Source organism: Kribbella sp. ALI-6-A (assembly GCF_001984195.1).
In the GTDB taxonomy this organism is placed as follows: domain Bacteria; phylum Actinomycetota; class Actinomycetes; order Propionibacteriales; family Kribbellaceae; genus Kribbella.
Genome location: NZ_MTQN01000012.1, coordinates 1463874 through 1691943, shown reverse-complemented (window position 1 = coordinate 1691943; position 228070 = coordinate 1463874). Strand labels below are relative to the sequence as shown.

The following is a 228070-nucleotide window of genomic DNA, read 5'->3' as shown; positions in this document are numbered from 1 at the left end:
GCGAGTGATCACCGACCACGGCGTCCTGGAACCGGATCCGTCGACCAACGAGCTGACGCTGACCCGATTGCATCCCGGCGTCACGGTCGAGCAGGCGGTGGCGACGACCGGGTGGGTACTGAAAGTTGCCGAGGGCATCCAAGAGGTCCCGGCGCCGACCACCGCCGAGCTCACCGCGCTGCGTGGGCTCCGCAACCGGGAGGCGTCCGATGCCTGAATCCTTTGTGCACATCGGCTTTCCGAGCCGGATCGTCTTCGGGCCTGGTTCGCTGGATCGGGTGGCGGGCGAGGTCGAGCTGCTCGGCATCTCGCGGGCGCTGCTGATCTCCACCGGTTCCGTACGCGAGTCGGCCGATCTGATCGAGCTCGCGCTGGGTGATCGGTTCGCGGGCCGGATCGACGAGGTGCGGCAGCACGTACCGGTCGATCGCGCCGAGGCCGCGCGAGCCAAGGCGGCCGAGGTCGGCGCCGACGGGATCGTCGCGCTGGGCGGCGGTTCGGCAATCGGGCTGGCGAAGGCGATCGCGCTGACCACCGCACTGCCGATCCTCGCCGTACCGACCACGTACGCCGGTTCGGAGATGACACCGGTGTGGGGCCAGACCGCCGACGGCATGAAGACCACCGGCACCGACCTGGCCGTACTGCCGCGAACGGTGGTCTACGACCCCGTGCTGAGCTCGCGCCTTCCGCTGGCCATCACCGCGGCCAGCGTCGCCAACGCGCTGGCCCACTGCGTCGAAGCGACCTGGACGCCGAAGGCCGACCCGATCACCGAGGTCACCGCCGTCGAGGGCGCCCGAGCCCTGCGCGAAGGCCTGCTCGCGGTCATCGAGGATCGCCACGATTTGGATGCCCGAGGCAACCTCTTGTACGGCGCCGGCCTGGCCGGCTCCGCCCTCGCGTCCGCAGGGACGGGCCTGCACCACAAACTCTGCCACCTGCTCGGCGGCGCCTACGGTCTCCCCCACGCGGAGACCCACGCCGCCGTCCTCCCCCACGTGACCCGGCTGAACGCCTCCGCTGTCCCCCGCGCCAAGGCACGCCTCGAAGCCGCGCTGGAGACGACCGACCTGGCCGTCGGCTTGTTCGATCTGTTCACCACCGCAGGCGTCCCGACCAGCCTGAAGTCCCTGGGCCTGACCGAGCACCAGGCGAAGGACGCCGCTCACAGCTTCGCGGCGAGCGGGGTGGAGAACGTGGTGCCGATCGACGAACAGGCGCTGACCGACCTCCTCCTCTCCGCCTGGTCGGGCGATCGCCCGCGGGCGGCCGAGCACGGCCCCTCCTCCTCTACCACCTATCCGCCCGGCGCAGCCGGGCGCGGCAGCCAAGGAGTTGCGCGATGAAGTCCGCGTTCGTCTTCGACGCAGTTCGTACGCCGGTCGGCAAGCTCGGCGGGGCGTTGTCCGGCGGCCGGCCGGACGACTTGGCCGCAGTCACCCTGCGCGAGCTGCTCGTCCGCCACCCCGGGCTCGACCCCGCGGAGCTCGACGACGTCTTCCTCGGCAACGCCAACGGCGCCGGCGAAGAGAACCGGGACGTCGCCCGGATGGCGGCCCTGCTCGCAGGCTTCCCCACCAGCGTCCCCGGTACGACGGTCAACCGGCTCTGCGGATCAGGTCTGGAAGCCGCGATCCAGGCCGCGCGAGCGGTGGAGACCGGGGACGCGAACCTCGTGATCGCGGGCGGCGTCGAGTCGATGAGCCGTGCGCCCTGGGTGTTGCCGAAGCCGGACCGCGCCTTCCCGCACGGCAGCATGACGGCGGAGTCGACGTCGCTCGGGTGGCGCCTGGTCAACCCGCGGATGCCGAAGGAATGGACGGTCTCGCTCGGCGAGGCGACCGAGCAACTGGCCGAGCGCTACGGAATCACCCGCGAGGCGCAGGACCTGTTCGCGCTGGAGTCGCACGAGAAGGCGGCCAAGGCCTGGGCGGCGGGGACCTTCGACGGGGAAGTGGTCCCGTGGGAGCACCTTGCGCCGATCCTGCCCAAGGCAGCCCAGCCGCTGACCCGCGACGAGTCGATCCGCGAGGGCGGCACGCCTGAGGTGATGGCCAAGCTGAAGCCTGCCTTCCGCGAGCACGGCACGGTGACCGCGGGCAACGCCTCGACGCTGAACGACGGCGCGTCCGCCGTACTGATCGGTGACGAGCAGACCGCCCGCCGGCTCGGGATCGACCCGCTGGCCCGGATCGTCAGCCGCGCGGTGCACGGCGTCGAGCCGCAGTACTTCGGGATCGGGCCGGTCGAGGCGGCCCGCAAGGCGCTCGCGAAGGCCGGCATCGGCTGGGACGACCTGAAGCTGGTCGAGCTCAACGAGGCGTACGCCGCGCAGAGCCTGGCCTGCCTCGGCGAATGGCCCCACCTGGACCGGTCCAAGGTCAACGTGAACGGCGGAGCGATCGCCCTCGGCCATCCGCTGGGCAGCTCCGGGACAAGGATTCTGACCACCCTCGCGCACGAGCTGCGGCGGCGCGGCGGCGGCTACGGCCTGGCGACGCTGTGCATCGGCGTCGGCCAGGGACTGGCGATGGTGATCGAGGCATGAGGAGCGACATGAGCGACAACCTGACCGAGGACGTGGTGGCGAGCTTCGACGGCAGCGCCGACCCGCGGACCAGGGAGGTGATGGGCGCGCTGGTCCGGCACCTGCACGCGTTCGCCCGCGAGGTGGGCCTGACCGAGCAGGAGTACTTCCGCGGCATCGACTTCCTGACCCGGACCGGTCAGATCTCGACCGAGACCCGGCAGGAGTTCGTCCTGCTCGCCGACGTGCTCGGTCTGTCGATGCTGACCGTCGGGCTCGACACCAAACTCCCCCCGGAAGCGACCGCGGCGACGGTCTTCGGCCCGTTCTTCGTCGAGGGCTCACCGGCGTACGGGCTCGGCGACGACATCGCCAACGGCGCGCCCGGGCAGCCGTGCCTGGTCAGCGGCCGGGTCCTCAACACTCAGGGCGAACCGGTCGCCGGCGCGCTGGTGGAGACCTGGCAGGCCGACGAGGACGGCTTCTACGACGTACAGAAGGACCTCGGCGTCCCGCAGAACCGCGGCCACTTCACTACCGATGCCGAAGGCAACTTCTCGTTCTGGTCGGTCCGGCCGGTCGCCTACCCGATCCCCGACGACGGTCCGGTCGGCGAACTGCTGCGAGCCGGTGGCCGCGGCCCGATGCGCCCGGCGCACATCCACTTCATGGTCACCGCGCCCGGCTACGCCCGCCTGATCACCCACGTGTTCGCGGCCGGCGACGAGTATCTGACCAACGACGCGGTGTTCGGCGTGAAGGACTCGCTGATCGCCGAGTTCACCGAGCATCCGGCCGGGACCGCGCCCGACGGCCGCGAGCTCGGCCAGCCGTACGCGTCGGTGCACTACGACCTGGTACTCGCCCCCACCGAGGAGACGTTGTGACAGATGCCTTCGAGACCGACGTCCTGATCGTCGGCAGCGGCCCGGCCGGAGGGGCCGCGTCGCTGTTCCTGTCCAGCTACGGCGTCGACAACGTCGTCCTGACCCGCTACCGGTGGACCGCGAACACCCCGCGGGCGCACATCACCAACCAGCGCACGGTCGAGCTGATGCGTGACATGGGCATCGAGGACCAGATCACCGACCAGGGCACCGAGCACGCGCTGATGGGCCAGACCGCGTTCTGCACCAGCCTGGCCGGTGAGGAGATCGGCCGGATCCGCACCTGGGGAACGCATCCGCGCCGGCTGGCCGACTACACCGAGGCGTCGCCCACCTTGCCGTGCGACCTGCCGCAGACGTTGTTCGAACCGATCCTGGTCAGTACGGCGGCCAGTCGCGGCGCCCGGGTTCGGTTCGACACCGAGTACCTGTCGCTGGAGCAGGACGCCGACGGCGTCACCGCGCACGTCCGGGACCGGCTGAGCGGTTCGGAGTACGACATCCGGGCCAAGTACCTGATCGGCGCGGACGGCGGCCGGAGCAAGGTCGCGCAGGACGTCGGGCTGCCGATGGCCGGCCAGATGGACGTCGAGGGCTCGATGAACATCGTCTTCGAGGCCGACCTGTCCAAGTACGTCGCGCACCGGCCGAGCGTCCTGTACTGGGTGCTGCAGCCGGGCGCCCAGATCGGCGGCATCGGCGCCGGACTGATCCGGATGGTCCGGCCGTGGAACGAGTGGCTGATCGTCTGGGGCTACGACATCAATCAGCCTCCGCCGGTGGTCGACGAGGCGATGGCGACCGAGATCGTGCACAACCTGGTGGGTGACGACACGATCGACGTGAAGCTCAAGGGCACCTCGGTGTGGAGCGTCAACCACATGTACGCCGAACGCGCCTCGGCCGGCCGGGTGTTCTGCATGGGCGACGCGATCCACCGGCACCCGCCGAGCAACGGGCTTGGCTCCAACACGTCGATCCAGGACGCGTACAACCTGGCCTGGAAGCTGTCGCTGGTGCTGAAGGGCCAGGCCTCGCCGACGCTGCTGGCGTCGTACGACGAGGAGCGGGTGCCGATCGCGCGGCAGATCGTCGAGCGCGCCAACAAGAGCCGGACCCAGTTCGGGCAGATCTTCGCCGCGCTCGGGATGACGCCGGACGCGCCGGCCGGGCGCACGATCGAGTCCCGCAAGGACGACACCCCCGAGGGCGTCGCGCAGCGCGAGGAACTGCGCAAGGCGATCGAGCTGAAGGACTACGAGTTCAACGCGCACGGCGTCGAGCTCGGTCAGCGCTACACCTCGGGCGCGGTCGTCCCGGACGGTACGCCGGAGCCGGCGTACGACCGTGATCCGGAGCTGTACTACCACCCGACCACGTGGCCGGGCGCGCGCATTCCGCACTGCTGGCTGACCCGTGGCACCGAGACGGTCTCGACGCTGGACGTGGTCGGCAAGGGCCGCTTCACCGTGCTGACCGGCATCGGCGGCGAGTCCTGGGTGAAGGCCACGCAGGCCGTCTCCGAGTCGCTCGGCCTGCCGATCGAGGCCGCGGTGATCGGACCCGGCCGCGAGCTCGAGGACCTGTACGGCGACTGGGCCCGGCTGCGCGAGATTCCCGACAGCGGCTGCCTGGTGGTCCGGCCCGACGCGCACATCGCGTACCGGGCGGCCGGCGTACCGGATGATCCGGCCGAGGCGCTGCAGCAGGCGTTCGCGGCGATCCTCGGCCGCTGACCGCAACCTGCCAACGGGTGCCGCACCCTCCGCGGCACCCGTAGGTTGGTCGGGTCGAACGGAGGGCATCTGATGGCGATCTGCGACTTCTGCAACGACGAGTGCGTCGGGACCCGCTACCCGGCGGAGGCGGTCAAGGCCGCCGCGGCCAGCGGATTCCGGCCGACCGGTGCGATCGCGTCCGGCAATGCCGTGGCGCAGCGACTCGGGCTGAGCGACTTCAACATGGCGGACCAGTGGGTCGCGCAGGTGATGGCCGATTCCAGCGACTGGGCGCTGTGCCCGTCGTGCGCCGACTCCCTGGAAGCTCACCTCGCGAGCAACCCCATCCCGGCACGTGCTCCGCGGCCGCCGCTGCCACCGGTGGCGCCCCGGCGACGACGGTGGCGGCTGTTCGGTCCGCGCTAGTCCGTCAGCACCTTCCAGCTGTGGGCTTCGACGACGGGCTCGGCCACCTCGAGCGGGAAGTGGTAGGGCTCGTCGTTCACGTTCAGCAGCAGGACGAGGCTGTGTCCGTCAGCCGTTGACCTGAGCGCGACGGCCTCGTTGGTGAGGTGCTCGACGGTCGTGCGGGCCCGGACCAGCCACGGGTTGCGCCGGCGAATGCCGATCAGTTCCTGGTGCAGCCGGTACGTCGCGTTGGGTTCGCCGGGCTTGTCGGGGAACTGCTGGCGGATCGCGTCGTCGCCGCCGATCCGGTCCTCCTTCACGCCGTGCCAGCCGAACTCGTCACCGGCGTACACGCTCGGGATGCCGGCGACGGTGAACAGGATCGCGACGGCATGCCCCAGATGCCGTTCGTCGGTGAGTTTGCTGGCGATCCGGGTGACGTCGTGGTTGCCCACGAAGGTCTGCGGGACGAACGTGCCGAGCAACTGCTCGTGCCGCTCCAGCGCGTAGGCCAGCTCGTAGAAGTTGCCGTCGTTCAGCGAACTCCAGATCGCCTTCCACAGCTCGTACTGCGTGATCGAGTCGAGGCTGCTGGTCCGCGCGTAGCCGGCGTAGTCGCCGTGGATCAGCTCGCCGAAGAACCACGCCTGCGGGTACTGCGCCCGAACCTCGGCCAGCACCTCGTGCCAGAACTCCGCCGGCACCGCGTACGCCGCGTCCAGCCGCCAGGCGTCGACGCCCCGGGCGAGCCAGTGGGTGAGCACGTCGACGACGTACCGGCGGACGGCGGGCTGATCGTGGTCGAGGGCAACCAACTGGTCGTGGCCCTCGAACACCGCGAGCTGGTCACCGGTACGCCGGAACCACTCGTGCGGGCCGGCGAACGACCGGGCGACATGGTTGAACACGCCGTCCAGCGCGACCCGCAGACCGCGCGCGTGCGCGGCCGCGACGAGCTGGTCGAAGTCCTCGTCGGTGCCCAGCCGCGGATCGATCCGGAAGTGGTCGATCGTGTCGTAGCCGTGCGTCTCGGAGGCGAACACCGGGCCGAGCAGCAGGCCTGAGCAGCCGAGCTCGATCGCGTGGTCGAGCCAGTTCTCCAGGTGGCCGAGCCGGTGCCGTGGCTCCCCGGCCGGGTCGTCGAGGGACGGCTCGGCCCCCGTGAACCCCAGCGGGTACACGTGCCACCAGATCGCGTGCTCGGTCCACCGCTCCATGCCGTGACCGTACCCGGTTGGCCGCCGGACTATCGCTGCTCAGGCGGCATGGTGATCAGGCTGCAGCTGCTGCACCAACGCGGTCGCCTCGTTCGCCTCGGCTTCGATCAGCATCAGCATCGCGACCCGCGCCGACTCGTCGGAAGCGCCGAGCGCCGCCGCGGTCAGCGCCCGGACGGTCGCCAGCTCGTGCATCAGGTCGTGCCAGATCTGCGCGGTCTCCCGCATCGCCGCCCGCTGGGCAGGCGGAACCACCGCGATGCCGTCCAGTTCGTCCGGTCGATGCGCGTACAGGCCAGAACTCACGTCGTACCCCCAGGTCGTCGCAAACCCCGGTACGGCATGCACCAGCGCACGCCGTCCCCTCCCGAGTTGGGACTGACTTTCTCCACCCACCCAACGGATCGGGGTGCGCCGGAGTTACGGCCGCATCACAGGAACTTCTCAGCGGGGACTCGACGCAGTGCGCTTGACCTCGACCAGCGGTGAGCTTTTACGGTCTGACCGACGCGCTCGACGCCTGACCACACAACGGGAGGTTCGGATGCCTGACACGCCCTCGCGGGCTCGCAGGTTCAGCTCGGCGATCGGCGACGACGCCGTCCTGGAGTGGTCGAGGCCCTCGAGGACACCCTCATGGTTTGCGTGTCGGCACCCGCTCACTGACGGGCCGGGCCGCTACGGCTTCTGGTGGAAGGTGTGCCGGCGGATCCAGGCGTGCATGGCGATCGCCGCGGCGGCGCTGGCGTTGATCGAACGCGTCGAGCCGTACTGGGCGATGTTGAGTACGTCGGTGCAGATCTCGTGCGCGGCCTCGGTCAGCCCGGGACCCTCCTGGCCGAAGAGCAGCACGCACGCCTCGGGCAGTTCGTAGGTCTCCAGCGGGACCGAGCCCGGCAGGTTGTCGATGCCGATCACCGGGAGGCTGTGCTGTTCGGCGTACGCGGCGAGGTCGGCGAGCTGGGGGTGGTGGCGGACGTGCTGGTAGCGGTCGGTCACCATCGCGCCGCGGCGATTCCACTTGCGGTTGCCGACGATGTGCACCTCGCGGGCCAGGAAGGCGTTCGCCGTACGGACCACCGAGCCGATGTTCAGGTCGTGCTGCCAGTTCTCGATCGCGACGTGGAACGGGTGCCGTTGCCGGTCCAGGTCCTCGACGATCGCCTCCAGCCGCCAGTACCGGTACTTGTCCACGACGTTGCGGCGGTCGCCGTGCGCGAGCAGCTCGGGGTCCAGCCGCGGATCGTCCGGCGGATCGCCCTGCCACGGGCCGACGCCGACCTCCGCCGGGCCGACCAGATCGGCGCCGACCAGGTCGCGGCCGATCTCAGTGGCACTGTCACGATTCGCCGGTTGCACAGGTCGGGACGCTACCCTGTCCCGGTGCTCTTACAGATGGCGATGCTGATGCCGAACTGGATGGACCCGGAATTTCTGCTGAACTGGCTGGGGGACTGGGCTCTGTGGGGCACCGCAGCGGTGATCTTCATCGAGTGTGGACTGCTGTTCCCGATCCTGCCCGGTGACTCGCTGCTGTTCGCGGTCGGTCTGTTCATCGCGCTGGGCACGATCGACGTACCGCTCTGGCTGGCCTGCCTGGTGCTCACCGCCGCGGCCTTCCTGGGCAACGTGTCGGGGTATTACATCGGCCGCGCCCTCGGGACGACGTTGTTCAAGAACCCGGACGCCAAGTTCCTGAAGCCGAAGTACATCGACCAGACGCACGCGTTCTTCGACAAGTACGGCCCGCGCGCGCTGGTGCTGGCCCGGTTCGTGCCGATCGTGCGCACGTTCATCACGGTGACCGCCGGCGCCGGCCGGATGGACCCGCGCAAGTTCTTCTACTGGACCGGCATCGGCGCCGTGCTCTGGGGCACCGGCGTCACCCTGCTCGGCCACCTGCTCGGCCGGATCGACTTCATCCACGCGCACCTGGAGTCGGCGCTGATCCTGCTGGTGATCATCTCGGTGATCCCGATGGTGGTCGAGTTCGTGCTGGCCAAGCGCCGCGAGCGCGCCCACGACAACGGTCTGGGCCGCGACGAGCGCTACGACACCGAAGCCGAGCGCACCGCGGTGATGGAGAAGCTCAACGACTGACGCCGCTTCGCCGGCGGCTCAGTGGGCGAACGGAAAGCACGGGTCCGACCAGACGAAGTCGGTGCTCAGCGTGAGCAGCCCGGCCACGGCCACCTCGCCGGCCGGCAACGGACCGATCACCTGACCGGACCCGAGTGAGCAGGCCACCCGGATCCGGTCCACCGCCTGGTACCAGACCAGGGCTCCCCGTGGCGCCGCCCCCTCGTGCAGGAGGGCGTGGTGGTCGAGCCACTGCAACGCGTCGGCCGAGTCGTGCCAGCCGCTGTCGTGGGCGTAGCCGAAGGCCAACCGCTGGAACTTGAGCGTCCACTCCTGCCAGGCCGTCGAGCCGACGCGCTCCAACTGCCAGTCCAGCGCCGACTCGGTGTCCCGCGGGTTCCCCACCCGGTCTGCCATCTGGTGCTCCACCGCACCCTCCCCCGGCTCCCTGCCCCCGTAAACCGGCCTCACGCCCAGCAATCTCAGCATCACCGGCGCAGATACAGCGGCCGTACATTGCCCGAACGCCAAGGACTCAGCTGACGGCGAGATCCGCGCCGAGCTCGGTCAGGTGCGCCCGGGCCTCGGCCACCCGCGCGTCGTTGCCGATCTGCTGCCAGGCCCGGATCGCGCGGCTCAGGTACCGCCGGGCGAAGTCGACGTTGCCGGTCGTCACGTGCAGCCGGCCCAGGTCGTACGCCGCCTGGCCCTCGACGCTGCGGTCGCCGAGCCGGTGGCCGATCTCGATCGCGTCCAGCAGCATCTTCCGGGCGGCCGCGTCGTCACCGACCGCGATCAGCGTCTTCCCCAGCTCGGCCCGCGCGTACGCCGCGCAGTGGTCGTCACCGATCTTGCCGAAGATCGCCAGCGACGCCTGCAGTTGGCGGACCGCCTGCTCCAAGCGGCCCTGCCGGATCCGCAACGCCGCGATCCGCCGCCGGACCTTGGCCTCGCGGTGCCGATCGCCCCGGCGTACGCCGAGCAGGAACGCCTCGGCCAGGTAGCGCCCGGCCGTCACCGTGTCGTCGCGGGACAGCCAGATCGACGCGACCGCGCTGCGGGCGACTGCCTCGCCATTGGTGTCGCCGACCTCGACGAAGGCCTCGACAGCCTTCTCGTAGTGCGGCAGCGCCTCGTCCGGGCGGCCGCGCTCGCGCAGCCAGGTCCCGACACCGACCGCGGCGATTCCCTCGCCCTGCCGATCGCCGACCTCGGCGAACAGTTCGGCGGCGCTGGTCAGGTGGTGCCAGGCCGCGTCCCAGTCGTCCTTGTAGAGCGCGAGCTGGCCGAGGTTGCGGTGCAGGATCGCCGCGCCGCGCCGGTCCCCGCAGGCGATCGCGCTGAGCAGGCCGGGCTGGTGCGACTCGTTCCAGTCGTCGAAACCGGCGCGCATGTCCAGGTACGGGCCCCAGGCGGCGGCCAGTCGCCAGGCGTGCTCGTGCAGACCGTTCTGGGCTGCGGCCCGGATGGCCGGGACGAAGCTACTGCGCTCGCTGTCGAACCAGGCGATCGCATCCGTGTCGGTGAACGGCTGCGGATCCGGTGACCGCAGCGGGCCCTCGTAGTCGAGGGTGCCGAAGTAGCCGAACGGCAGCGCCGCGGCAGCTCGCCGTACCTTGGCCAGCAGGGCGTCGAGCAGGGTGGCCAGGTCCTTCAGCGCATCGGCCTTCTGGTTCTCGTCGCCGACACCGATCGCGTGCAGCCGCAGCAGGTCGTGCACCCGGTAGCGCGCCTTGCCGGTCGGGTCGATCGAACTGATCTGCACCAGGTTGACCTCGATCAGCCGGTCCAGACTGCGCCGTACGACGGCCGGACTGGCCACCGGCTCCAGCACTCGCGCCGAGAACTCCCCGACCGCGAAGTGGCCGATCAGCCGGTAGAGCCTGGCCTCCTCCGGACTGAGCGAGCCGTAGCTCAGGTCTGCGCTGGTCCGGACGGCCAGCTCGCCGATGCTCAGCTCGTCCAGTCGGTGGGTCTCGTCCCGGAGCCGCCGGGCCAGCTCGCTCGGGCTCAGGTCGGGCCGCTGGGCCAGGCGGCTCGCCACGATCCGGATCGCCAGCGGCAGGTTCCCGCAGGCCAGCAGGATCTCCTCCGCCGCCGGAGAGCCTCGGTCGATCCGGCCGGTGCCGGCGACGCGCAGCAGCAGCTCGGTCGCCTCACGGTCGTCGAAGGTGTCGAGTGGGATCGGGTCGGCCCCGGCCAGGTCGATCAGCCGGTTGCGGCTGGTCACGACGACCGCTGACGCCCCGGTGCCCGGCATCAGCGGCGCGACCTGCCGGGCCGACGCCACGTCGTCCAGGATGATCAGCACCCGGCGGCTGGCCAGCTCCGACCGCAGCATCGCCGACCGGCGGTCCGGATCAGCCGGTACGGCGAAGTCCGGCACGTTCAGGCTGAGCAGCAGATCGGTCAGCGCGCCGCCGGGATCCCTGGGGTCGGTGGCGCCGCGCATGTCCAGGTAGATCTGCCCGTCCGGGAAGTATTCCCTGACCAGATGGCCCAGCCGAACAGCCAGCGAACTCTTGCCCGTTCCGGGCGCCCCGGAGATCACCGCGATCGGCGGCCGGACGGGATCATGCCCGCAGACCAGGTCCCGCAGCTTCTCCAGGTACTCGTCCCGGCCGCTGAAGTCGGGCAGGTCGAGCGGCAGCTGGCTCGGCGGCTTGTGCGGCTCGGTCAGAGCGGGCGCGGCCATCGGACCGGGTGGCTCGACGGCCTCCGGCTCCGGCGTACGGACTGTGGGGATACCCGGCTCGGGCCAGTTCGCGGTGTGGCCGTTGTGGGCGCGCGCACCGGCTGCCTCAAGCTCCGGACCGGGCTCCACCCCCAGCTCGTCCGCGAGGGTCCGCACGGCCTTGCTGTACGCCGCCCGCGCTTCGCTGGTACGACCGGCCGCCAGCAGCGTGTCGACGAGCCTGCGCCACAGCTGCTCGTCGTACGGGTCCTCGGTGAGCCGCCCACTGAGCAGTACGGCGGCACCGGCGGCGTCGCCGTGCTCCAGCCGCAGGTCGAGCAGGGTGTCGACCAGGCCGCGGTACTGCGCTTCCAGGCGGCTGATCGAGCCTTCCCAGGCCGAGGAGATGGTCAGGTCGGCCAGCGGATGGCCGCGCCACAGCGAGTACGCCCCGGACAGCACCTGCATCGCCTGACGGGTGTCCCCGGCGTCGCGCAGGTGACCCCCCTCGGCCAGCAGCGACTCGAACCTGCTGGAGTCCAACTCGTCGACACCGACCGCGATGCTGTAGCCGGCCGCAGAGGTATCGATCGGCGCGGGCAGTCCGGCGTCCTGCAGGGCACCGCGCAGTGCGCGCACGTAGGTACGGATGTTGGCCGTCGCGGACCGCGGCGGGGCGTTCTCCCAGAGCGCGTCGGCGATCAGGTCGGTGGAGACGAACCTGTTCGGGTGCAGCAGCAGGGTGGCGAGCAGCTGGCGGGGTTTGCTGGCCCGGAGCTGCTGGCTGGACAGGTTGGCGACACGCAGCGGACCGAGGATCTCGTACCTCAGACCGTCCACTTGGCTGCCCTCTCAACTAATTCCGCACGCGGCCCCATGGTGGCATCCCGGGGACGGTCCGGGAAGCCTGTGCCGAGCGGTGGACGCGCCGATGTACGCGCCGATGTACGCCGGATGTATGCGTGCCGGGCAGTCTGGACGCAGGTACCGGGGGGAGGGCAGGCCCGGGGATGACGGACTGATCACCGTCAACCCCGGGCCTGAATTTGTCCGGCCGGGGTCAGGCCCCGGTGAACGGCGGCTGACCGTCCTGCGGACGCGGCGCACCTGCCGGCGGCTGACCCTGATTCTGCGGCGGAAGCTGCTGGTAGCCGCCCTGCTGCTGGTAGCCCTGCTGGTCACCCGGCAGCGGCGGCTGGATCTGGCCCGAGCTGTGCCCACCGGCCGGCATCTGCGGCGGCGCCTGCTCACCGTCGACCGAGCCGATGGTTCCGAACGACACCTGCGGCACCGACCGGACGCTCTCGTCCTTGACCTCGAAGTAACCGGCCTTCTCGAACTTGAAGCTGCTCGCGATCAGGTTCGACGGGAACGCCTCGATCCGGGTGTTGTAGTCCCCGACGTTGGCGTTGTAGAACCGGCGGCCGGCCGCGATCCGGTCCTCGGTGTCGGTCAGCTCGCGCTGCAGACCGAGGAAGTTCTGGTTCGACTGCAGCTGCGGGTAGGCCTCGACCGAGATCATCATCTGCCGCAACGCGCCCGACAGCTGACCCTCCGCGGCGGCCCGCTGCTCCGGCGTGGCGCCCTCGGCGCCGACCGCCTGGGTGCGCAACCGGGCGACCTCCTCGAACACGTGCCGCTCGTGCGCGGCGTACGCGCGCACGGTCTCGACCAGGTTCGGGATCAGGTCGTAGCGGCGGTGCAGCTCGACGTCGATCTGCCGCCAGGACTCCTGGATCAGGTTGCGCTGCTTGACGAAGCGGTTGTACGAGACGATCAACGCGATCGCCAGGATCACGACGAGCGCCACGATCACGATGATGACTGCGGTCATTTCCCTGCTCCCCGGTGTCGGTTACCCGGTGACTCTAGTCCTCGCTGGGTCCGCCGCCAGGGCGCAGCGCTAGTGGTGCTCGACCGTCAGGATGAGGCGGCCGGCGATCTGCCCAGCCGCTTGGCGTGACCAGGCCGTCGCGACGTCCGGGAGGCCGACGGTCTCGTGCGCGACGGTGATCCGGCCGGCCGCGGCGTGCCGCAGGACCGCGGTGAGCGCCTCCGCCCGCTGCTCCGGCGTCAGCGAGTTGTTGGTGTAGCCCAGGATGTTGGCCGAGCGGCTGCGCAGGACGGACGAGGAGAACGTTGCCTCGTCACCCGACGCTCCCCCGAGGTTCACCAGCCGGCCGCCGGGCGCGAGCAGCCGGGAGGCCGCGGTGGCCGCCGGACCGAAGACCGGATCGACCACCACGTCGACATCACCGCCGGTGGCCTCGGCGAGGCGGGTCGTCAGTTCGTCGACGTCCGCGCTGAGCATCAGCGCGTCGTCCGCGCCGGCAGCCAACGCACGCTGACGGGACGCGTCGGAACGGCACAGCGCCGTCACCCGGCTCGCTTCCAGAGCGCGCGCCGCACCGATGGCGATCTGGCCGACCGCTCCACCGGCGCCGAGGACCAGCACCCGCTCCCCCGGCTGCATGCGCGCCCGCCAGGTCAGCGCCATCCACGCCGCCACTGCGGAGAGCCCGAGCGCGGCGACCACCGTGTCCGGTACGTCGTCCGGCAGCGCGACGAGGTCGGAGTCCGGGACCGCGCAGCGCTCGGCGAAGCTGCCGTCGCCGGCCGTCATCCCGGCCGACGTCGCGAAGAAGACCCTGGTCCCGGCCGCCATGACCGCCGACTGTTCGACCACGCCGACGCCCTGCACACCCGGCACGTAGGGAACCGCCGGAGCACCGAAGTACGACGTACCGGAGGCGCACAGCAGATCGAGCGGTACGACGGGCGCCGCGGCGACCCGAACGAGGCTGCATCCCTCGGCCGGGACCGGGTCCGGGTGCTCGGCCAGCGACGGCGGTTCGCCCAGGATGCCCACAACGGCTGCTCGCACGACGTCTCCTCGCAGGTCAGGTGGCGATGTCGGGATAGGGCAGGCTGATGTGCTCCATCGCTTTGGCGTAGGCCAGCTGGTACTCCAGCGGGCCGTGGTCGCGTTCGAACATCGCGATGAACAGCGTCAGCGTGAGGAACGGGTGGGCGCCCAGACCGAACAGCGCCACATGGTCGTGCGTGCGCAGCGCGGAGCGCTCCTCCTCGGTGAAGGCCAGCCAGGTCGTCCGCTCGTCCGCCGTGCAGTTGAGCAGCTTGTTGGCCATCTCCGCCTCCCACCAGGTGACGGTTCCGGCCGGGTCCTCGCGGTACCGCTCGACCAGCTCGGGGTCGCGGTCGACGGTGTAGAGGAACTTGTCCAGCAGGTACTTGCTCATGCCGGCGCTCCGTTCGGGTACCAGGTGAAGTAGGCCTCCATCGTGTGGAACAGGTCGAGGGAGTCGACGTGATCGGCCTTCGCGCCGTCGCCGGCCGCGCCCATCATCAGCAGGAAGTCCATGAAGCCGTGCGTGGCGTTGCCCGGCAGGTGCAGGCTGTCCAGCGTCACCTCGGACAGCGCACCCTCGATGTCACCTGCTGCGATCCACTCGACCGCCTTCCGGTCGAACTCCGGATCGGGGCCGTGGGCACCGAACTGGCGCGGTCCGCCGAGCTCGAGCGAGAGATGGCCGGTGCCGATGATCGCCACCCGCTGGTCGGTCGGCCAGGACTCGACCAGCTGCCGGATCGTCCGGCCCAGCTGGACGAACCGCTGCGGCCGGGGCAGCGGCGGCGCGAAGATGTTGGTGTAGATCGGCACGATCGGCAGGTCGGCCTCGGGACGCAGCGTGATGATCGGGCAGGTGATGCTGTGATCGATCCGCAGTTCGTTGCTGAAGGCAAGATCGAAGCCGGCGTCCAGGCCGTCGCGCAGGATGTGCGCGGACAGGTCCTCCTGGCCGGCCAGGGTCATTCGGGGCAGGCCGAACTCGCGTTCCTCGTTGGAGAAGTTCGCGTCGAAGAAGGGCGCCTTGCCGACCAGGAACTGCGGCATGTTGTCCAGCCAGAGCTGGTGGAAGTGGTCGCTGCCGACCATCACCAGCACGTCCGGACGGGCCTTGGTCAGGGTTTCCCGGAACGCCTCGATCTTGGCCACCCACTCGTCCGCGAACGGCGGCCGGTCGGCACCGGTGGCCGTGCTGGCCCGGTAGTAGAACGGGTGGTGCGTGGACGCGATGACCGCGACGACTTGGGCCATGACGTGCTCCTCGGGGTCTCAGGCGGTGGGGTCGACGTAGACGGCGTTGCGATCGACGGTCAGGTAGGCGTCCATGCCGATCGGGCGGCGATGCTCCTCGGCGAGCTGCCCGAGCAGACCGGCGGCGCGGGCCAGCAGGGCGAAGCCACGCAGCAGCTCGATCGGAAGCCCGAGGTCGGCCAGCGCGGCGCCGCAGACGCCGGCGCCGTTCAACGGCAACCGGCGGCCGAGGACCTGTTCGTGCACCCGCCCGATCGCCTCGAACAGCTTCAGATGCGGTCCGCGGAGCCCTTCCTCCTCGGCGATGCCGATCAGTACCGGCGTCCTCGGGTCGCTCACCTTGTGGACCGGATGGCCCAGCCCGGGCACGAACCGCTTGGCTGCCTTCGCCTCCGAAACCACGGTCAACGCAAGGGCGTCCCAGCCCTCGTCGTCGTCCGGCAACTCGCCGTCGACTGCTTCGAGCGCGTCGTGCAGGAAGGCGCCGCAGTCCTCGGTGACGCCCAGGAAACGGGAGCCGCCGCCGAGCAGACCGGCCGCGAGAGCGCCTTGCAGCGAGTCCGGCGCGGACAGGTAGGTGAGCCGCGCGGCGATCGCGGTCGGCGTGAAACCGTGGTCGGCCAGCGCGACCAGCACGGCCTCGAAGACCCTGACCTCCGAAGGCGTCGGACGACGCAGGGCGACCAGCCAGAAGGCCAGTTCCCCGAAGCCGACCTTGCCCATCAGGTCGGCCGTGAGGTCCTGCCCGAGCAGGCGGATCTCGTCGGCCGTGGACGTCCCGAGCGAGGTCGGGAAGCTGGGCGCTTCGCTCATACCGTTCCTTCCTCCGTACGCCGTTCGGCCGCGAGCCACTGCCGGATCTCGTCCCCGTGCTCGTCGAGCGCCGGAGGCGGCAACAGGTAGTCCGCCGGCGTCTCCGAGAACGTGATCGGGTTGCGCACACTCGGTACGGCGTGACCCTCCGGTCCGACCGCCACCACCGGATCGAGCCCGATCTCCTCGGCGAACGCCATCCCGCCGTCGATGGTGTTGATCGGTCCGCACGGCACGCCCGCGGCGATGATCGCGTGGAACCACTCCGCCTTCGTCCGGGTCTGCAACCGCTCGACCAGCAGCGGGCGCAGCACGTCGCGGTTCTCGGTGCGCTTCTCGTTCCGGTCGAACCGCGGGTCGTCGGCCAGCTCGGGCACGCCGAGCACCTCGACCAGCTTGCGGAACTGGCCGTTGTTGCCGGCCGTGATGATCAGGTCGCCGTCGGAACAGGGCAGCGGTTCGTACGGGAACAGACTGGGATGGCTGTTGCCCATACGCGACGGGACGACGCCGCCCGCGACGTACGCGCTGGACTGGTTGACCAGGCCGGACAGCGCCGAGGACAACAGGTTCACCTCGACGTGCTGGCCGCGGCCGGTCGCGTGCCGGGCGTTGAGCGCCGACAGGACACCGATCGTGGCGTGCATGCCGGCCATCACGTCGAAGACCGAGATGCCGGCCCGGAACGGTTCGCCGCCGGGGTCGCCGGTCAGGCTCATCAACCCGGAGATCGCCTGCACGATCAGGTCGTACCCGGGCAGTGCGGCGCCTTTCGGTCCGCTGCCGAATCCGCTGATCGACGCGTAGACCGCGCCGGGGTTGCCCTCGGCAACTGTCGCGTAGTCGAGCCCGAAGCGGGCCAGTCCACCGGGCTTGAAGTTCTCGATCAGGACGTCGGCCCGCCGGGCCAGCGCCTGGGCCACGGCGAGGTCGCCGGAGTCCTTGAGGTCGAGGGCGATCGACCGCTTGTTGCGGTTCACCGCCAGGTAGTACGTCGAGATGCCGTCCCGGACCGGCGGCTGCCACGACCGGGTGTCGTCCCCGCCTGGCGACTCGACCTTGATCACCTCGGCCCCCAGGTCGGCCAGCAGCATGGTCGCGTAGGGCCCGGCCAGGATCCGGGAGAAGTCGGCGACCACCAACCCGGCAAGCGGACCGGAGCGGGCCTCGGTCATACGGTCAACTCCCCTCGACGCGGACAGTTGTCCGTTGATCCCTGCTGTCGCAGTCTCTGCGCCTCAGGATTGCACTGTCAAGACTCTGAGCCGGGCTCTTGACAGGCAGGAGCGCGGCTTCGATAGTGAGCTGACCGTCATACGGACGAACGTCCGCCGTCCCCGGGGAGAACTGATGACCACATCCGAGGCACCGGCACCCGGCCGGCCGGTCGTGCTGCGCGGCGGCACCGTGCTGACCATGGACGACGCGCACACCGTGCTCACCGACGCCGACGTGCTGGTGGTCGACGACCGGATCGCGGCCGTCGGCCCCGCGCTCGACGTGCCCGAGCAGACCACCGAGATCGACGCCCGCGGCGGCATCGTGATGCCCGGCATGATCGACACCCACCGGCACATGTGGCAGACCGCGATGCGCGGCTACGGCGCCGACTGGACGCTCACCCAGTACTTCGTCTGGTACTACCTCGAGCACGGCAAGGTGTTCCGGCCCGAGGACATCCAGGCCGGCAATCTGCTGTCGGCCTGGGAGTCGCTGGAGGCCGGCGTCACCACCACCGTCGACTGGTCGCACGGGTTGCAGACCGTCGATCACGCCGAGGCCGCCGCCGACGCGTTGCAGGCCGTGCCCGGCCGGTTCGTACTTGCCTACGGCAACATTCAGGCGGGTCCCTGGGAGTGGACCGCCGATCCCGCGGTCCGGTCGTTCCTGGAGCGCCGCCGGACCGGGGCCGACGACCTGTTCGGCGTTCAACTGGCCTTCGACGTGACCGGCGACCCGGCGTTTCCGGAGCGGGCCGCCTTCGAGGTGGCCCGCGAGCTCGGGCTGCCGGTGACGACTCATGCCGGCGTCTGGGGAGCGACCAACGACGACGGCATCAGGCTGATGCACGAGAACGGTTTCATGACGCCGGAGACCGTTCTCGTGCACGCAGCCACGCTGACCTCCGACTCCTACCAGCGGATCGCCGCGGCCGGCGCCTCGATCTCGGTGTCGACGGAGTCCGAGCAGAGTGCCGGTCAGGGCTATCCGCCCACCTGGCAGGTCCGCCGGTACGGCATCGGGGTGTCGCTGTCGATGGACACCAGCGTCTGGTGGAGCGGCGACCTCTTCTCGGCCATGCGAACCACGCTCGGCGCCGACCGGTCCCGCGAGCACCTCGAAGCCCACGTCAAGGGCGAGACCGTCACGCACGTGCACCTGCGGGCCGAGCAGGTGGTCGACTGGGCCACCCGCGGCGGCGCCCGGGCGCTCGGCCGCGACGACCTGGGCAGCCTGGAGCCCGGCAAGAAGGCCGACGTCGTGCTGATCAAGAACGACGCCTCGCCGGTCTCCTTCCCGCTGCTCAACCCGTACGGCCAGGTCGCCTTCCAGGCCCAGCGCGGCGACGTCCACACCGTGCTGGTCAACGGCCGCGTCGTGAAGCACGAGCACCGGCTGGTCGGCGCCGACCTGCCCGCCGTACGGCGCACCGTCGAGGCGACCGTCGAGTACCTGCGCTCGTCACTGGGCGAGGAGGCGTGGCTCGCCGGGATGAACCCCGGCCTGCCCGACGAGGAAGTGCTGGACAACCCGTACCAGTACACCGAGTACAAGTCGGAGTCGACGCGGGAGGCCCGCGGCAGCATGTTCGGCGAGCGCGGCGCGGCCACCTGACGGCACCCCACCCGCCGGTGGCCTTAGGCTCGTCGGCGACGACCGGTCCGCGCCGTGGACCACGGCAGGAGCGGAGGCAGGCACCGATGGCAGGACGAGGAGCGGGTCCCGATTTCGTCGAGTCGCTGGCTCGCGGTCTGGACGTGCTCGCCTGCTTCGACGCCGACCACCGCAGCATGTCGCTCAGCGAGGTGGCGGCCGCGGCGGGACTGGCCCGCCCGACCGCGCGCCGGCTGCTGCTGACGCTGGAGGAGCTCGGCTTCGTCCGCTCGACCGGCGGCGCCTTCCAGCTCACCCCGAAGGTGCTGACCCTGGGCATGGCGTACGTCGGCGCGCTCGGACTCTGGGACATCGCCCGGCCGCACCTGGAGGCGCTGGTCGCCCGGACCGGCGAATCGTCGTCGATGGCACAACTCGACGGGTCGGACATCGTCTACGTGGCGCGGGTGTCGGTCCCGAAGATCATCGCGCTGCGGGTGGACATCGGCACCCGGTTCCCGGCCGCGCAGACGTCGCAGGGCAAGGTGCTGCTCGCCGGGCTCTCCCCCGACGAGCTGGAGGAATCCCTGGCGCAGCCGAGCCGGGCCGGGCTCCCGGCGTACATCGGCCGGTCGGCGGAGCAGTTGCGCGAGCAGCTGACCGAGATCCGCGCGCGCGGCTGGGCGCTGGCCGACGAGGAGCTGGCGCCCGGCGTACGGTCGGTTGCTGCTCCGGTCCGCGACGGCACCGGCACAGTCCAAGCGGCTATGAACGTCACCGTGCACGCCGCCGAGACGTCGACCGAGAAGCTCCTGACGGACTACCTGCCGCTCCTGCTTCGCACCGCCGGCGACGTCAGCGCCGAGTGGGCCCTGTGGCAGTCCCGCCCGCACGTCGAGCTGGACCGCCCTCAGGAGTCGCGCGGCTCCACGCCGGCGTAGTCCCGCCAGACGTACGGCGGGAGCAGCACCATCAGCTGAGGCCGAGGTCGTCCAGGCCGAACAGCCAGCGGTACTCCAGGCCCTCGGCCTCGACCTTTTCCTTGGCGCCGGTGGCGCGGTCGACGATCACCACGACCGCGACCACCTCGGCACCGGCCTCACGCAAAGCCTCGACCGCGGTGAGCACCGAACCGCCGGTCGTGGAGGTGTCCTCGACCGCGAGCACCCGGCGGCCCTTCACCTCGGGCCCCTCGATCCGGCGCTGCAGCCCGTGCGCCTTCTCGGCCTTACGGACCACGAACGCGTCCAGCTTGCGGCCCTGCGACGCGGCCGCGTGCAGCATCGACAGCGCGACCGGATCGGCGCCCAGCGTCAGCCCGCCGACGGCGTCGTACTCCAGGTCCGCGGTCAGTTCGAGCAGCTGCGGCCCGATCAGCGGCGCCGCCTCGGCGTCCAGGGTGACCCGGCGCAGGTCGACGTAGTAGTCGGCTTCCTTGCCGGAGGCCAGCGTCACCTTCCCGTGCACGACGGCCTTGTTCTTCACCTGGTCCAGCAGGGCATCGCGATCAGCGCTCATGAGGCCTCAGCTTAAGTCAGGGCTTGCGGTCGGTTCTCACCAAGTGGGCGAAGGCGACCGAGCGGTCCGGGGAGTGGAACAGGTCCTGGCAGGTGGTCAGCGTCAGGATCGGCTTCGTCGCGGTCCGGCCGGGTTTGCCGGGGACCGGGTCGAGGACCCAGGTGTCGGACGGCTTCACGGTCAGGTCCTTCGGTGAGCCGTCGAGCTCGTAGGTGTAGACGGCGTCCGCGGTCTCGACGATCACCTGGTCGCCGCGCTCCAGCTCCAGCAGCTTGCGGAACGGCGACCCGTGGGTGACCCGGTGCCCGGCGATCGCGAAGTTGCCCGGCTGTCCCGGCAGCTGGGTCTGCGGGTAGTGCCCGATGCCGCGGGCCAGCTCGTCCTTGCCGACCCCCTCGACCACCGGTTTCTCCCAGTCGGCGCCGAATTTCGGAACCCGCAGCAGCGTGATCGCCGTACCGGTGCGTGGCTCGGCGTCAGCCGTGGCGGGCGACTTCCAGCGGTCACGGAGGTCCTGCTCGAGCTGGTCCATCGTCCGGTTCGCGGTGATGCCGGTGCCGACGTACTGCCAGCCGACCCAGCCGAGCAGCCCGAGCCCCGCGACCAGCAGGAGCACTCCCGCAGTCCTGATCACCCCGCGGCGCGTCATGGCGACCAGTATGCAGATCGACTGCAAAGCCTGTGTACGACGTGTCGATGGACGCCGGTGGTTGCCGGGGACGACGATGTGGACGGCGGTCGTCGAGCAGACGGCGCCGGCGGAGGAGGATGGCGTGAAGGCGCTGGTGAAGGCGAAGAACGAGCCCGGTCTGTGGCTCCAGGACGTTCCCGAGCCGAGCGTCGAGGCCGACGAGGTCCTGATCAAGGTGCTGCGGACCGGCCTGTGCGGCACCGACCTGCACATCCAGAACTGGGACGCCTGGGCGCAGAAGAACGTGCCGGTCCCGATGGTCACCGGGCACGAGTTCTGCGGCGAGGTGGTCGAGATCGGCGCCGGCGTCCGCGACGTCGCGGTCGGTGATGTGGTCAGCGGCGAGGGTCACCTGGTCTGCGGCCGCTGCCGCAACTGCCGGGCCGGCCGCCGGCACCTGTGCATCAAGACCCGCGGCCTCGGCGTCCACGTCCCCGGCGCGTTCGCCGAGTACGTCGCGCTGCCGGCCACCAACGTGTGGGTGCACCGTGACCCGGTCGACCTGGACGTCGCGGCGATTTTCGACCCGTTCGGCAACGCCGTACACACCGCGCTGTCGTTCCCGGTCGTCGGCGAGGACGTGCTGATCACCGGCGCCGGTCCGATCGGCATCATGGCCGCGGCCGTCGCCCTGCACGCCGGGGCGCGTAACGTGGTGATCACCGACCTGTCGGAGTACCGGCTCGAACTGGCCCGCAAGCTCGGCGTCACCCGCGCGGTCAACGTCGGCGAGGAGAGCATCGCCGACGCCCAGCGCGAGCTCGGCATGCGCGAGGGTTTCGACGTCGGGATGGAGATGTCCGGGCAGCCGGTCGCGCTGCGCGACATGCTGGCCAACATGAACCACGGCGGCAAGATCGCGATGCTCGGGCTGCCGGCCGACGAGATCGCGATCGACTGGAGCACCGTCGTGCTCAACATGCTGACCATCAAGGGCATCTACGGCCGGGAGATGTTCGAGACCTGGTACTCGATGTCGGTGATGCTCGAGCGTGGTCTCGACCTGGGCCCGGTGATCACCCACCGGTTCGGCTACGCCGACTTCGAGCAGGCCTTCGACACCGCCCGGCACGGGCAGTGCGGCAAGGTCATCATGGACTGGACCACCCCGACGTACGAGGAGAAGCACTGATGTTCGGCCGGATGCGGGACGACCTGACAGCCACCATCGGCGAGATCCGGGACGCCGGGCTCTACAAGTCCGAGCGGGTGATCCTCTCGCCGCAGAACGCCGCGATCTCCGTTGCCTCAGGCAAGGAGGTGCTGAACTTCTGCGCCAACAACTACCTCGGCCTGGCCGACCACCCCGAGGTGATCGCGGCCGCGAAGAACGCGCTGGACCAGTGGGGCTTCGGGATGGCCTCGGTCCGCTTCATCTGCGGCACCCAGGAGATCCACAAGGACCTGGAAGGTGCCCTCAGCACCTTTCTCGGCACCGACGACACGATCCTGTACAGCTCGTGCTTCGACGCCAACGGCGGTCTGTTCGAGACGCTGCTCGGCGCCGAGGACGCGGTGATCTCCGACGAGCTGAACCACGCCAGCATCATCGACGGGATCCGGCTGTCGAAGGCTCGCCGGTTCCGCTACAAGAATCGCGACATGGCCGACCTGGAGGCGCAGCTCAAGGACGCCGCCGACGCGCGGTACCGGCTGATCGCCACTGACGGCGTGTTCTCGATGGACGGCTACGTCGCCCCGCTGGACGAGATCTGCGACCTGGCCGAGCGCTACGACGCGCTGGTGATGGTCGACGACTCGCACGCGGTCGGCTTCGTCGGCCCGGACGGCGCCGGTACGCCGTCGCTGTTCGGCGTCAAGGACCGGGTCGACGTCGTCACCGGCACCCTCGGCAAGGCCCTCGGCGGCGCGTCGGGCGGTTATGTCTCCGGCCGCCGCGAGATCGTCGAGGTGCTGCGCCAGCGCTCCCGCCCGTACCTGTTCTCGAACTCGCTGGCCCCGTCCGTCACCGCCGCCTCACTGAAGGCACTCGAGCTGATCGGCGGCTCGTCCGACCTGCGCGACAAGCTCACCGCCAACACGACGCTGTTCCGCACCAAGATGACCGAAGCCGGCTTCGACGTCCTGCCCGGCGACCACCCGATCTCCCCGGTGATGATCGGCGACGCCGCCGAAGCCGGCCGCCTGGCCGACAAGCTCCTGGAGCTGGGGATCTACGTGATCGGCTTCTCGTACCCGGTCGTCCCGCACGGCAAGGCCCGGATCCGCACGCAGCTGTCCGCGGCCCACTCCACCGAGGACGTCGAGCGCGCCGTCGCCGCCTTCATCGAGGCCCGCGCCGCGCTGGCCTAGGTGGACTTCGACGGGTTCCCGTCCTCGGCTGGGGGCGGGAGTTCGCCGGTGTGGCGCTGCACGGCATCCAGATAGATCCGGTCGGCGCGCTCCTGAACGCGCTCCTCGGACTCGATCCGCAGTTGCTCGCGCTTGGTCAGCTCACGCTCCCGGGCCAGCGCCAGCTCGTGCTTGCGCTGCCGGCTCTGCGTCGCACCCCAGATCAGCCAGCCACCACAGCTCAGGCCGAGCACGAACAAGACCCCGAGCAGGGTCTGCAGCATCTCCATCAGGCGGCCTCCGTCGCTTTCCGTCTCCACACCACGGCCCAGCGCAGCAACCCGCCGACCGCCACGGCCTCGCCGACCAGTACGGCGACCGCCACGCCCGGGCTCCACAAGTCGGCCAGCGTGAGATACCAACTCCGGACCAGCAGCACGATCGCCGGACCGATAATCGCGGTCGCCAGGACGGCGTACCCGGTGTAAATCGCCTTGGCCCGGCGCGGGTACCCGGCGATCCCGGCCGGTCCACGGCGCAGGAACGCACCGGCGAAGCGGAACGATTCCCCCTGCAGGTTCGACGTCGAGGTGGCGTGCTCGAGCATGTGGTAGCCGTCCAGCTTCAGCACCGGGACCAGGTTCGCCACCGCGGCGACCACGCCGAACAGCAGCAGCGCGGCCGCAAGGCCTTGCCACCACCCCGTCTGCGGTCCCCACCGCCACAGCGCGGCGAACGGGATCAGCGCGATCAGGTTGACGTAGATCCCGGCGAACGACGTGACCACGCGCTGGCCCGGCCGCGCGAAGGTGACGACGTCGTCGACCTTGCAGTACGGCGCGATCATCGGGAACCGCCACATCACCCCGATCTCGCTCGGGCGGCCGCCGTACCGGACACACGCGATGCCGTGGAAGAACTCGTGCCCGGCGATCACCAGCCAGCCGACGGTCAACCCGAGCAGGGTCGCGGTCCACCGCGAGGGTGAGTCGGCGACGGCCGACCACAACGTCGACCAGTTCAGCAGGACCAGGACCGCCACCAGCGAGCCGATCAGCGCCAGTGGCACCGCGGCCCACGGACTGAGCAGCCAACCGATCTTGCGCGCCAGCGGTACGGCGAGCTCCGCCGCGCCCGGAACGGGCCGGCGCCACAGCAGCGGGGACCGCCCGGCCGCTCGACGGGCCACCGCGGCCTTCTCCCGTACGGCGTCCAACTGCTCGGGAACGGCCGGTTCGACCAGCGCGTGGGAATGCAGCAGACCGAGCAGCTGCTGCCAGTGCGCCTCGCCCAGCCGTTTCCCGAACTGTTCGGCATAGGCGACGCCGATCTCGGCCAGGGTCCGTCGACCGTCGAGCTGCGCCATCAGGAACGCCTCCCGCGGACCGACCTTCAGGAAGGCCTGGGTCTCCCGGTCGCCGATGATGTGAACGGTCGAAGGCCCCTTGAGCAGACCAGGACCGATCCGGACCGTGGCGCGCAGGGCCGGCCGGGCCTCGGCCAGCCAACTGCCGGCCGCGGGGTCGCTGACGGTCGTCATACCGTGGCCGCGGCGGGCTCCAGCGCCCGCTCGATCAGGTAGGACAGGTAGATCTCGTCCAGGATGGCCACGCCGAGGCGGTTGTTGGTCATGTGGATGTAGGAGCTCAGCAGCACCGTCGCGCGGGCCACCGGATCGGCGATCGGCTCGCGCCCGGTGCCACCGGTCCGGCTCGGGAAGACCAACCGGTCGGCCTCGGCATCCAGCTTCTGGCGCAGTTCGCGGCAGTGCGTCAGCCAGGTCCGCTCGATCCCGGACAGGTGCTGCCCGGAGTCACCCGCGCTGATCGTCCGGATCCGGTCGACCCGCTCGGTCAGCGACGCCCGGGTCAGTTCGAAGCTCTTGTCGAAGGACTCGTGGTAGTCGTCCGACGGCTCCTGGTACAACGTCTCCCAGAACCCCCGGTAGCGCTGGAAGAACTGCCGGACCGCCTCGTCGGTCTCCAGGAACGAGTACGCCGTCAGCAGCGACAGCTGGGTCGCCAGCCCGAGCAGGACCGGCCGGACGTGGGTGTTCGACGTGGCCAGCAGCTTGGCGACCAGGTCGCTGGACGCCTCGAAGTGCCACTCGCCGAGCTCCATGCCCACCGGGCCGCCGTACCGGTCGAACTCCTGCTCGTAGTCCATCAGCGCGATGCTGTTGTTCGGCCGGAACGGCATCACGCCGTCGACGCCGTACTGCTCGACGAAGCGTTGCTCGCCGTACTCGGCCACGTACATCTTCTTGTAGATGTCGGCCAGGCCCTCGACGTCGGTGTCGTAGAGCGCCGGCCGCCGGGCCAGGAACGCCTCGATCGCCGTCGTCGCGCGCTCGGTCACCTGCTCGCGCAGCTCGGGCCGGGACGGCCGGAACCGGATCCGCAGGTGCGGACCCTCCATCCAGTACTTGATGAAGAACCAGCGGTCGATCAGCTCCTCCTCGCGCAGCTCCTCGACCAGCGGCCGGACCGCCTCGACCAGGATCGGATTGGCGTCACTGGCGTAGAAGACGTGCAGGGCCACCCATTCATTCGTCATCGTTGTCCCTCCCGGTGTCGTAGAGCTCCAGCAGCAGTTCGCAGACGTGCGGCCGGCCGTGCTCGTCGGTCAGCCAGAGTTCGTCGGTGTCCGGGTTGGCCTCGGTCAGCACGATCCGCGCCGAGGCGCCCAGGGCCAGTTGTTCCAGCAGGTGCAGGGACATCCAGCTGTCGAAGTCCACCGGCAGCGGTTTGCGGCCGGCCTTGCGTTCGCCCCCGGATGTCTCGGGGGTGTCCGGCGCGGCGCCGTCGTCGACCGCGGACTTCGCCGCCGCGTTGTCGATTTGGGCGAACAGCCGCGCGGGCAGCCCGTGCTCCAGCCGCCACCGCCGGACCCGCAGCAGATGCTCGGCGTCCGAGTGCCGCGCGTCGCGGAACGGGAAGTCCGCGGTGTTGAGCTTCCACATCCGCCGCTGCAGCACCAGGTCACCCAGCACCAGCCGCGGGTACGACTGGATGCCGTCGACCGGAACCGGATCGCCGGTCCCTGCCCACAGGTCGATCTGGGCCATCCCGCTGGGCGAGAAGCAGAGCAGGATCTGCTGGATCTCCGGCAGCGCCATCGGCATCAGGAAGCCCAGGTAGACCGGCACCACCTCGCGCTCCAGCCGCCTCGACATCAACCGCACCCGATCGGCCGCGGCGTCGTGCACCAGGAACAGGTCGTCGAGTGCGATCTGCTCGTCCTGCGGACGGGTGCTCGCGTCGCCGGGACAGACGATCTCGTACTGCGTGACGGCCGGGTGCACGTTGAGGTTCGTCGTCTCGTAACCACCGCGCAGCTCGGCCAGGACCGCACCGTCCGGTGCGTAGTCGCGCAGGATCTCGCTGATCAGGTCGCGCGCCCGGGTGCCCTCGGTGTCGAGGCTGTGCGCGAACCGGGAGAACATCAGCGTCAGCCCGGCGTAGGCCTGGTTGAGGATCAGCCGCCCGGGTTCCCGGTCTGCGCGGGCCAGTTGGACGAAGAACGACCAGGGCTGCGCGACCTGCTCGGCGGGCGGCAGCTCGCGCCGTACGGCGTCGACGAAGTCCGGGCCGAGGCGGATCTCCTCGACCGGCCGGGGATCGGCCGCGCGCAGGTCACGCAGGTGCAGCGACGCGGCCTCGCGCGCCTTGTCGACCGCGACGATGTCCGGCAGCTTGAACCAGTTCTCCTGCGGCACGAACGCGTTGTCGTCGTCGAACTGCCGGCGGCGCAGCGAGCGCCGGGTGTAGGGGTCGAAGAAGTCGCGCTGGAACTCGTGGCAGAACCGGACGACGTCCTGGCAGTCGCCACCGATGCCGTAGCGCGCCTTGAAGAAACCCTTGGCAGTGAGGCGTCTGGACACGTTGAGGTCGAACGCGGGCAGCAGATCGGCCAGGTCGGCGAGATCCGGCAGCAGCGTGCGCTCCCACAGCTCGCGGTCGACCTCCATGCCGTCGCCGGTGATCGTGGTGTCCTCGTAGATCACTGTGCGCGGTACGAGCTGCTCGGACGCACCCAGCTGCTCGAAGCAGGCGCGGACCCGGTCGCGGACGCCGCTGAGCACCGCCGCGCGACCGCGGGCCGGCGTACCGGAGTAGGCGTCGATCAGGTCCACGGCCGCCTGCAGCGAGGCGGCGAGCTGCTGCAGCGTCGGATGATGTTGCGCTTGCAGAGCGGCGACGAAGACCTTGGCGGGATCGCCGGCCCGCAGGTCGATCTGCAGGTCCGGCGCGAGCAGGAAGCCGAGGCGGAGCAGGTGGCCGATCAGCTGGTCGGCTTCGGCCAGTGAACGCTCCTCGGCCTGGGCGGCGACCTGCCTGCTCAGCTCGGCCAGCGTCGGCCTGGCCTCGCGGGTCAGCTCCACCACGTCGTCGAGCGCCGGACCGCCGGGCAGGAAGAACAGGTTCTCGTGAACGTTGTCGATGGCAACCACTGCGTCGGGGTCGCTGCCGGCGGCGGTGCGGCGGCGGACGTAGCGCATCGTCTCGCCGTCGGAGCTGGCGCCCGGCGCGAGGCTGACCCGCAGACCGGAGCGCAGGGTGGGATCGGCCAGCACCACGGCGGCCAGGCGAGCCAGCACCGCGACGTTCAGCCGGACCGTCGAACGCTGTTCCAGCGAGGCGGGCTCCGGCCGCGGCCGGGTGGCCGTGTCGCTGAAGCGGCCGAGCCCGACCGAGGTCAGGGTGCTGAACGGACTGGTCTTGAGCGCCGCCCGGTAGAGCAGCTCCAGCAGCGTCCGCTCAACCTGCCGGCCGTGCTTGTCGACCTTCCTGGCCGGATCGAGATAGCGGTCCATGTTCTTCTCGAGGACTTCGGACTGCAACAGGACGGCACTGCGCAGCTTGTCGTCGGCGAGGATTTCCCTGGCCCGCGCGCGAGCCGCCGCAAGGTCCTCACCGAGGACGGCGACGCCCTGGTCGAGAAGCTCGCTGACCCGGTTGATCGCCGCGATCCACTGGTACGTCAGGGTCCGGGCCGGGTCCGGCAGCAACGGTTCGGCCCGGCTCACCGTGGCCGGCCGCGGCCGGCGACCGTTGAAGGCGTCCCGGCGGAGGTTGATCAGCGCGACCCGCTCCGGATCCTCCGGGGCGCGCGCCGCCAGGTCGGTCTCCAGCGCTTCGCGGAGTTCGCTGGCCAGCGCGTCCCGGACGGCCTCGGCGGCGAGTACCTGCTCGGTCCAGGCGACGGCGGCCGGAGTACGCAGTACGGCGACTGCCTCGGCAGGCTGACCGGCGACCCGCAGCAGGAAGCCGGAGCCGAGCCGCCAGCCGGACGCCGTGCCGGTCTCAGGGCTGTAGGGGTTCGAGAGGACGTCGGTCATCGGAGGTCTCCTTGGGCCGGACGGTGGTGCAGGCCGTGGTCGTAGCCGGCCCGGCCGGCGCGTTCGTGACCGAGCAGGAGGAAGAGCATGCTGCGCTCGTCGGTCTCCTCCAGGCCGAGGAACTCGTCGGCAGCGAGGTTGTCGATCCCGAGGACCGCTCCGATGCCCAGACCGCGGGCGGTCGCGGCGAGGTAGCTGGTCTGGGCGAGTTGGCCGACCTCGACGCTCAGCATGCGGTAGCCGCGGGCGCCGTAGGCCTCCACCAGCGCCTCCAACCGCCCGGTGATCACCAGTACGGCGGCCACCTCGCTGAGGTTGTAGTTGGTCAGCGCGTAGTGCCGCTGGACTTCCCGGTAGTCGAACTCACCGGCACCGATGAGTCGGTGGGCGGCCGGGTCGTAGGCGTAGGCACGCTGGTCCAGTCCTTCGACGGAGTTCGGCAGCACCCAAAGACGCGTCCACGGGTCCTGCCGTGGCGCCGGCTCGACGTCGGACCCGGCGCGCGTCAGCTGGGCGGTGGTCGCCAGTACCGAGCCCAGGTCGGCGGTGGAGAGTTTGGGCCAGGCGGAGAACAGGCCGAAGCTGGATCGCCTGGTGCGCAAGCTGGCGGAGAGGTCCTTCGTCGATGGGCCGGGTGGAGGCAGCGGTACGTCGTCGCCGGCGATTGCCACAGGAGCGGCCGCGCTCCGGGCCGGGCGGGGCTGGTCGCCGACCAGGGCTGCGGCGTGGACGCGCTCGACCAACTCGAAGTCGCGGACGCGTTCGGACTTCTCCCAGACCCGCAGCTGCGGCGGCGTACCGGGGTGGGCCTCGGACGTCACGGCCCGGCGAGAGCCCAGCGGCACGACCACGAAGGGCGCTTCGGTGCGCCCGTCCACGGCGAGCGCAGTACTGACCGGCCCCTCGTCGAACCACAGCACCGGCTCGACCGAATACCCGGCTGCCGCGAGGACGAGTCGCCAGGAGGCGAGCAGTGCGCCCACATCCTGGGTCACGACGTGATAGCTGAACGAGTTGTACTTGAAGGCGTTCTTCCAGAACTTCAACGTCGCCACGAGATACAGCCCGGCATCGACGCCCGTCGCCGCAGCCAGCTCGGCACAGCGGTTGGCCGAGGACAGTCGGTCGAGACTGTGATGAGCCGTGTCGTAGTGATAGACCCCGGCCCGCAACGGCGCCTGGCTACCGGCCACCAGGTAACTCTCGGCCGGGTACATGCCGCCGCCGGACGCGGTCGGCCGGGCCCAGACCGGCGCGGCGGGTTTCAGCTTCGTCGCGCTGTCCTCGTTCCAGTTCAGCCCGGTACGCCGGTCGATCAGCCCGTAGCAGCCGAGCACCGAAGCCAGTACGTCGAGCGAAGGCATCCCGTCGCCGGCTGGGCCGGTCACCCGAGCCGCAGCCTCCTCCACTCCGAGCGACGGCAGGTTGGCGAACGGCACGGGTAGCGGCAGCTTGGGCGCGTCGACGTACAGCTTGTGCCTCGACGGCTGGTCGGTCCAGTCCACTTGGAAGCCAAGCGGCGGCAGTGGTACCCGCTGCCGCTCGAACATCCGGCGTGCGTAGTCCATCGCGACTTCCGCGCGGCTCGGCCCGGCGGTCGCATCGATCTGGCTGGTCACCTGCGCTCAACTCCTACGGAAGACGACGGACGGCTGGAAAGCGGGCTCAGGGGAAGGGATGCGGCACCCGGTGCAGCTGCTCGGGCGTGAGCGGCTGGGTCGTCAGCCCGGCCGCGTACGGCGCCCACAGCGTGCGCGGCATGGTCAGCACCCGCTGGCGCCGCCACCCGAAGTCGATCGGGATCAGGCCGGGCACGATCGTGGCGACGGTGCGCAGCCCCATCGCGAGCTGCTCGGGCGTGGTCTGGTCCACCACGACGGTGTCCATGCCCCGCTCCGCGAACAGCGCGACGATCTCCTCCACCGGTTCCCGCAGGTCGGTGGCCGGAGCACGCCCGGTGGTCCAGTCGGCGAACACGTCGTCCAGCGCGGTGACCTCGGTCTGCCGCAGCCAGTGCTGGGCGTGCTCGGCCATCTCCGGCATCCCGAACAGCAGCGCGTGGTGCGCCAACTCACCGACGTTGCGGTAGTCCGTGACCATCGGCCGCACCTCGTCCAGGCTCTCGGTCACCCGCTCCTCGAACCCGGTCACGTACGACGCCACCTCACACACAGCAGCCCGTACGGCGTCCGCCGGGTCGAGCGAGGCGCCGCCGGCGAAGCACAGCGTGCCCCGACCACCGTCACGCCGTACGGCGACCGCTCCGACCGCCGGCACCGGCAGGTCGACCCGGATGTCGAAGCAGCGCAGGTCATAGCCGAGCAGGTCGACATGCGCCAGCATCTGGCGGACCAGCGGGTTGTCCACGGTGTCCAGGTCGATCTCGGCCGGCGTCAGACCGGAGTACCAGCTGATCAGGAAGGCGTCCCGCTCGATCAGTTCGAGCTGGCCGTGCAGCACGGCCTCGGTCACCGAGCTGCCGGAGGCGCACCCGTTCGAGCACTCCTGCACGGTGTTGCGGTGATCCTCGCGATGGTCGAGGTAGTAGACGATCTGCTCGGGCACGAGCAGCGCGCGGTCGTCGCGGACCGACCAGCCCCAGACCCACGGCACTTTCGGATTGCTTGCCCAGGGCACGTACTTGTCGGCGTGGTCGACGTAGAAGTCCGGGGTGTAGAGCCCGCACTGCTCCATCTCGACGTACGGGACGGTCAGCTCGGCGGGCGTCGCCCGCAGCGCCACGTCGAGGCGGCGCGGCTTCTGGCCGGCATCGCGTTCCAGGCCTTCCAGGGCACCCAGCAGTTCACTGCGTCGGTAGCTCTCGGCGTGGCCGCTCCACCACATCTCGTGCAGGCCGTACTTGCTCCGCACCTCGAAGTGCCCGCTCGCCGGCGCGGTCGCCGTGGCGTGGTACGCGCGGATCGCCGGGCCGCCGAGCATGCCGCAGACCGGGTTCGCCAGGGCGTCCATCGGCAGCTCGAGGTCCTCGGGCTTGCGCGACCGGCCGCTGCCGGGACCGGACGCCGGCGTGGAGACCAGCCGGATCCGGGCGCCCTCGGCGGTGTCGGGTTCGGGCTCGGCGCAGACGTCGCAGGACGAGTCGCGGATCAGCCCGTAGCGCTCGACCCGCGCCGTCCGGGTGTCGATCTCCCACACCGGGTACGCCGGGCCGTCGGTGCTCGCCTCGCTCGCGATCCGGCTCAGGGTGGCGGCGATCGCCAGCGCATGGTGGGCCGGAGTGATCGCCGCGGTGGTCAGTACGCCGTGCGGGTGGTCCAGGATGCGGCGCTCGATGGTCGGGCGGCAGACCACCCAGCGCCGGTCGAAGCAGGTGGGGCACGGCCCGGTGCCGCCGGGGGTCGCGGCGACCACCAGGGTGCCGGCGTAGATCCGGATGCTGACCGTGGCGGTGGTCTCCTGCGGACCGATCGTGGTCCGCTCCTCCTGACCGGGCAGGCCGAGCACGGCGACGTCCAGCGTGAGCACCGGACCGGGCGGCAGGAGCGCCGCGATCGCCGTACCGACCGTTGTGACCAGGGCGGCGGGATCCGCGGCTGGGGAGGGCGGGTGGTCTTCCAAGGTCGTCACTGGATGCTGCTCCTTCGCGGTCCGGGCGGGTGGCGGGAGGGGGTGAACATGCTGCGGACCAGGGCCCTTGGTCCGCAGCACTCAGCTCACGAGCACACCTGTCAGCCGCAGCTGGAGGTGCTGGTGCTCGTCGAGCAGCAGCTCGAGGTGCTGCAGGAGCAGCAGCTGGAGCAGCTGCAGGACGAGCTGGTGGCTGCGAGGTCGAGCGACGGGTCGGTGATCTCGTCGACCTCGAAGGTGACGGCCTCGAGGTCGAGCAGTTCGAGGCCGAGCGACTGAGTGCTCATAGCGGTCTTCCTTTCCTCTTGCTGCGCGGCTGGTCAGCCGCGTCTGGGCGGAGCGGGTCGTACCGTGCCGGCGGCGCACTGGGCCCGCCGTACCGCTGGGGTGGACGGACGGCGGTCAGCCGCCGCCGCACCCGGTGCTGGTGCTGGTCGAGCAGCAGCTGGACGTGCTGCAGGACGAACAGCTCGAGCAGGAGCAGCTCGAGCTGCACCAACCGGCCGCGTCCTGGCCGAGGTCGATGATGTCCTCGATCTCGAACGTCGCCGTCTCGAGCACGAGCAGCTCTTCGCGAAGCGCCATGGTGATTCACCTCCTTCCTGGGCGGGTGGGGCCGCCACCCGGTCGGGCGGCGGAACCTGGGGAGGCAGTACCAGACACGCGCTAGCTGGTACTGCTGCAACTGCAGCTGGAGCACCCGCAGCAGCTGGACGTGCTGCAGGACGAACAGCTCGACGTACTGGTGCTGGAGCTGCACCAGCTCGCGGAGTCCGCGCCGACGTCGGCGATCTCCTCGACCTCGAAGGTGGCGGTCTCCAGCGACAGCAGTTCGGTGGTCAGATCAGTCATCACGACTCCTTCGCGACGGGGGCGGACGAGCGGAAGAGCAGCACCCGGGCGACGGCGGTGACACCGGCGAGGTCGGGTGGGGTCAGGTCGACGACAGCGGCTCGACGGCCTGCGAGGCCGGCCACGAGCTCGTCGTCGGTGACGGCGCGGGTCAGGTCGGCGATCCCGGCCTCCGGGCCCGCCGAGCGCAGGCCGGTGAGGTCGGCATCCAGGCCGAGGCGGCGGTCGGCGCGGTCGAACGGCGTACCGGCGAGCTGGCGTTCGCCGACCGCGGTGAGCAGCGCCGACTCGGCGGCGGCCACCCAGGAGCTCGCGGCGCGGGCCAGCCTGACCGTGCCCGATCCATTGCTAATGGCAACGATCGCGACAGGAACGGCGCCCCGGCCGAACTGGAAGGACACGCGGTCCCCGGCGGCGGTCAGTTCGTTGACCAGGATCATCAGACGGCGGTGCTGCTGCGGGTCGAGCGCCTGCCCGATCAGCTCGTCCGGCACCGCGGTCACGGGCAGTTCGCCGCGGGCGGCGGCGGCGACCGCGGCTGAACCGGCCGCTGCCACGAGTGCACGGGAGGTCGCCTCGGCCAGGGTCGGGGCCGCGGCGAGGCCGCCGAGATCGGGCTCGAACTCTGCGGCGTTCCAGTCCAGTGGTCCAGCCAGAACGGCTGCCCGGTCCACAGCGAGCGGCCTGTTGCTTCCGACCTCGGTCGCAGCCGTCGGCACCGGCCGGGACGGCCCGACTCCGAGCCAGGTCTCCAACAGCTCCGGTACGACGTACTCCGCGTCTGCTGCCGGCTTTTCCAGCAGCTGACAGCGCCGATGGAGGTTCAGCGCGTACTGCACCGACGCCGCCTCCAGCGCGGCGAGCCTGGCCTCCAGCACCGTCTCGACGCCGAAGGTCACCAGCGGCGCGGCGTCGGCGGCGGGCGCCAGCAGGACCGCGGTCTTCACCGGGATCTGCGGTACGGCGTCGTCGTCGAAGCGTCGCATCAGCCCGACGGTGTCGGCCACCACCGAGTCGAACCGGCGGTACGCGGTCTCGACGCTGTCCGCCGGTCCCGCACTCGCACCGGTCGCGGGCTGCTCGACGGCGGGGTGCGCGACCACGTGCTCGGTGTGGACGGTGAGCCGGTCCGGATCGACCAGGACGACGGTCTCGTCCAGGTCCGAGGGCATGGTCCCCGAGAGCTGCTTGAAGATCTCGAAGCCGACCACGTTCAGCAGCATGGTGGCGGCCACGCCGGGCAACGCGGATCTGGCCGGTGCCGTCGCCGGGCCCGCGACCGCCGCCTGCCAGAGCTCCGCCGTACCGGACAGGGCGTTGTCGCTCATCCGCAGGAGTGCCGACTGGATGGAGACCGGTCCCTGCCAGGGGCCTGCGACCAGTTGGTCGCCCACCCGCAGCACCGGGAGGAACGCCGTACCGGCTTGTCGTGCTTGCTCGGCCAGGGAGAAGAGCTCGCGCGACGGGCCGTCGAGCGCCAGGAGGCAGACCAGATCGGGTGACGCCGCCGTACCGACCTCGACGTAACCGTCCACCGCAGATCCGACGCCGTTGGCGATCAGCGCGGATGCGAGCGTGGCGGCGGCCGCGTTGTCCTCGCCGGTCACGAGCACCCGGGCGGCTGCCACTCGGGCGAAGCCGCTGCCGTCGTCGCCGTAGTGCTCGAGCAGGGCGATCTGGCTCGGGAAGCCGGCACGTACCTGTTCGTCGACCGCGGCGCCCGGGCCGTCGAGCACGACCCCACGGCCTGCCAACGTGCCGAGCAGGGACTTCACCGCGCCGACGTGCGCTTCGGGGAGACCGGCAACGATCTCGGCCAGTGAGTTGCTGCCGTCGAGGTGCGGCAGCAAGGCCGACAGGTACCGGTACGCGCCGGCACCGCGGATCACGAAGGGGCCGTCGGCACCACGGACGTAGACGCCGTCGAGCGTCTCCAGGAAGGCCACGTCCTGGCGCATCCGCGGACGGACGAGTTCATCGGGCGGGTTGGTCACGGTCGCTCCTCGGGCGGAAGAAGGCGGAACGGGTCAGCTGATGTCGCGGCGGCGGATCAGCAGGGCGGCGACGGTGGTGCTCACGACGATGTAGGCGACCAGGACGAGGCAGGCCGCCGGAGTGGTCAGGTAGTCGACAACACCGGGAGTCCCGCCGTCGCTTTGGGTCGGTGCGCCCAGGCCGCCGACCAGCGAACCGCTGGCCGACCCGAGCAGGACGTAACGGACGGGTTCGAGGCCGGGCAGGATGCCGGCCAGCCCGGACAGCGCGTTCTCCAGGCCGAGGGTCCACAGCAGGCCGGCGGCCAGCGCCACCGTCGTACCGCGGAAGACCACGCCGAGCGCGGCCCCGACACTCATCCACGCGGCCGAGATCAACGCTGCGGCTCCGAGCGAACCGGCCAGTGCGGCGGCCGACGGCCAGTCGGCCGACCGGCCCTCGACCGCTGCGATGATCGCGGACGCAGCCACCGCGGCAAGCGCAGCTGCCACGGCGATCACGGTGGTCGCGATCGCACCGACGACGAGCTTGGCCAGCAGCACCTGCACCCGGCCGGGCCCTTGGCTGAGCCGAGCGGTCCAGGTGTTCCACCGGTACTCCGAGCCGGTCACCAGCACGCCGAGGATCAGCATGATCGCGCCGCCGAACAGGGGGTAGCTGCTCAGCGAGGTCGACGCGACCGCGTTCGGCAGCAGGATGTCGAGCAGTTCGGCCCGGCCCGCGTCGGACGGGTCGAGCACGCTGTAGATGATGTACGGCACGACGAAGGCGAAGCCGACCACCATCAGGATCCAGGCGATCCCGATGACGACCGGAGCCATCCGCTTGCGCAGCAGCAGACTCTCGGCGGCGACCGCGTCGATCATGACTCCTCCGTCGGCTCGTCGTCGTGCGCGGTGAGGGCGAAGAAGACGCCCTCCAGGCTCTGGCGCTCGCGCCGGATCTCGTGAATATCGATGCCTGCGGCAACCAAGGCGCGGACCAGGCCGGGGATGTCGTCCGGGGCCGCCTCGAGCTGCCAGTGCCGATCCCCCGCGTCGCCGGCCTCGATCGGCGTCTGCCCCGTGTACTCCGCGAGGATCCAGCCGGCCTGCACGGCCGGGGTCACCCACAGGTCCAGCGCCACACTGCCGGGCCGGTCCCTGATCGCGGTCACGGTGTCGTCGGCGATCACCACTCCGCGGTCGATCACGACCACGCGATCGCAGATCTGCTGGACCTCCCCGAGCTGGTGGGACGAGAACAGCACGGTCGTCCCACCGGCCCCGAGCGACCGGACCAGCGAGCGCATCGAGGCGACACCTTCGGGGTCGAGGCCGTTGGTCGGCTCGTCCAGGATCAGGAGCCTCGGGCCGCCGAGCAACGCGGCCGCGACGCCGAGCCGCTGCCCCATGCCGAGCGAGTAGCCGGTGAAGCGGTCGTTCCCGCGCTGCTCGAGCTCGACGACCTCGAGGACCCGGTCCACCTCGGTGTCGGGCAGTCCCTTGGCTCTCGCCAGGACCTGCAGGTTGGTCCGGCCGGACAGGTGCGGGACGAAGGCGGGAGTCTCGATCAGGGCGCCGACCTGGCGCAGCACCTCCGGCGTACCGGGTGGGCGACCGAGCACACTGACCGACCCCTCGTCGGGGCGGACCAGGCCGAGCAGGATCCGCAGCAGGGTCGTCTTGCCGGCGCCGTTCGGGCCGAGCAGTCCGTAGATCTGTCCGGGAAGGACTTCCAGGCTCACGCCGCGCAGGGCGTCGACCTTGCCGAAGCTCTTCCGGACGCCGCCGACCTGGACGGTGGCGGTGGCCGCGACGACGTGTTCCGGCCGGGACGGGGCGGTCTCGGTGGGCACGGGAACCTGCCTTTCGGATGCGTTTCCTGAACAGATGGAACTCGCCGAACGAACACCGTCGAATTCAGGCTCCCCAGCCGGGAATGAGGCTAACAGAACAATTCTCGGGCGGCGAGAACTTCTTTCGTTCTGCTCATGTTCGTCAGCAGATCGTCAACGAGGCAAGGAAAATCCAAGCAAACAATCAACTATGCCCACCGTTTCGATCGACATTGAAGAATGGCGGTAAATGACCGTTTGAAAGTCACTGTTCGTGGTATCTGAATTTGTCCAGTCGAGGGCGTGGCGTAGCCTTCGGCCATGCTGACTGCGCGACGAGGTCTGGCCACCGCCATCGACTACGCGGCGATGGCCGCTCCACTGGGCGCCCTGGCCGCGATCGTGCTGGTCCGGCGGCGCCTACGGCCGGGCTCCGCCCTGCCCGACGTCTCTCCCGCCAAGGCTCGCGTGCTCGTCGGGGTCGGCCTGACCATGCCGCTCAGCGCGGCCCTGGCCGCCACCGAAGCAGCCGGCGGTTCACCCGGTAAACGAGCGTTGGGTTTCACCGTCCGTGACGACTCCGATCCCCGCCCGCCAACGTTCCCGCAGGCGCTGGTCCGCACCCTTGCCAAGACCGCGCTGCCCTGGGAGCTGGGCCACCAGGCCGTCTGGGAGTTCCGGGCAGACAACACCCGCCGCGGCGCGGTCCTTGCCGCCGGCGCCTACCTGGCCATCGGCCTGCAAGCAGCCGCCATCCTCCGCAACCGCCGCACCTATGCCGACCACGTCGCCCAGACCCGAGTCGAGCAAGCCTGACCTGTCAGCCGCGGTCACGGCTCACATCAGACCATGCTCACCCCGGCGCTAGGCTGTGCCGATTCGTCCGGGTGAGGAGCAGCATGCGCGCAGTACTGGTCGTGGCCGGGGTCCTGGCTTTCCTGGCGACCGGGTGCGATGCCGACGACGGACCTGACCCCGTGCCCGTGGTCGCGCCCAGTACGGCGGCCTCGGCACAACCTCGAACGACGACAGCCGCGCCCCGCCCGACGGCCACACCCACCAAGCCGGCACCGGTCCGTCTGACCGTCACCCAGGCCCGCGTTCGGTACCTGGCGGTGACTCGGCCCTACAACGTCGCGCTGGAGCGGTTCGAGAAGGCGGCCAACAGTGGCGCGTCCGTCAAGACGCTGAAGTCCCGCGCCCGCGCCGTGGCCGCGGCGAACCTGGCCGAGTCACGGCAACTGTCGGCGATCGCCTGGCCTGCCGTGGTGGACCGCAAGATGAAGGCACTCGCCCGTGCCAATGCCGCCGCCCGCCCGCACTGGCTGAAGATCGCCGCGTCCGGCAGCCTGAACGAGATGGCCACCCACCTGCGTCGCGCCACCGGCGGAACCAGCCCGGCCGCCGAGATCAGACGACAGCTCGGCCTCCCGAAGTACAACGAGGACGACTACAGCTGACCCCGTGCGGCAGGATGCCGTCATGGCGGTTCTGAGTGCGCAGGCGGTCAACCGGGCGACGTTGAGTCGGCAGCTCTTGCTGGAGCGAGCCGATGTCGGGCCGGTCGAGGCAGTACGGCGGCTGGCGGGAATGCAGGGGCAGGAGCCCAAGCATCCGTACGTCGGGTTGTGGACCCGGCTGAGCAGGTTCGCCGACACCGATCTGACCGCGGCGGTAGAAGCGCGGGAGGTGGTGCGGGCGAGCCTGTACCGCGGCACGTTGCACCTGGTCACCGCCGAGGACTACCTGCGGTTCCGGACGACGCTGGCGCCCGTGCTCGAGGCGGGGCTGCGGATGCTCAAGGATCGCGCCGAAGGGCTGGAGCCGGACAAGGTGGTCGCGGCGGCACGAAAGCTGCTGCAGAAGGGACCGCTGACCTTCACCGAGATACGGGACGCGTTGCAGGAGCAGTTCCCGGCGGTGAACGATCGCGCGCTCGGATTCTGCACGCGGATGATGGTGCCGCTGGTGATCCATCCGTCGCAGACCCGCTGGGGTTACCAGGCCAACGCCCGGTTCACGCTCGCGGAGCAGTGGCTCGGGCGCGAACCGTTGCTCGACGCCGTCCCGGAGGAACTGGTGATCCGATATCTGGACGCCTTCGGGCCCGCGACGCCGACCGACTTCCAGACCTGGTCGGGACTGCCGGGGGCGAAGGCGGTCTTCGACACGCTCGAGCTGGAACGCTTCGAGGACGCGACCGGCCGCACGCTGTACGACGTACCGGATGCTCCGCGGCCCGACCCGGAAACCCCCACGCCCGTACGGTTCCTGCCCGAGTTCGACAACCTGTTGCTCGCGTACGCCACTCGTGAGCGGGTGATAGCCGACGCCTATCGTCCGGCCGTGTTCACGAAAAACCTGCGGGTGAAGGCGACTTACCTCGTCGACGGGCAGGTCGCGGGGTTGTGGACGGCCGAGAAAAAGCGGGCTGTGGCAACTCTCACGCTGACGCCGTTCGGCCGGACACTCAAGCGCACCAAGGCCGCGTTGGAGCGCGAAGGTGAGGCGCTGGTGCGCTTCCTGGAGCCCGATGCGAAGACCCACGAGGTGGTTACGGCCGGTGGATGAGGTTGTTGTCACACGTCGGATGACTGGGCTGAAGCCCCTCGGCCCAGTGGAATAGGCAGATGAGCACAGTCCCCACGATCACTCTGGACAACGGCGTCGAGATCCCGCAGCTGGGCCTGGGCGTGTGGCAGGTCGAGAACGACATCGTCACCGGTGTCGTCGAAGCCGCCTTCGAGGCCGGCTACCGGCACATCGACACGGCCGCCATCTACGGCAACGAGCAGGGCGTCGGGCGCGCGATCGCGAACGCCGGCCTGCCCCGCGAGGAACTGTTCGTCACCACCAAGGTGTGGAACAGCGACCAGGGCTACGACTCCACCCTGCGCGCCTTCGACAAGAGCTTCGGCAAGCTCGGGCTGGAGACCGTCGACCTCTACCTGATCCACTGGCAGTCGCTGCGGCAGGACAAGTACGTCGAGACCTGGAAGGCGATGGAGAAGCTGTACGCCGACGGCCGGGTCCGGTCGATCGGCGTGTCGAACTTCCACATCCCGGCGCTGCGCCGGCTGTTCGACGAGACCGACGTGCACCCGGTGGTGAACCAGATCGAGCTGCACCCGGAGCTGCCGCAGGACGAGCTGCGCGCGTTCCACGCCGAGAACGACATCGTGACCGAGGCGTGGAGCCCGCTGGCCTCCGGTGAGCTGATCGACCACCCGGTGCTGAAGGAGCTCGGCGGCAAGCACGGCAAGTCGCCGGCCCAGGTGATGATCCGCTGGCACCTGCAGCTGGGCAACGTGGTGATCCCGAAGTCGAAGACCCCGGCGCGGATCGCGGAGAACATCGACGTCTTCGACTTCACCCTGGACAACGAGGACATGGCCGCGATCGCCGACCTGGAGACCGGCCGGCGGACCGGCGGCGACCCCGACGTTTTCGGCTGATCACACCAGCTGCAGGAAGCGCAGCAGGACGGGTGAGCGGTTGTCCGGCGACCACGCCACGGACAGTTCCCACGGGGGCAGGTCGTCGGACAGCTCGCGGTACACCACCGCCTCGGGGTCCGTGCGCGGCGTCGGCGCGATCAGCAGTGACACGCCCAGGCCGGCGGCGACCAGCGAGACGATGGTCTGGACGTCGGCGCCGTACTGGGTGATCGACGGGGTGAACCCGGCGTCGCGGCAGTAGCCGGTGATCCGGTCGTACACCGCCGGGCCACTCGGGCGGTTGTAGAACACGAAGTCGTCGCCGGCCAGCTCGGCCAGGCTCACCCGTCGCCGCCGCGCGAGCCGATGCTTCGCCGGCAGTACGGCGACCAGCGGGTCGCGCGACACGACCCGCGACTCCAGCCCTTTGCTCTGCTGCTCCGAGCCCGGCAGGCGGAGCAGGCCGACGTCGATCCGGCCGTCCTTCAGCGCTTCCAGCTGCCGGAGCGTCGTCATCGCCTCCAGGTCGAGCACCACGTGCGGATGGCTGTCGCGGAAGGCTCCGAGCAGCTTCGGCAGCGTCTCGAACGTCGCGGACTGCACGAACCGCAACCGCAACGTCCCCAGCTCACCGCGCTGCGTGCGCTGCGCGTCCCGGACCGCGTCGTCGGCCCGCCGGAGCAGTTCGCGCGCATCCGCCAGCAGACTCTCACCGGCCGCGGTCAGTACGAACCGCTTCTTGATCCGCGCGAACAACTCGACGCCCAGATCGCGTTCCAGCGCGGCGATCTGCCGGCTCAGCGACGGCTGGGTCAAATGCAGCCGGGTCGCGGCCCGGCCGACGTTCAGCTCCTCCGCGACCACGACGAACGAGCGCAACTGGCGAAGCTCCATGCTCCAGATCATGCACCACGAGCATGAAGTCGTACCAGAACTTTCATTGGACGCATCAACACGGCCGAACCTACCGTCGAAGAGACGAAAGGAATCACCGTGTACGTCGTTCCCACCACCGCGATGGAGAAGGTCCGCCGCGAAGCCCAGTCCGCCCTGCCGAACGCGCCCGTCGTACCGCACGAGGAACTGCCTCCCCGCCGTACGCTGCGCTCCCGGATCGCCTGGACCTGGCGCTCGTCCCGCCCGCGGGAGGCCGTGTGCGAAGCTGAGAGCCGTGATCGAAGTGCGCAGGCTGCGGGTGCTGCGGGCCCTTGCTGACCACGGCACCGTGACGGCCGCCGCCGAGGTGCTGCACCTCACCCCGTCGGCCGTTTCCCAGCAACTGGCCGCCCTCGAGTCCGAGGTCGGCCAGGAGCTGCTGGAACGCCGCGGCCGCCGGGTCGCCATCACGTCGGCCGGCCGCCTCCTGCTCAGCCACGCCGACACCATCCTCACCGAGGTCGAACGCGCCGAGGACGCCATGCGCCTGTACGCCGACGGCGCCACCGGCGAACTCCGCATCGCCGCCTTCGCCACCGCGATCAGCCTGCTGGTCGCCCCGTCCCTGGCCTCACTGCGCGAGTCCACCCCCGGCCTGCACCTCGTCGTCCAGGACGCCGAAGGCCACCAAGCGGTCACCCAACTCCTGGACGGCGAGGTCGACCTGGCCATCACCGTCGAACACCGAGGCTCCCCCCGCCCGGCCGACGACCGCTTGGTCCTCACACCCCTGTACGCCGAACCGTTCGTGGCCGTCCTGCCGCCGACTCACCCGTCGGCCACCGCTGAATCGGTCGACCTCACCGCTTTGTCCACCGACGACTGGATCATGACCTCGATCGGCAACCCCATCCGGGACGTCGTCCTCCTGGCCTGCGAACAAGCCGGCTTCCAGCCGCGCGTCGTGCACACCTCCGACGATTTCCGCTCAGTCGCTGCCCTCGCCGCGGCCGGCGCGGGGGTCTCGCTGGTCCCCCGCTTGACCCTCCCGCCGAGCACCCCCGCGGTGATCCGCCCGCTGGCTCCTCCGACGCCGACCCGCCGCGTCCTGGTCGCCACGCGGCGAGCCCGGGCCGACCATCCCTTGGTCACCGCAACCCTCAAGACGCTCGCCGAAACCGCCGCACAGCTAGACCTCTGACAGCAGCTTCCGTACGTCGTCGGCCCGGGGATCAGCCACCCGCTCGTACAAGACCACCGCTCGTCGCCAGTGCTCCGACGCTTCGTCCCGGGAGTTCAGCTCCACCAGCACGCGTCCCAGCAGAGTCCGCATCGGCGCTTCCCGGTTCTCCGTGGGGAATCGAGCAGCGATCCCGACGCCGGCGCGCAGGATCTGCTCGGCCTCGACGAGCTCTCCGGATGCCAGCAACGTGGCACCGAGCTCCTCGAGGGCATCGGCCTCGATCACCTCGTGTCCCAGCGCCCGGATCGCCTCCAGGTTGCTCCGCAGGATCGACGCGGACAGCTCGTACTGCCCACTCTCCCGGTACGACCGGCCGATCATGTTCGTGTGCACCGTGGCCGCACCGGGTCTGGACCGCTCGGGCATCAGCGCCAACGCGCGGTCGAACGCCGCACGCTGCAGCTCCAGGTCACCCACCAGGCCGGCGAGCGCGCCGAGACCGACATTGGCGCCGACCTCGAAGCGCGTGACCTCGCAGCGCACGGCGAGCTGCAGGGCTTCCACGGAGAACGGCAGGCCCTCCGTCGGGCGGCCGACCATGCCCAGCCCGTAGCCGATGTCGATCAGGCACGCGACGACATCGGCCGGTGAACCGTGACGGCGAGCGATCGGGAGCGCCGATCTCAGCCAGGTCAGCGATTCGTCGTACAGGCCCACCGCACCGCACAGTCCGCCGGCCTGCACACGCCGCCCGATCTCCAACTCGACCGGTAGTTCGGCCGGGATGGCCGCTGCCAAGGTCACCGCCGACTTGGCCTCGCTGAACTTCATCAGGGTCATCGCCGGCGCGAACATGCCGACGGCGATCCGGATCGCGGTGAGCCGCTCGTCACCCGAACCCTCGGCGGCGGATCGGACCAGCCTGCCGAGGTTCGGCAACTCGGCCTCGATCCACTCCAGCGCGCGATCGGCGGATTCGAAGTCCTCCGCGCCGGTCGACCAGGGCACATCCGACCTCGAGCCGTACTTGTCCGGGCCGCCTCGCAGCTCGTCCCATCGCCACAGCACCGACAGGTAGCAATCCAGTTCACGCCGCCGTGCCTGCGTGAAGACCGCGTCGGGCAGGGTCTGTCCGGCCAGCACCCGTCCTGTCTCCCGTACCAGGTCGTGCATTCGGTACTGGTGGATCGCCGGTGTCTCCAGCAGGTGTACGTCGACCATGCGTTCCAGCAGGTCCTCGGCGTCGTCCAGTGAGACTTGGAGCACCTTGGCGGCAGCGCGCAACGGGAACCGGTCGCCGTCGAAGAGCGCCAGTACCGCAAAGGCATCCGCGGCCGCGGCATCGACGGGGCCGCCGCCCGCCAGGTGGTCCAGCGACAGGCCGATACTGCGGCCCACCTCCGCCGCGGGCCCGGTCAGAATCTCCCAGCGCCCCGCTTGCTCGGACAGCCTGGAGGCAACCTCACGCAGTCCGCACGTTCGCGCTCGACCACCGGCGATCCGGATCGCCAGGGGCAGGCAGCCGCACTTGCGCACGATGTCGAGTGCGGCGTCGCGATCCGTGCCCGTCACGCCGGTATCCATCGCCTCGAACAGCAGCTGAACGGCGTCGTCCTCGGACAGCACCTCGAGTCCCAGATGCCGGACGCCGGGCAACGCCGACAGCGACTGCCGGCTGGTCATGACGACGACTGCTCCCGGTGTCCCCGGCATCAGTGGAGACACTTGCTCGACGCCGGCCACGTCGTCGAGGACCAGGAGAATCCGCCGCCCAGCCAACGCCGTCCGGTACCGCGCCGCGGTGGCCTGGACGTCGCCCGCGGTACCGGCTGGTGGTAGGCCAAGGGACTGCAGCAAAGCAGCAAGCGCATCCGCGGTGGGCAGTGCCGTGCTACCCCCGCCGCGCAGGTTCAGATAGATCTGCCCGTCCGGAAACTCCTCCAGCACCTGATGAGCAGCCTGAACCGCCAGCGTGGTCTTCCCGATCCCAGCCATTCCGCCGATCGCGGAAATCACAATCCCCGGCGCCGCGGCCAACGGCGACCGCAGCAGGTCAACGAGCTCCCCGAGCTGATCGTCCCGCCCGATGAAGTCCCCGATCGCCGGCGGCAACTGCCGTGGCACGCCGTCAACGTCCCCGCCCTTCGGCCGCCGCGCTGCCGCGTCGAGACGTTCCCGGTCTTCGTTCTCCAACCCCAGGGCCTCAGCCAGCCGCGTGACGGTAGAAGGCCGCGGGAACTGCCGACGTCCACCCTCCAGCGCGTTGACAGCCTGAACACTGACCTCAGCCAGCTCCGCCAGCCGCTCCTGCGTCAGGCCGGAGCGGGTGCGGTACGCGCGAAGGAGCTGACCGAATCCAGGGCGGTTCACCGGCTCATCCTGCGGCCACGGGCACGGGGGCGCAAACACCGGATCTCTAGGGTTCCGCGAGCAGCCTCCGCACCTCATCAACCCGTACGTCGGCCACCAACTGGTACTGGATCAACGCCAACTCCCACTGCCGGCGAGCCTCATCGACCAGCCCGAGACCGGCCAACGCCCGGCCCAGGTAATGACGCAGCCGCCCTTCCCGGTGATCCGTGGGGTAGCGCACGGCGATCTTCACGCCGTCCGCCAGCACCTTCCGCGCCCGCGCATGGTCCCCGAGCGCCAACCAGGCAAGGCCGAGCACCTCGAGGGTGTCGCTCTCGATCACTTCCGTTCCCAGCTCACGGACCTTGCCGAGATTCTCCGTCAGTACTTCCACCGCGGCGTGGTGCTGACCGCTCTCGGTGAGGGCATGACCGATCAGGTTCCGGTGGACGGCGTCCGCCCCGGGACTGGATCTCTCCGGCATTCTCGCGATCGCCTCCTCGAAGGCGATCCGCTGCCGATCGACGTCCCCGAGCCAACCGGCCAGCGCCCCCAGACCCACCAGCGCGCCGACTCTGAGCTTGGCGGCCTGCGGTTGCTCGGTCACGACGAGCGCTTCTTCGGCGTACGGCAGGCCGTCTGCCGCCCGCCCCGACCGGCCGAGGTTGTACCCGAGATCGATCAGAACGGCGGCCAGCGCCCAGGGATCGCCGAGCCTCCGCGCCAGCGGCAGCGCGCGTTCCCGCCAGGGCACGGCGTCGCGGTACAGGCCGAGAGTGCTGTACGAGAAACCCATCTGGTACTTGCGGCCGACGTCGAGGCGGAGATCCAGTTCCACCGGCAGATCCACCACCAGCTCGAGTGCCTGATGCGTCTCGCCGAAGCGCATCAGCCGGCCCGCCAGGTTCGGCATGCCCAGGGCCATCCGTACCGCGAAAACCTGCTCGACGCTGTCACCCTGCGCCGACCGACGGACGAGCCGCACCAGGTTCGGCAACTCGGCGTCCAGCCATTCGGCTGCGACTGCGGTGTCGCTGACGTCCTCGGCGCCTGCTGACCAGGCTTGCTCGCCTCTCGATCCGTACTTGTCGGGACGGCCCATCAGCTCGTCGAAGCGCCAGAGCATCGCGAGATAACAGGCGGTCTCCCGGCGGCGCAGGTGTTCCCGAGCCAGGGCGTCGAACCTACGCTCGGCCTGCGCTGCGGCGACGACCCGGACGAGGTCGTGCATCCGGTACTGATGCGGCGCCGGGGTCTCCAGCAGGTGGCTGTCGACGAGCCGTTCGAGCAGATTCTCGGTTTCGTCGAGGCGTCGTCCGAGCACGGCTGCGGCCGCGCGCAGCGGGAATCGGTCGCCTTCGAAGACCGACAGCATCGCGAACACCTCCGCCGCTGCTCGGTCGGTCGAAGTCCCTGCGGCGAGAGCAGTCAACGACAGCGAGATACTTCGGTCGACTCCACCGGATGGCCCGGTCAGAATCCGGAGACGCTCAGGGCCCTCGACCAGCCGGTCAGCCAGTTCGCGGAGCCCGCCCGCCATCCGATCCACCTGCGGTCCGGCGATGCTGATCGCCAACGGGAGCAGGCCGCACCGGCGTACGACCTCGCGGGCGGCGTCGCGGTCCCGGTCGATCCGTTCGGTGCCCACCAGCCGCCCGAGCAGCTGAATCGCTTCCGTCTCGTCCATCACGTCGAGCTCGAGATGACGAGCTCCTGCTAGCTCGGTGAGCCGTCGGCGACTGGTGACGAGTACGACGACGCCGGCGACTCCCGGCATCAAGGGCGTCACCTGCTCCACACTCGCCGCGTCGTCGAGCACGATCAGCATCTGCCGGCCGGCCAGGGCGCTGCGGTACCTCGCGGCGGCCGTCTCGACATCCGTTGATCCGTCCGCGGGTACGCCGAGCAGCTGCAGCAGCGCGGCGAGTGCTTCCTCGACCGTCAACGGACGCGTACCGCCGCCGAGATTGAGGTAGATCTGTCCGTCCGGCGACGCGTCGATCGCCAGGTGTGCGGCTTGCACGGCCAGTGCCGTCTTGCCGACCCCGCCCATGCCACCGATGACGGACACCACGATGCCAGGAGCTGCCCGGAACGGTGCCCGCAGCAACGTCGTCAGTTCGTCGAGCTGCTGAGAGCGCCCGGTGAAGTCCGCCGGCGGTGACGGAAGCCGGCCCGACGCGTTGATTCTCCCGACGACCTTCGGTGCTGACCGCCGGACGGAACCCCCTGCCGAAGGCCGGGCAGCGGCAGCGAACACCCGCCGGTCCTCAGGCGACAGGCCCAGAGTGTCCGCCAGCAGCGCGATCGTGGTCGGGCGCGGGCGCCGGCGGCGTCCGCTTTCGAGAGCACTGATGGCTTGAATGCTGAGGCCTGATCGTTCAGCCAGGCGCTCCTGGGTCAGGCCGGTGGCGGCTCGGTGGTGACGAAGCAGGAGCGCGAACGGCGGGGCGGTGCTCACCTGCACATCGTCGGCGGCGCAGTGGCCGGACCGCAATCAGACGCGGGCGTCGTACTCCTCACGCGCCTGGAAGACCTCCGGGACCTTGGACTCGACCCAGTGGGTCAGCGCCTGGACGTGGGTGGCGGCCTCGGTGCCGAGTGGCGTGAGGGAATAGTCGACCCGCGGCGGGATGACCGGCTGCGCGACCCGATGCACGAAGCCGTCGCGTTCCAGCGCCTGCAGGGTCTGGGCGAGCATCTTCTCGCTGACGCCCTCGATGTGCCGGCGGAGTTCGCTGAAGCGGTACGAGCGGTCGAGCAGGGCGGCCAGGACCAGGACGCCCCAGCGGCTGGTGACGTGTTCCAGGATCACGCGGGACGGGCAGCCGACGCGGTTCACGTCGGGCATCAGAGCGGTCATCGGCGGACCTCCTCACTCAGAGACTAGTACCTTACTTCAAAGTGGGTACTTTCGTATAGTTAGTACCCCGGCTACGGTGAGTGCTACACGCACTCAACCGGAGGAAACACACTGATGAGCATCGTCGTCACGGGATCGACCGGAGCACTCGGCCGGCTGGTCGTTCAGGACCTGCTGGCCGCGGGGGTCCCGGCCGGGGACATCATCGCCGTCGCACGGAGCAAGGAGAAGGCGGCGGACCTGGCCGAGCAGGGCGTCCAGGTGGCGATCGCGGACTACGACCAGCCGGAGTCCTTCGACGACGTCTTCGACGCCGGCGACCGCGTGCTGCTGATCTCGGGCAGCGAGCCGGGGCGGCGGATCCCGCAGCACCAGGCCGTGATCGACGCGGCGAAGAAGGCCGGCGTCGCGCAGCTCGCCTACACCGGGGTGTTCGGCGGGCCGAAGGCGGACTTCCTGCTCGCCGCGGACCACCACGGGACCGAGCAGGCGATCCTCGACTCGGGGCTGCCGTACACGTTCCTGCGCAACAACTGGTACACCGAGATGTACCTCAACGACCTGGCCGGCATCGCCGAGCGCGGCGCGGTCGTGAACGGCGTCGCGCCGGGCAGCCGGATTGCCACGGCGACCCGCGACGACTACGCCGCCGCCGCGGCCGTCGTACTGCGCACCGACGGGCACCTCAACCAGGCGTACGAACTGAGCGGCGACGTCGCGTGGACGTTCGACGAGTTCGCCGCCGAGGTGGCCGCGCAGACCGGGAAGCCGGTCGTCCACACGTCGCTGAGCCACGACGACAACCTGGCGCTGCTGGTCCAGGTCGGTCTGCCCGAGGCCTTCGCCGCCGTGCTGGCCGATGTCGACGACGCGATCTCCCGCGGCGCCCTCGCCGGTACGCCGGGCGACCTGTCCCGCCTGACCGGCCGCCCGACCACCCCGCTCGCCGACGCCATCCGGGCCGCGCTGAGCTGACCAGAACCGCCGAAAACAAAGGGGGATCCGCGAGCCGAGGCTCGCGGATCCCCCTTCCCCCAGGTCTGTGGGTCAGCCCAGCCGGGCCGCCGCCGAGCGGGCGATCGCCTCGAAGTTGGCCGGCTTGATGCCCTTGCCCATCTCCCGGAACGCGACCACCGAGACGACCGCGCCCTGACGCGTCACGGCGTACGGGAAGCCGCCGTCCTCGCTGCCCGGGTCCGACGGCAGCGGGTAGTCGTACCAGCGCACGATCCGGGTCGCGTCGCCGAGCGCGACCGCCCGGTCCTCGGTGATCTTGCGCGCGTGCGTCGGCGCCGGCCGGGCCGCCTTGCAGGAGGCGATCGTCTTCAGGATCGACTCGTACGCCGCACCGGCGGCCTGCGCGTCCTTGTACCGGGTCAGCCACTGACCGCCGGACGCGTCCAGCCCGTTGGAGTAGTTGCGGCTGAGCGCGCCGAGCACCCCGTCGCCGCGGGTCGAGCCGCGCCCGCAGATCGGCGTACTGGCGCTGCCGCCGGTCGCGGCCCAGCCGCGCTTCGGGTCGGCCTTGGCCACTTCGGCGCCGGTCAGCAGCATGGAGTTGGTCAGTCGGATCGGCTTGACGGGGCTCGGTGTCTCCACTGGTCTTCCCGGGGTTTTCGTCGGCGTCGGTACGCCGGTCGGAGTGCCGGTCGGCGTCACGCTGGGATCCGCCGAGGGCGTTCCAGTCGGTGTCCCGGTCGGCGTCACGCTGGCCGACGGACCGGGTGATTCGGTCGTCAGCGGAGCCGGGCTGTCCGAGCCCGGCGTGTCGTTGCCACATGCCCCCAGCACCAACGGCAGGACAGCCAGTCCGGCCGCGTATTTCCATCCCCGTACGGACATGTCGTCCACCTTCTGCTCGGCACTGCCTCGATCAGATGGACGCTAGCGACCGGCGTTTGGTTGGCTCCGGATTTTCCGCCGGTTTTTTGTCTCAGTTCCCGATCACCGCGACGACGGCCGCATGGTCGGACGGCCAGACCCCGTCGACCGGCTCGTCACCGGTACGCCGTACGTCGATCACGCGGCCGAGCCCTTGCGGTCCCGGCGGACCGACGTGGATGTAGTCGACGCGGGCACTCGGGGTGAACGTCGCAGCGACGTACGGGTTGGTCGCGTCCCAAGTCGCGCCAGGGCCGTCGGCGTACTCCCAGGCGTCGATCAGCACCAGTCCCGGTACGGCGGGCGCCGTCCGGACACCGCTGAACAACCGCAGCTCGTCGGAGTCCGGCACCGCGTTGAAGTCTCCGGTGACCACCGGCGGATGCGAATGGGGGCGCTGGGCAACAAACTGCGCCAGCGCGCGGACCTGCGCGCACCGGATCGCCGAGGCGTCCAGCGGCGCCTCCAGGTGCGCAGTGAAAAACGGAACCCCGCCGGTGAAGGCGTGCAGCGCGTTGCGGCCCTCGGCGCCGGGCAGATCCAGCACCGCGGACTCCTCGATCGGCCACCGGCTCAGGATGGCGTTGCCTACGGCAACCGATGGGTCTCCACCGCGACGCTGCCACGGCTCCGGGTTGCGCAGCGGCGCGAACGCCCAGTGCAGGCCCAGCTCGGCAGCGATCAGGCCGGCCTGGTTCTCGTCGTCGCGGGCCCAGACCTCCTGCAGGCCGATCAGATCCGCGTCCGCCTCCCGCAGGACGGCGAGGATCGCGGCCGCGCGCTGCTGCCACGGGCCGAAGCGCCACCACAGGTTCCAGCTGAGGACCTTCAACCGCGGCGGCGTCCGTCGAGGCCGAGGGTCGACAAGCGGGCGATCAGCGCGCGCGGCACGTGGCGCGCGCCGGCCGAGATCAATTTGTACCGCCAGGTCGGGATCGAGATCGCCTTGCCCTGCATGAGGTCCGACCAGGCGGCCTCGACCAGGTCGGTCGCGTCCAGCCAGAGGAACGACGGGACGATGGTCTTGTCCATGCCCATCCGCTGGTGGAACTCGGTGTGCACGAAGCCCGGGCACAGCGCCATCACCGCGACGCCCTTGGCGTGCAGCTCGATCGCCAGCCCGGCGGAGAAGTTCGTCACCCAGGACTTGTGCGCGCTGTAGGTACCGCGCGGCATGAAGCCGGCCACCGACGACACGTTCACCACCGCGCCGGACCCACGCTCGATCATCGGCAGCACCGCCGCGTGCGTCAGCCGCAGCACCACCCGGACCAGCAGGTCGAGCTGCCGCTCCTCCTGCTCGATCGTGTTCGCCCAGAACGGCTTCTTCTGCCCGAACCCGGCGTTGTTCACCAGCACCTCGACCGGCCCGTCGGAGAACCGCCGCTCGACCCGCGCCAGCTGCTCGGGATCGGTCAGATCAGCGGCGAGCACCTCGCACCGCACGCCGTACAGCCCACTGATCTCGTCGGCGACCTCCCGCAGCCGATTCTCGTCCCGGGCCACCAGGACCAGGTCGTAACCTTCCCGCGCCAGCTTCTCCGCGAAGGCCCGCCCGATCCCCGCCGTAGGTCCCGTCACCAGCGCAGTCGCCACGCCTCTGTCCCTCCGTCGGTGAATGACCCCAGTCTGTCACTCCTTGACGGCTCCGGCGGTCAGCCCCTGGACGATGTAGCGGCTGGCGACGGCGAACAGGATCATCGTCGGGATGATCGACAGCACGGCCGCGGCCGACATCGAGCCCCAGTCGATGTTGTAGCTGGAGATGAAGCCGTTCAGCGCCGCGGGCACGGTCTTGTTGCTGTCGGAGTTCAGCAGCGTGACCGACAGGAACAGCTCGTTCCAGCAGTTCACGAAGTTGAAGATGAACGACGCGGCGATGCCGGGCGTCATCACCGGGACCAGCACCCGGAACAGCGCCGAGAAGCGCGAGCAGCCGTCGACCATCGCGGCCTCCTCGAGCGAGGCCGGGACGTTCTCGAAGAAGCCGCGCAGCATCACCGTGCACAGCGGGATCGACACCGCGACGTACACCAGCACCAGTCCGACCCGGCTGTCGACCAGGTAGAGCCTGGTCATCAGGATGTACAGCGAGCCGAGCGCGATGAAGCCCGGGATCATCTGGGTGACCAGGAAGGCGCCCATCACCGCGCCCTTGGAGACGAACTCGAACCGGGCCAGCACGTACGCCGCCAGCAGCGACACCACCGTCGCCAGCGCGGCCGCGACCAGCGACACGATCAGGCTGTTGCCGATGAACACCCCGAAGTTCGACTGCTCGAACAACCCGGTGTAGTTGGCCAGCGAGAACTCCGACGGCCAGTACTTCAGCGGATAGGCGAAGATCGACCCCGGGTCCTTGAACGACGTGACCAGGATCCAGTACAGCGGGAACACGGTGAGCACCAGACAGATGCCCAGCCCCGTGAACTTCGCGACCTTGCCGGCCAGGCTCTGATCGAGAATCATCGGGCCACCGCCTTCCGTCGCGGCGTCCGGGTCCGGACCGCGAGCAGGTAGAAGATCGCGAACAGCAGCAGCACGAAGACCACCATCACGCCCATCGCCGAGGCGCGCCCGTAGTCACCCTCCTGGGTCACCTGGATCATGTACGACGTGACGATGTGCGTCTCGTTGGCGGGACCACCACCGGTCATGCCGAAGATCAGCTCCGGGGAGTTGAAGGTCCAGATCACCCGCAGCAGCACGGTCAGCGCGAGCGTGGTCCGGATCGACGGGATCGTGATGCTGAACAGCGTGCGGACCTTGCCGGCGCCGTCGATCGCGGAGGCCTCGTAGAGCTCGTCCGGTACCGACTGCAGCGCGGCGAGGATCATGATCGCGAAGAACGTCACGCCGTACCAGACGTTCGCGCTGATCACCGCGACCATCGCGTAGCGGGCGTCGGCCAGCCACGGCACCGGCGTGTCGATCAGGTGCGCCTTCATCAGCAGGTCGTTGACCACACCGAACTCGCCGTTGAACATCCAGCGGAACAGGATGCCGATCAGGAAGCCCGACACCGCCCACGGGAAGAACACCAGCGCCTGGTACGCACCCCGGAAGCGGAACTTGCGCCGCAGCCACAGCGCCATCGTGAAGCCGATCAGAAACTGCGGGACCAGCGACCCGACCACCCAGACGACCGAGTTCTTCACCGTGCCGCGGAACATCTCGTCGCCGAGCAGGGTGCGGAAGTTCTGCAGCCCGACCCACGAGGTGTCGGACAGGTCGTTGAGGTTGTAGTTGCGGAACGCCATCTGGATGCCGTTCAGCAACGGGTAGTAGGTGAACAGCCCGACGAACACGATCGCGGGCATCATGAAGGCGAGCAGCACCAGCGCCGTCCGGCCGCTGAACCGCCGCCGTCGTCCGGCCGGGGGCCGCGAGCCCGCCGTACGGCGGGAGCTCGCGGCCGGCCTGGTTTCGGTGACAGCCATCAGGTCAGTTCCCGGCCCACTTCTTCGTCCAGTACTCGTCCCAGCTCTTCAGGATCTCGGCCGGCTGGGCCTTGCCGGTGATCAGCTTCTGCACGTCGGCGTCGGACTTGTTGCCCCACTCGGTCGACCACGGCACGCCACGCGGCTGGGTGACCACCACGTAGGTCTCCGGCGAGGCGTTCATCGCGACGTACGACGCCCACGGGCCGTCCTTGAAGAACGGGTCCTCGGCGGCCGACTTGAGGATCGGGACCAGGCTGTTCTCCTTCGAGAACGTCATCGCCGCGTCGCCCGAGGTGAGGAACTTGACCAGCTTGACCGCCTCGGCCTTGTGCTCGCTGCCCTCCGCGACACCCCAGCCGGCGTTGGCCAGCGGCTGCGCGGCCTTGCCGGTCGGGCCGACCGGCAGCGGCGCCGTGCCCCACTGGTCCTCCTTGATGGTCTTGGACTCACGGACCGTGGCGATCACCTCGGGGTCCTGCAGTAGGAAGCCCGTGGTGCCGGAGGTGAAGCCCTGCACCATCTCCGGGTAGCCCCAGCTCACCGACGACGGCGGGGAGGCGTTCTTGAACAGGTCGACGTACAGGTTCAGCGCGTCGACGGCCTTCGGCGACGAGAAGATCGTCTTGCCGTTGGTCAGCTTGAACGCGTTGTCCTTGTTGATGTCGTCGATCACGTAGCCGGAGATCACCGCGATCGCGTTGCCGGCGCCGCCGAGCCCACCGCGGAACGAGTAGCCGTACTTGTTCTTCGCCGGGTCGTTGATCTTCTTGGCCTGCTCGACCAGCTCCGGCCAGCTCTTCGGCGGGCCAGTGAATCCGGCCTGCTGGACCAGGTCCTTGCGGTAGAACAGCGACAGCCCGTAGAAGCCGTACGGGACCATGTACGACTTGCCGCCCTGCTGGGTGACGGCCAGGGCGTTCGGGGTGAGCGCCTGCAGGCCGTCCCAGTCCTTGAGGTCCGGCGCCATGTCGTAGATCCACTTGTTGGTGGAGAACGGGCCGACGGTGGTGTCGCGCACCTCGAGCACGTCGACGCCCTTGCCGGACTGCAGCATCTGCTGGATCTTCTGGTCCGCCTGGTTGGTCGGCGGCGAGATCAGCTGCACCTTGATGCCGGAGTTGGCCTTCTCGAAGTCGGCGATCAGCTTCTTCAGCAGCGCCGTACGGGTCGGGTTGGTCAGGCTCTCGACCATCTGGAGCTTGACCTCACCCCCGCTCTGGGCCTTCTCGGCCGGGCCGGGACCGCATGCGGTCAGCGCCAGCGTGGCGGCGGCGAACGCGGCGGTCAGTGGTGCGAGCATCTTGCGGTGACGCATGGCGCTTCTCCTCAGGGGATGTGGGCCAGGAGAGGGGGACATCAGACGAGTTGGTCGATCGTTGTCCGCACATTAACCACATTCGCGCGGGGTGGACAAGAACTTGCCGAAGATGTGACCGTAAGTGGTCTGAGGACTTAACATCAGGTACGCCGGAACGGTCCGGCAGCCGGAACGGGAGGAGGCGACCGTGGCAGCAACCGATCGCGCCCTGACCGGCCTGCGCCGGATGATCGCGTCGGGCGAGCTCGGGCCGGGGGCGAAGTTCCCGCCGGAGCCGGAGTTGTGCGACCACCTCGGGGTGTCGCGCAGTTCGTTGCGAGAGGCCACCAGGTCACTGGCCGCGCTCGGGGTGATCGAGTCCCGGCACGGCTCGGGCACTTACGTCTCGGCGCTCGACCCGGCCGAGATCATCAGCCGCTTCTCGCTGTCGGTCGAGCTGATCCCGCTCGAGGGTGTGCTGCAACTGCTCGAGGTCCGGCGGATCCTGGAGGCGCACGCCACCGCGGCCGCCGCCGCCCGCCAGGAACCGGCCCTGACCGAGCGCCTCGGCGACATCCTGGACCGCCTGGAGGCGACCACGGACGCGGCCGAGATCCAGGCCCTGGACGCGGAGTTCCACGGCGCGATCTGCGAGGCCGGCGGCAACCCCACCGTCACCGCCCTGACCGGCGTCATCCGCGGCCGCGGCGGCCACTACCGGATCTTCGCCCCCGGCGCCGACTTCGAGGCGATCAAGCGCACCAGCGACCTGGGCCACCGGGCGATCCTGTCCGCGATCACCCACCGCGACCCGGCCGCCGCCGCCACCGCCGCCTCGGCCCACATCGCCCAAACCGAACTCTGGCTCCGAGCCCTCCGCCCGGACCCGCAGGTCGCGCTCCCGACCCCGGACTGACCTCCCCAGGCAGCTCCTGCGAGGCAACCGACCTAAGCCAAGGCAATAGCGACAATCCCCACCAGCACAACCACACTCCCGACCAACCGCCGCCGCGCCCCGGCCTCCCCCAGCACCAACCAAGCGGCCAACCCACTCAGCACGATGCTCACCTCCCGCGCCGGCGCCACCAGACTCACCGGCGCCAGCCGCATCGCGTAGAGCACCATCACGTAAGCGATCGGCGACAGCAACCCCACCACGGCGATCTCCCGCCGATTCTCCTTCCACAGCAGCCGAAGCTGCTCCGGCCGCCGCACCACCTGCGGAGCAAGCAGCAGACTCTGCAACACCGACGCCGTCGCGAAGTAGATCAGCGGTGGCACCGCCAGCGTCGTCACCGAGAACGCGTCCCACAACGTGTACGCCGCGATCAGCGCGCCCGTCGCCACGCCGTACCCGATGCCGGCTTTCACCCCGCCGCGGGCGGATGGTTGCCGCGAGCCACTACCGATCCCGAGTACGCCGGCGACGATCAACCCGGCCCCGATCAGCCCGAGCACCCCTGGCCGCTCGCCCAGCAGCAGCACCGCGAAGGCGACCGCGAGCAACGGCCCGGTCCCGCGAGCGACCGGATAGACCACCGACAGGTCGCCCACGTCGTACCCACGCTGCAGCACGATCCCGTACCCGATGTGCAGCACCGCGCTGCCGCCCGCCGCGACCAGCCACATCCACGTCGGCCGCGCGTCCGACCAGATCAGCGCGGCCACCAGAGCGGGCAGGAGCACCACACTCGCCGCCGTGTAGTAGGCCCAGACGAAAACGGCGCCGCCCCGCCGGACCCGCTTGGCCGCGAAGTTCCAGCCGGCGTGCAGGACGGCGGCACCGAGCACGAGAGACAAAGCTGTGGCGTTCACCGTCGCACAGTCTCCCACCGCGCTCGATTGCCCGGATATTTCTTTTCGCTGTCGAGATCTTGCAGACCGCCGTCAACGAGCCGTACTGTCCGGGCACCAACGTCCGAGGGGGTTCCGTGTCCCACCCAAGGTTTCGTCGCCGCTTGGCGGTGACCGGCGTCGTGATCGGCGCACTGCTGTCCGGTTCAGCCCTGACCGCCTCCGCCCAACCGGTCCGGCCCGCGCCACGGGAGACCCGGGCCGGCCTCGACCCCGCGCTCGTCCAGGGCCGGGGTGCGACCGTGCCGTTCGTCGAGCAGGAGGCCGAGAACGCCTGGACCAACGGCGAGCGGATCGGCCCGAGCCGCGAGGCGTACACGCTGCCCGCCGAGGCCTCCGGGCGCACCGCCGTACGGCTGACCGAGCGCGGCCAGTACGTCGAGTTCACGCTCACCCGGCCCGCGAACGCGCTGACCCTGCGCTACAGCATCCCGGACACGCCGTCCGGCGGCGGCCTGCGCGCGCCGCTCGACGTCACGGTCAACGGCAAGCGCAAGCAGACCATGACGCTGACGTCGGAGTACGCCTGGCTGTACGGGATGTACCCCTTCTCCAACGATCCGGACGTCGACCCGAACCCGGGCTGGTGGAAGCCCGAACCAGACCCGGTGACGAAGCCGTTCCGCCCGAACCACTTCTACGACGAACAGCGGTTGATGCTCGGCAAGACCTACCGCGCCGGCGACCGGGTGCGCTTCGAGATCCCCCGCCACACCCCGGCGTCCTGGTACGTGCTCGACGTCGCCGACTTCGAGCTGGTCGCCGCCCCGAAGCGGCAGCCGGCGCGATCGCTCGACATCCGGTTGTTCGGCGCCGATCCCACCGGGCGGCGGGACGCGGCACCGGCGATCGATCGGACCATCGCGGCCGCGAAAAAGCTCGGCTGGTCGGTGTTCATCCCGGCCGGGACCTTCCAGGTGAACCGGCACATCATCGTCGACAAGGTGACGATCCAGGGGGCCGGCAACTGGTGGTCGATCATCAAGGGCAAGGTGCTGCCGCTGCCGGAACCCGCGCCGGACAAGTCCGTGCACAGCGCGCCGGGCTTCTACGGCAAGTACGCCGAGGACGGCGGCAGCACCGGCGTGCACCTGGCCGACTTCGCGATCGAGAGCGACGTCCGGGAGCGGATCGACACCGACCAGGTGAACGGCATCGGCGGCGCGATCGGCGGCGGCTCGTCGATCCGCGGGCTGTACCTGCACCACACCAAGGTCGGGATCTGGCTGGACGGCCCGATGGACGGGCTGCTGATCCGCGACAACATCATCGTCGACCAGATCGCCGACGGGATGAACCTGCACCTGGGCGTCTCGAACGTCCGGGCGACCAACAACTTCGTCCGCAACAGTGGCGACGACGGCCTGGCGATGTGGTCGGAAGCCAATCCGGCCGGCCTGGTGAACCACCACAACGTCTACGACCACAACACCGTGCAGACGCCGGTGCTCGCGAACAACATCGCGATCTACGGCGGCCGCGACAACGCCGTCACCGACAACCTGGTCGCCGATCCGATCCGCGAGGGCAGCACCCTGCACGCCGGCTCGCGCTTCGGCTCCACGCCGTTCGAGGGCACGCTGACCTTCGCCCGCAACACCACGGTTCGCGGCGGACCCCGCGACCTCAACTGGGACCTGGGCCTCGGCGCGATCTGGCTCTACGCCCTGCAGTCCGACATGGCGGGCCGGATCGAGATCACCGACAGCTCGTTCCTGGACTCGACGTACAACGCATTCCTGTTCGTCGTCGACTGGCCGGTCAAGGACGAGCACTCGATCACCAACGTCGCCGTGCGCAACATCAAGGTGGACGGCACCGGCACCAACGTCGTCAACGCCCGCGTCGGCGGCTGGGCCACCTTCGAGAACGTCGACGCCCGCAACGTCGGCGCACCGTTCGTCAACAACTGCGGCACGTTCCACTTCAACGGCCCACCGGAGTTCGACGTCCGCCTGCTGACCGGCAACGACGGCGGCTGGTCCGGCGCCACGTGGTGCGAGGACCGCCCGCCGGTGGTGCCCCCGCCGCCGCCCTCCCCCTGGAACTGACGATCGTCGCCGCGCCGCCTTGGACACCCCAGGCGGCGCGGCGCACCGTCGTACTAGGGTCGAGGCATGCGTGCACATGCTCAGCGGCTGGATGGGCTCGGGACGACGATCTTCGCCGAGATGTCGGCGCTCGCGGTGCGGACGGGGGCGGTGAACCTCGGCCAGGGCTTCCCCGACACCGACGGGCCCGACTCCGTGCTGGAAGCGGCGATCGCCGCGATCAGGGCCGGCGCGAACCAGTACCCGCCCGGTCGTGGCATCCCCGCGCTCCGGCAGGCGATCGTGGACCACCAGCGGCGGTTCTACGGGCTCGAGTACGACCCGGACACCCAGGTGCTCGTCACCACCGGCGCCACCGAGGCGATCGCCGCCGCCCTGCTCGCGTACGTCGAACCAGGCGACGAGGTGATCGCCCTCGAGCCGTACTACGACTCCTACGCCGCCTGCATCGCGATGGCCGGCGGACGCCGCGTCCCGGTCACCCTGCGCGCCCCCGACTTCCGGCTCGACCTCGACGAACTCCGCGCCACCGTGACCCCGCGGACCAAGGTCCTGCTGATCAACTCCCCGCACAACCCGACCGGCACCGTGCTCACCGACGACGAGCTGCGCGGCATCGCCGCTCTCGCCGTCGAGCACGACCTGGTCGTGATCACCGACGAGGTCTACGAACACCTGATCTACGACGGCCTGCAGCACCGCCCGCTCACGTCGTACGACGGAATGGCGGAGCGCACGGTCTCGATCGGCAGCGCCGGCAAGACCTTCTCGGTCACCGGCTGGAAGATCGGCTGGGTCACCGGTACGCCGGAAGTGGTCACCGCGGTGAACACCTCCAAGCAGTTCCTCACCTACGTCTCCGGCGCCCCGTTCCAGCCCGCCGTCGCCGGAGCGCTTGCCCTAGGCAACGACTACTTCGACGGCCTGCGCGCCGACCTGCAGAGCCGCCGCGACCTGCTTTGCGACGGCCTGGAGGCCCTGGGCTTCGGCGTCCACCGCCCGCAGGGCACGTACTTCGTCACCACCAACATCCGCCCGCTCGGGCACACCGACGGCGTCGAGTTCTGCCGCATGCTGCCGGAGCGGACCGGCGTCGTCGCGATTCCCCACCAGGTCTTCTACGACAACGTCGACGCCGGCCGTCCGCTGGTCCGCTGGGCGTTCTGCAAGCAGCGCGAGGTCCTCGAGGAGGCCCTGAACCGCCTCACCAAGCTCTGACTACTGCCCGTACGCCTTCGCCGTCCAGCCGAGCGCACCGAGCGAGCCGCCCTTGATGTCGGTGCCGAGCCGGTCGGTCTGGTTGGCGTCGAAGTACACCGACGCCGAACCGGCAGCCGTGATCGCAAGCATCGGCCGCCCGGCCGGGTGGTTGCTGCAGTAGCCGGTGCTCAGGCTGGCGAACGAGCTCCACCCACTCGCCCGCAGTACGGTCGAGCCGATCGTCGTCGGGGTGGCGAGGTTGATCCGCCACTCCTTCAGCTCACCGTTGGTCTTCGTGCCGACCAGTACGTCGACCGCCGCGGCGCCGGTGCCCTCGGTGCGCTCGTAGGTGAGCGTCTTGACCGAGTCCCACCCGGTCGTCTTCAGCGTCGTCGGCGCGGACAGCGTCGGTACGCCGTTCGGCCAGGTCAGCTGGTAGCGGTAGAGCGCGGTGCCGGCGACCCGGTACAGATAGGTGCCGCTGGCAAGGATTCGGGTGTTGGCGAAGCCGGACTTCAGCCGGGTCGCGGTGTTCTGCGTCATCTTCCAGACGCCGTCGGTCCGCACACCTCGCCGGTCCAGCCGGTACAGATAGCCGTCCGTCGGGTGCGCCGCGACCTCCGTGCTGATGAACAGATCGGTGTCACCGGCCCCGCCGAGCTGTTGCTGCGCCGACGGGACCCAGGCGAGCTTGTCGCCGGCGTACGCCGTGACGCTCGTCTTGCTCCCGGCGTACCCGTACGACAACCGCTGGCCGTCCGACCGGTACGCGGATGCGTACACCCCACAGTCAGCCGGTACGTCGGCCACCGCGGCCGTCGCGGGCAAGGAATTGAGGACCAGCCCGGCCACCGCGGCAACAGCCACCGACGCACCGGACAGAATCAATCTGCGCATGAACTTCCTTCCGAGTCAGCCCGGGGGCTCGGGCAGGACTGCCCACCCCCGCGCCGCTCGGACGTGCGACCGGCCCGCGCCGTTCCCGATCGCCGGCACGACTGGTCCAGGTTCACACTTTCGGCAGGAAGCGCGACAAGGTCTCCGGGTCCCGGGCGACGGCGGTGGTGCCGTCGTCGGCGGTGATGATCGGGCGCTGGATGAGGATCGGGTCGGCGACCATCGCGGCGATCCACTGGTCGCGGTGCTCGGCGTCCTTGGGGACTGACTTGAGTGGGGCGGCGGCCGGTTCGTTCCTGCGGACGAGGTGCCACGGGTCGAGGCCGAGGCGTTGCAGCGTTTCCTCGAGTTCCTCGGCCGTGGGCGGGTCGTCCAAATAGCGCCGGACGGTGTAGTCGAGGCCGGCCTCGTCGAACGCCGCGGTGGCGGCGCGGCACTTGGAGCAGGCCGGGTTGATCCAGATCTCCATCAGCGGTGGGTGAACCAGAGCTTGGTCGGCTGCTGCAGCATCATCACCAGCAGGGCGACGTGCAGCGCGAGGCCGAGCAGGCTGCCGGGCAGGGCGGTCACGCCGCCCATGATCCCGAACGCCGCGACGACGATCAGCATCACGCGCGCCCATGGCCGGCGTTTGCGGACGAAGATCGCCGGCAGGATGTACGCCGCCGCGCAGATCAGGATCACCGCGGCGACCAGCCCGCGGGCCCCGGCGTCCCCGGTCAGCGTCTCGGCGATCTGCTCACCGGCCGACGTCAGCGCGAACAGCCCGAGCAGCAGACACAGCCCGCCCAGCGCGAACGAGATCACCGACGCGATCGTCACCTGCTTCGGCGGCGCCACCGGGGCCGGCTGATAGCCGTACGGCGCCCAGCCCGGCTGGTTCGGCCCGCCGGGCTGGCCCTGGTTGACCCCGCCGGGGGCGTTGAAACCACCAGGGGCGTTGAATCCGCCGGGCGCGTTGAAGCCACCCGGCGGCTGTCCGAAGGCTCCGCCGTACGGTCCGGGCCGCTCGGCGCCCGCGCCCGCGTCGTACTGCGGACTGCTCTGCGGCGCCTGACCGGTCGAGCCGAAGACGCCCTGATACGGCCCGGGTCGCTCACCCGCGGGCGGCACGCCAGGCCCACCAACCGGTCCGCCCGCGATCGGCCCGTTCGCGCCAGGTCCGTCTGCGACCGGCCCGTTTGCGGGAGATCCGCCCGCGACCGGGCCGTTTGCGGCAGGTCCACCTGCAGCCGGACCTCCGACCGCCCCGGACCCGGAACCCGGCCCTTCGGTCGGCGGCCGGTCGGACGGATTGCGGTCGTCGGGGTCGTGCGGCCGGGGGCCGCCGGGGTGATCGCTCATCTGAGTGGGTGTCCTCCGCTGGTTGCCCCCGATCCTCCCAGATCACCCAACCCGTCCACACCTACACTGCGCCGATGACCACCGAACTGCCCGATCAGGCCCGCGCGCTGCTCGACGGCGCCAACCTCGCCGTACTCGCCACCGTCAACGCCGACGGCAGCCCGCAGACCTCCGCGATCTGGGTGGGCCGCGACGGCACCGACGTCCTGATCTCCTCCACCGCGGGCCTGCGCAAGATCCGCAACCTCGAGGCCGACCCGCGCACCAGCCTGATCGTCATCGACGCCACCGACCCGCTCCGGTACGCCGAGATCCGCGGCACCGCGACCATCACCCCGGACTCCGACCGCGCGGTCGCCCAGGCACTCGCCATCAAATACGAGGGCCCGGACGCGGCCGCCGAGTACGCCGAACTCCCGCCGCACGTCAAGCGGGTCGTCGTCCGCATCACGCCCCACCACGTCGTCACCCGCAACTGATGCCCGAAGCCGCGATGCGGGGAGGCCGCCTCACCCGCGGCGTCGTCCGCGTCGGCGACACGGTCCGCAGACCACCCTCCCCATTCGCGGCGTCTCTGCTCGCTCTCCTCGAGCAACGCGGGTTCACCGCAGCACCGCGCCACCTCGGCCACGACGATTCCGGCCGCGACACGCTGACCTACCTACCAGGCTGGGTCCCCGCCAAACTGCGGCCCTGGACCGATACGCAGGTCGCCGCCGCCGGCGCCCTGGCCCGCGCGTTGCACGACGCCACGCGCGGCAGCCTCCTTGCCGGACCACACCAGGTCGTGTGCCACCACGACCTGGGCCCCAACAACACCGTCTTCCAGGACGACCTGCCGGTCGCGTTCATCGACTTCGACCTGGCCGCGCCGGGCAGCCCGCTGGAGGACGTCGGATACATGGCCTGGCTGTGGTGCGTCTCCTCGAAGCCCGAAGCTCGTTCAGTGCAAGCGCAGGCCGCGCAGGTCCGCGTACTCGCCGACGCCTACGGCCTCACGCCGTCCGAGCGAGCGGTCCTGGTCGACGCCATGCTGGAACGCCAGAGCCGCAACGTCCGCTTCTGGGCAGAGCTGCCCGCCGGTGGCATCGACACCACGGCCGAACAGATCGCCGACCGCATCGCCTGGTCGCGCCGCGAGCACGACCACACAACCAAGCACCGAGCGGACTTCGCGGCCGCGCTCAGCTGAAACAGCAAGGTGCCCGGGATCCACGCAGGATCCCGGGCACCCGATGCTCGAAGGTCAGCTGACTTCCAGCGCGTCCTTCGCCTCGTTCAGGTGGACGTGCACGGTTTCGCCGTCACGTACCGTCCCGGACAGCAGCCCGCGAGCGAGCTCGTCGCCGATGGCCGACTGGACCAACCGCCGCAGCGGACGGGCGCCGTACACCGGGTCGTAGCCGGTCATCGCCAGCCACTCCAGCGCGTCCTCGCCGACGTCCAGCGTGATCCGCCGGTCGACCAGCCGCTTCTGCAGCGCGGTGATCTGCAGCGTGACGATCTGGGTCAGCTCCTCGCTGCCGAGCGCGTCGAACAGCACGATCTCGTCCAGCCGGTTGATGAACTCCGGCTTGAACGACTGCCGCACCACGGCCATCACCTGGTCGCGCTTGACCTGGTCGTCGATGGTCAGGTCGGCCAGGTACGCCGAACCGAGGTTGCTGGTCAGGATCAGGATGACGTTGCGGAAGTCGACCGTGCGGCCCTGGCCGTCGGTCAGCCGTCCGTCGTCCAGCACCTGCAGCAGGATGTCGAAGACCTCGGGGTGCGCCTTCTCCACCTCGTCCAGCAGGATCACCGAGTACGGCCGCCGGCGAACCGCTTCGGTCAGCTGGCCGCCCTCCTCGTAGCCGACGTAGCCGGGCGGGGCACCGACGAGCCGCGAGACGCTGTGCTTCTCGCCGTACTCCGACATGTCGATCCGGACCATCGCCCGCTCGTCGTCGAACAGGAAGTCCGCCAGCGCCTTGGCCAGCTCGGTCTTGCCGACACCGGTCGGGCCGAGGAACAGGAACGAACCGGTCGGCCGGTCCGGGTCGGAGATGCCCGCCCGCGCCCGCCGTACGGCGTCGCTGACGGCCTTGACCGCCTGGCGCTGGCCGATCAGCCGGCGTCCGAGCTCGTCCTCCATCCGGAGCAGCTTGCCGGTCTCGCCCTCGAGCAGCCGGCCGGTCGGGATGCCGGTCCACATCGCGATCACCTCGGCGATCTCGGTCGGGCCGACCTCCTCGTTGACCATCGCGTCCGGGCCGTCGGTGACCTCGGGCTCGGCGGCGGCCTGCTCGAGCTCCTTGGTCAGCTCGGGGATCTCGCCGTACAGGATCCGGGCGGCGGTCTCCAGGTCGCCGTCGCGCTGGGCCCGTTCGGCCTGGCCGCGCAGCTCGTCGATCCGCTCCTTGATCTCACCGACCCGGTTCAGGCCCGACTTCTCCCGCTCCCAGCGGGCCTCCAGCGCGCGCAACTCCTCCTCGCGGTCGGCGAGGTCGGCACGCAGCCGCTCGAGCCGCTCCTGGCTGGAGGCGTCGTCCTCGCGGGACAGCGCCAGTTCCTCCATCTTCAGCCGGTCGACCGTACGCCGCAGCGAGTCGATCTCGACCGGGGAGGAGTCGATCTCCATCCGCAGCCGGGACGCTGCCTCGTCGACCAGGTCGATCGCCTTGTCGGGCAGCTGACGGCCGGAGATGTAGCGGTTCGACAGGGTCGCCGCCGCGACCAGCGCGCTGTCGGAGATGGCCACCTTGTGGTGCGCCTCGTAGCGCTCCTTCAGGCCGCGCAGGATCGCGATCGAGTCCTCGACACTCGGCTCGCCGACGAACACCTGCTGGAACCGCCGCTCCAGCGCCGGGTCCTTCTCGATCCGGGTCCGGTACTCGTCCAGCGTGGTCGCGCCGATCATCCGCAGCTCTCCGCGGGCCAGCATCGGCTTCAGCATGTTGCCGGCGTCCATCGCGCCCTCGCCGGACGCACCCGCGCCGACGACCGTGTGCAGCTCGTCGATGAACGTGATGACCTGACCGTTGGACTCCTTGATCTCGGTCAGCACGGCCTTCAGCCGCTCCTCGAACTCGCCGCGGTACTTCGCGCCGGCCACCATCGCCCCCAGGTCGAGGCTGATCAGCCGCCGCCCGCGCAGGGACTCCGGGACGTCGCCGGCCACGATCCGCTGGGCCAGCCCCTCGACGACGGCGGTCTTGCCGACGCCGGGCTCACCGATCAGGACCGGGTTGTTCTTGGTCCGCCGGGACAGCACCTGGACCACGCGCCGGATCTCGGAGTCGCGCCCGATCACCGGGTCGAGCTTGCCCTCACGGGCCCGCTCGGTCAGGTCGATGCCGTACTTCTCCAGGGACTTGGTGGTCCCCTCGGCCTCCGGCGAGGTGATCCGCCGGTTGCCGCGCATCTGGTCGAACGCCTGCAGCAACGCGTCGGCCGTCACGTCGAGCGCGGTCTTCGCCACGCCCTCGACGGTGGCCAGCGCGATCAGCAGGTGCTCGGTCGAGACGTACTCGTCGCCGAGCCCGAGCGCGCGCTGCTCCGCCTGGTTCAGTACGTCGCTCGTCTTCTGCGACAGGCTCGGAGCCTGCACGCTGCCCCCGCTCGCCTTGGGCAGCCGGGCGAGCTGCTCCGCGGTCCGCCGCCGTACGGCGTCGACGTCCCCGCCGGCCGCCTCCAGCAGGCCCACGGTGGTCCCCTCGGGCTGCGCGAGCAGCCCCGACAACAGGTGAATCGGTTCCACGGTCGGGTTGCCCGCCGCGGAGGTCTGACGGATCGCGACCGACAGGGTGTCCCGGGCCAGCGTCGTCAACCGCTGAACGTCCATCTGGTTCCAGCCTTTCAAGCTTCGTTAACAGCAATCACTACAGACAACGTACCTAAAGTTGAGTCCATTCCACTCAACCTTGCGAATTCTCCCGGGTCAACCCAGGGTTGTCCCGGATCGGCAGTGGCTCGACGACTGAGCGCAGCGGGGAGGAAGCGTTGAGTGGCCAGCGGTACGAAGAGCTGTCGGCGGTGGCGATCGGCGCTGCGATCGCCGGCCGGGAGATGTCCGCGCTCGCGATGGTCGAGGCAGCGCTGGGCCGCGTCGATCGGCTGGACGGTTCGGTCCGGGCGTTCCGCGAGCTCTGGCCGGAGCGTGCTCGGGCGATGGCCCGGGCGATCGATCGGGTTCGCGCAGCCGGAGCTGCTGCTCAGCCGTTGCTCGGCGTACCGGTTGCGGTCAAGAGCGCTGGGCAGGTCGAGCAGTTGCGCGCGGCCGGCGCCGTACCGATCGGGCTGACGGCTGTTCCCGGCGGCGGGACCTCGTGGCAGACCTGGGGGTCGACCGAGCGTGGGCCGACGTTGAACCCGTGGGATCCGGCGCTGGTGCCGGGAGGGTCGTCGGCCGGGTCGGCGGTCGCCGTCGCGACGGGGATGGTTCCGCTGGCGACCGGCAGTGACGGAGCCGGGTCGGTGCGGATTCCGGCCGCGTGGTGTGGAGTGCTGGGGCTGAAGCCGACGAACGGCGCGGTCCCTACCGGCGACCGTACGGGGCTCGGCGTCGGCGGCGTACTGGCTCGGGATCCCGCTGATCTGCGCGCCTGGTTGTCGATCATGGACGTGCCAACGGCCGACGCGCGTCCACTGCGCGTGACCTGGTCGGCCGATCTCGGATTCGCCGGCACTGCCCCGGAGATCGCGGCGATCGCTCGGGCAGCGCTGACCGACCTGGTCGGCACCGGTGCGCTGACCGAAAGCCCTGTCGAGGTCCAGCTCCACGATCCGGCCGCGGCCTGGAGAGCCCTCCGGCAGGCCGGCACGACACCCGGCGCAGGCGGGATCCGCGAGGTGAACGACCGCCGGCTGGACGAAGTCTTCACCCGGGTCGAGCTCATCGCCACGCCCACCACGCCGAACGCTCCCCACCCGCACGAGGGCCCAGGCGACACGATGAGCGTCGCGTTGACCTGGGCGTTCAACCTCAGCGGCCATCCGGCGATCAGCCTGCCCGCCGGCTTCACCGCGGCGAGATCACCCGTCGGCCTGCAACTGGTCGCCCGCCGCCATCATGAGGGGGATCTGCTCACGGCTGCAGACCAGCTCGGTCGCCCGGTGCGGATCGCCCGGCCCTGACCAAGGGCGGCAGCAGGCGCAGCGAGGTTGGGTCAGGCCCTCGCGTCACCCGTACGACGTACTGCCCAGCCACTACCCGGGACGCCCAGCCCCCTCAGCCCCCGAAACCGGCCTACGGCCCCCGCTGATCAAGCGGCCGGGGTGCGACCAGCCCGGTGTCGTAGGCGAGGATCACCGCCTGCACCCGGTCGCGCAAACCGGTCTTGGTGAGCATCCGGCTGACGTGCGTCTTCACCGTGTGTTCGGTCAGGTGCAGTGCCGCCGCGATCTCCGCATTCGAGTTGCCCTCGGCAACCAGTCGGAGCACCTCACGCTCGCGCGCGGTCAGCTCGTCCAGCCGGCCGGACTCGTCGGGGTCGGGCCGGCTGCGGGCGAACCGGTCGAGCAGCCGCCGGGTGACCGGCGGCGCAAGTAACGCATCACCGTCGGCGATCACCCGGACGGCGTTGATCAGCTCGTCGCGCGAAGACCGTTTGAGCAGGAACCCGCTGGCCCCGGCGCGCAGCGCGTCGTACACGTACTCGTCGAGGTCGAACGTGGTCAGGATCAGCACCTTCGGCGGGTTCGGGCCCTGAACCAGCCGGCGGGTGGCCTCGATCCCGTCCATCACCGGCATCCGGACGTCCATCAGCACCACCCGCAGGTCCAGCAGCGCGGCCGCCTGCCGGATCGCGTCGGCGCCGTCGACCGCCTGCGCGGCCACCTCGATGTCGGGCTGGCCGCCCAGGATCATCGAGATCCCGTCCCGGACCAGGTCCTGGTCGTCGACCACCATCACCTTGATCACCGGAGCACCTCGGCGGTCAACGGAATCCGCGCCGCGACGTTGGTCCCGGCGCCGAGCGCCGAGTCGATCGTCAGCGTGCCGTGGTGGATCCGTACGCGCTCCCGCATCCCGGCCAGTCCGTGCCGTCCACCGCTCCGCGCCACCTCCGGGTCGAACCCGCGCCCGTCGTCTCTGATCTCGACGCGCAGTTCGTCGGCCAGCACTCGCAGCGTCACCACCACCCTCGTCGCCTCCGCATGCCGCACCACATTGGTCAACGCCTCCTGCACCAGCCGGTACGCCGCCAGCTGGTGGCCCGCCGGCGCCAGCTCGGTGTCTCCCTGCACGTCGAGCTCGACGGCGAGCCCGTCGTGCGCCACGTCCTTCACCAGCCGCTGGAGGTCGGACAGCCCGGGCTGCGGGGTCAGCTCCGGGTCCGGCACCCCCTCCGCGTCGCGCAGCGCCGACAACATCCGGTCCAGCTCACCGAGCGCCCGCCGTCCGGCGTCACCGATCCGCTGGAAGCCCGCCAGCACCTCCTGGTCGCCGCGGGCGATCAGGTCCGGTCCGGTCTCGGCCTGGATCACCATCAGGTTCACCGCGTGCGCCACCACGTCGTGCAGGTCCCTGGCGATGTGCGACCGCTCGGTCAGTACGACCTGCGCCGCGTCCTGCTCCGCCGCGACGCGCTCCAGCGCGGCCTCGCGCTGGTACGCCTCGCGGTTGCGCCGGTACAGCTTGGCGAGGAATCCCAGCGACAACGGGAGCAGCAGAAGCAGCGACAGCGACACCGGCCACTTGTGGTTGACCAAACCGTCGTACGTGAAGTTCCGCAGAGCCCCGTCGAATTCGAACGACTCGGTCTTGAGCCTCGGGAAGATCAGCGACAGCTGCGGGTAGCGGATCCGCCACGCGATCAGCGGCAGCGCGGCCAGCACCGCCACCGACGACATCAGCACCCAGCGCACCTTCGTCCGGCCTGCGGCGAGCGAGAAGAGCGCCACGGCCAGGGCGACCAGCACCGCCCAGCTCTGCGGGGACTGCCAGTAGGTGACGAGCGCGCTGACAGCCAGTACGACGACCGGCAGCACCGGCCGGCGGCGCCGTACGAGCAGGACCAGGGCCGAGTAGGCGATCGCCCACGGCATCCATCCCGGCGCGCTCCACCAGTTGCCGTCGGCAACCCGATCACGCCACAGGTCGATCAGCAGCACGGACGACATCGCGACGGCGAACAGCGCGTCCAGACCCCACTGATGGCGAGGGTCGCCGAGCAACGCCGCCAAGGACTCCCGCCCGGTCACCATCCGGCGCCGCGGCTCCTTGCGGACGAACCAGGCCCATGCCACCGCGCCCATACCGACCCCCACCAGCAGCAGCGACTGCCACCACGGCCAGCTCGCGACCCAGATCTGGTCGAACCGGTGCTGCGCGAGGCCGAGCCGGGTCTCGATCGTGCCGTCGGCGTGGGTGAGCTCGTAGTGGACGTTCGGGTAGATCAGCGACACGATCCGGTCCCGGACCGCGTTCAGCACTATCGGGATCGCCGCGACCACACCGACGATCAGCACGGCAGTGAGCGCCGGGACCCGTCGCGGCAGCCGGACCAGCGCGAGGCAGCAGCCCGCCATCAGCAACCAGTTCGTCCGGCCGAGCGACATCGAGAGGAAAGCCCCGGCAACCAGCCCGACCGCAGCCCAGGCCGGCGCGGTCCCGGCCAGCGCGATCAGGACCGGCGCCAGGGCCACGGCCAGGGTGAAGATCAGCGTGGCCCACGCCCAGTCGTCCGCGGACCGCAGCAGCAGGATCTGCGTGACCGCGAGGGCCACGAGCGCGAGCACGAGGTCGGAGTACGGCGTACCGAAGAACTGCCTGACGCGAGTCATTTCTGCTCCAGCGGGAAGGTCCGCCTGCCCAGCAAGGCGATCGTCACGTCTGCGGTCACCATGCCATTCTGTGGGCTGGCGGGTTCCAGGCCGTCACTCTTTGGAGTGATTCGTCGGCCGGGCGGGTCACTCGAACCGGCGAGCAAGGTTGGTTCTCGGCGGCGATGTGGCGCAGGGGGCGCCGCCGCGAGGGTCGAGAGCATGACGATCAGTCCCTCCGTTCGCCCGGCCGGCAGCACCGCTGTCCGTACCCGGCGCCGCCCCCGGCTGCTGGTTGCCGCAGCCACCCTGTTCCTGATTGGTTGCCTCTGGCACTGGCCGCCGAACGCCCTCCAGTACGACCTCCGCGTCTACGTCGTATCGGCCCAGGCGTTCCTGCACGGTCAGGACATCTACACCGCGCACCTGGCCTACCCGAAGGACATGGCGCTGGGGTTCACCTACCCGCCGTTCGCCGCGCTGCTCTTCGCACCGGTCGCCCTGCTCGGTACGGCGGGCGGGCGCGTCCTGATGACGCTGCTGAACGCCTCCGCGCTGCTGGCCATCGGCATCGTGACGCTGCGTGCGCTCAGGCCGCAGTGGTCGCGCTACCGCGTCGCAGCGATCGGTATGGCGATCGGGGCGGCCGGAGTGGCGCTGGAGCCGGTCCGGTCCACCTTCGACCTCGGCCAGGTGAACCTGATCCTGACCGCGCTGCTCCTGGTCGATCTGCTCGGACACCTGCCGCACCGGTTCCGCGGCGTACTGGTCGGAGTGGCGACCGGGATCAAGCTGACGCCGGGCATCTTCATCGTCTACCTGCTCGTCACCCGTCGCTACCGGGAAGCGGCCACGGCTGCCGCGGCGACGGCCGGCACGATGGTGGCCGGGGCAATCGCGATGCCGGAGGCGTCCCGGCAGTTCTGGGGCGTGTACATGTTCGACCCGAGCCGGCCGGGCGCGACCCACTTCATCAGCAACCAGGCCTGGCGCGGGGTCTTCGCCCGGGTCGCGGGCGGAATCGACGGCATCGCGCCGTACTGGTTGCTGGCGGTCGTGCTGACCTGCACGCTGGGCTTCCTGGCGGTACGGCGGGCCTACGAGCGGAGCCTCGTGCTCGAATCCGTGCTGCTGGCTGCCGTTGTAGGGCTGCTGGTCTCACCGATCTCCTGGACCGGTCACTGGGTCTGGGCGCTGCCGATCTGCGCCGTGCTGGTGCACCACACGCTGCAGGCCCGGAGCGCTCGGCGCGGCGTACTGGCTGGGCTCGCCCTCGCCTGGTTGGTGACGATGGCGTTCGGACTGCCGTGGCACTCGCCGCACCTGGGCGACAAGGAGTACACCCATCACGGCATCCAGCTGGTCGTCGGCAACTCGTACGCGCTCTGCGGGGTCGCCGTACTGGGTCTGGCGCTCTACGGCTTCCGCCGGAGGCTGACCCGTGCTGCGTGACCGCCGCATCGCCGTCCTGGTTGGGTTGCTGGCGCTGCTGCCGGTGCTGCTGACCTGGTACGCCGGTTCGCTCGACCTCAAGGTCTACCGGACCGGCGGCTACGCCTGGCTCCACGGGATCAGCCTCTACTCCGAGCGCTTCGCCGACCTCGTCCCCGGGATCCGGCTGCCGTTCACCTATCCACCGCTGGCCGCCATCCTCTTCACCACCCTGTACGCCGTGCCCTTCGCCGTCGCCGAGCTGGTGATGAACGCGGCCGGCGTCGCCGGGCTCACCGCGACTCTGCTGGTGGTCAGCGCCCGTCTGCACGGCTGGAACCGGCGGACAGTCGTCATCGGCCTGTCGGGCGCGCTGCTGGCGATGCTGCTCGAACCGGTGCGTTCGACGATCGGCTTCGGCCAGGTCAACCTGATCCTGATGGGCCTGGTCGCGCTGGACTGCCTGCTGCCCCGTGCGCCCTGGCCCCGCGGCCTCCTGGTCGGCCTGGCCGCCGCGATCAAGCTGACACCGGCGGTCTTCGTGGTCTTCTTCCTGGTACGCCGGGACTACCGGTCCGCGGCGGTGTCGGCGCTGAGCTTCGCCGGGCTCACCGGACTCGCCTGGTGGCTCGCGCCGGGGGACTCGCAGGACTACTGGTTCGGAGTGCTCTTCGACCCGGACCGGATCGGCGGAGCGACGTACGCGTTCAACCAGTGCTTCCAGGCGGTGCTGGCGCGGGTGATGGACGAAGGGGCCGGGCGGACCGCGCTCTGGGTCGCGCTGGTGGCGACCAGCGGTGCCCTGGCCTGGCTGGCCGCCTGGCGCCGCCGAGCCGAGGGGGACGACGTCACGGCGCTGCTGGTGGTCGCCGTGTGGGGCCTGCTCGCCTCACCGGTCAGCTGGTCGCACCACTGGGTGTGGATCGCGCCGGCGACGTTGCTCGCCGTACGGTGGATGCCCTGGGCAATGATCCCGCTCGCAGTCTTCACCGTCGGGCCGCACACGCTGCTGCCCGCCGAAGGGCGCGACTGGTCGCTGCTGGAGCACGTCGCCGGTTCGGCGTACGTGCTGATCGGCGTGGCGTTCCTGCTGAGCCAGGCGGCGCCGCTCAGGACACGAAGTCGGCAGCTCGCATCCGGTACACCTGCAGGTTGAGGTTGTAGTACTTGTCGGTTTCCCCCACCCACTCCATCCCCAGCCGCTTCGCGGTGGCGATCGCCCGATGGTTGTTCGGTCGCGCCACCGCGTACAGCTCGTCGGTGTCGGCGTCGGTGAACGCCCAGCCCATCAACGCCCGGCTCGCCTCGGTCGCGTATCCCTGCCCCCAGGCGGCCGGCTTCAGTTGCCAGCCGATTTCCAGATCCTCCTCGTACGGCGGCAGCAGCCGGATCAGCAACCCGCCCACCACCTCGCCGTCGTCCTTGCGGGTGATCGCCCAGCGCCCGGCCGGCACGACGAAGTTCGGCTGCGCCTCGATCCAGGCGTGCAGCACGACCTTCATCGTGGCCTCGTCGGCGATCTGCTCGATCGCCGGCGACAGCCATTGCGCCACGTCAGCCGCCCCGTAGATCTCCAGCGCGGCCTCCGCGTCCCCCTCGACCCACTCCCGAATCAACAGCCGCTCAGTCTCCAGAGTCACCGTCACCCCTCCACGGTAAACCGCTGGTCCAGCCCCACAAGGCTTCCGAGATGAACAACCGGTACGCCGAAGCCCGGCGCACCTCGCGTGCGCCGGGCTTCGGCTGGTCGGCAGACGGCTTCAGCCGCCCGCTTCTCGGGGTTACCTCGGGCCGATCTCCAACGGCTGCGTCCGGATCCAGCGGGTGGTGGTCTGCTGGCGGCCCATCGCGATGACGTCGCCGGCCGGTCCGGCCGAGAAGACCCGGCTGGACGTGCTGCGGCGGGAGACGCCGACGCCACGCTGGACCTCCGCCAGGAGCTGGTTGTTGCGGCGGCGGAGTTCCTCGACCTCGGACTGCAGCTCGAGGATGTGCCGGATTCCGGCCAGGTTGATGCCTTCCTCCTGCGACAGGTGCTGCACGTACCGCAGTTTGGCCACGTCGTACGCCGAGTAACGCCGGCCCCGGCCGCTGGCCCGGCTCGGGACCACCAGCCCGAGCCGGTCGTACTGGCGCAGGGTCTGCGGGTGCATGCCGGCCAGTTGCGCCGCCACCGAGATCACGTAGATCGGGGTGCGGTCGTCCCAGGTCGGCACCTGGCTGAACGGAATGCCCATCACGCGCTCCCGAACAACCCGGCCCGCAGATCAGGCTGGTCCGACGCCGAGTTGAACTCGCGCAGCTTCTCGCGCTGCTCGTCGGTCAGCTCGTGCGGCACCTGCACTTCCAGCGTGAGCAGCAGGTCGCCCTTGGTCCCGTCGCGGCGGACCGAACCCTTGCCGCGGACCCGCAGCTTGCTGCCGTTCGCCGTACCGGCGGGGATCCGGACCGTCACCGGCAGGCCGTCCAGCGTCGGGACCTTGATCTCGGCGCCCAGCGCGGCCTCGGTGAAGCTCACCGGCACCGACAGGGTCAGGTGCTCACCCTGCCGGCCGAAGATCCGGTGCGGCTTGACGTGCACGGTGACGTAGAGGTCGCCCGCGGGGCCACCCCGTTCGCCGGCCGCACCCTTGCCCTTGAGCCGGATCCGCTGACCGTCCTGCACGCCCGCGGGGATGCGGACCTGCATGGTCTTGCTCGACTGGCCGCGGCCCGAGCCGTGGCAGGTCTCGCACGGCTGGTCGACGACCAGCCCGCGGCCCTTGCACTCGGTGCAGGGCTCGGTCATCGCGAACACGCCACCCTGGACCGAGGTCTGCATGCCGGTGCCTTCGCACTTGAGGCAGACCTTCGGCACGGTGCCGTACTTCGCGCCGGTGCCGCGACAGGTCTTGCACGGTTCGTCGCTGGTCATCCGGAGCGCGACGGTGACGCCGTTCACGGCCTCGCCGAACTCGATCGTCGCCTCGGTCTCGATGTCGGCACCCCGGCGCGGCCGCGCGGTCGACGTGGTGGTCGTGGTCCGCCCACCACCGCCGAACATGCCGCCCAGGATGTCGCCCAGACCGCCGCCCGCCGTACCGCCGGCGCCGCCACGGTTGAACAGGTCACCGACGTCGAAGCCGAAGCCCTGTCCACCCTGACCGGCGCCGCCGGGCATCCGGAAGCCACCGCTGCCGAACAGCCGGCGCGCCTCGTCGTACTCCTTGCGCTTCTTGGCGTCACCGACGACGTCGTAGGCCTCGGAGACCTCCTTGAACTTGGCCTCCGCCGACGCGTCCCCGGCGTTGGAGTCCGGGTGGTACTTGCGCGCCAGCTTGCGGTAGGCCTTCTTGATCTCGTCGGCCTCGGCGGTCTTGGAGACGCCGAGCACCTTGTAGAAGTCCTTCTCCAACCAGTCCTTGGTACTCATCGACGCCTCACCTCCTCCGCCCGGTTACTCCGCAGGCTTGTCTGCGGCCTGGTTGTCGTCATCGTTGCCTTCAGCCCCGTTCTCGGCGCCGGCCGGCAGCTGCTCGGTCGGTTCCGACACCGCCACCCGGGCCGCCCGCAGGATCCGGTCGCCCAGCCGGTACCCCGGCTGCATGACCAGCGTCGCGGTCGGTCCGTCGACCTCGTCGGAGTAGTTGTGCAGCAGCGCTTCGTGGATCCGCGGGTCGAACGGATCGCCCACCTCGCCGTACTTGACCAGGCCGAGCTTCTCGGTGACCCGCTCGACCGACTCGGCGACGGCCTTGAACGCGCCCTCGAGCTCGCCGGCCTCCCGGGCCCGGCCGATGTCGTCCAGGGTCTGCAGCAGCTCGGTCAGCACCGAGCCGATCACCTGCTCCCGGTTGGCCTCGCGGTCCCGGTCGACCCGGCGCTTGTAGTTCACGTACTCGGCCTGCAGGCGCTGCAGGTCCGCCGTACGCTCGGCCAGCGCCTCGGTCAACAGAGCCTCCTGGGCCGAGGGCCCGACCAGATCGGACGGGTCACGCGGTGGCTGCGCGCCCGGGGTGCCCGGCATCCCGGGCGCGGCACCCCCCGCGGGGGCCGACGAGGTGGCCTCGCCGGACTCCCGCAGGTTGCCGGTCTCCGGGTCGATCCGGCGCTTGTCCCGGACGACGGGCTCGCCGTCGCCGAACTCGCTTCCAGGGTCGGTGGGACGATCGGTCACTTGGTGTCCTCGGGCTTGCTGTCCTGCGGGCGGTCCTCGTCCACGATCTCGGCGTCGACGACACCGTCGTCGTCGTTGCTGGTGCTCGAACCGTCGGTCGGCGCACCCTCCTCCGAGCCACCGGCCGCCTGGGCGTTCGCGTACATCGCGGCACCCATCTTCTGGCTGGACTGGGCGAGCTTCTCCGACGCGGCCTTGATCGCGTCGGCGTCGTCACCCTCGAGCGCCTTCTTCAGCTCCGCGACGCCGTCCTTGACCTCGGTCTTGACGTCGTCGGGGACCTTGTCCTCGTTCTCGGACAGGAACTTCTCGGTCTGGTAGACCAAGCCCTCCGCCTGGTTGCGGGACTCGACGGCCTCGCGGCGCAAGCGGTCCTCCTCGGCGTACTGCTCGGCGTCGCGGACCATCTTCTCGATGTCGTCCTTCGGCAGCGCGGAGCCACCGGTGACCGTCATCCGCTGCTCCTTGCCGGTGGCCAGGTCCTTGGCGTTGACGTGCACGATGCCGTTGGCGTCGATGTCGAAGGTGACCTCGATCTGCGGCACGTTGCGCGGCGCCGGCGGCAGGCCGGTCAGCTCGAAGTTGCCCAGCGACTTGTTGTCGCGGGCCATCTCGCGCTCGCCCTGGTAGACCTGGATCATCACCGACGGCTGGTTGTCCTCGGCGGTGGTGAAGATCTCCGAGCCCTTGGTCGGGATCGTGGTGTTGCGCTCGATGATCTTGGTGAACACGCCACCCTTGGTCTCGATGCCCAGGCTCAGCGGGGTCACGTCGAGCAGCAGGACGTCCTTGACCTCACCCTTCAGCACACCGGCCTGCAGCGAGGCACCGACGGCGACGACCTCGTCCGGGTTCACACCCTTGTTCGGGTCCTTGCCACCGGTCAGCTCCTTGACCAGCTCGGCGACCGCGGGCATCCGGGTCGAACCACCGACCAGGATCACGTGGTCGATCTTGCTGACGTCGATGCCGGCGTCCTTGATCACGGCCTTGAACGGCGCGCGGGCGCGCTCGAGCAGGTCGTTGGTGAGCTTCTGGAACTCCGCCCGGGAGAGCTTCTCCTCCAGGTGCAGCGGGCCGGAGTCGGTCAGGCTCAGGTACGGCAGGTGGATGCTGGTCTCGGCGGCGCTGGACAGCTCGATCTTGGCCTTCTCCGCGGCCTCCTGCAGCCGCTGCATGGCCATCTTGTCGCCGGACAGGTCGGTGCCGTTCTTGTTCTTGAACTGGGTCACCAGCCACTGCACGATCCGCTGGTCCCAGTCGTCACCACCGAGGTGGTTGTCACCGCTGGTGGCCTTCACCTCGAAGACGCCGTCGCCGATCTCCAGCAGCGAGACGTCGAAGGTGCCGCCACCGAGGTCGAAGACCAGGATGGTCTGCTCGGTGCCCTTGTCCAGGCCGTAGGCCAGCGCGGCCGCGGTCGGCTCGTTGACGATGCGGTGCACGTTCAGGCCGGCGATCTCACCGGCCTCCTTGGTCGCCTGGCGCTGCGCGTCGGAGAAGTAGGCCGGCACGGTGATGACCGCGTCGGTGACCTGCTCCCCGAGGTACGCCTCGGCGTCGCGCTTCAGCTTCTGCAGCACGAACGCGCTGATCTGCTGCGGGGTGAACTTCTTGCCGTCGATCGAGACGTTCCAGTCCTCGCCCATGTGGCGCTTGACCGAACGGATCGTGCGGTCGACGTTCGTGGTGGCCTGGCGCTTGGCCACCTCGCCGACCAGGACCTCGCCGTTCTTGGCGAAGGCGACCACCGAGGGCGTGGTGCGCGCTCCCTCGGCGTTGGGGATGACGGTGGGCTCGCCACCTTCCAGTACGGCGATGACGGAGTTCGTCGTACCGAGATCGATACCGACCGCGCGGGCCATTAGCGTTACCTCCACGAAGTTGAGTGATGCAGACTCAATGTTGCCGATCCGAGACCGGTAATTCAAGTTGCCCCCGGAGCTGGTCCGGCAGACTTGAGTACACCTGGCTCAACATTGCACCACCGCCAGGTCATTCCCAACCCCGGCCCCCGGATTTCCGGGATCACCCCCGTCAGGCCCTGAGTCCACCCCTGCCGCTGAAAGCGCTTGCCGTGGGAGGGTGGTCAGGTGAAACTCCGCCCCCTGTCCACTGTCGACGAGCCCGCCGTGCTCGCCCTCAACGCCGCCGAGTCCCACCTGGACCCCCTCGGCCCGGACCGCCTGGACTGGCTCCGCCTGATCGCGGCCCACGCCGCCGTCGTCGACGTCGACGGCCAGGTGGCCGGCTTCGTGCTCACCTTCGCCCCCGGTTCGGCGTACGACGGGCTGGACTTCCAGTGGTTCGCCGACACCTACGCCGACCGCTACCTCTACTTGGACCGCCTGGTGATCGCCCCGGCGCACCGCCGCCAGGGCATCGCCACAACCGTCTACCGCGCCGTCGAACGCTCCGCCAAGCCCTTCGACCGCCTGGTCTGCCGCGTCCAGTCGGACCCGCCGGACATCCCGTCGCTGGCCCTGCACGCCGCCCGGGGCTTCGTCGAGGTCGGCAAGCTGCAGCGCCCGGACGGCACGACGAGCGCGATGCTGTCGAAGGAGCTGAGCTAGCAGGAGCGCGACGCTCGCCTGCGCGGCGAGATCGCCGACAGCCCCGGCTAGAGCGTTCGTACGTCAAGCAGCGCGCGGACCGGCAGCTCGTGCCGCAGCCGCGGGTCCAGCAGGCCGTCGACGATGCAGGCCGCGCCGATGAACTGGGCGCCGCAGTCCTCCACCAGAGCTCGGATGGTTCGCGCGGTGGCGCCGGTGTCCGCCCAATCGTCGACCATCAGGACCCGGTCGCCCGACTGCACCAGGTCGCGGCGGAAGCCGAAGACCAGGTTGCGGTCGCGATAGTCCGGCCCGGTCGTCCGGCGCACCCAGCGGTCGCTGTCGGTCGCCTGCGCGATCTCCTTGCGCGCCTCCACGAAGCCGACACCCAGCGCGGCCGCGGTCAGCGCGCCGAGCATGGCGCCGCGCGACACCGGCCCGACCACAACGGTCGGCGTCTCGTCGTACAGGCCGGCCAGAGCCGGGCCGAGGTCGCGGAGCAGCTCGGCGTCCCGCCACCAGCCGGTGAGGTCGGCCGACGCCCAGCGGTCCACACGGTCCTGCCGCCAGCGGTGGGCAGCACGCAGCCGCCCACGGACGCCGCCGTCGGCCTGCTGGTGGACCGCTGACCTGGACACGCCCCCAGCGTGACGGCCGAACCGCGCGGGCGCACCGGAATTACTGCAGCATGACGCCCGAGCACCGCAGACGCACCGCACCCACCGCAGCGCCACGCCGGAGCACCGCGGCACTGGATCTACTGCAGCGCGGACCGCGGCACCAGTACTCCAACTATCTCGCGAGTGAAGATGTCGTAGCTGATCACCAGCAGCTCGTCGCCCGGCAGCTCGACGACCGCGGGGTTGGCCTGGTCCACCGTGTTCTGGCCGGCGTCGATGACCACCCGCAACGGATCCTGGTCCCAGGGCCCGAGCGGATCGCGGATGATCGTCGCCACCGTCGGCCGCCCCGGATTGAACCGCTTGGACACATCGCCGTACGCCAGCAGCACGGCGCCGTCCGACAGCGTCAGCGTGTCCGCCGACGACGCGTGCAACCCGCACAGTTCCGGCTCCGACCACGTCAGCCCGTTGTCGTCGGAGCGCACCAGCTCAGCCTCTTCATCAGTCCGCAGCAAGGCGACCACCTGCCCACCCGGCAACAACGTCAGCACCGGCTCCAGGTACTCGCGCTCCGGCTTCCGCCCCAGCACGACCTCGTTCGAGGCCGGCCAGGTCTGTCCACCGTCGATCGACCGCACAACGCTCGCCGAATGCCGCGCGTCGCCCGGGAACACCCCGTAGACCGGAGCCAGCAGATCCCCGTTCGGCAGCTCGAGAATCTGCCCGTGCGCCACGATGTGCCCCGCCCGAAAGCTGTGCCACACCTCGCTGGTCTCGTGGTCCACCATCGTCGACCCGACTGTCACCGGCTCGCCCCACGTCCCACCGCCGTCCACGGATCGTGCGACCAGCACCGCCGGGCAGGTGTAAGGCCGCACCGACCAGTCGATCTGGAACCAGCTCAGCAGGATGTCCCCACCCGAGAGCTGCACCAGCATCGGATCCCGGTCGTCGTAGACCGTGTCCACGACCACCCGCGGCTCCGACCACGTCCGCCCGTCGTCCGCACTCTCCGCCGCGACGATCCGCCCCACGCTGCGCACATGCCCGAGCCCTTCCCGCCACACGACGAGCACGCGCCCGTCCGCCAGCCGGATGGCACTCGGGAAGTAGGGCAGCTGACCGGCAATGCTCCGGGCGATCACCACGCGACTCATGGCTCCACGGTTTCACATGCGGACGTCCACCACTCATCAACCGCCGCGGCGACCCCGCCTCCACGCTCAGACAACCCCGTGTCTCGACCGCGAACTCCGCTTGGTGAGTGCTGGGCGTCCGCACCTGTGGACAATCGCCGCCGCAGGCCGCGGCAATCCGTCAAGCTGCTGCAATGGCGGAGGTCGGTGAGGTGCTTGCTCGGCGTGGTGGCAGTGCGACCTTCGCCGAACTGCTGGCCGTCGTGTCCGCACGCGCGATTCGCGCGGCACTCATCGCCGGGACGATTCGCCGGGTCGCCAAAGGGGTGTACGCGCTTCCGGAGGCGCCGCCGGCATTGACCGCGGCACGAAGTCACGGTGGTGCGGTCTCACACCTCAGCGCTGCTCAGCACTGGAAGATGGGAGTCCTCTCGGCACCGTCGCTCCCCCACGTGACCCTTCGCCCCGGACGACTGCGGCGCCGGGCTGGACTTCCCTGCGTACTGCACTGGGCCCACGTACCAGTGATCGACGACGTGACAACGCCGGTCCGGACCGTGCTCGATTGCGTCCGGACGCTGCCGCTGGCCGAGGCGCTCGCCGTCGCTGATTCGGCTCTTCACCTGGGCTTGGTCGATCACGACGAACTGCTGGACGCCGCGGCCCGGCTGTCCGGGCCGCACCACCTGCGGATCCAGCGGGTTGTCGGCCTCGCGGACCGAAGGGCCGAGTCCGTGCTGGAGTCGGCCCTTCGAGCGATCCTCCTCGAGGCCGGCATCGAGGGGTTCGAACCGCAGGTCCAAGTACTGAGCTCCGGGTTCAGCGCCCGGCTCGACCTGGGACACCGGCATCGACGCATCGGACTCGAGGCGGAGGGATTCGAGCACCACGGCGGCCGGGTCGCGTTGGCCCGCGACTGCCGTCGACTTGTCAACCTCAGCCTGCGGGGCTGGCTCGTGCTGCGGTTCAGTTGGGAGGACGTGATGTACGACCCCGACTGGATCGTGGAGGCAGTGCGCGGGGCGCTCGAACTTCCACCACTCACCAACCGGCTTCCGACGGCCGCCTGAGCAGCGGTTCACGCTGCGCGGATCGGCGGCAGGTGCGCTTGGTGAGTGGTGGGCGTTCGCTCAGATGACCGGGCGGCCACCGATGAAGGTCTTGGTGACCAGCGGGACGCCCGGCCGGTACGCGAGATGCACGTACGACGGCGCATCCAGCACGGCCAGGTCGGCGCGAGCGCCGACGCCCAAATGGCCGACGTCGGTACGGCGCAGAGACGCGGCGCCGCCGGCGGTGGCGGACCAGAGGGCTTCGGCGGGACTCATCCGCATCTCGCGGACGGCGAGCGCGATGCAGAACGGCATGGACGACGAATAGCCCGAGCCGGGGTTGCAGTCCGTCGCCAGCGCGACGGTGACGCCGGCGTCCAGGAGGCGGCGGGCGTCGGGGTACGGCGAGCGGGTGGAGAACTCGATGGCCGGCAGCAACCCCGCGACGACTCCGGCGGAGGCCATCGCGTCCACGTCGGCGTCGGTCAGGAACGTGCAGTGGTCAGCCGCCGCGGCGCCGACCTCGCAAGCGACCTGTACGCCGGGCCCTTCGCCCAACTGGTTGGCGTGCACCCGTGCCGACAGACCAGCCGCCTGTCCGGCGCGCAAAATCGCCCGGGCCTGGTCCGCGTCGAAGGCACCGCGCTCGACGAAGACGTCGACCCACTTCGCATGCTTGGCCGCGGCGTCGAGCATCGGCCCCGTGACCAGGTCGACGTAACCGCCCGGATCGTCAGCGAACTCAGCCGGTACGACGTGCGCCCCCAAGTACGTCGTCTCGTCGGTGAAGTCGGCCGCGACCGCCAGCGAGCGCGCCTCGTCGGCCACCGTCAGCCCGTAGCCCGACTTGATCTCGACCGTCGTCGTTCCCTGCCGCCGCATCTCCGCGACCAGCCGGGCGACGTTCGCGGCGAGCTGCTGGTCGGCCGCTTCGCGGGTCGCGGCGACCGTCGTCCGGATGCCGCCGGCGCTGTACGGCTGCCCGGTCATCCGCGCCGCGAACTCCTCGGCCCGGTCACCGGCGAACACCAGGTGCGCGTGCGAGTCCACGAAGCCCGGTACGACGGCCCGGTCGCCCAGGTCCATCGAGGCGTCCGCCGCGGGAGCCGCCGTGCGGGGTCCCACCCAGGCAACCTTGTTGCCTTCGACCACCAACGCGGCGTCGTGCAACTCGCCGAGCAGCGGTCCGTGCTGCGGGTCGTTGGTCACCAGCGAGCTGATCCCGGTCAGCAGCAACGAGCTCATGTCACCTCCGCGATCGCGGCCGCCAGTTCGGCTGCCACGTCGAATGTCGAATGATTGCCCTGAGCAACACGATGAACGCCGTCGACGACCACGTCGGTGACGTCGGCCCCGGACGCCGCGAACACGGCCGTCTCCACCGACGCCCCGGTCCCCGCCGTCCGCACACTGTCGGTCCGTACGGCGACCAGATCCGCGCGCGCCCCGACCTCGATCTTCCCGGCATCGGCGAACCCCAGCGATCGATGCCCGTCGGCCGTCGCCGCGGCCAGCAACTCAGGCGCCGACCAGTGACCGCGCTCCTGCGACGCGAGCCGCTCGTCCAGCTCGACCGCCCGCATCTCCTCGAACAAGTCGACCACGGCGTGACTGTCCGACCCCAACGTCACCGTCGATCCAGCCGCACGCAGCGCGACCGACGGACCGATCCCGTCGGCCAGGTCGCGCTCGGTCGTCGGGCAGAAGCACGAGTACGTCGCGGAGCTGCCGAGCAGTCCGACGTCGACCGGCGTCAGGTGCGTCGCGTGCACGGCACTCGTCCGCGCGCTCAGGAAGCCGGCTTCGTCGAGCACCTGCGTCGGCGTCCGCCCGTACGCCGCCACGCAGGCCTGGTTCTCCGCGACCTGTTCCGACAGGTGCACATGCAAAGGTGCCTCAGGCAACAAGCCGGCCACCGCGCCGAGCTGATCGGCCGGGACACCTCGCACCGAGTGCGCGGCCGCCCCGATCACCACACCGTCCGACCCGCGCAGCCGTCCGACGCGCGAGGCCCAGCCGGCCGCGTCGCCGTCGCTGAACCGCTGCTGCACCTCGTTCAGCGGCTGGTCGATGCCGCCGGCCACGTAGCAGGTGTCGAGCAGCGCGATCCGCAGGCCGGCGTCGCGGGCGGCCGCGATCAGGGCCTCGCCCATCGCGTTCGGGTCGTCGTACCGGCGGCCGCCGGGGGCGTGGTGCAGGTAGTGGAACTCGCCGACCACGGTGATGCCGGTGAGCAGCATTTCGCCGTACACGGCGCGGGCGAGCCGGTAGTAGCTGTCCGGCGTGAGCACGGACGCGACGGCATACATCTGCTCGCGCCAGGTCCAGAAGGTCCCGCGCTCGGTCTGGGTACGACCGCGCAGCGCCCGGTGGAACGCGTGGCTGTGGCAGTTTGCCAGGCCGGGGAGGACAAGGCCGTCGAGCCTGACCGCGCCGGGCGGCTGGGCGGCACCGGACGAGACCGCAGTGATCCGCCCGTCCTCCACCGTGACCAGCACGCCGTCGGCGACCCCGGACGGCAGGACCGCCCGGGCGCACCAGTACGCCGTCACCGGGCGAGGTCTTTCAGCACCGCCGCCAGCGCGTCGACGCCGGCCAGACAGTCGTCCATCTCCGCGTGCTCGGCCGGGGAGTGCGAGATCCCGGTCGGGTTGCGAACGAACAGCATCGCGGTCGGGATCCCGGCGTCGGAGAACACTCCGGCGTCGTGCCCGGCACCGGTCGGCAGCACCGGCGCACCATCCAGTACGGCGGCCAGCCGGTCGCGCAGTCCCGCCGGGAAGTCGACCACCGGGGAGACCGACTCGGCGACGACCTCGACGGTCGTTCCGTCCCGCTCGGCCCGCTCCGTCGCCTGCCGGGTGATTGCCGCCAGCAACTGTTCCAGGACTTCGGTCGAGGCCGCGCGGGCGTCGAGCCAGGCGGTCACCTGCGACGGTACGGCGTTGGTCCCGTTCGGCTCGACGGACAGCCGGCCGAAGGTCGCGCGAGCGCCGGCCAGCCGGGCCTGCTTGTTGGCCCCCAGCGCGGTCATCGCGTAGGTGAGCATCGGGTCGTGCCGGTCTTCCATCAGCGTCGTGCCGGCGTGGTTGGCCTCGCCGCCGAACGTGAACCGGAACCGCCCGTGCGGCCAGATCGAGCTCGCCACACCCACCGGCGCCGTCAAGGCCCGGCCCTGCTCGACGTGCAGCTCGACGAAGGTCCCCATCCGCTCCAGCAGCGGCGAGGGTCCTACGCCGGCCGGGTCGATCCCGGCGCCTTCCAGAGCGTCAGCCAGCAGAACCCCGTTCCGGTCCTGCAGCTTCAACGCCTTCTCCGGCGCCAGCACCCCGGCAGCAACCCGGGATCCCAGACAAGGCATCCCGAACCGGCTGCCTTCCTCTTCCACGAAGGCGCCCACACCCACCGGCACCGAAGGCTGGAAACCCTCGGCCCGCAACTGGTCGACCGCGGCCAGCGCCGACACCACACCCAACGGTCCGTCGAAAGCGCCGCCGTCCAGCACCGAGTCCAGATGGCTGCCCGTCACGACCCCCTTCTCGGACGACGAGGAAGGGTTCCACCAGGCGACGAGGTTGCCGATACCGTCGGACTCCAGAGTCAGGTCCCGCGCCGCGCACTGGTCGACGAACCAGCGCGTGGCTTCTCGTTCGGTGGCGGTCCAGCCGCCGCGGCGGTAACCCCCGGTGGAGGGGTCACGGCCGACGGCGGACAGGGCCGTCCACATCTGTTCGAAGGAGTCGGTCAAGACAGCGGGTTCTTCGACAGCCAGTCCTTCGCGACGGCGGCGGCGGACTCGCTGCCACCCTCGGCGCGCTTGACCAGGTCGGTCAGGCCGTCGGTGGTGAGCTTGGCCTGGACCGCGTTCAGCGTCGTCTCGACGTCAGGGCTCTTGTGGTCGGTCCGGATCAGCGGAACGATGTTGTTCGGCAGGTGGATGTGCTCGGGGTCCTCCAGCACGACCAGGTTGTTGTCCTTGATCGCCGACTGGGTGGTGAAGAACTGCGTCACCTGGATGGTGCCGTCCTTCAGCGCCTTCAGGCTCAGCGGTCCACCGGCGTCCAGCGTCTTGAACTCCTTGAACTCGACGCCGTACTTCTCCTTCATGCCGGCCAGGCCCGCGGTCCGCGTCTTGAACTCCGGGCCACCGCCCGCGACCATGTCCTTGCTGACCGCCTTCAGGTCGCCGATCGACTTCAGCGAGTACTTCTGCGCGGTCTCCTGGGTCACCACGATCGCGTCCTCGTCGGCCGCCTCGGACTTGTTCAGCACCTCGAGCCCGGCCGGCAGGACGCCCGGAATCGCCTTGTAGACGGCCTCGGCCTCGTTCTCGGTGGCGTCCTTCTTGAAGTAGACCAGGGTCGCGCCGGTGTACTCCGGCAGCAGGTCGACCGACTTGTCCTGGATCGCGGCCATGTAGAGCTCCCGGGCGCCGATGTTCAGCTTCCGGTTGACCTTGATGCCCTTGGCCTCCAGCGCCTGGGCGTAGATCTCGGCCAGCACCTGGCTCTCGGCGAAGTTGGCCGAGCCGACGGTGAGCGAGTCGACCTTGTCGGGCGCCGAGCCGCCGCCGGCGTCGTTGTCGCCGCCGCCGCTCAGCGGGTCCTCACCACCGCCGCAGGCTGCGAGCGCGAACACGGCCGTCGCGGCGATGGCGCTGCGGATGAAGGTTCTTCTGAACACGGGATCCTCCAGAGGTCCGTTTACTGCACCCCGGCCGGTGCCGGAGCAGTGGAAGTCTTGGTGTCGGTGTTGCGCCGCAGCCGGCCGGTCAGCCCGGCCGAGACGGCGTACCGCGCGGCGAGGGCGAAGACCAGGTCGAGCAGGATCGCCAGTACGGCGACCAGGACGGCGCCGGTCAGCATCTGCGGGAAGTCCCGCAGACTCAGCCCGTCGATCACGTACCGTCCCAGCCCGCCGAGGGCGACGTACGCCGCCACGGTCGCGGTCGAGACGATCTGCAGGGTGGCGCTGCGCAGGCCGGAGATGATCAGCGGCAACGCGATCGGGATCTCCACCTTGGTGAGGATCTCCCGGCCGGTCATGCCCATCCCGCGGGCGGCGTCGATCGTGGCCCGGTCGACGCCGGACACCCCGGCGTACGTCGAGGCCATGATCGGCGGGATGCCCAGCACGACGAGCGCGATGATCACCGGCACCCGGCCGATGCCGATCAGCAGCACGATCAGCGTCAGCAGACCCAGCGTCGGCAGCGCGCGGGCCGCGTTACCGGTGTTGATCGCCAGGAACGCGCCGCGCCGGGTGTGCCCGATCAGCAGGCCGATCGGCAGTGCGATCAGCGCGGCGATCGCCAGCGACAGGAACGTGTACGCCAGGTGCTGCAGGATCCGGTTGCCGATGCCTTCGGCGCCGGACCAGTTCGCCGGGTCGCTGATGAAGTCGAGGAATCCCTGCACCATGTCAGGCCTCCTTCGGGGTGTTGACCCGGGCCCACGGCGTGAGCACGCGTTGCAGACCGACCAGCGCGACGTCGGCCAGCAGGGCCAGCGCGAGCGACAGGACGACGCCGACCACGATCGGGGTCAGGAAGTCCTGCTGGAAGCCGAGCGTGAACAGCTCGCCCAGGCCGCCGATCCCGATGATCGCGCCGACGCTGACCATCGAGATGTTCGCGACCGTGACGACCCGCAGCCCGGCGAAGATCACCGGGACCGCGATCGGCAGGTCGATGGTCATCACCCTGCGCAGCGTTCCATAGCCCACCGACACCGCGGCCTGCAGCACCTCTTCGGGCACCGAGCGCAACCCGTCGATCACGTTGCGGATCAGCAGCGAGACCGCGTAGATGGTCAGCGCGATGATGATGTTCGCCGCCGACAGCACCTTCGTGCCGATCAGCGCCGGCAGCACGATGAACAGGGCGATCGACGGCAGCGAGTAGAGCACGCCGCCGAGCGCGACGAGCGGGTTGGCCAGCCAGCTGTACCGCGTCGCCACGTACCCGAGCGGGACCGAGATCAGCAGTCCGAGCACCATCGGGATCAGCGCGAGATAGAGGTGCTCGCGTAACTGCTCCCAGATCAGCAGGCTGTTGTCGTCGACCCACCTCATGGGCGCAGCACCCCGGTCAGGCCGGTGTAGTCGATCACGCCGACCGGCTTGCCTGCCTCGTCGACGCAGACGCCCTGCCCGATCGGCGATGTGAGCACGGAGTCCATCGCGGCCCGCAGCGAGTCGCCGCGCTGGAACACCGCGCCGACCGGCAAGGTGTCGCCGTCCTTGCGCCAGCCGGCCGGCTTTCCGTCCGCACCGATCGCGAGGTCCGCCGGGACCGGGCCGAGCGGCAGGTTCTCCGCCGTGACGAAGGTCAGCGCGCGATAACCACGATCCTGACCGATGAAGCCCTCGACGAACTCGTCGGCCGGCTTGGCCAGCAGCTCCGCCGGGGGCGCGAACTGGGCGAGCTTGCCGCCGACCCGCAGGACCGCGACGTTGTCGCCGAGCTTGATCGCTTCGTCGATGTCGTGGGTGACGAACACGATCGTCTTGCCGATGTCGCGCTGCAGGCGCAGCAGCTCCTCCTGCAACTGGTGGCGCACGACCGGGTCGACCGCGCTGAACGGCTCGTCCATCAGCATGATCTTCGGGTCGGCCGCGAGCGCGCGAGCGACGCCGACGCGCTGCTGCTGACCACCGGACAGCTGGGCCGGGTACCGCTCGGCCAGCTTGGGGTCGAGCCCGACCCGCTCCAGCAGCTCCATCGCGGTCGCCCGGGTCTTGCGCTTGTCCCAGCCGAGCAGCTTCGGCACCGTCGCGACGTTGTCGACGACGGTCTTGTGCGGGAACAGTCCGGCGTGCTGGATCACGTAGCCGATCCCGCGCCGCAGCGTGACCGGGTCGCCGGCGTTGATGTCCTCGCCGTCGATCGAGATCCGGCCGCTGGTCCGCTCGATCGTGCGGTTGATCATCCGCAGCGAGGTCGTCTTGCCGCAGCCCGAGGGGCCGACGAACACGGTGATCTCGTTGCTCGGGATCCGCAGGCTCAGGGTGTCGACGGCCACCGTGCCGTCCGGGTACTGCTTGGTGACGGATTCGAACTCGATCATGGCGCCCCTTCGCGCTGGTCGGCGATCGCGGACTCGATCCTAGGGGACCGACGGCCCCCAGCCACGCGATCAGCAGCTTTCTCAGTCCTCGGGAAAGTGCACCTTAGCGCTGGGGATTGCCGCGGTCGCACTGTGTCGTTCGTCAACCCGCCGCCGGAGGGGCGTCAGGACTCCTGCATCGGAATCCGGACACCCTGCTCGGCCGCGACCTCCGCCGCTGTCTCGTACCCGGCGTCGACGTGCCGAATCACGCCCATCGCCGGGTCGTTGCTCAGCACCCGCTCGAGCTTCTGCCGCGCCAGCTCGGTGCCGTCGGCAACCGACACCTGACCGGCGTGGATCGACCGGCCCATCCCGACCCCGCCGCCGTGGTGGATCGACACCCAGGAGGCGCCGCTGGCGGTGTTCACCAGCGCGTTGAGCAGCGGCCAGTCCGCGATCGCGTCCGAGCCGTCCAGCATGCCCTCGGTCTCCCGGTACGGCGAAGCGACGCTGCCGGTGTCCAGGTGGTCCCGCCCGATCACGATCGGCGCCTCGAGCTCACCGGAGGCGACCATCTCGTTGAACCGCAGGCCGGCCTTGTCCCGCTCGCCCTGCCCGAGCCAGCAGATCCGGGCCGGCAGCCCCTGGAACGCGACCCGCTCACCGGCCATCTTGATCCACCGGGTCAGGTGCTCGTTGTCCGGGAAGAGTTCGAGAATCGCCCGGTCGGTCTTCGCGATGTCCGCCGGGTTGCCCGACAGCGCCGCCCACCGGAACGGGCCCTTGCCCTCGCAGAACAGCGGCCGGATGTACGCCGGCACGAAGCCCGGGAAGTCGAAGGCCCGGTTGTAGCCGGCCTTGCGTGCCTCGTCGCGGATCGAGTTGCCGTAGTCGAACACCTCGGCGCCCGCGTCTTGGAAGCCGACCATCGCCGCGACGTGCCGGGCCATCGATGCCTGCGCGCGCTCGGTGAACCCTGCCGGGTCCTTCTGCCGCGCGGCGCCCCAGTCCTCGAAGTCCACACCCACCGGCAGGTACATCAGCGGGTCGTGCGCCGAGGTCTGGTCGGTGACGATGTCGATCGGCGCGCCGCGTTCCAGCAGTGCCGGCACGATCACCGCGGCGTTGCCGAGGACACCGATCGACAGCGGCCGGCGGGCCTTCTTCGCCTCTTCGGCCAGCCGCAGCGCGTCGTCGACGGAGTCGGCCCGGACGTCGAGGTAGCGGTGCTCGATCCGGCGCTGGATGCGCGACTCGTCGACGTCGACGCAGATCGCGACGCCGTCGTTCATCGTCACCGCGAGCGGCTGCGCGCCGCCCATCCCGCCGAGTCCGGCGGTCAGCGTGATCGTCCCGGCCAGCGTGCCGCCGAACTTCTTCTCCGCGACCGCGGCGAACGTCTCGTAGGTGCCCTGCAGGATGCCCTGGGTCCCGATGTAGATCCACGAACCGGCCGTCATCTGGCCGTACATGGTCAGCCCGAGCGCCTCCAGCTTGCGGAACTCCTCCCAGTTGGCCCAGTCGCCGACCAGGTTGGAGTTCGCGATCAGCACCCGCGGCGCCCACTCGTGCGTGCGCATCACGCCGACCGGGCGGCCGGACTGGACCAGCATCGTCTCGTCGTCCTTCAGCGTGGTCAGCGTGCGGACCATCGCGTCGAAGGAGTTCCAGTCCCGCGCGGCCTTGCCGGAACCGCCGTACACGACCAGCTCGTCGGGGTGCTCGGCGACCTCGGGGTCGAGGTTGTTCTGCAGCATCCGCAGCGCGGCTTCCTGCGGCCAGCCCTGGGCGGTCAGAGTGGTGCCGCGGGATGCGCGTACGGGACGGGGTCCGGACATGGGTGATCCAGCCTTTCAGGCGAGCGGGCCGGTGACGGCCTCGGTGGCGGACAGGTAGGTGCCGTCGGCAACAAGCCGGACGGAGTGCTCGATCTCAGGGGCCAGGTGGCGGTCGGTGCCCGGGCCCTCGACGTGCTCACGCAGCGCACGCCGTACGGCGCCGGTGGCGGGCGCGGGCTCGAGCGGCGCGCGCAGGTCCAGGGCGCGGGCGGCGGTCAGGATCTCGACGGCCAGGACGCGTTCCAGGCCGTCGATCGCGCGGCGCAGCTTGCGGGCGGCGGACCAGCCCATCGACACGTGGTCCTCCTGCATCGCGCTGCTCGGGATCGAGTCGACGCTGGCCGGGACGGCGAGCCGCTTCAGCTCGGACACGATCGCGGCCTGGGTGTACTGCGCGATCATGTGGCCGCTGTCGACGCCCGGGTCGTCGGCGAGGAACGCGTTCAGCCCGTGGTTGCGGGCGACGTCGAGGAAGCGGTCGGTCCGTCGTTCGCTGATGCTCGCCACGTCGGCGACGGCGATCGCCAGGAAGTCCAGCACGTAGCCGACCGGGGCGCCGTGGAAGTTGCCGTTCGACTCGACCCGGCCGTCGGGCAGCACGACCGGGTTGTCGATCGCGGCGGCGAGTTCGCGGCCGGCGACGGTCGCCGCGTGGGCGACGGTGTCCCGCGCGGCGCCGTGCACCTGCGGGGAGCAACGCAACGAGTACGCGTCCTGGACCCGGTTGCAGTCCGGACCACGATGGCTGGCGACGATCGCACTGTCGGCCAGTACGGCGCGCAGGTTCGCGGCAGCGGCGGCCTGTCCTGGGTGCGGGCGCAGCGCCTGCAGGTCGGCGGCGAACACCCGGTCGGTGCCCAGCTGGCCCTCGACGCTCATCGCGGCCGCGATGTCGGCGGTCTTCAGCAGCCGGTCGAGGTCGGCGAGCGCGAGGACGAGCATGCCCAGCATGCCGTCGGTCCCGTTGATCAGCGCGAGGCCTTCCTTCTCGGCCAGCACGACGGGCTGCAGGCCGTGGGCCGCGAGCGCCTCGCCGGCGTCGAGCAGGTTGCCGTCGCGGTCGCGGACTTTGCCCTCACCCATCACCGCGAGCGCGACATGGGACAGCGGCGCGAGATCGCCGGAGCACCCCAGGCTGCCGTACTCGTGCACGACCGGCGTCAGCCCGGCGTTCAGCAGTCCGGCGTACGCCTGGGCTGTCTCGACCTTCACGCCGGTCCGCCCGGTGGCGAGCGTCGACAGTCGCAGCAGGGCCAGCGCGCGCACGACCTCGGCCTCCACCTCGGGGCCCGAACCCGCCGCGTGCGACCGGACCAGGCTGCGCTGCAACTGCGCCCGCAGTTCGGGCGCGATGTGCCGCGTCGCCAGGGCACCGAACCCGGTCGACACCCCGTAGTGCGGAGTGTCCGCGTGCGCCAGCGCCTCGATCGCCGCCCGCGACTTCGCGATCTCCTCCAGCGCGTGGTCGTCGATTCGCACCGCCGCGCCGTACCGGGCCACCGCGACCACGTCATCGGCGGCCATCGGGCCCGTGCCCACCACTACTTCGGCTGTCTCCACCCGCCCATTGCACCGCGCCCGTCTCCGGACCGACAGCACCGCCACCCTACGATTCGTCTCGGATTCGAGACACTTCGCGCGACCCCGCCGCGGTTTAGGGTGCGGGCATGGTCGAAGTACGCCCGGCGTCCCCGGGAGACGGGGTGGGGATCGCGGCGGTGTACGCGGCCTCGCTGCCCCAGCTGGTGAAAACGGCACGAGGGATCGAGGCCGAACTGCGGGCCAGTACGGCGCGGGTGGTGCTGGTCGCCGTCGACGCAGGAGCGGTCGTCGGCTTCGGCAACGTCTTCCGCCCCGACCCGGCCGCCGTCGCGCCGCGGGTGCGAATCGCCGTGCATGTGCTCCCGGAGCATCGGGGACACGGCGCCGGCCGGGCGCTCGCCGACGAGGTCGAGCGGCTCGGGACCGAGGCCGGCGCGGCGTCGTTCCTGACCGTCGTCAACGACGAGGACGCCTCGAAGGCGTTCGCCGAGCGGCGCGGCTTCGTCATCGGCCGGCGGTTGAGCCAGTCGCTGGCCAAGCTCGCGGACAGCCCTGACCCGGTCGATCCACCGGCCGGATTACGCGTGACGACGTTCGACGAACTGGACCCGCGCCAGGTGTGGGCCGCGACGGCCGCGGTCGTGGGAGGAGATCCGAGCGGGCTGTCGAACGTCCCGCCGTACGAGGCCTGGGTGGCGGCGGAGTGGAACCACCCGGACCTGCGCCGGGATCTCAGCGTCGCGCTGCTCGACAGCGACCAGGTGGCCTCGTTTGTCTCCACGGCGGCCGATCCGGACCGGCGGGTGATCTGGTCCAACCTGACCGGCACCGTGCCGGCGTACCGGGGGCGTGGGCTGGCGAAGGTGGTGAAGTCGCACGCGTTGCGGCGGGCTCACCTGGCCGGGCTGGAGACGGCGTCGACCGGCAACGACGCGGCCAACGCGCCGATGCTCGCGGTCAACCACTGGCTCGGCTACCGGCCGGCCGGATCGTCGTGGACGGCGGAGAAGACGCTGTGAACAAGAAGCTCGTGAGGTCGCTGTCGTTCTTCGCCGTACTGTCGGCCGCGGTCGGGTTCCTGCTGTCCGGCGCGGACCGGACGTTCGACTGGCGGCTGGCCGGCGGGCTGTTCGCGATCGCCCTGGCCGGTGAGCTGGTCCGGGCCCGGCTGCGGCGCGGCCGCGCCCGGAGCGGTCAATCGTCCGAAGTCTGAGACAGGGCCGCTACGCTCGCAGTTGTGAGCGGCAACGTTCCCGCCTCGACCCGGACCCTGCGGGTCCTGACCTTCCTGGCCACCCAGCCCGGCCCCGTACCGATGGAGCGCATCGCCTCCGCGGTCGGCCTGCCACGCTCGTCGACGTACCACTTGCTGCGGGCAATGATCGACGAGGGCTTCGTCGTGCACCTGCCGGAGGACAAGCGCTACGGGCTGGGCGTCGCGGCGTTCGAGATCGGTTCGGCCTATCTGCGGCACGATCCGCTGGAGCGCCTGGCGCGTCCGTTGCTGGCCCAGCTCGTCGCCGAGGTCGGTCACACCGCGCATCTCGGCGTATTGCACGGGCGTGAGCTGGTCTACCTGCTGAAGGAACAGCCCCCTCGCCCGGTCACCTTGGTCACCGACGTCGGCGTCCGCCTCCCCGCGACACTCACCGCTTCCGGCCGGGCTCTGCTCGCAGCTCTACCGCCCGCGCAGGTCCGCGCCCTCTTCCCGACACCCGAGACCTTCGTCCGCCGCACCGACCACGGCCCACAGACTTTGAGCCAGCTCCGCCGCCTGCTCGCCGACGAACGCCAGCAGGGCTATGCGATCGAGGAGTCCCACGTCACCGCCGGCGTCACCTCGGTCGCCAGCGCCGCCGTCGACCACGCCGGCCACCCCGCCGCCGCGATCAGCATCTCCTTCCGCAGCGACGCGGTCACGCCGGGCGAACGCTCCCTCCTGGCCCGCCGAGTCCGCCAGGCCGCCGACGCCCTCACCCGCCGCCTCCGCGGCTGAATGACGATTGGCGTAGGCCCGGCTGGATCCACCTGGTTCCAGCCGGGCCTACGCAGGGATCACCACGACGATTTGGTGATTCCCGGGAGCTCCCCACGGTGGGCCATCGTGCGGAAGCGGACTCGGGAGATGCCGGCCTTGCGCAGGTACCCGCGGGGCCGGCCGTCGGCCGCGTCGCGGTTGCGGACCCGGATCGGGCTCGCGTCGCGTGGCAGCTTCTGCAGCTTCAGCTGCGCCTCGCCGCGCGCCGCGAAGTCGGTCGACGGATCGGCGATGATCCGCTTCAGCTCCGCCCGGCGCTCGGCGTACAGCGCGACGATGCGTTTGCGCTGCTCGTTCTTGGCGATCTTGCTGGTCTTGGCCACCGGCTCCTACCGCTCTTCGCGGAAGTCGACGTGCTGGCGCAGGACCGGGTCGTACTTGCGGATCGTCAGCCGGTCGGGGTCGTTGCGGCGGTTCTTGCGGGTCACGTAGGTGAACCCGGTTCCGGCCGTGCTCCGCAGCTTGACGATCGGACGGATGTCGTTGTGCTTGGCCATCGACCAACCTTTCTGGGCGCCTTCGCGCCGTAGGACTCGCTACCGTGAACGCCGGGGGTCCGGCTGTCTATTCCGGTCCCCGGAGTGTAGGTTGAGTTGGTAATCATTTTCAATAAGCGTCGAGAAAGAGGGTACGGATGCTGCCGGTCACCTTGGTCACCGGGGTCGACACCCCGGCCCGCGACGCCGCGGCCGCCGAACTGCTGCTGCCGGGGACCGTCCTGGTCGAGTACGACGTCCGCGGGCTGGCCGCCGGGTCGGTGGTCCGGATCGCGCGCACGACGACCGCGACGATCGACCGCGAGGTGATCCGGATGGGCCACCCGTGCGTGTCCTGCGCGATGCGCGGCTCGCTGGTGGCGCTGCTGCGCGACATCGCCGCCGTCGACCGGTACGCCGCGGCCGTGGTGAACGTGCCCGGCGCCGGGGACCCGCAGACGCTGGCCGAGGAGATCGCGCGGGACGCGGCCGAAGACCTGCAGGTCAGCGCGGTCCTGGCGGTCGTCGAGGCGGGCAGCTTCGTCACCGACGCGACCGGCGACGACCTGCTGCGCGATCGGGGGATTCCCACCGCCGCCGAGGACAACCGGGCGCTCGCCGAAGCCATCGTGCATCAGGTGGAGTATGCGGACGCCGTACTGGTCAACGCTTCGGAAGAGACCGCTGAGGCACTAGCCCGAGCGCTCAACCCTCGGGCCCTCATCGTGGCGCACCCGCGTGAGCTCGCCGGCGTACGGCTGCACGATCCGGCCGTCGCGCGGGCGCGGATCGAGCCCGGTTCGATCAGCGCGCCACTGCGGGAAGAAACCGGCCCGGTCCGGACGTTCACCTGGTCGTCGGACCGGCCGTTCCACCCGGAGCGGTTGTACGACGCGTTGGAGGATCTGGTCGACAAGTCGGCGCGGGGCAAGGGAACCGTCTGGCTCGCGACCCAGCCGCAGGCCCGTCTCGGCTGGGACAGCTTCGGCACAAACATCTCGATCGGCGTACTCGGCCGCTGGCTCGCCGACCTCCCGGCCGACCGCTGGCCGGAGGTGAGCAGCAGTCATCGGGCGCGATCGGCGCTGGAGTGGCATCCGGAGCACGGCGACCGCGCCAGCTACCTGTCCTTCACCGGCGTCGGCCTCGACGTCTGGGAATTAGAACGCCGCCTGAACGGTTGTGTCCTACGTGCGGACGAAGAGGCCAGAAGCCTGACCGACCCGTTCGCCCCTTATCTGGAAGGAAGTACCGCTGCATGAAGCAGAACATTCACCCGGAGTACCGTCGGGTCGTCTTCCGCGACAAGTCGGGCAACTTCAGCTTCCTGACCGGTTCCACCCGCGAGAGCTCCGAGACGGTCGTTTGGGACGACGGCAACACCTACCCGGTGGTCGACGTCGAGATCTCGTCCGCGAGCCACCCGTTCTACACGGGTCAGCAGCGCGTGATGGACACCCAGGGCCGCGTCGAGAAGTTCAAGAAGCGCTACGGCCAGAAGTAGGACCCCGGGCGCGGGTTCGACCAACCCGCGCCCCCCTAGAACCAGGCACGGTCGCCGCTCGACCCGGCGGCCGCTGCCACCCCGGCCCGCTGATCTCCCTCCCCCAGGATCGGCGGGCCTTCCTTTGTCCCGGAACGTCTGTTTCCGGGACAAAGGAAGCGCTCGCGCACTACCGTGCGGCCATGCCCGCCACCGCGTACCACCTGCCCGGCGGCCGTGTCCGGCCCGAAGGCATCACTGTCGGCCCCGACGGCACGTTCTTCGCCGGCAGCAGCGCGGACGGGACGCTCTACCGCTGCGCGCTCGACGCGGCGGTCGCCGAGATCTGGTCCCCGGCCGGTGCGGGCGGACGGACGGTCGCCCTCGGCCTGACCTTCGCCTCCCGCGGCCTGCTCGTCGTCTGCGGCGGCAAGACCGGTGATCTGTTCACGTACGACGTCAACAGCTGCGCGCTCGTCTTCCGGTGGCACGTCGACGGTTACCTGAACGACGTCTGCGTGATCGGCGACCTCGCATATGCGACGGACTCCTCGCGGCCGGTCGTCTGGTGCTTCGACCTGGGCTCGGACGCGCCACCGACCGCGCTGGACCTCCCCGCCGCCGGCCCGGACGCCTATCTCAACGGGATCGTCGTCTCCGCCGACGGCACTGCCCTGCTGATCGCCGCCCAAGGCACCGAGGTCCTCTGGCGGCTCGACCTGGCCGACCTGTCGGCAACTGCGCTCGCCACCGGATTCGCTGCCGACGGCCTGCTGCTGACCGGCAGCACGCTGATCGGGGTCTGCAACGAGGGCGACACCCTGGCGACCGCCGAGTTCTTCCTGGCCGCGCTCGAGCTGTCGCCGGACGGCCGCGCCGCGACTCACCTCGGCCGGCACACCGATCCCGCGTTCGACACCCCCACGACGCTCGCCACCGACGGCGAACGCCTGCTGGTGGTCAACGGGCAGTTCGCGAAGGGTGAGGCGGCGGCACCGCCGTACGAGGTGGTCGCGATCCCGATCCCTCGGTTCGGCTGACGCGTCTCGGATTCGAGACAAGAACCGTTCGAAGGTGCTACGCGGCGACGGCTCCCAGGTCCCACACTGTGGCTGTGGAGCCGATCGAGCTGTCCGGGGCCGGACTGACGCCGTTGACGGCCGTTGCCCTGGGCCAGCGTCGTACGCCGGTCCGCCTGGGTGAGGTCGCCCGCAAACGGATGGCCGACTCGGCCGCGGCGGTCACCGAGATCGCCCGGCACCAACCCGTCTACGGCCGGACCACCGGCGTCGGCGCCAACCGGGACGTGCTCACCACCGACCCCGAGCACGGCACTCGCCTGCTCGCGTCGCACTCGACCACCGGCACCACGCCGTACCCGCGGGACGTCGTCCGGCTCGGTCTGCTGATCCGCGTCAACCAGCTCGCGGCCGGCGGCTCGGGACTCGCGCCCGAGGTCGCCGAGGCGATCGTCACGTTGCTCAACGAGGACGACCTGCCCGATCTGCATCGCGGCGGCGCGATCGGTACCGGCGATCTCGGACCGCTCGCCGAGCTCGGCCTCGCCCTCGGCGACGTGATCGACGGGACCAGCGCGCTGCCGCTGCTGTCGAGCAACGCGATCACGTTGGCGGAGTGCTGCCTGGCGTACGTCGAGGCGTCGACGCTGATCAACGTCGTTCCCCTGGTCGGCGCGCTGTCCCACGTCGCGATGCGCGGCAACGCCGAGGTGTACGACGTCCGCGTGCACGAGGCGCGACCGCAGCCCGGTCAGGTGCGCGTCGCCACCCGGATGCGCGGGCTGCTCGCAGGGCTGCCGCTCGCGGCCGCGCGGATTCAGGACCCCTTCGGCCTGCGCGCCTTCGCCCAGGTACTCGGTCCGGCCGTCGACCATGTAGATGCCTTGGGCAACGCTTTGCGGATCGACATCAACGCCTCGGCCGAGAACCCGCTGGTGGCCGGCGGCACCGTCCTGCACAACGGCAACTGGCACGCGATGCCGATCGCGCTTGCGCTGGACTCGCTGCGACTCAGCCTGCACAGCGTCGCCACGTTGTCCACGTCCCGCGTCGCCAACCTGGTGGATCCCGACTTCACCGGCCTGTCCCGCTTCCTGGCCAGCGGCGCCGAGGCGAGTTCCGGCGTGATGATGATCGAGTACGTCGCGCACGACGCGTTGTCCGCGGTCCGCTCGACCGCGCAACCGGCGACCCTGGGCACGGCCACCCTCTCGCGCGGCGCGGAGCACCACGCCAGCTTCGCCCCACAGGCGGCCGTTCTCACCACCCAACTGCTCGACGCCCTCCGGGAGGTGCTGGCCTGCGAACTGGTCACCGCCGTGCGGGCGATCCGCCTGGCCGGTATCACTCCCGACGATCTCGCTCCCGCATCCATCGGCCCCTGGCTGGCCGACGCCTTGGTCGCACTCCCGCCGGCCCTCGCCGACCGTTCACTGCGCGACGACCTGGAGATCGCCCGGGGCCTGATGACCCAATGGGGCGACCGCCAGGTCGAGCACCCCGCCGAAGCGGGTTAGCTCAGCGCCTTCAGGTCGAACGCCGCGGCCATCGCCTTGAAGCCCTCCGCGTTCGGGTGCAGGTGGTCGCCGACGTCGTAGGCCGGCAGCATCCGGCCGGGCTGCTGCGGGTCGCGCACCGCCTTGTCGAAGTCGACCACGCCGTCGTACTCGCCCGACGTCCGGATCCAGTGGTTCAGCGCCTGCCGATCCGCCTCTCCCTCGACCGAGTAGTACCCGGCTCCCTCGTACGGCGTGAGCGTCGCCCCGAACACCTTCAACCCGGCCTCCCGCGCGCGCTGGATGAACTGCCGGTGCACCGCGATCAGGTCGGCCGGATCGGTCGCACCCCGGCTGTTCCCGATGTCGTTGATGCCCTCCAGCAGGACGACACTGCGTGCCGCGGTCTGTCCGAGCACGTCCCGGTCGAAGCGCGCCAGCGCCGAGTCTCCCGCCGTACCGGCGTTCGCCAGCAGCCGGTTCCCGCTGATGCCCGCGTTGAGCACCCCGAGCTCACGCCAGCCGGGCTGCGCCAGCAACCGGTCGGCCAACTGGTCCGGGTAGCGCAGGTTCTTGTCCACCGGCGACACAACGCCGTCGGTGATCGAGTCCCCGAAGAGCACCACCGATCCGCGCACCCGGCTCTTCACGTCGACGCCTTCGATCACGTACCGGGCCATCCCCGGGATCGTCGCGTACGCCGTACCGGCGCTGCCGGTCTGGTCACCGGCCGCCGAGAAGCCGGTCGCGTACCCGGCCGGGTGCTGGGTCAACGGCCCGGTCGGTCCCGGGAAGTACGTGCTGATCACCAGGTCGGTGTCGTCGGGGACGTCGAGCCGGACCGGGTCGGAGACCCACTCGGCTCCGACCGGGATCGTGACCGACGGCCGGCCACCGAAGGCGACCGGGACCAGCTTGGCCGGATCGACCGTCGGCGTACCAGCGAGCGCATCGGATCGCGGAGTGACGGTCACCTTGCCGACCTTGAGCGGGCTGGTGCCGTAGACGTTGGAGAGCCTGAGCCGCAGCTCCGACCCGCCGACCGACAGGTGCGCGACCTGCCGCAGGGTGGTGTCGGTGACGCCGGTCGCGGACAGGCCCGACGTACCCGGGGGAGTGACGGCGACGGCCCAGCTGCCGACCCAGTCCTGCTTGGAGGATGGATCAGCGGCGGCTGGAACGGCGGCAGGGGCGAGGGGGACGAGGAGCAGAGCAGCAGCGGTGACGGCAAGCTTGCGCAGAGGGCGCATGAGGGATCACCTCTCGTGGGACGGACACGTAGCTCCGATTCCACGCAGCACTCTGCGAGACCGCAACCCTACGGTCGGTGAACGGTCGGGTCTTTGCGGCGAAGTGCCCGCTAGCTGGTCAGCAGGTCCAGATCGGCCGCGCGGGCCATCGCGGCGAAGCCCTTCGCGTTCGGGTGCAGGTGGTCGCCGCTGTCGTAGCCCGGCCGGATCCGCAACGGCTGCAGGGGATCGCGCACCGCGTGCTCGAACTCGACGTAGCCGTCGTACTCGCCCGACGTGCGGATCCACTGGTTCAGCGCCTGCCGGGCGACCTCGCCGCCGACGCTGTAGTACTGCGCCGCCCAGTACGGCGTGAGCGTCGCGCCGTACGCCTTCAGCCCGGCGGCGTGCGCGCGGGCGATCAGCTGGCGGTGCGCGTTGATCAGCTGCGCGCCGGAGATCGCGCCCTTGCCGGCCCGGATGTCGTTGATCCCCTCGAGAATCACCACCGCGCGGACGCCGGTCCGCCGGACCACGTCGCGCTCGAACCGGGCGATCGCCGCCTCGCCGTTGACCCCGCCGTTCGCGAGCAGCCGGTTGCCGCCGATGCCGGCGTTCACCACGGCGTACCGGCGCTGGGTCAGGCGATCGGCGAGCTGGTCGGGGTAGCGCAGGTTCTGGTCGATCGGCGACGAGGCGCCGTCGGTGATCGAGTCGCCGAACACCACCAGCGCACCCTCGGCCCGCGTTTTCACGTCCACGCCGGACACCACGAACCGGGCCATCCCCGGAATCTTCCGGTACGGCGCACCGCCCGCGCGGGTCTGGTTGCCCGCAGCCGTGAAGGCCGTCGCGTAGCCGGCCGGATGCTGCGTCAGCGGTCCGGTCGGGCCGGGAAAGTACGTGCTGATCACGACGTCGCTGTCGTCGTCGATCGGCAGGTCGATCGGGTCGGACACGGTCTCCGCGCCGACCGGGATCGTCACCGTCGCGCGGCCGCCGTAGGTGACCGGGACGCTCTTGAGCAGCTCGAGGTTCGGCGTACCGGCGCCGCCCTTACGGGGTGCGACCGAGCTGGCGCCGACCACCAGCGGCTGCTTGCCGAACCGGTTGGACAGCCGCAGCCGGATCATGCCGCCACCGAGCGAGAGGTGTGCGACCTGCCGGATGGTGGTGTTGCGGACGCCGGTCGCCGAGGGCCCGGACGAGCCGGCCTGGGTGACGGCGACACCCCAGCTCGCGACCCAGCCGTCCGCCGGTGCGACCCGGGCCGGTGCCACCGGCCCGGTGGCACCCGGCAGCGTGGAGGCGACCATGGCGACCGTCGCGAAGAGCGACTGCACCCAGCCTCCGCCGAGCGTCACAGTGTCGTCCTCACCGGCCGTATTCTTCCACAGCTGGTGACGTCGGTCAGTCGATTGACAGGCGGCCGTTCTGCTGAAGGCTCTGCAGGGCGGCGACGGTGACAACGCCGCGATACTCCAGCGTGGCGGCCTCACCCGGCGGTTCCCAGGTGATCGCCCAGCCACCGTCGGCCTGCTGGTCGGCGACCAAGCGATCGAGGTGACCGTCGATCTGCTCCTGCGTGAAGAGCTGCCGCCACAGGCTGTCCGGCGTCGGCGCAAGGTGCAGCGGCGTCACCCCGTACGACGGGTCGGCGGCGTCCGCGCGGTACGTCGACAGCTTCGGCAGCGCCTCGCGGATCTTGTCCAGCTCGACGTCCGGCTGGTGCTCCAGGTACTGCAGCGCCTCGAGCATCGCGTGTCCGTCGTCGGGCAGGCCTTTGGCCAGCTCGGCCTTGCACCACTCGGCGGCCTGGTCACGCCACGGGTGCTCGAACGCCAGCCGGTACAGCCTCCCGACCAACCCTGCTGTCGGATTGAGCCCCGGCACGTACGTCCACTCCGACATGTGCTCGGCCCGCGGATATCCCTCGATCGCCGGACTCGCCAGCGACACGGCACCCTCTGGCGTCGCAACCGACTGCAACCAGTCGCACGCCGCGCCGATCAGTTCCTCGTCCCGTACGCCGGCCGCGAGCATGACGTCGAACGCGACCTCCACGTCGAGCGCCGTACTGTCCGGGCACCGCTTGTCCGGCTCCAGCGCGTGCCCGAACCCACCGTCGGCGTTCCGGTAGCCGCGCAGCGCGTCCACCACGCCGGCCGGATCGGTGCCCTCGAACAGGGTCGCGAACAGCCGACGCTCCACCAGCCGCCCGTCCCGCCGGACGAACTCCCGTCCACCCTCGAAAATGTCCATGCCGTCACCCTGCCAACTCCGCTGCCCGCTGTCTTGCACGAATCGGACACGCGTCACGGTTCGAAGCGGTAGCCCATGCCGGGTTCGGTGCGCAGGTGCTTCGGGCGGGCGGGGTCGGCCTCGAGCTTGCGGCGGAGCTGGCCCATGTAGAAGCGCAGGTTGCCGCCGGCGTTCTCGTAGCCGGGGCCCCAGACCTCGGTGAGCAGCTGGCGTTGCGACATCAGCTTGCCGGGGTGCCGGACGAGGACCTCGAGCAGGTGCCACTCGGTCGGCGTGAGCCGGACCTCGTCGCCGTTGCCCAGCGTCACGCGTTTGGCGGACAGGTCGACCTCGGCGTCGCCGACCGTGACGACCGGCTGCTCGGCGGCGACGGTGCTGCGCCGCAGCACGGCGCGCATCCGGGCGAGCAGCTCGTCGATCCCGAACGGCTTGGTCACGTAGTCGTCGGCGCCGGCGTCCAGCGCCTCGACCTTGTCGGTGCTGTCGGTGCGACCGGACAGCACCAGGATCGGGACCTCGGTCCAGCCGCGCAGCCCACGGATCACCTCGACCCCGTCGAAGTCCGGCAGACCGAGGTCGAGAATGACCAGGTCGGGCGGGTACTGGGCGGCCACCTTCAGCGCGGCCGTGCCGCTGCCGGCCACGTGCACCTCGTACCGGCGCGCCTTCAGGTTGATCTGCAGCGCGCGCACGATCTGCGGTTCGTCGTCGACCACCAGCACCCTCATCGGGCTCCTCCCCGCTCCAGCCGGCCAGGCACCGGTGCGTCGTTCATTGTTGCCGAGGGCATCGAGACGACCATGGTCAGCCCACCGCCGGGCGTGTCCTCCGGGCGCAGCGAACCACCCATCGCCTCGGCCAGCCCGCGTGCCAGAGCGAGCCCGAGCCCGACGCCGGTCGTGTTGTCGGTGTCGCCGAGCCGCTGGAACGGCGCGAACACCCGGTCGCGGTCCTCGACCGGGATTCCCGGGCCGCGGTCGATCACCCTGATCTCCACCACGTCACCCAACGCGCTGCCGGTCAGCAACGGCCCGTGCCCCGCCGGCGAGTAGCGAATCGCGTTGGCCAGCAGGTTCGCCAGCACCCGCTCCAGCAGCGCCGGATCGACCTCGACCAGCGGCAACCCCGGCGGCAGCTCGACCGTCACCCCGGCGCCGTCGTCATCCAGCTCACCCAGGACGCCGGGCAGGATCTCGTCCAGCGCGGTCGGCCGCGTGAACACCGGCAGGACGCCGGCCTGCAGCCGACTCAGATCGAGCAGGTTGTCGACAAGTCGGCTCAGCCGATCGAGCGACTCGTCGGCGGTCTCCAGCAGCTCGTCCCGCTCGGCCGGACTCCAGTCGACGTCGGAGCTGCGCAGGCTTGTCACCGACGCCTTCGCCGACGCCAGCGGCGAGCGCAGATCGTGGCCGACCGCGCGAAGCAACGCAGTCCGGAGCTTGTCCGCCTCGGCCAGTGGCTTCGCCTCGGCGGCGGCTTCGCTGAGCCGGGCCCGATCGACCAGCGCGGCGGCGTGCGCCGCGAACGCGCCGACCAGGCGGCGTTCGTCGGCGGCCAGCGATCGGCCCTGCAGCACGAGCACCAGACCCTCGCGGCCGGGGATCTTCGCGTCGCCGTCCTCGGGCCGCCGGCAGGTCGGCGTACCGGCGGAGGCGATGGGCCGCCAGCTCTCGTTGAGCTCGTCGGAGTCGATCCGCTCCATCAGACAGGCCGACGTCATCCCGAACGCCTCGCGCACCCGCTCCAGCAACGCCTGCAGCGCCGTCTCACCCCGGAGCACCGTGCCGGCCAACGTCGCGAGGGTCTCCGACTCGGCTGCGGCTCGAGCGGCCTGCCGGGTGCGGCGGGCGGACCGGTCGACGACGGAGGACACCAGCGCGGCGACCGCGACAAAGATGCCGAGGGCAAGCGCGTTGTTCGGTTCGGCGATGGTGAAGGTCCTCGTCGGAGGGGTGAAGAAGAAGTTCAGCACGACGGTCCCGGCGACCGCCGTCAGCATCGCGGGCCACAGCCCGCCGACCAGCGCGACCACGACGACCGCGAACAGGAAGGCCAGCACGTTGCTGGTCAGGTTGAGCGTGTCTCCGCCGAGGCCGAGCAACAGCGCGAGCGCCGGAGGCAGTACGACGGCCAGCGCGAATCCATAGCCGAGCCGGCGCCGGGACAGACTTCCCTGCGCGCGCGGCAACCGTCCGCGGCCCATCTCCGCGTGGGTGACGATGTGGACGTCGATGTCGCCGGACTCGCGGATGGTGGTCGCGCCGATGCCCGGGCCGGTGAGCATCGTGGACAGGAAGGTCCGCCGGCTGCCGCCCAGCACCAGCTGCGTCGCGTTCTCCGCGCGGGCGAATGCCAGCAAGGCGTCCGGGATGTCCTCACCGACCACCTGGTGGTAGCTACCGCCGAGACTCTCGACCAGCCGGCGTTGCTCGGCCAGCCGCGCCGGATCGGCTCCGGTCAGGCCGTCGGACCGGGTGACGTGGACGGCGAGCAGGTCGCCACCCGCTGAGCGGGCGGCGATCCGGGCCGCGCGCCGGATCAGCGTCTCGCCCTCGGGGCCGCCGGTGAGCGCGACGACGACCCGCTCGCGGGCCTCCCAGGTGGCGTCGATCTGGTGCTGTTCGCGGTACTGCTGAAGCCCGGCGTCGACGCGGTCGGCCAGCCAGAGCAGGGCCAGCTCGCGCAACGCGGACAGGTTGCCGACCCGGAAGTAGTTGCCGAGGGCAGCGTCCACCTTGTCCGCGGCGTACACGTTGCCGTGCGCCATCCGGCGGCGCAGCGCCTCCGGGGCCATGTCGACCAGCTCGATCTGGTCCGCGGCCCGGACCACCCGGTCCGGCACGGTCTCGCGCTGCGGTACGCCGGTGATCTTCTCGACCACGTCGTTGATCGACTCCAGGTGCTGGATGTTCACCGTGGAGATCACGTCGATGCCGGCACTCAGCAGCTCGTCGACGTCCTGCCAGCGCTTCGCGTTCCGGCTGCCCGGGACGTTGGTGTGGGCGAGCTCGTCGACCAGCGCGACCTCCGGCCGGCGGGCCAGCAGCGCGTCCAGGTCGAGCTCGGTGAAACTGGCGCCGCGGTGGTCGACGATCCGGCGCGGCAGCACCTCCAGGCCGTCGAGCATCGCGGCGGTGTGCTCGCGCCCGTGGGTCTCGACGAAGCCGACCACCACGTCCGTGCCGCGTTCCCGCCGCCGTTGTGCCTCGCCCAGCATCTTGTACGTCTTGCCGACACCGGGCGCGGCGCCGAGGTAGATCCTCAGCCGCCCGCGACCTGCCATACCTCCCATAGTGTCAGTTCGCCTCGGCCAGATCCCGGTTCAGGGTCACCACGTTCACCGTGGGCTGACCAAGGAAGCCGAGCGTCCGGCCCGTGGTGTTCCGCTCGACCAGCCGCTGGACCTCGTCCACACTCAGTCCCCGCTCGCGAGCGATGCGCCGTACCTGGATCGCCGCGTACGCCGGACTGATGTGTGGGTCGAGCCCACTGCCCGACGCCGTCACGGCGTCCGGAGGAACCTGCGCCGGATCCACGCCCTCCAGCTTCGCCACCTCCGCGCGCCGCTGCTCGACCAGCTTCAGCAGCTCGGGGTTGTTCGGCCCGTACTGCGAAGCAGCGCTGCCCATCGCGTCGTAGTCGACCGCCGACGGCCTGCTCTGGAACCACCGGGGGTCCGGCGCCATCATCGCGTTGCCCTCGGCATCCTTTTGGCCGGTGTCGCGGGTGTAGGTCTGACCGATCAGGTCCGACCCGACCTCGTGGCCGGCGACCCGGACCATCGAGCCGTTCGCGTTGCCACGGAACAGCACCTGGGCCGCGCCGGTCATCGCCAGCGGGTACAGCACACCGAGCAGGATCGTGGCGGCGATCATCGCGCGCAGCGCGACACCGACCTGACCGAACGGGCTTCTTCCGGGAGTCATCATGTCCGTAGCCTTCTTCTAGCCGATGCCCGGGATGACCGAGACCAGCAGGTCGACGAGTTTGATCCCGACGAACGGCGTGATCAGCCCGCCGACGCCGTACACGAGCAGGTTGCGGCGCAGCATCGCCGACGCCGACGACGGCCGGTACCGCACGCCGCGCAACGCGAGCGGGACCAGCACGACGATCACCAGGGCGTTGAAGACGACGGCCGACAGGATGGCCGACTCCGCCGAGTCCAGCCGCATCACGTTCAGCTTGTCCAGGCCGGGATAGGCCCCGGCGAACAGGGCCGGCAGGATCGCGAAGTACTTGGCCACGTCGTTCGCGATCGAGAACGTGGTCAGCGAGCCGCGGGTGATCAGCAACTGCTTGCCGATCTCGACGATCTCGATCAGCTTGGTCGGGTTGGAGTCGAGGTCGACCATGTTGCCGGCCTCCTTGGCCGCCGACGTGCCCGAGTTCATCGCGACGCCGACGTCGGCCTGGGCCAGCGCCGGAGCGTCGTTGGTGCCGTCCCCGGTCATCGCGACCAGCCGGCCGCCCTCCTGCTCCTTCTTGATCAGCGCCATCTTGTCCTCCGGCGTCGCCTCGGCCAGGAAGTCGTCGACGCCGGCCTCCTCGGCGATCGCCTTGGCGGTGAGCGGGTTGTCGCCGGTGATCATCACGGTCCGGATGCCCATCGCGCGCAGCTGGTCGAACCGCTCCCGCAGCCCCTGCTTGACCACGTCCTTGAGGTGGATCACCCCGAGCGGCCGGGCGACATCTCCCTTGCTGACGGCAACGACCAGCGGCGTACCGCCGGAGGCCGAGATGCCGTCGACGAGCTCGCCCAGCTCGGCCACCACAGTGCCGCCCTGGCCGTGGATCCAGGTGCTCACCGCACCGGCTGCTCCCTTGCGGATCTGCCGGCCGTCGACGTCCACACCGCTCATCCGCGTCTGCGCCGTGAACTCCACGAACGTCGCGTGCGGCAGTTCACCGGTGTGCCGCTCCCGCAGCCCGTACCGGCTCTTCGCCAGTACGACGATCGACCGGCCTTCCGGGGTCTCGTCGGCCAGGCTGGACAGCTGCGCGGCGTCGGCCAGCTCGGACTCGCTGATCCCGGCGAGCGGGATGAACTCGGCCGCCTGCCGGTTTCCCAAGGTGATCGTGCCGGTCTTGTCCAGCAGCAGCGTGTTCACGTCGCCGGCGGCCTCGACCGCTCGGCCGGACATCGCCAGCACGTTGCGCTGCACGAGCCGGTCCATGCCCGCGATCCCGATCGCGGACAGCAGCGCGCCGATCGTGGTCGGGATCAGGCAGACCAGCAGCGCGACCAGCACGACCAGGCTGAGGTCGACCCCGGCGTACCGGGCGAACGGCTGGAGGGTCAGCGTGGCCAGCAGGAACACGATGGTCAGACTGGCGAGCAGGATGTTCAGCGCGATCTCGTTCGGTGTCTTCTGCCGGGACGCACCCTCGACCAGCGCGATCATCCGGTCGATGAAGCTCTCGCCGGGCTTGGTGGTGATCTTCACGACGATCCGGTCCGACAGCACCCGTGTCCCGCCGGTCACCGCACTCCGGTCACCGCCGGACTCGCGGATCACCGGCGCCGACTCCCCCGTGATCGCCGACTCGTCGACACTGGCCACGCCCTCGACGACGTCACCGTCGCCGGGGATGATCTGACCGGCCTCGACCACGACTCGGTCGCCCAGCCGCAACTGCGCCGCCGGGATCTCCTGCTCGGAACCGTCCTCGCCGAGCCGGCGGGCAGTGGTCTCGGTTTTGGCCCGGCGCAACGTGGCTGCCTGGGCTTTGCCCCGGCCCTCCGCGACGGCCTCGGCGAGGTTGGCGAACAGCACCGTCAGCCACAGCCAGACCACGATCCACCAGACGAACACGCTGGAGTTCAGGCAGGCCAGCACCGTGGACGCGACCGCGCCGACCTCGACGACGAACATCACCGGGTTCTTCACCATCACCCGCGGATCGAGCTTGCGCAGTGCGTCCGGCAGCGAGGTGAGCAGCAGTTGCGTCACAGTCCCTCCGCGAGGGGTCCGAGAGTGAGAACAGGGAAGTAGGTGAGGCCGGTGACGATCAGCACGACACCGACGAGCAGCCCGACGAACAGGGCCTTGTGGGTGGGCAACGTGCCGCTGGTCACCGGGACCGGCTGCTGACGGGCGACGGACCCGGCCAGCGCGAGCACCAGGACCATCGGGACGAACCGGCCGAGCAGCATCACGACGCCCAGCACGACGTTGTAGAAGGTGGTGTTCGCGCTCAGCCCACCGAACGCGCTGCCGTTGTTGTTGGCCGCCGAGGTGAACGCGTAGAGCACCTCGGCGAAGCCGTGCGGGCTGCCGGTGTTGAAGATCGCGGCCCGCGCACCGGCCGAGCTCATCGCGACGGCCGCGCCGGCCAGCACCAGCGACGGCGTCGCCAGGATGTAGAGCGCGACGAGCTTCATCTCGCGCGCGGTGATCTTCTTGCCCAGGTACTCCGGCGTCCGGCCGACCATCAGCCCGGCGACGAACACTGCCAGGACCGCGAGCACGAGCAGGCCGTACAGACCGCTGCCGACACCGCCCGGGCTGACCTCACCCAGCATCATGTGGAACAACGCGGTCCCACCACCCAACGCGGTGAACGAGTCGTGCGCGGAGTTCACCGCGCCGGTCGACGTACCGGTCGTGGAGGAGGCGAACAAGGCCGACGCCCACTCACCGAAGCGGGTCTCCTTGCCCTCCATCGCCGCGCCGGCCGCCCGCGTCGCCGTACCGGCACCGCTCACCTCGAACCCGGTGGCGGCCGCGGTGAACGCTGCCCAGAGCGTCGTCATCACGCCGAGGATCGCGTAGCCCTGCCGCTTGTCCTTGACCATCAGACCGAAGGTCCGGGTGAGGCAGACCGGGATCAGCAGGATCAGGAAGATCTCGACCAGGTTCGACAGGCCGTTCGGGTTCTCGAACGGGTGCGCGGAGTTCGCGTTGTAGAAGCCACCGCCGTTCGTGCCGAGCTCCTTGATCACCTCCTGGCTGGCGACCGGACCGCCGGGGATCGACTGGGTCTGGCCCGTGATCGTGGTGATCTCGTGCGGACCGGACAGGTTCTGTACGACGCCGGTCGCGACCAGGACCAGGCCGCCGACGATCGCCAGCGGCAGCAGCACCCGCAGTACGGTCCGGGTCAGGTCGACCCAGAAGTTGCCCAGCCGCTCGGTCCGGGACCGGGCGAAACCGCGGACCAGCGCGATCGCCACGCTCATCCCGACGGCCGCGGAGACGAAGTTCTGCACCGCGAGGCCGGCGAACTGAACCAGGTGGCCCATCGTCGCCTCGGGCGAGTACGACTGCCAGTTGGTGTTCGCCACGAACGACGCCGCGGTGTTGAAGGCCAGCGACGGCTCGACGTTCGGCAGGCCGAGCGAGAGCGGCAGGTACGACTGGAGGCGTTGCAACAGGTAGAGCAGGATCAGGCCGACGGCGGAGAAGGCCAGCACCGACCGGGCGTAGACGGCCCAGGTCTGGTCGGCCCTCGCGTCGACGCCGAGCAGCTTGTACGTCGTACGCTCCACCCGCGTGTCACGGTCGGAGGTGTAGACCCTGGCCAGGTACCCACCGAGCGGCCGGTAGGCGGCGGCCAAGAGAAGGACCAGCAGGCCGACCTGGAGCAGGCCGGCGGAGGTGTCGGACATCAGAACCTCTCGGGGAAGATCAGCGCGGCGACCAGGTAGACGACCAGCGCCGCGCCGATCACCAGACCGGCGAGGTTCTCGGCGGTAGTTGTGCTCATGCCTTCACTGCACACCGCCGGCTGCCCCGTCAGCAGTCTTCTCGCAGCCCTCTCACACCGGCCCGGACAGCTCTCACGGTGCTCTCACACGCGCACGTTCCGGGCACGACTTCGCCGTGACGGCTCGAGCCCACATACTTACGCCTGGCAATGAGAAGTCTTCGCACAGTTAGGGAAGAACGCAGTGACTGAAGTGGACGACCAGCAGTTCCCCGCCCAGGGTTCCGAGCAGTTCTTCTCCGACGAGTCCCGCAAGGCGCTGGCCGAGGCCAGCCGGCTGCTCGCCGAGCGCCTGCAGGCCCACACCGAGGCCCTGCTCGCGATGACCGGTGACGAGGAGCAGTCGGTGCTGGACGAGCACAACGCCCAGCTCGAGGAGCTCGTCGAGGGCTGGAACGACGCGGTCTTCGAACTCACCGGCACCACGCCGCTGCTGCTCGACGACGACGTCGAGGAGCTCGACGAGGAGGAGCCCGAGGAGCAGGACCACCTGATCAGCGTGGTGTCCCGGTTCGACCTGAAGGTGGTCGACCTGGAGGCACTGCTGGAGGCCGGCCGCACCGCCCAGGAGCGGCACCCGGTCGAGCTCGACGAGTCCGGCGACCGCGACCCGGTCGACACCGCCGAGCAGGCCATCTACGAGATCAGCCGGGAGACCGGCGAGGCGTGGTTCGAGCTGCCGGGCGTCGACCTGGTCGCCGGGGCCCGCGCGTACGTGGTACCGGAGTACCCGTTCGAGCCGCTCGAGGCCGACGCCGACGACGTGATCACCGAGATCAGCGCGCCGAACGGCGTCGTCACCCACGCGGAGACCTGGGCCTGACGGTCCAGCTCCGCGCGCCGGCCTAGCCGGTCAGCTCGCCGTCGATCACGGTGACCGCGTTCCCGATCAGGTGGACGCGGTCACCGTGCAGCTCGACCTGAACCACCCCACCGCGGCGCGACGCCTGGAATCCCGTCAGCCGCTCCCGCCCGAGCCGCTGCGCCCAGTACGGCGCCAGCGCGGTGTGCGCGCTCCCGGTCACCGGGTCCTCCGCGATCCCCGTCCCCGGCGCGAAGAACCGCGACACGAAGTCGTACTCGTCGCTCGCGGCGGTCACGATCACGCCGCGCAGGTTCTCCCGGCTGGTGAGCCCGGCCATCACCGCCAGGTCGGGCTCGAGTCCCCGGACGACGTCCTCGCTGTCGACCACCACGAGCAGGTCTCCCAGTGCCCCCGTCGCGTGGACCTCCGCCGGCTCGACGCCCAGAGCCTTCGCCAGCTCGGCCGGCGCCTGGGCCGTCACCGGCCGAGCCAGCGGGAAGTCCAGCACGATCGACGCGCCGTTTCCGGCTCTCGCGATCAGCACCCCACTGCGAGTCGCGAACCGGACGCTTGCTCCCGCGTCTTGCGCTGCCCAGGCGCCGTCCGCCCGCAGCGCGTGCGCGGTCGCCAGCGTCGCATGCCCGCACAGGTTCACCTCGACCGTCGGTGTGAACCAGCGCAGGTCCCAGTCCGCCTCGGCTTCGCCCCCGGTCGGCCGGGCGAACGCCGTCTCGGCCTGGTTCACCTCCGCGGCGACCTGCTGCATCCAGCCCTCGTCCGGCCACGGGCCGGACGGCAGCAAACAGACCCCGGCCGGGTTCCCGGCGTACGGGCGGTCGGTGAACGCGTCGACGATTCTGATCCGCATGTGCCCGACGCTAGGGCCCACCGACCACCGGGAACCAGAACCAGTTCCGGACGACTGGCCTGCTCAGGCCACCGCGATGGCGTCGATCTCGAGCAGCCACTCCTCGGCGTAGATGTCGCAGATGAAGATCGTCAGCGCCGGCGCGTGGTCGCCGAGCACCTCCTCGCGGATCTTCGAGTTCGCCGCCCGGTACTGCCGGTCGGACAGGTGCGTGGTCACCTTCACCAGGTTCCGCACGCCCATGCCGGCCTCGTCGAGCACGGCGAGCACGTTGCGCCACACCATCCGGCACTGGTCCTCGAAGTCCTCCGGGATCCGGCCCTGCTCGTCGCCCCACGGCACCTGCCCGCTGACGAACACCATCCGGCGGCCGCCGGTCACCTCGACGCCGTGCGTGTAGTTCCCGGTCGCGGCCGGCAGGATCGCCGGGTTCAGCGGCGTGATCGCGAGCTCGGTCATTGGCTGTTCTCCCCCACCTTCGGTACGGACACCGCATTGTCCACCCTGCGCGGGCCTGAACCGGCCAGCCGAACCATCCGTGTGGGAGGTGTTCGACTTCCGACCCGACCCGAAGGACTGTGACATGACGCTGCGCCGACCCCGCCGCTCACCCCGCACCGGAACGATCGCACTGGCCACCGCCTTGGCCGGCGGTCTCGCCCTGGTCGCCCCGACCGCCGCCGACGCGCACACGTCGCGCGACGGACTCGCCGTACAGCAGGTCAACCTCGTGTCCGACGTACCGGGTCAGGCCGCTCTGCTCGATCCCGACCTGGTCAACCCGTGGGGTCTCGCGCTGAGCGCGACGTCGCCGCTCTGGGTCTCCAACGCGGGCACCTCGTCGTCCACCCTGTACTCGTCCGCGCCGGGCGCCGCGACGGCGACGAAGGTCCCGACCGTCCGGGTGGACGTCCCCGCGCCGTCGGGTCAGGTCGCGAACCCCGGCACCGGCTTCGTCCTGAGCAACGGCACCGCCAGCGCGCCGGCCCGCTTCATCTTCTCCACCCTCACCGGTTCGATCGCCGCCTGGGCCCCGCCGGTCAGCCCGCTCATCGGCGCCGCGCAGATGAAGGCCACCGTGCCGGGCGCGGCGTACACCGGCCTGGCGATCTCGCCCACCGCCGACCGCCTGTACGCCGCGAACTTCGCGCAGAACCGGATCGACGTCTTCGACAACGCCTTCGCCCAGGTCAAGCAGCCGTGGTGGTCGTTCCGCGACTTCGCACTGCCGAAGGGTTTCGCGCCGTTCAACGTGCAGACGCTCGGCCACCGGGTCTTCGTCAGCTACGCGAAGGCCGACCCGAAGACCGGCCGCAGCGTGAACACCCGAGGCAACGGCTACGTCACCGAGTTCACCCCCGAGGGCCACTTCGTCGCGCGGATCGCCTCGCGCGGCAACCTCAACGCTCCGTGGGGCCTGGCGGTTGCTCCCGCGTCCTGGGGCAAGCTGGCCGGCGCGCTCCTGATCGGCAACTTCGGTGACGGCCGCGTGAACGTCGTACGGCGTGACTCCCACGGCCGCCTCGACCAGCTGAAGAACTCGACCGGCCGCCCGCTGGTCATCCCCGGGCTCTGGGCCCTGACCCCCGGTACGGCGACCACCGGCGGCACCGACGCGATCTGGTTCTCCGCGGGCATCGCCGACGAGACGCACGGCCTGCTGGGTGTGCTGCGCCACCCGTAGAGGCGAGTGCAACAGGCCTTGGCAAGAACCAGAACGGAAAAACAAGAACAAGAACTAGGTGGGTTGCAGATGGTTGCTGTCGACTCTCACCACAGGTCCGCCGCCCCCTTCTCGTCTCAACGAGGGCCTCCGTGCGGGGAAACGATCTGCCCTGATACGCCCCTCGATCAGCCCTCCTGACATACCGAGGCCGGCGGCCACAGTCGAGGCATGTTGATCGAGAGCGCGCTCGAAGCGCAATACCTGGGACAGGACGAGGGCCTGCGGCTGACCTCACCCCTGAAAGGCCGTCTGGAACTGGCCCGCATGCAAGACCTGATGGGCAGATACCTGCCGGAACCACCTGCACTCGTCGGCGACATCGGTGGCGGACCAGGCACCCACGCCAACTGGCTACAGGAGCGCGGCTACTCCGTCGAACTGCTCGACCCCATGCCCCAGCACATCGAAACAGCCCGAGCTGCCGGCATCGACGCAACCATCGGCGACGCCCGCAAACTCCCCTGGGAAGACGAGTACTTCGACGCCGTACTGATGGCCGGCCCGCTGTACCACCTGACCCGCGTCGAGGACCGTCTGACCGCGCTGCAGGAGGCCACGCGCGTCACCCGCCCCGGCGGCTTCGTAGCGGTAGTAGCCATCAACCGAACCGCCAACCTCCTCGGCGCCATGCTCGCCAACGAACTCCAGCAACGCATGCCCGTCGTCCAGGAGATCCTCGACACCGGCTTCAGCCCCGCCAACGACCGCATGGCCGAAACGACGTACCACACCGTCTCTCAACTCCGCCAGGAAATGACCGGCCACGGCCTGCGCTCCATCACCGTCCACGGCCTCACCGGCCCCGGCGGCTGGCTGACCGTCGCCCTCGACGCGCACTTCCGCAACCAGCAACCACCGGCCACACTCACCGACCCGGACCCGCTGCACACAGCCCTCACCTGCTCCCGCATCGCCGACCGCTTTCCCGAACTTCTTCCGGCCAGCTCCCAGTTCTTCGCGGTGGGCCAGCGTGCCTGACGCCGATCGCTCGAAATACTGCGTTTGTCTCATCAATAGGTACAATCGCAGAACCAAGGAGGTCACCATGCCGCTTGCCGGGCTCGCCGACATCGCCGCTGAGCAATGGGGACTTGTCACCACCGCCCAGGCGGAGGCCACCGGAACCAGCCGCAAGTCAGTCGGCAGATTCGCGCAGACCGGCCTCCTGGAGCGTCTCGCACAGGGCGTCTACCGAGTGACCGGAGCACCCTCGGACCCACTCGACGATCTCCGGGCCGCCTGGCTCGGGCTCGATCCGAGCCGCACCGCGGGAGACCGCCTCCGTGACGCCCTTCCTGAGGTGGTTTCCCATCGATCGGCCGCCGTCCTGCACGGACTCGGCGACCTGGCCGCCGATCGCCACGAGTTCACGGTCTCGGGGCGGCGGCAGAGCCGGCGGTTGGACGTTCGTTTCCACAAAGCGACGCTGGTGAGCACCGACTGGACCATCGTCGACGGGTTGCCGTGCACAACCATCACTCGAACCGTCACCGACCTCGCCGCGACCCACACCGACGGCGGCCACCTCGCAGGCGTGGTCCGCGACGCACTGACCGTCCGCCATGTCGATGTCGACGAGCTGGCCGCCGCCATCAGCCCGTACGCCGCCCGCTACGGGGCGCGACACCGCGACGGGGAGGCGCTCTTGTCCCGCCTGCTCCAGGAGTCCGGCGTACCGGCGGCGATCCAACGGACGGTCGACCTCGTCAACGACACCCACCGAGTTCCTGCTCGGCGAGCGTCGTGAGAACGCGGGGCCAGCCACCGATCCCTTCGACAGTCCACCGCTCGTTGAGCGACCGCCTGAGAGCAGAGGCGAGGCGTCGCGGCCGCCCTGCAGCCGAGGTACGCCGCGAGTTCGTCTTCCAGCGATTCCTCGGTCGAGTGTTCGCAGAGCCGAACAGCCGCTGGGTCCTCAAAGGCGGCGCCGGCCTCTTGATCAGGATTCAGCAAGCGCGCGACAGCAAGGACGTCGACCTCGTGGTCCCGGCGACTGCCTTCGATCTCACCGAGGCCGTCGATGCCCTGCGATCAGCCGTCGCGGTCGACGCCGGTGACCAGCTCACCTTCGTCGTCGACACCGTGGCCCGATCGACCGAGGAGCACTCCGTCGCTCTGCTGCGCGTCAACTGCTTCATCGGAGCAAGACCATTCGAGCGGTTCACCATCGATGTGTCCAGCCGAAGCCAACTGGTGGCGAAGGTCGACCGGATCAGGCCCCGCCCGGTGATCGATCTCATCGGCGCCGACCCGCTACCCCGCTTCGTCCTCTATCCCCTGCCCGACCAGGTCGCCGACAAGTTGTGCGCGATGTACAGCCGGTACGGCGCGAGTCGCGGGCCCTCCACCCGCTACCGCGACTTGGTCGATCTCGTGCTCATCATCACCACGAGCCACCTCGACGCATCCCTCACCAGCCGGGCGATCACCGTCGAGGCCGCCCGTCGCGGTTGCACCCTGCCGGCGCGCATCACAAGCCCCGGCCCCGAATGGAAAGCGGGATACGCGCACTCAGTCCGAACGGTCCCACTCGAAGCCGGCCTGCGAAACCTCGACGGCGCACTCGTTGTGGTGGGCGGGTGCCTCGACCCCGTTCTCGCAACGTCGGCCACCGGAACCTGGAATCCACAAGCACGACGTTGGCAAGGCTGACGAGACGACACCCAGGCCGGGCACAAATTCAGACGCCGTACGGCGCGTTGCTGGCTACGCTGCCGCGCATGGCGAAGCGGAATGTCCTTGTCGAGGGTGGGTCGGGGACGGGGAAGAGTTCGGTGTGTCGCGAGCTTCGGCGGCGGGGGTACCGGGCCGTCGACGGTGACAACGAGATCGCGTACCAGGGCGATCCGGAGACCGGGGTGCCGATTCAAGGTCCCGGTCGGTACGAGTACCACCTCTGGGACGTCGACAAGGTCCGGGAGATTGCCGCGAGCAACGAAGAGGAGGTGGTGTTCTTCTGCGGGGGTTCGCGGAACTTCGGGAAGTTCCTGGACGTCTTCGACGAGGTGTTCGTGCTGGACGTGGACGCCGGGACGCTCGAACGGCGACTGGCTGATCGGGAGGCCGACGACTGGGGCGGCAACGACGAGCAGAAGGCGTTCATTCTTCGCCTTCATGCCACCAGGGCAGGTGTGCCCGAGGGCATCGTCGTCGACACCGACCGCCCGATCGGCGAAGTCGTCGACGCGATCCTCGAGCGCGTCGGCGCCTGACGTCAGTCGATCGGGCGGAGCTCGTCTGCGTACGAGACGGAGACCCGGCGCAGGACGCCGTCGCGGACCGAGTACTGGCCCATCCGCCACAGCGGCGGGCTGTAGGCGTGGATGGTGACGGAGCCCTTGTCCAGGCCGGTGAGGCGGTGGATGTGGTCGGGGCCGAAGCCGTAGACGTCGCCGGCGGTGACCTCGGTCTCGATGGACTCGGTGCCGATCGCCAGGTTGTGTTCAACAAGCTTGCCTCGGGCAACGGCCACGGCGCCGGAGGAGACGTCGTGGTCGTGCCAGCCGGTGTCGTTGACCGGGGTCCAGCAGATCAGCCAGACGTCGACGTTGGCGTCGCGGTGCAGGGAGGCGAAGACGCGCTCCTCGTCGCTGTAGGCGACCTTGTCCTCCCACAGGTGCGGCTGCGCGGCGAGTCCGCCGGCCAGCTCGGCCAGTTCGGCGGGGTCGAGGTCACGGCCGGGCAGGTTGTCCAGCGACAGACAGTCGTTGAGCTCCACGAGCCGGCTGGCCTGGCGCGCGGGAACGACGGGTGCGTCGGATACGGGCTGAGCAGTCACTGCACTCCCCTCTCGGAGGACGCCGGCACTGCCGGCTTTGGTTCGGGCTCGACCGCCGGACAGCGGCGAGCAGGACAGCCCGGCACGGCAAAGCGCCGGGAAGACTTCAGTACGACGGTGCGCCGCGGCCGAAGCCGAGGCGGTCCGGATCGTTCTGCGGTGGTGACGTGCCGAACAGCAACCGGTGCGGGTTGTCGTAGCGGATCACCGCGGTGGCGGCCTCGCCCTGCCGGAGTTCGGTGACCCCGGCGTACGGGCGGTCGGTGCCGTGCACGACCTGGTCGATGCCGAGCACGCGGGCGACCGCGTCGATGCCCTGCGGTCCGTAGCTCGACGTGTCGACGAACAGCCGCGGGTCGATCGTGCCGAGGCGCCCGCCGCGGGCGGCGAGCCGCTCGTGGTGGACCGGAGCCAATCCGGCGGCGGCGACGAAGCACACCCGCAACGACGGGAACGAGCCGCGGCCGTCGTACGCGTGCCACGCCCACCAGGCGGCCTGCAACTGGTTCACGTAGTCAACGACCGGGGCCCACCAACCTGGGAGCTGATCTGCCCCGGTCTGCCCCGAGTTGCCCGCCCCGGCAGTGCCCGGGTGCACGAGCACCGGCTTGTCCGCCTGCTCGGCAACGGCCAGCACGGGCGCGACCTCGGCCCACGCGTCCGGCGTACCGAGAACGTGCGCCGGGAGCTGTACTCCGAGGAAGCCATCGGCAAGCAGCCCAGCGAGCCCGGAAAGATCCGGCTCGCGCAGATCAACCGCCGCCCACGCGCGGAACGGCGAAGGCAATGCCGCAGCGCCGACGTGCCAGGCGTCCAGCAGAGCGGCGTCACCGAGCTGCTCGATCCCGAGCGGGCTCGACAACGACACCGCGGCCAGTGACGTCCCGGCGTCGAGCTCCAGCGCGACGCGCTTGTCGACGGCGTGCGCCGCCGGGTCCACGTCGTACGGCGGTTCGCCGCTGGTGTGCAGCGTCCAGCCGTTCAGGTACGGCGCGGTGGTGCGGGCGCGGAGGCGGTCGACGAACTCGGCCGGCCACAGGTGCTGGTGCACGTCGATCATCGCCTCACTCCTTCCCGCTCCGCTGTTTGAAGCGCTTCAAGATAGGAGGAGTGAAGCGCTTCAAAGCGGTTCTTGTCAAGTTTTTGTCCGACCCAGCACATAGGCTCGTGCTCATGTCCGGTACTGGCCGACGGCCGACCCTCAAGGACATCGCGGCTGACACCGGTCTCTCGATGGCCGCCGTCTCCTACGCGCTGCGAGGTCTGCACGGCACGCCCGAGACCCGCCAGCGGGTGCAGGAGTCGGCGGAGCGGCTCGGCTACCAGGCCGACCCGGTCGCCCGCGCGCTCGCGTCCGGCCGCAGCGGTTCGGTCGGCGTACTGTGCGCCTCCCTGGAAGACCTGTGGCAGCAGCGCCTCGCCGCCGCGCTCGGCCGCGAGCTGCTCGCGCCGGACCGCAACGCCTGGATCATCGACTCCGCCGGCGACGCCGACCGCCAGCTCGAGCTCGCCCAGCACCTGGTCGACCACCGCGCCGACGCGATCGTGGTGATCCCGATCGACCCGGCCGCCAAGGGCTGGGCGCCGATCGCCCAGCAGGTGCCGGTGATCGCGATCGGCGACGCGCTGCCGGCCGCGAAGGCGAAGTCCGAGGTGCTGTTCGACAACGAACTCGGCATCAGTACGGCGCTGCGCCGGCTGGCCGAGGCAGGTCATCGCGACGTCGTGGTGCTCACCCCGTCGCGGCGCTTCGAGACCGACCGGCCGGCCGAGGAGATCACCCAGCGCATTGCGGCCGAGCTGGAACTCACCGCCGAGATCGTGCCGTGCCCGCACGACCTGACCGGCGCCACGGAGGTCGCCTGCGAGATCCTGCGCCGGACGCCACGCCCGACCGGCATCCTCGCCCTGGCCGACTCGATGGCCTTCGGCGTGTACGCCGCGGCGACCGAGCTGGGCATCACGATCCCCGGCCAGCTGTCCCTGCTCGGCTACGACGACCAGCCGATGTCCCAGCTGCTGACCCCGCCGCTGTCCACGTTCCGCTGGCCGCTCGACGATCTGGTTCAGGACGTCGTCGCCCGGGTCACCTCCGCGGTCGACACCAACCGCCGGGTCCGCCGGACCACGGTCGAGCCGATCCTGATCGAGCGCGGCTCGGTCGCCGCCCCGCCCGCACCGGCGTGACGACGACCTTCGAGCCCCTGCATCCACCCGGCCAAACTAGACTAATCTGGTTGACTTAATCGCCGATCTCACATCGTGAGCTCCGCGGTCAGCCGGCGGATGCGTGCCGCGACCGCCGCCCGGCGCGCGTCGTCCGCGGGCAGCCACCGCGCGAGCACCTCGAAGACCTCGAGATCCTCCGCGCCGATCGAGGTCTGGCCGTAGCGCCAGAGCAGCTCCGCGTCCCCGGAGTCCAGGACCGCGCGCCGCAGCGTCGCGTCGAGCTCGTCCCGTTCCGCGCGCAGGGCCGGCGCATCCGAGCGCACGAGCAACGGTCCGGCGTACAGGTCGAGCGCTCGGGACAGCTCACCTCGCCGGACAAAGGCCTGGACGTCGGTCACGTCGCCGCTGACGTCCGCGAGGATCCGGTAGGGCTTGGTGTCGAGCACACCGGCCCCGAGCAGATTGCGCAGCCGGTGCATCTCGGCCCGCACGGTGGTCGGGTTCCCCTCGTCGCCGTACAGCTGCAGCATCAACTGTTCGGCCGTCAGCCCCGCCGGATGCAGCAGGAGCAGCGCGAGCACCTCGGCCCGCCGGAGCGTCAGCGCGATCTCCCGGCCACCGACCACCGCGACGGGCTGCCGCGCGCCGAGCAGCTCGAGCCGAAGCGACGTACGGCGACTCCGCACCGCGCCGGGCAACCGCAGCAGGTAGCCCTCGTCCAGCTGCTCGATCACCCCCTCGCGCCCGTCGCCGAGGTCGATCCGATCAGCGCCGGCCGGTACGTCGAGCCGATCCGGCAGCCAGGCCAGCGGCTGGACCGCCAGCACCCGGCCGGTCGGCGTCAGCAGCGCGCCGGGTGCGTCCCCGAGCGCGATCAGATGGCGCATGTTCCGGGCGCGAAGCACCTCGTCGGCCGCGGCCATCCGGACCCGCAGCTGGCCCTCGGCCAGTCCGGCCGCCGCGGTCACCAGCGCCATCATCGCCGGATGCACGGTCCGCAACGGCCCCGAGACGTCGACGGCCCCGATCAGCTTCCCGGTGTCCGGGTCGTGCACCGGCGCGGCCGCACACGTCCACGCGTGGATCCGCCGGACCAGATGCTCGGCCGAATGGATCTGCACCGGCTGGTCGGCGGCCAGCGCCGTACCCATCCCGTTGGTCCCGATCTGGTCCTCGGACCAGATCGCTCCCTCCGACAGCGCGATCCGGTCGGCCTGCCGCCGTACGTCGGCCGCGCCTTCGCGCCACAGGATCAGCCCGCGCGCGTCGGTGATGATCATGATGTGCGACGCCTCGTCGGCGATCGTGGTCAGCGTCTGGCGCAGCACCGGCAGGACGGCGTGCAGCGGATGCTGCTCGCGCAGCTCGGCGAGCTCGTCGCCGGATACCACAACCGGCGGCGCGTCCAGCTCCGGGTCGACCAGCGCGGCGAGCGAGCGCTGCCACGACTCGGCGACCAGCGGCCGCGGAGCACCGGGTACGCGACCGCCGCTGAGCACCTCGTCGTAGAGCTCGCTCAGCCGCCGGGCCTGGTCCGGTGCGTCCACACTCAACCCTCGCCCGGATCGGCACGCCGTTCAAGGCCGCGGCGTGCAACGTTGATGCAACGTCGCCGTGCGTAGGTTGCGGGAGCACCGGCACCGCAGGAGCAGGAGGACCAATGACGATCTACGCCGCTCCCGGGCACGAAGGCAGCCCGGTCACCTACAAGTCCCGCTACGACCACTTCATCGGTGGTGAATGGGTCCCACCGGTCAAGGGCGGGTACTTCGAGAACCCGACGCCGGTGACCGGTGAGAACTTCACCGAGATCGCCCGGGGCACCTCCGACGACGTCGAGGCCGCCCTGGACGCCGCGCACGGCGCCGCGCCCGGCTGGGGCCGGACGTCGCCGAGCGAGCGGGCGAACATCCTGAACAAGATCGCCGACCGGATCGAGGACAACCTCGAACTGCTCGCGGTCGCCGAGACCTGGGACAACGGCAAGGCGGTGCGCGAGACGCTGGCCGCCGACATGCCGCTGGCGATCGACCACTTCCGGTACTTCGCCGGCGCGCTGCGGGCCCAGGAGGGCTCGATCTCGCAGGTCGACGACGACATGGTCGCCTACCACTTCCACGAGCCGCTCGGGGTGGTCGCCCAGATCATCCCGTGGAACTTCCCGATCCTGATGGCGACCTGGAAGCTCGCCCCGGCACTGGCGGCCGGCAACGCCGTCGTCCTGAAGCCGGCCGAGCAGACCCCGGCCTCGATCCACGTGCTGATGGAGCTGATCGCCGACCTGCTGCCGCCGGGCGTGCTGAACATCGTCAACGGCTTCGGCGTCGAGGCCGGCAAACCGCTTGCCTCCAGCAACAGAGTGGCCAAGGTCGCGTTCACTGGTGAGACCACGACCGGCCGGCTGATCATGCAGTACGCCTCGGAGAACATCATCCCGGTCACCTTGGAGCTCGGCGGCAAGAGCCCCAACATCTTCTTCGCCGACGTCGCCGCGAGCAAGGACAACTTCTACGACAAGGCGCTCGAGGGCTTCACGATGTTCGCGCTCAACCAGGGCGAGGTCTGCACCTGTCCGTCGCGGGCGTTGATCCAGGGCAGCATCTACGACGAGTTCCTGGCCGACGCGACCGCGCGCACCGAGGCGGTCAAGCAGGGCAACCCGCTGGACACCGAGACGATGATGGGCGCGCAGGCCAGCAACGACCAGTACGAGAAGATCCTGTCCTACATCGACATCGGCAAGGCCGAGGGCGCCAAGGTGATCACCGGCGGCGAGAAGGCCGATCTCGGCGGCGACCTGAGCGGCGGCTACTACATCCGGCCGACGATCTTCGAGGGCGACAACAAGATGCGGATCTTCCAGGAGGAGATCTTCGGGCCGGTCGTGTCGGTGACCCGGTTCGACGACTACGCCGACGCGCTGAAGATCGCCAACGACACCCTGTACGGACTGGGCGCCGGGGTCTGGTCGCGCGACATCAACACGGCGTACCGGGCCGGGCGGGAGATCCAGGCCGGCCGGGTCTGGACCAACTGCTACCACGCCTACCCGGCGCACGCGGCGTTCGGCGGCTACAAGAACTCCGGCATCGGCCGGGAGAACCACAAGATGATGCTCGACCACTACCAGCAGACCAAGAACCTGCTGGTCAGCTACTCGCCCGACCGCGCCGGATTCTTCTAGGCCGCGTGATGGTCGACAGGGTGTCGTACACGGAGGCGGCGGCGGACCTGCTCCGCCGCCTCACCGAGCTGCACGGGCCGCTGATGTTCCACCAGTCCGGCGGCTGCTGCGACGGCAGTTCGCCGATGTGCTACCCCGACGGCGAGTTCAGGACCGGCGCGGCCGACGTCCACCTGGGCGACCTGGCCGTCGACGGCCTGGACAAGCCGATCGGCTTCTGGATGTCGGCCAACCAGTACGAGTACTGGAAGCACACCCACCTGACCGTCGACGTGGTCAAGGGCCGCGGCAGCGGCTTCTCCGTCGAAGCGCCCGAGGGCGTGCGTTTCCTGATCAGGTCCCGCCTGTTCAACGACCAGGAGTCGAGGGAGCTCGGACTCCTCTGAAGCGAGTGCCGACCGTCCGGTGGCGTTGCCGGACGGCCGGCACTCTTCTACGCCCGGACGCCGTGCTCCAGTACGGCGGCGTAGATGTCGGTCCCGCCGATCAGCTCGGGATATCCCGGACACTCGTGCTTGAGCCGCAGGATCGCCTCGCGCTGCTCGCCGCTGATCCGCTGCAACCGCACCGCGTCCGCCACCTGGGGCCGGTCCACTTCGTGGATCCAGAAGGTCAGATCGACCTTCCACTCCCCCACCTGCAGTACGGCGTAGAACCGCTCGTCGGTCGGTCGCGGCGTCGGCCGGCGATCACCGCGCTCGTCACGCACGTCGGCCGACAGCAGCTCACACCGCTCGGCCAGCGCCGCCAGCCCGGCCAGGACGCCGCTCGTCGTTGCACCCGGCGCGTCGAACATGACGTCGAGATCGCGCAGCACCAGCAGCCCGGACCTCGCGCTGCCGATGAGTTGCGGCGGGCCGTAGCCCGGAAAGGCCGTCGCCAGGTCCAGCTGGTCGAGGAGCCGGAACGCTTCGGCCTGAAGCGCGGCCGCCTGGTCGGTGAGCTGCATGGATCGACCGTACAGGTGAAGTCAGGGGGAATCCTTCGGCACCCGATGGAACCCGGAAAATCACCGCGCTTCCGCGGAAAAACGAACGTCACGGAGGCCTCGCGCGCAGCCCACCCATGACATTTGTCGTGGCTGTGATCGCTGGATCCCGCAGTGTGAGCGGGCGGACGATTTCGGGCACCAACCCCCAGCTCGAGGAGTTCTGTTGAGACAACGGATTCTCGTGTCCGCCCTGGGCGCCGGAGCACTCGCCGTCGCAGGACTGACCGTCCAGCTCACCGGGGCGGCCGCCGCGCCCTCCCCGTACACCGCCGGAAAGCACGCCACCGAACTGTGCGCGGCCCCGGCCTCCGCTCACGCCGCGACCTGCAACGCGCTCAAGCTCGTGGACGACAAAGGCGTCACGCCGGCCACCACCACCCCACCCGCGACCGGCCTGACACCAGCCGGTTTGCGCGACGCGTACAAGCTGACCGGCCTCAGCGCCGCCGGCCGGACCGTCGCCATCGTCGACGCCTACGGCTACCCGAACCTGGAACGCGACCTCGGCGTCTACCGCGCCCAGTTCGGCCTCCCAGCCTGTACGACGGCCAACGGCTGCCTGCGCGTCATCAACCAGACCGGCGGGACGACCGCGCCGCGGTTCGACGCCGGCTGGGCCGGTGAGCAGGCGCTCGACGTCGACGCCGTGTCGGCCACCGCACCGGACGCGAAGATCCTCGTCGTGCAGGCGAACAGCGCGAGCTTCGCCGACCTGGGCACCGCCGTCGTGACCGCATCCAAGCAGCCCGGTGTGGTCGCCATCTCCAACAGCTACAGCGGCGGCGACGTCTCCGACGCCGCCTACGGCTCGTACTACAACCACCCGGGCATCGCGATCACCGCCTCGACCGGCGACAAGGGCTATCAGGGCGCGCCGTACCCGGCCGCCTCGGCGTACGTGACCGGCGTCGGCGGTACGTCGCTCGCCCGGTCGAGCACCACCCGCGGCTGGACCGAGACCGCGTGGAGCGGTGCGGGCTCGGGCTGCTCGGCGTACAACAGCGCGCTCACCGTGGCCGCGTCGTACGACACCGGGTGCGCCAAGCGGGCCGGCGCCGACGTCTCCGCGGCCGCCGACCCGAACACCGGTGGCATGGCGATCTACTACCCGACCACCAAGTCGAGTTCGACCTGGGCCCAGTTCGGCGGCACGAGCGAGTCGGCTCCGATCATCGCGGCCGTCTACGCCCTGTCCGGCAACACCGCCGGCTACCCGAACTCGATTCCGTACACCAACCCAGGAGCGCTGTTCGACGTGACCAGCGGCAGCAACGGGACCTGTCCCACGACCCAGTGGTGCACGGCTCGCACCGGCTGGGACGGACCGACCGGCCTCGGTACGCCGAACGGCGCCGGCGCCTTCTGAGCGAACAAGCAAGGGCGGGCCTGACGAGGTCCGCTCTTGCTTTCGTCAGGACGCGTTGACGACTCCCAGCGTCAGCAGGATGTTCGCGTACAACCGCTGCTCGCCCGTCGCTACGGCGACAGCCAGCTCCGGGCCGCGGGCGGTGGCGTAGAAGTCGGTGCGGGACAGCGGCTGCAGCGGCGTACCGGGTAGGAGCTCGCGGAAACGTTCGTAGACGTCCGGCTCCTCGCCGGTCTCGGTCGCCATCACCCGGGCCGCCTCCACCGGTACGACGCCGAGCAGCGTCTCCAGCACGTCGTCCACCGGGATCTGCCCGGGCCGCAGGTTGAGCCAGATCGTCTCGGCGGCCGGCGCGACGGCGGTGGCGTACGGATAGTTGCCGTCAGCAAGCAGTACGACGGAGCCGTGGCCGGCCCGGGCCAGGGCCCCGAGCAACGGTGGATGGATCAGCGGGTAACGCAGCACCAGGGTCCTCGCAGGCGTTCGGCGACGATACCGGTTCAGCGTAGAGGTGAACACCCTGCGCTCTCGCGTGATTGCGCAGTGCGACGAATGCGGTTACTGCCCGTTCCGCTGCGTACACGAAGGACAACCCTCGTCTCGACATATTTGTGCCCAATTCTCTTCCGCCCGGCCGGGCGGACGCTTAGGGTCGGCCCGGACGAGTCGTGGAGGGCGACTCGCGCAGACAACTTCATGGAGCGTTGCTGTGAAAGTTTCAGGCAAAGGGCGGGGGCTCCTGGCAGTCTCTGCCGTGTCCGCCACCGCCCTACTGGCCGTGACCGCCGGCGGCGGCGCCTCGGCCGCCACCGCCACCCCCGACGCCGGCGACGAGCACAGCCCGTCGATCGCCTCGAAGGAACGCAAGGGCAACTTCGACGCCCGCACCCCGAGCTCGCGGGCCAGCATCGCGCGCGCCGCGAAGGTGGTCGGCAAGGACACCCCGGCAGCGGAGAAGTTCCGCGACTCGCTCGGCAGCCAGGGCGTCGTCGGCATCGACGAGAACACCGGTACGCCGTCGCAGGTGACCAAGCTCAACGGCTTCCTCACCCCCGCGAGCTCGAAGAAGGCCACCCAGGTCGCGCTGGACTACATCAAGGCGCACCCCGAGGTCTTCAAGCTGTCCGAGTCGGACCTGGGCACCCTCAAGCTCCGCAAGGACTACGTCGACGACCTGGGCACCCACCACATCTCCTGGGTGCAGGTGGTCGACGGTCTCGAGGTGTTCGGCAACGGCGTCAAGGCCAACGTCACCAAGGACGGCAAGCTGGTCTCCGTCCAGGGCGCGCCGGTGGCCGGGCTGGTCGCCCAGGCGCAGACGCGCAAGGCCGCCGCGAAGCTGACCGCCGCCGCGGCCCGCAGCGCCGCCGCCGAGGACATCGGCGGGACCGCGAAGAGCGCCACCGCCAAGGCGTCGGGCGCGACCACGACCTGGAGCAACGGCGACTGGGCCAAGCCGGTCTGGTTCCACACCGCCGACGGCCTGCGCAAGGGCTGGTCGACGTACACCAACGCCGGTGGTTCGCTGATCTACACCCACGTCATCGACGCCCAGACCGGCGCGCTGCTGTACCGGCGCGACCTGTCCAGCAACGGTGTCGGCGACGCGCTGGTGCAGGACAACTACCCGGGCGCGGCCAAGGGCGGCACGCAGCGCACCGAGAACCTGATCTACAACAAGTGGCTGCCGAAGAACGCCAAGACGCTGCTCGAGGGCACCTCGGTCGCGGCCTGGGCCGACGTGAACGACGACAACCAGCCGAACGCCGGCGAGACGGTCAAGGTCCCCGGGACGCCGACCTCGTCGCAGTACAAGCTGGTGCCGTTCCAGTCCAACCCGCTGTGCTCGGCGACGTTCGTCTGCACCTGGGACCCGGCCAAGCCGGACTCCTGGAAGACGAACATGAACCAGGACGTCACCAACGGCTTCTACCTGGCCAGCAACTTCCACGACTGGCTGGCCAAGCCGCCGATCAGCTTCACCGCGGCGGCCGGCAACTTCGAGACCGCCGGCGGCGACCCCGTGCTGCTGAACGCGCTGGACGGCGCGGCCACCGGTGCCGACGGCGGCCCGGACGGCAACCACGTCAACAACGCGAACATGAACACCCCGCCGGACGGCACCCCGCCGACCATGCAGATGTACCTGTTCGGAACCGCCGGCGACAACACCACGGTGCCGAGCAGCTCCTCGAACGCGGCCGACATCCTGTACCACGAGTACACCCACGGCCTGTCGAACCGCCTGGTCGTCGACGCGACCGGCAACTCGACGCTGAACAGCATCCAGGCCGGCTCGATGGGTGAGGCGTGGAGCGACTTCTACGCGCTCGACTACCTGGTCTCGCACGGTCTGGAGAAGGACACCACCGCTCCGGGCGAGGTGCTGGAGGGCAAGTACGTCACCGGCGGCGGCACCATCCGGACCCAGGCGAACGACTGCCGGGTGAGGGCTGTCGCGCCGGCCTGCGTCGGCATCGATGGTTCGAAGGGTGGCTACACCTACGGCGACTTCCCGACCATCGGCGGTACGCCGGAGGTGCACTCCTCCGGTGAGGTCTGGGCGCAGACCCTGTGGGACCTGCGCGAGCGCTTCGGCCGGACCTACGCGCTGAGCATCATCACCCGCGCGATGGAGCTGTCCGCGAACGACCCGACCATGCTCGACATGCGCAACGCGATCGTGCAGGCCGACCTGATCGCCTCCGGCGGCAAGAACGCCAAGATCATCTGGCAGGTCTTCGCCAACCGCGGCATGGGCTGGTTCGCCGGCGTCCTGGACGGCGGCGACGCGCACCCGGTCGAGGACTTCCACCTCCCGCCGACCGGTACGACCACCACGATCAAGGGCAAGGTGACCGACAAGGACACCGGCGCTCCGGTGGCCGGCGCGCTGGTCTTCATCGGCGGTCACGCCTCGGGGTACGCCGGTGACTACTCGGCCGTCACCAAGGCCGACGGCAGCTACGCGATCGACAACGTCTTCCCCGGCAAGTACGGCAAGTTCGTCGTGTCCGGTGCGGGCTACGAGCTGCTCGGCAATCCGCTGACGGTCACCGCCGGCGGCACCACGGCGAACTTCGCGCCGCGGCGCAACTGGGCGGCGGCCTCCGGCGGCGGCTCGGTCGTCAAGTTCAACGGCCCGGACTTCACCCCGGCCTGCGGCCCGGCGTACGCGATCGACTCCAGCCAGGGCACCGGCTGGGGCAGCACCACCGGTGACGACAACGGCACGCCGACCGGCGTGATGATTCCGAAGCACATCGACATCAAGCTGCCGTCGGCGGTCACGGTGTCGAAGTTCTCGGTCGACCCGTCGAACACCTGCGGCGACCCGGGCAGCGCCTCGACCGGCAAGTACCGGATCGAGACCTCGCCCGACGGCACCACCTGGACCACCGCCCAGGAGGGCGAGTTCACCGCCGCCAACCGCGGCAAGTACACCGAACTCACCCCGTCCGCGGCGACCACGAACGTCCAGTACGTCCGCTTCTGGATGCTCAGCCCGCAGGTCCCCGACTTCGCCACGAACTGCCCGGCCGGCGCCTACGGCGGCTGCCAGTTCACCGACATGACGGAACTGCAGGTCTTCGGTACGAAGTAACACCCAGCAGGTAGAAGAAGGGCCCGGCCGAATCCCATCGGCCGGGCCCTTCGACGTACGAACGACAAGAGAGCAAGGACCAAAGACAAACACAGGGAAAGACAGAAGACAGAGTTAGGTTGGCGGATGGTTGGTGTCGGCGCGCATCTGTCCGTCGCCTGCCGAAAAATCGCGGGCATCCAGCTGGGGCCTGCTACTACAGTCCCGGCATGAGTTCAGAGGTCCGCACCTACCGCGTCGTCACCCGCGGCGAGTTCCAGAATCTGACCGACGCCCAGCGCGAGAAGCTTCGCGCCGAGGTCGATCAGCACGACCTGCTGCTGGCGGACTACACCGAAACTGGCACCCTCAGCTACGACGCCGAACTGCGCCCGTTCACCATCCGCTGCCAGGTCGTTCAGCCGGCCGACCGCCCCGACCAGGAAGCCGCCGACACCGGCGCCCTGGTCGCCCTCGAACTACTCTCCACCGCCGGCCTGGACCATCACCGTCTGCGAACCACAGCCACCTGCCTCGAAGACATGAAGATCAACCGCCGCCACAGGTAGAACTGCGATCCTCCTCCTGTACGACAGAGCGGTTGCGCCGAAGAGTGCGGTACGTTCCCGCCATGGCGAAATATCCCAGGATCCGCGAGCAGCACGTCGCCGTTTTCGGAGAGAGCGGCTCCGGGAAGACTGTGTTGGTTTCTTCGTTCTTCGGCCCGACGCAGGAGGGTTCGTACTCGAACGATCTCTGGGACCTCGTAGCGGACGACACCGGGCAGGGCAACCGGCTTTACCAGAACTACCTCGGCATGCGAGACCGGGGTAAGACGCCCTTGCCGACCCGGTTCGCGGCCACGACCTACTACTTCTCGGTGAAGCTCAAGGGCGCGGACAACGCGGCAGGAAAGCAGCGGCCGTTCGACTCTCTGCGACTCGCGTGGCACGACTACCCGGGGGAATGGTTCGAAGAATCGCCGAGCAGCGGGGAAGAGGCCGGCCGTCGGGTCGACACGTTCCGGTCACTGCTGGGTTCCGACGTCGCGCTCCTGCTGGTGGATGGTCAGAAGTTGCTGGACTACGCGGGCGAGGAGGAGCGGTACCTCAAGTCACTCCTGACGAACTTCCGTCAAGGGGTTCTGCGGCTCAAAGACGAACTGCTGACCGACGAGGACCGTCTGACCGAATTCCCCCGGATCTGGATCGTCGCGCTCTCGAAGGCGGATCTCTTCCCGGCCTGGAACGTGCACTCCTTTCGCGACCTGGTGATCGAGAAGGCTGCCGGTCACCTCGACGACCTGCGCTCTACGCTCCAGGACCTCGTGGACACACCGGAGGCACTGTCGGTGGGCGAGGACTTCATGCTGCTCTCGTCGGCCAAGTTCAAGCTCTCGGCAGCCGGCGCGGAGCCGACGGAGATCGATGTGACCCAACGGGTCGGACTTGATCTCATCTTGCCGGTGGCCTCGATGCTTCCCCTGGAGCGCCGGGTCCAGTGGAATGAGCGGATGGAGATCCCGCGGAGGGTACTGGACACCCTGGCGGACGGCGCCGAGACGCTGGCCTCAGTCCTGACCGACGAGAAGGGCTTCGGTGTCAGCCAACTGGTGTCGAAGCTGCCGAAGATCGGCCCTCTCGTCAGCAAGGCGGCCCTTCCCGCCCTCATTGCAGCCGCCAAGCTGGCTGGATCTCAACTCAGGGAGATGAACGCCCAGGCGCGGGAACACAAGGACTTCCTGACCGCGACGCTCACGCAGTTCAAGCTGGACCTGGAGCAAGGCGTCAAGGACAAGCTGCTGATCAAGAGCCTCAGGTGAGCGCTCAGATCCTGCCCGCGAGTCTTATCTGGGCCACCCGAGGGCGAGCCTGGGGATTTCGGTTCCTCCTCGACGGAGGGCGGTCCGACCCGCTTCCCGACTATGAGCGCAGCTTCGTGGGTCTCGAGGACGAGCCGGCGGCATGGCGTCGTGCCGTTGGGGCGGGCGCCCTGCGCTTCCCAGATCCGTTGGGACGCAAAGATGCGGCCGGCCGCGTGATCCCCCATGAGTTCGTCCTGTTCGGAGACCTGGCGGACGACATCCAATCGGCCGAGGACGGCCTGCAAAAAATCTGGCCGCTCGTCGCCGGCGCCTACGCCAGAGTCTGGGACGCCGCCTATCCCCCCTCGGTTGCTGACCTCATCTTCACCACTGAGGACAGTTCGGTACCAGAGTGAGACGGAACACGCGCGTGATGCGCCCCTCACCGACATGACTCGCCGGTAACCAACCAATAACATCGCTGGTATGCAGATCCTCGCCATCGTCGTCTCGCTAGCGATCGCCGCGGTCGGAGTCGCGTTGTTCGGGCGGACGATCGGACAGATCGTCTCCGTGATCAAGCTGGGGCAGCCGGCCCGGCGGACCGACCATCCGGGGCAGCGGACCGTGACCATGTTGCGGGAGACCCTCGGGCACACCCGCATGCTGCAGTGGAGTCACATCGGTGTGCTGCACTGGTTCGTCGCGGCCAGCTTCGTCGGCCTGATCCTCAGTCTGGTGACGGCGTTCGGGCAGCTGTTCGACGCGCACTTCGCGTTGCCGATCCTCGGGCACTGGGTGGTGTTCGAATGGGTCACCGAGATCCTCAGCTGGGCCGGCCTGCTGACGATCCTGGGGCTGATCGTGATCCGGCTGCGGCACCGGCCGACCGGGCCGGAGGGCCGGTACAGCCGGTTCTACGGCTCGCGGACCTGGCAGGGGTACTACGTCGAGTACACGATCCTCGGCGTGGTGATCTGCATCCTCGCCCTGCGCGCGCTGGAGTGGGGCCTGGCCTCCCAACTGGGTGAGGCCTCGCGCTGGCACTTCCCGCTGACCTGGTTCCTCGGCGAGGCGGTCGCCGGGTGGCCGGAGTCGCGGCTGGAGAACGGCATCTACCTGGTCGCGATGATCAAGATCCTGATCTCGTTCGCCTGGATGATCACGATCTCGCTGAACGCCACGATGGGCGTGGCCTGGCACCGGTTCACCGCCTGGCCGAACATCTGGTTCAAGCGCAAGGCCGACGGCGGGACGGCGCTCGGCGCGCTGCAGCCGATCAGCGTCAGCGGCAAGCCGATCGACTTCGAGAACATCGAGGAGCTGGACGAGGACTCACCGCTGGGCGTCGGCAAGGTCGAGGACTTCACCTGGAAGGGCCTGCTCGACTTCACCACCTGCACCGAGTGCGGCCGGTGCCAGTCGCAGTGCCCGGCCTGGAACACCGAGAAGCCCCTGTCGCCGAAGCTGATCGTGATGAACCTGCGGGAGAACGCCTACACCAAGGCGCCGTACCTGCTGGCGTCGTCCGACGAGGAGCGCAAGTCGCTGCCCGACCTGGTCCAGGCCGAGATGGAGCGCCCGCTGGTCGGTTCGCCCGACGTCGCGGTGATCGACGAGGACGCCCTGTGGGCCTGTACGTCGTGCGGCGCGTGCGTGCAGCAGTGCCCGGTCGACATCGAGCACGTCGACGCGATCATGGACATGCGCCGCTACCAGGTGCTGATCGAGTCGTCGTTCCCGTCCGAGCTCAACGGGCTGTTCAAGGGCCTGGAGAACAAGGGCAACCCGTGGAACATGAACCCGTCCGGCCGGATGGACTGGGCCAAGGACCTGCCGTTCGAGGTCAAGCAGGTCGGCACCGACGTGGAGACGCTGGCCGAGGTCGAGTACCTGTTCTGGGTCGGCTGCGCGGGCGCCTTCGAGGACCGGGCGAAGAAGACCACCCAGGCGGTCGCCGAGCTGCTGAACATCGCCGGCGTCAGCTTCGCCGTCCTGGGTGACGGCGAGACCTGCACCGGCGACCCGGCCCGGCGCGCGGGCAACGAGTTCGTCTTCCAGCAGCTGGCGATGCAGAACGCCGAGGTGTTCAAGGAGACCGGCGCGAAGAAGGTCGTCTCCACCTGCGCGCACTGCTTCAACACGCTGAAGAACGAGTACTCCCAGCTCGGCGTCGAGCTCGACGTCATCCACCACACCCAGCTGCTCAACCGGCTGGTCCGGGAGAAGAAGCTGACCCCGGTCGCACCGGCCGACAGCACGCTCAACGGGCAGAAGATCACCTACCACGACCCGTGTTACCTGGGCCGGCACAACCAGGTGTACGACGCCCCGCGCGAACTGCTGGAGATCATCCCCGGTGCCGAGTACGCCGAGATGCCGCGCAACAAGACGAAGTCGTTCTGCTGCGGCGCCGGCGGCGCGCGGATGTGGATGGAGGAGAAGATCGGCAGCCGGATCAACGTGAACCGGACCACCGAGGCGGTCGAGACCGGCGCGGACAAGATCGCCACCGGCTGCCCGTTCTGCCGGGTGATGCTGTCCGACGGCCTCACCGCCAAGCAGGCCGACGGAACGGCGCGCGAAGAGGTCGAGGTCAACGACGTCGCCCAGCTGCTGCTCGCCTCGGTCAAGCGCGGCGAGAGCTGACTGCCACTAGCTGCAACTCCCTTCCCAGGGTGTCGTCGAGCCCCGTAGGATCCGGCGTCTCGATTCACCCTGGGAGGGGAAACACACTGTGAGGTTTCGTTCACGGGCGGCTGCCGCTGTCGCCGCCCTGCCGCTGATCCTGGGCGCCACCGCATGCGGTGCCGGCTCGAACGACTCGGCGGTCACCGCGACGACGGACAGCATGCCCACGCCGGTCGTCACGCCGTCGGTCACCCCGTCGGCCGCCCCGCAGAAGGTCGTGCCGGCGCCGGTCCGGCTGAACCGCGTGACGTTCCTGCCGGCCATGAACACCGCGCTGGCCAAGCAGAAGAGCTACCGCATCACTGGCAGGATGACGGCCGGTGGCGAGGTGCTGATGACGACCACCGGGGTCCAGCAGACCACGCCGCCGGCGATGTCGATGTCGATGACCGGCGTGGCGTTCGGGGGCAAGACGGCCAAGATCGTGCTGGTCGGCAAAACGCTGTACATGTCGCTGCCCGGGGCGACGCCGACCGGCAAGTACGTCAAGATCGACTCATCCGACCCGTCGATGGCCCAGTTCGGCGAGCTGGCCGGCAGCGGTGACCCGACGAAGACGTTCAAGTCCTTCAAGGGCGCGCTGCGGGGAGTGAAGTTCGTGAAGTCCGAGACGATCGGTGGGGTGAAGCTCGACCGGTACGCCGTCACGGTCGACGCGGCCGCGGCGCTCAAGGCGCAGGGCAAGAAGGTCCCGGCCGGCGTGCCGACGACCGTGACGTACTCGATGTGGATGGACGACGACAAGATGGCCCGCCGGTTCTCCTTCGACCTGATGGGCATGAGCATGGTGATGACCATGGACCCGACGACGGCCCCGGTCGCGATCAAGGCCCCGGCCGCGAAGAACGTCGTCAACTGAGTCAACATCTTTCGTAGTCCCCGGTTCGCCGGTTCGTCGATTACCTGACACGGGTGCGATCACCGCACCTGGTCAGGTGATCCCGTGAAGACGAGTGAGCTGCTGGGCAGCACCCGGCGCGGATTCCTGACCGTGACGGGTGCGGCCGCCGCCCTGGCGCTGACCGGGTCCCTGCCCGAGATCGAGCGGGCCGACGCCGGCGCGACCGGCCGGCCGGACCGGCGTGACCCGTTCACGCTCGGCGTCGCGTCCGGTGATCCGCTGCCGGACGCGGTCGTCATCTGGACCCGGCTCGCTCCCGAGCCGCTGGCGCCGTTCGGTGGGATGGACCGGCGACCGGTCCAGGTGCAGTGGCAGGTCGCCGAGGACGAGCACTTCCGGCGCGTCGTCCGGCACGGCACCACCCAGGCCCGGCCCGAGGCGAGCCACTCCGTGCACGTCGACGTCCGCGGACTGCGGCCCTGGCGGCACTACTGGTACCGCTTCCGCGTCGCCGGCCACTACAGCCCGGCCGGCCGGACCCGCACCGCCCCGGCGTACGACGCGAGCGTCCCGGTGATGACGATGGCCTTCGCCTCCTGCCAGGCGTGGTGGGAGGGCTGGTACACGGCGTACGCCGATCTGGCGCGGCGCGAGCACGACGTGGTGTTCTTCCTCGGCGACTACATCTACGAGTTCGGCATCGACCGGGGCGTCCGGCCGCACTCGAACGAGGACTACGTGACCCGGGAGACGGTGACGCTGGACGAGTACCGCAACCGGTACGCGTCGTACAAGGTGGATCCTGATCTGCAGGCGGCGCACGCGTCGGCGCCCTGGGTGGTCACCCAGGACGATCACGAGGTCGTCAACAACTGGGCCGACGAGGCGCACCCGAGCGCGCCGCCCGCGCAGTTCCTGGTCCGCCGCGCGAACGCCTTCCGCGCGTACTGGGAGCACATGCCCCTGCGGCTCGCCCAGCTGCCCAAGGGCCCGGACATGCAGCTCTACCGACGGATCCGGTACGGACGGCTGGCGGAGTTCAGCGTGCTCGACACCCGGCAGTACCGCTCGGACCAGGCGTACGGCGACGGTTCGAAGCCGCCCGGCCCGGAGTCGCTCGACCCGGCCCGCACGCTCACCGGCGACGCGCAGGAACGCTGGCTGCTCGACGGCTGGACCGCGTCCCGGGCGCGCTGGAACGTGCTCGCCCAGCAGAACGCCCTGGCCCAGCTGGACGTGAAGGACGGGCCGGAGATCCTGGTCCCGATGGACACCTGGGACGGGTACGCCGCCTCCCGCGCCCGGGTGCTCGGCGGCGCGTACCGGCGCAAGGTCCGCAACCTGGTCTCGATCGGCGGCGACCTGCACCGCAGCGTCGCCTCCGACCTCAAGCTGGACTTCGCCGACCCGGACTCCCCGACCGTCGGCAGCGAGTTCGTCGGGACGTCGATCACGTCCGGGCTCGACGGTATGGACAACGACGCGGGCGGCCTGACGCTGCTGCGCGAGAACCCGCACATCAAGTTCGGCAACTTCCAGCGCGGTTACGTCAGCTGCACGATCACGCCGCGGCAGTGGATCTCCGACTACCGCGTGGTGGACCGCGTCACGGTCCCGAACGGCACCGTCAGCACCCGCGCGAAACTCCTCGTCGAGGACGGCCGCCCCGGAATCCAGACTGTCTGAGGAGACCCCGATGTCCCGCACCGCCCTCACCCTGACCGCCACGGTCGCCGCGACCGTGGTCGCCGCCACCACCTTTTCGATGCTCACGGCAACGACCTCGCCGGCCGGCCGGCCGAGCGGCGTCCAGGTGACGGCCAACCCGCAGCAGCTCAGCCTCGTGGGTCTGCCGTGCTTCCCGGCCCGGCTCGACCTCACCATGACCAACACCCAACCCGACAGCCGGTACGCCGACCTGACGCTCACCCCGACCGGTCCGTTGCAACTGTCCCGCGAGGTCTTCTCGTCGTACCTTCCCGCCACCGATCCCGACCAGCCGGTGAGCGCGCCGGTCGAGGTCCGGGTCCCGCGGGACGCCCAGCCCGGCCAGTACCGGATCGACCTGGAGGCCGACGGCACCAAGGTCTCCGTCCCGGTCCAGGTCGAGCCGTTGCCGCCGAAGACGCCCGGCAGCAACGTCGCACTCGGCGAGCAGGCCACCGCCTCCTCGACGCACGGCAACTTCGCCGTCTGCGGCGCGGTCGACGGCGACAAGGACTCCGAGCACTGGGACACCCTCACCGGCTGGAACGACGGCACCCGGGCAGTGTTCCCCGACACCTACGACGTCGCGCTCGCCACCTCGACGACCATCAATCGCGTCGAGCTCTACACCCTCGACTCCGCCAAGTACCCGGCCGCGTCGAACGGGTTGCGCGACTGGGACGTCCAGGTCCGCTCCGGCATCAACGACTGGCGCACGGTGGCCGAGGTCCGCGGCAACACCCTCGGCCACGTCACCTCGACCTTCGCCCCTGTTGCGGCCGACGCCGTGCGCATCCTCGCGCTGGCGGGCAACGGCAACACCTACTCCCGCATCGTCGAGCTCGAGGTCTACGGCGGCTGATTCGATCCGGCCGGTCGCGCTGGTGGCGACCGACCGGATCGGCAGGAACCTCGCTGCCGGACGGGCGGCTACGAAGCCGGCGTACCCGAATCGTCGGAGTGGAGGTACCAGATGCCGTTGGACGGCCTCCAGACCACGTGGTCGTCGGCACTGCCGCCCAGGTAGTCGGCCGGCAGCGGCACGTCTCCGTCCAGGCCCCAGGTGACGTTGGTGCCGCCCCGGACGAACCACACACCGGTCGACGGCCGGAACGTGGTCGGTTCGGCCTTGCCGTCACCGTCGAAGTCGCCCGGCGCCGGGACGTCGCCCGTCAGTCCCCAGGCGATCGGTGCTGCGGCACCCCGGACGAACCACTGCCCGGTGGCGGGCCGATAGACGGCGATGTCGCTGTGCCCGTCGGCCAGGTAGTCGGCCGGAACCGGCACGTCGTCGGCAGCACCCCAGACGATCGGCGAGAAGACGTCCGGGATGTACCAGGTACCGGTGGACGGCCGGAAAATCCCCGGTTCGGCGGAAATGTCATCGATGTAGTCCGACGGAACCGGCAGGTCATTGGTCTCGCCCCAGACGAATTGACCGATTCCCCTGATGTACCAGTAACCGTTCGACGGCCGGAACAATGCGAGCTCGGCGCGACCGTCGCCGTCGTAGTCGGCGGGAACAGGAATGTCCCCGGCCTGGCCGAACTGGATGGGACTGGCGCCCCGGACGTACCACGTCCCGGTGCTCGGCCGGAACACCGCCAGATCGACCTTCCCGTCGCCCACGTAGTTGCGGGGCACCGGCAGATCCCCGGACTGGCCCCACGGAATCGCCTGGGTGACGACTCGCACGTCAGCGCGTGCGGCTGGTTCGGCGTGGGCCGTCGTGGCCAGCCCGGCAGCGGCGGACGCCGCCGCCACCAGACCGACGATCGCAGGTTTGCAGCGCATTCGGAATTCCCCCTTGAAAAGACATGACGGCAGAGTCGCCGATCGATCTTTTCGCCGGGCCGGATCGGCGTACCGCCAGAATTCGTCCCCGTTGGCCCCAAGTCGCGAGCGTGACAAGAAACGTCCGGTCCCGCAAGGGGTAAATCAGCAGAAATCGCCGAACGGTCGTCCGACCTATATGTCAGCGCAAATGCGATGCACCATTCAGGTCGAGAACGGCCCCTGACGACCACACGGCTTCTGCAGACGCGAGCCAGTGGACGGCGGCCGCGACCTCCTCGACGGTGGCGACCCGGCCGAACGGGCTCTGGGCGCGGATCGCGTCGCCTCCGGGCGCGTCCAGGATCTGCGCGGTCATGTCGGTGGCGATGAAACCGGGCGCGACTGACGTCACGGTGATGTCATGAGGTGCCAGCGCGACCGCCATCGACTGCCCGAACGCGTGCAGCCCCGCCTTCGAGGCGCCGTACGCCGGGACGTCGGGCTCACCGCGATAGGCGCCGCGCGACCCGACGTTGACGATCGCACCCCGCCGGACGCCGTCGGCCGGCTCCTGGTCGATCATCTGCCGCGCGACGCACCAGGTGAGATGGGCCGCGCCTTCGAGATTGACCGCGAGCGTCCGGCGCCAGGCCGCCACCCATTCGTCGTACGGCGTCTCGGTGATCGGGTGACCGAGCCGGCGGGATCCGGCGACGGGCTCGTCGACGTACAGCGCGGCGTTGTTGACCAGGACGTCGATCCGGCCGAGCACAGCGGCTGATTTCTCCACCAGGGAAGGGATTTCGGCCGGGTCGCCGAGATCGGCGGAGACCACTCCGTGCCCCTCGCCGGCGAGCTCCCGGCGGACCGCCTCGGCGCGGTCGACGGCTCCCCGGCAGTGCAGCACGACCCGGTCGCCGGCTGCGGCGAAGACCCTGGCCACCTCGGCTCCGACCCCGCGGGACGCTCCGGTGACGAGCACTCCTCTGGACACTGCGGTCCCCTCTCGTTGACTGCCTCCATTGTGCCGGTGACAGCACGTCGGCACCACGATGACATCACTGGGTGTTGACAATGACGTCATGATGACGTCATGCTTGCTGTCATGGAACTTGACCACTACCTCGAGTCGGTCCGCCGTAGCGTGGAGAACGCCACCGCGCTGGCCGACGACCAAACCCGCTCCGTGGCGCAACGCCTCGGAGCCACGCTGGATGACGCCGGCCGCCTGGCCCTCATCTCAGCCCTGTCCGACGCCGCCGGGGAGATCAGCCGTGAGCTGTCGCCCGGATCGGTCGAGCTCAGGATGGCCGGCGGCCGTCCCGAGTTCGTCGTCACTCCCGCCCCGAGTCATCTGACCGGCGCGGACGACGACCTGGACGACGACGACACCGACGACACCCAGGACTCCGGCGCGACCGACCTCGCGCCCGACGCCGACGAGCCGACCGCGCGGATCACGCTGCGGCTGCCGCTCTCGGTGAAGAACAAGGTCGACGAAGCCGCCACCGCCGAGGGCATCTCCTCGAACGCGTGGCTGATGCGCACCGTGATGACCGCCCTGACCGGCGACCGCGGCCGCCGCGGCCCCCGGCCGCCCCGCCCACCGCGCCCGCCGCGCGGAGGAGTGTTCGGCCCCGACGGCCCGCTCGGGCCGGACGGACCGCTGGGTCCCGACGGGGTCTTCGGCCCCGACGGCGTGTTCGGTCCGGACGGACCGTTCGGCCCGGACGGCGTGTTCGGTGACGGACGGCGCGGAGACCGGCGCGAGCGCGGCGAACGCGGCGACCGCCGCGAGCGTGGACACAGTCACGGCCGCGGTGGACGCGGACCGGGCCAGCGGATGACGGGATGGGCCCAATGAGCGACTTCAGCACCGAACTGATCGGTGAGCCCGGCGAGGTCGACCGGGTCCGGATCGAGATCGGCGCCGGGCGGGTCGAGATCGTTCCGGCCGACGGCGACCGGACCCAGGTCCAGATCGACGTCGACCACGGCACCGAGGACGACGTGCGCTACAAGCTGTCCGGCAGCGAGCTGATCGTCGAGACCACGAAGAACCACCGGCGGGGGCCGGAGGTCCGGATCCGGATCCAGACCCCGGACGTGCTGGCCGCCCGGATCAAAACGGGCTCCGGCGACATCTCCGCCCGGGCGACGCTCGGCGAGGCCCGGCTGTCGACCGGGTCGGGCCAGATCCGGCTCGAGCGGGTCGAGGGCACGCTCGCGGCCGGCACCGGCAGCGGCGACATCCGGGTCGACCACGCGGCCGGCCAGCTCCGGGCGAACACCGGCTCCGGGTCGATCGACATCGAGCGGGCCGACGCCCTGGCCGGGCTGTCCACCGGGTCGGGCGACGTCCGGGTCGGCGAGGCGAACGGGCCGACCACCGTGAAGGTCGGTTCGGGCGACATCATCATCGAGCGGATCCGCGACCACTCGGTCGCCACCTCCGGCTCCGGTGACGTCCGGGTCGAGCTGGCCGACGGGCCGAGCGTACGGGCCGAGACCGCGCGCGGTGACGTCCAGATCGGCGTACCGGACGGCGTGCCGACGTACCTGGACCTGAAGACGGTCACCGGCCGGATCCGGTGCGACCTGGAGCCCGGCGAGCAGCCGGCCGAGGGCGAGCGTTCGCTGATGCTGCGGGCGCGCACGGTCTCCGGCGACATCACCGTCGTCCGGGCCTGAGGCCATCAGACAACCGCGGGGACGACCGAGGGGACGAGCACGATGATCACCGAACATCAAGAGATCGCACGGTGTCAGGTCGCCGAGCAACTGCGGCAGGCCGAGCAGCGAGCGCTGCGCAAGCAGGACCGGGCCGACCGTGAGGCGGCGTACGGCGTCAACGCTCCTCGGCGCGAGCTGGCCGGCGTGCTGCGCCGGCTGGCCGACCGCCTCGAGCCACAACCGCGGCACCGCCGCACCGGCCTGTCCGTGGTCCGCTGACGAGTCAGCAACATTGCAGGAAGCTGCAATCTCCCGGTCCCGGCACACGCCGATCGACGGCCCGTTCCCGCTGCTAGCGTTCCGCTGGTCATCGGTGCCGGACTCGGGGAGAAGCAAGGATGTTACGTCAGGTAGTCGCTGCCGCGGCCGCGGTCGCGCTGCTGGCCGGGTGTAACAGCGGGGACGACAAGTCCTCGGCTGACAGCAACCCGACGGACGGCGCGAGCCAGACCCCCAGTACGCCGAGCGTCCCGGCCCCGACCCCGTACGACCCCCCGAAGGCGTTCGCAGCGGTCACCGCGACCGCGCTGCCGGAGGAGAAGGGCCACACCACGTTCGTCCCGCCGGTCGCCATGGTCGGTACGACAGCGGTGGCCAACAGCCACAGCGGCGCCTTCGGCCAGACGATGAACGGAACCGCGGCGACGTGGCGGACGCCGTCCACCGACACCACCGACGGCACCGTGGTCACCCAGGACGTGAGCGCGCCGGTCGCCGTCCAGGTCGACGGCAAGCCGGCCGTCGCGGTCGCCTACTACCAGCGGGTCAAGGGTGGCGGCACGTCGAAGCCGATCGTCCGGGTGCTGTTCCGGTGGCTCGACCCGACCGACGGCAAGCTGTTGTCCGAGGCAACGGTCGACGCCACCCCGCTGCTGGGTGACCAGGAGGTCAACAGCGGTCTGCCCGGCGGCTTCACCGAGCAGGCCGTCGACCGGGCCACCGGCCAGTTCGCGATCGGCGTCGCGCCGACCAGCCTGATCGGCGCGAAATCCGGCGTGATCACCGTGATCGGCGACCCGGCCACCAAGAAGGGCGTCGCCATCCCGTTCATGAAGCCGGCGGGGATCAGCCAGGGCGTTCTGGTCGGCGCTCAGGGCGAGGACAACACCCGGCGCTCGTTGGCGCTCGTCGACGCCGCCACCGGCAAGGTGACCAAGTCCGGTCTGCTGCGCGGTCTGGAGGGCCTCAACCCGACGGGCGGCGGCGGCAGGTACGTGTACCTGTACGGGCAGAAGTACACCAAGGGCATCGGCTCCTTCGGCACCGGCGACTACGTGGGCAGCATCTACGCGGTCGACCCGGCCACCGGCACCGTCGTCCAGACCAAGTCCGCGGTGAAAGACACCCAGTACCTGCTCAACTACGGCTGCCGCGCGGACGGGCAGAAGACCGTCGTCTGCACCGCGGGCGAGGGCGCGGACGAGGCGGAGATCGTCGCGTTCGACGACACCACCGGCAAGAAGCTCTGGGGCTACACCGAGAAGAGCCCCGGCCGGGTCGTGCCGCGGGTGACCGCGGTGTTCCACGGCCTGGTCTACGCGATGGTCGAGAAGAAGCCAGTCCTGGTCGACGCGCTGACCGGTCAGGACGTCCCGATCCCGACGCCGTCGCCGAGCACCCTGCCGAGCGACGCGGTCTCCCCCACTGACGGCACCACCCCCACCGACGCCGGTACGCCGACCGACGGCAGCACGCCGACGGACGGCAGCACGTCGTCCGTCGAGGTCAGCCCGACCGACGGTCCGACGCCCGCCCAGCCCGACTTCACGCCGATGTCGCCGCAGAGCGTGTCCGAGTTCGGCGGCGTGTACGTGCGCGAGGACACCATGTCCACCACCGACTCCGCCGGCATCCTTCAGGTCCTGAAGGCGGTCGGCTGACCCATGGGAGACCATCGAATGCTGCGTCCGTTGATCACGGCAACAGTCGCCGCCGTCCTGCTGGCCGGTTGCAACTCCGGTGACGGCAAGTCCGCCGAGCAGGCGCCGGCCGACGGTACGCCGTCGGCATCGTCGACGCCCACCACGCCGGAGTTGGCCACGTTCGATCCACCGAAGGCGTTCACCGCGGTCTCGGCGCTGGCGCAGAGCTCGACCGACGGAACGAACAACGCGTTCAACATCAGGGCCGGCATGGTCGGCCCGACCGCGTTGTACGCGCTGCGCCGCGGACTGACCGGCTACACGCTCAGCGAGAACACGTGGGAGGTGCCGTCCTCGGACGACCCGACCACGGCGACCAGCGACTTCACCGAGCCGGTGCCCGTGCAGCTGGACGGCAAGGAGGTCATCGCGGTGGCGTACGCGCAGACCGTCCAAGGCAGCGGCACGCAGAAGTCGCACGGTCAGGTCAAGGTCCAGTGGATCGACCCGGCCGACGGCAAGGTCCTCGTCGAAGTCGTCGCCGACCTGAGCGCGCTGCTCGGTCCGGGCAACGGCGTGCACCGCTTCTCGCCGGCCGCCTACGACGCCGCCACCGGCCAGATCGCCGTCGGCGTCGATGTCCAGTCGCCGGACCGGACGGCCAAGATCAACGAACTGTCGGTGTTCGCCGACCCGGTCACGAAGAAGGCGACGACCATCCCGTCGGTGACCGCGGGCGGCGTGCGCGACGGCATGGTCGTCGGCGCGAAGGGCGACAACGTCGAACACGCCACCAACGCCGCGATCGTGCACGTCGACGGCGTGACCGGAACGGTGAAGAAGACCATCCCGGTGCCGACGGCCCACTACTTGTTCCCGGTCGGGAGCGGCGGCAAGCACGGCTACTTCGTCGGCAACGGGTACCAGAAGAACCCCGGTCACCACGTGAGCTCGATCTACGCGGTCGACATCGCGACCGGCAGCGTGGTGGACAACAAATTCCCAAACTCGGAGCAGCGCCCGGAGGCGACGTCCTGTTTCTCCGACCACGTCAGCTCCGTGGTCTGCCACCGCGCCACGGCGATGTCGCAACCGCTGCTCGTCACCGGCTTCGACGACACCACCGGGAAGAAGGTCTGGGGTTACGACGCGACCGCGGCCAACCGGGTGGTCCCCCTGGTGACCGCGATCTACAACGGCGTCGTGTACGGATACGCGGACCAGCAGGCGGTCCTGCTGGACGCCAAGACGGGCCAGGACATCGTCGCGGCGCCGAGTGCGACACCGTCCGACGGCAGCACCCCGAGCGATGGCGAGAGCCCGAGCGACGGCGAGAGCCCCGGCGACGCGACGTCGCCGAGCGACATCCCGACCAGCCTCCCAAGCCGCGGCGGCTGGGGCGACACCTCGCTGCTCTACGGCCAGCCGAAGTCGCCGGACATGGTGTCGAAGTACGGCAGCGCGTACCTGCAGGACACCGCCAACAACGCCCCGCCGGGGACGGAGAAGATCCTGGTGGTCCAGAAGGCCATCGGCTGATCGCCTGAGCAGACACGAGGGCCCGGCGCGGAGATCCGCGCCGGGCCCTTGTCGTTGGATCAGCTCGTCCTACGGCGGTTCGTCGTACGGCTCAGATGTCGGTGCGGTGGAAGTTCAGGTGGGAGCGCGACGGCGTCGGGCCACGCTGGCCCTGGTAGCGCGAGCCGTACTTCGCCGAACCGTAGGGGTGCTCGGCCGGTGACGACAGGCGGAAGAAGCACAGCTGGCCGATCTTCATGCCCGGCCACAGCTTGATCGGCAGGGTCGCCACGTTCGACAGCTCCAGCGTCACGTGCCCGGAGAAACCCGGGTCGATGAACCCCGCGGTCGAGTGCGTCAGCAGCCCGAGCCGGCCCAGCGAGGACTTGCCCTCCAGCCGCGCCGCGACGTCGTCGGGCAGCGTGACCAGCTCGTACGTCGAGCCGAGCACGAACTCGCCCGGGTGCAGGATGAACGGCTCGTCGCCTTCGGGCTCGACCGTGCGGGTCAGGTCGGGCTGTTCCTCGGCGGGGTCGATGTGCGGGTACTTGTGGTTCTCGAAGACCCGGAAGTAGCGGTCCAGGCGCACGTCGACGCTCGACGGCTGCACCATCGCAGCGTCGAACGGATCCAGCTGGACCCGCTTCGCATCGAGCTCGGCCAGGATGTCGCGGTCGGAGAGCAGCACGCAGGCACGGTACCGCAGCCCGGCCGTCACAGGGCAGGCCGGACACCCACGTGCCGCTCACAACAACGTACTGACGACGGCCCTGGTCGCTCCCCGTCGACTGGTGGTGCTCCGGTCCGGACCCCTCAGCTCTCCGGAACGGGGCTCACCTGCGGGCCGTCGGCAACAGCTTCGCCGGCTCGGTCAGGCCAGCTTGTTGAACTTCGAGACCTGGTTGGCGAAGGTCTTCACCTGGGTCGGCGACCAGTCCTTGAGCAGGTCCTCGATCACCTTGTGCCGCTTCTTGCGGGCCGCGGCGAGCTTGCGCTTGCCACTGGCGGTCAGCGTCAGCAGCGTGGCGCGGGCGTCGGACTTGTCAGCGGCCCGCTTCAGCAGACCTTCCTCCTCCAGCCGTGCACAGGCCCGGCTGACCGGACCCTTGTCCACCTCGAGGGCCGCGACCAGATCCGCCATCCGGACCGGAGCGAGCTCCTCGACGTGGTTCAGCAACGCGTACTGGGCCGGTTCCAGATCCGGGTGTGCCTCGTCGGACAGTGTCCGCTGCAGACCTCGCAGCCGGCGCGCCATCGTGACGAGCTCCCGTTCCAGGTTGTCCAGCGCGTCGTTAGTGTCAGTTGCCACCTCTTCACCCCTTCTTTGCAGTTGCCCCGCAACCATCTTGTCCGGTCCTGGTCAGGACCGCATCCTCACGTTGCGTCCATTGTTGCCCCCGGCAACGCGTTCTAATCTGCCAGAGTTCGGGCGCTGTGCCCAGTCCTTGGGCGCGCTTTGTGGAAAACTGCCCACTCACCCCCCGTGCAAACCGCCCCGGGAACCAGGTATGATCCATCGCGTTGTGAGCGTGCGGGTGTAGTTCAATGGCAGAACATCAGCTTCCCAAGCTGACAGTGCGGGTTCGATTCCCGTCACCCGCTCCACGCCAGGGCTCATGTCCTGACCAGCACGAAGGCGCCGCCGGAATTTCCGGAGGCGCCTTTTCGCTTTCTGCCACGGCCGCGACACGGCCTATTCGAAGATCAACTGACGTCCGCGTTTGACCGGTCACTCAGCGGGTAGTCCCGCCGATTGCATGCCCCAGGCACCGACCAGCGGGAGAAACCGCGCGTTTTCGGATCGTCCGGTGAGTTCTGGTCAGGACGCCCGGGCACCGCCGTCGAGCTCGAGGTCGACGGCGTTCACACCGCCGTTGCGGAGCAGGAAGTCGACGGCGTCGACGACCTCGGCAGTGCTCACCGTCCGGCCGATCGGCGTCCGGGAAACCACCTGCGACAGTTCGGCGTTCTGCCACTTCGGGGTGTCGCCGACAACGCCGGGGTGCAGCACGTTCACGCGCAGCGGCGCGAGTTCCACCGCCAGTGTCCGGGCGAGTGCGGAGACGCCGCCGTTCACGGTGGTCACCATCGTCGATCCCGGATACGGCCGGTCCTTGGCCAGACCACCGAGCAGTACGACGGAAGCGCCCGGCCGGAACCGGTCGGACAGCACCCGCACGGTCTCGGCGTACCCGACGAGCTTCACCGTCGCCGCGGCGATCGCGTCGCCGAGGTGGAAGCCCGCGATCGTGTTGCCGCCCGGCAGGTTCGCGGTGATGACCAGGTGGTCGACCGCGGTGATCTCCGCGAGGGCCGACTCGATCGTCTCCGGCTGGGTCAGGTCGACCGCCAGCCCGCGGGTCGAGCCGCCCACCAGCGCCGCGGCCTCGTCGGCTCCCGACTTGGTCCGGCTCGTCACCACCACGGAGTCACCGCGTCCGGCGTACTCCTGGGCGATCGCCAGCCCCAGTCCTCCGCTTCCTCCGACCACCAGCACCTCGGCCACGCGTCGTTCACCTCTTCCCTTCGCCCCGGCGCCGATCGCCGCGAGCACCGAAAACAGGCAACCACCGCCGGCACCCATCTGTTCCGGCGGAGCAGAAAGTCGGCGGTAAGCGGTTGCCGAAAGATAGTTTCTGCTGCTTGACTCGAACGGTGAGGTTCTTCCCTTCCGCCCGGGAGTTGTTGTGGAGCTCAGTCGCCGCCGCCTGCTGTCGTTCGTCCCTGCCGCCACCCTGCTGACCGCGGTCCATCCCGCGCCGGCGTCCGCGGCCGGCCCCACCACGGGAACGGAGGTTCCCGCCGTCGAAGGTCCCGCCCAACTGCTGGCCAACCTGGCCGGCATCTTCACCGGCACCGCCGAGTCCAACGCGCGCCCGGAGGTCGCCGCGAAGCTCGCCGCGCTCGACCAAACCGCCCGGACCTGGCTGACCGCGATGGATCGCGCGGGCGCGACCGAGGCGTTCGCCGGTCTGCCTCTCGGGACCAGCGATCCGAACCTCAGCGCGTCGTACCAGCACCTCTACGAGATCGCGCTCGCCGTCCGGCGTCCCGGACCGGCCTCCGAGCTGCAGGGCAACGCGGCGATCCGCGCCAAGGTGCTCGACAAGCTGGCCTGGCTGCACGCGAACTACTACGGCGACCAGGCGAAGGGGTACTACGGCAACTGGTTCACCTGGGAGATCGGCATCTCGACGTACGCCGGCCGCACGCTGGCACTGCTCGACGCGCCGCGCGACCTGGTCACGACGTACGTCGCGTCGATGGACGCCTACCTGCGCAACGGCACCGACGGCGACGTGAACCTCGACTCGCGCTTCCACACCGGCGCGAACCTGGCCGACATCACCACCAACCGGATCGTCCAGGGCGCGCTGCTCGGCGACGACGCCCGGATCCGCAAGGCGCTGCAGGACCAGTTCACCGTGTTCGCGACGATCGACCCGTACGACCTGCGGCACGGGGTCACCGACGGGTACTACGCCGACGGCTCGTTCATCCAGCACAGCTCGGTCGCCTACACCGGTTCGTACGGCAAGGCGCTGCTCAGCCGAGTCGTGCAGACCGTCAAGCTGCTCGACGGTACGGCGTACGCGACCAGCGACGGGCTGGTGAAGGTGGTGCAGGGCTGGGTCGAGACCGGGTTCGCGCCGCTGATCTTCGAGGGCTGGATGATGGAGATCGTCAAGGGCCGCGCGGTCTCCCGGCCCGGCACCGGGTACGACGACGTCGCGGTGGTGATCGAGGCGGTCGTCGACCTGGCCGACTACGCGACCGCGGAGGACGCGGCGCTGCTGCGGTCGTACGTGAAGTTCACCGCGCGGCCGACGCTGAACCCGAACAGCTTCGTGTCGCCGGTCAGCGTGGCGCGGTTCCACGAGATCGTCGGCGATCCGGCGGTCGTCGCCGCGGACCTGAACCCGGCGGCGAGCAGCGTCGCGTTCAACGCGATGGACAAGACCGTGCACCGGCGGCCCGGCTACGCGTTCGCGCTGGCGCGGAGCTCGGCGCGAATCAGCAAGTACGAGTACATGAGCGGCGAGAACCTGCTGCCGTGGTTCCAGGGCGACGGGGCGTACTACCTCTACCTGGCCGGGCAGGACCAGACCCAGGCGTACGGGGTCGACTACTTCACCACGGTCTCGCCGTACGGGCTGGCGGGCGTGACCGCGCCGGTCGAGCAGCGGCGCACGATCCCGGAGCTGTACGGGAAGGCGTTCTACGACAACCCGGCGCATCCGCTGAACTTCACCGCGTCGTCGGAGTCGCAGAACACCTACGTGTACTTCCCGCGCGGCACCAACCAGTACTCCGGTGGCGCGACGCTCGACACCTTTGGCGCGGTCGGGTGGGTGCAGTCCGACGACTACCCGTACGCGCAGCGGGCGAAGCTGCCCGAGGACTTCGTCGTCTACCGCAACGCGTCGGCGACCAAGTCCTGGTTCCTGCTGGACGACGAGATCGTCGTCCTGGCCGCAGGCGTCGGCGACGCCGATCGTGCCGTCACCACCACCGTCGACGCCCGGCCGTCGTTGCCCGCGGTCCCGTCGCCATCGAAGGCGTCCTGCGCAGCGGCCGCCGCTGGTCAGGCTCCGGCGTCGCCGACCTGCGCTGGCTGCACTACACGAACGGAACTCAATCGGTCGGCTACTACTTCCACCAGCCCGCCCGTACGCGCGTGGACCTGGCCCCGGTCATCCGCAGCCGCCGAGTCGTCCGTACGTCGAATCCCGACACCGCGGTCACCCGCAACGTCTTCTCCCTGACCCTCGACCAGCCCGCCGGCGCCTTCACTTCCCACGCCTATTCACTGCTGCCGAACGCCACCCGCCCCCAGCTGCACTCCCACCGCCCGCCTCGGATCCTCACCAACACCACCCGGGCCCAGGCGATCCACCACGCAGCCCTCAACCTCACCTTGGCCAACACGTTCGCCGCGGGCCCCCACCTTCTCCCCGGCCTGATCGTCGACGGGCTTGCTTCGACGGTCGTCCGCACGTCAGGCCCACAGGTCACCGTCGCCGTCTCCGATCCCACGTTCACGCGCCCGACCATCACGATCACGATCCCTGGCCGCCGCCTCACCCTGACCACCCCGAACCCCGCCGTACGGGTCACCCACACCTTGCTGGGCACCCGCCTCACCTACACCACCCACCAACTCCACGGCGCCACGATCACCGCCGTACTGCGCTAGCTCTCACACCACACACCGTCGTCGGCGTCAGCTGCCGCCGGCGCCGACGAGTTGGCCGTCGAGGGAGAGGATTTGGATCTTTCCCTGACCCTTGGCCGGGATGACCAGGGCCAGCTGGTGCAAGTAGTCCTGGTGCAGGGTCTGGGTGTACTTCACGTAGCTGCTGAACGCGGTGGGTGGGCCGCTGGTCCAGTACGCGTTCGAGCCGGGCTCGATGTGTTGCAGGTACTGCTCGGTGAGTGCCAGGAAGACCAGGGCCTCGCCGTTCGGCGTGATGAAGGTGAGGGGATCGCCGGACGGGCGGAAGGTGTCGATGGCGGTGGCGATGTACGGCTTCTTCGTGTCGGCGATCTTGTCCTTGGCGCGCTGGTTGAGCAGGCTGTCGGTGCCGGGGGACGGCGTGAAGAGCGCCGCCTGCGGGGACTGCGGGCCGCCGGTGAGGTAGGCGGCGAGGTTCGCGGCGGCGGTCTGGGGAAGGCTGGCGAGCTTGCTCATGTCGGCCTTGGTCGGGGTACGCAGGCCTTCGAGTGGCGGGAGCTTCATCGACGCGCTCGGGTAGACCGAGTATTTGAGCGTCCACGGGTCGCCGGCGGTGGCGCGTTCCCAGACGCCGAGCTGCTTGCTGTCGGGGCTGGTGGAGACCCCGGAGGCCACCACGAACCGCATCGGGTACGACCCGTACTGCGGGGCGCCGATGCTCGGCTGCGTGTACGTGAACGGCTTGACCTTGTCCTTGCCGGCCTCGTCGGTCTTCCGGCCGATCTGGTAGCCGGCGCGGGTCATCGCGAGCGTCGGGCCGGTCTCGATCGCCTCGGACAGCTTGGCGTCGCGGGCCTGGTTGGCCCGGTTGTTGAGCTCGTTGTACTTCTGTACGGCGACCAGCCCGTCGGCGACCGTCACGGCGGCGCGGGTGACCGGTCCGGAACTCGTGTTCTGCTGCGGGATCGCGACACAGCCAGTTGCCGTCAGCAACAGCATCCCGCCGGTGAGCAGGCCGCCCACCCGCTTCAACCGCGGCGGCGAGTACGCCGGCGCCTGGTACTGCGGAGGAATGCCCGGCACGGGCTCCGGCCGCCGCGTCGGCTCGTCCTCGGGCTCGTCCGGCTCCGGCTGCTCCTTCCCGACCGGCGCCCCGACCGGCTTCACGGGCGGCGGCGCGACCGGCTGCCGCTCCTCCTCGGGCGCCTCGACCGGCTTGACCGGCGGCGGCGACACCGGCGCCTGCGGGACCAGCGGGTACTGCACGCCGGCACCGGCGTACGGCGTCGTCTGCTGCTGAGTCGGCGTGCTGGTCGCCCCCGGCTGACGCCTGCGCGGCAGCAGCAGCCAGACGCCCAGGAACAGCAGGATCAGCCCGACCCCCAGAACGACGAGACAGATTCCGAACAGCCCCTTGAGCTCCACCCCGAAGGTGACCGTGGCGTCGACGCCCGGCGTACCGTCGGCGTTCATCACGACCACGTCGTACGCGCCGTCCTCGGTCTCCCATTCGGCCGACCGCTCGCCCGGCCCGGCGGCGTCCGCCAGCCACCAATCGAGCCCGGTCGGCGGATTGAGGCGGCCGGTCGCGCCCTTCATCTCCTGCGTCGCGAAGTCCGAGGGCAGATCGAAGCGCACCACTCGCGTGTACGCCGATCGGCCGAGGTAGCTGCTGACATCGAGGTCGTGGCCGACGCCAACGAACACCGGCCGGGAACTCGCCGCGGTCACGTGCAGCGTGAAGCCGTGCCGGTCGAGCAGGTTCGGCGCCGTGGCGACCGCCAGGCCGCGACTGGTCAGCCGCTGCTCTCCGGTGTCGACGGTGCTGTCCGGACCGACCAGCCAGAACGCGGAGGCTGCCCCGGCGAGCGTGACGACCACCCCCACCAGCGCGAGTGGCAGACCAAGGGTGACGCGGACGAAACGCATGAGTGGGGCTCCCGTTGTACGACCTGTCGAGTCCGAGCGGAGGACCGACCGGCACAGACCCTAGCCATTGGCAGAGGTCGGCCGTCGTTGACCAATAACTGATCGGGAAGCGATCAGTTACTCTCGGCCGGTTAGTGAACGCCCATTTATAAACCACGAGAGGTACGCCGTGGCCCGCCCACGCCTGATCGACGACGACACGATCCTGGATGCGACCCGCGTCGTCCTGGCCGAGCTGGGCCCGGTGAAACTGACCCTCGCGGCCGTCGGCGCGCGGGTCGGATTGTCGGCACCGACGCTCGTCCAGCGGTTCGGCTCCAAGCGCGGCCTGCTGCTCGCGTCGGCCGCACGCTCGCCGCTGATGGTGATCCGCGCCGCCGAGCAGGCCGAGGCACGCAACACCTCGCCGCTCGCCGCGTTGCGCGACTTCGCCCTGTCGAGCGTCGCCCACATCGAGCGGCGCGAGCAGCTGGGGAACGGGCTGGGCTTCGTCCAGCTCGACGTCGCGGATCCGGAGTTCCGCGAGCACGCGCTGGCCCGCTCGGCGGCGATCGTCGACACCACCGCACGCCTGCTCCGCGCCGCCCAGGACGCCGGCGAGCTGGCGCCCGACGCGGACGTGGACGCCCTGGCCCGACTCACCCTGGTCTGCTTCAACGGCGCCCTCCAGGTCTGGGCGGTCAACGGCTGGGGGACCCTGACCGACTTCGTGCGAGATCAGCTCGACTTGGTGCTCACGCCGTACCTGACCGGCTCCCGTGGAACATGAGCCGGCTCCTCGTCGAGGAGTGAGATCTTGCTGCACAGTGGTGTTTTGTCGCTGCCGGGCGGGTGTTCCCCACCACCACGCCGTGCTGGTGACCGCGGTCCACCGCTGAGCGACTCCGACCACTGACCAACCCGTCGGATCGCCGCCTCCACCCTGCCGGTTGAGCGTGAACTTGGCGCAGGGGCCGAGGTTGGTCGGTGGTGCACGTCGACGAGCCGGACTACCCGACGTTCGAGATCGACTTCGGTTAGTCCAGGCGGTGCGGCATCACCAGGGTGGTGAACGTGCCCTGGTCCGCCGAGCGGATCACGACGGGACGGTCGGGGGCGCGGATCTCGAGCAGGACGTCGGGGCCGACTCCGGTGGCGAGGGCCTCGGCCAGGAGGCGGGTGGTGAAGCCGATCCGGAGTGGGGGTCCGGTGGTGATCGCGTCGATGCTTCGGTCGCCGATCGTGACGGTGGCAGCGTCGATGCTCAGGGCAACCACTTCATCGGTGCCGAGCAGCTCGGCGAGGCCGGCGCGGTCGACCATCACGCGGCAGGCGGGCGGTTCCAGACCGTTCAGGACGACTTGGTAGTCGAGGTACTCGGCGTCCAGCAACGGCAGAGTCCGGGTCTCGGTGCGGCTGGTGATGGTCAGCTCGGCGCCCGCCTGCAGCTCGACGGTGTCGGCCGCGGCGAGCCAGCGGGACAGCTCGGTCAACGCCGGCGCCGGGACCAGGATTGCGCCCGGCGTGCCCTCGAACGACTGCGGACGCACGTTGCGAACGGCGAGCCGGTACCGATCCGTGGCGACCAGCGTGACCTCGGCCTCGCTCAACTCGATCCGCACACACGCCAACGCCGGTAAGCCCTGCTCCCCCGGCCGCGCGGCCGAAGGCGTCACCTGCCGGATCGCACTCGCCAGCTCCGGCCCGCCCAACCTCACCCGCGGCGATCCGCCGGCGACCGGTTCCGGCGTACTGGAGAGACTCGCCAGAATCCGGTACGCCGCCCGGCGGGTGGCGACCGCCTTCTGCTCGACCGTCCGCAGATGCGCCTCGACCACCGCCGCCGCGGCCCCGGGCTCGCCGTCCAGCACCCGCCGCACCTCCGGCAGCGGCAGGTCGATCTCCCGCAGATCCCGCAGCAGCCGGGCGCGCGGCTCCTGCTCGGGCGCGTAGTACCGATACCCGTTGCCCTCGTCGACGACCGCCGGCCGCAGCACCCCGCAGTCGTCGTAGAACCGCAGCGCGCTCGGCGTCAGCCCGACCCGCCGCGCGAACGCGCTGATGCTCACCAGGTCGTCCACCACACCCCCGATCCAACACCTTCAGCCAACTCGAAGGTCAATGAGCGCCACCCGGGCCGGACAGGGACAATGGTTCCGTGTCGAGGCTGTTCGTGGTGGCGGGAGCGCCTGGGGCGGGGAAGTCCACTGTTGTGCCGGAGCTGCTGCGGCTCAACGAGGGTGGGCTCGTGGTGATGGACATGGACGAGCTGCTCGACGACGACGGGCGCCTGCTTGGGATCACGATCGCCGACCAGGCCGCGGCGCCGCACTGGCCGGCGTACAACACGCTCTGGCTGCGCATCACCGAGCTGATCCGCCGCTCGGGCATCCCGGTCCTCCTGCTGGGCCCGCTGACCCCGAGCCAGCTCCCGGAGGGCCGCTGGCTCCACCTGGACTGCCCGGACGACGTACGGCGTCGCCGTCTCACGGCTCGCGGCTGGTCGGAGACCGAGATCGCGGACGCGATCCACGACGCGGCCGAGCTCCGCATGCTGGTCCCACCCTCGGTGCAGGGCGACGGTACGCCGGAAGAGGCGGCCCGCGAGATCCTCTACTGGGTCAAGGCCTAGGACTGCTCAGCATCGGCGTACCCCACCCAGGTCAGCCGACGGTCTCCAGCCGAAGACTGGTCGGCACCTCGGCGGACGGTGCCAGACTCAGCGTCCCCCGACCGGGCGTGATCGAGCCGAGCACCGACGCGTGGCGCGCCCCGGTGCAGCTCGGAACCGTCCCGGCGAGGCCGTGCACGGTCAGGAAGCCCAGGACGGCGAAGGCGTAGGCCTCCTTGGCAGCCGACGGCAGGCCCAGTTCGTCGGTGCTGCGGAGCGGCAGGTCGCCGAGCTCCTCCGCGAGCCGGTGCATCAGGGCCGGGTTGCGGATGCCGCCGCCCGCGGCGACGACCTCGGTGCCGCCGTAGGTCTTGACCGCGTCGGCGACCGTGCGGGCGGTCAGCGCCGTCACGGTCGCGACCACGTCGTCGGATGGGATCTCCGGCAGGCCCTGCATCCGCTCGGCCAGGTAGGCGAGGTGGAAGAGTTCCTTGCCGGTGCTCTTCGGCGCGGGCCGTGCGTAGTACGGCTCGGCCAGCAACCGGTCGAACAGCTCCGGATGAACCTTCCCGCGCCCCGCCATCAACCCGTCCGCGTCGAACGCCAGCCGCCCGGCGGTCAGTTCACCGACGACCGCGTCGATCAGCGCGTTGGCCGGTCCGGTGTCGAAGGCCACCGGATCGCCGTCACCCGGTACGACGGTGATGTTCGCGATCCCGCCGAGATTGAGCGCGACCGGCGTCCCACCCCGGCCCCGCAACCACAGCACGTCGAACAGGCTCACCAGCGGCGCTCCCTGCCCACCGGCGGCGACGTCCCGCGAGCGCAGGTCCGAGACCACGGTCGTCCCGGTCGCCTCGGCGATCCAGGCCGGCTGCCCGATCTGCAGTGTCCCGCGGACCACACCGTCCTCCACCCAGTGGAAGACCGTCTGCCCGTGCGACACGATCAGGTCCGCCTGACCGCCACACAGCTGCTCCACGGCCTGCTCGGCGACGCCCGCGAACTCCTGCCCGATCAACGTGTCGAGCCGCGTCACCGAAGCCAGCGAAGTGCTTGCCGGAGGCAACGCTGAGGCGAGTTCGGTCCGGAGCTCCGACGAGTACGGCCGGCTCAGCATCCCGAGCGGCTGCAGCACCAGCTGGTCGCCGTCCAGCCGTAGCTCGGCGGCCGCCGCGTCGATGGCGTCGTACGACGTCCCTGACATCAACCCGATGACGCGCATCTCAGTCCCTCAGCTCGCGCCGGTGGTCGTCGCCACGCAGGGTCATCAGCGCGACGACACTGACCGCACACGTGATCACGACGTACCAGGCCGGGATGTCGACGTTCTTGGTCCGCTTGATCAGCTCGGTGATGATCAGCCCCGCGCAGCCCGAGAACACCGCGTTGGACAGCGAGTACGCCAGCCCGAGCCCGGTGTAGCGCGCCCGCGTCGTGAACATCTCCGACAGCATCGCAGGTCCCGGTCCGGCCATCAGCCCGACCACCAGGCCGGCGACGAACACCGCGGCGCCCTTCGCGGCGGTCGAACTCTCCTTGTCCTGCAGGAGATTCATCAACGGGAAGGCCAGGACGACGACCAGCGCCGCGCCCGTGACCATCACCGGACGGCGGCCGACCTTGTCGCTGATCCAGCCCGCGGGCATGATCGACACCGCGAACCCGAGGTTGGCCAGCACGGTCGCGACCAGTGCCTGCTGGAAGGTCGCGTTGAGCGTCGACTGCAGGTACGACGGCATCACGACCAGGAAGGTGTAGCCGGCCGCGGACCACCCCATCAGCCGGCCGATGCCGAGGGCAATGGCCTTCGCCACCTCGCCCGCACCGGCCGGCACCCGCTCGGAGGCTTCCTGGACGCGGGCGAAGTTCGGCGTCTCGTCCAGCCGGAGCCGCAGCCACAACGCGACCAGTCCCAACGGCAGCGCGAGCAGGAACGGAATCCGCCAGCCCCAGTCGTGCAGCGCCTCGTTGCTCAGCACGGTGGCGAGTATCGCGGCCAACCCCGCACCGACCAGGAGTCCGAGCGCGACGGTCAGCGACTGCCAGGCGCCGTACAGGCCGCGCTTGGTGCGCGGGGCGAACTCGGTCATGATCGCGACCGCGCCACCGAACTCACCACCGGCCGACAGGCCTTGCAACGCCCGGACCAGCGTGAGCAGCCACGGCGCCGCCGCCCCCACCGTCGCGTACGTCGGCAGCAGGCCGATCAGTGTCGTCGACAGCGTCATCAGCAGCAGGACCAGGATCAGCGTCGGCCGCCGCCCGATCCGGTCGCCGACCCGGCCGAAGACCGCGGCACCGATCGGCCGGAAGAAGAACGCCAGCGCGAACGAGGCGTAGGTCTTGATCAGGCTCTCGGCGTCACTGGTGGACGTGCTGCTGAAGAAGTTCGCCGCGATCACCGTCGCGAAGAAGCCGTAGGCACCGAACTCGTACCACTCGACGAAGTTGCCGACCGTCCCGGCCACCAGCGATCGGCGGTGCCGCCGGACGTCGACCGTCGGGGTCCCTGCAGAGCTGCTCATCGGGTCCTCTCCCGCTCGCCCCCGGTAACTTTCCTCCCATTGACCCGTCCATCTTGGTCTACGAGTTCCCAGACCGCGAGTCGGCGTACCGCCTGATGGTCGGTCACTGGGCGTGGCCGAGCCTTGACACAGCATGCACCGCGACTTGATGATCGGGGAGCTATACCGGTTTATCTCCCTCCGTACCCGCCCTGAAAGAGGTAGAGATGAAAGACGAGTTCCTGAGTCGCAGGACCCTGCTGTCCCTGCTGGCCGCCGGAGGTGCGGCGGTCGCGACCGGCGTCCCGCTGACCGCCTCGGCCGCACCCTGCAAGCCGGCCGCGAAGAACGGCCCGATCTCGGTCGTGTACGTCGAGGTCAACAACCACAGCATGCTGAACGCCGGCAAGTACACCCTCGCCAACAGCGGCGCCCAGGTCTTCGACGTCGCGGTGATCTTCGCGGCCAACATCAACTACGACGGCACGAAGGCCTACCTGCACTTCAACGAGAACGTGCAGCGCGTGCTCGACAACGTCGAGACCGAGGTCCGCCCGCTGCAGCGCAAGGGGATCAAGGTGCTGCTGTCGATCCTGGGCAACCACCAGGGCGCCGGCTTCGCCAACTTCCCGTCCCAGGCGGCCGCCTCGGCGTTCGCCCAGGAGCTGGCCGACGCGGTCAACCGGTACGGCCTGGACGGCATCGACTTCGACGACGAGTACGCCGAGTACGGCGTCAACGGCACCGGCCAACCGAACGCGAGCTCGTTCTTCTACCTGGTCTCGGCCCTGCGCCAGAAGCTGCCGACCAAGCTGATCACGCTCTACGACATCGGCCCGAGCGCGGAACGCCTGACCTACAACGGCCAGAGCATCGCGAACACCTTCGACTACGCCTGGAACCCGTACTACGGCACCTGGTCGATCCCGCGCGGCCCGAGCGACAAGGCCCGGCTCTCGCCGGCCGCCGTCCACATCAACGTCTCGACCAACGCCGCCACCCTGGCGACCCGCACCAAGAACGAGGGTTACGGCGTCTTCCTCACCTACGACCTCGGCAGCACCAATTCGGCCGGCTACATCTCCAGCTTCACCAACCCGCTCTACGGCAGCAACGCGGTCTACACCCCCTGACCCCGGAGTCGCCCCGCCACGCCCCCGCGGATTCTCGCTTTGCCTTCGTTACCGGCCGGTATATACTCAAGTTACCGGCCGGTACGGCGTACCTGACGCACAACGAGGTAGGGGAACCAGTGAGCCACTACAAGTCGAATCTGCGCGACATCGAGTTCAACCTGCTCGAGGTGCTGGGCCGCGACGAGGTGCTCGGCCACGGCCCGTACGCCGAGATGGACGTCGACACCGCGCGCGAGGTACTGAGCGAGATCGACCGGCTGGCCAAGAACGAGCTGGCCGCGTCGTTCGAGGACGCCGACCGCAACCCGCCGGTCTACGACCCGGCCACCCACGAGGTGCGGATGCCGGAGTCGTTCAAGAAGAGCTACCAGGCCTACATGGACGCCGAGTGGTACAAGCTCGAGCTGCCGCCGGAGCTGGGCGGCCAGCCGACGCCGCCCTCGCTGCGCTGGGCCGCGGCCGAGATGGTGCTCGGCGCGAACCCGGCCGTGCACATCTACGCCGCCGGGCCGAACTTCGCGCACGTGCTGTGGCGTAACGGCACCGATCGGGACAAGTTGATCGCCCAGCACATGATCGACCGCGGCTGGGGCGCGACGATGGTGCTGACCGAGCCGGACGCCGGCTCCGACGTCGGCGCCGGGCGGACCAAGGCCACCCTGCAGGACGACGGCAGCTGGCACATCGAGGGCGTCAAGCGGTTCATCACCTCGGGCGAGCACGACATGACCGAGAACATCGTGCACCTGGTGCTGGCCCGCCCGCAGGGCATCGAGGGCGTCGGCGGCCCGGGCACGAAGGGGCTGAGCCTGTTCATCGTGCCGAAGTACGACTTCGACCTGGAGACCGGCGAGCTGACCGGACAGCGCAACGGCGCCTTCGTGACGAACGTCGAGAAGAAGATGGGCATCAAGGTCTCCACCACCTGCGAGATCACCTTCGGCGAGAACATCCCCGCCAAGGGCTACCTGCTCGGTGAGGTGCACGACGGCATCGCGCAGATGTTCCAGGTGATCGAGTACGCCCGGATGATGGTCGGCACCAAGGCGATCGCCACCTTGTCGTCGGGCTACCTGAACGCGCTCGAGTACGCCAAGCAGCGGGTCCAGGGCGCCGACCTGACCAACGCCGCGAAGACCGCGCCGCGGGTCACGATCACCCACCACCCCGACGTCCGGCGTTCGCTGATGACGCAGAAGTCGTACGCCGAGGCGCTGCGCGCGCTGGTGCTGTACACCGCGACCTACCAGGACCGCGCCGAGCAGGCCCGGTACGCCGGGGAGAGCGACGAGCTGGCCGAGCGGGTCAACGACCTCCTGCTGCCGCTCGTCAAGGGCTACGGCTCGGAGAAGTCGTGGACGCTGCTCGGCACCGAGTCGCTGCAGACCTTCGGCGGGTCCGGCTTCCTGCAGGACTACCCGATCGAGCAGTACGTCCGGGACGCCAAGATCGACACCCTGTACGAGGGCACCACCGCGATCCAGGGCCAGGACCTGTTCTTCCGCAAGATCATCAAGGACCAGGGCCAGGCGCTCGGCCACCTGGCCGAGCAGATCCAGGGCTTCGTCGCCTCCGAGGCCGGCAACGGCCGGCTGAAGGAGGAGCGCGACCTGCTGGCCAGGGGCCTGGAGGACACCCAGAAGATTCTCGGGCTGATGGGCCAGGCGCTGATGGCCAGCAACCCGCAGGCCGAGAACGGCGACCCGCGCAACATCTACAAGGTCGGGCTGAACACGTCGCGCCTGCTCTACGTGCTCGGCGACGTGGTCTGCTCCTGGCTGCTGCTGCGGCAGGCCGAGGTGGCGCTGGAGCGGCTCGGCGGCGAACTGTCGCCGGCCGACCAGGACTTCTACTCCGGCAAGGTCGCCGCGGCCCGCTGGTTCGTCCGCTCGACGATGCCGACGGTCCGCGCCGAGCGGGTCAAGGCCGAGCTGACCGACCTCGACGTGATGGACCTGCCCGAGTCGGCCTTCTGACCGGCCCGAAATCTGCCCTGCAATCTGCCCCGTGATCTGCCCTGCCGGATCCGGGGCAGCTGTAGCAAAGTTTCCGCTCTGAGCACCACCCGTCCCTGGCTCGGTCTCCCCTGTCCGAGCCAGGGCCGTCTCGGTTCCGGAACCGGACGCCGCTGATGCACGTCAGTGCAGGCGTGAAGGCACCAGGTCGTCGTAAGGTGAGCGCGATGTCCGCCCGTTTCCGCGTTCTGGCCGCGCTGCTCGCCGTTGTGGCGTTGCTCCCGGCCAGCGCCGCCCATGCCGCCCCGCCGGAGCTCCCGGACCAGATCGCCGCCGCCTGGCGCACCGACCGGATCTACGTCGACCCGGCGATGCGCCCGGCCTTCCCGAAGTCCGAGCTGGACCGGATCCGCGCCGCGTCGGCGGCGGCGGGCTTCGACGTTTTCGTCGCGCTGATCCCGCGCACGCCGTACACGGTCAAGCAGTACAGCGAGCTGACGACCCTGCTGCAGGCCCGGGTCGGCAAGCCGGGGCTGTACCTGGTCTGGACGGTCTCGGACGAGTACTGGAGCGGGACCGAGCAGTTGTTCCGCCCCGGTGGGCTGAAAGGTCGCCAGCTCGCCAGTGTGCAGGGGGACGACAAGGCGGACAACAACATCGTCCGGGACCGGCCCGCGCCGAAGATCGTCCGCACGATCCAGCAGGCCGGTACGGCGTTGGACGGGCGGGCGCTGCCGCCGATCCCGGCCGCCGATCTGGAGCCCGAGCGCAGGAGCCGGACCGGCCGGTCGGTGACGGACAAGGAAGACCTGTCGGCGTACACCGGGATGGGGGTCGGCGGGATTCTCGGGTTCGTGTTCGTGCTCCTGGCGACCCGCTCGAAGAGCCGACGCCGGGTCAGCAAGTGGCGGCCGGCCGACGGCGTCAGGACGTCCGGCTCGCCGCGCGAGGTCACGCTGTCCACGGTCCGCGCCCAGGCGGACCGCTGGATCCCCAAGGCGACCCGCGCGCTGCGCGGCCTGGAGAAGCTGCGCGCGCCCACGGTCCAGCAGCTCGACCGGCGCGACGACGCCCGGAACCGGCTCGACGCGGCGCGAACGCTGCGCAAGGCTGAGCCCGACGACGTGCTCGCGCTGGCCGGCGCTTTCGTGCTCGCCCGGCAGGCCCATCAAGTGGCCGTCGGGGACGAACTGCGGCCGCCGTGCTTCTTCGATCCCACGCATCCGTCCGGCACGGAGCTGGCCGAGTGGTCCGACGACACCGAGGTCCCGGCCTGCCGGACCTGCGCGCAGACCGTCGGCCGGGGCGAGACTCCGCGTGGCCTGCGGGTGGCGGCCAAGGGTGGGCTGTTCGGCGTCGACCGGACGACGGTCCCGTACTGGACGCTCGACCCCGAGGACAACCCGATGGTCGCGACCGGCTGCGGCGCACTCTCGGACGACCTGGCCGAACGAGTCGAGCTGGTCTACGGAGGGGTCCGATGATCAAGCTTCTCCGCCGTGCGTCGGCGCTGGCGCTCGCGGCCGTCGTCCTGGTTCTGCCGACGACCGCCTGGGGTGCGACTCCGGCGGACCCGCGGATCGCGGCCGCCGTGGCGGCTTGGAAGGACCAGCCGGTCTACGTCGACCCGCAGTACCTGTCGCAGTACGGCGACGACCAGCTGGACGCGATGCGGGCCCGGATCGCGACCATGGACGTGCCGGTGTACGTCGCGGTGGTGCCGACCGGGGCCTGGTTCCAGGAGAAGGGTGACACCGCGCTGCTGGCCGGCTGGCTGGCCGCCGCGAACGGCAAGCCGGGGATCTACGTGGTGATGGACGACTACCTCACCACCGGCGTGGAACACCTGGTGCCGGTCTATGCGCCGGCCCGCGGCTACGGACGCTCCAAGGAGCCGAAGTCGCAGCAGTTGAGCTCGTACCTCGACGAGGTGGAGACGGGCGATCGGTACAAGGCCAAACCCGCGCGGACCGTACCGTTGCCGCCCCGGGAGGAACGCGACTCCCCGCCCGAGCGGTTCACTGTCGGCAAGGCGATCGGCAACGGCATCGGGGGCGCGGTGCTCGGACTGATGGGCGGCGCGTTGCTGGCCGGAATCGTGCTGGGATTGGCGGCGCTGGTCGCCGGACGACGGGGAGGACGGCCGTGAAGGCGCTGATGGGGAAGTCCGGGCTGATGCGCTCGGGGCTGACGGTTCTGCTGGCGATGGTGTTCTCGCTGGCGGTCGTGCCGGCGCGAGCCGACCAGACCCCGGCCGAGCGGGCCCGGGAGATCGCGACCGCGCTGGCCAAGGACCCGCTGTACATCGATCCGGCGTACAAGTCGGGGCTGCCGCAGAACCTGCGGGACGCCGTCCGGGCCAAGGGCGAGGCGCTCGAGTACCCGGTCTACACGATCGTGCTGCCGCTGACGCCGAGCGACGTGTTCCAGGGCAAGGAGACCAACGTCCTGACCCTGGTCATCGACGCGCTGCGCAAACCCGGCCTGTACGTCGTGACCGACGGCGGCCAGCGGTTCCCGTACTACAAGGCGAACGACGTCCCGCAGCTCGCCGATCCCGACGACGACCGGCTGCGGAACGCCCGGTCGCACGCGCTCGAGGACACCGGGTACGACGCCGGGCCGACCGAGGTGGTCGCCCGGTTCTACGAGCTGCTCGCCGGACCCGTGCTCGGTCCGGTCGACCGCAAGAACACCCCGGTCCGGCAGCCGTCGTCGTCCGGGTCCTCCGACGAGGGCAACGGGTCGACGGTGACTGCGATCGTGATCGCGGTGGTGGCACTGCTGGTCGTGCTCGGCCTGATCATCGGCCTGCGGCGTCGCGGCGGGTCGAGTCGCCCGCGGCGGGAGAAGGCGTTCAGCATTCCGCCGCACGTCGCGCAGGCCGTCGCGACCGAGCGCCGTCGCCGGCTGACCCAGGAGACGACCGCCGAGCTGACCACGCTCGGTTCGGAGCTGGCCGCGCTGCCCTCCACCGAGGGTGCGGGGCTGAAGCATCAGCAGGCCGCGCTCGACGCGCACCACGCGGCGGGCAAGGTGCTGGACGCGTCCCGCGACCTGGTCGACCTGGTCGGCGCGATGGTGCTGCTCGACCAGGCCCGGCGCGAGTACGACCAGGCGGTCGCGATCGCGGCCGGCCGGAAGGTGGACGCCGTGCCGCCGCTGTGTGCCTTCAATCCCTTGCACGGAAGGGCTTCCGGGCGTCCGACACAGGTCGAGAGCGACGGGACGACGGTGCCGCTGCCGTTGTGTGCGGAGTGCCGGCAGGCGCTGAAGCGCGGCACCGCGCCGAAGTCGCTGCCCGGCGAGGACGGCCCGTACTGGCACGGGGACGACCTGTGGGCCCGGACGTTCTTCGGCAACCTGACCGACGATCTGCCGGCCGCGGTGATGCGCGGTCAGCACCGGTCCTGACGTTCCCGGCCGGGCTGTTCCTGAGCGGTCCCTGAGCCGGTGATCAGGGGCCGGTGGGGGTCGGCGCCTGATCCGGCGGACCGTCGTACCGACCTACTGTCGAGGCGACGGTTCGGAGCGGGACGAGGATTGGACGGACGATGGCTGACGTCAAGCAGGTCGGTGCGCTGCTGCTGGTGACCGGGATCGGCCTGGGGATCTGGACGTGGGGTGACAAGCAGTCCGACGACACCCACGAGGTGAGCGAGCGGATCTCCACCCTGCGGCTGGACTCGCCGGATTCCGACGTCACCGTGCAGGTCGGCGACGGTTCCGAGACGACCGTGCAGGAGAAGCGCAAGTACTGGCTGCTGAAGCGCGACACCGGCTTCTCCGTCGACGGGGACACCCTGAAGCTCGACGGCGACTGCGGCTGGCACTGCCGGGCCGACTACGTGGTGACCGTGCCGCGCGGCACGAAGGTCACCGGCGACAACGGCAGCGGCGACCTGAGCATCAGCGGCACCGGCGCGATCGACCTGAAGTCGCGTTCCGGCGAGGTCGAGGTCTCCGACGTGGCCGGCGACGTGAAGCTCGACCTGACCTCGGGGGACGTGCAGGTCGACCGGCTGACCGGGCGGCTGGAGGTCCAGTCCACCTCCGGCGACATCGAGGCGAGCGGGCTGAAGGGTGGCCCAGTCACCGTACGGACGACGTCCGGGGACCTGAACGTCGACCTGGCCGAGCCGAACGACGTGACCGCCGACGTGACCAGCGGCGACGTCGAGGTGAGCGCGCCGAGCGGTGCCTACCGGATCGAGACCGAGACCCGCAGCGGTGAGGTCGACAACGAACTCGGCGACACCTCGACCGCCGACCACACGATCCGCGCCACCACGGTCTCCGGCGACGTCGAGCTCACCGCCCGCGGCTCCTGAGGTTTGACACCGGGTACCTGGCCTTCGCAAGTGGCGTGATCGACACGCTTCGTTGATGGATTCCGCCCGAAGGCCGGAGTAGCGTCGAAGGTGTCGAACGACTTCACGAGGAGGCTCGGATGAGCATCGGTGTGGGGATCTTCCTGATGGTGGTGGGCGCGATCCTGGCGTTCGCCGTCCGTGACTCCTGGGAGGCGGTCGACCTGACCGCCGTCGGGTACATCCTGCTGCTCGCCGGAGTGGCTGGGATCGTGCTCTCCTTCTACATCACGAACCGCCGCCGGCGGGTGCCGAACGACGCGATCGACCCTGCGGTCGAGGAGGAGTACCGCGTCGTCGAGGAGCACCACCGCGACATCAAGGAATAGTCGCTCCCGTAGACCGCGGCCGGTCGTTCTGACGCTCAGGTGGGCGCCATGACGACCGGCCGTTCACGTGGCCGGCGTACGGTCAGCTGCTCGCGCCGGACAGCACCAGCTCCAGGCGCGGCGCACCGCCGGCCGTGACGACCACCGGCACACCCCAGTCCTGCCGGTGCATGTGGCAGGCCGGGAACTCGACCGCCGCCGAGTCGTCGCACGACGCAGCCTGTACGGCGACGTGCAGCACCCCGTCGCCGACGCGCTCGTCGATCACCAGCCGGCGCTTCAGGTCGGTGGTGTCCCCGGCGCCTTCGCGCAGCAGGTTCTCCGGCGTCGACGACACCAGCAGCCGCGTCGACGGTCCGTACCGGTCGTCCAGCTTCTGGCCCGGCGGCGGCGTGAACACCACCTCCAGCGTCACCTCGCCCCCGGCGATCTCCATCGGCGGCCGCTGCGTACGGGTGCTGAACTCGTCGACCTGCGCCGAAGCGCCCAGCGGCACCCGCGTCAACCGGTGCGCCGCCGACTCGACCACGAGCAATTCGTTGCCGACGACAACCGCTCCGCTGGGCTCGGCCAGCCCGGTCGCCATCGTCTCGACGAGACCCTGCCGCGGGTCGTACCGGCGGACCGCGCCGTTGTAGGTGTCGGCGATCGCCACCGAACCGTCCGGCAGCACCGTGACGCCCAACGGGTGCTGCAGCAACGCCTCGTCGGCCTTGCCGTCGCGCAGCCCGAAGTCGAACAGGCCGGTCCCGACCGCCGTGTGCACCTCGGTGTCGATCCAGCGCAGCGCGGAGATCTCGGAGTCCGCCAGCCACAGCCGGTCGCCGTCCGCCGCCAGGCCGCTGGTCTGCGCGAACCACGCCTGCGCCGGTTCGCCGTCGCGCAGCCCTTCGTTCGTCGTACCGGCGGCGATCTCGGTGACGCCGGTCAGCGGGTCGAACGTCCACAACTGGTGCACACCGGCCATCGCGATCCACACCTTGCCCTGCCACCAGGCGACGTCCCACGGAGAGCTGAGCACGTCCGTGCCGTCGCCGTCCATCCACTGCTTGCCGGTCCCGACCAGGGTGCGGGTCTCACCCGTGCTCAGCGTGATCCCGCGCAGCGCGTGGTTGACGGTGTCGGCCACCACCACGTCGTACCCGACCTGGGCGGCCACTTCGTCGGGCAGCAGGGTCAGTCCGTTGGGCTCGGAGAACGTCGCCTCCGACGTCCCGTCCTGGAACCCGCGCTGCTTGGTCCCGAACCGCCGGACGACGGTCGTCGCGTCGTCGGCCAGCTCGACCACGCTGTGGTTGCCCGCGTCCGCGACCAGGAATCCCTTGCCGAAGGCAATCACCTTGGCCGGGAACCACAACTCGGTCGCCACCGGCTCCGGCGCGACGTACGGCGACTTGCCGCGCGTCAGCGTCCCGGCCGCTTCGTGCTGCGCGATCAGCTCCTCGAGCTGGGCGTCCAACGCGTGCGCGTGCCCTTCTCCGGAGTACTGCGCCACGATGTATCCGTTGGGGTCGACCAGCACGAGCGTCGGCCAGGCCCGGGCGGTGTAGTTCTGCCAGGTCACCAACTCCGGGTCGTCCAGCACCGGATGCCCCACCTCGTATCGCTCGACCGCGGCCTTGACCGCCGCCTCTTCGCCCTCGTGCGCGAACTTCGGGGAATGCACGCCGACGATGACCAGCGCGTCGCCGTACTTCTCCTCCAGCGGCCGCAACTCGTCCAGGACGTGCAGGCAGTTGATACAGCAGAACGTCCAGAAGTCCAGCAACAGGAACCGCCCGCGGAAGTCAGCCAGCCGAAGCTCCTGCCCCCCGGTGTTCAACCATCCCCGACCCTTGAGTTCCGGCGCGCGCACATGCATGCGTCCATTGTCCGCCCCGGCCCAACCCGCGTCTTCGGCGCCTCCCGCCCACCGAGACCGGTCGCGTCAAGCTCAGACGTCGACGTGCACCACCGATCAACCCGATCATCCAGCGCCATCCCACGCTCAGACCGCGCCTCCCGCAGCCCGCGGCGGGTGGTTGATCAGTGGTGGAGATCGGCAGATGCCGGCCGGCGCTCGTCGCCGAGCAGCCAGCCGGTGAAGTGTTCCCGCTCGTCGGCGGGCATCGGCCAGGTTGCCGGTTCCACCCACGCCACCGTCCCGAACCCGCAGATCCGCGGCCCCTCGTACATCCGCAGGACGTCACCCGGCCGGACCGCGCGCCACCCGGCGAGATGGTCGGGAATCGTCGGCACCAGCACCGCACGCACCGTGTCCCCCGGCTGGATGTCCACCGCCGAGAACCCCAGCACCGGCCCCGCCGTCTGCTCACCGTCGCCCCACCCGGGCAGTCCCCAGTTCGGCCGGTAGCTGAAGCGGTGCTCGGGCGCGGATCCTCCGCGCAGCGGAGTCGCCCGGCCACCGTCGGCTGTGGAGACGAACCGCAGGTCAACGCCGATCGCGAACGTGCCGACAGCTTCCATGACGGCAGGGTTGCACATCAACCATCACAGTGCGTTCTCGGTCCGCGCTCATCGTCGGCGGCCTTCACCGGACGGCGCTACCGGGGCAGGACGAGGGTGTCCGTGAGGAGCTTGGTGGTTTTGCGGAGGGTGGGGGCCGACGAGGCCAGGTCGTTGGCCAGGGAGTGGGGAGTGAGGGGTTCACCCGGGCCCACCAGGCGGTGGTGGTGGGCGAGGTGCCAGACGATGGCTCTGGGCCAGGTCGACAGGCGGGCCTTGGTGAGCAGGTCAGGAGCCTCGCGGACCAGGCGTTCGGCGATGTCGAAGGCGTCGGCGGCGTAGGCGATGCCGAGGGTTTCGCCGGCCAGGAGCCAGGCGTGCGGGGCCAGGACGGACAGGGTGGCGGCTTGGGTTTTGTCCAGGCCGTCGAGGTCGGGGCGGGGCGGGGAGCCCAGGCCGGACAGGGTGCGGTAGGCCTCGTCGAGGTCGGTGCTGGTTTCGTCGAGGAAGACGCGTTCGCCGGAGGTCGAGCCGATCGGGTCGTCCAGGGCGGCGGCTTCCAGGGCGGGGGTCCACACGTCGACGGCGTCGACGGCCTCGGCGATGGCGTCGAGGTCGAGCTGGGTGCGGTCACCGGCGAACTCCAGCCAGGCTTTGACCACGACCGGCACGGCACCGAAGTAGGTGCTGTCGGCAAGGACCTTGCGGGGCAGCCAGGAGGCGAGGAAGAGCTCGACCAGGACGGCGCTGACCCGCAGCGGGCCGCCGACGGTGCGGTCCAGGGCGTGGTCGACCCAGAGGCGGGCGATGTCGCCGGCGTCGTCGGGCAGGCCGACGGCGTACCGGGAGTCGAGGAACTCCTCGACCAGTTGCTCGCGGTGGCGCGGCGACAGCAGGGGGCGGATCGGCGGCCGGATCGGGCGTTCGGGCAGTTGGGTCAGGCGGTTCACCAGCAGGCCGGAGAAGAACTCGAAGTCCTCGGTGACCGGCGGTTCGTCGTGGTCGTGCGTCTCGCCGAGCGCCTGCAGGATGATTCCGGCCGCCGCCGCAGGCCGGACGGTCCGGACGGTCACTCGCCCGCCGCGCTGGTACGCCTCGACCACCCGGTCGACCGGCGGGCCGACAAAGGCGTCCTTGGCGATCGCGCCCAGGTTGTTGTCGACGAAAACCACCACCGTGTGCGGATGCTGGTCGTCGTCGTAGTCCAGTACGACGCTCAGCCCGTCACCGGTCACGTCCTCGGACACGATCGCGCTGGTCAGCCGGAAGCCCGCGATCCGCGACACCCAGTCCGGTACACCGAACTGCGTGCGCGCGCGGGACAGATGCGCCCGCTGCAGCGGCAGCCGTCCGGCCGGTCCGACCGTGCGGGCCAGACTCGTCAGCAGGACAAAGGAATCCACGTCGCGGCGTTCGCCGAGCACGCGGGCGGCGTCGGCCCAGAAGAACCGCTCGACCTCGCCGATCTCGTCGGGCCGTCCGGCCGGCCAGAGCTGGTCGGCGAGCAGCGCGGCGGAGCGGGCGACGGAGGCTTCGGCGATCACCGGGTGCAGGGCGGGCGGCGCCGCGGCCAGATCGAGCAGCAAGGTCTCCTGCAGGGTGTCCAGCACAGCGACGCTCGGCGTGGTGTCGGTGTCGGCGACACCAGCCGGGGGCTGGGGGTTGGGGCCGGAAGAGGAGTCGACCAGCCGCAGATGACTGCCGCGCCCGTCCCGCCCTCGTGACTTGGTCACCCTGGCGAGATTACCGCCGAAGCCCGCCCAGCCGCAGGGTGCTGCGCGAGTCCTGTGGACAACCTTTACGACACGCGGTCACGTAAGTACTACGGCCCGTGTCCCCAGCAGGACGGGCACGGGCCGGAGCAGGACGACTGTCAGCCCTTCAACGCACCCGCCATCAGGCCGCCGATGAACCAGCGCCCGAGCACGATGTAGACGAGCAGGGTCGGGAACGAGGTGATCAACGCACCGGCCATCGAGGCCGCGTAGTCGACCTTCTGCCCACCGGCCAGCGCCGCCAGCCCGAGGGTGACCGGCCCGTTGTTCTGCTGGGTCAGGAACAGCGCGAACAGGAAGTCGTTCCAGACCGAGGTGAACTGCCAGATCAGCGTCACCACGAAGCCGGAGATCGAGATCGGCAGGATGATCCGCGCGTAGGTCTGGACCAGTCCGGCGCCGTCGACCCGCGCGGACTCGATGATCTCGTGCGGTACGACGGTCGCATAGTAGTTGCGGAAGATCAGCGTGCAGATCGGGATGCCGTAGATGACGTGGGTGATCAGCAGCGTCGGGATGCCGCGGGTGACGTCCAGGTCCTGGTAGGTCTGCCGCAGCGGCAGCATCACGGCCTGGTACGGGATGAACATGCCGAACAGGATGAACGCGAACACCAGGTTCGCCCCGGGGAAGCGCCAGCGGGCCAGCACGAATCCGTTCGCCGAGCCGATCAGCGAGGCCAGGATCGCCGCCGGTACGGCGAGCGACAGCGACCGCACCATGTACGGCTGCAGCACGTCCCACGCCTTGCGCCACGGCTCCAGCGTCCAGGTCTGCGGCAGCGACCACTGCGCGGCGGCCGTGGTGTCGCTGGAGGTCTTGAAGCTGGTGATCAGTACGACGTACACCGGCGTCAGTACGAACAACAGGAACAGCAGCAGCAGGATGTAGCGCACGGTCCGGCTCTTGCGGGTCGACCCGTCGTTGACCGCGCTGCGCCGGGGCTTGTTGGCGACGGCCGCCGCGGCCTTGCCGGTCGCTTGGCCGGCCTCGACGACGCTCATTCTTCGTTCTCCTGCCGGACGGTGTAGGCGACGTACGGAATGACCAGGACCGCGACGACGGCGAGCAGCACGATCGCGATCGCGGCCGCCTTCGCCATGTCGCTGCGCAGCAGGGTGTTCCACATGTAGACCGACGGCACTTCGGTGCGGAACTGGTTCGGCCCGGTGATCGCGTAGATCAGGTCGAACAGCTTCAGCGACATGTGGCCGAGAATGATCAGCGCGGACAGCGCGATCGGGGACAGCTGCGGGAACAGCACGTACCGGTAGAGCTTGAACTCACTGGCGCCGTCCACCCGGGCCGCTTCGCGCAGCTCCGGCGGGATGCCCCGGAACCCGGCCAGGAACAGCGCCATGATGTAGCCGGACAGCTGCCAGACCGCGGGCAGCGCGATCGAGGCCATCGTCGTCCAGCGCGACCCCCCGGTCCACCAGGGGTTCTCGAGGAAGTTCAGGTGCAGGATCGAGAACAGCCGGTTCAGGCCGCGCGCGTCGTCGCCCTGGGACGGGTTCAGCAACCAGCCCCAGACGACGCCGGAGGCGATCATCGACACCGCCATCGGGAACAGGAAGACCGAGCGGAAGATGCCTTCGCCCGGGACCCCCTTCTCCAGCAGCAGGGCCCAGATCAGGCCGAAGATCAGCGTGCCCACGATGAACGCCACCGTGAGCACGCCGAGGTTCTTCAGCGAGTTGAGGAACCGTTCCTCACCGAACAGGTTCACGTAGTTCTCGAAGCCGACGTGGTTGGTCGGCACCGGCCGGGCGTTGTGCTTGTCGGTCAGCGACGTGTTGAACGTCCAGGCGATCAGCCCGTAGACGAAGTACCCGAGCAGCAGGACGGTGGGCAGCAGTACCAGCGCCCCCGGTCCCCAGGTACGGATCCTTCCGTGCATGACTCAGGACTCCGAATCGTTGTCGGCCGGCAGAGAGGGAGAACTACGTGCGGATCAGTTCGGCTTGGCCGCGGCGACCAGTGCCTTCTGCAGCGTGGCGACGTCCATGCCGCTGCTGAACTGACCCATCGCCGACAGGATCGAGTCGTTCTGGCCGAGGGTGCAGGCCGCACCGTGGGCGCAGGACGGGACGATCTTCTTCGACTTCCAGTCGGCCATCGCGGCCTGCTGGTACTTCGGGTAGTCGGTGGCGACGGCGTCCGACCGGGCCGGGATCGAGCCCTTCTTGGTGTTGAACGCCTTCTGGCCCTCGGCCGAACCGACGACCTTCAGCCAGCACTTCGCACCCTCGGGGGTCTGCCCGTTGGTCGGCAGCGTGAACGAGTCCGCCAGGTACTGGAAGGTCTCGCCCGTGCCCGGCGCCGGCCAGTAGGTGTACGCCGAGTCCGGCACCTTGTCGGCGAGCTGCTGCGCGGCGACCCAGTCGCCCATCACCGTGTACGCCGCCTGGCCCTTGTTCACGTACTGCAGCGCGTCCGGCCAGTCGATCGCCTCGCGGTCGGCGTTGCTGAACGACAAGATCTTCTTGAACTTCTCCAGCGCGGCGGTGACGTCGGCGCCGGCCATGTCGGTCTGACCGTTCCACAGGCCGGTGAACTTGTCCGGGCCGAGCTCGGCGAGCAGCACGACCTCCATCACCATTTCCTCGGCGAAGCCCTTGGAGGTGGCCAGCGGGGCCTTGACCCCGGCCGCCTTCAGCTTGTCCATGTCGGCGATCCAGGCGTCGACCGAGGCCGGGGCCTTGGTGGCGTCGAGGTTCGCCTTCTTCAGCACCGTCGGGTTGGCCCAGACGACGTTGGCGCGGTGCACGTTGGCCGGCACCGAGTAGATCTTGCCGTCGACGGTCAGGTTGTCGATCAGGCTCTGCGGGAAGGCCTTGTCGAGCCCGAACTCCTTGTACAGGTCGCTGACGTCGTCGACCTGGCCGTTCTTGATGTAGTCACCCAACTCGGCGCCGGCGTGCGCCTGGAAGGTCGACGGCGGCTTGCCCGCGGCCAGGTCGTTCGCCAGCACCTGCTTGGCGTTCGAGCCGGCACCACCGGCGACCGCGGAGTTCACGAACTTGAAGTCCTTGCACTCCGTGGCGAACGTCGAGACCAGCCCGTCCAGGCCGGCCTTCTCGCCGCCGTCGGCCCACCAGGTGAAGACGGTGACGTCCTTGCTCGCCGACGCGTCCCCACTGCCTCCGTCGTCGCTGTTCCCGCAGGCACTGACCGCGAGAAGACCCGCGGCACCCAGCACCGCGACGGTCTTGCTCCAACCACCACGCATGATTTCACTCTCCGATCAGCTCATCGAGCTGTGACAACGAATGCCCCCTTGACCGCCCAACTGTGGTCACGGGGTTGGTCAGGTGTCAACGTTCCGCGCAGGCGCGTTGCGCAGACGTGATGCCGTGTGCGCATCTGGTATGAGAGCGCACACATCGTGCTCGTGCAAGCCGGTTCGGCCAGGCGTGGCGGCGGCCGGGTCAGCGCTGCGGCAGCAGCAGGGTCTTGATCGCGCGGCGCTCGTGCATGGAACGGTAGCCCTCGGCCACCTCGGACAACGGAAGCGTCTGGTCGAACACCAGTCCGGGGTTGATCTCGCCCGCCAGGACGTCGGCCATGAGCTCCGGCAGGTATGCCCGCGCCGGCGCCACACCTCCGGCCAAACCGACGTTCTTGCTGAACATCCGGCGGATCGGCACCTCGACCCCGTGCGGTACGCCGACGAACCCGACGGTCGCCCCGGCCCGCGCGATGTCGAACGCGGTCTGGAACGACTGGTCCGTGCCGACGCACTCCAGAACCGCGTCGGCGCCGACGCCGTTGGTCAGTTCCAGGACGGCGTCCCGGGCGCCGTCACCCCGTTCGGCAATGATGTGCGTCGCACCGAACTTCTTGGCAACTTCTTGCCGCGTCTGATGGCGCGACAGGGCAACGACCCGCTCGGCGCCCATCCGCACCGCTGCCAGTACGCCGCACAGCCCGACCGCGCCGTCGCCCACCACCACGACGGTGTCGCCGGGCTTCACGCGCGCCGAACGAGCCGCGTGCCAGCCGGTGCCCATCACGTCGGACAGCGTGAGCAGCGACGGCACCAACGCGTCGTCCGGGACCTCGGGCGTCGCGACCAGCGTGCCGTCGGCGTACGGGACCTTGGCGTACTCGCCCTGACCGCCGTCGGCCTTGTCGCTGCCGATGCCGACCAGGTTCTGGCAGACCGACTGGTACCCGGCCAGGCAGTTCGGGCAGGTGCCGTCGCTGGCCACGAACGGCGTGACGACGAAGTCGCCCGGCTTCACGGTCCGGACCTCGGCGCCGACCTCCTGGACGATGCCGACGTACTCGTGCCCGATCCGGCTGCCCGGCTTGATCTTGTTCTCGCCCCGGTACGGCCACAGGTCGGACCCGCAGATGCAGCCGGCGACGATCTTGACCACCGCGTCGGTCGGGGCGGTGATCACCGGGTCCGGGACCTCGCTGAGCCGGACGTCGAACGGGGCGTGGATCGTGGTGGCTCGCATGCTCGCAGCATAGGTCCGGACATTCGGCCGGCCCGGGTGGGGTCGCGACGGGACGGCGAAAATCAGGCGGGGCCGACCCGGAAGACGGCGCAACCGGGCGCCGCGGCGGCGAACTCGTCCGGCGACGCGCTGGTGACGGCACCGACCTTGACGAAAAACGGGACCCCGTTCGGCACCTGATCCGGGAACGCCCTGAGGGCCGCCTCCTTCTCCGCCGGGTCGGTGACGGTCTCGAGGGTCACCCGACGGCTGACCCGGCCGCGCCGGAGCATGCCCCAGCCGGCTGCGCCGGCGTTGCGAACCCAGTCGGACTTCGGGACCGGGCTCACGACGTACTGGTGAGCTCCGGCGGTGAACGGGGAGACCGGCGTGGTGCGCAACTCGCCGGTCGACCGGCCGGGCACGGACAGCAGCTGGATCGTGCCGAGCGGCAGGCCCAGCCGGTGCAGGAACTTCACCACCCGGTTGGCGAACGGAAGCCAGCCGGGCAACGCGGTGGTGGACGCCATCGAACCCTCCCTGAGGTCAATTGTTTCGATCGTCGAAACAACTGAACCGATGCTAAAGTATTTCGAGTGTCGAAACAAACCCGGGCCGAGCTGATCGAGGCGATCACCACCGCGGTGGTGGTGTTCCAGGAGGCGACCGACCAGGTCGATGCGACGGCGGCGATCGAGCTGGGTGTGAACAGGACCGACCTGGCGTGCATCGGTCTGCTGCTGCGGCTCGGTGAGCTGACCGCGGGCGAGCTCGCCGAGCGGACCCAACTCAGTCCTGGCGCGACCACCGCGGCGATCGAACGGCTGGAGGGCGCCGGGTACGCCGTGCGGACGCGCGACGAGGCGGACCGGCGGCGGGTGCTGGTGCGGCCGACACCGCTGGCCGAGTCACGGGTCGAGCAGGTGTACGGGCCGATTCGCCCAGCAGGGCAGGCGATTCTGGAGCGCTACACGCGCGCGGAGTTGGAGGTCATTCACGATTTCCTGGTGCGTGGCACGAAGTTCCAGGAGTCGGAGGCCGCGCGGATCCGGGCGCGGGGCTAGGCGTCAGAGGACGGTGTAGCGGCCTCGCCGGTGGACGAGCGGCGGTACGTCGTCCGGGAGCAGCTCGACGTGCTCGATCGCGAGCTGGACCTGCACCGACCAGCCGGCCTCGGGCGGGTCCTCGGTGAGCAGCCGGCAGCCCGCCCAGGTGCTCACGCCCACCGGCGCGGGACCCCAGTTGGTGTCGGTCCACTCGATCATCCGGAACGGACCGCCGGGCGCGGGAGCCACGTAGCCGAAGGCGTCCGCGAGCTGCTGGTGCGGTCCACCGAGCAGCGCGACCACGGCGGTCTTTGCCTTGCGCAACGTTTCCCACAGGTCGGAGTCGGGGTCGAGCAGCCCGACCACGACCCCCGGGTCGCCGTCGCCGACGACCATCGACGAGACCGTCAGCCCGGCCCGCTTACCGGCGTACTCGCTGGTCCAGAGCCCGACCGGCGAAGCCAGCCGCCCACGAAAGCGCCGGACCGGACTCCGGTCACTCTCGGCAGGCAGAAACGGATGGTCCCCGTGGATGGTCATGCCACTACCGTACGGTGACCTGATCGGGCAAAGAGAAGTGCTCGATGGGGTGACTGATCAGGCCGTTGGCCACGCGAACCGACTCGATCTGGCCGTCGGCGCCGAAGGTGAACCGGTACTGCTCGCCGTAGCCGCCGTAGCCGGAGCCGTTGGTCACCCGAAGCGCCGTGTCGCCGTCCGGCTCGAGCGTGATCGCCTCGGCCGTCGGATCGCCCCCGGTCGGGTCGAGCACGTAGAGCCGGCCGCCGAGCAGAGCGATGTCGTACACACCCCACAGGTTCGCGAACCGGCCGGTGAAGCGGGACAGCTCACCCTCCCCGCGGTCCTTGGACTCGGCGAGGTCGATCAGCTTGAGCACGCCCTCGGCCAGCTCGGTTGCCGGCCCGTCGATGGCGTTGGTCAGCACCGACACCGCAACGCGCCGGCCGGGGTCGACCATCGACCGGGTGATGTGCCCGGGATAACCGCCGCCGTGCCCGAACACGTCCCGCTTGGCGACCTCGTTCACCATCAGGCCCAGCCCGTACCGCGGCCCGTCCTCCTCCGCGGTCTTCCAGAGCGGGTGCTGCATCTGGCGCTTCGAGCCGTCGGTCAGCAGCCGCTCGTCCCCCGGCAGGTGCGCCGACCAGTACGTGACCAGGTCGTGCGCCGTGCCGTAGAAACCGGTCGCGGACGCCAGCGCCCGGGTGTCGACGTGCTCGATCGGCACCCGGCGGTCGGCATACGCGTAGGCGCTGTAGCCCACGGCGTACTGGGTGCTCCGGCTCGGATCGAGCTCCGGACCGAGGTCGCCGAGGCCGAGCTTCGCGACGATCGCCGTCTGGACGTGCTCGTTGTACGGCGTACCGGTGACCGCCTCGATCACGAGGCCGAGCAGCCCGTAGCCGATGTTGGAGTACTTGAACCGGTCGTTGTCCTCGATCACCGCCGAGGTGTCCGCGCGCAGGACGTCGAGCAGGTGCTCACGGTCCGGGAACGGCGCCGCGAGCTGCCAGAAGTCGGCCTCCAGGCTGTCCCGGGTGACCCCGGCGGCATGGCTGAGCAGGTCGCGCAGGGTGCGGTCCCCCAGCGGCGTACCGACGATCTCGGTGACGTGCGCCGACGCCTTGTCGTCCAGCCGCAGCTTGCCCTGCTCGACCAGCTGCAGCACGGCCGTCGCGGTGAACGTCTTCGAGTGCGACGCGATCCGGAACAGGTGCTCCGTGCTCAGCGCGACCCCCGACTCGACGTCCGCCAGCCCGTACGCCGTGGACAGCGCGACCCGGTCCCCGGCGTACACGGCGGCCTGGATCCCGGGGATCCGCCGGTAGCGCTGGTTGAAGGCCAGCCAGCTGTCGTAGTACGCGAGGACTTCGCTCAGGGTCTGGTCGTCCACAGATTTGGGCATGCCCACCAGACTAAGCGCGCCGGATCAGGCGTGCCGCCTGGATTGAACGACGCGGAAGCGGCTCGCCACGTAGGCCCCATCGGTGTACGTCGCGTTGGCGGCCGGATTGGCCCCGGTGCCGTGGAAGTCGCTGAACGCCGCCGACTGGTTCACGAAGACCTGGCCGGTCAGGTTCTCCGACAGCGCGACGCCGACGTCCAGCGCGGTGTCGCGGGCCAGCTCGAGCACGCCCTCGTCGGTGGAGTAGACGCCGGCCGTCATCGCGCCGCCCTCGGCGACCGTGCGTCGGAACAGCTCGATCGACTGCTTGGTGTCCCCGGTCCGGACCAGGAACGAGACCGGGCCGAAGCACTCCCGGCCGTAGACGCCCTCGTCCTCGGCGTCGATCGCGACCAGCAGCGGCGTGCGGATCACGGCGTCCTCGTACTGCGGGTGCTTGATCGCGCGGGACTCCAGCACCACGTCGCCGTACTCGGTGGCCAGCTCGAGGCGGTTGATCACCGCCGGGTTCACGATGCCGCCGAGGATCTCGACCGCGCGGGCGTCGTCGCCGAGCAGCTTGCCGATCGCGGCGGCGATACCGGCGCCGACCTCGTCGAACGACTTGTGCCCCTCGTCGGTCTCGATGCCGCCGGCCGGGACGAACAGGTTCTGCGTGGTGGTGCACATCTGGCCGGAGTACAGCGACAGTGTGAAGGCGAGGTTGCCGCACAGCGCCTTGAACGAGTCGGTCGAGTCGACGATCACCGCGTTGACGCCGGCCTTCTCGGTGAACACGGTCGCCTGGGTGGCGTTCTGCTCCAGCCACTCGCCGAACTCGCTGCCGCCGGTGAAGTCGATCAGCTTCACCTCGGGCCGCAGCGCGAGCGGCTTGGCCAGGCCGTCCTCCGGACGCTCGGCGGCCAGGGTGACCAGGTTCGGGTCGAGACCGGCCTCGGTGAGCACCTCACGGCAGACCTCGACGGTGATCGCCAGCGGCAGGACGGCCAGCGGGTGCGGCTTGACCACGACGGCGTTGCCGGTGACGAGCGAGGCGAACAGGCCGGGCCAGGAGTTCCAGGTCGGGAAGGTGTTGCAGCCGATCACCAGCGCGACCCCGCGGCCGGTGACCGTGAAGTTCTTGGTCATCCGGATCGGGTCACCCTTGGCCGGCTTCTCCCAGACCGCCTCGGCCGGGTAGCGGCTCATCTCCTCGTACGCGTAGGCGACCGCCTCCAGCGCGCGGTCCAGCGCGTGCGCGCCGCCGGCCTGGAACGCCATCACGAACGCCTGGCCGCTGGTGTGCTGCACGGCGTTGGCCAGCTCGAAGACGCGCTTGTGCAGGCGGTCGAGGATCTCCAGCGTGACACCGGTCCGGCCGTCGATCCCGGCCTTGCGCCAGTCGGCCAGGCCCTGCTGAGCGGCGGCGAGCAGCTCGTCCAGGCCGTTCTCGGTGGTGCGCGGGTACTCGACGTTCAGCTCGAGACCGAACGGCGACTGCTCGGTGACGACCGACCCGTTGGCGCCCGGGGTCTGCAGCGCGTACTGCTTGCCGAGGTGCTGCTCGAAGGCGGCCTTGCCGTCGGCGGCCGCGTTCTCGCCGTACACCCGCGGGCTCGGCGACTCGGGGAAGGCGGAGAAGTAACCACGGCTGCGGATCGCCGCCAGCGCCCCGTCGAGGCGGTCGCGGTGAGTGGCGAGCCAGTCGGTCGATGTCATGGGGTGCGCTCCAAGCTGAGGTGGTCGACGGACCTGATGTTACAGTCGCTGGACAGATCGCGGATAGGGTGTAACAACCATGGGTGATGATCTGGCTGCCCGCGTGGCGGCCGCGATGTGGGCCGGCGACGCCGCCAGCGCCGGGCTCGGGATGCGCCTGCTCGCCGTCGGCACCGGCACCGCCCGGCTGGAGATGACCGTGCGCGACGACATGGTCAACGGCCACGGTATCGCCCACGGCGGCTTCGTCTTCACCCTCGCCGACTCCGCGTTCGCCTTCGCCTGCAACTCGCGCAACCAGGTCACGGTCGCGCAGGCGTGCGACATCGTTTTCGTCGCGGCGGCCCGGCGCGGCGACGTCCTGGTCGCCGAAGCTCGCGAACGGACGGTCTTCGGCCGGAACGCGATCTACGACGTCACCGTCTGTCGCGGCGACGAGGTGGTCGCGGAGTTCCGCGGCCGCAGCCGCCAACTTCCCGGCACCGTCATCCAGGAGGAGGACTCATGAATCGCGTCGCCTATCTCGTCGACGGCGTTCGCACCCCGATCGGCCGGTACGGCGGCGCGCTCGCGGCGGTCCGGCCGGACGATCTCGCGGCTCACGTTCTGCGGTCCTTGCTGGCCCGGCACCCCTCGCTCGACCCGGCGGCGATCGACGACGTGCTGCTCGGCTGCGCGAACCAGGCCGGCGAGGACAACCGGAACATCGCCCGGATGGCCACCCTGCTGGCCGGGCTGCCGGACAGCGTGCCGGGGTCGACGATCAACCGGCTCTGCGGCTCCGGCCTGGACGCGGTCGCCTCGGCGGCCCGGTCGATCATTGCCGGGGACAACGACGTGGTGATCGCCGGTGGCGTCGAGTCGATGTCCCGGGCCCCGTTTGTGATGCCTAAGGCAACAAGTGCGTTCTCCCGGTCGGCGGAGATCTTCGACACCACGATCGGCTGGCGGTTCGTCAATCCGGTCCTGAAGGCGCAGTACGGGATCGACTCGATGCCGGAGACCGCGGAGAACGTCGCGGCCGACTTCGGCATCGGCCGTGAGGACCAGGACCTGTTCGCGCTGCGCAGCCAGCAGCGCGCGGCCAAGGCGATCGCGAACGGCCGCCTGGCCGAGGAAATCGTCGCCGTCGAGGTGCCGGGCAAGCGCGGCGCGGTCACCGTGGTCGACACCGACGAGCACCCGCGGGAGACCTCGCTGGAGGCGCTCGCCGGGCTGAAGACGCCGTTCCGCGACCCGGGCACGGTCACCGCCGGCAACGCCTCGGGCGTGAACGACGGCGCCGCCGCGCTGCTGGTGATGAGCGGCGAGGCGGTCGAGCAGCTCAGCGTCACCCCGCTGGCCCGGATCGTCGGCACCGCGGCGGCCGGCGTACCGCCGCGGATCATGGGCATCGGGCCCGCGCCCGCGACCCGCAAGGTGCTCGACCGGACCGGCGTCGCGCTCGCCGACGTCGACGTGATCGAGCTCAACGAGGCCTTTGCCTCGCAGTCCCTGGCGGTGCTGCGGGAGCTCGGCCTGCCTGACGACGCCGAACACGTCAACCCGAACGGCGGCGCCATCGCCCTGGGTCACCCCCTGGGCATGTCCGGCGCCCGCCTCGCCCTCACCGCCGCCCTCGAGCTTCGCCACCGCGACGCCGGGTACGCGCTGACCACCATGTGCATCGGCGTCGGCCAGGGCATCGCCACCCTGCTGGCGCGCCCCTGACCGCGCATTTGACGGGTTGACCCCTCAAATGGCCCGTTGGCCTACCGGATTATCGTGGGTCAACGGGCGATTTGGTGGGTGAACCCACGAAATTTCGGAGGTCCTGCGATGACCGAGCGATTCCTCGGTGAACCGTGCCCGCCCGACCTGCAGGACGCCGGGGAGCGGCTGTCCGTCGACGAGCTCCGGGCGCGGCAGCTCGCGCAGCTGCAGACCACCGTGCGCGCGGCGTACGAGAACGTGCCGCACTACAAGGCCGCGCTGGACCAGGTCGGGTTCGCACCGGGCGATCTGCGGGAGCTGTCGGACCTGAGCCGGTTGCCGTTCACCGGGAAGCAGGACCTGCGGGACAACTACCCGTTCGGGATGTTCGCGGTGCCGCGCTCGGAGGTCGTGCGGGTGCACGCCTCGTCCGGTACGACGGGACGCCCGACCGTCGTCGGCTACACGCGCGGCGACATCGACCGGTGGGCCGACCTGATCGCGCGGTCGATCCGCGCTGCCGGTGGTCGCGCGGGTGACGTCTGCCATGTCGCGTACGGGTACGGGCTGTTCACGGGCGGGCTCGGCGCGCACTACGGTGCCGAGAGGCTCGGCTGCACGGTCGTCCCGGTCTCGGGTGGGATGACCGAGCGGCAGGTCGACCTGATCCGCGACTTCGGCGCGGAGATCGTGATGGTCACCCCGTCGTACTTCCTGGCGATCCTCGACGAGATGGATGCCCGCGGCATCGATCCCCGGGACACGGCGCTGCGGATCGGGATCTTCGGCGCGGAACCGTGGACCGAGCAGATGCGGACCGAGGTCGAGTTGCGCACCGGGATGCACGCGGTCGACATCTACGGCCTGTCGGAGGTGATGGGCCCGGGCGTCGCACAGGAGTGCATCGAGACCAAGGACGGGCTGCACATCTGGGAGGACCACTTCTACCCCGAGATCATCGATCCCGTCACCGGCGAGGTGCTGCCGGACGGTTCAGAAGGTGAGCTCGTCTTCACCACCCTCACCAAGGAGGCCTTCCCCGTTCTCCGGTACCGGACTCGCGACCTGACCCGCCTGCTGCCCGGCACCGCCCGGCCCGGCATGCGCCGGATGGAGAAGATCACCGGCCGCACCGACGACATGATGATCGTCCGCGGCGTGAACGTCTTCCCGACCCAGATCGAGGAACAGATCCTGCAGGTCGAGGGCCTCACGCCGCACTACCTGTGCGTGCTCACCCGCCCGAACCGCCTCGACGAACTCACCGTCCAGGTCGAGGCCGCCCCGGGCCTGGCCGACCACAACCCCGCCGCGCGTGAACTGTCCCACCGCATCAAGACCCACATCGGCGTCACCGCCACCGTCGAGGTCGTCGCTCCGCACGCCCTGGAACGCTCACTGGGCAAGGCGAAACGCATCAACGACCGGCGGAACCTCTAGAGCAGCACGTCGTCGGTGGACTTGCGGCGCCGGTGGACGGTCGGGGGTCTGATGTGCGGGCGGACCAAGGCTTCGATCTCGGTCGCCTCGAGGCCGTTCCTGCCGGCGATCGTGCGGTACGGCGTACCGGCGCGGGCCTGGTCGACGACATCCTCGACACGAATCTCGCGGCCGTCGGGGGTTTCGACGATGGGACGGCCCTCGGCGCGAAGCGGGTCGATCTGGACGGCGACGTCGGTGTAGGCGACCAGGCGGAGGCTGCTCGGGTAACCGTCGGGGGCCCAGGTGACGGCTTCCGAGCCGCGGCGTACGAGGCCGGGCAGGCCGCCTTGGCTGTCGCGGATCCGCTCCCAGGCGGGGTCCTGGCCGTCGGCGGCGAGCTCGATCAGTAGGTCGCGGCCGTCGTGGGCGAGGCCCTGCCAGGCCAGGGGGTGATGGCGGTCGAGCTTGGACCGCAGGGTGACGGCGGCGTCCTCGATCGCCTGCAGGGGAAGGCCTGCTTGGCGCAGCTCGCGAAGCATGTGGGTCTCCACCAGGCCGGCGAACGTGATGGTCACCTCGCCGCGGGCCGGGGCGGTCGGCGCCTCCAGGGCGCCGGAGCGGAGCCAGGCGCCGAGGGTGGTCAGGGGGAGGCCGAGGTGGAGGGCGACTTCGGCGCGAGTGTAGGTAGGGACGTCGAAGCGGGGGTCCATCAGGCGTCGAGCAGCTTGGGCAGCGTCTGGTGGGCGGCGGCGGCCAGGTCTTCGGTGGCTCCGGGGACGCCGGACAGGTGGCGCAGGAGGGCCTGGGTGAACAACCCGTCGAGCAGCCCGTACGCCGTACCAGGGGTGACCGCGAGCGGCCGTCCGGCCAGGTCGGCGTAGGTGGTGACGACACGCCAGATCATCTGTTCCAGCGTCTGGTCGATCTCCAGGACGTCCTTGCGGAACGACTCCTCGAACAGGGCCTGGTTGCGCAAGTCGTACCAGAGGCGGTGCATCGAGGCGTCCTCGCGGCAGGTGGTCGCCAGCGCCTCGGCGAAGTCCTTGCGCAGGCCTTCGGCGGTCTTCGCGGTGACGACGATCTGGTCGTACCGGGTGACGCACTCGGCCTTGTACTGCTTGACGCAGGCGGTGATCAGCTCGACCTTGTCGCGGAAGTAGTAGTGCAGCACGCCGTGCGAGAACTCGGAGTTCTGGGCGATCTCGCGCAGGCTGGTCCGGGCGTAGCCGAGCTCGGACAGCGTGCGCAGCGCCGAGGTGGCCAGTTGTGCGCGGCGCTCCGCGAACTTGTCCACCTGCCGGCGCGAGATCCGGTCCGTCACCTCGGTCATCGGCGAGCCTCCTGAACACGATCGTACCCGCCCGGACCGCTTTTCTTGACAGTTGTCCAAGGAAGTCTTGACGAGTGTCCAAAGTTCCGTGACGCTGAGGTCACCGCCCGGTCACCGCCTCACCGGTGACCGCGGCGTCAAAGCATCCGCACCGGATGAGGGGAGTTGCCATGTACGACCTGACCGGACGCAAGGCGCTGGTGACCGGAGGTGCCCGGGGCCTCGGGGCCGGGATGGCGCAGGCACTGGCCGCCGCCGGTGCCGCCGTGGTGATCGCCGACATCCAGGAGGAGCTGGGCCGCAAGACCGCGGACGAGCTCAAGCAGACAGGTGCGACCGCGGCGTTCGTACCGCTCGACGTGACCGACGACGCCGCGTGGGAGACCGCGATCACCGCGACCGTCGGCGAGCTCGGCGGCCTCGACATCCTGGTGAACAACGCGGGCGTGGAGCTGTCCGGGCTGGTCGTGGACCTCGACCCGGACGACGTACGCGCGATGCTGGAGATCAACGTGCTGGGCACCGCACTCGGTGTGAAGCACGCGTTCCGGGCCATGCGCCCGGGCGGACCGGCGGGGTCTGGCGGCTCGGTGGTCAACATCTCCAGCGTCGCGGCGACCATTCCGTTCCCGGGCATCGCCGGCTACTCCGCGACCAAGTCGGCGGTCGACCGCCTGACCCGGGTCGCGGCGATGGAGTCCGGCAAGCTCGGGTACGGCGTCCGGGTGAACTGCGTCTACCCCGGACTGGTGCCGACCGAGATGGGCATGAAGCTGGCGGCCGACATGGTCACCCTCGGGCTGTGGCCGTCGGCCGAGGCCGCCGTCGGTGACGTGATCGGACTGACCCCGCTGGGCCGGCTCGGCGAGGTCGGCGACATGGCCGACGCGGTGGTCTTCCTGGCCTCCGACGCGGCCAAGTTCATCACCGGCGCGGGGCTGCCGGTCGACGGCGGAATGGGGATGTGAGATGACCAAACCCGTCGTCGTGTACGGCGCCTCCGGCTACACCGGCCGGCTCGTCTGCGAGTACCTGCGCGAGTACCACGTCCCGTTCATCGCGGCCGGCCGGGACAAGGACCGGATCCAGGCGGTGCTCGACAAGGTGCCCGGGATCGAGACCGTGGACCACGAGGTGGTCGAGGTCGATCACGAGGTCGGTGCGCTGACCGAGCTGTTCAGCGGCGCGCAGGTGGTCAGCAACATGGTCGGCCCGTTCGTGAAGTACGGGCCCGAGGTGGTCGAGGCGTCCCTGGCGGCCGGCTGCCACTACCTGGACACCACCGGCGAGCAGGACTGGATGCTGGCCGCGCAGGAGAACTGGGGCGACAAGTTCGCCGCCCAGGGTCTGCTGCTCGGTCCGGGCATCGCACAGATGTACACCACCGGCGAGATCGCGGCGAACATCTGCCTGGAGACGCCCGGCCTGGACACGCTCGACATCCTCGTGCTCTGGAAGGGCTTCCCGACGTACGCGTCGACGCAGACGATCTTCACGATCCTGAAGGCCGACTGGCACTACCTGGAGCAGAACCAGCTGGTGAAGTGGGACCCGCTGACCACCTTCGAGGTGAACGTGCCGGGCCAGCACGAGTCCGCGCTCGCGCTGCCGTGGGGTGGCACCAGCCATCCGGTCTGGTTCCGCAACGACCCGCGGGTGGCGAACGTGAAGGTCGCCGGTGGCGTCTTCGACCGGACCGTCATGCAGGGGGTCGTCGAGGCCGTGAAGATGGTCGAAACGCAGATCAAGACCCTGCCCGCCGACCAGCAGGAAGCGGCGCTCGCCGATGTCGCCGCGTCGGTCCAGGCGAGCATGCCGCCGCGGGAGAACCCACGGATCAACACCTCGCTGGACTCGGTCTACGCGACCGGGCCGCTGGGCCGCGCGCACTGCGTGATCTACGGCAACAGCAACTACAAGCAGACCGGCGCGCTGCAGGCGTACGCGGCGTACTCGCTGCTGCAGCAACCGCCGCGTCGTACCGGGCTCGCCTCGGCCTGTCAGGCCTTCGGGCACCGTGAGCTGCTCGGCGTACTGCGGAGCTTCGGCCTCGTGCTCGAACCGGTGCTGACCGTTCACCACTGACCCAGACGCGGGGGTGCCCCCTCAACCCCCCGGGATCGCCCCCGCGTCTGTTCCACCCGGCGAGGAGTTCGCGTGCGGTTGTACGACTACCTGGACAAGGGCGCGTCGCTCGGTCCGGCCGCGCCTTGCCTGACGATGGGCGGGACCAGCCTCAGCTACGCCGAGGTGCAGGAGTTGTCGTACCAGGTCGCGCGGGCGCTGGCGAAGTCCGGGATCGGGGCGGGCGACAAGGTCGCGATCCTGTCGGCGAACAACCCGATCGCGTTCGCCTGCGTGTTCGGCATCTCCCGGGCCGGAGCGGTCTGGTGCCCGGTCAACCCGCGCAACGAAGCGGCCGAGAACCGTGACCTGCTGGACGCGTTCGACTGCTCGGTGCTGATCTTCCAGCGCGCCTTCGCGCCTTTGGTGCAGAGGATTCTGCCCGAGCTGCCGAAGCTCCGGCTGGCCGTGTGCCTGGACGACTCCTTGCCTGAAGCAACCAGTCTGACGGAGTGGCTGAACGGCGTACCGGCGGAGCCGTGGCAGGCCGATCCGCTGGACGACGTCGCGATGCTGGTCGGCACCGGCGGCACCACCGGACGGCCGAAGGGGGTGATGCTGACCGGGCGGAACCTGGAGACGATGTCGGCGATCACGCTGATGGCCTACCCGTTCGAGGGCCGGCCGGTCTACCTGGCGCTCGCTCCGCTGACGCACGCGGCGGGCGTCCTGTGCTTCCCGGTGATGACTCTCGGCGGCGAGATCGTGGTGATGCCGAAGCCGGACCTGCCGGAGTTCCTGCAGCTGATCGCGCGGCATCGGGTCACCCACACGTTCCTGCCGCCGACACTGATCTACATGCTGCTGGCCGAGGAATCCTTGCCCAGCAGCGATCTGAGCTCCCTGCAGTGCTTCTGGTACGGCGCCGCGCCGATGTCGGCCGCTCGTCTGGAGGAGGCATTGCAGCGGATCGGGCCGGTGATGGCCCAGCTGTTCGGCCAGAGCGAGGCGCCGATGATGATCGCGACGATGGCACCGGCCGACCACTTCCGCGCCGACGGGTCACCCGCGGTCGAGCGGTTCGCATCGGCCGGGCGGCCGAGTCCGCTCACGCAGGTCGCGATCATGGCCGACGACGGACGACTGCTGGACCACGGCGAACGCGGGGAGATCGTCGTCCGTGGGTCGCTCGTGATGGCCGGCTACTACGCCGATCCCGACGCGACGGCGGCCGCGTCGGCGTACGGATGGCACCACACCGGGGACATCGGGTTCCTGGACGAGAACAACTACCTCTACATCGTGGACAGGGCGAAAGACATGATCATCACCGGTGGGTTCAACGTGTACTCGGCGGAGGTCGAGCAGACGCTGATGACCTATCCCGCGATCCAGGACTGCGCGGTGGTCGGGCTGCCGGACGAGAAGTGGGGCGAACGGGTCACCGCGGTCCTGCAGCTGCATCCCGGGCTGACCGTGACCGAGTCCGAGGTCCGCAACTACGTGAAGAGCCGGCTGGGCAGCGTGAAGACCCCCAAGCAGATCGAGGTGTGGACCGAGCTGCCGCGCTCCAAGGTCGGCAAGGTGCTCAAGGCCGAGGTGAAGGCAATCCTGTTGAACTCCGGAGCTGGGGACCGCTAGGGTCTGGTCCGAGACGAGAGGGAGGTGAGCGCGATGTCCGGTAAGACCTTCGTGCCGCCGGCTCGTCGTACCCGCGACTGAGCGGTGGCTCCAGATCCACTGTGGAGTCGTGAATGACTGTAGTGACGCGTCCGCCGCTGACGGCGGACGAGCGAACCCAACTGACCGGCTGGCTGGACCTGCAGCGGTCCTTCGTCCGGATGAAGTGCGCGGGGCTCAGCCCTGCCGACGAGCACCGCAAGGTGCTGCCGACGTCGCCGCTGATGACGATGGCGGGAATCGTGGCGCACCTGCGCTGGAACGAGTACTCCTGGTTCCAGCTGAACGTGGCCGGCGTACCGGATACGGGGCAGACGCCGTGGACCGAGGGCGGGCATGTCGACGCGGAGATGTTCGTCGACGACGTCCCGCTCGCGCAGCTGCTCGACGAGTACGACGAGGAGTGCGCGCGGTCGAACGTGATCGTCGCCTCACTGTCGCTGGACGCTCTGGAGCAGGGACCGACCGTCCGTGAGGGCGGAGCCGCCTCGCTGCGGTACGTGCTGTGCCACATGATCGAGGAGACCGCCCGGCACGTCGGGCACCTCGACATCATCCGGGAACTGCTGGACGGGCGCACCGGGTACACGGAGTAGCAGCAGGACGACGGCTGCGCCGGAGGCGGCCCGTACCGGTCCTCGGCGCAGCCGGCGCTCGGCGCAGCCGTCCTCGTGCGGCCGACTCCCCGCGTCGTCTCTTCTACAAGTGCTGGCCGAAGGCCAGGGGTTCGCGGGTGCAGAGGTAGGTCGCCCAGTTCAACTTCGTCGGGGTGCCGTCGGCGTCGCGGGTGATGCGGAGCAGTTCGCCGGTCTCGCGGCCGGAGACGGTGCGGTAGACGTCGGTCGAGATCTTCTCGAAGACCGCGGGGGCGGTGTAGTCCGCGGCCGCGGGAGACTTGGCTTCGAGACGGCCTTCGCGGACCGAGAAGACGAACGGCGCGCCCTCGGTGAACCAGGTGCCGAGTACGCCGGCGAGTTCGGCGGGAACCGTCGTACCGGGGGTCCAGGCCGGCGGCAGGACCGGGTCGTCGTCGAGCACCTTGATCGCCAGGTCGGTGGCCAGGGCGGCCGGGGACGGGGCCGCGGTGGTGTTCATCAGCGCGATGCCCGCGGTGCCGGAGGCGCGGTGCACGAAGCTGCCGGTGATGTGGCCGGGCATGCCGCCGGTGTGGCCGGCGAAAACCCGCTCACCGACGCGCAGCAGCATGAAACCGAGGCCGAAGGCGAGCTGCCAGCGGTCCAGATCGGCCATGATCTGCGGCTGGCACATCTCCTCCAGCGTGTCCTTCGACAGCACCTCGTCGGTCGGGTCGGCCAGGAAGGCCATCCACTTGGCCAGGTCCTCGGCGGTGCTGGCGAGTCCGCCGCAGGCGTCCATCGCGCCGAGCGAGAGCAGCGGCTCGGGCACCGGTACGTCGGTGAACGGCGGCACGTAGTACCCGGACGCGGCCGGGCCGCCATCCATCCCGACCGTCGTCCGGCGCAGGTCCAGCGGCCGCAGGATCCGGTCCTGGATCGACTCGTACCAGGACCGGCCGTCCAGCCGCGCGACGATCTCGCCGAGCAGCGAGTAGACCAGGTTGGAGTAGTGGAACCGGTGGTGCGGCTTGCCGATCCGCTCGGCCTCGTTCCAGCCCGCGACCAGCTCGGCGCGGTCGGGGAACTTCATCACGTCCCAGACGTCGCCGACCGGCTCGCGCTGCATACCGCTGACGTGGCTGAGCATCTGCCGCACGGTGATACCGGCGTGCTTGCTCTCCGGGACGAACTTCTCGATCGGGTCGTCCAGGCTCAGCTTGCCCTCGTCGCGCAGCGCCATGATCGCGACCGCGGTGAACATCTTGCTGTGCGAGGCGATCAGGTACTGCGTGTCGGCGGTCGGCGCCACGCCGGGGTTGTCCAGCGAGGCGGAGCCGACGCCTCCCGACCAGGCCAGCTTCCCGCCGCGGGCGACCGCGCCGACCAGACCCGGCACGCGGCCCTTGGTCTGACGCTCGGTGAGGATCCGGGTGAGGGCGGTCTGGGTCTGCGCGGCGATGTCGGTCACGCCTGCTGACTCTAGGGGAAAGGCTGTGACAAACGGCAGGGGGTTTGAGCGGGTGCTGTGGGAGGCTGGAGGGGTGCGCATAGCGGTGCTCGGTCCACTCGCGATGTGGGCGGCCGACGGTTCACCGCTGGACGTCCGCGGCGTCCGGCTGCGCGGACTGCTGGCCAGGCTCGCGCTCGGCGCGGGTCGCCCGGTCGGGGTCGACACCCTGGTGGACGGGCTCTGGGGCAGCGAGCCGCCGAGTGCGAACGCGCTGCAGTCGCTGGTCTCCCGGCTGCGGGCCAGTCTGCCCGCGACCGAGTCGAGCATCTCGGTCCAGTCCGGCCCGGCCGGCTACACGCTCACGATCGGACCCGACTGCGTCGACGCGGTCCAGTTCGAGGAGCTGGCTCGGCGCGGGCGGCAACTACTTGCCAGCGACGCGGCCCAGGCCCGCACGCTGCTGACTCAGGCCGACCGGCTGTGGCGGGGCGAGGCTCTGGCCGACCTGCGTGATCTGCCGTTCGCCCAGGTCGAGGCGGACCGGTTGAGCGAGCTGCGACTCGGCGCCGCGGAGGACCTGGCCGAGGCAGGCATCGCCACCGGTCACGCCCGCGACGTGGTGGCCGAGCTGGAGCGACTCGCCCTCGCACACCCGCTGCGGGAGCGCCCGCACGAGCTGCTGATCCGCGCGCTGGCCGCCGACGGGCGTCAGGCCGAGGCGCTCGCGGCGTACGAGCGAGTCCGTACGACGCTCGCCGAGGAGCTCGGCGCGGACCCCGGCTCGCGGCTGCGCGGCGTACACCTGGCGGTGCTGCGGGGTGACACGCTCGACCCGCCGCCCCCACCCGCTCCTGCCGCCGTACCGGCTCCGGCGGCGAAGCCGCGGAACAACCTGCGGACTCCCCTGACCAGCTTCGTCGGGCGCGCGCAGGACGTCGCCGAGCTGTCGCGCCAGCTGAGCGACGGGACCCGGCTGGTGACCATGGTCGGGCCCGGGGGTGCCGGCAAGACGCGGCTGGCGACCGAGACCAGCCGGACCCTGGTGAGTCAGAGCGGTGACGGCATCTACTTCGTCGAGCTGGCTCCGCTGGCGGATGCGGCCGACGTCGCTCCGGCCGTGCTGTCGACGCTGGGCGCGAGCGAGTACGTCGACACCCTGCAGACCACGCTGACGCCCAGCCGATTCCCCACCAGTCGCGCCGCGACGGACCGGCTGGTCGAGGTGATCGCCGATCGCCGGATCCTGCTGGTACTCGACAACTGCGAGCACCTGGTCGAGGAGGTCGCCGGACTGGTCGACTCGCTGCTCGCCGAGTGCCCGCGGCTCCGGGTGCTCACCACCAGTCGCGAGCCGCTGGGCATCCCCGGCGAACACCTGCACCAGGTCGGACCGCTCGACCTGCCACCGGCCGGTGCGACCGACGACGACTACCCGGCCGTGCGGCTGTTTGTCGACCGAGCCCGGGCCGTGCGGCCGGACTTCGCCGTCACGGACGCGAACCGGGAGCCGATCGCGGAGATCTGCCGCCGGCTGGACGGCATGCCGCTGGCGATCGAGCTGGCCGCGGCCCGGCTCCGAGCGCTGACCCCGCCGCAGATCGTCGACCGGCTGACCGACCGGTTCCGCCTGCTGACCAGCGGCAGCCGTACGGCGTTGCCGCGGCATCAGACCTTGCGCGCCGTCGTGGAGTGGAGCTGGGAGCTGCTGGAGCCCGACGAGCAGGCAGTCGCTCGGCGCCTGTCGCGCTTCTCAGGCGGCGCAACGCTGGAGGCGGCCGAGCAGGTCTGCAGCGGACCGGGTCTGCCACCGGAAGCTGTGCTCGGCGTACTGGCGTCGCTGGTCGACAAGTCGCTCGTCGAGGCCGCTGCCGACGACCGATCGGTCCGCTACCGGATGCTCGAGACGGTCAAGGCGTACGGCGCTGAGCAGCTCGCCGCCGCCGGTGAGGTCGACCAGGTTCGGCAGGCGCACGCGGCGTACTTCGGTGACCTGCTGCGCAAGGGCGGTCCGAAGCTGCGGACCGGCGAGCAGCTGCAGTGGCTGGCCCGGATGGACGCCGACAACGAGAACCTGCTGGACGCGTTGCGGACCACGATCGACTCCGGGCGGGCCGACGAGTCGCTGCGGCTGGTCGCCACGCTCGGCGAGTACTGGAACATGCGTGGCCGTCCGTCCGAAGCGGTGGCGTGGTTCGAGGCCGCCCTCGCCGTACCGGGATCGACCGAGCCGATGGCGCGTGCGACGACCGTGATGCTGTACTCGATCGGCTCACTGTCGAACGGCACGGACCCGTCGGACTCGGTGACCCGGGCGATGCGTGGACTGGCCGAGGTCCGGCTGCTCGGCCGGCGGCACGAAGAGGTCCGGGAGTCCGCCATCGGCTGGTTCACCAACGCGGCCTGGGCCGCGATCCGGCGGGACAAGGCGACCGCCTTCCGGCAGCTCGAAGAGGCCCGGACGAGCCAGGACGCCTGGACCCGGAACATGGCCGTGATGATGTCGGCGATGTTCCGCGAGAACGAGGGCGACGTCGAGCAGATGGCCGCCGACCTGCAGCTCGCACTCGACGGCTTCCGCACCCTCGGCGACCGGTGGGGCACGTCGCTCGCGCTGCGCGGCCTGTCCTCCCACGCGGCGGCCCACGGCAATCATCAGGAGGCGCTGGACGCGGTGACCGAGGCGCTGCGACTGGTCCGCGAGCTGGGCACCAGCGAAGGTCTGCCCCAGCTGCTCGGCCAGGCCGCGCGCAGCCGCGCCGAGCTGGGCGACCTCGACGGCGCCTGGGCCGACCTGCACGAAGCACGGCGGCTGGCCGACGAGACCGGCGGGCGGAGCAGTCAGGGCTTCGCGCTGATGGGCATGGCCGCCTTGCACCGAATGTCCGGACGGCTGGACGAGGCGCTCGCGCTGGCCGAGCAGGCACTCACGATGCTCGATCCGAAGGCCGAGCGGATGGCGCCGCACGGCGAAGCGATGGCGCTGGCCGAACTGGCCCGGATCATGGTTGCCAGAGGCAACATTGAGGACGCGCGCCGGACCGTCGGCCAGGCCGCTGGGCTGGCGCTGATCACCGAGGACATGCCGATCGCGTCGAGCGTGATCGAGGTCGTGGCGGCAGTGGACCTGCTGGCCGGCGACGCGGAACTGGCTGCCCGCACCCTCGGTCTGGCCAGCGCGCTGCGCGGTGCGCGCACGATCCCCGACGCCTCGGTACGGCGTACCGTCGAGGACACCGTGGCGGCGCTCGGTGAGAGTCGCTACGAGGCCGCCTTCCAGTCCGCGGCGGGGCTACGGCACGACGACGCGATGGCCGAACTGGGCAAGCGGTTCAGCCCACCGCCGGATCGGCTTCCCGGCCTCCTGTCATGAGGTTGACGGCCAGCTCGCGCAGGGCCTCCTGGACCTGCTGCTCGGGTGGACGCGGGTCGGTCAGCATCCAGTCGTAAACGACCGTGTTCACCGCCCCCATGAAGCACAACCCGATGAAGCGGAAGTCCTTGCGGGTGATCTCGCCGCGCGCCACCGCCGCCTCGCCGATCGTGATCACGCTGGAGATCAGCAGCTCGCGGAACGCGATCCGCTGCTCCTCCACCGCCGGGCTGGCCCCGACCACCTCGACGAACGAGATCCTGGCCCGGCGCAGATCGGTCATGATCGTGTGCAGGTAGCCGTCGACGGCCGCGGTGATCCGCTCCCGCACCGGTGCGTCCGCGGTCGCGGCCAGTGCCTCGCCGGTACTGCGCACCGCCAGCTCGATCACCTGCGCGTGCACCGCGAGCAGCACGGCTTCCTTGTTCTGGAACTCGTGGTAGAAGTGCCGGGTGGACACTTTCGCCTGTGTGCACAGGCGTTCCACCGAGGTCGCGGGGTAGCCGTCGGTCCCGAACAGCTCCAGCGCGGCGTCCAGCAGGCGCTCCCGCCTGGCGGCCTTCCACTCGTCGACCGAACGACCGGAGTACCGGCGCACGGAGGGATCGCTCATAACACCTCTTGTCGCTACCCCGTGCGTGACTCGCTCATCTTAGTCACTCTGAGCAAGGTCTTGTCAGCACCCTGGGAAGCAGTGGCCGACCCGGCGACGCGAGGGCCGCAGCGGTCCGCTCCGGCCCTCGCGTTCTGGCGGTACGCCGTCAGGTGCGGCGGCGGTACGCGCGGATCGCCAGCGGCGCGAACACCGCGATCAGGCCGGCCATCCAGGCCAGCGTGACCAGCAGCGGCTTCTGCAGGTCGCCGCCGATCATCAGGCCGCGCATCGCGTCGACCAGATAGCTGATCGGGTTGATCTTCGACCAGGTCTGCAGGAAGCCCGGCAGCGTGCTGGCCTGGACGAAGATCGGGCTGCCGAAGGTGAGCGGGAACATCACCAGGAACGCGACGCCCTGGACACCCTGCGCGGTCTTCAGCTTGAGGCCGAGCCAGACCCACACCCAGCACAGCGACAGTGCGAACGCCAGCACCAGCAGCAGCGCGAGCAGTCCGTAGCCGACACCGTTCTCGAACCGGAAGCCGAGCGCGAAGCCGGTGACCATCAGGATCACGATCGACGTGAGGTAGCGGATCGCGTCGCCCAGCACCGCACCGATCAGCGGCGACACCCGCGCGATCGGCAGACTGCGGAACCGGTCGAAGACGCCCTTGGCGAAGTCGTCGTTCAGGGCGACCCCGGTGCCGAGGGTGGAGAACACCACCGACTGTACGAGGACTCCGGGCAGCAGGTACGGCAGGTAGTCGCGCCAGCCGCCGCCTCCGGAGACAGCGCCGCCGAAGACGAACAGGAACAGCACCAGGAAGATGATCGGCTGGAACGTGACGTCGGCCAGCGCTTCGGGGTTCTGCCTGATCCGGACGATGTTGCGCCAGGCCAGCGTCAGGCTCTGCTGGACCCAGGCGAACGGGTGGTTACGGCGTACGGCGTGCTGCGCGGCCGGGCCGGTGGGGGACAACGCGGCGGTGCTCATCGGCCCGCTCCTTCCAGAACCGCGGTGGACTCCTGCTCGGCGACGTGGCCGGTCAGGGCGAGGAACACCTCGTCGAGACTGGGCAGCCGCAGGGACAGCTCGGTGACGGCGATCCCGGCCTCGTCGAGCCGGCGGACGACGACCGGCATCGACGTACCGTCGCTGACCGGGACACTGACCAGCGCGTTGACGACGTCGACGGTGGGCCGGGTGCCGACCGACTCGGCGACGATCGCGGCGACCCGCTCCAGGTGGCCGGGCTCGGCCGGGCGGACGTCGAGCGACTGCTTGCCGGCTTGGGCCTTGAGCTCGGCCGGCCGCCCGGAGGCGACCACCTTGCCCTGGTCGAAGACCATGATCGAGTCGGCCAGCGCGTCGGCCTCCTCCAGGTACTGCGTGGTCAGCAGGACCGTCGTACCGTCGAGCACCAGGTTGCGGACGGTGTCCCAGACGCCGTTGCGGGCGTGCGGGTCCAGCCCGGTGGTCGGCTCGTCCAGGTAGAGGATGCTCGGGTTGCCGACCAAGCTCGCGGCCAGGTCGAGGCGCCGGCGCATACCGCCGGAGTAGGTCTTGGCGACCCGGTCACCGGCGCCGGTCAGCTCGAACCGCTCGAGCAGCTCGTCGGCCCGCGACCGCGCCTGCTGGCGGGACAGACCGATCAGCCGGCCGATCATGACCAGGTTGCGGCGGCCGGACATGTCCTCGTCGACCGACGCGTACTGCCCGGTCAGGCCGATGATCTCGCGGACCCGGCCGGCCTCCCTGACCACGTCGTACCCGCCGACCTCGGCGTGCCCGCCGTCCGGCGTCAGCAGCGTGCCGAGGATCCGGACGGCGGTCGTCTTGCCCGCGCCGTTCGGGCCGAGCACGCCGAGCACCGTGCCGGTCGGCACGGTCAGGTCCACGCCGTCCAGTGCGGTCGTGCTCCCGTATTTCTTGACCAGGCCTTCCGCCACGATGGCGGGCCGGTTCGTTGTGGACATCTGCTTCCTCCCGATGACTTCGTGTCTTCGGGAACCACCGTCCACCGGTGCGCTGGCACCGCCCTGACACTGGGCTGGTAGCCCGTGCCAGCGCGCTGTCTCAGCCCTTCAGCGGCATGATCCGGTTGGCGAGCAGCGCCTGGTAGGCCTCCGGGTTGTACCGGGCCAGGTTGCCGCGGGCCTTGCGCCGGTACTTCAGGATCTGCCGCGTGCCGATCGCCCACAGCACGTACTGGAACGCGAGCGCGAACTTGAAGTCGCCGAGTTCCTGCGGAGCGCCGCCGGACGACACGTCCAGCAGGATCCCGACCACACCGATGGAGATCAGCGTGGCGATGAAGCCACCGGTGTTGACCATGCCGTTCGCGGCGCCGAACCGGGTCGACGGGTTGAAGGTCCGGGCGTAGTCGAGCCCGAGCATCGACCCCGGACCGCCGGCCGCCTGGACGACGATCAGCAGCAGGAGCACCGGCATCGGTGCCTGGCCGGGCCAGAGCAGGACGACGGTCCACATCAGCACCGAACCGCTGATCACCGCCAGCACGATCCAGGACCGGTAGAACGGGAAGCGGGCGGCGTACCGGCCGACCAGAGGGCCGTAGAACAGACCGGCGAGCACCGGGACGATCAGCAGCGCGGCGGCAGTGGTTGGAGCGAGCCCCTGGCCGCGGACGAGGAACGGGTAGCCCCAGAGCAGACCGAAGGTGGACCCGGAGAAGCTGGTGGTGAAGTGGGTCCACAGACCGAGCCGGGTGCCGGGCTCGCGCCAGGCGCGGCGCAGGTTGTGCCGGACCTCGCCGAGCGACTGCTTCGTGCGGTGCAGCGGTTCGTCGTACGGGGTGTCCTTGATCAGGAACAGGACGGCCAGGCCGGTGAGCAGGCTGAGGGCGGCGGCGCCCGCGAACGTGCCGGTCCAGCCGAAGTGGTGGAACGCCGCGGCCATCGGGACCGTCGAGACGATCGCGCCGATGCCGCCGAGCATGCCGGTGGCCTGCGACATCACCGGCTGCCGCAGCGCCGGGAACCAGGACATCACCACCCGCAGCACGCTGATGAACACCAGCGCGTCGCCGATGCCGAGCACCGCCCGGGCCGCGAGGGCCGCCGGGTAGGAGTCGACCAGGCTGAACGCCGACTGGGCCACGAACAGCAGGCCGGACGCGGTGATCAGCAGCCGCTTCGAGCCGTACCGGTCGAGCAGGATGCCGACCGGGACCTGCATCGCGGCGTACACGGTGAGCTGGACGACGGTGAAGCTGGCCAGCGCGGACGCCGAGATGTCGAAGCGCTCGGCCGCCTGCAGGCCCGCGACGCTCATCGAGCCGCGGTGCAGCACGGTGATCAGGTAGGTGAAGACGGCAGCCGCCCACACCGCCCAGGCTCGCCGACCGCCCAGGGGGAAGAGGAGCTCGGTCACCGCACCCCTCGCAGATCCGCCGCGGCCACCTCGATGTGAGACACGACCAGGTCGCGGAAACGCTTCACGCTGTTGCCGCCGAGCGCCTCGATCATCTCGGTGTGGGCGACGATCGACTTGTCCATCCGGGCCGGCTGGACCTCGATGCCCGGCACGCCCATCCGGACCTGACGGTCCCGCAGGCTGTTGTAGAGCTTGGCCAGGATCTCGTTGCCGGCGGCGCCGACGATCGCCTCGTGGAAGGCGCGGTCGGCCTCGAGGAAGCTCTTGGTGTCACCGGCCTTGCGGTGCGCGCGCATCTCGTCGACCTTCGCGGTCAGCACCTCGATCAGCTGCCGGCGGCGCGGCCAGACCTTGCTGGCGGCGTGCGTCTCGATCAGCTCGCGTGCCTCGAGCACGTCGTTGATCTCCTGCGGCAGCACCGGCAGGACCAGCGCGCCCCTCTTCGGGTACAGCTTGACCAGGCCGGACTCCTCCAGCCGGAGCAGCGCCTCGCGGACCGGCGTCCGGGACACGCCCACCGCCGTCGCCAACTCGCCCTCGGTCAGCAACTCCCCGCCCGGGTAGACCCGGTCCAGGATCGCGGCCTTCACGTACGCGTAGACCCGCTCCGCGGCCGGGATCTTCTCCACCCCCGGCGCCGCCTCCGCCACCACACGAGCGATCTCTGCTGTCTCGTCCCCCAGCACCGGCTGATCGCCGGGCACCCCGCCGTCCACAACTCTCCTAAACTACGACTGGTATCTCTGTTGTATCTATCCTAGCACCGGCGTTCAATCAGCCGTTTGCGTCCACATGGTGTGGATAAACGTGTGGATAACCTGCGGGATTCCCCCTGACCTGAGCAAATACCTGCCTGGCGAGGGCAAACCGCTCTAGGCTCGCAGCGTTGCCGTTCCGTTTCGCTCTGTGTACCGAGGAGAGAGTGTGTCCCGAAGCTCACGTACCCGCCGGCTGAGCGCCGGCCTGGCGGTGGCGGCCCTGGCCTTCACCACCGCCGGCGCCGCGACCGCCGCCCAGGCGGCCCCGTTCGCACCCTCGAGCGGCACCACCGCCGCGGCCGAGCCTGGCATCCTGATGAACTACGTGGTGAACACCAAGGCCACCAAGCCCCACGTGGCCCGGGTGGAGAAGGCGGTCGAGGCCGCCGGTGGCACCGTCGTCGCGTCGTACGACGAGATCGGGGTGGTGATCGCGCAGTCGACCAACCCGAACTTCCGGACCGACGTCCGGGCCGGCCGCAACGGCCGCGAGGTGCAGTCGGTCGGCGCGACCCGGACCGCGCCCGTGTCCGAGGGCCCGGTCGGCGCCGCCAAGCAGGCCGCCGCCAAGGGGCTGAACGCCGGTGAGTCGACGGTCGTTCCGGACCCGGACGAGTCCAAGCAGTGGGACATGGTCCAGATCAAGGCCGACCAGGCCCACCAGGTCACCGACGGCTCCAAGCGCGTCCTGGTCGGTGTCACCGACAGCGGCGTCGACGACCAGCACCCGGACCTGAAGCCGAACTTCGACGCGAAGAACTCGGTCAACTGCACCGGCAACGGCGTTGCCGACACCACGCCGGGCGGCTGGCGCCAGACCACCAGCGACCACGGCACCCACGTGGCCGGCACGATCGCCGCGGCCCGCAACGGCGTCGGCATCGTCGGTGTCGCGCCGGGAGTGCGGATCGCCTCGGTGAAGGTCGTGAACGACGACGGCTACATCTACCCCGAGTACGCGATCTGCGGTTTCATCTGGGCCGCGCAGCACCACATGGACGTCACCAACCACAGTTACTTCATCGATCCGTGGATGTTCTGGTGTGACGACGACGGTGACCAGGGCGCGGTCCAGGAATCGGTCCGCCGCGCGATGGACTACCAGACCAAGAAGGGCGTCCTGTCGGTCGCCGCGGCCGGCAACTCGAACTACGACCTGGCCAACAAGACCACCGACACCTCCAGCCCGAACGACAGCACCGCGGTGACCCGGCAGATCAACAACGACTGCCTGGACATCCCGACCGAGCTGCCCGGCGTGATCACCGTCGCCAGCACCACCCAGGCGCGGGTCAAGAGCAGCTTCTCGAACTTCGGCCTGGGCAAGATCGACGTCGCGGCCCCCGGCAGCGCCATCCTGTCGACGATTCCTGGCGGCTACGGCACGAAGAGCGGCACCTCGATGGCGTCCCCGCACGTCGCCGGCGTCGCCGCGCTGATGAAGTCCGCGCACCCGTGGTGGGGTCCGCGCGAACTGGAGAAGGCCCTGCAGCGTCAGGCCGACGACACCGCCTGCCCGACCACGCCGGACCCGCGCTGCACCGGCACGACGGCCAACAACGCCTTCTACGGCGAGGGCATCGCCGACGCCCTGGACGCGGTCACGCGCATCCGGTGACGCGGTAGCAGCAAACGAAGCGGCCCGGGTGCTCACGCACCCGGGCCGCTTTGTCGTACTGGTCAGAACATCAGCGCGCGGGCCGGATCCTCCAGGATGCTCGCCACGTCGGCGAGGAAGATCGAGCCCTTCTCGCCGTCGATCAGGCGGTGGTCGAACGACAGCGCCAGCGTCGTGATCCAGCGCGGGACGATCTCGTCGTTCACCACCCACGGCTGCTTGCGGACCGCGCCGAAGGCGAGGATCGCGGCCTCGCCGGGGTTGATGATCGGCGTTCCGGCGTCGACGCCGAAGACGCCGACGTTGGTGATCGTGAACGAGCCACCGGCCTGGTCGGCCGGCGAGGTCTTGCCCTCGCGGGCGGTGGCGACCAGGTCGTTCAGGGCCCGGCACAGGTCCGGCAGGGTGAGCGACTCCGCACCCTTGATGTTCGGCACGATCAGCCCGCGGGGGGTGGCCGCGGCGATGCCGAGGTTGACCGAGCCCTTGAGCACGATCTCCTGGTTCGCCTCGTCCCAGGCCGCGTTGACGATCGGCGTCCGGCGCGCCGCGAGCGTGACCGCCTTCGCGACGATCAGCAGGGGCGAGACCCGCAGGTCGCGGAACGCCTTGTCCTGCTTGAGCCGCTCGACCAGCTCCATCGTGGCGCTGACGTCGACGGTGATCCACTCGGTCACGTGCGGCGCGGTGAACGCGCTGGCCACCATCGCCTGCGCCATCACCTTCTGCACCCCCTTGACGGGGATCCGGGTGTCGCCTTGACCGGGCTGTACGGCGTACGGCTGAGCGGGCGCGGTGGCAACCGGTGTGGCGGTGTAGTTCTCCACGTCGGTGCGGGTGATGATCCCGCCGGGACCTGTCGGTGTCACCGTGGTGAGGTCGATGCCGAGATCCTTGGCCAGCTTGCGGACCGGCGGCTTCGCCAGCACGTGCACGTTGCCGGAGGCAACAGCTGCCGCGGCGGGGGTGGGAGCGGGAGCCGCTACGGGCGGCGGTGCCGGGACGACCGGTGCCGGTGCGGGCACGGCCTGCGGCGCGGGCGCTGCTTGCGCAGCCCCGGCGACTGCGGATCCTGCCGAGCCGGCTCCACCCTTGCGGGGGCGGCGCTTGGCTTCCGTCGTCCGGGGGCCGTAGCCGACCAGGACCGCCGTGCGGCCGGTGCCGCCGTTCTCGATGTCGGGAACGAGGTCTTCCTTCGGCGTCCCCGACGTGACCGGTGGGGTCAGGTCGCCGGGAGTGGCGTCGGCGGTCTCGACGGCGATGATCGGCGTACCGACCGGGACCGTCTCGCCCTCCGGCACCAGCAGCTCGGCGACGGTACCGGCGAACGGCACCGGCAGCTCGACCAGCGACTTGGCGGTCTCGATCTCGACCACCGTGTCGTTCAGTTTCACCGTGTCGCCGGGCTTGACCTTCCAGCTGACGATCTCGGCCTCGACCAGACCCTCGCCCACGTCGGGGAGGCGGAACTGCTGGATGCCCATCAGTACCCCATCACCCGGTCGACGCCGTCGAGCACCCGGTCCAGGTCGGGCAGGTACTCCTCTTCCATCCGCGACGGCGGGTAGGGAGTGTCGTACCCGGCGACCCGGAGCACCGGCGCCTCCAGGTGGTAGAAGCACTCCTCGGTCACCCGCGCGGCGACCTCGGCCCCCGGGCCGAGCGAGAACGGCGCCTCGTGCACGACGACCGCGCGCCGGGTCTTCTTCACCGAGGCGAAGATCGTGCGCAGGTCCAGCGGCGAGATGGTCCGCAGGTCGACGACCTCCAGGTTGCGCCCGTCCTCGACCGCGGCCTCGGCCGCCTGCAGACAGGTCTTCACCATCGGGCCGTAGCAGAACAGCGTCGCGTCGGTGCCCTCACGGACCACCTTGGCCTGGTGCAGCGGGTACGCCGGCGGCACGCTCTCGTCGAGCTCGGCCTTCTCGTGGTAGCGCCGCTTGGGCTCCAGGAAGATCACCGGGTCGTCGGAGCTGATCGCCTGCTGGATCATCCAGTAGGCGTCCACCGGGTCGCCGCAGGCGACCACCTTGAGACCGGCGACGTGCGCGAACAGCGTCTCCGGGGACTCCGAGTGGTGCTCGACCGCGCCGATGCCACCGCCGAACGGGATCCGGATCACGATCGGCATCCGCAGCTTGCCCATCGAGCGGTAGTGCATCTTGGCGACCTGGTTGATGATCTGGTCGTACGCCGGGAAGACGAACCCGTCGAACTGGATCTCGCAGACCGGCCGGTAGCCGCGCAGCGCCAGTCCGACCGCGGTCCCGATGATGCCGGACTCGGCCAGCGGGGTGTCGATCACCCGGTCCTCGCCGAAGTCCTTCTGCAGGCCCTCGGTCACCCGGAAGACCCCGCCGAGCTTGCCGATGTCCTCGCCCATGATGACGACCTTGGGGTCGTTCTCCATCGCGGCCCGCAGGCCCGCGTTGATGCCCTTGCCGAGACTGATCTTCGTCATCTGGCTCAGCCCTCGCCCTCTGCGTTGAAGGAAGCGGCGTACGCGGCGTACTGGTCGCGCTGCTCGGCGAGCTCGTCGGGCATGTCGACGTAGGCGTACTGGAAGAAGTCGGTCAGCTCGGGGTCGGGCATCGCCAGGCAGCCCTGCCGCAGCTCGGCGGCGACCTTGTCGGCCTCCGCCTCGACCTCGTCGAAGAAGTTGTGGTCGACGCCGGCCTGCCGGGCCAGGTACGCCTTGACCCGCTCGATCGGGTCCTTGAGCTTCCAGTACTCCAGGTCCTCCGACAGCCGGTACTTGGTCGGGTCGTCGGAGGTGGTGTGCGCGCCCATCCGGTAGGTGTAGGCCTCGACCAGGGTCGGGCCGCTGCCCTCACGGGCCCGCTTCAGCGCCTGCTGGGTGACGGCGTACGTCGCGAGTACGTCGTTGCCGTCGACCCGGACGCCGGGGAAGCCGAAGCCGGCCGCGCGCTGGTACAGCGGGATCCGGGTCTGCCGGTCGATCGGCTCGGAGATCGCCCACTGGTTGTTCTGGCAGAAGAACACCACCGGCGCGTTGAAGACCGAGGCGTAGATGAAGGCCTCGTTCACGTCGCCCTGGCTGCTGGCGCCGTCGCCGAAGTACGCGATCGTCGCCTCACCGGTCTCCGGGTCGCCGACCGCGTGGTCGCGCTGCTGGCCCATCGCGTAGCCGGTCGCGTGCAGCGTCTGGGCGCCGATCACGATCGTGTAGAGGTGGAAGTTGTTGTCGCGCGGGTCCCAGGCGCCCTGGTCGACACCGCGGAACAGGCCGAGCAGGTTCAGCGGGTTGACGCCCTGGCAGAACGCGACGCCGTGCTCGCGGTAGGTCGGGAAGACCATGTCCTTGGAGTTCAGCGCGCGGCCGGAGCCGATCTGGGCCGCCTCCTGGCCGAGCAGCGAGGCCCACAGGCCCAGCTCGCCCTGGCGCTGCAGCGCGGTCGCCTCGGTGTCGATCCGGCGGACCAGGGTCATGTCGCGGTAGAAACCCTTGATCGCCTCGTCGTCGAGGTCGAAGGAGTAGTCGGGATGCTCGACGCGCTCACCTTCGGGCGTCAGCAGCTGGACGAACTCGACCTCCTCGGAGGCCTGTGGTGGACTCACCGGCGCCTCGACGGGCGCGAACACTTCCGGGGTCAGACCCGGCACCGACTCACTCACATGCACTCCTCGGGGTTCGAGCGCGGGATCGCCGCGACCGCAACTTGCACGCTGCCGGCCTGACCGGCCGGGTGAGGCCTCGCAGACAGGACCGCGTGGATCCAGGTTGATGCACCGTCCGGCAGTGAACCTCCTCACTGGTATCACTGCCCATCTTGCCGGACACCGTACCGAGCAGATCGTTGATCCGCTAACTGTCTGGACGCCAACTCGTACGCCGGTACCGAAACGCGTGCCGCGTTGAGACACCAGTCCGACAGGTGGTCATCTCCGGGCCCGTCGGCACGCTCGGAGCGGGCTTTGTGACGCCATTCGCCCGCTCCGAGTGTTTTGTGTCACAACTGGGTGACGATCAGGGCAACTGCTCGAGCCGGACCAGTTTGAAATTGGTCCCCTCCCGGTCGGCGTCGTGCGGGGTGTTCTCGCCGTCGTGCACGACGAGCAGTCCGTGCGGGAACCGGGCGCCGAGCGACCGGGTCGTCACGGCCGCCCCATCACTGTGCTGTACGCCGTCCGCCGCCGGCCCGTCGACGACCTGGAAGCCGGCCCGGTAGGTGAGGCCGCGTGCGTTCAGCCGGTAGACCGCGAAGGTGGAGTCGCCCTGACTCGAGGCGTAGAGCGTCCGGGTGCCGTTCCGGTAGGCGATGGTCAGGCCCTCGGCGTCCGCGCTGAGGTGCCGGCCGGCGTCCGGCGCCGGTGCGCCGGTCGGGGCGCACTCCTCGGTCGCCTCGTCGTACGCGGCCGGCTGGCCGAACTCGCGGACCTTCTCGACCAGCTCGGGCCGGCCGGTGAGGGGGACACGCCAGATGCCGACGTCCTCCTGGGCGGCGTACAGGGTGCGGGTGGTTCGGTCGAAGACCATGCCCTCGAACTGCGGGCGGTCCCCCGGCTCCTCGCACGGCGCCCAGGTGCTGCCGTCGCGGAGCTTGAAGCTGGTCGGGAAGTCCCACCGGGTGACCGGCGTGTAGGTCACGTTCGCGCCGTCCGCGATGAGACGGAACAGCCCGATGCGGGCCTCGTTGCGCCGGGTGACGGCGACCAGCGGGCCGTGCGGGTCCGCGATCACCGCGACGCCGTACGCCGTGCGCTGGTCCTGCACCTCGGCGGTGTCGGTGCTGAAGACGAGCGGCGCCTTCGGGCTGGTGACGTCGGTGAGCACCTTGTTCTTCGCGTCGGCGCCGCGGCGGTCGACGCTGTAGATCCGAAGCTGGTCCCGGCCGCGGTCGGTCACCACAGCCAGGTCACGCAGGCGTCCACCGAGGACTGCACCCTGCACCAAGTCCACGTTGTTGAACCGCCCCGGCTCCTGGCCCTCTTCGGGAGCCGGCGGCGTGGCGATGTGCTGCAGCTGCTTGCCGGTGAGGTCGACCGCGGTCAGCCCACCGTTCTTGAGCGTCCCGAGCACGACGGACCTGTCCGGCCGCGTGGGGCTGACCCAGATCGCCGGATCGTCGGCGTTGGCGTCTCCGCCCGCTTCGTCGTCCCAGTTGGGCGCGGTCTCGGCGACGGCGGTCACCTCGGTCAGTCCTCTGTTCTGTACTGCGGCCGCCGCCGGCCCGGTCACCGCAGCGGCAGCCAGCACCCCAGCCATCAGGACCCTGGTGTAGCGCATCTGGTTTCTCCTCACGCTCGGCCGGGCCTGCGGGCACGGCACCGGCGGTCACGATCGCGGCAGCCGATGACGGCCGGTTGTCCGCCGCGTGAACCCGGCAGGAAACCGTCGGAGGGTGGCAGGAATCCACTTGCCGCCGGGGACCAGCGACGACTAGCGTCAGGATCGTCTTGCAGTTTTACCCATGACGCTCCGAGGAGTTCGATGACCGCCTCCGCACCCGCCGTCCCGGCGCTGCCCGGCGCCCGGACCGCGTCGCCCGCGATGATCTGGTCGGCGCTGGCCGTCGTCTACGTGGTCTGGGGCTCGACGTACCTGGCGATCCGGATCGTGGTCGAGGCACAGATCCCGCCGATGCTCGGGATGGCCGCGCGCTTCCTCGCCGCCGCGCTGCTGCTCGGAACCTTTCTCGCCCTGCGCTCCGGCGTCCGCCGGCTCAAGGTGACGCGGCGGGAGTTGCTCGGCACGGGCGTCGTGGGACTGCTCCTGCTGGCCTTCGGCAACGGCGCGGTCGCGATCGCCGAGCAGACGGTGCCGTCCGGCCTGGCCGCGCTGCTGGTGGCCGCCGTACCGCTGTGGCTGATGCTGCTCCGCGTCGGCGGCGGTGAACGTCCGCGCGTCCTGACCTGGATCGGCGTCCTGATCGGCTTCGCCGGCGCGGCCCTGCTCTCGATCTCCGGCGGCGACACCACCGCGAAGCCACTCTCGGTCGCGATCCTGGTGCTCGGCACGATCAGCTGGGCGATCGGCTCCCGCTTCTCCCCGCGCCTCGGGCTGCCGAAGGACCCGCTGGTCGCGACGACGTACGAGATGGCGATCGGCGGTACCGCGATGATCGCGATCGGCGCGCTGCGCGGCGAGCCCGGACGGCTGCAACTCGGAGCAGTCGACACCGACGGCTGGCTCGCGCTCGGTTACCTGGTCGTCTTCGGCTCGCTGCTCGCGTACACGGCCTACTCCTACTTACTGGCCAACGCACCGATCTCGCTGATCGGCACTTACGCGTACGTGAACCCGGCCGTCGCGGTGCTGCTCGGCTGGCTGATCCTCGGCGAGCACGTGACGACGACGATCCTGCTCGGCGGGGCAGTCGTCGTCCTGGGGGTGGCACTGGTGGTGACCGCCGAGCGGCGGCCCACGGTGGCGGCCACCTCGGTTACCGCCCCCGCGAAGGGCGACTCCGCCGCGTAGACCGCGCGGAGGGGCAATAGGAAAGACCCGGGCTCCCATGGGGTGCCCGGGTCTCCCACCGCTGCCGATGCGCGCGGCAGCGGGTCCAGAGTTGCCGGTCGCGTTGTGCCCCGAAAAAACACGGCGCGATACTCCGGCAATAGTGCGACGACATACCGATTCATCATGGTATTGCCGATTCGACGGCCACCGAGCCCACCGAAAATCTTCCATGAATCACCGGGCGATCCGTCTCCCGCGATGACACAACGAGGAAATCCGGCATCGGTTACGGGATGACCCCGAACTCGCGGGAACGAGTTTCCGGCGGCGGCCCAGGAAAGCCGCTGCGCACTCAGTTACCGGCAAGTTGCCTGCTCAGAGGCTGGTTGTTGCCGCGTCAGCGATCCACTGGTCTGTCACCGGCCGCGATCTGGCTGACATAGATCCGAAACAAAACTCGGCGAAAAAGTTTGTAACCGGGGTGACCAGGCGTCGTTACCAACTAAGACGAATCCGTCAGACCCGAAAGGAAACCTCGCATAATGCAGGTAACACGCAAGATTGCCGCTGCCGCTGCTGTGGCGACCGTCGCCACGCTGGGCCTCGCCACCGTTGTGAGCGCCAACATGGTGGACAACTCGAAGGCCGGCAGCGGACTTGCTGACGCGGCCTCCAAGGTGAGCAAGGACGGCTACGGCGACCACGGCAAGAAGCTGAGCAAGTGGTACGCGGTGGAGAAGGACGGCGGCCTGATCGCCATCGACGAGAACAAGATCGGCCCGTTCCAGGCCTGTGACAACTTCGTCCCGGTCAACGTCCTGGGCGTTCAGGTTCCGGTCAACGACATCGTCGGCATCGTCGGCCTGGACCAGGAGGGCAACCGCGCCACCGCGGTCGAGACCTGCGAGCAGGAGACCGGCCAGAACAGCAACCACGGCAAGTGGTACCGGGCCGAGGAGAGCGGCCTGATCTCGGTCAGCGAGAACAAGGTCGGCCCGTTCCAGGTCTGCCACAACTACGTTCCGGTCAACGTCCTGGGTGTCCAGGTGCCGGTGAACGACCTGACCGGCCTGCTGGGTCTGGACCAGGAGGACAACGGCGTCGACAAGCTCGAGACCTGCGAGCAGGAAGTCGGCCAGAACAGCTGACCTTCCCTGGTCAGCGATCCAGATCAACTGACCCTCCCTGGTCAGTGATGCAGGACCCGAACCCGTCGCCTCGGTGGGGCGACTGACTCGGTAGCACCACCTCGAACGGCACTGGGAAGCAAGCCTCACTACTTCCCAGTGCCGTTCTTGTGTGTCCAGGAGTTCTCGGTCAGCGGTCGCGCAGGTCGACGACCGAGCCGCTGGGCAGCGGGCGGTCGAGCAGAGACCAGATCCCCCGCGCAGCTTGCTCCGGCGTGCTCAGTCCGCCGGTCCGGCTCAGCTCCCGGAAGCGCTCCACCGACGGGAACGCCTGCTCGTCGACCTTCCGGATCTCCGCCTGCATCGCGGTGTCCACGACACCGGGTGCGACCGCGACGACGCGGCAGCCGTTCGGCTCCAGGCCGACCGTGCGGACCCAGTGGTCCACGGCCGCCTTGCCCGCGTTGTACGCCGACCAGCCGGCGTACGCCTTCTTCGCGGCGCCCGAAGTGAGCATCACCAGGTGCTTGTCGCACTCCAGCCCGGCCGTCGCCGCGAGGAACGCCCGCCCGAGAACCTGCGGTGCCGCGGAGTTCAGCAGCACGGCCCGCGCGTACGCCGCCGCATCGACCTCACCGGCCGGCCCGATCGGCACCACGGTCCCGGCGTTGTGCACGAACACGACCCGCTCACCGTCGAATCCCGCCAGCTCGTCCACGAAGTGCTGCTCGACCCGCTGCCACTGCGACGGGTCGGCGAGGTCGACAGCGAAGTGCTCCCCCGCCGGCCCACCACCGCGCCGGGACAGGTCGATCACCCGAACGGCGTTCCACGGCACGGCAGCCGCGAGCGCGGCACCGATACCTGTCGAGGCTCCTGAAATCCACACCTGCGTCTGTCGGACCACGCCGACACCTAACCACGGCGCCGGCCGGGATCACCGGCGCCAGGCGCAGGCCACCTTCAGGAACAGGTCGTTGGCTTCGCGTTCGCCGATCGTGACGCGGGCGCCCTCGCCGGGGAACGGGCGGACCGAGACGCCTTCGGCCTGGACGGCCTCGGCGAAGGCGACGGTCTGGTCACCGAGCGGCATCCAGACGAAGTTGGCGTGCGTCTCCGGGACGTTCCAGCCGGCCGCGCGGAGTTCGCCGACGACGCGGGTCCGCTCGGCGACGAGGGCCTCGACCCGTTCCAGGAGCTCCTGCTCGGCGCGCAGCGAGGCGATCGCGGCGGCCTGGGCGACCTGGCTGACACCGAAGGGCAGCGCGCACTTGCGGATCGCGGCGATCGCCGGTGGGTGACCAATCGCGTAGCCGACCCGGAAGCCGGCCAGCCCGTAGGCCTTGGAGAAGGTGCGCAGGACAACGACGTTCGAGCGCTCGCGGTACAGCTCGGCGCCGTCGACGGTCTCCGGCTCGCGGACGAACTCGCGGTACGCCTCGTCGAGCACCACCAGCACGTTCGGCGGTACGACGTCCAGGAACGCGAGCAGCTCGTCGCGGCGGACGGCCGGGCCGGTCGGGTTGTTCGGCGTACAGACGAGCACGGCCTTGGTCCGGTCGGTGATCGCGGCTTCCATCGCCTTGAAGTCGTGCCGCGCGTCCTCGGTCAGCGGCACCTGGACCGACGTCGCGCCGGTCAGCTGCACCGCGATCGGGTACGCCTCGAACGACCGCCAGGCGTAGACCACCTCGTCGCCGTGCGTGCAGGCCGCCTGCAGCAGGTGGTAGAGCACCGCGACCGAGCCCGTTCCGACGGCGAGGTCGCTGATCGGTACGCCGAACCGCTCGGACAGCGCCTCGAGCAGGTCGACCGCGCCGTGGTCGGGGTACCGGTTCATGTCCTCGGCAGCGGCCGTCGCCGCGGCCAGCACACCCGGCAGCGGCGGGTACGGGTTCTCGTTGCTGGACAGCTTGTACGTCGGCCGGCCGTCGGTGCGCTCCGGCGGACGACCCGGCTTGTAAGCCGCGACGTCGTCCAGGCAGGAGCGGAAGCGGACCTCATCCTGTGCGGTCATGTGCGCAGGCTAAGGCTTCCGTCACCGGGGTTGAAGAGCTTGCATCGCGACTGTACAAACTGTCCAGCAAGTCGGCCTCAGTCCGGCAGAATGACCTCTCCGCCGGGCACGCTGATCCCGGAAAGGTCGAAATCGAGCGGGTTGGTCAGGCAGCGCGCCGAGCCGCCGCCCTTGTGGAACTCCGACAGGTCCAGCACGACGACGCGCAGCCCGAGACCGGTGAGGATCTCCCGCAGCCGCGGCGAGCAGTCCGGCATCAGGATCGTCTCGCCGACCACGACGGAGTTCCCGCTGAACGCGAACGCCTCCTCGTCGGTGAGCACGATCGGCTCCGGCACGATCTGCTCGAGCGCGGCCCGGCTCGCCGCGTCGAAGGCCGGCGGGTAGACCATCGCGTGGGTGCTGTCGACCGGGCAGAACGGCAGGTCCAGGTGGTACATGCCCTCGTGTGCGATCCGCAGGCCGCGAACCCGGATGTCCCACTCGGTCGCCAGGTGCTTCAGCGCCAGCGCCTCGGACCGGTGCCCGTAGCCGACCACCAGGCTGTCACCGAACACGAACGCGTCACCGGACTCGAAGTGCGGCCCGACGCCGTCGGTACCGGTCCGCGTGAGCTTGAAGCCGTGCGCGGTGAACCACTCCGCCGCCGACAGCGACTCCTTGCGGCGCGGCTCGAACCGCATGTGCGACAGCATCGCCCGGCCGTCGGCGGTGGCCAGGCCGAGGTTCATCGCGTAGACCATGTCGGGCGAGTCCGGCCGCTGCTCGAGCACCTCGACGGTGCCGCCGGCGTCGACGACCGCCTGCCGCAGCGACTCCCACTGCTTGCCGGCCAACTCGAGGTCGGGCTGGTCCTGGGTCGACATGTAGGGGTTGATCACGTAGTCGATCCGGTAGTGGTCCGGCCGGACCATCAGGTGACGGCGACCCCATCCCAGCGGCTGACCCATGCAAGCACCTCTTCGCGCTCTGATCCGTGATCGACGGATCCTCTGATTGTCCGACAATCAGTCAGTGTGCAGATCAGCCCGGGCGCCGTCAACACGGCGCCCGTGGTCAGCGCGCACGGCGGCTAGCGCGTCAGCGCGGCCGCTCCAGCTCAGGCCGCCGGAACGGGAAGAACTCCCGAACGTCCTGCGCACAGCGGCACGCGGCCGCGACCTTCGCGGCCCACTCCAGCGCCGCTTCGAAGGTGGGGACGTCGACCACCATCAGTCCGCCGATCAGTTCCTTGGTCTCCGGGTACGGTCCGTCGGTGACGACGCCGCCGTCGGTCGCCACCACTGCGTGCCGCCGGGAGTAGTCCAGCCCACCGCTGAAGACGAAAACCCCGGCGTCCTTGGCCTCCTGGACCACCGCGTGGGCGTCGTCGGCCACCTCGGGCAGCTCCTCCTCGGTGACGTCCATCGCGCCGTCCTCGAACGAGATCAGGTACTGCGTCATCTCTTCACCCCTTGTCCCCGGCGCCCTGCGTCCGGCCGCCTCTGAGACTGCTACGAACGCCGCGGACCGGATCCGACAACCGCCGGAAAACTACTTGTAGACGACTTCCAGCTTCTCGACGTCCAGACCCAGACCCCGGATCCACTCCAGGAACTTGGCCTTGCCCTCGGAGTCGGAGATGGTCACGTAGAAGGCAATCATCTCGGGGTCGTCGGGGTTCTTCTTCGAGTTGCCGTAGGAGACGTCGAAGCCCGGGCCGACGTACGGCAGCTGCTGCAGCAGTGGGTACTTGGTTTCGAGCCGATCGGTCAGCTCCTGATAGCGGCGGCCCGCCTCGGCCTCGGCCTCCAGCGCCTGGTCGGGGTGCTCCTTCTCCCAGGCCCGTCCCTCGGCGCTGTTCGCGAACAGGTACATCCGCACCGAGGTGTCGCCGCGGACCTCGAGCGTCTGGGTGTGCGACTTGAAGCCGCTCCGCTCGCCGACCAGCGTGTGCGTGCCTTCCTTGATCTTCACCTCGCCGTTGGCGGCGATCGGCGTACCGTCCAGGGTGAGAGTGAGATCGTTCGGCACCGAGCGGACCGTGACCTTGTGCTCCGGCGCGCCACGAAACACCAGGAATCCCCCGACCAGCACGAGCACGATCAGCACGACCACGCCACCCACCACGAGGCTGCGGGGGTTCTCTTCCATCGGCGGTTCGACTCCTTACTTCTTGATCCGGGCGACCGTGTACTTGCCGTTGCCGTCCTGGAGAACAGTTTGCGACGGTTGCGGAACCCGGCCGTAGCCGGACCCGGTCTCGAGCGAGGCGGACATCGCGGTCCAGGTCTTGCCGGCGGGGTCCTTGAACGGGCCGGTGTAGATGAAGGTGTGGCCGTCGTTGACGAGGATGTCTCCGGGTTTCAACTGGCTGATGTCGGTGAAGTTGTCGAACGTCTCGTACTTCGGCGAACCCTTCACGTAGTCACGCTGGCTGCCGGTCCCGCGCCGTTGGTAGTCCTTGTCCACCCCGCTCATCACCATCACGGTCGCCACGAAGACGCCGCAGTCGGTGTACGGGTAGAAGGTGGTGGCGCCGTTGTACTTCGGCATCGCCTCCTGGTACGACGGCCTGGCGTCCTCCTTGTTCGGACCACGGGACTCGTCGCGGTCGGGCCAGGACAGCGCCATCGCGGTCTGCACGATGTCGCCGTTGCCGGCGCCGCACCCGCCGGCGGCCCCGTCGGTCCCGCCGACGGCACCCGGCGCGCCGCTGAAGTGGTCGAACACCTGCTGGGCGGCAGTCTTGCGCTGCGCGTAGCGCGGGTTGCTCAGGTCCTCGGAGCCGGCGAAGCGCTCGAAGTACCGGCCGAAGGCCACTGCCGCGTCGGCGACCGATTTGGTCGCCCTGAGCTGCTGGCCGGCTCCGCCCTCGGGCAGCGGCGGGTCTCCGTCGAGCTGCTTCTTCAGGAACTCCAGCTGCCACTCCAGCGACTCGACCTTGGCCTCGTCGCCGTTGGTGGCCGTCAGTGACGGCCGGATCATCTTGCCTGCCGGCGTCCATTGCACGATGCCCCAGCCGAGCGGGCTGTCGACCGCGGCCTTGGCGTGGGTGACCTGGCCGGACGGCGTGTTCTGCAGCCGGGCCGGCTCCACGCCGGACTCGTGGATCATGTTGCCGACGATGCCGGCCGCCTGTTCCTTGCTGTACCCGTTCGCGGTGAAGAAGTTGAAGGCCTTCTGCTGGTTGTTGGAGCCGACCAGCGGGCCGCCGCATCCGCAGTCTCCGGACGACTCGGTGCTGTCGTCGCCGAGCTGGTCGGTCGGGTCCTCCGGCAGGAGGGCGCCGCGGCCCTCCGCGCCGCTGCGGATCCGCAGCTCGAAGTGCAGGTGCTCGCCGTCCAGGCCGGGCTCGGCCTCGTCGCCCGCGCCGGACTTGCCGATCTCCTGGCCGCGGGTGACGGTGTCGCCGACCCGTACGCTCTTGGACTCGAAGAACTGGTACCAGGTCTGGACGGCGTCGTCGGAGTGCTTGATCTTGATCCAGTCGCCGGAGGTGTCGATCACGGTGCCGTCCTCGGCGGCCATCACCTTGCTGCCCTTGGCGACGGCGAAGTCGACACCGGTGTGCTTGGGGTTCTCCTCGGCGTAGCCCTGGGACACCTCGTGCTGCTCGGTCGGCCAGCCGAACGCCGCGCCGCTGCTGGTCGTCGGGGTGCACTCGGCCGCCTGGCCGAGCGACCCCATCGAGGTCAGCAGCATCGCCAGGACGATCAGCAACGGCAGGACCAGGATGAGCCCGACGGCGCTCAGCGCTGGTAACGCCTTCCCCTCCATCGCGTCCTCCTGGGTCGATCAGCGGCTCTCCGGGCGGAGAGTGGGCGGCCGTGGTCGGCTGGTAACAGACTGCCCGAAAAGTGGTTCATCGGGTCGGGAGTTGTCCACAGGTCGGGTCCGGCGCCGCGCCGTACGCGACAACGGCCGCTGACTGGACGAGAATCCTCCCCATGTACGAACGGCTGCGGGTGGATCGCTCGACCACGGTGGACCGGGTCGTGGACGCGCTGCGCGCCGCCCTCTTCGCCGGCGACCTCGAACCCGGGACGCCGCTGCGCGAGCAGCCCCTGGCCGAGGCGCTCGGCGTCGCCCGCAGCACGGTCCGCGAGGCGATGACGATGCTGGTCACCGAGGGCCTGGCGGTGCGCGAGCCGAACAAGGGCGTCAGCGTCGCGATCCTGCACCCGGCCGCGGTCGCCGACATCTGCCGCGCCCGGTTCGTGCTGGAGTCGGCCGGCATCAAGGCCTGGTACGACGCCGACGAGTCGGCCCGCGAGCAGGTCCGCTCCGCGATGCGGGAGTTCGCCGCGACCGCCAAGGACGGTGCCGATCCCGAGGCGATGACCGAGACCCACCTGGCCATCCACCGGAGCCTGGTCGCCCTCACCGGCAGCGAGCGCCTGATCGCCACCGCGGACTCGATCACCGGCGAGGCCCGGCTCGCACTGGCCCGCGTCGACGCCCTGCGTCAGGACGCGAAGCAGCAGGTCGCCTCGCACCGCAAACTGATCAGGCTGCTGGAGAGGGGTGAGCTCGACGAGTGCGTCGAGGAGCTCCGTCGCCATCTGGCCGGCGCCGAGGAGTCCCTGCTCGAAGCCATTGCCATGCCGCACTCCTGATCCCCACGGCGCGTTTGGCTGGTTGACCCACGAGGTGACCCGTTGGCCTCGGGAATTTCGGTGGGTCCACGGGCCATTTGATGGGTTCACCCACGAAATGGCCCAGGGGGACGACGGCTGGGTTCTAGCGGTGGGGGCGGGCCCCTGGGATTCCCCCGGTTCCGGAGCGGGAGGACGGTGCCGCGCACCCGCGGGTGGCAGGATCGGCGTATGAAGAACCTGATCATCAAGTTGCTGGCCAACGCGGCGGCGCTCGCGGTGGCGACCTGGGTTGTCGGGGGCATCACGCTCCAGGCCGAGTCCACCGGCCGCAAGGTGCTCACACTGCTGATCGTCGCGGCGATCTTCGGCCTCGTGAACGCGGTGGTGAAGCCGATCGCCAAGCTGCTCTCGCTGCCGTTCATCATCCTGACCCTGGGACTGCTGATCTTCGTGATCAACGCCCTGATGCTGCTGCTGACCTCCTGGATCACCGGCAAGCTGGACGTGCAGTTCCACGTCGACGGGTTCGTCGCCGCGCTGCTCGGCTCCCTGGTGATCACGCTGGTCGGCGTCCTGCTGAACGCCGTCCTGCCGGACGAGGCGGAGATCCGCTGAGATGACGGCGGCAGTGAGGCGCGTCGAGGTCGTCTGCACGGGCAACATCTGCCGGTCGCCGATCGGTGAGGTGGTGCTGCGCGCCAAGCTGGCCGAGGCCGGCGTGGACGACGTGGTGGTGACCAGCTCCGGCACCGGCGGCTGGCACGCGGGCGACCCGATGGACTCCCGCGCCGCGGCCGCTCTCCGGCGACGTGGGTACGACGGGAGCGCGCACCGGGCTCAGGAGTTCCGCAGCAGCTGGTTCGCCGAGCGCGACCTGGTGCTGGCGATGGACTCCGGTCATCTGTCGGCGCTGCTCCGCCGCGGCGGTCCGGACCTCACCGTACCGGTCGAGCTGTTCGCGGAGATCGACGTCCCGGATCCCTACTACGGCGAGGACGCCGGCTTCGACGACGTCCTGGACCAGATCGAGAAGGCCGCCGACACCTGGGTCGCGCGCCTCACCCGTTGATCCTCGCGTCCGAAGAACCGTGCGTGATGACGCACGGCTCCTCGGACGCCTCGTGATCAGGCCTGGCCGATCTCCGCCTTCAGCGCGACGAACCAGTCCGTCGACGGGTCGAACTCCTTGCCGCCGGCGATCCGCGGGAACTCGATCGCCCGCAGCTCGTCGCCGCGCTCCTCGTCGTGGCCGACCACACCGGACTCGCCCCGCAGCGCCGCGTCCACGGCGTAGTCGGTGCACTGCTTGATCAGCGCGAGGTCGCGGTCGTTCGCCGCGGCCGAACGGCTGAAGTACCCGCTCTTCTGCACCATCGTCTTCTCGGCGCCGATCCGCTCCGCGAACTGCTTGGCGAACCACGCGCCGGGGTTGATCGTGTCCAGCTTGACGTGCCCGAACGGGTCGCGGCCGACCTCCTCGCCACGGGCCTCCATCTCGGCCACGATCGACGGCACGCCGGCGCCCTCGGACAGGAAGATGTTCACGCAGTCCTCGCGGTCCATCACGGCCTTGAGCCGCTCGGCTTCGGCATCCAGGTCGATCGGTGCCTCCGGCACGTACACGGCGTCGATGTCCCAGCGGCCGGCGCTCAGACCGATGCCCGGGTTCCACTCCTGCTGCTTGAACCAGTCGCGGTAGGCCAGCGCCGTGGCCGCGGTCAGCCAGCCGCAGTTGCGGCCCATCACCTCGTGCACGATCAGCATCCGGGGGTTGGAGCTGTGCTCGGCGACGATGTTGCGGGCGAAGATCGCGCCCTGCTCGGCCGCCGTCCAGGCGCCGAGGCTCTGCCGGATCGGCACCACGTCGTTGTCGATCGTCTTCGGCAGGCCGACCACGGTCAGGTCGTAGTCGTGCTCGTGCAGGTACGCCGCGAGGTCGGCGGCGGTGGTGTTGGTGTCGTCGCCGCCGATCGTGTGCAGCACGTCGACGCCGTCGGCCACGAGCCGCTCGGCGGCCACCTGCAGGGCGTTCTGCCCGTCGGCGATCAGGCCGCGCTTGACCAGGTCGGCGGTGTTGGTCAGCTTGACCCGGCTGTTGCCGATCGGGCTGCCGCCGAACTTGTGCAGCAGACCGGCCTTGGCCCGCACCTCGGGCGTGACGTCGACGTGCCGGCCGCTGAGCAGACCGTGGTAGCCGTTCAGGTATCCGATGATCTCGACGTCCGGCGCCACCTCGGTGTAGCGCTGGATCAGTCCGCCGACGGCGGACGACAGGCAGGGCGCGAGCCCACCCGCGGTGAGAAGGGCAACTCTGCGGACAGGCTTGTCGGCAGCCATGGGTCAGGGTCCTTCCGAAGGTCGCTGAAGTCGCTCCCAGCGTAGTGAGGCAGACCACTTCCGATGCTGGTCGGGGCCCACCAGCCGGACACCGGCGACCGAAGTACACGTCCGGACGACTTCGGTCTTCGGCCGCGCCGCGGGTCTGTCGCCCCGCCCGGCACGGCCGCGAGACTGCGGAGGTGACCTTGCAAATTCGTGGCATCTCCTACGTTCCCGCCGCCGAGCCGGACGTCGTACGGCGTGATCTGCGGGCGATCGCCGAGGACCTGCACTGCACGACCGTGATGCTGATCGAGTCCGATCCGGAGCAACTGCACGCGGCGGCGGAGTACGCGCTCGAGCTCGGTCTCGACGTCTACGTCCGCCCGTACGTCGAGGATCGGCCGCACGCTGAGGTCTTGGCTCATCTGGAGCGCACGGCGGAGATGGCCGAGCGGATGCGGCTGCGGTTCCCGGGGCGAGTGACGTTGCTGGTCGGCAGCGAGTTCTCGTTGACGTCGCCGGGCATGATCCCGGGTCCGCGGATGTTCCTGCGGGTCCAGGTGCTGGTGCGGTGGCGGCGGTTCTTCGACCGGCGGATCACCCGCAAGCTCGCCGTCCTGCTGCGGGACGCCCTCACCGTCGCTCGGCAGGAGTTCCATGGGCCGATCAGCTACGCGGCCGGGTACTGGGAGCAGGTCGACTGGTCCGACTTCGACCTGATCGGGGTCAACCTGTACCGGTTCGGCACCGACGCCGCGGCGTACGAGCGGCGGCTGCGTGCGTTGACCGCCGCGTCGAGCAAGCCGGTGGTGATCACGGAGTTCGGCTGCGGTTCGTTCGTCGGCGCCGACCGGCGCGGGCCGGGCTCGTTCCTGATCGTGAACTGGTTCGCGTCGCCGCCGCGGATCAAGGAGGGCCACCGCCGCGACGAGGCGACGCAAGCGACGTACCTGGGCGAACTGATCGACCTGTACGACGCGGCCGGCGTGCACGGCTGTTTCGTCTACACCTATGCGATGGCGGACTTCCCGCACTGGAGCGATCCGCTCTTCGACCTGGACATGGCCGGGTTCGGGGTGGTGAAGATCCCGGCGCACGACCTCACACGGCGCGAGCCGAAGCAGTCCTTCGCGGTGGTGGCCCGCAAGTACGGCGGCTGATCAGCGCAGCGGGACCGGGCGAGGCGGCACCGGGGTCGCGACGACGAAGGAGCTGTTCGTCGAGCCGTGCACGTTCAGCTTGTCCAGCAGCGATCCCAGGGCGTCGATGGCCGGCACCTGCACCCGGATCAGGAAGCAGTCCTCACCGGAGATCCGGTGACACTCGACCACTTCCGGGGTCCGCTCGGCCAGCTCGACGATGCGCGGGATCTGGCCCGGGCCGGGCTTGAGCCGGACCCAGGCGGCGACCGGCCGGCCGAGCGCGGCCGGGTCGAGGTCGAGACGGTAGCCGCGGATCACGCCCGACTCCTCCAGCCGGGTGACCCGCTCGCGCACCGTGGGCGCGGACACCCCGAGCCGGCGCGCGAGCTCGGTGGTCCGCAACCGCGGATCGGCGGTCAGCTCGGTGAGGATGCGGACATTGAGGTCATCGAGCCCATTCACCTTCGTTTCGGTAACCACTTCGTGCCTCTTCCGTTCGTTCCTGCATGGGGCGTCGGCAGATTCCTTCCTAGCCTAATCAGAGTGAAGAACCTGCTCGCCCCGGCCGCCGCCGCTGTGACCGTCCTGCTCTGGGCCTCCTCCTTCGTCGCGATCCGGTACGTCGGCGCCGACTTCTCGCCGGGTCCGATGGCGCTGGCCCGCCTTCTGATCGGCAGTCTGCTGCTCGGCGCCTTCCTGTTCCTGCGCCCTGGCCGGCAACGCTGGCAGCGACCTGAACATCGCGACTGGCCACTGCTGCTCGGGTGTGGGCTGCTCTGGTTCGGCGCCTACAACGTCGCGCTGGGCGCGGCCGAGCGCCGCCTGGACGCCGGAACCGCGGCCATGCTCGTCCACATCGCCCCGCTGCTGATCGCCCTGCTCGCCGGCCTGACGCTCGGCGAAGGCTTCCCGCGTCAACTGGTGATCGGCAGCGCGGTCGCCTTCACCGGCGTACTGCTCATCGGCGGCTCGACGTCGACCGGCCGGGCGGAGACCTGGGGCGTCGTCCTGTGCGTCGCCGGGGCCATCTCGTACGCCGTCGGCGTGGTCACGCAGAAGCCGCTGCTCGGTCGCCTGCCCGCCGCACAGGTCACTTGGCTCGCCTGCTCGATCGGTACGGTCGCCTGTCTGCCGTTTGCTCCTGGACTGATCCGTGAACTCGGCGAAGCCGGACCGGCCGCCATCTGGTGGGTCGTCTACCTCGGTGCCTTCCCCACCGCGCTGGGCTTCACGACGTGGGCCTTCGCGCTGCGGCACACGACCGCCGGCCGGATGGGCGCCACGACGTACCTGGTGCCCTTGGTCGCGATCCTGCTGGCCTGGCTGCTGCTCGGCGAGACCCCTGCCGGACTGGCGATCGTGGGCGGAGCCCTGTGTCTGGTCGGGGTGGCGGTCTCGCGCTCGCGGGGCCGGACTCGGGAGCGGGTGTCCGCGGCTAGGGCTTGATGCCGCGCAGGTGGGCGTGCATGCCGCCGTACACCTCGACCTGCGGCAGGAGGCGCTTGGGGACCTTGGTGACGACGCTGTAGTTGGCATCGACGACGTTGGCCAGCGGGACCTCGCTGATCTGGCTCAGCAGCTGGTACGCGTCTAGCTTGTCCAGGCCGTAGAGCTCACCGAGCCAGCCGACCATGTCGACCTGACCGGCGCGCCAGGCGTCCTCCAGCGGGCGGCTCGACCCGACCACCGCCAGGTGGTCGTCGGTCTCCAGCCGGGGCCAGGCCGGGCCGGGCGTCTTGATCAGGTCGACCAGCATGACGACGTTCATCGCGCCTTCGACCGCCGTACCGCAGGACTCACCCTCGCCCTGGCGGTAGTGGCCGTCGCCGACCGAGAACAGGGCGCCCTCGACGTTCACCCGCAGGTAGCAGGTGGTCCCGGCCTTCATCTCCGGGGTGTCCATGTTGCCGCCGAAGTAGTCCGGCACCAGCGACGAGCGGACCTCGAACGCCGCCGGGGCCACGCCGACCGTGCCGAGCATCGTCTCCAGCGGCAGCACCAGCTCCAGGTCGCTGCCCTGGGCCTGGAAGCCGACCGTCTGCTTGTCGGTGTCGACCTCGTAGATCCAGGTCCGCTCCGGCAGGGGGTCCTGCAGCGTCGCGGTCTTGTCGGTGCTGGTCAGACCGCCGAAGAAGGGGATGGTTGCCGACGCTCCCCAGCCGCGCGCCGGGGTCAGCTCGACGAAGTGCAGCGCGAGGGTGTCGCCGGGCTCGGCGCCCTCGACGTAGAACGGGCCGGTCTGCGGATTCACGAACGGCATGGTGAGCGAGGCGCTCGCCAGGTCCTCGGTACTGCGCAGACGGCCCGAGAACGCGTCCTCGGTCCACAGCCGCAGCAGGCTGCCGGGGGCGACCCTGCGGATCGGGGCGGCACCGCCGAAGGTCCAGGTGAGCTGCTCGGCGTCCGGGGTGAATTCGACGATGTCCACGGGGGAAAGCTACGCCTGGTGATCGGCCTTCGCGACCGATCAGCGGGTTCTCAGCCGATTCTCAAACAGACGGCCTAGGCTCGACAGGCAGAGCACACGAGGCACGAGCGGGGAGCGAACGATGCGGGTACTGGTGGTGGACGACGACCGGGCGGTCCGGGACTCGCTGCGCCGTTCGCTGGAGTTCAACGACTTCGAGGTGGTGACCGCTTCCGACGGCGCCGAGGCGCTCGCCGTGATCGGCAACGTCGACCCCGACGTGGTCGTGATGGACGTGATGATGCCGCGGCTGGACGGGCTGGAGACCACCAAGGCACTGCGGGCCGCGGGCAACAACGTGCCGATCCTGGTGCTGACCGCGCGAGACGCGGTGGCCGACCGGGTGGACGGCCTGGACGCCGGCGGCGACGACTACCTGACCAAGCCGTTCGCGCTGGAGGAGCTGCTCGCGCGCCTGCGCGCCCTGCTCCGCCGCAGCGCGACGGCGGGCGAGGGTGGACCCCGCGGCGAGGTGCTGCAGTACGCCGACCTGGTGGTGGACGTGGACGCCCACGAGGTCCACCGCGGCGACGTCCCGATCCAGCTGACCCGGACCGAGTTCTCCCTGCTCGAGCTGCTGATCCGCAACCCGCGCCGGGTGCTCGAACGCGCGGTCATCCTGGACGCCGTCTGGGGCTACGACTTCCCGACCACCGCCAACTCCCTCGAGGTCTACGTCGGCTATCTGCGCCGCAAGACCGAGGTGAACGGCCTGCCCCGGCTGATCCACACCGTGCGCGGGATCGGCTACGTGCTCCGGGACACTCCGCCGTGACCTCGCAACCCCCTGATTTCCCGTCGTACGCCGGCGGTCGGATTCCCCCGACGCCGAGCCCGCGGCCGAGTTCGCCCGGTGCGGGTCAGCCCGGCGCGGGCGGTCCGGGGACTGGTGGTCCCGGAATTGGCGGTCCGGGGACTGGTGGTCCCGAAATTGGCGGTCCGGGGACTGGCGGTCCCGGCGCTGGCGGTCCCGGCGCTGGCGCGCCTGGCTCTGGCGCTCCCGGGACTGGCGGTCCCGGGACTGGCGGTCCCGGGATCGGCGGTCCCGGCCCGGGAAACGCACCGAGGCTCCGGCCGACCGGCTACGGCACCAGCCGGATGGCGGCGACCGCCGCCCAGACCCAGGGCTGGTGGCAGGAGAAGCTGCACAGCCTCAGCCTGCACGCCCGCGTCACGCTGCTCGCGGCAGTGGCGGTGGGCTTCGCCGTCGCGCTGGTCAGCGTCTCGGCGTACGTGACGGTGCGCCAGCAGATGTACCAGAACCTCGACAACAGCCTGGTCGACCGGGCCCAGCAGGCCGCCAAGAACGGCGTACTGACCACCGAGGCCAACCTGGTCGACATCCCGACCGACGCGTTCGGCCTCAGCGACATCCGGCTCGGTGTCTACCTGGCCACCGGCCAGCGCGTCGGCGCGGCCAACAGCTACCTGCCACCGATGGGTCCGACCGAGCTGGACATCGCTCAGAACCCGAGCGACGAAGCCAGCGTGCGCACCTTCGGATCCCGCAACGGCGAGCACTTCCGGGTCGTCGCCGTACCGGCCCAGTTCTGCCCGTTGAGAGTCGGCTGTACTCCCGACAACGGCACGCTGCAGCCCGCCGCGCTGGTGGTCGCGCAATCGCTCAGCCCGATCGACCGCACACTCCACAACCTCGGCATCGTGCTCTGGGCGTTCGGCCTGGTCGGCGTGATCGGTGCCGCGCTGGCCGGCAACGCGATCGCGCAGTCCGGGTTGCGGCCGCTGGTCCGACTGACCGGCGCCGCCGAGCACGTCGCCCGGACCGAGGAGCTGCGGCCGATCCCCGTCACCGGCTCCGACGAGATCTCCCGCCTCGCGCTGGCGTTCAACGCGATGCTGCAGGCGCTGGCCAGATCCCAAGACCGTCAGCGACGCCTGGTCGGCGACGCGGGACACGAGCTGCGTACGCCGTTGACGAGCATCCGGACCAACCTCGACCTGCTCGCCCAGGCGGACAAGCGCGGCGGGTTGCGGCCGGAGGACCGGCAGCAGGTGCTGGACGACGTACGGGCTCAGATGGACGAGCTGACCACCCTGATCGGCGACCTGACCGAGCTGGCGCGGGACACCCCGCAGGTTCGCGACGCCGAGCTGATCGAGCTGGCGAACGTCGTCGAGGACGCGGTGCTGAAGGTACGCCGCCGCGCCCCTGGCCTGGAGTGGGACGTGCAGCTGGCCCCGTTCCCCGTGTGGGGTGACGAGCGGCTGCTCGGTCGCGCGGTGACCAACCTGCTCGACAACGCCGCGAAGTACAGCACGCCGGACACCCCGCCCGCCGAGGGTGAGCCGCCGGCGCGGGTGATCGTGCGGCTGCGGGACGGCGTCCTGACCGTGACCGACAGTGGGCCCGGTATCGCCGAGGCCGACCTGCCGCACGTGTTCGAGCGGTTCTACCGGTCCAGCGAGGCGCGCAGCCGGCCCGGTTCCGGGCTGGGCCTGGCGATCGTCAAGCACGCGGCCGAGCAGCACGGGGGCATGATCTACGCCCGCAACGCTCCCGGCGGCGGCGCGCAGTTCACGCTGTGGCTGCCGCACGCGGCCACGCAGTCGCGCTGATCTCCTTCACAGCTTCCTCACAGGTCCCTCAGCGGATCCTCAAGGAGTTCTTTGGCTGCTCTGACGGGATCTTCAGGGCTCTCTCAGGTCCGGCCCGCATGGTTGACCCATGACCGAGAACCAGCCGCACCAGCCGCAGAACCAGCCGGGGAACGACACCCCGGCGCAGGGTTCGACGTACGGGAACCAGGCTCCGCAGGGGACGCCGCCGGCGTACGGCTCGACTCCGCAGGAGCGCACCCAGCAGCTGCCGACGACCGGCTACGGCCAGCACTCGCAGCAGCAGTTCGCGCCGCAGGGGCAGGCGCGGACCGGGGGCTACCAGGGCGGTCAGTTCGGTACGGCCGGGACGCATCAGGGGGCGTCGCCGGGTACCAACTGGCCGTTCGGCCCGCAGCAGCCGGCTCAGCCGGAGCCTCCGAAGCCCAAGCGGCGCGGACTGGCTCTGGTGGCAGCCACCGCGCTGCTGGTCGGGACCGCCGGCGGTGTGGGTGGTGCGGCTGTGTACTCGGCGACGACCGACACGAGCGCGACTCCGTCGGTGACCGCTCCGCTGACCGGCGGACAGGCGGCGCCGGTGTCCGCGCCGGACGGCTCGGTGCAGGCCGCGGCCGCCAAGGTGCTGCCGAGCGTGGTGAAGATCGCCGTCGCCACCTCGCAGGGCGCCGGTACCGGCTCGGGCATCGTGATCAGCAAGGACGGGCTGATCGTCACCAACAACCACGTGGTGTCGGGCGCCGGCAGCGGCGGCCGGCTGAGCGTGATCCTGAACGACGGCCGGACCGTGCCGGCGACCGTCGTCGGCACCGACCCGCTGACCGACCTCGCGGTGATCCGCGCCGACGCCAAGGACCTGACGCCCGCCGTACTGGGCAAGAGCGGGGACCTGGCGGTCGGGCAGGGTGTGGTCGCGATCGGTTCGCCGTTCGGCCTCGATGCAACCGTGACGAGTGGGATCGTCTCGGCGCTCAACCGCCCGGTCACCTCGGGTGGCGACGAGCAGGACAGTACGACGGTCTTCCCAGCCGTGCAGACGGACGCCGCGATCAATCCGGGGAACTCCGGCGGCGCCCTCATCGACCTCGCCGGCCAGGTGGTCGGAATCAACAGCGCGATCAAAACCGCCGGAGGATCGGGACAATCCGAAGGCGGAAACATCGGCCTGGGCTTCGCAATCCCGATCGACCAGGCCAAGCCGATCATCGACGAGCTGGTGGCCAAGGGCAAGGCCACCCATGCGCGGCTCGGAGTGACGGTCGGCGACGCGCGGTCTTCCGACGGGCTCACACAGGGAGCCACCCTCGGCGAGGTGACGTCCGGCGGTGCGGCGGACAAGGCCGGCCTGAAGAGCGGTGACGTGGTCACCGCGATCGACGGCAAGGCGATCGCGTCAGGGGACGCGTTGGTCGCCGCGGTCCGTTCGCACCGCCCGGACGACGAAGTCACCATCACCTACAACCGCGGCAGCCAGACCGGCCAGACAGTGAAGGCCAAACTCGGCTCCGACAACGGCAACCCCACGGGGTGACACCCGGTGCCGGGGGCCCCTCCTCCCCCGGCACCCACCCACGATCCGGGACTCCGGCCGCCCACCGAGCGGCCGGAGTCCCGTTGTTATTGCGGTGCGCGGCACGCACCGGCTCGCTACCGTCCCGGCATGACGTTTTCTCGGGAGCGGCCGCCCTTTGTTGCCGATGAACGGACTCAGCTGGTCGGGTGGCTGAATCAGCAGCGGGCGTTGGTCAGGTTCAAGTGCGAAGGGCTGGCCGCGGAGGACGAGAGGCGGGTGGTGCTGCCGACGTCGCCGTTGATGACGATGAGCGGGCTGGTCTACCACCTGCGCTGGGTCGAGCACTGCTGGTTCGAGGTGCTGTTCCTGAACGGCTCGGCCGCGGCGAACCCGCAGTTCGACGAGAGCTTGCCCGAGGACGCCGACATGATGGCGCCGGACGTGCCGCTGAAGCAGCTGCTCGACGAGTTCGAGGCGCAGTGTGAGCGGTCCAACGAGATCATCGCGGCGCACTCGCTGGACGAGACCGGCACGCACCCGGAGTTCAGGTCCGCGCAGGCGACGTTGCGGTGGATGATCCTGCACATGATCGAGGAGACCGCTCGCCACGTCGGGCATCTCGACACCATCCGCGAGCTGCTCGACGGCGAGAAGGGGTATTACTAGCGGTGTGAGCATCGACGTACGACGGGCGGCGGACCGGTTCGAGACCAGTGAGGACTGGCTGGAGTCGCGGCACTCGTTCTCGTTCGGGCCGTACTACGACCCGGACAACGTCGGCTTCGGCGCGCTGCTCGTGCACAACGACGAAACAGTTGCCCCGGGCACCGGGTTCGACACGCATCCGCACCAGGACCTGGAGATCGTCACCTGGGTACTGCGTGGCGCGCTGGTGCACCAGGACTCCGAAGGGCACAGCGGTGTCGTGTATCCGGGTCTGGCCCAGCGGATGAGCGCGGGCAGCGGGATCCGGCACTCGGAGAAGAACGACGCGGGCGAACCGGTCCGCTACATCCAGATGTGGGTCCGCCCGGACGAGCTCGACCTCACGCCGTCGTACCAGCAGGCCGAAGTCGACCTCGGCAGCGGAGAGCTCACACCGATCGCCTCCGGGCTGCCGAAGCACGCCGGCACCACCGCGGTGAAGATCAACCAGCGCGCAGCCGGGATGTCCGTCGCACGCCTGCCCCCGTACGGCGTGGTCGAGCTGCCGGTGGCACCGTACGTGCACCTGTTCGTTGCCCTCGGCTCGGTCACGCTCGAGGGCGCCGGCGAACTCCAGGAGGCCGACGCGGTCCGGATCACCGGCGCCGACGGCCAGCGGGTCACCGCCGGAGCGGAACCCGCCGAGATCCTGGTCTGGGAGATGACCTAAGCGGTCTGCTCCGACATCGTCCAGACGTGCTGCAACGGCCGGCCGTTGTCCGCGAAGCCCTCGACGAACTGGCTCATGTGCTGCTGCCAGCGCTGGTCGACCGGGTCGTCGGCGAGCTGGGCCACCGCGGCCTCGAAGTCGTCGCACTCGACCAGGTGGAACAGGTCGCGGCCGCTGCGCCAGATGCTCCAGTCGGTGATGCCGGCGTTGTTCATCACCACGATCAGCTCGGGCCAGACCCGGGCGTGCTCGATCGCGTAGGACTCTTCGGTGCCGGCGATCAGCCGGCTGTGCAGGGCAAGGCGGGTCACAAGGCCGCAGAATACGCCCCGCAGTGACCGAACCGTTACCCGATCCCCCGGCGGTCGTCTCGACGTGACGTGTCGCTACTGGCAGGTTATGTGCCTCCGGTAACCGATTCCCGCAGGAGCGCCGATGGCCGATCGCACCGCCCCCTGGCCTGCCGGTACGCCGAACTGGGTGGACCTGGCCGCCACCGACCCCCGCGCGGCGGCGCGGTTCTACACCGGTCTGTTCGGCTGGCAGTGCGCGCAGGACAGCACTCGCGACTACTGGATCTGCCGGGTGGACGGCGAGGATGTCGCCGGCATCGGCGGCAAGCAGCCGGGCACCGAGGACCTGCCCAGCCGCTGGACCACCTACCTCGCGACCGACCACGTCGACCGGACGGCGGCGGCGATCACCGCGGCCGGTGGCCGGCTCGTGCTCGAACCGACCGACGTGGCCGCGCAGGGCCGGATGGCGATCGCGACCGACCCCAACGACGCGCTGTTCGGCCTCTGGCAGACCACCGACCACCTCGGCACCGACCGCGGCTCGGCGCCGGGCATGCTGGTCTGGAGCGAGGCCCTCAGCCGCGGGTACGACGAGGCGAAGGCGTTCTACACCAAGGTGTTCGGCTACCGCCTGGAGGAGATCGGCGTCACCGAGGACTTCGGCGGCCCCGGCGAGCAGTACGCCGACGCCCGCTACGCCGCCCTCTACGCCGCCGGCCGCCCGGTCGCCGGCACCGGCGAGTTCCACCCCGACATGCCGCCCGAGACACCCGCGCACTGGCTGCCGTACTTCGCCACCGCCGACCTCGACGAGACCGTCACCCGCGCCGAACGCACCGGCGGGCGCCTCACCGCGGACCCGCTGGACACCGACTTCGGCCGGATGGCGGTCCTGACCGATCCGGAGTCGGCGGTCTTCGCGGTGATCCAGCTCTCGGTCTGAACTCACCCACGAACCAACCGATCGGCCGGCCACGGCGTCGTACTCCTGTGGCCGGCCTGAGTATTTCCCCTCTCGTGGCAGGCTGGGCACACGCCGAAGACTGTTCGGAGTGTCAAACCGTCGCCGTGCGAGAGTGGAGATCGTGAAGCGAACTGCTGCCATCGTTTGTCTGAGTGCCCTGATGGTCACCGCCGGTTGTTCGGACAGCAAGTCCGGCGACGGCGGCAAGCCGGACCCGAACGACGAGAAGCAGGCGTCCGCCGAGGTGGTGAAGGCGTTCGCGGCCGGCTGGGTGAAGGCCTGGGCGCCGGACGGCAAGCCCACCGAGGCCGCCGCGCTGACCGACAACCCGGCCACCTTCGGCCCGCGGCTGGACGACGTCGACACCGCGCTGGTCGCGCAGTCGGCGACCGTCACCCCGCAGGGTGAGCCGAACTGCTCCGACGACAGCACCTGCACCCAGGAGCTCGCGGTCGAGGCGGTGCTGCGCGGCATCGGCACGATGAAGTGGACCAGTACGGCGACCGCGGTGAAGACCGGCGACAGCTGGAAGATCAAGGCCTCCGGCGACACCATCTACCCCGGGCTCGGCGACGCGAACTACCTCAAGCGGGTCCGCACGCTGCCGGCCCGGGCGTCGATCCTGGACCGGACCGGCAAGCCGCTGACCACGAACCGCCCGGTCGTCATCGTCGGCGTCGCGTCGGGCAACAAGGCGACCGCGGCGACGTACGCGGCGTTCACCAAGAACCTCGACGTCGACGGCACCAAGCTGTGGAACCGCGCGAAGGCGGCGCCGCCCGGCCAGTTCGTCGACGCGATCACGATCCGCGCCGAGGAGTGGGACAAGCTCCGGCCGAAGATGGGCAACCTGCCCGGCCTGCTGACCATGGGCGGTACCCAGTCGCTGCCGGAGAGCCCGACGTTCGCGCGGTCGGTGATCGGCACGATGAAAACCGCCACGGCGGAGACGCTGAAGAACGCCGGCCCGACCGCCTCCAGCCAGGACCAGGTCGGCACCACCGGTCTGCAGTACGCGATGCAGCAGCAACTGGCCGGCACCCCCGGCGGTCAGGTGAACCTGCGCGACGGCAAGACCAAGATGGTGATCAAGGAGGTGTTCAAGCAGGAGGGCAAGGCCGGTACGCCGGTCCGCACCACGCTGGACACCAACCTGCAGCGCGCCGCCGAGGCCGCGCTGGCCACCAGCAAGCTGCCCGCGTCGCTGGTCGCCGTGCAGGCCTCGACCGGCCAGATCCTGGCCGCCGCGAACGGCCCGACCGCGACCAACTACAACCGGGCCTTCCAGGGCCACTACGCGCCCGGCTCGACGTTCAAGATCGTCACGTCGGCCGCGCTGATGGGCGCCGGGCTGACCGCGAACACCCCACTGCCGTGCACGAACACGATCAACGTCTTCGGCAAGTCCTTCAAGAACTACGACGGCCTGGCGCCGTACGGCAACGGCACGATGCAGAAGGCGTTCAACGAGTCCTGCAACACCGCGTTCATCTCCCAGCACGGGCGGCTGCCGGCCGACGGGATGACCAAGGCGGCGGCGATGTTCGGGCTCGGCCAGGAGCTGAAGACCGCGGTCCCGGCGTACGGCGGTGAGGTGCCGGCGCCCAAGGACGACGTCGCCGAGGCCGCGTCGATGATCGGCCAGGGCACGGTCACCGCCAGCCCGCTCGGCGTCGCGCTGATCGGCGCCACGGTCAAGCACGGCACCGCGATGAAGCCGGTCCTGGTGATGGGCAAGGACCCGGCCGGTCCGGCCGCCGAGCCGCTGCCGCCGGCCACCGCGAACGCGCTGCGCACGATGATGCGGACCACCGTCACCGGCGGCACCGCGCGTGGGCTGGCGGGCAGCGGCGTGGTCTCGGCCAAGACCGGTACCGCCGAGGTCGTGTCGAACGGCAAGGTGATCACCAACGGCTGGATGGTCGGCTTCCGCGGTGATGTCGCGTTCGCGGTGATCGTCGAGGGCGGTGAGTCCGGCGGCAAGGCGGCCGGACCGATCGTGCAGAACTTCCTCGGTCGCTTCCGGTAGGCCCCTGCACACAAAGGACGGCCGCCTTCCCCATCCCGGGTCAGGCGGCCGTCGTGCGTCTCAGAAGCTGAGGATCTCCCGGATCGCGGACTTCAGGTCCGAGCCGTCCAGCGTGATCAGCTCGAGGTCGGTCGGCAGCCCGGGCGAGTGGAACAGCCGCAGGTCGCGATGCTTGCCGGCCGCTTCGAGCACGGTCCGGATGAAGCGGGCGTTGCCGAGCTCGTCGATCCGCCCGGTGGAACAGACCTGGTCCAGTACGGCGGTCAGGCCGGCCGCGGCGTCCGGCGTGATGTGGTCGCCCCGGCTCTCGACCAGCCGCATCGCGATCTCGCGCAACTGGTCGGCGGTGTAGCGGGGGAAGTCGATCCGGGTCGAGAAGCGGCTGCGCAGTCCCGGGTTCGCCTCCAGGAACTCGGCCATCGGCTCGGAGTAGCCGGCCACGATGACGACCAGCCGGTCGCGGTCGTCCTCCATCCGCTTCAGCAGCGTGTCGATCGCCTCGGTGCCGAAGTCGTTGGTGGCGGTGCCCTTCTTGCTCAGCGCGTACGCCTCGTCGATGAACAGCACGCCGTCCAGCGCGGAGTCGACCACCTCGTTGGTCTTCACGGCGGTCTGGCCGATCCACTCCGCGACCAGGCCGGACCGGTCGGTCTCGATCACCGTGTCCGCGGCGAGCAGCCCGAGCGCGCAGTACAGGCGGGCCACCACGCGGGCGACCGTGGTCTTGCCGGTGCCGGGTGGCCCGGCGAAGATCAGGTGGCCGCCGAGCTTGGCGGTCGGCAGGCCGCGTTCGGCGCGCATCAGCCCGGCCCGGACCTGCGCGGCGACGGCCGACACCTGCCGCTTGACGTCCTCCATGCCGACGTTGCGGTCGAGCTCGTTGAGGATGCCCTGGACCGCTGCCCAGTCCGGCTGCCGGTGCAGCGCCGGCGCGGAGGGCGCGCCGCGGCGGACGACCGGCGAGGGTGACGCCGTACGGCGCTCGGTGCGGCGGGTGCTGAGCTTCACCGACGAGTCGGCCAGCGCCGCGGACACCTGGCGGTGCGAGTTGTCCCGCTCGTAGACCCACTCGAACTGGCGGATGGCGTTCTGCTCGCGGTTGGTGCCGCGGTAGACGAAGCCGAGGTAGTACTCCGCGTCGAGCGCGACGAACGAGTTCAGCTGCTGACCGGCCGCCTGGCGCAGGATCGTCTCGGCCTCGCTCCACTGCTCGACGGTCGCCAGCAGCATGCCGAGCCGCAGCAGGGCCTCGACGCCGAGGTGACCGTCGGCGGGGATCCGGCGCAGGATGTCGATCGCGGTGTCGAACTCGAGCCGGTGCATCGCGACGGCGGCCTCGAGGAACCTCCGGCGCAGGTCCTCGATCACCTTGCCGGTGGCCTCGGCCGCTCCGGCGGTGTCCCCGGCGTTGAGCCGCCGCAGCGCCTCCGCGTGCCAGACGTGGTCGGTGGTCTCCAGCGAGTGCGTGAACCACCAGCCGGCCCGGAACGACGAGCTGAGCCGCCGCTTGTCGGCGTCCCGCTCCTCACCGAACCGCCCGAGTCCCGCGACCAGCTTGTCCAGCGCGGTGTCCGCGTCCCCGCCGGCCGCGTGGAACCCGAGCCAGGCGTCGGTCATGCCCGGGTCCAGCTCCAGCGCCTTGGTGAAGTACTCCAGCGCGGCCGGCTTGTCCGGCGTCGCCGCCTCCTCCCCCGCCTTGGCGAACCCCAGCTGCCGCGCCCCACGCACCCACAGACCACGAGCGCGTCGCCGCGCCAGCAGCCCCGCGGACTGCTCCGCCATACCCACTCTCCTCGTCACCGACCGGGTTGCATCCTCTCATCCTGAGAGTTTCCGGCCGGGGCCGTCCGGGTTCCTGAGAGTTGGCTGAACTACCGGTACGACGGCCTTTTCGTCACTTAGGGTGGTGTGATGGAGAGCCTGATCTGCCCCAAGTGCCGGGGCGCTATGCGGACCTACGAGCGCAGCAACGTCACCGTCGACCAGTGCACCGAGTGCCGGGGCATCTTCCTCGACCGGGGCGAGCTGGAGAAGCTGGTGGACGCCGAAGTGGCCTACAACGGCCCGCAGCCGACCCGCGCGCCGGAGCCCCGGTACGAGGAGAAGCGGTACGAGGAGAAGCGCTACGACGACCGGCGCTACGACGACCGCAACAAGTACGCGCAGCAGCAGTACCCGCACCGCAAGAAGAAGAAGTCGTTCTTCGACGAACTGTTCGACTGAGTCGTCAGCGGTGCCGGCCGTGGAGCGCGGGTTCGCGCTCCTCTTCGGTCGTGCCACCCCACACGCCGTACATCTCGCCGACCAGTAACGCGTGCTCGCGGCACTTGAGCCGCACCGGACAGGTGCCGCACAGCGACTTGGCGAGCACTTCGCGGGCGTGCTTGCGCATGCCCCGCTCGGATTCGGCGGAGAAGAACAGCTCGGGATTCACGTCCCGGCAAGCGGCGTGGTCCTGCCACTCCCAGTTCTCGATCATCGCGGACGGCAGTCCGTCGGGTGCTTTGGTGACCGCCCCGGCGGGCGGTTTGCGGCGGCTCATCCGCCCACCCTCGGCGGACACCGCGTCAGCAGGTGAACCATCAGCAGTCACCTCGGCTCGGTCAGGTTCCACGCGGCTGTCCTCACAACCGCGGCACCGTCATAGGTACCCGACAGCAAACGTCGGGCCCTGCCGAACCCCTGGTGACACGCCTTAAGGGCTGACCAGCAACCGCACGTTGGTGCCGCGCTGGCTGAGCACCTTGATCTTCACCCCGACGTGCGGCACCTTCACCCCGTACGACGGAACCTTCGCCGACCAGAACTCGGCCCGGTCGTCGAAGACCGCGACGGCGTCCGCCCCGGCGAAGTGGTTCTTCTTGCCGCTGATGGTCAGGTCGAACGAGTCCGACGCCTGCAGCCCGAACGTCGAGTCGTAGCTCTGCAGCGTGCTCTTCCAGAACCCGCCGGCCGGGTTCGGCCGCAGGCCCGGGTTGGCGTCGATCGGCAGCCACTGCCCCTGGCCGGGGTGCACAGCGGTCTCGTTGTCGGACTGCGAGGTGTCCCAGTACGAGACCAGCAGGCCGTCCTGGTACGGGTAGTGCTCGACCCAGTTCGGCCGCGGCTTGCCGACGAAGTTGTACGGCCCGGTCTGCAGGTAGCGGTTGAACGAGTTGTAGGTGTAGTTCGACGCCAGGTAGTAGTGGTCGTGCTCGGTGGTGACCGTCTTGCCCGCCGCGAGGAATCCCTTCGCCGTCCAGGCGCCCGCGCCGCTCTCGGCGCCGTCGGTGAAGACGGCCCGGCCGTTGGCGGTCAGCTTGAGCTCGTCGGCGAAAAAGCCGAGTCCGTGCGTCGCGCCGTCGGTCGCGTACCGCAGCCGCAGGTCTACCGTCTTGCCCGCGTACGCCGACAGGTCGAACGCCGCGGGCTTCCAGCCGCCGGAGTCGCCGTCGATCCCGTTCGCCTCGGCGGATTTGGTGATGCTGCCGGGGATCGCCTTCCAGCCCGACCCGTCGTTCACCTCGACGTAGGCATAGTCGCAGGCGTCAGGACCGCAGTCCTCGATCCGCCAGTTCGCCTGGAAGGTCAGCGACGCCTTGCCGGCCGGCAGCGTCACCTTGCGGGTCAGCGTGTTGTCGAGTTTGTCACCGGTCCCGCTCCACCACGACTTCGCGCCGGCGGCCGGAGCGACCAGCTGCTTGGTCA

General features: G+C 70.0%; 214 protein-coding genes and 1 tRNA gene (2 of these 215 only partly in view). 94 read left to right on the top strand and 121 right to left on the bottom strand.

What is annotated here, in order from left to right:
• The 6 genes from BWI15_RS34555 to BWI15_RS34530 all read left to right on the top strand — a co-directional run.
• A protein-coding gene (locus tag BWI15_RS34555) for a CoA-transferase subunit beta (RefSeq protein ID WP_077018688.1) crosses the window boundary here: on the top strand, positions 1–217 show its end. It extends 536 nt beyond the left edge of the window; the window shows 217 of its 753 coding nt (coding positions 537–753); the start codon falls outside the window, past its left edge; it ends in the stop codon at positions 215–217.
• Positions 210–1349, top strand: a complete 1140-nt coding sequence (locus tag BWI15_RS34550) for a maleylacetate reductase (RefSeq protein WP_083751168.1) — start codon at positions 210–212, stop codon at positions 1347–1349. The genes BWI15_RS34555 and BWI15_RS34550 overlap by 8 nt, the downstream gene beginning before the upstream one ends.
• Positions 1346–2551 (top strand): thiolase family protein, encoded by a 1206-nt coding sequence (locus tag BWI15_RS34545; protein WP_077018686.1) that lies wholly within the window; start codon positions 1346–1348, stop codon positions 2549–2551. The genes BWI15_RS34550 and BWI15_RS34545 overlap by 4 nt, the downstream gene beginning before the upstream one ends.
• 8 nt (positions 2552–2559) lie before the next feature.
• Positions 2560–3417 carry an intradiol ring-cleavage dioxygenase gene (locus BWI15_RS34540; protein ID WP_237771584.1) on the top strand — a complete coding sequence of 286 codons (858 nt, stop codon included), beginning with the start codon at positions 2560–2562 and terminating at the stop codon, positions 3415–3417.
• Positions 3414–5153, top strand: coding sequence for an FAD-dependent oxidoreductase (locus tag BWI15_RS34535; protein ID WP_077018684.1), 1740 nt, complete (start codon positions 3414–3416; stop codon positions 5151–5153). Before BWI15_RS34540 ends, BWI15_RS34535 begins: the two co-directional genes overlap by 4 nt.
• A 72-nt stretch (positions 5154–5225) precedes the next feature.
• Positions 5226–5561 (top strand): hypothetical protein, encoded by a 336-nt coding sequence (locus tag BWI15_RS34530; RefSeq protein WP_077018683.1) that lies wholly within the window; start codon positions 5226–5228, stop codon positions 5559–5561.
• Here BWI15_RS34530 and BWI15_RS34525 read toward each other — a convergent pair.
• The 3 genes from BWI15_RS34525 to BWI15_RS34515 all read right to left on the bottom strand — a co-directional run bounded on the left by BWI15_RS34525 (position 5558) and on the right by BWI15_RS34515 (position 8086).
• Complete coding sequence (locus tag BWI15_RS34525) at positions 5558–6760, bottom strand: alpha-amylase family protein (RefSeq protein WP_077018682.1); 1203 nt, start codon at positions 6758–6760, stop codon at positions 5558–5560. The two genes, BWI15_RS34530 and BWI15_RS34525, sit on opposite strands and share 4 nt — an antisense overlap.
• 39 nt (positions 6761–6799) lie before the next feature.
• Positions 6800–7066 carry a hypothetical protein gene (locus BWI15_RS34520; protein ID WP_077018681.1) on the bottom strand — a complete coding sequence of 89 codons (267 nt, stop codon included), beginning with the start codon at positions 7064–7066 and terminating at the stop codon, positions 6800–6802.
• A gap of 372 nt (positions 7067–7438) precedes the next feature.
• On the bottom strand, positions 7439–8086 hold the full coding sequence (locus BWI15_RS34515; RefSeq protein WP_077019493.1) for a TrmH family RNA methyltransferase: 648 nt from the start codon (positions 8084–8086) through the stop codon (positions 7439–7441).
• A 57-nt stretch (positions 8087–8143) separates the two neighbouring features.
• On the opposite strand from BWI15_RS34515, the gene BWI15_RS34510 reads away from it, so the two are divergent.
• Positions 8144–8860 (top strand): DedA family protein, encoded by a 717-nt coding sequence (locus BWI15_RS34510; protein WP_269087200.1) that lies wholly within the window; start codon positions 8144–8146, stop codon positions 8858–8860.
• Positions 8861–8878: 18 nt separating this feature from the next.
• Here BWI15_RS34510 and BWI15_RS34505 read toward each other — a convergent pair whose 3' ends face one another.
• The 8 genes from BWI15_RS34505 to BWI15_RS34470 all read right to left on the bottom strand — a co-directional run bounded on the left by BWI15_RS34505 (position 8879) and on the right by BWI15_RS34470 (position 17621).
• Positions 8879–9256 (bottom strand): hypothetical protein, encoded by a 378-nt coding sequence (locus tag BWI15_RS34505; RefSeq protein WP_077019492.1) that lies wholly within the window; start codon positions 9254–9256, stop codon positions 8879–8881.
• A gap of 118 nt (positions 9257–9374) precedes the next feature.
• Complete coding sequence (locus tag BWI15_RS34500) at positions 9375–12353, bottom strand: AfsR/SARP family transcriptional regulator (protein ID WP_077018679.1); 2979 nt, start codon at positions 12351–12353, stop codon at positions 9375–9377.
• Positions 12354–12573: 220 nt separating this feature from the next.
• Positions 12574–13347 (bottom strand): LemA family protein, encoded by a 774-nt coding sequence (locus BWI15_RS34495; protein ID WP_077018678.1) that lies wholly within the window; start codon positions 13345–13347, stop codon positions 12574–12576.
• Positions 13348–13416: 69 nt separating this feature from the next.
• A complete protein-coding gene (locus BWI15_RS34490) occupies positions 13417–14397 on the bottom strand; it encodes a quinone oxidoreductase family protein (protein WP_077018677.1) in 981 nt (326 codons plus the stop codon).
• Between the two features lie 16 nt (positions 14398–14413).
• Entirely contained in the window at positions 14414–14773 is a 360-nt protein-coding gene (locus tag BWI15_RS34485; protein WP_077018676.1) for a hypothetical protein, read from the bottom strand.
• Positions 14770–15633 carry an extradiol ring-cleavage dioxygenase gene (locus BWI15_RS34480; RefSeq protein WP_077018675.1) on the bottom strand — a complete coding sequence of 288 codons (864 nt, stop codon included), beginning with the start codon at positions 15631–15633 and terminating at the stop codon, positions 14770–14772. Before BWI15_RS34480 ends, BWI15_RS34485 begins: the two co-directional genes overlap by 4 nt.
• Before the next feature lie 18 nt (positions 15634–15651).
• Positions 15652–16446, bottom strand: coding sequence for a citryl-CoA lyase (locus BWI15_RS34475; RefSeq protein WP_077018674.1), 795 nt, complete (start codon positions 16444–16446; stop codon positions 15652–15654).
• Positions 16443–17621: a CaiB/BaiF CoA transferase family protein gene (locus tag BWI15_RS34470; RefSeq protein ID WP_077018673.1), complete on the bottom strand. Its 1179-nt coding sequence runs from the start codon at positions 17619–17621 to the stop codon at positions 16443–16445. The genes BWI15_RS34475 and BWI15_RS34470 overlap by 4 nt, the downstream gene beginning before the upstream one ends.
• 175 nt (positions 17622–17796) lie before the next feature.
• On the opposite strand from BWI15_RS34470, the gene BWI15_RS34465 reads away from it, so the two are divergent.
• The gene (locus BWI15_RS34465; RefSeq protein WP_077018672.1) at positions 17797–19281 is read left to right on the top strand and encodes an amidohydrolase family protein; all 1485 of its coding nucleotides are present in this window, start codon (positions 17797–17799) and stop codon (positions 19279–19281) included.
• Positions 19282–19367: 86 nt separating this feature from the next.
• Positions 19368–20201: an IclR family transcriptional regulator domain-containing protein gene (locus BWI15_RS34460; RefSeq protein WP_077018671.1), complete on the top strand. Its 834-nt coding sequence runs from the start codon at positions 19368–19370 to the stop codon at positions 20199–20201.
• Positions 20202–20232: 31 nt separating this feature from the next.
• Here the strand turns inward: BWI15_RS34460 and pyrE are convergent, their stop codons facing one another.
• Together pyrE and BWI15_RS34450 are read right to left on the bottom strand one after the other, a co-directional pair.
• Positions 20233–20778: an orotate phosphoribosyltransferase gene (gene pyrE / locus BWI15_RS34455; RefSeq protein WP_077018670.1), complete on the bottom strand. Its 546-nt coding sequence runs from the start codon at positions 20776–20778 to the stop codon at positions 20233–20235.
• A 16-nt stretch (positions 20779–20794) separates the two neighbouring features.
• A complete protein-coding gene (locus tag BWI15_RS34450; protein ID WP_077018669.1) occupies positions 20795–21427 on the bottom strand; it encodes a class E sortase in 633 nt (210 codons plus the stop codon).
• A gap of 124 nt (positions 21428–21551) precedes the next feature.
• On the opposite strand from BWI15_RS34450, the gene tdh reads away from it, so the two are divergent.
• Entirely contained in the window at positions 21552–22601 is a 1050-nt protein-coding gene (gene tdh, locus BWI15_RS34445; protein ID WP_077019491.1) for an L-threonine 3-dehydrogenase, read from the top strand.
• Positions 22602–22612: 11 nt separating this feature from the next.
• Positions 22613–23782, top strand: coding sequence for a glycine C-acetyltransferase (locus tag BWI15_RS34440; RefSeq protein WP_202817828.1), 1170 nt, complete (start codon positions 22613–22615; stop codon positions 23780–23782).
• Here BWI15_RS34440 and BWI15_RS34435 read toward each other — a convergent pair.
• From BWI15_RS34435 to BWI15_RS34380, 12 genes are all read right to left on the bottom strand, one after another.
• Entirely contained in the window at positions 23779–24051 is a 273-nt protein-coding gene (locus BWI15_RS34435) for a hypothetical protein (protein WP_077018667.1), read from the bottom strand. The genes BWI15_RS34440 and BWI15_RS34435 overlap by 4 nt on opposite strands.
• Positions 24051–25301: a M50 family metallopeptidase gene (locus tag BWI15_RS34430; RefSeq protein WP_077018666.1), complete on the bottom strand. Its 1251-nt coding sequence runs from the start codon at positions 25299–25301 to the stop codon at positions 24051–24053. Before BWI15_RS34430 ends, BWI15_RS34435 begins: the two co-directional genes overlap by 1 nt.
• Positions 25298–26317 (bottom strand): thiopeptide-type bacteriocin biosynthesis protein, encoded by a 1020-nt coding sequence (locus BWI15_RS34425; protein WP_077018665.1) that lies wholly within the window; start codon positions 26315–26317, stop codon positions 25298–25300. The genes BWI15_RS34430 and BWI15_RS34425 overlap by 4 nt, the downstream gene beginning before the upstream one ends.
• A complete protein-coding gene (locus BWI15_RS34420; protein WP_077018664.1) occupies positions 26307–29102 on the bottom strand; it encodes a lantibiotic dehydratase in 2796 nt (931 codons plus the stop codon). Before BWI15_RS34420 ends, BWI15_RS34425 begins: the two co-directional genes overlap by 11 nt.
• A complete protein-coding gene (locus BWI15_RS34415) occupies positions 29099–30721 on the bottom strand; it encodes a SagB family peptide dehydrogenase (RefSeq protein WP_083751167.1) in 1623 nt (540 codons plus the stop codon). The genes BWI15_RS34420 and BWI15_RS34415 overlap by 4 nt, the downstream gene beginning before the upstream one ends.
• A 46-nt stretch (positions 30722–30767) precedes the next feature.
• A complete protein-coding gene (locus BWI15_RS34410) occupies positions 30768–32690 on the bottom strand; it encodes a TOMM precursor leader peptide-binding protein (protein ID WP_077018663.1) in 1923 nt (640 codons plus the stop codon).
• A gap of 101 nt (positions 32691–32791) precedes the next feature.
• Positions 32792–32977, bottom strand: coding sequence for a hypothetical protein (locus BWI15_RS34405; RefSeq protein ID WP_077018662.1), 186 nt, complete (start codon positions 32975–32977; stop codon positions 32792–32794).
• A gap of 115 nt (positions 32978–33092) precedes the next feature.
• On the bottom strand, positions 33093–33275 hold the full coding sequence (locus BWI15_RS34400; RefSeq protein WP_077018661.1) for a hypothetical protein: 183 nt from the start codon (positions 33273–33275) through the stop codon (positions 33093–33095).
• Between the two features lie 81 nt (positions 33276–33356).
• Complete coding sequence (locus BWI15_RS34395) at positions 33357–33542, bottom strand: hypothetical protein (protein ID WP_077018660.1); 186 nt, start codon at positions 33540–33542, stop codon at positions 33357–33359.
• Positions 33542–35536: a hypothetical protein gene (locus BWI15_RS34390; RefSeq protein ID WP_077018659.1), complete on the bottom strand. Its 1995-nt coding sequence runs from the start codon at positions 35534–35536 to the stop codon at positions 33542–33544. Before BWI15_RS34390 ends, BWI15_RS34395 begins: the two co-directional genes overlap by 1 nt.
• Before the next feature lie 33 nt (positions 35537–35569).
• The gene (locus BWI15_RS34385; protein ID WP_077018658.1) at positions 35570–36403 is read right to left on the bottom strand and encodes an ABC transporter permease subunit; all 834 of its coding nucleotides are present in this window, start codon (positions 36401–36403) and stop codon (positions 35570–35572) included.
• The gene (locus BWI15_RS34380; protein WP_077018657.1) at positions 36400–37374 is read right to left on the bottom strand and encodes an ABC transporter ATP-binding protein; all 975 of its coding nucleotides are present in this window, start codon (positions 37372–37374) and stop codon (positions 36400–36402) included. Before BWI15_RS34380 ends, BWI15_RS34385 begins: the two co-directional genes overlap by 4 nt.
• A 300-nt stretch (positions 37375–37674) precedes the next feature.
• Between BWI15_RS34380 and BWI15_RS34375 the strand changes: the two genes are divergently transcribed.
• The 4 genes from BWI15_RS34375 (at position 37675) to BWI15_RS34360 (ending at position 40808) form a co-directional block, all read left to right on the top strand.
• Positions 37675–38169, top strand: a complete 495-nt coding sequence (locus BWI15_RS34375; protein WP_077018656.1) for an RDD family protein — start codon at positions 37675–37677, stop codon at positions 38167–38169.
• 83 nt (positions 38170–38252) lie between these two features.
• Positions 38253–38813, top strand: a complete 561-nt coding sequence (locus BWI15_RS34370) for a hypothetical protein (protein ID WP_077018655.1) — start codon at positions 38253–38255, stop codon at positions 38811–38813.
• Between the two features lie 22 nt (positions 38814–38835).
• On the top strand, positions 38836–39924 hold the full coding sequence (locus BWI15_RS34365; protein WP_077018654.1) for a winged helix DNA-binding domain-containing protein: 1089 nt from the start codon (positions 38836–38838) through the stop codon (positions 39922–39924).
• A gap of 59 nt (positions 39925–39983) precedes the next feature.
• Complete coding sequence (locus tag BWI15_RS34360) at positions 39984–40808, top strand: aldo/keto reductase (RefSeq protein WP_077018653.1); 825 nt, start codon at positions 39984–39986, stop codon at positions 40806–40808.
• Here the strand turns inward: BWI15_RS34360 and BWI15_RS34355 are convergent, their stop codons facing one another.
• Positions 40809–41684 carry a LysR family transcriptional regulator gene (locus BWI15_RS34355; protein ID WP_077019489.1) on the bottom strand — a complete coding sequence of 292 codons (876 nt, stop codon included), beginning with the start codon at positions 41682–41684 and terminating at the stop codon, positions 40809–40811.
• A 277-nt stretch (positions 41685–41961) separates the two neighbouring features.
• On the opposite strand from BWI15_RS34355, the gene BWI15_RS34350 reads away from it, so the two are divergent.
• Positions 41962–42867 carry a LysR family transcriptional regulator gene (locus BWI15_RS34350; RefSeq protein WP_077018652.1) on the top strand — a complete coding sequence of 302 codons (906 nt, stop codon included), beginning with the start codon at positions 41962–41964 and terminating at the stop codon, positions 42865–42867.
• On the opposite strand, the gene BWI15_RS34345 is transcribed toward BWI15_RS34350, so the two are convergent.
• The 3 genes from BWI15_RS34345 to BWI15_RS34335 are packed head-to-tail and all read right to left on the bottom strand — an operon-like array spanning position 42856 to position 48064.
• A complete protein-coding gene (locus BWI15_RS34345; RefSeq protein ID WP_077018651.1) occupies positions 42856–45219 on the bottom strand; it encodes an ATP-binding protein in 2364 nt (787 codons plus the stop codon). The two genes, BWI15_RS34350 and BWI15_RS34345, sit on opposite strands and share 12 nt — an antisense overlap.
• A gap of 46 nt (positions 45220–45265) precedes the next feature.
• A complete protein-coding gene (locus tag BWI15_RS34340) occupies positions 45266–47662 on the bottom strand; it encodes an ATP-binding protein (protein ID WP_168197417.1) in 2397 nt (798 codons plus the stop codon).
• A gap of 36 nt (positions 47663–47698) precedes the next feature.
• Positions 47699–48064, bottom strand: a complete 366-nt coding sequence (locus BWI15_RS34335; protein ID WP_077018649.1) for a winged helix-turn-helix transcriptional regulator — start codon at positions 48062–48064, stop codon at positions 47699–47701.
• A 114-nt stretch (positions 48065–48178) separates the two neighbouring features.
• On the opposite strand from BWI15_RS34335, the gene BWI15_RS34330 reads away from it, so the two are divergent.
• Entirely contained in the window at positions 48179–49039 is an 861-nt protein-coding gene (locus BWI15_RS34330; RefSeq protein ID WP_077018648.1) for an SDR family oxidoreductase, read from the top strand.
• Between the two features lie 72 nt (positions 49040–49111).
• Here the strand turns inward: BWI15_RS34330 and BWI15_RS34325 are convergent, their stop codons facing one another.
• From BWI15_RS34325 to BWI15_RS34300, 6 genes are all read right to left on the bottom strand, one after another.
• The gene (locus tag BWI15_RS34325; RefSeq protein ID WP_143466072.1) at positions 49112–49906 is read right to left on the bottom strand and encodes a hypothetical protein; all 795 of its coding nucleotides are present in this window, start codon (positions 49904–49906) and stop codon (positions 49112–49114) included.
• Between the two features lie 91 nt (positions 49907–49997).
• Positions 49998–50777 (bottom strand): endonuclease/exonuclease/phosphatase family protein, encoded by a 780-nt coding sequence (locus BWI15_RS34320; protein ID WP_077018646.1) that lies wholly within the window; start codon positions 50775–50777, stop codon positions 49998–50000.
• The gene (locus BWI15_RS34315) at positions 50774–51541 is read right to left on the bottom strand and encodes an SDR family NAD(P)-dependent oxidoreductase (RefSeq protein WP_077018645.1); all 768 of its coding nucleotides are present in this window, start codon (positions 51539–51541) and stop codon (positions 50774–50776) included. The genes BWI15_RS34320 and BWI15_RS34315 overlap by 4 nt, the downstream gene beginning before the upstream one ends.
• A 36-nt stretch (positions 51542–51577) precedes the next feature.
• Entirely contained in the window at positions 51578–52414 is an 837-nt protein-coding gene (locus BWI15_RS34310) for a carbohydrate ABC transporter permease (RefSeq protein WP_077018644.1), read from the bottom strand.
• The gene (locus tag BWI15_RS34305) at positions 52411–53385 is read right to left on the bottom strand and encodes a carbohydrate ABC transporter permease (RefSeq protein WP_077018643.1); all 975 of its coding nucleotides are present in this window, start codon (positions 53383–53385) and stop codon (positions 52411–52413) included. Before BWI15_RS34305 ends, BWI15_RS34310 begins: the two co-directional genes overlap by 4 nt.
• Positions 53386–53389: 4 nt before the next feature.
• Complete coding sequence (locus tag BWI15_RS34300) at positions 53390–54703, bottom strand: ABC transporter substrate-binding protein (protein ID WP_077018642.1); 1314 nt, start codon at positions 54701–54703, stop codon at positions 53390–53392.
• A 190-nt stretch (positions 54704–54893) separates the two neighbouring features.
• Here BWI15_RS34300 and BWI15_RS34295 point away from each other — a divergent pair, with 190 nt between their 5' ends.
• Positions 54894–55601 carry a FadR/GntR family transcriptional regulator gene (locus BWI15_RS34295; protein WP_077018641.1) on the top strand — a complete coding sequence of 236 codons (708 nt, stop codon included), beginning with the start codon at positions 54894–54896 and terminating at the stop codon, positions 55599–55601.
• A gap of 32 nt (positions 55602–55633) precedes the next feature.
• On the opposite strand, the gene BWI15_RS34290 is transcribed toward BWI15_RS34295, so the two are convergent.
• Positions 55634–56500 carry an EamA family transporter gene (locus BWI15_RS34290; protein ID WP_077019488.1) on the bottom strand — a complete coding sequence of 289 codons (867 nt, stop codon included), beginning with the start codon at positions 56498–56500 and terminating at the stop codon, positions 55634–55636.
• A gap of 149 nt (positions 56501–56649) precedes the next feature.
• Here BWI15_RS34290 and BWI15_RS34285 point away from each other — a divergent pair, with 149 nt between their 5' ends.
• Positions 56650–58590 carry a glycosyl hydrolase family 28-related protein gene (locus BWI15_RS34285; RefSeq protein ID WP_237771650.1) on the top strand — a complete coding sequence of 647 codons (1941 nt, stop codon included), beginning with the start codon at positions 56650–56652 and terminating at the stop codon, positions 58588–58590.
• Positions 58591–58656: 66 nt separating this feature from the next.
• Entirely contained in the window at positions 58657–59808 is a 1152-nt protein-coding gene (locus tag BWI15_RS34280) for a pyridoxal phosphate-dependent aminotransferase (protein ID WP_077018640.1), read from the top strand.
• On the opposite strand, the gene BWI15_RS34275 is transcribed toward BWI15_RS34280, so the two are convergent.
• From BWI15_RS34275 to BWI15_RS34265, 3 genes are all read right to left on the bottom strand, one after another.
• Complete coding sequence (locus BWI15_RS34275; RefSeq protein ID WP_077018639.1) at positions 59809–60687, bottom strand: hypothetical protein; 879 nt, start codon at positions 60685–60687, stop codon at positions 59809–59811.
• A gap of 112 nt (positions 60688–60799) precedes the next feature.
• A complete protein-coding gene (locus BWI15_RS34270) occupies positions 60800–61156 on the bottom strand; it encodes an ArsC/Spx/MgsR family protein (RefSeq protein ID WP_077018638.1) in 357 nt (118 codons plus the stop codon).
• Complete coding sequence (locus BWI15_RS34265) at positions 61156–61800, bottom strand: hypothetical protein (protein ID WP_077018637.1); 645 nt, start codon at positions 61798–61800, stop codon at positions 61156–61158. Before BWI15_RS34265 ends, BWI15_RS34270 begins: the two co-directional genes overlap by 1 nt.
• A gap of 305 nt (positions 61801–62105) precedes the next feature.
• On the opposite strand from BWI15_RS34265, the gene BWI15_RS34260 reads away from it, so the two are divergent.
• Positions 62106–62510, top strand: coding sequence for a PPOX class F420-dependent oxidoreductase (locus BWI15_RS34260; RefSeq protein WP_077018636.1), 405 nt, complete (start codon positions 62106–62108; stop codon positions 62508–62510).
• Positions 62510–63223 (top strand): phosphotransferase, encoded by a 714-nt coding sequence (locus BWI15_RS34255; protein WP_077018635.1) that lies wholly within the window; start codon positions 62510–62512, stop codon positions 63221–63223. The genes BWI15_RS34260 and BWI15_RS34255 overlap by 1 nt, the downstream gene beginning before the upstream one ends.
• A gap of 54 nt (positions 63224–63277) precedes the next feature.
• On the opposite strand, the gene clpB is transcribed toward BWI15_RS34255, so the two are convergent.
• The gene (gene clpB, locus BWI15_RS34250) at positions 63278–65854 is read right to left on the bottom strand and encodes an ATP-dependent chaperone ClpB (protein WP_077018634.1); all 2577 of its coding nucleotides are present in this window, start codon (positions 65852–65854) and stop codon (positions 63278–63280) included.
• Positions 65855–66012: 158 nt separating this feature from the next.
• Here clpB and BWI15_RS34245 point away from each other — a divergent pair, with 158 nt between their 5' ends.
• A complete protein-coding gene (locus BWI15_RS34245) occupies positions 66013–67146 on the top strand; it encodes an amidase (protein WP_077018633.1) in 1134 nt (377 codons plus the stop codon).
• 112 nt (positions 67147–67258) lie between these two features.
• Here BWI15_RS34245 and BWI15_RS34240 read toward each other — a convergent pair whose 3' ends face one another.
• Together BWI15_RS34240 and BWI15_RS34235 are read right to left on the bottom strand one after the other, a co-directional pair.
• A complete protein-coding gene (locus tag BWI15_RS34240; RefSeq protein WP_237771583.1) occupies positions 67259–67933 on the bottom strand; it encodes a response regulator transcription factor in 675 nt (224 codons plus the stop codon).
• Positions 67930–69798, bottom strand: coding sequence for a sensor histidine kinase (locus tag BWI15_RS34235; RefSeq protein ID WP_077018632.1), 1869 nt, complete (start codon positions 69796–69798; stop codon positions 67930–67932). Before BWI15_RS34235 ends, BWI15_RS34240 begins: the two co-directional genes overlap by 4 nt.
• Positions 69799–69999: 201 nt before the next feature.
• Here BWI15_RS34235 and BWI15_RS39635 point away from each other — a divergent pair, with 201 nt between their 5' ends.
• Together BWI15_RS39635 and BWI15_RS34225 are read left to right on the top strand one after the other, a co-directional pair.
• A complete protein-coding gene (locus tag BWI15_RS39635; protein ID WP_077018631.1) occupies positions 70000–71229 on the top strand; it encodes a glycosyltransferase 87 family protein in 1230 nt (409 codons plus the stop codon).
• The gene (locus tag BWI15_RS34225) at positions 71219–72364 is read left to right on the top strand and encodes a glycosyltransferase 87 family protein (protein WP_077018630.1); all 1146 of its coding nucleotides are present in this window, start codon (positions 71219–71221) and stop codon (positions 72362–72364) included. The genes BWI15_RS39635 and BWI15_RS34225 overlap by 11 nt, the downstream gene beginning before the upstream one ends.
• Here BWI15_RS34225 and BWI15_RS34220 read toward each other — a convergent pair.
• From BWI15_RS34220 to dnaK, 5 genes are all read right to left on the bottom strand, one after another.
• Positions 72318–72854 (bottom strand): GNAT family N-acetyltransferase, encoded by a 537-nt coding sequence (locus BWI15_RS34220; RefSeq protein ID WP_143466070.1) that lies wholly within the window; start codon positions 72852–72854, stop codon positions 72318–72320. The two genes, BWI15_RS34225 and BWI15_RS34220, sit on opposite strands and share 47 nt — an antisense overlap.
• Positions 72855–72989: 135 nt before the next feature.
• Complete coding sequence (locus BWI15_RS34215) at positions 72990–73445, bottom strand: heat shock protein transcriptional repressor HspR (RefSeq protein ID WP_077018629.1); 456 nt, start codon at positions 73443–73445, stop codon at positions 72990–72992.
• Positions 73445–74620 (bottom strand): molecular chaperone DnaJ, encoded by a 1176-nt coding sequence (dnaJ, locus tag BWI15_RS34210; RefSeq protein WP_077018628.1) that lies wholly within the window; start codon positions 74618–74620, stop codon positions 73445–73447. The genes BWI15_RS34215 and dnaJ overlap by 1 nt, the downstream gene beginning before the upstream one ends.
• Before the next feature lie 24 nt (positions 74621–74644).
• Complete coding sequence (grpE, locus tag BWI15_RS34205) at positions 74645–75364, bottom strand: nucleotide exchange factor GrpE (protein ID WP_077018627.1); 720 nt, start codon at positions 75362–75364, stop codon at positions 74645–74647.
• Complete coding sequence (gene dnaK, locus BWI15_RS34200) at positions 75361–77229, bottom strand: molecular chaperone DnaK (protein WP_077018626.1); 1869 nt, start codon at positions 77227–77229, stop codon at positions 75361–75363. Before dnaK ends, grpE begins: the two co-directional genes overlap by 4 nt.
• Before the next feature lie 228 nt (positions 77230–77457).
• Between dnaK and BWI15_RS34195 the strand changes: the two genes are divergently transcribed.
• Positions 77458–77937 (top strand): GNAT family N-acetyltransferase, encoded by a 480-nt coding sequence (locus BWI15_RS34195; protein WP_077018625.1) that lies wholly within the window; start codon positions 77458–77460, stop codon positions 77935–77937.
• 47 nt (positions 77938–77984) lie between these two features.
• Here BWI15_RS34195 and BWI15_RS34190 read toward each other — a convergent pair whose 3' ends face one another.
• Positions 77985–78554, bottom strand: coding sequence for a phosphoribosyltransferase family protein (locus BWI15_RS34190; RefSeq protein ID WP_077018624.1), 570 nt, complete (start codon positions 78552–78554; stop codon positions 77985–77987).
• A 119-nt stretch (positions 78555–78673) separates the two neighbouring features.
• Complete coding sequence (locus BWI15_RS34185; RefSeq protein WP_083751163.1) at positions 78674–79696, bottom strand: sialidase family protein; 1023 nt, start codon at positions 79694–79696, stop codon at positions 78674–78676.
• 173 nt (positions 79697–79869) lie between these two features.
• Between BWI15_RS34185 and BWI15_RS34180 the strand changes: the two genes are divergently transcribed.
• The gene (locus tag BWI15_RS34180; RefSeq protein WP_077018622.1) at positions 79870–80745 is read left to right on the top strand and encodes a DUF559 domain-containing protein; all 876 of its coding nucleotides are present in this window, start codon (positions 79870–79872) and stop codon (positions 80743–80745) included.
• Positions 80746–80805: 60 nt separating this feature from the next.
• Here the strand turns inward: BWI15_RS34180 and hutI are convergent, their stop codons facing one another.
• From hutI to hutH, 9 genes are all read right to left on the bottom strand, one after another.
• Entirely contained in the window at positions 80806–81972 is a 1167-nt protein-coding gene (gene hutI, locus BWI15_RS34175) for an imidazolonepropionase (RefSeq protein ID WP_077018621.1), read from the bottom strand.
• Positions 81969–83279 (bottom strand): formimidoylglutamate deiminase, encoded by a 1311-nt coding sequence (locus BWI15_RS34170; RefSeq protein ID WP_077018620.1) that lies wholly within the window; start codon positions 83277–83279, stop codon positions 81969–81971. The genes hutI and BWI15_RS34170 overlap by 4 nt, the downstream gene beginning before the upstream one ends.
• The gene (locus BWI15_RS34165; RefSeq protein WP_077018619.1) at positions 83276–84475 is read right to left on the bottom strand and encodes an allantoate amidohydrolase; all 1200 of its coding nucleotides are present in this window, start codon (positions 84473–84475) and stop codon (positions 83276–83278) included. The genes BWI15_RS34170 and BWI15_RS34165 overlap by 4 nt, the downstream gene beginning before the upstream one ends.
• A complete protein-coding gene (locus tag BWI15_RS34160; RefSeq protein WP_077018618.1) occupies positions 84472–85410 on the bottom strand; it encodes an ABC transporter substrate-binding protein in 939 nt (312 codons plus the stop codon). Before BWI15_RS34160 ends, BWI15_RS34165 begins: the two co-directional genes overlap by 4 nt.
• Positions 85411–85430: 20 nt before the next feature.
• Entirely contained in the window at positions 85431–86147 is a 717-nt protein-coding gene (locus BWI15_RS34155; protein ID WP_077018617.1) for an ABC transporter permease, read from the bottom strand.
• 1 nt (position 86148) lies between these two features.
• On the bottom strand, positions 86149–86799 hold the full coding sequence (locus tag BWI15_RS34150) for an ABC transporter permease (protein ID WP_077018616.1): 651 nt from the start codon (positions 86797–86799) through the stop codon (positions 86149–86151).
• The gene (locus BWI15_RS34145; RefSeq protein ID WP_077018615.1) at positions 86796–87794 is read right to left on the bottom strand and encodes an ABC transporter ATP-binding protein; all 999 of its coding nucleotides are present in this window, start codon (positions 87792–87794) and stop codon (positions 86796–86798) included. Before BWI15_RS34145 ends, BWI15_RS34150 begins: the two co-directional genes overlap by 4 nt.
• 164 nt (positions 87795–87958) lie before the next feature.
• A complete protein-coding gene (gene hutU / locus BWI15_RS34140; RefSeq protein ID WP_077018614.1) occupies positions 87959–89614 on the bottom strand; it encodes a urocanate hydratase in 1656 nt (551 codons plus the stop codon).
• A gap of 15 nt (positions 89615–89629) precedes the next feature.
• The gene (gene hutH, locus BWI15_RS34135) at positions 89630–91174 is read right to left on the bottom strand and encodes a histidine ammonia-lyase (RefSeq protein WP_077018613.1); all 1545 of its coding nucleotides are present in this window, start codon (positions 91172–91174) and stop codon (positions 89630–89632) included.
• A 107-nt stretch (positions 91175–91281) separates the two neighbouring features.
• Between hutH and BWI15_RS34130 the strand changes: the two genes are divergently transcribed.
• Genes BWI15_RS34130 through BWI15_RS34120 form a run of 3 tightly spaced genes read left to right on the top strand, consistent with a single transcriptional unit; the run spans position 91282 to position 93152 of the window.
• Entirely contained in the window at positions 91282–92175 is an 894-nt protein-coding gene (locus BWI15_RS34130; RefSeq protein WP_077018612.1) for a GNAT family N-acetyltransferase, read from the top strand.
• Positions 92172–92369: a hypothetical protein gene (locus BWI15_RS34125; protein WP_077018611.1), complete on the top strand. Its 198-nt coding sequence runs from the start codon at positions 92172–92174 to the stop codon at positions 92367–92369. The genes BWI15_RS34130 and BWI15_RS34125 overlap by 4 nt, the downstream gene beginning before the upstream one ends.
• A 24-nt stretch (positions 92370–92393) precedes the next feature.
• Positions 92394–93152: an IclR family transcriptional regulator gene (locus BWI15_RS34120; protein WP_077018610.1), complete on the top strand. Its 759-nt coding sequence runs from the start codon at positions 92394–92396 to the stop codon at positions 93150–93152.
• Positions 93153–93211: 59 nt separating this feature from the next.
• Here BWI15_RS34120 and rpsN read toward each other — a convergent pair whose 3' ends face one another.
• Entirely contained in the window at positions 93212–93517 is a 306-nt protein-coding gene (gene rpsN, locus BWI15_RS34115; protein ID WP_077018609.1) for a 30S ribosomal protein S14, read from the bottom strand.
• Positions 93518–93523: 6 nt separating this feature from the next.
• Positions 93524–93691 (bottom strand): 50S ribosomal protein L33, encoded by a 168-nt coding sequence (gene rpmG, locus BWI15_RS34110; RefSeq protein ID WP_077018608.1) that lies wholly within the window; start codon positions 93689–93691, stop codon positions 93524–93526.
• Positions 93692–93828: 137 nt separating this feature from the next.
• Here rpmG and BWI15_RS34105 point away from each other — a divergent pair, with 137 nt between their 5' ends.
• The 4 genes from BWI15_RS34105 (at position 93829) to BWI15_RS34090 (ending at position 97689) form a co-directional block, all read left to right on the top strand.
• A complete protein-coding gene (locus tag BWI15_RS34105; protein ID WP_077018607.1) occupies positions 93829–94932 on the top strand; it encodes a CobW family GTP-binding protein in 1104 nt (367 codons plus the stop codon).
• Positions 94929–95174 (top strand): type B 50S ribosomal protein L31, encoded by a 246-nt coding sequence (locus tag BWI15_RS34100; protein ID WP_077018606.1) that lies wholly within the window; start codon positions 94929–94931, stop codon positions 95172–95174. The genes BWI15_RS34105 and BWI15_RS34100 overlap by 4 nt, the downstream gene beginning before the upstream one ends.
• Before the next feature lie 182 nt (positions 95175–95356).
• On the top strand, positions 95357–96193 hold the full coding sequence (locus BWI15_RS34095; protein WP_077018605.1) for a hypothetical protein: 837 nt from the start codon (positions 95357–95359) through the stop codon (positions 96191–96193).
• A gap of 74 nt (positions 96194–96267) precedes the next feature.
• Complete coding sequence (locus BWI15_RS34090) at positions 96268–97689, top strand: aromatic amino acid ammonia-lyase (protein ID WP_237771582.1); 1422 nt, start codon at positions 96268–96270, stop codon at positions 97687–97689.
• On the opposite strand, the gene BWI15_RS34085 is transcribed toward BWI15_RS34090, so the two are convergent.
• The 9 genes from BWI15_RS34085 to kdpF form a co-directional block, all read right to left on the bottom strand.
• A complete protein-coding gene (locus BWI15_RS34085) occupies positions 97686–98918 on the bottom strand; it encodes an SGNH/GDSL hydrolase family protein (protein ID WP_077018603.1) in 1233 nt (410 codons plus the stop codon). The two genes, BWI15_RS34090 and BWI15_RS34085, sit on opposite strands and share 4 nt — an antisense overlap.
• 110 nt (positions 98919–99028) lie before the next feature.
• A complete protein-coding gene (locus BWI15_RS34080) occupies positions 99029–100261 on the bottom strand; it encodes an SGNH/GDSL hydrolase family protein (protein WP_077018602.1) in 1233 nt (410 codons plus the stop codon).
• Positions 100262–100307: 46 nt separating this feature from the next.
• Positions 100308–101159, bottom strand: a complete 852-nt coding sequence (locus tag BWI15_RS34075; protein WP_077018601.1) for a hypothetical protein — start codon at positions 101157–101159, stop codon at positions 100308–100310.
• Between the two features lie 53 nt (positions 101160–101212).
• A complete protein-coding gene (locus BWI15_RS34070; RefSeq protein WP_077018600.1) occupies positions 101213–101887 on the bottom strand; it encodes a response regulator in 675 nt (224 codons plus the stop codon).
• Positions 101884–104442 (bottom strand): sensor histidine kinase, encoded by a 2559-nt coding sequence (locus BWI15_RS34065; RefSeq protein ID WP_269087199.1) that lies wholly within the window; start codon positions 104440–104442, stop codon positions 101884–101886. The genes BWI15_RS34070 and BWI15_RS34065 overlap by 4 nt, the downstream gene beginning before the upstream one ends.
• Positions 104443–104455: 13 nt before the next feature.
• A complete protein-coding gene (gene kdpC, locus BWI15_RS34060; protein WP_077019484.1) occupies positions 104456–105085 on the bottom strand; it encodes a potassium-transporting ATPase subunit KdpC in 630 nt (209 codons plus the stop codon).
• 18 nt (positions 105086–105103) lie between these two features.
• The gene (gene kdpB / locus BWI15_RS34055; RefSeq protein ID WP_202817791.1) at positions 105104–107113 is read right to left on the bottom strand and encodes a potassium-transporting ATPase subunit KdpB; all 2010 of its coding nucleotides are present in this window, start codon (positions 107111–107113) and stop codon (positions 105104–105106) included.
• The gene (gene kdpA / locus BWI15_RS34050; protein ID WP_077018598.1) at positions 107110–108771 is read right to left on the bottom strand and encodes a potassium-transporting ATPase subunit KdpA; all 1662 of its coding nucleotides are present in this window, start codon (positions 108769–108771) and stop codon (positions 107110–107112) included. Before kdpA ends, kdpB begins: the two co-directional genes overlap by 4 nt.
• Positions 108771–108869, bottom strand: coding sequence for a K(+)-transporting ATPase subunit F (kdpF, locus tag BWI15_RS34045; protein WP_077018597.1), 99 nt, complete (start codon positions 108867–108869; stop codon positions 108771–108773). Before kdpF ends, kdpA begins: the two co-directional genes overlap by 1 nt.
• A 184-nt stretch (positions 108870–109053) precedes the next feature.
• Here kdpF and BWI15_RS34040 point away from each other — a divergent pair, with 184 nt between their 5' ends.
• Positions 109054–109692 (top strand): hypothetical protein, encoded by a 639-nt coding sequence (locus tag BWI15_RS34040; RefSeq protein WP_077018596.1) that lies wholly within the window; start codon positions 109054–109056, stop codon positions 109690–109692.
• A gap of 22 nt (positions 109693–109714) precedes the next feature.
• On the opposite strand, the gene BWI15_RS34035 is transcribed toward BWI15_RS34040, so the two are convergent.
• On the bottom strand, positions 109715–110542 hold the full coding sequence (locus BWI15_RS34035) for a PhzF family phenazine biosynthesis protein (protein WP_077018595.1): 828 nt from the start codon (positions 110540–110542) through the stop codon (positions 109715–109717).
• A 63-nt stretch (positions 110543–110605) separates the two neighbouring features.
• A complete protein-coding gene (locus BWI15_RS34030) occupies positions 110606–111001 on the bottom strand; it encodes a RidA family protein (protein WP_077018594.1) in 396 nt (131 codons plus the stop codon).
• Between the two features lie 124 nt (positions 111002–111125).
• On the opposite strand from BWI15_RS34030, the gene BWI15_RS34025 reads away from it, so the two are divergent.
• The 5 genes from BWI15_RS34025 to BWI15_RS34005 all read left to right on the top strand — a co-directional run bounded on the left by BWI15_RS34025 (position 111126) and on the right by BWI15_RS34005 (position 115480).
• The gene (locus BWI15_RS34025; protein ID WP_077019483.1) at positions 111126–112226 is read left to right on the top strand and encodes a TIGR03118 family protein; all 1101 of its coding nucleotides are present in this window, start codon (positions 111126–111128) and stop codon (positions 112224–112226) included.
• A 210-nt stretch (positions 112227–112436) separates the two neighbouring features.
• On the top strand, positions 112437–113246 hold the full coding sequence (locus BWI15_RS34020) for a class I SAM-dependent methyltransferase (RefSeq protein ID WP_077018593.1): 810 nt from the start codon (positions 112437–112439) through the stop codon (positions 113244–113246).
• Between the two features lie 67 nt (positions 113247–113313).
• Positions 113314–114015 (top strand): type IV toxin-antitoxin system AbiEi family antitoxin domain-containing protein, encoded by a 702-nt coding sequence (locus tag BWI15_RS34015; RefSeq protein ID WP_077018592.1) that lies wholly within the window; start codon positions 113314–113316, stop codon positions 114013–114015.
• Between the two features lie 44 nt (positions 114016–114059).
• Positions 114060–114920 carry a nucleotidyl transferase AbiEii/AbiGii toxin family protein gene (locus BWI15_RS34010; protein WP_168197415.1) on the top strand — a complete coding sequence of 287 codons (861 nt, stop codon included), beginning with the start codon at positions 114060–114062 and terminating at the stop codon, positions 114918–114920.
• A gap of 68 nt (positions 114921–114988) precedes the next feature.
• Positions 114989–115480, top strand: coding sequence for an AAA family ATPase (locus BWI15_RS34005; protein WP_077018591.1), 492 nt, complete (start codon positions 114989–114991; stop codon positions 115478–115480).
• 2 nt (positions 115481–115482) lie between these two features.
• Here the strand turns inward: BWI15_RS34005 and BWI15_RS34000 are convergent, their stop codons facing one another.
• Together BWI15_RS34000 and BWI15_RS33995 are read right to left on the bottom strand one after the other, a co-directional pair.
• Positions 115483–116046, bottom strand: coding sequence for a cysteine dioxygenase (locus BWI15_RS34000; protein ID WP_077018590.1), 564 nt, complete (start codon positions 116044–116046; stop codon positions 115483–115485).
• A 106-nt stretch (positions 116047–116152) separates the two neighbouring features.
• On the bottom strand, positions 116153–117106 hold the full coding sequence (locus BWI15_RS33995) for an amidohydrolase family protein (RefSeq protein WP_077018589.1): 954 nt from the start codon (positions 117104–117106) through the stop codon (positions 116153–116155).
• 113 nt (positions 117107–117219) lie between these two features.
• On the opposite strand from BWI15_RS33995, the gene BWI15_RS33990 reads away from it, so the two are divergent.
• On the top strand, positions 117220–118233 hold the full coding sequence (locus BWI15_RS33990) for a LacI family DNA-binding transcriptional regulator (protein ID WP_077018588.1): 1014 nt from the start codon (positions 117220–117222) through the stop codon (positions 118231–118233).
• Positions 118234–118301: 68 nt separating this feature from the next.
• Here BWI15_RS33990 and BWI15_RS33985 read toward each other — a convergent pair whose 3' ends face one another.
• Complete coding sequence (locus tag BWI15_RS33985; protein WP_077018587.1) at positions 118302–119762, bottom strand: helix-turn-helix domain-containing protein; 1461 nt, start codon at positions 119760–119762, stop codon at positions 118302–118304.
• Between the two features lie 113 nt (positions 119763–119875).
• Here BWI15_RS33985 and adh point away from each other — a divergent pair, with 113 nt between their 5' ends.
• The gene (gene adh, locus BWI15_RS33980; RefSeq protein WP_077018586.1) at positions 119876–121399 is read left to right on the top strand and encodes an aldehyde dehydrogenase; all 1524 of its coding nucleotides are present in this window, start codon (positions 119876–119878) and stop codon (positions 121397–121399) included.
• Positions 121400–121407: 8 nt separating this feature from the next.
• Positions 121408–121785 (top strand): DUF779 domain-containing protein, encoded by a 378-nt coding sequence (locus BWI15_RS33975; RefSeq protein ID WP_077018585.1) that lies wholly within the window; start codon positions 121408–121410, stop codon positions 121783–121785.
• 47 nt (positions 121786–121832) lie between these two features.
• Here the strand turns inward: BWI15_RS33975 and BWI15_RS33970 are convergent, their stop codons facing one another.
• A complete protein-coding gene (locus BWI15_RS33970; RefSeq protein WP_077018584.1) occupies positions 121833–122348 on the bottom strand; it encodes a hypothetical protein in 516 nt (171 codons plus the stop codon).
• A 205-nt stretch (positions 122349–122553) separates the two neighbouring features.
• On the opposite strand from BWI15_RS33970, the gene BWI15_RS33965 reads away from it, so the two are divergent.
• Entirely contained in the window at positions 122554–123756 is a 1203-nt protein-coding gene (locus BWI15_RS33965) for a S53 family peptidase (protein ID WP_202817790.1), read from the top strand.
• Positions 123757–123801: 45 nt separating this feature from the next.
• On the opposite strand, the gene BWI15_RS33960 is transcribed toward BWI15_RS33965, so the two are convergent.
• Positions 123802–124221: an RbsD/FucU family protein gene (locus BWI15_RS33960; RefSeq protein ID WP_077018582.1), complete on the bottom strand. Its 420-nt coding sequence runs from the start codon at positions 124219–124221 to the stop codon at positions 123802–123804.
• Between the two features lie 289 nt (positions 124222–124510).
• On the opposite strand from BWI15_RS33960, the gene BWI15_RS33955 reads away from it, so the two are divergent.
• The 8 genes from BWI15_RS33955 (at position 124511) to BWI15_RS33920 (ending at position 135244) form a co-directional block, all read left to right on the top strand.
• Complete coding sequence (locus tag BWI15_RS33955; protein WP_237771581.1) at positions 124511–127360, top strand: M36 family metallopeptidase; 2850 nt, start codon at positions 124511–124513, stop codon at positions 127358–127360.
• A 209-nt stretch (positions 127361–127569) separates the two neighbouring features.
• Positions 127570–127908 carry a DUF6204 family protein gene (locus BWI15_RS33950; protein ID WP_077018580.1) on the top strand — a complete coding sequence of 113 codons (339 nt, stop codon included), beginning with the start codon at positions 127570–127572 and terminating at the stop codon, positions 127906–127908.
• A 62-nt stretch (positions 127909–127970) separates the two neighbouring features.
• Positions 127971–129161: a TRAFAC clade GTPase domain-containing protein gene (locus BWI15_RS33945; RefSeq protein WP_077018579.1), complete on the top strand. Its 1191-nt coding sequence runs from the start codon at positions 127971–127973 to the stop codon at positions 129159–129161.
• Positions 129158–129559 (top strand): hypothetical protein, encoded by a 402-nt coding sequence (locus BWI15_RS33940; protein WP_143466068.1) that lies wholly within the window; start codon positions 129158–129160, stop codon positions 129557–129559. The genes BWI15_RS33945 and BWI15_RS33940 overlap by 4 nt, the downstream gene beginning before the upstream one ends.
• Positions 129560–129629: 70 nt before the next feature.
• Positions 129630–131792, top strand: coding sequence for a (Fe-S)-binding protein (locus BWI15_RS33935; protein ID WP_077018578.1), 2163 nt, complete (start codon positions 129630–129632; stop codon positions 131790–131792).
• A gap of 88 nt (positions 131793–131880) precedes the next feature.
• The gene (locus BWI15_RS33930; protein ID WP_077018577.1) at positions 131881–132693 is read left to right on the top strand and encodes a hypothetical protein; all 813 of its coding nucleotides are present in this window, start codon (positions 131881–131883) and stop codon (positions 132691–132693) included.
• An 84-nt stretch (positions 132694–132777) separates the two neighbouring features.
• Positions 132778–134361: an alkaline phosphatase D family protein gene (locus tag BWI15_RS33925; RefSeq protein ID WP_077018576.1), complete on the top strand. Its 1584-nt coding sequence runs from the start codon at positions 132778–132780 to the stop codon at positions 134359–134361.
• 10 nt (positions 134362–134371) lie between these two features.
• Entirely contained in the window at positions 134372–135244 is an 873-nt protein-coding gene (locus tag BWI15_RS33920; protein ID WP_077018575.1) for a galactose-binding domain-containing protein, read from the top strand.
• A 68-nt stretch (positions 135245–135312) separates the two neighbouring features.
• Here the strand turns inward: BWI15_RS33920 and BWI15_RS33915 are convergent, their stop codons facing one another.
• Both BWI15_RS33915 and BWI15_RS33910 read right to left on the bottom strand, forming a co-directional pair.
• Positions 135313–136176, bottom strand: a complete 864-nt coding sequence (locus tag BWI15_RS33915; protein ID WP_077018574.1) for an FG-GAP repeat domain-containing protein — start codon at positions 136174–136176, stop codon at positions 135313–135315.
• 181 nt (positions 136177–136357) lie between these two features.
• On the bottom strand, positions 136358–137152 hold the full coding sequence (locus tag BWI15_RS33910; RefSeq protein ID WP_077018573.1) for an SDR family NAD(P)-dependent oxidoreductase: 795 nt from the start codon (positions 137150–137152) through the stop codon (positions 136358–136360).
• Positions 137153–137263: 111 nt separating this feature from the next.
• Between BWI15_RS33910 and BWI15_RS39770 the strand changes: the two genes are divergently transcribed.
• From BWI15_RS39770 to BWI15_RS33885, 5 genes are all read left to right on the top strand, one after another.
• On the top strand, positions 137264–138022 hold the full coding sequence (locus tag BWI15_RS39770) for a hypothetical protein (RefSeq protein WP_077018572.1): 759 nt from the start codon (positions 137264–137266) through the stop codon (positions 138020–138022).
• Complete coding sequence (locus BWI15_RS33900; protein ID WP_237771580.1) at positions 138019–138849, top strand: DUF4097 family beta strand repeat-containing protein; 831 nt, start codon at positions 138019–138021, stop codon at positions 138847–138849. The genes BWI15_RS39770 and BWI15_RS33900 overlap by 4 nt, the downstream gene beginning before the upstream one ends.
• Before the next feature lie 42 nt (positions 138850–138891).
• Positions 138892–139110: a hypothetical protein gene (locus BWI15_RS33895; protein ID WP_077018570.1), complete on the top strand. Its 219-nt coding sequence runs from the start codon at positions 138892–138894 to the stop codon at positions 139108–139110.
• A 119-nt stretch (positions 139111–139229) separates the two neighbouring features.
• On the top strand, positions 139230–140771 hold the full coding sequence (locus BWI15_RS33890) for a hypothetical protein (protein WP_077018569.1): 1542 nt from the start codon (positions 139230–139232) through the stop codon (positions 140769–140771).
• An 18-nt stretch (positions 140772–140789) separates the two neighbouring features.
• On the top strand, positions 140790–142292 hold the full coding sequence (locus tag BWI15_RS33885) for a hypothetical protein (protein WP_237771579.1): 1503 nt from the start codon (positions 140790–140792) through the stop codon (positions 142290–142292).
• Between the two features lie 91 nt (positions 142293–142383).
• On the opposite strand, the gene dcd is transcribed toward BWI15_RS33885, so the two are convergent.
• Both dcd and BWI15_RS33875 read right to left on the bottom strand, forming a co-directional pair.
• On the bottom strand, positions 142384–142959 hold the full coding sequence (dcd, locus tag BWI15_RS33880; RefSeq protein WP_077019480.1) for a dCTP deaminase: 576 nt from the start codon (positions 142957–142959) through the stop codon (positions 142384–142386).
• A gap of 183 nt (positions 142960–143142) precedes the next feature.
• On the bottom strand, positions 143143–143580 hold the full coding sequence (locus BWI15_RS33875) for a MarR family winged helix-turn-helix transcriptional regulator (protein WP_237771578.1): 438 nt from the start codon (positions 143578–143580) through the stop codon (positions 143143–143145).
• Between the two features lie 222 nt (positions 143581–143802).
• Here BWI15_RS33875 and BWI15_RS33870 point away from each other — a divergent pair.
• A tRNA-Gly gene (locus BWI15_RS33870) sits at positions 143803–143876 on the top strand.
• 214 nt (positions 143877–144090) lie between these two features.
• On the opposite strand, the gene BWI15_RS33865 is transcribed toward BWI15_RS33870, so the two are convergent.
• Positions 144091–144777, bottom strand: coding sequence for an SDR family oxidoreductase (locus BWI15_RS33865; protein WP_077019479.1), 687 nt, complete (start codon positions 144775–144777; stop codon positions 144091–144093).
• A gap of 181 nt (positions 144778–144958) precedes the next feature.
• On the opposite strand from BWI15_RS33865, the gene BWI15_RS33860 reads away from it, so the two are divergent.
• A complete protein-coding gene (locus tag BWI15_RS33860) occupies positions 144959–147037 on the top strand; it encodes a polysaccharide lyase family 8 super-sandwich domain-containing protein (protein ID WP_330359546.1) in 2079 nt (692 codons plus the stop codon).
• Positions 146950–147468, top strand: coding sequence for a polysaccharide lyase beta-sandwich domain-containing protein (locus tag BWI15_RS40530; protein WP_330359545.1), 519 nt, complete (start codon positions 146950–146952; stop codon positions 147466–147468). Before BWI15_RS33860 ends, BWI15_RS40530 begins: the two co-directional genes overlap by 88 nt.
• Positions 147469–147495: 27 nt before the next feature.
• Here the strand turns inward: BWI15_RS40530 and BWI15_RS33855 are convergent, their stop codons facing one another.
• Positions 147496–149376: a hypothetical protein gene (locus tag BWI15_RS33855; RefSeq protein ID WP_077018566.1), complete on the bottom strand. Its 1881-nt coding sequence runs from the start codon at positions 149374–149376 to the stop codon at positions 147496–147498.
• Between the two features lie 169 nt (positions 149377–149545).
• On the opposite strand from BWI15_RS33855, the gene BWI15_RS33850 reads away from it, so the two are divergent.
• Positions 149546–150145 carry a TetR/AcrR family transcriptional regulator gene (locus BWI15_RS33850; protein ID WP_077018565.1) on the top strand — a complete coding sequence of 200 codons (600 nt, stop codon included), beginning with the start codon at positions 149546–149548 and terminating at the stop codon, positions 150143–150145.
• Between the two features lie 247 nt (positions 150146–150392).
• Here BWI15_RS33850 and BWI15_RS33845 read toward each other — a convergent pair whose 3' ends face one another.
• Positions 150393–151439: a MerR family transcriptional regulator gene (locus BWI15_RS33845; protein ID WP_193432209.1), complete on the bottom strand. Its 1047-nt coding sequence runs from the start codon at positions 151437–151439 to the stop codon at positions 150393–150395.
• Between the two features lie 74 nt (positions 151440–151513).
• On the opposite strand from BWI15_RS33845, the gene BWI15_RS33840 reads away from it, so the two are divergent.
• A complete protein-coding gene (locus tag BWI15_RS33840; RefSeq protein ID WP_237771577.1) occupies positions 151514–151987 on the top strand; it encodes an AAA family ATPase in 474 nt (157 codons plus the stop codon).
• Positions 151988–152018: 31 nt separating this feature from the next.
• On the opposite strand, the gene BWI15_RS33835 is transcribed toward BWI15_RS33840, so the two are convergent.
• Both BWI15_RS33835 and BWI15_RS33830 read right to left on the bottom strand, forming a co-directional pair.
• Positions 152019–153191, bottom strand: a complete 1173-nt coding sequence (locus tag BWI15_RS33835; RefSeq protein WP_077018564.1) for an anhydro-N-acetylmuramic acid kinase — start codon at positions 153189–153191, stop codon at positions 152019–152021.
• Position 153192: 1 nt separating this feature from the next.
• A complete protein-coding gene (locus BWI15_RS33830; protein WP_077018563.1) occupies positions 153193–154494 on the bottom strand; it encodes an MFS transporter in 1302 nt (433 codons plus the stop codon).
• A 206-nt stretch (positions 154495–154700) separates the two neighbouring features.
• On the opposite strand from BWI15_RS33830, the gene BWI15_RS33825 reads away from it, so the two are divergent.
• The 7 genes from BWI15_RS33825 (at position 154701) to BWI15_RS33795 (ending at position 162263) form a co-directional block, all read left to right on the top strand.
• A complete protein-coding gene (locus tag BWI15_RS33825) occupies positions 154701–155606 on the top strand; it encodes an endo-beta-N-acetylglucosaminidase H (RefSeq protein WP_077018562.1) in 906 nt (301 codons plus the stop codon).
• A gap of 119 nt (positions 155607–155725) precedes the next feature.
• Positions 155726–157585, top strand: a complete 1860-nt coding sequence (locus BWI15_RS33820) for an acyl-CoA dehydrogenase (RefSeq protein WP_077018561.1) — start codon at positions 155726–155728, stop codon at positions 157583–157585.
• Positions 157586–157791: 206 nt separating this feature from the next.
• Positions 157792–159048 carry a hypothetical protein gene (locus tag BWI15_RS33815; protein WP_077018560.1) on the top strand — a complete coding sequence of 419 codons (1257 nt, stop codon included), beginning with the start codon at positions 157792–157794 and terminating at the stop codon, positions 159046–159048.
• Positions 159045–159713, top strand: coding sequence for a hypothetical protein (locus BWI15_RS33810; RefSeq protein ID WP_077018559.1), 669 nt, complete (start codon positions 159045–159047; stop codon positions 159711–159713). Before BWI15_RS33815 ends, BWI15_RS33810 begins: the two co-directional genes overlap by 4 nt.
• Complete coding sequence (locus tag BWI15_RS33805; protein ID WP_237771576.1) at positions 159710–160978, top strand: hypothetical protein; 1269 nt, start codon at positions 159710–159712, stop codon at positions 160976–160978. Before BWI15_RS33810 ends, BWI15_RS33805 begins: the two co-directional genes overlap by 4 nt.
• Positions 160979–161118: 140 nt before the next feature.
• Positions 161119–161895, top strand: coding sequence for a DUF4097 family beta strand repeat-containing protein (locus tag BWI15_RS33800; protein ID WP_077018558.1), 777 nt, complete (start codon positions 161119–161121; stop codon positions 161893–161895).
• Positions 161896–162014: 119 nt separating this feature from the next.
• Positions 162015–162263, top strand: a complete 249-nt coding sequence (locus tag BWI15_RS33795) for a DUF6458 family protein (protein WP_077018557.1) — start codon at positions 162015–162017, stop codon at positions 162261–162263.
• 82 nt (positions 162264–162345) lie between these two features.
• On the opposite strand, the gene BWI15_RS33790 is transcribed toward BWI15_RS33795, so the two are convergent.
• The 8 genes from BWI15_RS33790 to BWI15_RS33755 all read right to left on the bottom strand — a co-directional run bounded on the left by BWI15_RS33790 (position 162346) and on the right by BWI15_RS33755 (position 171461).
• Positions 162346–164124, bottom strand: a complete 1779-nt coding sequence (locus BWI15_RS33790) for an NHL domain-containing thioredoxin family protein (protein WP_077018556.1) — start codon at positions 164122–164124, stop codon at positions 162346–162348.
• A gap of 164 nt (positions 164125–164288) precedes the next feature.
• A complete protein-coding gene (locus BWI15_RS33785) occupies positions 164289–164729 on the bottom strand; it encodes a hypothetical protein (protein WP_077018555.1) in 441 nt (146 codons plus the stop codon).
• Positions 164730–164806: 77 nt separating this feature from the next.
• A complete protein-coding gene (locus BWI15_RS33780; RefSeq protein WP_237771575.1) occupies positions 164807–166441 on the bottom strand; it encodes a hypothetical protein in 1635 nt (544 codons plus the stop codon).
• Between the two features lie 140 nt (positions 166442–166581).
• Positions 166582–167487 (bottom strand): carbohydrate ABC transporter permease, encoded by a 906-nt coding sequence (locus BWI15_RS33775; protein WP_083751159.1) that lies wholly within the window; start codon positions 167485–167487, stop codon positions 166582–166584.
• Positions 167484–168383: a carbohydrate ABC transporter permease gene (locus tag BWI15_RS33770; RefSeq protein ID WP_077018553.1), complete on the bottom strand. Its 900-nt coding sequence runs from the start codon at positions 168381–168383 to the stop codon at positions 167484–167486. The genes BWI15_RS33775 and BWI15_RS33770 overlap by 4 nt, the downstream gene beginning before the upstream one ends.
• 54 nt (positions 168384–168437) lie before the next feature.
• Positions 168438–169715: an ABC transporter substrate-binding protein gene (locus tag BWI15_RS33765; RefSeq protein WP_077018552.1), complete on the bottom strand. Its 1278-nt coding sequence runs from the start codon at positions 169713–169715 to the stop codon at positions 168438–168440.
• A gap of 199 nt (positions 169716–169914) precedes the next feature.
• Complete coding sequence (locus BWI15_RS33760; RefSeq protein WP_077018551.1) at positions 169915–170952, bottom strand: zinc-dependent alcohol dehydrogenase family protein; 1038 nt, start codon at positions 170950–170952, stop codon at positions 169915–169917.
• A 62-nt stretch (positions 170953–171014) separates the two neighbouring features.
• On the bottom strand, positions 171015–171461 hold the full coding sequence (locus BWI15_RS33755) for a nitroreductase/quinone reductase family protein (RefSeq protein ID WP_077018550.1): 447 nt from the start codon (positions 171459–171461) through the stop codon (positions 171015–171017).
• 66 nt (positions 171462–171527) lie between these two features.
• On the opposite strand from BWI15_RS33755, the gene BWI15_RS33750 reads away from it, so the two are divergent.
• Positions 171528–171995, top strand: coding sequence for a MarR family winged helix-turn-helix transcriptional regulator (locus tag BWI15_RS33750; RefSeq protein ID WP_077018549.1), 468 nt, complete (start codon positions 171528–171530; stop codon positions 171993–171995).
• A 3-nt stretch (positions 171996–171998) separates the two neighbouring features.
• Here BWI15_RS33750 and BWI15_RS33745 read toward each other — a convergent pair whose 3' ends face one another.
• From BWI15_RS33745 to paaN, 3 genes are read right to left on the bottom strand one after another with little or no spacing between them, the layout of a single operon-like run.
• Positions 171999–172517 carry a flavin reductase family protein gene (locus BWI15_RS33745; RefSeq protein WP_077018548.1) on the bottom strand — a complete coding sequence of 173 codons (519 nt, stop codon included), beginning with the start codon at positions 172515–172517 and terminating at the stop codon, positions 171999–172001.
• 4 nt (positions 172518–172521) lie between these two features.
• A complete protein-coding gene (locus tag BWI15_RS33740) occupies positions 172522–173904 on the bottom strand; it encodes a serine hydrolase domain-containing protein (protein ID WP_077018547.1) in 1383 nt (460 codons plus the stop codon).
• 24 nt (positions 173905–173928) lie between these two features.
• Positions 173929–175602, bottom strand: coding sequence for a phenylacetic acid degradation protein PaaN (paaN, locus tag BWI15_RS33735; protein ID WP_077018546.1), 1674 nt, complete (start codon positions 175600–175602; stop codon positions 173929–173931).
• A 79-nt stretch (positions 175603–175681) separates the two neighbouring features.
• Here paaN and paaI point away from each other — a divergent pair, with 79 nt between their 5' ends.
• From paaI to paaK, 3 genes are all read left to right on the top strand, one after another.
• The gene (gene paaI / locus BWI15_RS33730) at positions 175682–176110 is read left to right on the top strand and encodes a hydroxyphenylacetyl-CoA thioesterase PaaI (protein ID WP_077018545.1); all 429 of its coding nucleotides are present in this window, start codon (positions 175682–175684) and stop codon (positions 176108–176110) included.
• Complete coding sequence (pcaF, locus tag BWI15_RS33725) at positions 176107–177312, top strand: 3-oxoadipyl-CoA thiolase (RefSeq protein WP_077018544.1); 1206 nt, start codon at positions 176107–176109, stop codon at positions 177310–177312. The genes paaI and pcaF overlap by 4 nt, the downstream gene beginning before the upstream one ends.
• A 108-nt stretch (positions 177313–177420) precedes the next feature.
• Positions 177421–178734: a phenylacetate--CoA ligase PaaK gene (paaK, locus tag BWI15_RS33720; RefSeq protein WP_077018543.1), complete on the top strand. Its 1314-nt coding sequence runs from the start codon at positions 177421–177423 to the stop codon at positions 178732–178734.
• Here paaK and BWI15_RS33715 read toward each other — a convergent pair.
• Together BWI15_RS33715 and BWI15_RS33710 are read right to left on the bottom strand one after the other, a co-directional pair.
• Positions 178731–179426 carry a MerR family transcriptional regulator gene (locus BWI15_RS33715; protein WP_077018542.1) on the bottom strand — a complete coding sequence of 232 codons (696 nt, stop codon included), beginning with the start codon at positions 179424–179426 and terminating at the stop codon, positions 178731–178733. The two genes, paaK and BWI15_RS33715, sit on opposite strands and share 4 nt — an antisense overlap.
• Complete coding sequence (locus BWI15_RS33710) at positions 179426–180046, bottom strand: TetR/AcrR family transcriptional regulator (RefSeq protein ID WP_077018541.1); 621 nt, start codon at positions 180044–180046, stop codon at positions 179426–179428. The genes BWI15_RS33715 and BWI15_RS33710 overlap by 1 nt, the downstream gene beginning before the upstream one ends.
• A 170-nt stretch (positions 180047–180216) precedes the next feature.
• Here BWI15_RS33710 and BWI15_RS33705 point away from each other — a divergent pair, with 170 nt between their 5' ends.
• The 4 genes from BWI15_RS33705 to BWI15_RS33690 all read left to right on the top strand — a co-directional run bounded on the left by BWI15_RS33705 (position 180217) and on the right by BWI15_RS33690 (position 184386).
• Complete coding sequence (locus BWI15_RS33705; RefSeq protein ID WP_202817789.1) at positions 180217–181014, top strand: SDR family NAD(P)-dependent oxidoreductase; 798 nt, start codon at positions 180217–180219, stop codon at positions 181012–181014.
• Position 181015: 1 nt separating this feature from the next.
• The gene (locus BWI15_RS33700) at positions 181016–182131 is read left to right on the top strand and encodes a DUF5938 domain-containing protein (RefSeq protein WP_077018539.1); all 1116 of its coding nucleotides are present in this window, start codon (positions 181016–181018) and stop codon (positions 182129–182131) included.
• Positions 182132–182203: 72 nt separating this feature from the next.
• The gene (locus BWI15_RS33695; protein WP_077018538.1) at positions 182204–183751 is read left to right on the top strand and encodes an AMP-binding protein; all 1548 of its coding nucleotides are present in this window, start codon (positions 182204–182206) and stop codon (positions 183749–183751) included.
• A 113-nt stretch (positions 183752–183864) separates the two neighbouring features.
• Positions 183865–184386: a DinB family protein gene (locus BWI15_RS33690; protein WP_077018537.1), complete on the top strand. Its 522-nt coding sequence runs from the start codon at positions 183865–183867 to the stop codon at positions 184384–184386.
• Positions 184387–184489: 103 nt separating this feature from the next.
• On the opposite strand, the gene BWI15_RS33685 is transcribed toward BWI15_RS33690, so the two are convergent.
• Positions 184490–185836, bottom strand: a complete 1347-nt coding sequence (locus BWI15_RS33685; protein WP_077018536.1) for a serine hydrolase domain-containing protein — start codon at positions 185834–185836, stop codon at positions 184490–184492.
• 73 nt (positions 185837–185909) lie between these two features.
• Between BWI15_RS33685 and BWI15_RS33680 the strand changes: the two genes are divergently transcribed.
• A complete protein-coding gene (locus BWI15_RS33680; protein WP_077018535.1) occupies positions 185910–189188 on the top strand; it encodes an ATP-binding protein in 3279 nt (1092 codons plus the stop codon).
• Here BWI15_RS33680 and BWI15_RS33675 read toward each other — a convergent pair.
• The 5 genes from BWI15_RS33675 to BWI15_RS33655 all read right to left on the bottom strand — a co-directional run bounded on the left by BWI15_RS33675 (position 189148) and on the right by BWI15_RS33655 (position 193896).
• Positions 189148–189801, bottom strand: a complete 654-nt coding sequence (locus BWI15_RS33675) for a TetR/AcrR family transcriptional regulator (RefSeq protein ID WP_077018534.1) — start codon at positions 189799–189801, stop codon at positions 189148–189150. The two genes, BWI15_RS33680 and BWI15_RS33675, sit on opposite strands and share 41 nt — an antisense overlap.
• 148 nt (positions 189802–189949) lie before the next feature.
• Positions 189950–190777 (bottom strand): ABC transporter permease, encoded by an 828-nt coding sequence (locus tag BWI15_RS33670; RefSeq protein ID WP_077018533.1) that lies wholly within the window; start codon positions 190775–190777, stop codon positions 189950–189952.
• Entirely contained in the window at positions 190774–191760 is a 987-nt protein-coding gene (locus tag BWI15_RS33665; protein ID WP_077018532.1) for an ATP-binding cassette domain-containing protein, read from the bottom strand. The genes BWI15_RS33670 and BWI15_RS33665 overlap by 4 nt, the downstream gene beginning before the upstream one ends.
• Positions 191761–191860: 100 nt before the next feature.
• Positions 191861–193177 carry an MFS transporter gene (locus BWI15_RS33660; RefSeq protein ID WP_077018531.1) on the bottom strand — a complete coding sequence of 439 codons (1317 nt, stop codon included), beginning with the start codon at positions 193175–193177 and terminating at the stop codon, positions 191861–191863.
• Entirely contained in the window at positions 193174–193896 is a 723-nt protein-coding gene (locus BWI15_RS33655) for a GntR family transcriptional regulator (RefSeq protein WP_237771574.1), read from the bottom strand. Before BWI15_RS33655 ends, BWI15_RS33660 begins: the two co-directional genes overlap by 4 nt.
• Before the next feature lie 208 nt (positions 193897–194104).
• On the opposite strand from BWI15_RS33655, the gene BWI15_RS33650 reads away from it, so the two are divergent.
• Positions 194105–195556, top strand: coding sequence for a S8 family peptidase (locus tag BWI15_RS33650; RefSeq protein WP_077018530.1), 1452 nt, complete (start codon positions 194105–194107; stop codon positions 195554–195556).
• 62 nt (positions 195557–195618) lie between these two features.
• Here the strand turns inward: BWI15_RS33650 and BWI15_RS33645 are convergent, their stop codons facing one another.
• The 4 genes from BWI15_RS33645 to BWI15_RS33630 form a co-directional block, all read right to left on the bottom strand.
• Complete coding sequence (locus BWI15_RS33645; protein WP_077018529.1) at positions 195619–197040, bottom strand: dihydrolipoamide acetyltransferase family protein; 1422 nt, start codon at positions 197038–197040, stop codon at positions 195619–195621.
• Positions 197040–198017, bottom strand: a complete 978-nt coding sequence (locus tag BWI15_RS33640; protein WP_077018528.1) for an alpha-ketoacid dehydrogenase subunit beta — start codon at positions 198015–198017, stop codon at positions 197040–197042. The genes BWI15_RS33645 and BWI15_RS33640 overlap by 1 nt, the downstream gene beginning before the upstream one ends.
• A 5-nt stretch (positions 198018–198022) precedes the next feature.
• Positions 198023–199192, bottom strand: a complete 1170-nt coding sequence (pdhA, locus tag BWI15_RS33635; protein ID WP_077018527.1) for a pyruvate dehydrogenase (acetyl-transferring) E1 component subunit alpha — start codon at positions 199190–199192, stop codon at positions 198023–198025.
• Between the two features lie 352 nt (positions 199193–199544).
• A complete protein-coding gene (locus BWI15_RS33630) occupies positions 199545–200804 on the bottom strand; it encodes a phytase (RefSeq protein ID WP_077018526.1) in 1260 nt (419 codons plus the stop codon).
• 204 nt (positions 200805–201008) lie between these two features.
• On the opposite strand from BWI15_RS33630, the gene BWI15_RS33625 reads away from it, so the two are divergent.
• Both BWI15_RS33625 and BWI15_RS33620 read left to right on the top strand, forming a co-directional pair.
• Positions 201009–201995 carry an EamA family transporter gene (locus BWI15_RS33625; protein ID WP_077018525.1) on the top strand — a complete coding sequence of 329 codons (987 nt, stop codon included), beginning with the start codon at positions 201009–201011 and terminating at the stop codon, positions 201993–201995.
• A gap of 524 nt (positions 201996–202519) precedes the next feature.
• A complete protein-coding gene (locus BWI15_RS33620) occupies positions 202520–203125 on the top strand; it encodes a hypothetical protein (RefSeq protein WP_077018524.1) in 606 nt (201 codons plus the stop codon).
• 169 nt (positions 203126–203294) lie between these two features.
• On the opposite strand, the gene BWI15_RS33615 is transcribed toward BWI15_RS33620, so the two are convergent.
• From BWI15_RS33615 to BWI15_RS33590, 6 genes are all read right to left on the bottom strand, one after another.
• Complete coding sequence (locus tag BWI15_RS33615) at positions 203295–204011, bottom strand: SDR family NAD(P)-dependent oxidoreductase (RefSeq protein WP_083751157.1); 717 nt, start codon at positions 204009–204011, stop codon at positions 203295–203297.
• Between the two features lie 30 nt (positions 204012–204041).
• Entirely contained in the window at positions 204042–205121 is a 1080-nt protein-coding gene (hisC, locus tag BWI15_RS33610; RefSeq protein ID WP_077018523.1) for a histidinol-phosphate transaminase, read from the bottom strand.
• A 77-nt stretch (positions 205122–205198) separates the two neighbouring features.
• Entirely contained in the window at positions 205199–206071 is an 873-nt protein-coding gene (locus tag BWI15_RS33605) for a dimethylarginine dimethylaminohydrolase family protein (RefSeq protein ID WP_077018522.1), read from the bottom strand.
• A 130-nt stretch (positions 206072–206201) separates the two neighbouring features.
• Positions 206202–206564, bottom strand: a complete 363-nt coding sequence (locus tag BWI15_RS33600; RefSeq protein ID WP_077018521.1) for a YciI family protein — start codon at positions 206562–206564, stop codon at positions 206202–206204.
• 90 nt (positions 206565–206654) lie between these two features.
• Positions 206655–207254: a PEGA domain-containing protein gene (locus BWI15_RS33595; protein WP_077018520.1), complete on the bottom strand. Its 600-nt coding sequence runs from the start codon at positions 207252–207254 to the stop codon at positions 206655–206657.
• A 15-nt stretch (positions 207255–207269) separates the two neighbouring features.
• Positions 207270–208880 carry a phage tail tip lysozyme gene (locus tag BWI15_RS33590; RefSeq protein WP_077018519.1) on the bottom strand — a complete coding sequence of 537 codons (1611 nt, stop codon included), beginning with the start codon at positions 208878–208880 and terminating at the stop codon, positions 207270–207272.
• 170 nt (positions 208881–209050) lie between these two features.
• On the opposite strand from BWI15_RS33590, the gene BWI15_RS33585 reads away from it, so the two are divergent.
• The 3 genes from BWI15_RS33585 to BWI15_RS33575 all read left to right on the top strand — a co-directional run bounded on the left by BWI15_RS33585 (position 209051) and on the right by BWI15_RS33575 (position 210770).
• A complete protein-coding gene (locus tag BWI15_RS33585; RefSeq protein ID WP_077018518.1) occupies positions 209051–209719 on the top strand; it encodes a GntR family transcriptional regulator in 669 nt (222 codons plus the stop codon).
• Between the two features lie 210 nt (positions 209720–209929).
• A complete protein-coding gene (locus BWI15_RS33580) occupies positions 209930–210316 on the top strand; it encodes a phage holin family protein (RefSeq protein ID WP_077018517.1) in 387 nt (128 codons plus the stop codon).
• Between the two features lies 1 nt (position 210317).
• Positions 210318–210770 (top strand): low molecular weight protein-tyrosine-phosphatase, encoded by a 453-nt coding sequence (locus tag BWI15_RS33575; protein ID WP_077018516.1) that lies wholly within the window; start codon positions 210318–210320, stop codon positions 210768–210770.
• Positions 210771–210826: 56 nt separating this feature from the next.
• On the opposite strand, the gene BWI15_RS33570 is transcribed toward BWI15_RS33575, so the two are convergent.
• Entirely contained in the window at positions 210827–212038 is a 1212-nt protein-coding gene (locus tag BWI15_RS33570) for a pyrophosphate--fructose-6-phosphate 1-phosphotransferase (RefSeq protein WP_077018515.1), read from the bottom strand.
• 182 nt (positions 212039–212220) lie between these two features.
• On the opposite strand from BWI15_RS33570, the gene BWI15_RS33565 reads away from it, so the two are divergent.
• Positions 212221–213183: a hypothetical protein gene (locus tag BWI15_RS33565; RefSeq protein ID WP_077018514.1), complete on the top strand. Its 963-nt coding sequence runs from the start codon at positions 212221–212223 to the stop codon at positions 213181–213183.
• Here the strand turns inward: BWI15_RS33565 and BWI15_RS33560 are convergent, their stop codons facing one another.
• On the bottom strand, positions 213184–213627 hold the full coding sequence (locus BWI15_RS33560; protein ID WP_237771573.1) for an Lrp/AsnC family transcriptional regulator: 444 nt from the start codon (positions 213625–213627) through the stop codon (positions 213184–213186).
• Between the two features lie 81 nt (positions 213628–213708).
• Between BWI15_RS33560 and BWI15_RS33555 the strand changes: the two genes are divergently transcribed.
• Positions 213709–214611, top strand: a complete 903-nt coding sequence (locus tag BWI15_RS33555) for a DMT family transporter (RefSeq protein WP_237771572.1) — start codon at positions 213709–213711, stop codon at positions 214609–214611.
• On the opposite strand, the gene BWI15_RS33550 is transcribed toward BWI15_RS33555, so the two are convergent.
• Positions 214601–215593 carry an acetamidase/formamidase family protein gene (locus BWI15_RS33550; RefSeq protein WP_077018512.1) on the bottom strand — a complete coding sequence of 331 codons (993 nt, stop codon included), beginning with the start codon at positions 215591–215593 and terminating at the stop codon, positions 214601–214603. The two genes, BWI15_RS33555 and BWI15_RS33550, sit on opposite strands and share 11 nt — an antisense overlap.
• A gap of 121 nt (positions 215594–215714) precedes the next feature.
• Between BWI15_RS33550 and BWI15_RS33545 the strand changes: the two genes are divergently transcribed.
• The 5 genes from BWI15_RS33545 (at position 215715) to BWI15_RS33525 (ending at position 221094) form a co-directional block, all read left to right on the top strand.
• On the top strand, positions 215715–216407 hold the full coding sequence (locus tag BWI15_RS33545; RefSeq protein WP_077018511.1) for a response regulator transcription factor: 693 nt from the start codon (positions 215715–215717) through the stop codon (positions 216405–216407).
• Positions 216408–216730: 323 nt separating this feature from the next.
• Complete coding sequence (locus BWI15_RS33540; RefSeq protein ID WP_077018510.1) at positions 216731–218209, top strand: sensor histidine kinase; 1479 nt, start codon at positions 216731–216733, stop codon at positions 218207–218209.
• A gap of 109 nt (positions 218210–218318) precedes the next feature.
• Positions 218319–219737, top strand: coding sequence for a trypsin-like peptidase domain-containing protein (locus BWI15_RS33535; protein ID WP_077018509.1), 1419 nt, complete (start codon positions 218319–218321; stop codon positions 219735–219737).
• 129 nt (positions 219738–219866) lie between these two features.
• Positions 219867–220385: a DinB family protein gene (locus BWI15_RS33530; protein WP_077018508.1), complete on the top strand. Its 519-nt coding sequence runs from the start codon at positions 219867–219869 to the stop codon at positions 220383–220385.
• A gap of 4 nt (positions 220386–220389) precedes the next feature.
• On the top strand, positions 220390–221094 hold the full coding sequence (locus BWI15_RS33525) for a pirin family protein (protein WP_202817788.1): 705 nt from the start codon (positions 220390–220392) through the stop codon (positions 221092–221094).
• On the opposite strand, the gene BWI15_RS33520 is transcribed toward BWI15_RS33525, so the two are convergent.
• On the bottom strand, positions 221091–221405 hold the full coding sequence (locus BWI15_RS33520) for an L-rhamnose mutarotase (protein ID WP_077018506.1): 315 nt from the start codon (positions 221403–221405) through the stop codon (positions 221091–221093). The two genes, BWI15_RS33525 and BWI15_RS33520, sit on opposite strands and share 4 nt — an antisense overlap.
• Before the next feature lie 124 nt (positions 221406–221529).
• Here BWI15_RS33520 and BWI15_RS33515 point away from each other — a divergent pair, with 124 nt between their 5' ends.
• Both BWI15_RS33515 and BWI15_RS33510 read left to right on the top strand, forming a co-directional pair.
• Positions 221530–222333, top strand: a complete 804-nt coding sequence (locus BWI15_RS33515) for a VOC family protein (RefSeq protein WP_077018505.1) — start codon at positions 221530–221532, stop codon at positions 222331–222333.
• A gap of 142 nt (positions 222334–222475) precedes the next feature.
• Positions 222476–224383, top strand: coding sequence for a penicillin-binding transpeptidase domain-containing protein (locus tag BWI15_RS33510; RefSeq protein WP_077019471.1), 1908 nt, complete (start codon positions 222476–222478; stop codon positions 224381–224383).
• A 60-nt stretch (positions 224384–224443) separates the two neighbouring features.
• Here the strand turns inward: BWI15_RS33510 and BWI15_RS33505 are convergent, their stop codons facing one another.
• A complete protein-coding gene (locus tag BWI15_RS33505) occupies positions 224444–226165 on the bottom strand; it encodes an AAA family ATPase (protein WP_077018504.1) in 1722 nt (573 codons plus the stop codon).
• 129 nt (positions 226166–226294) lie between these two features.
• Between BWI15_RS33505 and BWI15_RS33500 the strand changes: the two genes are divergently transcribed.
• Positions 226295–226606 (top strand): TFIIB-type zinc ribbon-containing protein, encoded by a 312-nt coding sequence (locus tag BWI15_RS33500; RefSeq protein WP_077018503.1) that lies wholly within the window; start codon positions 226295–226297, stop codon positions 226604–226606.
• 4 nt (positions 226607–226610) lie between these two features.
• Here BWI15_RS33500 and BWI15_RS33495 read toward each other — a convergent pair whose 3' ends face one another.
• Both BWI15_RS33495 and BWI15_RS33490 read right to left on the bottom strand, forming a co-directional pair.
• Entirely contained in the window at positions 226611–226997 is a 387-nt protein-coding gene (locus BWI15_RS33495; RefSeq protein ID WP_441327746.1) for a WhiB family transcriptional regulator, read from the bottom strand.
• A gap of 81 nt (positions 226998–227078) precedes the next feature.
• Positions 227079–228070: the final stretch of an immune inhibitor A domain-containing protein gene (locus BWI15_RS33490; protein ID WP_083751156.1), read on the bottom strand. Its footprint extends 1429 nt past the window's final position; the window shows 992 of its 2421 coding nt (coding positions 1430–2421); the start codon falls outside the window, past its right edge; its stop codon occupies positions 227079–227081.

Excerpts from the sequence above, each read along its gene's own strand:
- BWI15_RS34260 (WP_077018636.1), top strand. The coding sequence starts at position 62,106 with ATGACCACCGAACTGCCCGATCAGGCCCGCGCGCTGCTCGACGGCGCC.
- BWI15_RS34480 (WP_077018675.1), bottom strand. The coding sequence starts at position 15,633 with ATGGCCCAAGTCGTCGCGGTCATCGCGTCCACGCACCACCCGTTCTAC.
- BWI15_RS33950 (WP_077018580.1), top strand. The coding sequence starts at position 127,570 with ATGAGTTCAGAGGTCCGCACCTACCGCGTCGTCACCCGCGGCGAGTTC.
- BWI15_RS34395 (WP_077018660.1), bottom strand. The coding sequence starts at position 33,542 with ATGACTGATCTGACCACCGAACTGCTGTCGCTGGAGACCGCCACCTTC.
- BWI15_RS34475 (WP_077018674.1), bottom strand. The coding sequence starts at position 16,446 with ATGAGCGAAGCGCCCAGCTTCCCGACCTCGCTCGGGACGTCCACGGCC.
- hutI (WP_077018621.1), bottom strand. The coding sequence starts at position 81,972 with ATGAGCTCGTTGCTGCTGACCGGGATCAGCTCGCTGGTGACCAACGAC.
- BWI15_RS33665 (WP_077018532.1), bottom strand. The coding sequence starts at position 191,760 with ATGTCCACAACGAACCGGCCCGCCATCGTGGCGGAAGGCCTGGTCAAG.
- BWI15_RS33625 (WP_077018525.1), top strand. The coding sequence starts at position 201,009 with ATGACCGCCTCCGCACCCGCCGTCCCGGCGCTGCCCGGCGCCCGGACC.
- BWI15_RS34330 (WP_077018648.1), top strand. The coding sequence starts at position 48,179 with ATGAGCATCGTCGTCACGGGATCGACCGGAGCACTCGGCCGGCTGGTC.
- hutU (WP_077018614.1), bottom strand. The coding sequence starts at position 89,614 with ATGTCCGGACCCCGTCCCGTACGCGCATCCCGCGGCACCACTCTGACC.
- BWI15_RS33935 (WP_077018578.1), top strand. The coding sequence starts at position 129,630 with ATGCAGATCCTCGCCATCGTCGTCTCGCTAGCGATCGCCGCGGTCGGA.
- BWI15_RS33855 (WP_077018566.1), bottom strand. The coding sequence starts at position 149,376 with ATGCGTTTCGTCCGCGTCACCCTTGGTCTGCCACTCGCGCTGGTGGGG.
- BWI15_RS33835 (WP_077018564.1), bottom strand. The coding sequence starts at position 153,191 with ATGCGCGTCATCGGGTTGATGTCAGGGACGTCGTACGACGCCATCGAC.
- BWI15_RS33515 (WP_077018505.1), top strand. The coding sequence starts at position 221,530 with ATGGCCGATCGCACCGCCCCCTGGCCTGCCGGTACGCCGAACTGGGTG.
- BWI15_RS34020 (WP_077018593.1), top strand. The coding sequence starts at position 112,437 with ATGTTGATCGAGAGCGCGCTCGAAGCGCAATACCTGGGACAGGACGAG.
- BWI15_RS34235 (WP_077018632.1), bottom strand. The coding sequence starts at position 69,798 with ATGACTCGCGTCAGGCAGTTCTTCGGTACGCCGTACTCCGACCTCGTG.
- BWI15_RS33630 (WP_077018526.1), bottom strand. The coding sequence starts at position 200,804 with ATGCGCTACACCAGGGTCCTGATGGCTGGGGTGCTGGCTGCCGCTGCG.
- BWI15_RS33745 (WP_077018548.1), bottom strand. The coding sequence starts at position 172,517 with ATGACCATCCACGGGGACCATCCGTTTCTGCCTGCCGAGAGTGACCGG.
- BWI15_RS33755 (WP_077018550.1), bottom strand. The coding sequence starts at position 171,461 with ATGGCGTCCACCACCGCGTTGCCCGGCTGGCTTCCGTTCGCCAACCGG.
- BWI15_RS34025 (WP_077019483.1), top strand. The coding sequence starts at position 111,126 with ATGACGCTGCGCCGACCCCGCCGCTCACCCCGCACCGGAACGATCGCA.
- pyrE (WP_077018670.1), bottom strand. The coding sequence starts at position 20,778 with ATGAGCGCTGATCGCGATGCCCTGCTGGACCAGGTGAAGAACAAGGCC.
- BWI15_RS33505 (WP_077018504.1), bottom strand. The coding sequence starts at position 226,165 with ATGGCGGAGCAGTCCGCGGGGCTGCTGGCGCGGCGACGCGCTCGTGGT.
- BWI15_RS33690 (WP_077018537.1), top strand. The coding sequence starts at position 183,865 with ATGACTGTAGTGACGCGTCCGCCGCTGACGGCGGACGAGCGAACCCAA.
- BWI15_RS34215 (WP_077018629.1), bottom strand. The coding sequence starts at position 73,445 with ATGGGCATTCCGTTCAGCCAGGTGCCGACCTGGGACGACCGCACCCCG.
- BWI15_RS33595 (WP_077018520.1), bottom strand. The coding sequence starts at position 207,254 with ATGGAAGAGAACCCCCGCAGCCTCGTGGTGGGTGGCGTGGTCGTGCTG.
- pcaF (WP_077018544.1), top strand. The coding sequence starts at position 176,107 with ATGAATCGCGTCGCCTATCTCGTCGACGGCGTTCGCACCCCGATCGGC.
- BWI15_RS34460 (WP_077018671.1), top strand. The coding sequence starts at position 19,368 with ATGGCAGGACGAGGAGCGGGTCCCGATTTCGTCGAGTCGCTGGCTCGC.
- BWI15_RS33890 (WP_077018569.1), top strand. The coding sequence starts at position 139,230 with ATGTTACGTCAGGTAGTCGCTGCCGCGGCCGCGGTCGCGCTGCTGGCC.
- BWI15_RS33605 (WP_077018522.1), bottom strand. The coding sequence starts at position 206,071 with ATGGGTCAGCCGCTGGGATGGGGTCGCCGTCACCTGATGGTCCGGCCG.
- BWI15_RS33705 (WP_202817789.1), top strand. The coding sequence starts at position 180,217 with ATGTACGACCTGACCGGACGCAAGGCGCTGGTGACCGGAGGTGCCCGG.
- BWI15_RS34275 (WP_077018639.1), bottom strand. The coding sequence starts at position 60,687 with ATGCGCAGATTGATTCTGTCCGGTGCGTCGGTGGCTGTTGCCGCGGTG.
- BWI15_RS34150 (WP_077018616.1), bottom strand. The coding sequence starts at position 86,799 with ATGAGGTGGGTCGACGACAACAGCCTGCTGATCTGGGAGCAGTTACGC.
- BWI15_RS34375 (WP_077018656.1), top strand. The coding sequence starts at position 37,675 with ATGCTGACTGCGCGACGAGGTCTGGCCACCGCCATCGACTACGCGGCG.
- BWI15_RS34095 (WP_077018605.1), top strand. The coding sequence starts at position 95,357 with ATGCCCGCCACCGCGTACCACCTGCCCGGCGGCCGTGTCCGGCCCGAA.
- BWI15_RS33995 (WP_077018589.1), bottom strand. The coding sequence starts at position 117,106 with ATGATCGACGTGCACCAGCACCTGTGGCCGGCCGAGTTCGTCGACCGC.
- BWI15_RS33800 (WP_077018558.1), top strand. The coding sequence starts at position 161,119 with ATGGCTGACGTCAAGCAGGTCGGTGCGCTGCTGCTGGTGACCGGGATC.
- BWI15_RS33920 (WP_077018575.1), top strand. The coding sequence starts at position 134,372 with ATGTCCCGCACCGCCCTCACCCTGACCGCCACGGTCGCCGCGACCGTG.
- BWI15_RS33575 (WP_077018516.1), top strand. The coding sequence starts at position 210,318 with ATGACGGCGGCAGTGAGGCGCGTCGAGGTCGTCTGCACGGGCAACATC.
- BWI15_RS34355 (WP_077019489.1), bottom strand. The coding sequence starts at position 41,684 with ATGGAGCTTCGCCAGTTGCGCTCGTTCGTCGTGGTCGCGGAGGAGCTG.
- BWI15_RS33600 (WP_077018521.1), bottom strand. The coding sequence starts at position 206,564 with ATGACGCAGTACCTGATCTCGTTCGAGGACGGCGCGATGGACGTCACC.
- BWI15_RS34325 (WP_143466072.1), bottom strand. The coding sequence starts at position 49,906 with ATGTCCGTACGGGGATGGAAATACGCGGCCGGACTGGCTGTCCTGCCG.
- BWI15_RS33970 (WP_077018584.1), bottom strand. The coding sequence starts at position 122,348 with ATGCAGCTCACCGACCAGGCGGCCGCGCTTCAGGCCGAAGCGTTCCGG.
- BWI15_RS33885 (WP_237771579.1), top strand. The coding sequence starts at position 140,790 with ATGCTGCGTCCGTTGATCACGGCAACAGTCGCCGCCGTCCTGCTGGCC.
- BWI15_RS34155 (WP_077018617.1), bottom strand. The coding sequence starts at position 86,147 with ATGGTGCAGGGATTCCTCGACTTCATCAGCGACCCGGCGAACTGGTCC.
- kdpF (WP_077018597.1), bottom strand. The coding sequence starts at position 108,869 with ATGAGCACAACTACCGCCGAGAACCTCGCCGGTCTGGTGATCGGCGCG.
- BWI15_RS33710 (WP_077018541.1), bottom strand. The coding sequence starts at position 180,046 with ATGACCGAGGTGACGGACCGGATCTCGCGCCGGCAGGTGGACAAGTTC.
- BWI15_RS33570 (WP_077018515.1), bottom strand. The coding sequence starts at position 212,038 with ATGGCTGCCGACAAGCCTGTCCGCAGAGTTGCCCTTCTCACCGCGGGT.
- BWI15_RS34420 (WP_077018664.1), bottom strand. The coding sequence starts at position 29,102 with ATGACCGACGTCCTCTCGAACCCCTACAGCCCTGAGACCGGCACGGCG.
- BWI15_RS33975 (WP_077018585.1), top strand. The coding sequence starts at position 121,408 with ATGGTCGACAGGGTGTCGTACACGGAGGCGGCGGCGGACCTGCTCCGC.
- BWI15_RS34015 (WP_077018592.1), top strand. The coding sequence starts at position 113,314 with ATGCCGCTTGCCGGGCTCGCCGACATCGCCGCTGAGCAATGGGGACTT.
- BWI15_RS34180 (WP_077018622.1), top strand. The coding sequence starts at position 79,870 with ATGGCGGAGGTCGGTGAGGTGCTTGCTCGGCGTGGTGGCAGTGCGACC.
- BWI15_RS34450 (WP_077018669.1), bottom strand. The coding sequence starts at position 21,427 with ATGACGCGCCGCGGGGTGATCAGGACTGCGGGAGTGCTCCTGCTGGTC.
- BWI15_RS33700 (WP_077018539.1), top strand. The coding sequence starts at position 181,016 with ATGACCAAACCCGTCGTCGTGTACGGCGCCTCCGGCTACACCGGCCGG.
- BWI15_RS33500 (WP_077018503.1), top strand. The coding sequence starts at position 226,295 with ATGGAGAGCCTGATCTGCCCCAAGTGCCGGGGCGCTATGCGGACCTAC.
- BWI15_RS33790 (WP_077018556.1), bottom strand. The coding sequence starts at position 164,124 with ATGCATGTGCGCGCGCCGGAACTCAAGGGTCGGGGATGGTTGAACACC.
- BWI15_RS33895 (WP_077018570.1), top strand. The coding sequence starts at position 138,892 with ATGATCACCGAACATCAAGAGATCGCACGGTGTCAGGTCGCCGAGCAA.
- BWI15_RS34540 (WP_237771584.1), top strand. The coding sequence starts at position 2,560 with ATGAGCGACAACCTGACCGAGGACGTGGTGGCGAGCTTCGACGGCAGC.
- BWI15_RS33675 (WP_077018534.1), bottom strand. The coding sequence starts at position 189,801 with ATGAGCGATCCCTCCGTGCGCCGGTACTCCGGTCGTTCGGTCGACGAG.
- BWI15_RS33740 (WP_077018547.1), bottom strand. The coding sequence starts at position 173,904 with ATGCCCAAATCTGTGGACGACCAGACCCTGAGCGAAGTCCTCGCGTAC.
- BWI15_RS34370 (WP_077018655.1), top strand. The coding sequence starts at position 38,253 with ATGCGCGCAGTACTGGTCGTGGCCGGGGTCCTGGCTTTCCTGGCGACC.
- BWI15_RS34105 (WP_077018607.1), top strand. The coding sequence starts at position 93,829 with ATGCTGCCGGTCACCTTGGTCACCGGGGTCGACACCCCGGCCCGCGAC.
- rpmG (WP_077018608.1), bottom strand. The coding sequence starts at position 93,691 with ATGGCCAAGCACAACGACATCCGTCCGATCGTCAAGCTGCGGAGCACG.
- BWI15_RS34405 (WP_077018662.1), bottom strand. The coding sequence starts at position 32,977 with ATGAGCACTCAGTCGCTCGGCCTCGAACTGCTCGACCTCGAGGCCGTC.
- BWI15_RS33945 (WP_077018579.1), top strand. The coding sequence starts at position 127,971 with ATGGCGAAATATCCCAGGATCCGCGAGCAGCACGTCGCCGTTTTCGGA.
- BWI15_RS33915 (WP_077018574.1), bottom strand. The coding sequence starts at position 136,176 with ATGCGCTGCAAACCTGCGATCGTCGGTCTGGTGGCGGCGGCGTCCGCC.
- BWI15_RS33530 (WP_077018508.1), top strand. The coding sequence starts at position 219,867 with ATGACGTTTTCTCGGGAGCGGCCGCCCTTTGTTGCCGATGAACGGACT.
- BWI15_RS34185 (WP_083751163.1), bottom strand. The coding sequence starts at position 79,696 with ATGAGTCGCGTGGTGATCGCCCGGAGCATTGCCGGTCAGCTGCCCTAC.
- BWI15_RS33585 (WP_077018518.1), top strand. The coding sequence starts at position 209,051 with ATGTACGAACGGCTGCGGGTGGATCGCTCGACCACGGTGGACCGGGTC.
- BWI15_RS34470 (WP_077018673.1), bottom strand. The coding sequence starts at position 17,621 with ATGACCGAGGCCCGCTCCGGTCCGCTTGCCGGGTTGGTGGTCGCCGAC.
- BWI15_RS34300 (WP_077018642.1), bottom strand. The coding sequence starts at position 54,703 with ATGCGTCACCGCAAGATGCTCGCACCACTGACCGCCGCGTTCGCCGCC.
- dnaJ (WP_077018628.1), bottom strand. The coding sequence starts at position 74,620 with ATGAGTACCAAGGACTGGTTGGAGAAGGACTTCTACAAGGTGCTCGGC.
- BWI15_RS34100 (WP_077018606.1), top strand. The coding sequence starts at position 94,929 with ATGAAGCAGAACATTCACCCGGAGTACCGTCGGGTCGTCTTCCGCGAC.
- dnaK (WP_077018626.1), bottom strand. The coding sequence starts at position 77,229 with ATGGCCCGCGCGGTCGGTATCGATCTCGGTACGACGAACTCCGTCATC.
- paaI (WP_077018545.1), top strand. The coding sequence starts at position 175,682 with ATGGGTGATGATCTGGCTGCCCGCGTGGCGGCCGCGATGTGGGCCGGC.
- BWI15_RS34530 (WP_077018683.1), top strand. The coding sequence starts at position 5,226 with ATGGCGATCTGCGACTTCTGCAACGACGAGTGCGTCGGGACCCGCTAC.
- BWI15_RS39635 (WP_077018631.1), top strand. The coding sequence starts at position 70,000 with ATGACGATCAGTCCCTCCGTTCGCCCGGCCGGCAGCACCGCTGTCCGT.
- BWI15_RS34335 (WP_077018649.1), bottom strand. The coding sequence starts at position 48,064 with ATGACCGCTCTGATGCCCGACGTGAACCGCGTCGGCTGCCCGTCCCGC.
- BWI15_RS34525 (WP_077018682.1), bottom strand. The coding sequence starts at position 6,760 with ATGGAGCGGTGGACCGAGCACGCGATCTGGTGGCACGTGTACCCGCTG.
- BWI15_RS33535 (WP_077018509.1), top strand. The coding sequence starts at position 218,319 with ATGACCGAGAACCAGCCGCACCAGCCGCAGAACCAGCCGGGGAACGAC.
- BWI15_RS34400 (WP_077018661.1), bottom strand. The coding sequence starts at position 33,275 with ATGGCGCTTCGCGAAGAGCTGCTCGTGCTCGAGACGGCGACGTTCGAG.
- BWI15_RS34145 (WP_077018615.1), bottom strand. The coding sequence starts at position 87,794 with ATGATCGAGTTCGAATCCGTCACCAAGCAGTACCCGGACGGCACGGTG.
- BWI15_RS34505 (WP_077019492.1), bottom strand. The coding sequence starts at position 9,256 with ATGGCAGACCGGGTGGGGAACCCGCGGGACACCGAGTCGGCGCTGGAC.
- BWI15_RS33795 (WP_077018557.1), top strand. The coding sequence starts at position 162,015 with ATGAGCATCGGTGTGGGGATCTTCCTGATGGTGGTGGGCGCGATCCTG.
- BWI15_RS34305 (WP_077018643.1), bottom strand. The coding sequence starts at position 53,385 with ATGGCTGTCACCGAAACCAGGCCGGCCGCGAGCTCCCGCCGTACGGCG.
- BWI15_RS33765 (WP_077018552.1), bottom strand. The coding sequence starts at position 169,715 with ATGCGTGGTGGTTGGAGCAAGACCGTCGCGGTGCTGGGTGCCGCGGGT.
- kdpC (WP_077019484.1), bottom strand. The coding sequence starts at position 105,085 with ATGACTCCCGGAAGAAGCCCGTTCGGTCAGGTCGGTGTCGCGCTGCGC.
- BWI15_RS34360 (WP_077018653.1), top strand. The coding sequence starts at position 39,984 with ATGAGCACAGTCCCCACGATCACTCTGGACAACGGCGTCGAGATCCCG.
- BWI15_RS33715 (WP_077018542.1), bottom strand. The coding sequence starts at position 179,426 with ATGGACCCCCGCTTCGACGTCCCTACCTACACTCGCGCCGAAGTCGCC.
- BWI15_RS33645 (WP_077018529.1), bottom strand. The coding sequence starts at position 197,040 with ATGGGCATCCAGCAGTTCCGCCTCCCCGACGTGGGCGAGGGTCTGGTC.
- BWI15_RS33590 (WP_077018519.1), bottom strand. The coding sequence starts at position 208,880 with ATGGAGGGGAAGGCGTTACCAGCGCTGAGCGCCGTCGGGCTCATCCTG.
- BWI15_RS33830 (WP_077018563.1), bottom strand. The coding sequence starts at position 154,494 with ATGAGCAGCTCTGCAGGGACCCCGACGGTCGACGTCCGGCGGCACCGC.
- BWI15_RS34065 (WP_269087199.1), bottom strand. The coding sequence starts at position 104,442 with ATGGCAGGTCGCGGGCGGCTGAGGATCTACCTCGGCGCCGCGCCCGGT.
- BWI15_RS34070 (WP_077018600.1), bottom strand. The coding sequence starts at position 101,887 with ATGAGGGTGCTGGTGGTCGACGACGAACCGCAGATCGTGCGCGCGCTG.
- BWI15_RS33545 (WP_077018511.1), top strand. The coding sequence starts at position 215,715 with ATGCGGGTACTGGTGGTGGACGACGACCGGGCGGTCCGGGACTCGCTG.
- BWI15_RS34075 (WP_077018601.1), bottom strand. The coding sequence starts at position 101,159 with ATGGACATTTTCGAGGGTGGACGGGAGTTCGTCCGGCGGGACGGGCGG.
- BWI15_RS34385 (WP_077018658.1), bottom strand. The coding sequence starts at position 36,403 with ATGATCGACGCGGTCGCCGCCGAGAGTCTGCTGCTGCGCAAGCGGATG.
- BWI15_RS33770 (WP_077018553.1), bottom strand. The coding sequence starts at position 168,383 with ATGCACGGAAGGATCCGTACCTGGGGACCGGGGGCGCTGGTACTGCTG.
- BWI15_RS34545 (WP_077018686.1), top strand. The coding sequence starts at position 1,346 with ATGAAGTCCGCGTTCGTCTTCGACGCAGTTCGTACGCCGGTCGGCAAG.
- BWI15_RS33640 (WP_077018528.1), bottom strand. The coding sequence starts at position 198,017 with ATGACGAAGATCAGTCTCGGCAAGGGCATCAACGCGGGCCTGCGGGCC.
- BWI15_RS34425 (WP_077018665.1), bottom strand. The coding sequence starts at position 26,317 with ATGACGAATGAATGGGTGGCCCTGCACGTCTTCTACGCCAGTGACGCC.
- BWI15_RS33620 (WP_077018524.1), top strand. The coding sequence starts at position 202,520 with ATGCAGGTAACACGCAAGATTGCCGCTGCCGCTGCTGTGGCGACCGTC.
- BWI15_RS33825 (WP_077018562.1), top strand. The coding sequence starts at position 154,701 with ATGAAAGACGAGTTCCTGAGTCGCAGGACCCTGCTGTCCCTGCTGGCC.
- kdpA (WP_077018598.1), bottom strand. The coding sequence starts at position 108,771 with ATGTCCGACACCTCCGCCGGCCTGCTCCAGGTCGGCCTGCTGGTCCTT.
- BWI15_RS39770 (WP_077018572.1), top strand. The coding sequence starts at position 137,264 with ATGGAACTTGACCACTACCTCGAGTCGGTCCGCCGTAGCGTGGAGAAC.
- BWI15_RS34435 (WP_077018667.1), bottom strand. The coding sequence starts at position 24,051 with ATGGAGATGCTGCAGACCCTGCTCGGGGTCTTGTTCGTGCTCGGCCTG.
- BWI15_RS33990 (WP_077018588.1), top strand. The coding sequence starts at position 117,220 with ATGTCCGGTACTGGCCGACGGCCGACCCTCAAGGACATCGCGGCTGAC.
- BWI15_RS34005 (WP_077018591.1), top strand. The coding sequence starts at position 114,989 with ATGGCGAAGCGGAATGTCCTTGTCGAGGGTGGGTCGGGGACGGGGAAG.
- BWI15_RS34130 (WP_077018612.1), top strand. The coding sequence starts at position 91,282 with ATGGTCGAAGTACGCCCGGCGTCCCCGGGAGACGGGGTGGGGATCGCG.
- BWI15_RS33775 (WP_083751159.1), bottom strand. The coding sequence starts at position 167,487 with ATGAGCGTCGTCGAGGCCGGCCAAGCGACCGGCAAGGCCGCGGCGGCC.
- BWI15_RS33815 (WP_077018560.1), top strand. The coding sequence starts at position 157,792 with ATGTCCGCCCGTTTCCGCGTTCTGGCCGCGCTGCTCGCCGTTGTGGCG.
- BWI15_RS34495 (WP_077018678.1), bottom strand. The coding sequence starts at position 13,347 with ATGACCGCAGTCATCATCGTGATCGTGGCGCTCGTCGTGATCCTGGCG.
- BWI15_RS34430 (WP_077018666.1), bottom strand. The coding sequence starts at position 25,301 with ATGACGACCGTCAGCGACCCCGCGGCCGGCAGTTGGCTGGCCGAGGCC.
- paaK (WP_077018543.1), top strand. The coding sequence starts at position 177,421 with ATGACCGAGCGATTCCTCGGTGAACCGTGCCCGCCCGACCTGCAGGAC.
- adh (WP_077018586.1), top strand. The coding sequence starts at position 119,876 with ATGACGATCTACGCCGCTCCCGGGCACGAAGGCAGCCCGGTCACCTAC.
- BWI15_RS34280 (WP_077018640.1), top strand. The coding sequence starts at position 58,657 with ATGCGTGCACATGCTCAGCGGCTGGATGGGCTCGGGACGACGATCTTC.
- BWI15_RS34440 (WP_202817828.1), top strand. The coding sequence starts at position 22,613 with ATGCGGGACGACCTGACAGCCACCATCGGCGAGATCCGGGACGCCGGG.
- BWI15_RS33785 (WP_077018555.1), bottom strand. The coding sequence starts at position 164,729 with ATGGAAGCTGTCGGCACGTTCGCGATCGGCGTTGACCTGCGGTTCGTC.
- BWI15_RS34255 (WP_077018635.1), top strand. The coding sequence starts at position 62,510 with ATGCCCGAAGCCGCGATGCGGGGAGGCCGCCTCACCCGCGGCGTCGTC.
- BWI15_RS34465 (WP_077018672.1), top strand. The coding sequence starts at position 17,797 with ATGACCACATCCGAGGCACCGGCACCCGGCCGGCCGGTCGTGCTGCGC.
- BWI15_RS34485 (WP_077018676.1), bottom strand. The coding sequence starts at position 14,773 with ATGAGCAAGTACCTGCTGGACAAGTTCCTCTACACCGTCGACCGCGAC.
- BWI15_RS33670 (WP_077018533.1), bottom strand. The coding sequence starts at position 190,777 with ATGAGCACCGCCGCGTTGTCCCCCACCGGCCCGGCCGCGCAGCACGCC.
- paaN (WP_077018546.1), bottom strand. The coding sequence starts at position 175,602 with ATGACATCGACCGACTGGCTCGCCACTCACCGCGACCGCCTCGACGGG.
- BWI15_RS33580 (WP_077018517.1), top strand. The coding sequence starts at position 209,930 with ATGAAGAACCTGATCATCAAGTTGCTGGCCAACGCGGCGGCGCTCGCG.
- BWI15_RS33760 (WP_077018551.1), bottom strand. The coding sequence starts at position 170,952 with ATGCGAGCCACCACGATCCACGCCCCGTTCGACGTCCGGCTCAGCGAG.
- BWI15_RS33810 (WP_077018559.1), top strand. The coding sequence starts at position 159,045 with ATGATCAAGCTTCTCCGCCGTGCGTCGGCGCTGGCGCTCGCGGCCGTC.
- BWI15_RS34270 (WP_077018638.1), bottom strand. The coding sequence starts at position 61,156 with ATGGAGATCTGGATCAACCCGGCCTGCTCCAAGTGCCGCGCCGCCACC.
- BWI15_RS34365 (WP_077018654.1), top strand. The coding sequence starts at position 38,836 with ATGGCGGTTCTGAGTGCGCAGGCGGTCAACCGGGCGACGTTGAGTCGG.
- BWI15_RS34035 (WP_077018595.1), bottom strand. The coding sequence starts at position 110,542 with ATGCGGATCAGAATCGTCGACGCGTTCACCGACCGCCCGTACGCCGGG.
- BWI15_RS33900 (WP_237771580.1), top strand. The coding sequence starts at position 138,019 with ATGAGCGACTTCAGCACCGAACTGATCGGTGAGCCCGGCGAGGTCGAC.
- hisC (WP_077018523.1), bottom strand. The coding sequence starts at position 205,121 with ATGACCGCACAGGATGAGGTCCGCTTCCGCTCCTGCCTGGACGACGTC.
- clpB (WP_077018634.1), bottom strand. The coding sequence starts at position 65,854 with ATGGACGTTCAGCGGTTGACGACGCTGGCCCGGGACACCCTGTCGGTC.
- BWI15_RS33540 (WP_077018510.1), top strand. The coding sequence starts at position 216,731 with ATGGCGGCGACCGCCGCCCAGACCCAGGGCTGGTGGCAGGAGAAGCTG.
- BWI15_RS34550 (WP_083751168.1), top strand. The coding sequence starts at position 210 with ATGCCTGAATCCTTTGTGCACATCGGCTTTCCGAGCCGGATCGTCTTC.
- BWI15_RS34085 (WP_077018603.1), bottom strand. The coding sequence starts at position 98,918 with ATGCGCCCTCTGCGCAAGCTTGCCGTCACCGCTGCTGCTCTGCTCCTC.
- BWI15_RS34310 (WP_077018644.1), bottom strand. The coding sequence starts at position 52,414 with ATGATTCTCGATCAGAGCCTGGCCGGCAAGGTCGCGAAGTTCACGGGG.
- BWI15_RS34030 (WP_077018594.1), bottom strand. The coding sequence starts at position 111,001 with ATGACCGAGCTCGCGATCACGCCGCTGAACCCGGCGATCCTGCCGGCC.